At 61.5% G+C, this 230,686-nt stretch carries 209 protein-coding genes, 1 tRNA gene and 3 pseudogenes (1 of these 213 cut by a window edge); 89 read left to right on the forward strand and 124 right to left on the reverse strand.

Features of this window, described 5'->3' with window-relative positions:
• Positions 1–671: the 3' portion of a M56 family metallopeptidase gene (locus LSO07_RS26755; RefSeq protein WP_191909770.1), read on the forward strand. 52 nt of this gene lie to the left of the window's left edge; the window shows 671 of its 723 coding nt (coding positions 53–723); the start codon falls outside the window, past its left edge; its stop codon occupies positions 669–671.
• A 64-nt stretch (positions 672–735) separates the two neighbouring features.
• Complete coding sequence (locus tag LSO07_RS26760; RefSeq protein ID WP_151097201.1) at positions 736–1,236, forward strand: hypothetical protein; 501 nt, start codon at positions 736–738, stop codon at positions 1,234–1,236.
• A gap of 3 nt (positions 1,237–1,239) precedes the next feature.
• On the opposite strand, the gene LSO07_RS26765 is transcribed toward LSO07_RS26760, so the two are convergent.
• A complete protein-coding gene (locus LSO07_RS26765; RefSeq protein ID WP_151097203.1) occupies positions 1,240–2,046 on the reverse strand; it encodes a class I SAM-dependent methyltransferase in 807 nt (268 codons plus the stop codon).
• 290 nt (positions 2,047–2,336) lie between these two features.
• On the opposite strand from LSO07_RS26765, the gene LSO07_RS26770 reads away from it, so the two are divergent.
• From LSO07_RS26770 to LSO07_RS26785, 4 genes are all read left to right on the forward strand, one after another.
• Positions 2,337–5,690: an MHYT domain-containing protein gene (locus tag LSO07_RS26770; RefSeq protein ID WP_151097993.1), complete on the forward strand. Its 3,354-nt coding sequence runs from the start codon at positions 2,337–2,339 to the stop codon at positions 5,688–5,690.
• Entirely contained in the window at positions 5,687–6,700 is a 1,014-nt protein-coding gene (locus LSO07_RS26775) for a response regulator (protein WP_151097205.1), read from the forward strand. The genes LSO07_RS26770 and LSO07_RS26775 overlap by 4 nt, the downstream gene beginning before the upstream one ends.
• A 312-nt stretch (positions 6,701–7,012) precedes the next feature.
• The gene (locus LSO07_RS26780; protein WP_151097207.1) at positions 7,013–7,849 is read left to right on the forward strand and encodes a universal stress protein; all 837 of its coding nucleotides are present in this window, start codon (positions 7,013–7,015) and stop codon (positions 7,847–7,849) included.
• 69 nt (positions 7,850–7,918) lie between these two features.
• Positions 7,919–8,788 carry a hypothetical protein gene (locus LSO07_RS26785; RefSeq protein WP_151097209.1) on the forward strand — a complete coding sequence of 290 codons (870 nt, stop codon included), beginning with the start codon at positions 7,919–7,921 and terminating at the stop codon, positions 8,786–8,788.
• Between the two features lie 53 nt (positions 8,789–8,841).
• Here the strand turns inward: LSO07_RS26785 and LSO07_RS26790 are convergent, their stop codons facing one another.
• From LSO07_RS26790 to LSO07_RS26805, 4 genes are all read right to left on the reverse strand, one after another.
• On the reverse strand, positions 8,842–11,160 hold the full coding sequence (locus LSO07_RS26790; protein WP_034780543.1) for an NADP-dependent malic enzyme: 2,319 nt from the start codon (positions 11,158–11,160) through the stop codon (positions 8,842–8,844).
• A gap of 174 nt (positions 11,161–11,334) precedes the next feature.
• A complete protein-coding gene (locus LSO07_RS26795) occupies positions 11,335–11,712 on the reverse strand; it encodes a hypothetical protein (RefSeq protein ID WP_208672438.1) in 378 nt (125 codons plus the stop codon).
• Positions 11,705–12,298, reverse strand: a complete 594-nt coding sequence (locus tag LSO07_RS26800; RefSeq protein ID WP_151097211.1) for an SMI1/KNR4 family protein — start codon at positions 12,296–12,298, stop codon at positions 11,705–11,707. Before LSO07_RS26800 ends, LSO07_RS26795 begins: the two co-directional genes overlap by 8 nt.
• A gap of 44 nt (positions 12,299–12,342) precedes the next feature.
• Positions 12,343–13,551: an MFS transporter gene (locus LSO07_RS26805; protein WP_151097213.1), complete on the reverse strand. Its 1,209-nt coding sequence runs from the start codon at positions 13,549–13,551 to the stop codon at positions 12,343–12,345.
• Between the two features lie 136 nt (positions 13,552–13,687).
• Here LSO07_RS26805 and LSO07_RS26810 point away from each other — a divergent pair, with 136 nt between their 5' ends.
• A complete protein-coding gene (locus tag LSO07_RS26810) occupies positions 13,688–14,209 on the forward strand; it encodes a MarR family winged helix-turn-helix transcriptional regulator (RefSeq protein ID WP_151097215.1) in 522 nt (173 codons plus the stop codon).
• A 2-nt stretch (positions 14,210–14,211) separates the two neighbouring features.
• On the opposite strand, the gene LSO07_RS26815 is transcribed toward LSO07_RS26810, so the two are convergent.
• A complete protein-coding gene (locus LSO07_RS26815; protein ID WP_151097218.1) occupies positions 14,212–14,805 on the reverse strand; it encodes a hypothetical protein in 594 nt (197 codons plus the stop codon).
• An 89-nt stretch (positions 14,806–14,894) separates the two neighbouring features.
• On the opposite strand from LSO07_RS26815, the gene thiL reads away from it, so the two are divergent.
• Positions 14,895–15,875 carry a thiamine-phosphate kinase gene (gene thiL / locus LSO07_RS26820; protein WP_151097220.1) on the forward strand — a complete coding sequence of 327 codons (981 nt, stop codon included), beginning with the start codon at positions 14,895–14,897 and terminating at the stop codon, positions 15,873–15,875.
• Positions 15,876–15,894: 19 nt separating this feature from the next.
• Here thiL and LSO07_RS26825 read toward each other — a convergent pair whose 3' ends face one another.
• The 3 genes from LSO07_RS26825 to LSO07_RS26835 are packed head-to-tail and all read right to left on the reverse strand — an operon-like array spanning position 15,895 to position 21,020.
• Positions 15,895–18,471: an EAL domain-containing protein gene (locus tag LSO07_RS26825; RefSeq protein ID WP_151097222.1), complete on the reverse strand. Its 2,577-nt coding sequence runs from the start codon at positions 18,469–18,471 to the stop codon at positions 15,895–15,897.
• Complete coding sequence (locus tag LSO07_RS26830) at positions 18,468–20,498, reverse strand: ATP-binding protein (RefSeq protein WP_151097224.1); 2,031 nt, start codon at positions 20,496–20,498, stop codon at positions 18,468–18,470. The genes LSO07_RS26825 and LSO07_RS26830 overlap by 4 nt, the downstream gene beginning before the upstream one ends.
• Complete coding sequence (locus tag LSO07_RS26835; RefSeq protein ID WP_034780562.1) at positions 20,499–21,020, reverse strand: YfiR family protein; 522 nt, start codon at positions 21,018–21,020, stop codon at positions 20,499–20,501.
• A gap of 320 nt (positions 21,021–21,340) precedes the next feature.
• Between LSO07_RS26835 and LSO07_RS26840 the strand changes: the two genes are divergently transcribed.
• Positions 21,341–21,823: a CinA family protein gene (locus LSO07_RS26840; RefSeq protein WP_070281668.1), complete on the forward strand. Its 483-nt coding sequence runs from the start codon at positions 21,341–21,343 to the stop codon at positions 21,821–21,823.
• On the opposite strand, the gene LSO07_RS26845 is transcribed toward LSO07_RS26840, so the two are convergent.
• Complete coding sequence (locus LSO07_RS26845) at positions 21,813–23,585, reverse strand: GGDEF domain-containing protein (RefSeq protein ID WP_034780832.1); 1,773 nt, start codon at positions 23,583–23,585, stop codon at positions 21,813–21,815. The two genes, LSO07_RS26840 and LSO07_RS26845, sit on opposite strands and share 11 nt — an antisense overlap.
• Before the next feature lie 212 nt (positions 23,586–23,797).
• On the opposite strand from LSO07_RS26845, the gene LSO07_RS26850 reads away from it, so the two are divergent.
• The 3 genes from LSO07_RS26850 (at position 23,798) to LSO07_RS26860 (ending at position 27,765) form a co-directional block, all read left to right on the forward strand.
• Entirely contained in the window at positions 23,798–24,526 is a 729-nt protein-coding gene (locus LSO07_RS26850) for a hypothetical protein (RefSeq protein WP_034780566.1), read from the forward strand.
• The gene (locus LSO07_RS26855; RefSeq protein WP_070254636.1) at positions 24,527–24,880 is read left to right on the forward strand and encodes a hypothetical protein; all 354 of its coding nucleotides are present in this window, start codon (positions 24,527–24,529) and stop codon (positions 24,878–24,880) included.
• 65 nt (positions 24,881–24,945) lie between these two features.
• On the forward strand, positions 24,946–27,765 hold the full coding sequence (locus tag LSO07_RS26860) for a M16 family metallopeptidase (RefSeq protein ID WP_151097226.1): 2,820 nt from the start codon (positions 24,946–24,948) through the stop codon (positions 27,763–27,765).
• A 2-nt stretch (positions 27,766–27,767) separates the two neighbouring features.
• Here the strand turns inward: LSO07_RS26860 and LSO07_RS26865 are convergent, their stop codons facing one another.
• Both LSO07_RS26865 and LSO07_RS26870 read right to left on the reverse strand, forming a co-directional pair.
• A complete protein-coding gene (locus LSO07_RS26865) occupies positions 27,768–28,169 on the reverse strand; it encodes a ribosomal maturation YjgA family protein (protein ID WP_052140015.1) in 402 nt (133 codons plus the stop codon).
• A gap of 100 nt (positions 28,170–28,269) precedes the next feature.
• Positions 28,270–29,175 carry a LysR family transcriptional regulator gene (locus LSO07_RS26870; RefSeq protein ID WP_151097228.1) on the reverse strand — a complete coding sequence of 302 codons (906 nt, stop codon included), beginning with the start codon at positions 29,173–29,175 and terminating at the stop codon, positions 28,270–28,272.
• A gap of 99 nt (positions 29,176–29,274) precedes the next feature.
• On the opposite strand from LSO07_RS26870, the gene LSO07_RS26875 reads away from it, so the two are divergent.
• Entirely contained in the window at positions 29,275–30,567 is a 1,293-nt protein-coding gene (locus tag LSO07_RS26875; protein ID WP_225317429.1) for an SGNH/GDSL hydrolase family protein, read from the forward strand.
• Here LSO07_RS26875 and cysK read toward each other — a convergent pair.
• Entirely contained in the window at positions 30,528–31,460 is a 933-nt protein-coding gene (gene cysK / locus LSO07_RS26880; RefSeq protein WP_034780574.1) for a cysteine synthase A, read from the reverse strand. The genes LSO07_RS26875 and cysK overlap by 40 nt on opposite strands.
• A gap of 84 nt (positions 31,461–31,544) precedes the next feature.
• Entirely contained in the window at positions 31,545–32,009 is a 465-nt protein-coding gene (locus LSO07_RS26885; RefSeq protein WP_077408663.1) for an FKBP-type peptidyl-prolyl cis-trans isomerase, read from the reverse strand.
• Positions 32,010–32,104: 95 nt separating this feature from the next.
• On the opposite strand from LSO07_RS26885, the gene thpR reads away from it, so the two are divergent.
• A complete protein-coding gene (thpR, locus tag LSO07_RS26890; protein ID WP_191909771.1) occupies positions 32,105–32,623 on the forward strand; it encodes an RNA 2',3'-cyclic phosphodiesterase in 519 nt (172 codons plus the stop codon).
• On the opposite strand, the gene tcdA is transcribed toward thpR, so the two are convergent.
• Entirely contained in the window at positions 32,620–33,480 is an 861-nt protein-coding gene (gene tcdA / locus LSO07_RS26895) for a tRNA cyclic N6-threonylcarbamoyladenosine(37) synthase TcdA (RefSeq protein ID WP_225317430.1), read from the reverse strand. The two genes, thpR and tcdA, sit on opposite strands and share 4 nt — an antisense overlap.
• 112 nt (positions 33,481–33,592) lie before the next feature.
• Between tcdA and pdxH the strand changes: the two genes are divergently transcribed.
• Both pdxH and LSO07_RS26905 read left to right on the forward strand, forming a co-directional pair.
• Positions 33,593–34,801 carry a pyridoxamine 5'-phosphate oxidase gene (pdxH, locus tag LSO07_RS26900; RefSeq protein WP_151097232.1) on the forward strand — a complete coding sequence of 403 codons (1,209 nt, stop codon included), beginning with the start codon at positions 33,593–33,595 and terminating at the stop codon, positions 34,799–34,801.
• A 127-nt stretch (positions 34,802–34,928) separates the two neighbouring features.
• A complete protein-coding gene (locus tag LSO07_RS26905) occupies positions 34,929–36,164 on the forward strand; it encodes an SAM-dependent methyltransferase (protein ID WP_151097234.1) in 1,236 nt (411 codons plus the stop codon).
• A 15-nt stretch (positions 36,165–36,179) separates the two neighbouring features.
• On the opposite strand, the gene msrA is transcribed toward LSO07_RS26905, so the two are convergent.
• Positions 36,180–36,713: a peptide-methionine (S)-S-oxide reductase MsrA gene (gene msrA / locus LSO07_RS26910; protein ID WP_034780844.1), complete on the reverse strand. Its 534-nt coding sequence runs from the start codon at positions 36,711–36,713 to the stop codon at positions 36,180–36,182.
• 176 nt (positions 36,714–36,889) lie between these two features.
• Here msrA and LSO07_RS26915 point away from each other — a divergent pair, with 176 nt between their 5' ends.
• Positions 36,890–37,396 (forward strand): flavin reductase family protein, encoded by a 507-nt coding sequence (locus tag LSO07_RS26915; RefSeq protein WP_034780584.1) that lies wholly within the window; start codon positions 36,890–36,892, stop codon positions 37,394–37,396.
• Between the two features lie 39 nt (positions 37,397–37,435).
• Here the strand turns inward: LSO07_RS26915 and LSO07_RS26920 are convergent, their stop codons facing one another.
• The 11 genes from LSO07_RS26920 to LSO07_RS26970 form a co-directional block, all read right to left on the reverse strand.
• Positions 37,436–38,122, reverse strand: a complete 687-nt coding sequence (locus LSO07_RS26920) for an OmpW/AlkL family protein (protein ID WP_034780587.1) — start codon at positions 38,120–38,122, stop codon at positions 37,436–37,438.
• A 99-nt stretch (positions 38,123–38,221) separates the two neighbouring features.
• Positions 38,222–39,613: an SGNH/GDSL hydrolase family protein gene (locus LSO07_RS26925; RefSeq protein ID WP_151097236.1), complete on the reverse strand. Its 1,392-nt coding sequence runs from the start codon at positions 39,611–39,613 to the stop codon at positions 38,222–38,224.
• A 239-nt stretch (positions 39,614–39,852) separates the two neighbouring features.
• Positions 39,853–40,875, reverse strand: coding sequence for an L-threonylcarbamoyladenylate synthase (locus LSO07_RS26930; RefSeq protein ID WP_151097238.1), 1,023 nt, complete (start codon positions 40,873–40,875; stop codon positions 39,853–39,855).
• Entirely contained in the window at positions 40,872–42,068 is a 1,197-nt protein-coding gene (locus LSO07_RS26935; RefSeq protein ID WP_151097240.1) for a 5-(carboxyamino)imidazole ribonucleotide synthase, read from the reverse strand. Before LSO07_RS26935 ends, LSO07_RS26930 begins: the two co-directional genes overlap by 4 nt.
• A 15-nt stretch (positions 42,069–42,083) precedes the next feature.
• Positions 42,084–42,581, reverse strand: a complete 498-nt coding sequence (purE, locus tag LSO07_RS26940; RefSeq protein WP_151097242.1) for a 5-(carboxyamino)imidazole ribonucleotide mutase — start codon at positions 42,579–42,581, stop codon at positions 42,084–42,086.
• Between the two features lies 1 nt (position 42,582).
• The gene (locus tag LSO07_RS26945; RefSeq protein ID WP_151097244.1) at positions 42,583–43,476 is read right to left on the reverse strand and encodes a phosphoribosylaminoimidazolesuccinocarboxamide synthase; all 894 of its coding nucleotides are present in this window, start codon (positions 43,474–43,476) and stop codon (positions 42,583–42,585) included.
• Positions 43,477–43,580: 104 nt separating this feature from the next.
• Positions 43,581–44,645 (reverse strand): class II fructose-bisphosphate aldolase, encoded by a 1,065-nt coding sequence (fba, locus tag LSO07_RS26950; protein WP_010401625.1) that lies wholly within the window; start codon positions 44,643–44,645, stop codon positions 43,581–43,583.
• A gap of 82 nt (positions 44,646–44,727) precedes the next feature.
• Positions 44,728–46,176 carry a pyruvate kinase gene (pyk, locus tag LSO07_RS26955; protein WP_046684386.1) on the reverse strand — a complete coding sequence of 483 codons (1,449 nt, stop codon included), beginning with the start codon at positions 46,174–46,176 and terminating at the stop codon, positions 44,728–44,730.
• 112 nt (positions 46,177–46,288) lie between these two features.
• Positions 46,289–47,500, reverse strand: a complete 1,212-nt coding sequence (locus tag LSO07_RS26960; RefSeq protein WP_151097246.1) for a phosphoglycerate kinase — start codon at positions 47,498–47,500, stop codon at positions 46,289–46,291.
• A 77-nt stretch (positions 47,501–47,577) separates the two neighbouring features.
• Positions 47,578–47,928, reverse strand: coding sequence for an AzlD domain-containing protein (locus LSO07_RS26965; protein ID WP_034780613.1), 351 nt, complete (start codon positions 47,926–47,928; stop codon positions 47,578–47,580).
• Entirely contained in the window at positions 47,921–48,655 is a 735-nt protein-coding gene (locus tag LSO07_RS26970; protein WP_034780616.1) for an AzlC family ABC transporter permease, read from the reverse strand. Before LSO07_RS26970 ends, LSO07_RS26965 begins: the two co-directional genes overlap by 8 nt.
• 258 nt (positions 48,656–48,913) lie before the next feature.
• On the opposite strand from LSO07_RS26970, the gene LSO07_RS26975 reads away from it, so the two are divergent.
• From LSO07_RS26975 to LSO07_RS26990, 4 genes are all read left to right on the forward strand, one after another.
• Positions 48,914–49,108 carry a zinc-finger domain-containing protein gene (locus LSO07_RS26975; protein WP_034780619.1) on the forward strand — a complete coding sequence of 65 codons (195 nt, stop codon included), beginning with the start codon at positions 48,914–48,916 and terminating at the stop codon, positions 49,106–49,108.
• Between the two features lie 74 nt (positions 49,109–49,182).
• On the forward strand, positions 49,183–49,608 hold the full coding sequence (locus tag LSO07_RS26980) for a YybH family protein (RefSeq protein ID WP_034746103.1): 426 nt from the start codon (positions 49,183–49,185) through the stop codon (positions 49,606–49,608).
• On the forward strand, positions 49,608–50,645 hold the full coding sequence (locus LSO07_RS26985) for a YheT family hydrolase (protein WP_151097248.1): 1,038 nt from the start codon (positions 49,608–49,610) through the stop codon (positions 50,643–50,645). Before LSO07_RS26980 ends, LSO07_RS26985 begins: the two co-directional genes overlap by 1 nt.
• Positions 50,638–51,228 (forward strand): DUF2946 family protein, encoded by a 591-nt coding sequence (locus tag LSO07_RS26990; RefSeq protein ID WP_151097250.1) that lies wholly within the window; start codon positions 50,638–50,640, stop codon positions 51,226–51,228. The genes LSO07_RS26985 and LSO07_RS26990 overlap by 8 nt, the downstream gene beginning before the upstream one ends.
• Before the next feature lie 3 nt (positions 51,229–51,231).
• Here LSO07_RS26990 and LSO07_RS26995 read toward each other — a convergent pair whose 3' ends face one another.
• The gene (locus tag LSO07_RS26995; protein WP_151098001.1) at positions 51,232–52,821 is read right to left on the reverse strand and encodes a beta-barrel assembly-enhancing protease; all 1,590 of its coding nucleotides are present in this window, start codon (positions 52,819–52,821) and stop codon (positions 51,232–51,234) included.
• 196 nt (positions 52,822–53,017) lie between these two features.
• Here LSO07_RS26995 and moaC point away from each other — a divergent pair, with 196 nt between their 5' ends.
• The gene (gene moaC, locus LSO07_RS27000; RefSeq protein ID WP_034746095.1) at positions 53,018–53,524 is read left to right on the forward strand and encodes a cyclic pyranopterin monophosphate synthase MoaC; all 507 of its coding nucleotides are present in this window, start codon (positions 53,018–53,020) and stop codon (positions 53,522–53,524) included.
• Here moaC and LSO07_RS27005 read toward each other — a convergent pair whose 3' ends face one another.
• Positions 53,525–53,905 (reverse strand): DUF6713 family protein, encoded by a 381-nt coding sequence (locus tag LSO07_RS27005; protein ID WP_151097252.1) that lies wholly within the window; start codon positions 53,903–53,905, stop codon positions 53,525–53,527.
• Between the two features lie 163 nt (positions 53,906–54,068).
• On the opposite strand from LSO07_RS27005, the gene LSO07_RS27010 reads away from it, so the two are divergent.
• The gene (locus LSO07_RS27010; RefSeq protein WP_034788650.1) at positions 54,069–54,791 is read left to right on the forward strand and encodes a flagellar brake protein; all 723 of its coding nucleotides are present in this window, start codon (positions 54,069–54,071) and stop codon (positions 54,789–54,791) included.
• A gap of 21 nt (positions 54,792–54,812) precedes the next feature.
• On the opposite strand, the gene LSO07_RS27015 is transcribed toward LSO07_RS27010, so the two are convergent.
• The 7 genes from LSO07_RS27015 to recA form a co-directional block, all read right to left on the reverse strand.
• Positions 54,813–55,277: a pilin gene (locus LSO07_RS27015; RefSeq protein WP_151097254.1), complete on the reverse strand. Its 465-nt coding sequence runs from the start codon at positions 55,275–55,277 to the stop codon at positions 54,813–54,815.
• 214 nt (positions 55,278–55,491) lie between these two features.
• Positions 55,492–56,373 carry a succinate--CoA ligase subunit alpha gene (gene sucD, locus LSO07_RS27020; protein ID WP_034746085.1) on the reverse strand — a complete coding sequence of 294 codons (882 nt, stop codon included), beginning with the start codon at positions 56,371–56,373 and terminating at the stop codon, positions 55,492–55,494.
• 13 nt (positions 56,374–56,386) lie between these two features.
• Positions 56,387–57,556, reverse strand: a complete 1,170-nt coding sequence (sucC, locus tag LSO07_RS27025) for an ADP-forming succinate--CoA ligase subunit beta (RefSeq protein ID WP_034788653.1) — start codon at positions 57,554–57,556, stop codon at positions 56,387–56,389.
• A 72-nt stretch (positions 57,557–57,628) separates the two neighbouring features.
• Positions 57,629–58,189, reverse strand: a complete 561-nt coding sequence (locus tag LSO07_RS27030; RefSeq protein ID WP_151097256.1) for a DUF2889 domain-containing protein — start codon at positions 58,187–58,189, stop codon at positions 57,629–57,631.
• A 278-nt stretch (positions 58,190–58,467) separates the two neighbouring features.
• A complete protein-coding gene (locus LSO07_RS27035; protein WP_034788657.1) occupies positions 58,468–60,006 on the reverse strand; it encodes a class I SAM-dependent methyltransferase in 1,539 nt (512 codons plus the stop codon).
• A 226-nt stretch (positions 60,007–60,232) separates the two neighbouring features.
• A complete protein-coding gene (gene recX, locus LSO07_RS27040; RefSeq protein WP_151097258.1) occupies positions 60,233–60,688 on the reverse strand; it encodes a recombination regulator RecX in 456 nt (151 codons plus the stop codon).
• A 227-nt stretch (positions 60,689–60,915) separates the two neighbouring features.
• Complete coding sequence (gene recA, locus LSO07_RS27045; protein WP_034788660.1) at positions 60,916–62,019, reverse strand: recombinase RecA; 1,104 nt, start codon at positions 62,017–62,019, stop codon at positions 60,916–60,918.
• A gap of 241 nt (positions 62,020–62,260) precedes the next feature.
• Between recA and LSO07_RS27050 the strand changes: the two genes are divergently transcribed.
• From LSO07_RS27050 to LSO07_RS27070, 5 genes are all read left to right on the forward strand, one after another.
• Positions 62,261–62,995 (forward strand): response regulator, encoded by a 735-nt coding sequence (locus tag LSO07_RS27050; RefSeq protein WP_034746066.1) that lies wholly within the window; start codon positions 62,261–62,263, stop codon positions 62,993–62,995.
• Between the two features lie 2 nt (positions 62,996–62,997).
• The gene (locus tag LSO07_RS27055; protein WP_404811514.1) at positions 62,998–64,530 is read left to right on the forward strand and encodes a sensor histidine kinase; all 1,533 of its coding nucleotides are present in this window, start codon (positions 62,998–63,000) and stop codon (positions 64,528–64,530) included.
• Positions 64,523–64,828 (forward strand): DUF4212 domain-containing protein, encoded by a 306-nt coding sequence (locus LSO07_RS27060; RefSeq protein ID WP_151097260.1) that lies wholly within the window; start codon positions 64,523–64,525, stop codon positions 64,826–64,828. The genes LSO07_RS27055 and LSO07_RS27060 overlap by 8 nt, the downstream gene beginning before the upstream one ends.
• A complete protein-coding gene (locus LSO07_RS27065; RefSeq protein ID WP_151097262.1) occupies positions 64,825–66,873 on the forward strand; it encodes a sodium:solute symporter family protein in 2,049 nt (682 codons plus the stop codon). Before LSO07_RS27060 ends, LSO07_RS27065 begins: the two co-directional genes overlap by 4 nt.
• A gap of 117 nt (positions 66,874–66,990) precedes the next feature.
• On the forward strand, positions 66,991–68,217 hold the full coding sequence (locus LSO07_RS27070) for a 6-phosphofructokinase (protein WP_151097264.1): 1,227 nt from the start codon (positions 66,991–66,993) through the stop codon (positions 68,215–68,217).
• Here LSO07_RS27070 and LSO07_RS27075 read toward each other — a convergent pair.
• Entirely contained in the window at positions 68,214–69,062 is an 849-nt protein-coding gene (locus tag LSO07_RS27075; protein ID WP_083299882.1) for an IclR family transcriptional regulator, read from the reverse strand. The two genes, LSO07_RS27070 and LSO07_RS27075, sit on opposite strands and share 4 nt — an antisense overlap.
• A gap of 163 nt (positions 69,063–69,225) precedes the next feature.
• Here LSO07_RS27075 and LSO07_RS27080 point away from each other — a divergent pair, with 163 nt between their 5' ends.
• A complete protein-coding gene (locus LSO07_RS27080) occupies positions 69,226–70,842 on the forward strand; it encodes a GMC family oxidoreductase (protein ID WP_034788671.1) in 1,617 nt (538 codons plus the stop codon).
• Between the two features lie 130 nt (positions 70,843–70,972).
• Complete coding sequence (locus tag LSO07_RS27085) at positions 70,973–72,304, forward strand: MFS transporter (RefSeq protein ID WP_151097266.1); 1,332 nt, start codon at positions 70,973–70,975, stop codon at positions 72,302–72,304.
• A gap of 64 nt (positions 72,305–72,368) precedes the next feature.
• Here the strand turns inward: LSO07_RS27085 and purM are convergent, their stop codons facing one another.
• The gene (gene purM, locus LSO07_RS27090) at positions 72,369–73,412 is read right to left on the reverse strand and encodes a phosphoribosylformylglycinamidine cyclo-ligase (protein WP_034788683.1); all 1,044 of its coding nucleotides are present in this window, start codon (positions 73,410–73,412) and stop codon (positions 72,369–72,371) included.
• Positions 73,413–73,600: 188 nt separating this feature from the next.
• Here purM and LSO07_RS27095 point away from each other — a divergent pair, with 188 nt between their 5' ends.
• From LSO07_RS27095 to panB, 6 genes are all read left to right on the forward strand, one after another.
• Positions 73,601–74,683: an AI-2E family transporter gene (locus LSO07_RS27095; protein ID WP_034788685.1), complete on the forward strand. Its 1,083-nt coding sequence runs from the start codon at positions 73,601–73,603 to the stop codon at positions 74,681–74,683.
• A 216-nt stretch (positions 74,684–74,899) separates the two neighbouring features.
• Positions 74,900–75,568 carry a DnaA regulatory inactivator Hda gene (gene hda, locus LSO07_RS27100; protein WP_058048421.1) on the forward strand — a complete coding sequence of 223 codons (669 nt, stop codon included), beginning with the start codon at positions 74,900–74,902 and terminating at the stop codon, positions 75,566–75,568.
• The gene (locus tag LSO07_RS27105) at positions 75,568–76,239 is read left to right on the forward strand and encodes an HAD family hydrolase (RefSeq protein WP_151098005.1); all 672 of its coding nucleotides are present in this window, start codon (positions 75,568–75,570) and stop codon (positions 76,237–76,239) included. The genes hda and LSO07_RS27105 overlap by 1 nt, the downstream gene beginning before the upstream one ends.
• Positions 76,232–77,602 (forward strand): polynucleotide adenylyltransferase PcnB, encoded by a 1,371-nt coding sequence (gene pcnB, locus LSO07_RS27110; protein WP_070254664.1) that lies wholly within the window; start codon positions 76,232–76,234, stop codon positions 77,600–77,602. The genes LSO07_RS27105 and pcnB overlap by 8 nt, the downstream gene beginning before the upstream one ends.
• Positions 77,602–78,090: a 2-amino-4-hydroxy-6-hydroxymethyldihydropteridine diphosphokinase gene (gene folK, locus LSO07_RS27115; protein ID WP_092608605.1), complete on the forward strand. Its 489-nt coding sequence runs from the start codon at positions 77,602–77,604 to the stop codon at positions 78,088–78,090. Before pcnB ends, folK begins: the two co-directional genes overlap by 1 nt.
• Before the next feature lie 110 nt (positions 78,091–78,200).
• The gene (panB, locus tag LSO07_RS27120; protein ID WP_170846355.1) at positions 78,201–79,076 is read left to right on the forward strand and encodes a 3-methyl-2-oxobutanoate hydroxymethyltransferase; all 876 of its coding nucleotides are present in this window, start codon (positions 78,201–78,203) and stop codon (positions 79,074–79,076) included.
• Positions 79,077–79,217: 141 nt separating this feature from the next.
• Here the strand turns inward: panB and LSO07_RS27125 are convergent, their stop codons facing one another.
• The 7 genes from LSO07_RS27125 to LSO07_RS27155 form a co-directional block, all read right to left on the reverse strand.
• Complete coding sequence (locus LSO07_RS27125) at positions 79,218–80,705, reverse strand: aldehyde dehydrogenase (protein WP_151097268.1); 1,488 nt, start codon at positions 80,703–80,705, stop codon at positions 79,218–79,220.
• Between the two features lie 36 nt (positions 80,706–80,741).
• Positions 80,742–81,587 (reverse strand): ABC transporter permease, encoded by an 846-nt coding sequence (locus tag LSO07_RS27130; protein WP_070281693.1) that lies wholly within the window; start codon positions 81,585–81,587, stop codon positions 80,742–80,744.
• Entirely contained in the window at positions 81,584–82,525 is a 942-nt protein-coding gene (locus LSO07_RS27135) for an ABC transporter permease subunit (RefSeq protein ID WP_070281694.1), read from the reverse strand. The genes LSO07_RS27130 and LSO07_RS27135 overlap by 4 nt, the downstream gene beginning before the upstream one ends.
• Positions 82,526–82,532: 7 nt before the next feature.
• Entirely contained in the window at positions 82,533–83,681 is a 1,149-nt protein-coding gene (locus tag LSO07_RS27140; protein ID WP_151097270.1) for an ABC transporter ATP-binding protein, read from the reverse strand.
• Between the two features lie 138 nt (positions 83,682–83,819).
• Entirely contained in the window at positions 83,820–85,280 is a 1,461-nt protein-coding gene (locus LSO07_RS27145; protein ID WP_151097272.1) for an aspartate aminotransferase family protein, read from the reverse strand.
• Between the two features lie 12 nt (positions 85,281–85,292).
• Complete coding sequence (locus LSO07_RS27150) at positions 85,293–86,663, reverse strand: glutamine synthetase family protein (RefSeq protein WP_035822563.1); 1,371 nt, start codon at positions 86,661–86,663, stop codon at positions 85,293–85,295.
• A 54-nt stretch (positions 86,664–86,717) separates the two neighbouring features.
• Entirely contained in the window at positions 86,718–87,485 is a 768-nt protein-coding gene (locus LSO07_RS27155; RefSeq protein ID WP_151097274.1) for a gamma-glutamyl-gamma-aminobutyrate hydrolase family protein, read from the reverse strand.
• A gap of 282 nt (positions 87,486–87,767) precedes the next feature.
• Between LSO07_RS27155 and LSO07_RS27160 the strand changes: the two genes are divergently transcribed.
• The gene (locus LSO07_RS27160; protein ID WP_070254670.1) at positions 87,768–88,913 is read left to right on the forward strand and encodes an MFS transporter; all 1,146 of its coding nucleotides are present in this window, start codon (positions 87,768–87,770) and stop codon (positions 88,911–88,913) included.
• A 6-nt stretch (positions 88,914–88,919) separates the two neighbouring features.
• Here the strand turns inward: LSO07_RS27160 and LSO07_RS27165 are convergent, their stop codons facing one another.
• The 5 genes from LSO07_RS27165 to LSO07_RS27185 form a co-directional block, all read right to left on the reverse strand.
• A complete protein-coding gene (locus LSO07_RS27165; RefSeq protein ID WP_151097276.1) occupies positions 88,920–89,726 on the reverse strand; it encodes a hypothetical protein in 807 nt (268 codons plus the stop codon).
• Entirely contained in the window at positions 89,723–90,289 is a 567-nt protein-coding gene (locus tag LSO07_RS27170; protein ID WP_225317432.1) for a sigma-70 family RNA polymerase sigma factor, read from the reverse strand. Before LSO07_RS27170 ends, LSO07_RS27165 begins: the two co-directional genes overlap by 4 nt.
• Before the next feature lie 49 nt (positions 90,290–90,338).
• Complete coding sequence (locus LSO07_RS27175; protein ID WP_151097278.1) at positions 90,339–92,228, reverse strand: beta-propeller domain-containing protein; 1,890 nt, start codon at positions 92,226–92,228, stop codon at positions 90,339–90,341.
• 94 nt (positions 92,229–92,322) lie between these two features.
• The gene (locus tag LSO07_RS27180; RefSeq protein WP_151097280.1) at positions 92,323–92,946 is read right to left on the reverse strand and encodes a trimeric intracellular cation channel family protein; all 624 of its coding nucleotides are present in this window, start codon (positions 92,944–92,946) and stop codon (positions 92,323–92,325) included.
• 4 nt (positions 92,947–92,950) lie between these two features.
• The gene (locus LSO07_RS27185; RefSeq protein WP_151097282.1) at positions 92,951–95,380 is read right to left on the reverse strand and encodes a penicillin-binding protein 1A; all 2,430 of its coding nucleotides are present in this window, start codon (positions 95,378–95,380) and stop codon (positions 92,951–92,953) included.
• Between the two features lie 138 nt (positions 95,381–95,518).
• On the opposite strand from LSO07_RS27185, the gene LSO07_RS27190 reads away from it, so the two are divergent.
• Positions 95,519–96,412, forward strand: coding sequence for an HTH-type transcriptional regulator ArgP (locus tag LSO07_RS27190; protein WP_208672440.1), 894 nt, complete (start codon positions 95,519–95,521; stop codon positions 96,410–96,412).
• Here LSO07_RS27190 and LSO07_RS27195 read toward each other — a convergent pair whose 3' ends face one another.
• The 4 genes from LSO07_RS27195 to LSO07_RS27210 are packed head-to-tail and all read right to left on the reverse strand — an operon-like array spanning position 96,413 to position 100,062.
• On the reverse strand, positions 96,413–97,285 hold the full coding sequence (locus LSO07_RS27195) for an ABC transporter permease (RefSeq protein ID WP_092607391.1): 873 nt from the start codon (positions 97,283–97,285) through the stop codon (positions 96,413–96,415).
• Positions 97,282–98,127: an ABC transporter ATP-binding protein gene (locus tag LSO07_RS27200; protein ID WP_151097284.1), complete on the reverse strand. Its 846-nt coding sequence runs from the start codon at positions 98,125–98,127 to the stop codon at positions 97,282–97,284. Before LSO07_RS27200 ends, LSO07_RS27195 begins: the two co-directional genes overlap by 4 nt.
• 1 nt (position 98,128) lies before the next feature.
• On the reverse strand, positions 98,129–99,142 hold the full coding sequence (locus tag LSO07_RS27205; RefSeq protein ID WP_151097286.1) for an ABC transporter substrate-binding protein: 1,014 nt from the start codon (positions 99,140–99,142) through the stop codon (positions 98,129–98,131).
• Positions 99,143–99,177: 35 nt separating this feature from the next.
• Entirely contained in the window at positions 99,178–100,062 is an 885-nt protein-coding gene (locus tag LSO07_RS27210) for a TauD/TfdA dioxygenase family protein (RefSeq protein WP_151097288.1), read from the reverse strand.
• A gap of 210 nt (positions 100,063–100,272) precedes the next feature.
• On the opposite strand from LSO07_RS27210, the gene LSO07_RS27215 reads away from it, so the two are divergent.
• Positions 100,273–100,758: a tetratricopeptide repeat protein gene (locus LSO07_RS27215; protein WP_151097290.1), complete on the forward strand. Its 486-nt coding sequence runs from the start codon at positions 100,273–100,275 to the stop codon at positions 100,756–100,758.
• Between the two features lie 21 nt (positions 100,759–100,779).
• On the opposite strand, the gene can is transcribed toward LSO07_RS27215, so the two are convergent.
• The 7 genes from can to LSO07_RS27250 form a co-directional block, all read right to left on the reverse strand.
• Complete coding sequence (gene can / locus LSO07_RS27220; RefSeq protein ID WP_034788731.1) at positions 100,780–101,451, reverse strand: carbonate dehydratase; 672 nt, start codon at positions 101,449–101,451, stop codon at positions 100,780–100,782.
• Between the two features lie 136 nt (positions 101,452–101,587).
• Positions 101,588–102,721 carry a molecular chaperone DnaJ gene (gene dnaJ / locus LSO07_RS27225; RefSeq protein ID WP_034745985.1) on the reverse strand — a complete coding sequence of 378 codons (1,134 nt, stop codon included), beginning with the start codon at positions 102,719–102,721 and terminating at the stop codon, positions 101,588–101,590.
• A gap of 161 nt (positions 102,722–102,882) precedes the next feature.
• A complete protein-coding gene (gene dnaK / locus LSO07_RS27230) occupies positions 102,883–104,826 on the reverse strand; it encodes a molecular chaperone DnaK (RefSeq protein WP_034745982.1) in 1,944 nt (647 codons plus the stop codon).
• Between the two features lie 91 nt (positions 104,827–104,917).
• Positions 104,918–105,454, reverse strand: a complete 537-nt coding sequence (gene grpE, locus LSO07_RS27235; protein ID WP_034788734.1) for a nucleotide exchange factor GrpE — start codon at positions 105,452–105,454, stop codon at positions 104,918–104,920.
• 342 nt (positions 105,455–105,796) lie between these two features.
• Positions 105,797–106,906, reverse strand: coding sequence for a ferrochelatase (hemH, locus tag LSO07_RS27240; protein WP_151097292.1), 1,110 nt, complete (start codon positions 106,904–106,906; stop codon positions 105,797–105,799).
• 149 nt (positions 106,907–107,055) lie between these two features.
• On the reverse strand, positions 107,056–108,723 hold the full coding sequence (gene recN / locus LSO07_RS27245; RefSeq protein ID WP_092607376.1) for a DNA repair protein RecN: 1,668 nt from the start codon (positions 108,721–108,723) through the stop codon (positions 107,056–107,058).
• Between the two features lie 49 nt (positions 108,724–108,772).
• Positions 108,773–109,732, reverse strand: coding sequence for an NAD kinase (locus tag LSO07_RS27250; RefSeq protein ID WP_225317433.1), 960 nt, complete (start codon positions 109,730–109,732; stop codon positions 108,773–108,775).
• Positions 109,733–109,988: 256 nt separating this feature from the next.
• On the opposite strand from LSO07_RS27250, the gene LSO07_RS27255 reads away from it, so the two are divergent.
• The 4 genes from LSO07_RS27255 to gloA all read left to right on the forward strand — a co-directional run bounded on the left by LSO07_RS27255 (position 109,989) and on the right by gloA (position 112,678).
• Positions 109,989–110,255, forward strand: a complete 267-nt coding sequence (locus LSO07_RS27255) for a hypothetical protein (RefSeq protein ID WP_151097293.1) — start codon at positions 109,989–109,991, stop codon at positions 110,253–110,255.
• 51 nt (positions 110,256–110,306) lie between these two features.
• Positions 110,307–111,617 carry a PQQ-dependent sugar dehydrogenase gene (locus LSO07_RS27260; protein WP_151097295.1) on the forward strand — a complete coding sequence of 437 codons (1,311 nt, stop codon included), beginning with the start codon at positions 110,307–110,309 and terminating at the stop codon, positions 111,615–111,617.
• 106 nt (positions 111,618–111,723) lie between these two features.
• A complete protein-coding gene (locus LSO07_RS27265; RefSeq protein WP_034788746.1) occupies positions 111,724–112,146 on the forward strand; it encodes an OsmC family protein in 423 nt (140 codons plus the stop codon).
• Positions 112,147–112,270: 124 nt separating this feature from the next.
• Entirely contained in the window at positions 112,271–112,678 is a 408-nt protein-coding gene (gene gloA / locus LSO07_RS27270) for a lactoylglutathione lyase (protein WP_071653386.1), read from the forward strand.
• Positions 112,679–112,682: 4 nt separating this feature from the next.
• Here gloA and LSO07_RS27275 read toward each other — a convergent pair whose 3' ends face one another.
• On the reverse strand, positions 112,683–113,588 hold the full coding sequence (locus LSO07_RS27275; RefSeq protein ID WP_151097297.1) for a LysR substrate-binding domain-containing protein: 906 nt from the start codon (positions 113,586–113,588) through the stop codon (positions 112,683–112,685).
• Positions 113,589–113,679: 91 nt separating this feature from the next.
• Between LSO07_RS27275 and LSO07_RS27280 the strand changes: the two genes are divergently transcribed.
• Positions 113,680–114,147 (forward strand): DMT family transporter, encoded by a 468-nt coding sequence (locus LSO07_RS27280; RefSeq protein WP_151097299.1) that lies wholly within the window; start codon positions 113,680–113,682, stop codon positions 114,145–114,147.
• A gap of 75 nt (positions 114,148–114,222) precedes the next feature.
• On the opposite strand, the gene LSO07_RS27285 is transcribed toward LSO07_RS27280, so the two are convergent.
• From LSO07_RS27285 to LSO07_RS27300, 4 genes are all read right to left on the reverse strand, one after another.
• Positions 114,223–115,563: a TolC family outer membrane protein gene (locus LSO07_RS27285; protein WP_070254684.1), complete on the reverse strand. Its 1,341-nt coding sequence runs from the start codon at positions 115,561–115,563 to the stop codon at positions 114,223–114,225.
• 141 nt (positions 115,564–115,704) lie between these two features.
• Positions 115,705–116,028 carry a rhodanese-like domain-containing protein gene (locus tag LSO07_RS27290; protein WP_034788759.1) on the reverse strand — a complete coding sequence of 108 codons (324 nt, stop codon included), beginning with the start codon at positions 116,026–116,028 and terminating at the stop codon, positions 115,705–115,707.
• A 13-nt stretch (positions 116,029–116,041) separates the two neighbouring features.
• Positions 116,042–116,692 (reverse strand): protein-L-isoaspartate O-methyltransferase family protein, encoded by a 651-nt coding sequence (locus LSO07_RS27295; protein ID WP_034788761.1) that lies wholly within the window; start codon positions 116,690–116,692, stop codon positions 116,042–116,044.
• Between the two features lie 169 nt (positions 116,693–116,861).
• Complete coding sequence (locus LSO07_RS27300; protein WP_034788763.1) at positions 116,862–117,512, reverse strand: TetR/AcrR family transcriptional regulator; 651 nt, start codon at positions 117,510–117,512, stop codon at positions 116,862–116,864.
• A 338-nt stretch (positions 117,513–117,850) separates the two neighbouring features.
• On the opposite strand from LSO07_RS27300, the gene LSO07_RS27305 reads away from it, so the two are divergent.
• The 13 genes from LSO07_RS27305 to rfbD all read left to right on the forward strand — a co-directional run bounded on the left by LSO07_RS27305 (position 117,851) and on the right by rfbD (position 130,978).
• Positions 117,851–118,720, forward strand: a complete 870-nt coding sequence (locus tag LSO07_RS27305; protein ID WP_151097301.1) for a head GIN domain-containing protein — start codon at positions 117,851–117,853, stop codon at positions 118,718–118,720.
• Positions 118,721–118,790: 70 nt separating this feature from the next.
• Positions 118,791–119,063: a YkgJ family cysteine cluster protein gene (locus LSO07_RS27310; RefSeq protein WP_151097303.1), complete on the forward strand. Its 273-nt coding sequence runs from the start codon at positions 118,791–118,793 to the stop codon at positions 119,061–119,063.
• Between the two features lie 90 nt (positions 119,064–119,153).
• A complete protein-coding gene (locus LSO07_RS27315; RefSeq protein ID WP_151097305.1) occupies positions 119,154–119,924 on the forward strand; it encodes a DeoR/GlpR family DNA-binding transcription regulator in 771 nt (256 codons plus the stop codon).
• Positions 119,925–119,957: 33 nt separating this feature from the next.
• On the forward strand, positions 119,958–121,106 hold the full coding sequence (locus LSO07_RS27320) for an MFS transporter (RefSeq protein ID WP_151097307.1): 1,149 nt from the start codon (positions 119,958–119,960) through the stop codon (positions 121,104–121,106).
• A gap of 156 nt (positions 121,107–121,262) precedes the next feature.
• Positions 121,263–122,108 carry an undecaprenyl-diphosphate phosphatase gene (locus LSO07_RS27325; RefSeq protein WP_034785863.1) on the forward strand — a complete coding sequence of 282 codons (846 nt, stop codon included), beginning with the start codon at positions 121,263–121,265 and terminating at the stop codon, positions 122,106–122,108.
• Between the two features lie 6 nt (positions 122,109–122,114).
• On the forward strand, positions 122,115–123,938 hold the full coding sequence (recQ, locus tag LSO07_RS27330; RefSeq protein WP_099389180.1) for a DNA helicase RecQ: 1,824 nt from the start codon (positions 122,115–122,117) through the stop codon (positions 123,936–123,938).
• Positions 123,938–124,432, forward strand: a complete 495-nt coding sequence (locus LSO07_RS27335) for a hypothetical protein (RefSeq protein WP_099389181.1) — start codon at positions 123,938–123,940, stop codon at positions 124,430–124,432. The genes recQ and LSO07_RS27335 overlap by 1 nt, the downstream gene beginning before the upstream one ends.
• 44 nt (positions 124,433–124,476) lie before the next feature.
• A complete protein-coding gene (locus LSO07_RS27340; RefSeq protein WP_070281717.1) occupies positions 124,477–125,454 on the forward strand; it encodes a LysR family transcriptional regulator in 978 nt (325 codons plus the stop codon).
• A gap of 162 nt (positions 125,455–125,616) precedes the next feature.
• On the forward strand, positions 125,617–126,903 hold the full coding sequence (locus LSO07_RS27345; RefSeq protein ID WP_034785857.1) for a Glu/Leu/Phe/Val family dehydrogenase: 1,287 nt from the start codon (positions 125,617–125,619) through the stop codon (positions 126,901–126,903).
• A gap of 582 nt (positions 126,904–127,485) precedes the next feature.
• Positions 127,486–128,568 (forward strand): dTDP-glucose 4,6-dehydratase, encoded by a 1,083-nt coding sequence (rfbB, locus tag LSO07_RS27350; RefSeq protein ID WP_151097309.1) that lies wholly within the window; start codon positions 127,486–127,488, stop codon positions 128,566–128,568.
• Positions 128,565–129,458, forward strand: coding sequence for a glucose-1-phosphate thymidylyltransferase RfbA (gene rfbA, locus LSO07_RS27355; protein ID WP_151097311.1), 894 nt, complete (start codon positions 128,565–128,567; stop codon positions 129,456–129,458). Before rfbB ends, rfbA begins: the two co-directional genes overlap by 4 nt.
• Before the next feature lie 36 nt (positions 129,459–129,494).
• Entirely contained in the window at positions 129,495–130,040 is a 546-nt protein-coding gene (gene rfbC / locus LSO07_RS27360) for a dTDP-4-dehydrorhamnose 3,5-epimerase (protein ID WP_151097313.1), read from the forward strand.
• A gap of 53 nt (positions 130,041–130,093) precedes the next feature.
• On the forward strand, positions 130,094–130,978 hold the full coding sequence (gene rfbD / locus LSO07_RS27365) for a dTDP-4-dehydrorhamnose reductase (RefSeq protein WP_151097315.1): 885 nt from the start codon (positions 130,094–130,096) through the stop codon (positions 130,976–130,978).
• Between the two features lie 12 nt (positions 130,979–130,990).
• Here the strand turns inward: rfbD and galE are convergent, their stop codons facing one another.
• The 3 genes from galE to LSO07_RS27380 all read right to left on the reverse strand — a co-directional run bounded on the left by galE (position 130,991) and on the right by LSO07_RS27380 (position 133,007).
• Complete coding sequence (gene galE / locus LSO07_RS27370; RefSeq protein WP_151097317.1) at positions 130,991–132,010, reverse strand: UDP-glucose 4-epimerase GalE; 1,020 nt, start codon at positions 132,008–132,010, stop codon at positions 130,991–130,993.
• A 150-nt stretch (positions 132,011–132,160) separates the two neighbouring features.
• Positions 132,161–132,841, reverse strand: a complete 681-nt coding sequence (gene trmB, locus LSO07_RS27375; protein ID WP_070281719.1) for a tRNA (guanosine(46)-N7)-methyltransferase TrmB — start codon at positions 132,839–132,841, stop codon at positions 132,161–132,163.
• 92 nt (positions 132,842–132,933) lie between these two features.
• Positions 132,934–133,007, reverse strand: a tRNA-Gly gene (locus LSO07_RS27380).
• Between the two features lie 296 nt (positions 133,008–133,303).
• Between LSO07_RS27380 and LSO07_RS27385 the strand changes: the two genes are divergently transcribed.
• From LSO07_RS27385 to LSO07_RS27415, 7 genes and pseudogenes are all read left to right on the forward strand, one after another.
• Complete coding sequence (locus tag LSO07_RS27385) at positions 133,304–133,564, forward strand: hypothetical protein (protein ID WP_151097319.1); 261 nt, start codon at positions 133,304–133,306, stop codon at positions 133,562–133,564.
• Positions 133,565–133,861: 297 nt separating this feature from the next.
• Positions 133,862–134,218 (forward strand): diacylglycerol kinase, encoded by a 357-nt coding sequence (locus LSO07_RS27390; protein ID WP_151097321.1) that lies wholly within the window; start codon positions 133,862–133,864, stop codon positions 134,216–134,218.
• Positions 134,219–134,466: 248 nt separating this feature from the next.
• Positions 134,467–135,885, forward strand: coding sequence for a mannose-1-phosphate guanylyltransferase/mannose-6-phosphate isomerase (locus tag LSO07_RS27395; protein ID WP_151097323.1), 1,419 nt, complete (start codon positions 134,467–134,469; stop codon positions 135,883–135,885).
• 173 nt (positions 135,886–136,058) lie between these two features.
• Positions 136,059–137,426: an undecaprenyl-phosphate galactose phosphotransferase WbaP gene (gene wbaP / locus LSO07_RS27400; RefSeq protein ID WP_331717122.1), complete on the forward strand. Its 1,368-nt coding sequence runs from the start codon at positions 136,059–136,061 to the stop codon at positions 137,424–137,426.
• A 308-nt stretch (positions 137,427–137,734) separates the two neighbouring features.
• Positions 137,735–137,791 (forward strand): annotated as a pseudogene (locus LSO07_RS28485) (hypothetical protein); the annotation flags it as partial.
• Positions 137,792–137,834: 43 nt separating this feature from the next.
• Positions 137,835–138,069 (forward strand): annotated as a pseudogene (locus tag LSO07_RS27410) (dTDP-4-dehydrorhamnose 3,5-epimerase family protein); the annotation flags it as partial.
• A 497-nt stretch (positions 138,070–138,566) separates the two neighbouring features.
• Entirely contained in the window at positions 138,567–139,745 is a 1,179-nt protein-coding gene (locus tag LSO07_RS27415; RefSeq protein ID WP_151097327.1) for a sulfatase-like hydrolase/transferase, read from the forward strand.
• A 967-nt stretch (positions 139,746–140,712) separates the two neighbouring features.
• Here LSO07_RS27415 and LSO07_RS27420 read toward each other — a convergent pair.
• The 21 genes and pseudogenes from LSO07_RS27420 to leuS form a co-directional block, all read right to left on the reverse strand.
• Positions 140,713–141,816, reverse strand: a pseudogene (locus LSO07_RS27420) (glycosyltransferase family 4 protein); the annotation flags it as partial.
• Positions 141,813–142,937 (reverse strand): O-antigen ligase family protein, encoded by a 1,125-nt coding sequence (locus LSO07_RS27425; RefSeq protein ID WP_151097331.1) that lies wholly within the window; start codon positions 142,935–142,937, stop codon positions 141,813–141,815. The pseudogene LSO07_RS27420 and the gene LSO07_RS27425, both read right to left, overlap by 4 nt.
• Positions 142,938–142,995: 58 nt before the next feature.
• Positions 142,996–144,039, reverse strand: a complete 1,044-nt coding sequence (locus tag LSO07_RS27430; RefSeq protein ID WP_151097333.1) for a glycosyltransferase — start codon at positions 144,037–144,039, stop codon at positions 142,996–142,998.
• Positions 144,017–145,201: a glycosyltransferase gene (locus LSO07_RS27435; protein WP_151097336.1), complete on the reverse strand. Its 1,185-nt coding sequence runs from the start codon at positions 145,199–145,201 to the stop codon at positions 144,017–144,019. The genes LSO07_RS27430 and LSO07_RS27435 overlap by 23 nt, the downstream gene beginning before the upstream one ends.
• A complete protein-coding gene (locus tag LSO07_RS27440) occupies positions 145,194–146,261 on the reverse strand; it encodes a glycosyltransferase family 4 protein (RefSeq protein ID WP_151097338.1) in 1,068 nt (355 codons plus the stop codon). The genes LSO07_RS27435 and LSO07_RS27440 overlap by 8 nt, the downstream gene beginning before the upstream one ends.
• 15 nt (positions 146,262–146,276) lie before the next feature.
• Complete coding sequence (locus LSO07_RS27445; RefSeq protein ID WP_151097340.1) at positions 146,277–147,542, reverse strand: flippase; 1,266 nt, start codon at positions 147,540–147,542, stop codon at positions 146,277–146,279.
• 48 nt (positions 147,543–147,590) lie between these two features.
• Positions 147,591–148,769 carry a GumC family protein gene (locus tag LSO07_RS27450; protein WP_151097342.1) on the reverse strand — a complete coding sequence of 393 codons (1,179 nt, stop codon included), beginning with the start codon at positions 148,767–148,769 and terminating at the stop codon, positions 147,591–147,593.
• 212 nt (positions 148,770–148,981) lie between these two features.
• Positions 148,982–150,892, reverse strand: a complete 1,911-nt coding sequence (locus tag LSO07_RS27455) for an SLBB domain-containing protein (RefSeq protein WP_151097344.1) — start codon at positions 150,890–150,892, stop codon at positions 148,982–148,984.
• Between the two features lie 53 nt (positions 150,893–150,945).
• On the reverse strand, positions 150,946–153,858 hold the full coding sequence (locus LSO07_RS27460) for a YjbH domain-containing protein (RefSeq protein ID WP_151097346.1): 2,913 nt from the start codon (positions 153,856–153,858) through the stop codon (positions 150,946–150,948).
• A gap of 380 nt (positions 153,859–154,238) precedes the next feature.
• The gene (locus LSO07_RS27465) at positions 154,239–154,943 is read right to left on the reverse strand and encodes a DUF4197 domain-containing protein (protein WP_034778751.1); all 705 of its coding nucleotides are present in this window, start codon (positions 154,941–154,943) and stop codon (positions 154,239–154,241) included.
• Between the two features lie 175 nt (positions 154,944–155,118).
• Positions 155,119–156,693, reverse strand: coding sequence for an SEL1-like repeat protein (locus LSO07_RS27470; RefSeq protein ID WP_070281890.1), 1,575 nt, complete (start codon positions 156,691–156,693; stop codon positions 155,119–155,121).
• Positions 156,694–156,695: 2 nt separating this feature from the next.
• Positions 156,696–158,900 (reverse strand): EAL domain-containing response regulator, encoded by a 2,205-nt coding sequence (locus LSO07_RS27475; RefSeq protein WP_151097349.1) that lies wholly within the window; start codon positions 158,898–158,900, stop codon positions 156,696–156,698.
• Between the two features lie 5 nt (positions 158,901–158,905).
• Positions 158,906–161,068, reverse strand: coding sequence for an HDOD domain-containing protein (locus LSO07_RS27480; protein WP_070281766.1), 2,163 nt, complete (start codon positions 161,066–161,068; stop codon positions 158,906–158,908).
• Between the two features lie 203 nt (positions 161,069–161,271).
• Positions 161,272–162,552, reverse strand: coding sequence for a multidrug effflux MFS transporter (locus tag LSO07_RS27485; RefSeq protein ID WP_205412502.1), 1,281 nt, complete (start codon positions 162,550–162,552; stop codon positions 161,272–161,274).
• Between the two features lie 74 nt (positions 162,553–162,626).
• Positions 162,627–163,799 carry a THUMP domain-containing class I SAM-dependent RNA methyltransferase gene (locus LSO07_RS27490; protein ID WP_046684466.1) on the reverse strand — a complete coding sequence of 391 codons (1,173 nt, stop codon included), beginning with the start codon at positions 163,797–163,799 and terminating at the stop codon, positions 162,627–162,629.
• Between the two features lie 113 nt (positions 163,800–163,912).
• Positions 163,913–164,530, reverse strand: coding sequence for a 2-hydroxychromene-2-carboxylate isomerase (locus tag LSO07_RS27495; protein WP_151097351.1), 618 nt, complete (start codon positions 164,528–164,530; stop codon positions 163,913–163,915).
• 10 nt (positions 164,531–164,540) lie between these two features.
• Positions 164,541–164,978 (reverse strand): CopD family protein, encoded by a 438-nt coding sequence (locus LSO07_RS27500; protein ID WP_034745744.1) that lies wholly within the window; start codon positions 164,976–164,978, stop codon positions 164,541–164,543.
• Between the two features lie 70 nt (positions 164,979–165,048).
• Positions 165,049–166,320, reverse strand: coding sequence for a glutamate-5-semialdehyde dehydrogenase (locus tag LSO07_RS27505; RefSeq protein ID WP_151097353.1), 1,272 nt, complete (start codon positions 166,318–166,320; stop codon positions 165,049–165,051).
• Between the two features lie 23 nt (positions 166,321–166,343).
• A complete protein-coding gene (holA, locus tag LSO07_RS27510) occupies positions 166,344–167,360 on the reverse strand; it encodes a DNA polymerase III subunit delta (protein WP_034778765.1) in 1,017 nt (338 codons plus the stop codon).
• Between the two features lie 10 nt (positions 167,361–167,370).
• On the reverse strand, positions 167,371–167,961 hold the full coding sequence (locus LSO07_RS27515) for an LPS-assembly lipoprotein LptE (protein ID WP_151097355.1): 591 nt from the start codon (positions 167,959–167,961) through the stop codon (positions 167,371–167,373).
• Positions 167,962–167,963: 2 nt separating this feature from the next.
• The gene (gene leuS, locus LSO07_RS27520; RefSeq protein WP_092607300.1) at positions 167,964–170,603 is read right to left on the reverse strand and encodes a leucine--tRNA ligase; all 2,640 of its coding nucleotides are present in this window, start codon (positions 170,601–170,603) and stop codon (positions 167,964–167,966) included.
• Between the two features lie 169 nt (positions 170,604–170,772).
• Here leuS and LSO07_RS27525 point away from each other — a divergent pair, with 169 nt between their 5' ends.
• On the forward strand, positions 170,773–171,537 hold the full coding sequence (locus LSO07_RS27525; protein WP_225317434.1) for a helix-turn-helix domain-containing protein: 765 nt from the start codon (positions 170,773–170,775) through the stop codon (positions 171,535–171,537).
• Between the two features lie 40 nt (positions 171,538–171,577).
• Positions 171,578–171,979, forward strand: a complete 402-nt coding sequence (locus LSO07_RS27530; protein WP_225317435.1) for a VOC family protein — start codon at positions 171,578–171,580, stop codon at positions 171,977–171,979.
• Here LSO07_RS27530 and LSO07_RS27535 read toward each other — a convergent pair.
• Complete coding sequence (locus LSO07_RS27535; protein ID WP_070281770.1) at positions 171,976–172,881, reverse strand: LysR substrate-binding domain-containing protein; 906 nt, start codon at positions 172,879–172,881, stop codon at positions 171,976–171,978. The genes LSO07_RS27530 and LSO07_RS27535 overlap by 4 nt on opposite strands.
• 160 nt (positions 172,882–173,041) lie before the next feature.
• On the opposite strand from LSO07_RS27535, the gene LSO07_RS27540 reads away from it, so the two are divergent.
• Positions 173,042–174,220: an acyl-CoA dehydrogenase gene (locus tag LSO07_RS27540; RefSeq protein ID WP_034778773.1), complete on the forward strand. Its 1,179-nt coding sequence runs from the start codon at positions 173,042–173,044 to the stop codon at positions 174,218–174,220.
• A complete protein-coding gene (locus tag LSO07_RS27545; protein WP_151097357.1) occupies positions 174,220–175,467 on the forward strand; it encodes a CaiB/BaiF CoA transferase family protein in 1,248 nt (415 codons plus the stop codon). Before LSO07_RS27540 ends, LSO07_RS27545 begins: the two co-directional genes overlap by 1 nt.
• A gap of 42 nt (positions 175,468–175,509) precedes the next feature.
• Here the strand turns inward: LSO07_RS27545 and LSO07_RS27550 are convergent, their stop codons facing one another.
• The 3 genes from LSO07_RS27550 to LSO07_RS27560 are packed head-to-tail and all read right to left on the reverse strand — an operon-like array spanning position 175,510 to position 177,303.
• Positions 175,510–175,836: a barstar family protein gene (locus LSO07_RS27550; RefSeq protein WP_092607294.1), complete on the reverse strand. Its 327-nt coding sequence runs from the start codon at positions 175,834–175,836 to the stop codon at positions 175,510–175,512.
• Between the two features lie 8 nt (positions 175,837–175,844).
• Entirely contained in the window at positions 175,845–176,654 is an 810-nt protein-coding gene (gene dapB, locus LSO07_RS27555) for a 4-hydroxy-tetrahydrodipicolinate reductase (protein ID WP_151097359.1), read from the reverse strand.
• 19 nt (positions 176,655–176,673) lie between these two features.
• A complete protein-coding gene (locus LSO07_RS27560; protein WP_092607288.1) occupies positions 176,674–177,303 on the reverse strand; it encodes an outer membrane protein assembly factor BamE in 630 nt (209 codons plus the stop codon).
• Positions 177,304–177,498: 195 nt separating this feature from the next.
• On the opposite strand from LSO07_RS27560, the gene fur reads away from it, so the two are divergent.
• Positions 177,499–177,930, forward strand: a complete 432-nt coding sequence (fur, locus tag LSO07_RS27565; protein WP_034778781.1) for a ferric iron uptake transcriptional regulator — start codon at positions 177,499–177,501, stop codon at positions 177,928–177,930.
• Positions 177,931–177,978: 48 nt separating this feature from the next.
• Here the strand turns inward: fur and hrcA are convergent, their stop codons facing one another.
• Together hrcA and LSO07_RS27575 are read right to left on the reverse strand one after the other, a co-directional pair.
• Complete coding sequence (hrcA, locus tag LSO07_RS27570) at positions 177,979–178,995, reverse strand: heat-inducible transcriptional repressor HrcA (protein ID WP_034778783.1); 1,017 nt, start codon at positions 178,993–178,995, stop codon at positions 177,979–177,981.
• 102 nt (positions 178,996–179,097) lie between these two features.
• Positions 179,098–179,823: an HAD family hydrolase gene (locus LSO07_RS27575; RefSeq protein ID WP_191909772.1), complete on the reverse strand. Its 726-nt coding sequence runs from the start codon at positions 179,821–179,823 to the stop codon at positions 179,098–179,100.
• Between the two features lie 244 nt (positions 179,824–180,067).
• Between LSO07_RS27575 and LSO07_RS27580 the strand changes: the two genes are divergently transcribed.
• Entirely contained in the window at positions 180,068–180,667 is a 600-nt protein-coding gene (locus LSO07_RS27580; protein WP_070254715.1) for a hypothetical protein, read from the forward strand.
• 35 nt (positions 180,668–180,702) lie between these two features.
• Positions 180,703–181,287, forward strand: coding sequence for a hypothetical protein (locus tag LSO07_RS27585; RefSeq protein ID WP_151097361.1), 585 nt, complete (start codon positions 180,703–180,705; stop codon positions 181,285–181,287).
• A gap of 186 nt (positions 181,288–181,473) precedes the next feature.
• Here LSO07_RS27585 and mmsB read toward each other — a convergent pair whose 3' ends face one another.
• The 5 genes from mmsB to LSO07_RS27610 are packed head-to-tail and all read right to left on the reverse strand — an operon-like array spanning position 181,474 to position 186,999.
• Positions 181,474–182,376: a 3-hydroxyisobutyrate dehydrogenase gene (mmsB, locus tag LSO07_RS27590; protein WP_034778800.1), complete on the reverse strand. Its 903-nt coding sequence runs from the start codon at positions 182,374–182,376 to the stop codon at positions 181,474–181,476.
• 27 nt (positions 182,377–182,403) lie between these two features.
• Positions 182,404–183,534, reverse strand: a complete 1,131-nt coding sequence (locus LSO07_RS27595) for an enoyl-CoA hydratase/isomerase family protein (RefSeq protein WP_151097363.1) — start codon at positions 183,532–183,534, stop codon at positions 182,404–182,406.
• Positions 183,527–184,312: an enoyl-CoA hydratase gene (locus tag LSO07_RS27600; RefSeq protein ID WP_151097365.1), complete on the reverse strand. Its 786-nt coding sequence runs from the start codon at positions 184,310–184,312 to the stop codon at positions 183,527–183,529. The genes LSO07_RS27595 and LSO07_RS27600 overlap by 8 nt, the downstream gene beginning before the upstream one ends.
• Complete coding sequence (locus LSO07_RS27605; RefSeq protein WP_151097367.1) at positions 184,309–185,481, reverse strand: acyl-CoA dehydrogenase family protein; 1,173 nt, start codon at positions 185,479–185,481, stop codon at positions 184,309–184,311. The genes LSO07_RS27600 and LSO07_RS27605 overlap by 4 nt, the downstream gene beginning before the upstream one ends.
• 9 nt (positions 185,482–185,490) lie before the next feature.
• Positions 185,491–186,999 carry a CoA-acylating methylmalonate-semialdehyde dehydrogenase gene (locus LSO07_RS27610; protein WP_034778805.1) on the reverse strand — a complete coding sequence of 503 codons (1,509 nt, stop codon included), beginning with the start codon at positions 186,997–186,999 and terminating at the stop codon, positions 185,491–185,493.
• Positions 187,000–187,156: 157 nt separating this feature from the next.
• Between LSO07_RS27610 and LSO07_RS27615 the strand changes: the two genes are divergently transcribed.
• Positions 187,157–188,539: a short-chain fatty acyl-CoA regulator family protein gene (locus tag LSO07_RS27615; protein WP_151097369.1), complete on the forward strand. Its 1,383-nt coding sequence runs from the start codon at positions 187,157–187,159 to the stop codon at positions 188,537–188,539.
• Here LSO07_RS27615 and LSO07_RS27620 read toward each other — a convergent pair.
• The 7 genes from LSO07_RS27620 to LSO07_RS27650 are packed head-to-tail and all read right to left on the reverse strand — an operon-like array spanning position 188,536 to position 195,464.
• A complete protein-coding gene (locus LSO07_RS27620; RefSeq protein ID WP_151097371.1) occupies positions 188,536–189,597 on the reverse strand; it encodes an adenosine deaminase family protein in 1,062 nt (353 codons plus the stop codon). The two genes, LSO07_RS27615 and LSO07_RS27620, sit on opposite strands and share 4 nt — an antisense overlap.
• A 25-nt stretch (positions 189,598–189,622) precedes the next feature.
• Entirely contained in the window at positions 189,623–190,567 is a 945-nt protein-coding gene (locus LSO07_RS27625) for a nucleoside hydrolase (RefSeq protein WP_225317436.1), read from the reverse strand.
• A gap of 19 nt (positions 190,568–190,586) precedes the next feature.
• A complete protein-coding gene (locus LSO07_RS27630; protein WP_151097373.1) occupies positions 190,587–191,618 on the reverse strand; it encodes an ABC transporter ATP-binding protein in 1,032 nt (343 codons plus the stop codon).
• 13 nt (positions 191,619–191,631) lie between these two features.
• A complete protein-coding gene (locus LSO07_RS27635) occupies positions 191,632–192,411 on the reverse strand; it encodes an ABC transporter permease (RefSeq protein ID WP_151097375.1) in 780 nt (259 codons plus the stop codon).
• A complete protein-coding gene (locus LSO07_RS27640; RefSeq protein ID WP_099389214.1) occupies positions 192,408–193,247 on the reverse strand; it encodes an ABC transporter permease in 840 nt (279 codons plus the stop codon). Before LSO07_RS27640 ends, LSO07_RS27635 begins: the two co-directional genes overlap by 4 nt.
• Positions 193,248–193,268: 21 nt before the next feature.
• Entirely contained in the window at positions 193,269–194,291 is a 1,023-nt protein-coding gene (locus LSO07_RS27645; protein ID WP_034778817.1) for an ABC transporter substrate-binding protein, read from the reverse strand.
• A gap of 57 nt (positions 194,292–194,348) precedes the next feature.
• On the reverse strand, positions 194,349–195,464 hold the full coding sequence (locus tag LSO07_RS27650; protein WP_225317437.1) for a porin: 1,116 nt from the start codon (positions 195,462–195,464) through the stop codon (positions 194,349–194,351).
• 224 nt (positions 195,465–195,688) lie between these two features.
• Here LSO07_RS27650 and LSO07_RS27655 point away from each other — a divergent pair, with 224 nt between their 5' ends.
• A complete protein-coding gene (locus LSO07_RS27655; protein WP_070220566.1) occupies positions 195,689–196,606 on the forward strand; it encodes a LysR family transcriptional regulator in 918 nt (305 codons plus the stop codon).
• A 14-nt stretch (positions 196,607–196,620) separates the two neighbouring features.
• Here the strand turns inward: LSO07_RS27655 and rsmA are convergent, their stop codons facing one another.
• The 4 genes from rsmA to LSO07_RS27675 form a co-directional block, all read right to left on the reverse strand.
• Positions 196,621–197,400, reverse strand: a complete 780-nt coding sequence (gene rsmA, locus LSO07_RS27660; protein WP_034778823.1) for a 16S rRNA (adenine(1518)-N(6)/adenine(1519)-N(6))-dimethyltransferase RsmA — start codon at positions 197,398–197,400, stop codon at positions 196,621–196,623.
• 52 nt (positions 197,401–197,452) lie between these two features.
• Complete coding sequence (gene pdxA, locus LSO07_RS27665) at positions 197,453–198,502, reverse strand: 4-hydroxythreonine-4-phosphate dehydrogenase PdxA (RefSeq protein ID WP_151097377.1); 1,050 nt, start codon at positions 198,500–198,502, stop codon at positions 197,453–197,455.
• Positions 198,503–198,521: 19 nt separating this feature from the next.
• Positions 198,522–199,910 (reverse strand): peptidylprolyl isomerase, encoded by a 1,389-nt coding sequence (locus tag LSO07_RS27670; protein WP_225317438.1) that lies wholly within the window; start codon positions 199,908–199,910, stop codon positions 198,522–198,524.
• Positions 199,911–200,013: 103 nt separating this feature from the next.
• Complete coding sequence (locus LSO07_RS27675) at positions 200,014–201,975, reverse strand: LPS-assembly protein LptD (RefSeq protein ID WP_225317439.1); 1,962 nt, start codon at positions 201,973–201,975, stop codon at positions 200,014–200,016.
• A 6-nt stretch (positions 201,976–201,981) separates the two neighbouring features.
• On the opposite strand from LSO07_RS27675, the gene LSO07_RS27680 reads away from it, so the two are divergent.
• From LSO07_RS27680 to LSO07_RS27710, 7 genes are all read left to right on the forward strand, one after another.
• A complete protein-coding gene (locus tag LSO07_RS27680; protein WP_225317440.1) occupies positions 201,982–202,314 on the forward strand; it encodes a hypothetical protein in 333 nt (110 codons plus the stop codon).
• Positions 202,315–203,410: 1,096 nt separating this feature from the next.
• Entirely contained in the window at positions 203,411–205,114 is a 1,704-nt protein-coding gene (ltrA, locus tag LSO07_RS27685) for a group II intron reverse transcriptase/maturase (RefSeq protein ID WP_151097383.1), read from the forward strand.
• Between the two features lie 124 nt (positions 205,115–205,238).
• A complete protein-coding gene (locus LSO07_RS27690) occupies positions 205,239–206,306 on the forward strand; it encodes an aminoglycoside phosphotransferase family protein (RefSeq protein WP_151097385.1) in 1,068 nt (355 codons plus the stop codon).
• 62 nt (positions 206,307–206,368) lie between these two features.
• The gene (gene murU, locus LSO07_RS27695; protein ID WP_151097387.1) at positions 206,369–207,088 is read left to right on the forward strand and encodes an N-acetylmuramate alpha-1-phosphate uridylyltransferase MurU; all 720 of its coding nucleotides are present in this window, start codon (positions 206,369–206,371) and stop codon (positions 207,086–207,088) included.
• Positions 207,088–208,410, forward strand: coding sequence for an aminopeptidase P N-terminal domain-containing protein (locus LSO07_RS27700; protein ID WP_191909801.1), 1,323 nt, complete (start codon positions 207,088–207,090; stop codon positions 208,408–208,410). Before murU ends, LSO07_RS27700 begins: the two co-directional genes overlap by 1 nt.
• 9 nt (positions 208,411–208,419) lie before the next feature.
• The gene (locus LSO07_RS27705; RefSeq protein ID WP_151097391.1) at positions 208,420–209,562 is read left to right on the forward strand and encodes a UbiH/UbiF/VisC/COQ6 family ubiquinone biosynthesis hydroxylase; all 1,143 of its coding nucleotides are present in this window, start codon (positions 208,420–208,422) and stop codon (positions 209,560–209,562) included.
• Between the two features lie 115 nt (positions 209,563–209,677).
• Positions 209,678–210,631, forward strand: a complete 954-nt coding sequence (locus LSO07_RS27710; RefSeq protein ID WP_034778836.1) for a GGDEF domain-containing protein — start codon at positions 209,678–209,680, stop codon at positions 210,629–210,631.
• A 45-nt stretch (positions 210,632–210,676) separates the two neighbouring features.
• Here LSO07_RS27710 and LSO07_RS27715 read toward each other — a convergent pair whose 3' ends face one another.
• Genes LSO07_RS27715 through LSO07_RS27725 form a run of 3 tightly spaced genes read right to left on the reverse strand, consistent with a single transcriptional unit; the run spans position 210,677 to position 213,591 of the window.
• Positions 210,677–212,131 carry an NAD(P)(+) transhydrogenase (Re/Si-specific) subunit beta gene (locus LSO07_RS27715; RefSeq protein ID WP_151098017.1) on the reverse strand — a complete coding sequence of 485 codons (1,455 nt, stop codon included), beginning with the start codon at positions 212,129–212,131 and terminating at the stop codon, positions 210,677–210,679.
• Positions 212,132–212,139: 8 nt separating this feature from the next.
• Positions 212,140–212,454, reverse strand: coding sequence for an NAD(P) transhydrogenase subunit alpha (locus LSO07_RS27720; protein ID WP_034778841.1), 315 nt, complete (start codon positions 212,452–212,454; stop codon positions 212,140–212,142).
• A gap of 24 nt (positions 212,455–212,478) precedes the next feature.
• Complete coding sequence (locus LSO07_RS27725) at positions 212,479–213,591, reverse strand: Re/Si-specific NAD(P)(+) transhydrogenase subunit alpha (RefSeq protein WP_151097393.1); 1,113 nt, start codon at positions 213,589–213,591, stop codon at positions 212,479–212,481.
• Positions 213,592–214,003: 412 nt separating this feature from the next.
• Between LSO07_RS27725 and LSO07_RS27730 the strand changes: the two genes are divergently transcribed.
• Both LSO07_RS27730 and mnmA read left to right on the forward strand, forming a co-directional pair.
• The gene (locus LSO07_RS27730) at positions 214,004–214,483 is read left to right on the forward strand and encodes an NUDIX hydrolase (protein ID WP_151097396.1); all 480 of its coding nucleotides are present in this window, start codon (positions 214,004–214,006) and stop codon (positions 214,481–214,483) included.
• A gap of 41 nt (positions 214,484–214,524) precedes the next feature.
• Entirely contained in the window at positions 214,525–215,646 is a 1,122-nt protein-coding gene (gene mnmA / locus LSO07_RS27735) for a tRNA 2-thiouridine(34) synthase MnmA (protein ID WP_034778847.1), read from the forward strand.
• On the opposite strand, the gene LSO07_RS27740 is transcribed toward mnmA, so the two are convergent.
• The 3 genes from LSO07_RS27740 to LSO07_RS27750 all read right to left on the reverse strand — a co-directional run bounded on the left by LSO07_RS27740 (position 215,643) and on the right by LSO07_RS27750 (position 217,617).
• Positions 215,643–216,050, reverse strand: a complete 408-nt coding sequence (locus tag LSO07_RS27740) for a response regulator (RefSeq protein WP_077409312.1) — start codon at positions 216,048–216,050, stop codon at positions 215,643–215,645. The genes mnmA and LSO07_RS27740 overlap by 4 nt on opposite strands.
• Before the next feature lie 50 nt (positions 216,051–216,100).
• Complete coding sequence (locus LSO07_RS27745) at positions 216,101–216,874, reverse strand: 5'-3' exonuclease (protein ID WP_034778849.1); 774 nt, start codon at positions 216,872–216,874, stop codon at positions 216,101–216,103.
• A gap of 71 nt (positions 216,875–216,945) precedes the next feature.
• Positions 216,946–217,617 (reverse strand): glutathione S-transferase, encoded by a 672-nt coding sequence (locus tag LSO07_RS27750; RefSeq protein ID WP_151097398.1) that lies wholly within the window; start codon positions 217,615–217,617, stop codon positions 216,946–216,948.
• A 163-nt stretch (positions 217,618–217,780) separates the two neighbouring features.
• On the opposite strand from LSO07_RS27750, the gene LSO07_RS27755 reads away from it, so the two are divergent.
• From LSO07_RS27755 to nagZ, 4 genes are all read left to right on the forward strand, one after another.
• On the forward strand, positions 217,781–218,833 hold the full coding sequence (locus LSO07_RS27755; RefSeq protein WP_225317441.1) for a YjgN family protein: 1,053 nt from the start codon (positions 217,781–217,783) through the stop codon (positions 218,831–218,833).
• Between the two features lies 1 nt (position 218,834).
• A complete protein-coding gene (locus tag LSO07_RS27760; RefSeq protein WP_092607240.1) occupies positions 218,835–219,848 on the forward strand; it encodes a M48 family metallopeptidase in 1,014 nt (337 codons plus the stop codon).
• A gap of 103 nt (positions 219,849–219,951) precedes the next feature.
• Positions 219,952–221,562, forward strand: a complete 1,611-nt coding sequence (locus LSO07_RS27765) for an FMN-binding glutamate synthase family protein (protein WP_034778856.1) — start codon at positions 219,952–219,954, stop codon at positions 221,560–221,562.
• Between the two features lie 181 nt (positions 221,563–221,743).
• Positions 221,744–223,285 (forward strand): beta-N-acetylhexosaminidase, encoded by a 1,542-nt coding sequence (gene nagZ, locus LSO07_RS27770; protein ID WP_151097401.1) that lies wholly within the window; start codon positions 221,744–221,746, stop codon positions 223,283–223,285.
• A 45-nt stretch (positions 223,286–223,330) separates the two neighbouring features.
• Here the strand turns inward: nagZ and LSO07_RS27775 are convergent, their stop codons facing one another.
• Complete coding sequence (locus tag LSO07_RS27775; protein WP_151097404.1) at positions 223,331–224,320, reverse strand: oxidoreductase; 990 nt, start codon at positions 224,318–224,320, stop codon at positions 223,331–223,333.
• 44 nt (positions 224,321–224,364) lie between these two features.
• On the opposite strand from LSO07_RS27775, the gene LSO07_RS27780 reads away from it, so the two are divergent.
• Positions 224,365–225,369, forward strand: a complete 1,005-nt coding sequence (locus LSO07_RS27780; protein WP_231772997.1) for an AraC family transcriptional regulator — start codon at positions 224,365–224,367, stop codon at positions 225,367–225,369.
• Positions 225,370–225,404: 35 nt separating this feature from the next.
• Here the strand turns inward: LSO07_RS27780 and LSO07_RS27785 are convergent, their stop codons facing one another.
• The 4 genes from LSO07_RS27785 to LSO07_RS27800 all read right to left on the reverse strand — a co-directional run bounded on the left by LSO07_RS27785 (position 225,405) and on the right by LSO07_RS27800 (position 228,104).
• On the reverse strand, positions 225,405–225,566 hold the full coding sequence (locus LSO07_RS27785; protein ID WP_161784184.1) for a hypothetical protein: 162 nt from the start codon (positions 225,564–225,566) through the stop codon (positions 225,405–225,407).
• A 64-nt stretch (positions 225,567–225,630) separates the two neighbouring features.
• Complete coding sequence (locus LSO07_RS27790; protein WP_151097410.1) at positions 225,631–225,906, reverse strand: hypothetical protein; 276 nt, start codon at positions 225,904–225,906, stop codon at positions 225,631–225,633.
• Between the two features lie 9 nt (positions 225,907–225,915).
• Positions 225,916–227,817 carry a ferrous iron transporter B gene (feoB, locus tag LSO07_RS27795; RefSeq protein ID WP_151097413.1) on the reverse strand — a complete coding sequence of 634 codons (1,902 nt, stop codon included), beginning with the start codon at positions 227,815–227,817 and terminating at the stop codon, positions 225,916–225,918.
• A 2-nt stretch (positions 227,818–227,819) separates the two neighbouring features.
• Positions 227,820–228,104, reverse strand: coding sequence for a FeoA family protein (locus LSO07_RS27800; protein WP_034778868.1), 285 nt, complete (start codon positions 228,102–228,104; stop codon positions 227,820–227,822).
• A gap of 412 nt (positions 228,105–228,516) precedes the next feature.
• On the opposite strand from LSO07_RS27800, the gene LSO07_RS27805 reads away from it, so the two are divergent.
• Positions 228,517–228,732, forward strand: coding sequence for a (2Fe-2S)-binding protein (locus LSO07_RS27805; protein WP_034745611.1), 216 nt, complete (start codon positions 228,517–228,519; stop codon positions 228,730–228,732).
• Positions 228,733–228,749: 17 nt separating this feature from the next.
• Entirely contained in the window at positions 228,750–229,451 is a 702-nt protein-coding gene (locus LSO07_RS27810) for an energy transducer TonB (RefSeq protein WP_052139928.1), read from the forward strand.
• 212 nt (positions 229,452–229,663) lie between these two features.
• Here LSO07_RS27810 and LSO07_RS27815 read toward each other — a convergent pair whose 3' ends face one another.
• The gene (locus LSO07_RS27815) at positions 229,664–230,344 is read right to left on the reverse strand and encodes a Fe2+-dependent dioxygenase (RefSeq protein ID WP_035822772.1); all 681 of its coding nucleotides are present in this window, start codon (positions 230,342–230,344) and stop codon (positions 229,664–229,666) included.
• Positions 230,345–230,686 lie beyond the last annotated feature (342 nt).

Below are 230,686 nucleotides of genomic sequence, written 5' to 3' on the forward strand. Positions count from 1 at the left end.
TGCAGCGGCGCGGCCGCACGACGCGCTGGCTGTGGCTGGCGGCCATCGCCGCGTCCGTCCTCCTGCCCCTGGCATGGCTGCCCGGCGTGCTGGCGGCCATGCCGGCGGAACAGGCGCAGCTGAAATTGGGCTGGTTCATGCTATCGAGCGGCATGCTGCTGCTGTTGGCGCTGCGCGGCGTCTGGCTGCTGTCGCATCAGCGGCGCTGGCAAAAAGCCACCTTGCTGGGCACGCCCGTCTTCCTGAGCGGCGGCATCGGTCCCTGCGTGGCGGGGCTGCTGCGGCCCCGCATCGTGATGCCCGTCTGGCTGCAACTGATTCCGCCGCCACAGCAGGCGCTGCTGCTGGCGCATGCACAATGCCGGCTGGCCGCGCGCGACCCGCTGCTGCTGGCCATGACATACGCCTTGATCGTGCTCATGCCGTGGAACCTGCCCCTGTGGTGGCAGCTGCACCGGCTGCGCTTTGCCATCGAAGTCGATTGCGACGCGCGCATGCTGGCGCACGGCCACGCGCTGCGCGACTATGCCTTCGTCCTGCGCCGGCACGGCCAGTATTATTCGGGACTGACGGGCGCCTCGCCCATCGTGCTGAACGACCCGCGCGCACTGCGCCGGCGACGCCATCTGATGGCCAGATTTACCCGGAACCAGGCGGCGAACTTGCTATAGTAGCGGCAACGCCGCGCGGCGCGCCCGCGCTCCCGGCTCCCCCATCAGAAATCAGAGAGATACCATGCTTTACCTGCTTGCCATCGTGATCGTCATCGCCCTGCTGTACTACGTCTTCAGCGGCCGCACGCCCGCCAAACCGCTGCACAAGCCGCTCATGTCGGTGCGCCAGTACGTGCCGGCGATTCCTGCGGGCGCACCCGCGCATCACTGGACCGATGAGGGGCGCTTTGCGTCGGAAGTGGAAAACGAATCGATGTACCAGCCCGCCATCGCCAAACTGGCCGGCGAGCATGGTCCCGGCAATGCGGAAGAAAAATGCCTGGCCCTGCTCGTCTGCGACGATGCCAATCCGTTCCAGGACAAGGCCATCGCCGTCTTCATCGATGGCCAGCTGCTGGGCTACCTGTCGCACAACGACGCGCTGCGCCTGCGCCGCAACCTGGGCCGCATGGACCTGGTGGGCCAGCTGACCTCGTGCGACGCCGTCATCCGCGGCGGCGGCCTGTGGAATGGCAAGCGCTTGTCGTACGCCGTCTGGCTGGACTTGCAGCCCTACAACTAACACCTATACCGTGCGCGCCTGCCTGACGGCGCGCGTGGCGATAAAGCTGGGCAGATACTTTTCAATTTCAAAGCGCGGGTGGGGATGCATTTCCTCGTGGTATCCCGCCAGCACGAAGCCCGCCGCCAGCTGGCCGCCGATCTGGCTATCCAGGCCATGGCCGAAGATCAGTGCCTCGCCCCTCTCCATGCGCGCCGCCAGCGCGTCCGGCGGCAGATCCTCCACATCCGAATACGGCAGCACGAAACGGGGCCGTATCAAGCCCTGTTTTGCCCATTGCGGGTCGCGGTCGCCGATGAACACGGCCGGGTTGAAAAAGCTGCTCAAGAGCACGCCGCCGTCCGCCAGCACGCGCGCGCATTCGCGCCACACGGGGGCAATGTCCGGCACGTACTGGTTCGACACGGGATGGACGATGACATCGAAGCTGGCATCGGCAAAGCAGGCCAGATCGCGCATGTCGCCCTGCACGGTGGCCAGCTGCAAGCCGTCGCGTTCGGCCACCATGCGGTCTTTCGCCAGTTGCTGCTCAGACAGGTCGAAGACGGTCACCTGCGCGCCGGCAGCCGCCAGCACGGGCGCCTGTTGCCCGCCGGCACCGGCCAGGCACAGGATGCGCTTGCCTTGCACGGCATCCAGCCAGCCGGCCGGCAGAGGACCGGGCGTCAGGTGGATTTGCCACTGCCCGGCGCGTGCCGCCGCAATGGTGGCGCTGTCGACGGGCTGCGACCATGGACTGTTCTGTGCCGCCTGGGCATCCCAGGCTTGCTGATTATGCCGCAAGAAGTTGTTACCTAAAGGCATCGTCATCCTTTCAGAAAAAAGCAGGACGCGAATGTAGCATGACACCAGGCACGACGTCGCACTTTGCAAAAAAACCACATAATTCCTGATCGCAACTTCCTAGTCAGCACCACCATTCCACGGGCACGGCAAGGTGGGCGGCCTACTTTCGCGCATGGGCACGGCTTGCACGACAGGGAAAATAATTACAATTAAGATATTTGTTTCCTGAAATCTGGTAAGGTAATCCGCATCGATCACCCGCAGTGGCGGCAGGCGCACACGCCAGCGCCAAACGCGTCACCTGTTTGCCTACGATGATACCTGCCAGCGTCCAGCACCTGTTCCACGTTCCCGCCGATCCGGCCCAGCTGCATCACGGCGTGCATGCGCCGGGACTGGTGCTGCTGTCGCTGGTGATCGCCATTTTCACGTCGTGGATGGCTTTCCAGATGACGGCGTACAGCCGCGCGCAGGCGAGCATCAGCCGCCGCTTGCACCTGCTGTGCCTGCTGGCCGGCAGCCTGGCCCTGGGCTGCGGCGTGTGGGCCATGCATTTCATCGGCATGCTGGCCTTCGAGCTGGGCACCAGCGTCGCCTACGATCCGGGTCTGACCTTGCTGTCCATCGTGCCCAGCGTGGCGGCCTCGTTCGTCGCCCTGGCCACCATCAGCCGGCGCACCGTCACGGCGCCGCTGCTGCTGCGCAGTGGCTTGCTGGTGGGCCTGGGCATCGGCGCCATGCATTACACGGGCATGCACGCCATGCGCATGGGCTTGTCGCTGCGCTACGAACCACTGCTGTTCGCGCTCTCGCTCGCCGTTGCCGTGGCGCTGGCCACCCTGGCCCTGTGGATACGCTTCGGCTTGCGCGGCTGGAGCAGCCGCATAGCCGCAGCGCAGCGCACGCTGATCAGCGCCTGCGTCATGGGTTGCGCGATTACCGGGATGCATTACATGGGCATGCAAGCGGCCCGCTTCGTGGGAACGATTCCCCCAGGCAATGATGCCGATGCCAACCGGCCCATGCTGGTGATCAGCGTGACCCTGCTGACCATCGCCCTGACGATCCTCGTCGCCTCGGCCGTGGGCATCTTGCGCTACCGCGAACTGTTTCGCCACCTGAACCAGAGCGAACACTGGACGCGTTCGCTGCTGACGAGCACGGTCGACGGCGTCATCACCATCGACCGCCACGGCAGCATCGTCGACTTCAACGGCGCCGCCGAGCGCATCCTGGGCTGGCGCTCGGCGGAAATCGTCGGCCGCCACGTCAGCCTGCTGGTCAGCGACGTGCGCCAGTCGGAACAGAACGGCCTGCTGTACTACCTGCGCACGGGCGAAGGCGATGCTTCCCACGCCAGCGAGGAAATCGTCTACCTGCGCAAGGATGGCGCCCCCGTGGCCGTGCAGCGCTCAATGGCCAGCGCGCGCCTGGCCGACCAGGATTTATATGTGCTGTTCATTACGGACATCAGCGAACGGCGCGCCATGCTGGCTGCCCTGCGCGAAAGCGAACAGCAGTTGCGCTCGCTGATCGGCAATATTCCCGGCATCGCCTTTCGCTGCACCACGGCGGAAAACCAGCCCATGCTGTTCATCAGCGATGGCGTGGAAGCCATCACCGGCTATCCGCCCGCCGACTTTCTCGGCGCCGTGCCGCGCCGCACCATCACGGGCCTGATCGCCAGCGAAGAGCGCGCCTACGTCATCGATGTCTTCAACCACAGCGTCGCCAGCGGTGAGCCCTACCTGCTTGAATACAGGCTGCTGCATGCCGACGGCACGGCGCGCTGGCTGTGGGAGCGGGGCACCGTGGTGCACGATGCGGCAGGCGCCGTGCGCTGGGTCGACGGCGTCATCCTCGACATCAGCGAACGGCGGCAAATGGAGGAAGACTTGCGCATGGCCAAGGAAAAAGCGGAGCTGGCGGCCGCCACGCGGGCCAGCTTTGTCGCCAACATGAGCCATGAAATCCGCACGCCGATGAATTCCATCCTCGGTTTTACCGATGTGCTGCTCGACTCGCCGCTGGCGCCCGAGCAGCGGCGCCACCTCGATACCGTACGCCAGTCCGGCCGCTCGCTGTTGCGCCTGCTCAACGAAGTGCTCGATACTGCCAAGCTGGACAAGGGCGCCGTGGCGCTGGAATTGCGCGACTACAGCCTGCTGGCGCTGGTCGACGAACTGGCGTCCACGTATGGCATCCATGCGCGCGCCAAGGGTTTGCGCATGGAGGTGCAGTACGACCCGCAACTGCCGGCCGTGCTGCATGGCGACGAATTACGCATGCGGCAAGTGCTGGGTAACCTGCTCGATAACGCCATCAAGTTCACGCCCGGCGGCGCCGTCAGCCTGGCGGCCCGCTTCGAGGATGGCCAGCTGCACCTGCTGGTGCAGGACAGCGGCATCGGCATCCCCGCGGAACGGCGCGACGCCATCTTTGAACCGTTCGTGCAAGCGGACGCCTCGACCACGCGGCGCTTTGGCGGCACGGGCCTGGGCACCACCATCAGCCGGCAACTGGTGACCCTGATGCAGGGGCGCATCTGGACCGATGCCGCCTTGCCACACGGCAGCGTTTTCCACGTCATGCTGCCCTTGCTGCCGGCACGCCAGGCGGCACTGCCCGCCAGCGAACGCCGCAGCGTGCGCCTGCCGCCTCTGCGCGTGCTGGCCGCCGACGACGTGCCGCAAAACCTGGAACTGCTGAGCTTACTATTGGGCAAGCGCGGCCATACGGTGGTGACGGCCGGCGATGGCGCGCAAGCCTTGCAGCTGGCGCAGCAGGACGACTTCGACATTCTGCTGCTGGACTTGCAGATGCCGCGCATGGATGGCCTGGCCGCCACGCAAGCCATCCGTGCCGCCGCCCTGCGCGATGGCCGCCCGCGCGTGCCCGTGATCGCCATGACGGCCAGCGTGCTCGATGCGCACCGCAAGGCGGCGCGGGCGGCCGGCATGGACGGTTTCGCCACCAAGCCCGTCGAGTGGCAGGCGCTGTCGCAGGAAATCGCCCGCGTACTGGGCCTGGCGGCAGAAGCGGGCGACGATGGCGGCGAACCGGCGGCGTCCGCTGGCGGACGGGTGCTGCACCATGCAGGCGCCCTGCAGCGCTGGGCCGGCAACGACAGTGCCTACCACGCGGCGCTGGCCCGTTTCGCACGCGAGCATCCCCGCTTGCCGCCTGCCCTGCTGGCCGCCATCGAGGCCCGCGACCACGCGGCGCTCTTGCCGCAGAGTCACCAGCTGCGCGGCGTGGCAGCCAATCTGGGCCTGGAACAGCTGGCCGCCAGCCTGGCGGCGCTGGAGCAGTGCTGCGCCAGCCCCGGCTCCGCCACGGCGCGGCAGCTCGACGAGATCCTGGGCGCCCTGCTGACGCAATGGCCGGCGGCCGTGGCCGCCATCGCCCGGCTGGCGCCGCCTGCATTGCCAGCGGCAACGGCGGCTGCCATCGACGCGCCCGCCGCCCGGCAAGCGGCCAGTTCCCTGCTGCACGCCTTGCGGCGCGGCGAACTCGATGACGCGGCGCAAGCACAGTTGCAGCACGCCATGGGCGCGCAAGCGGACGCGCTGGCGCCGCTGCGGCATGCTATCGACGACTTTGATTTCCCTCTGGCACAGTCGCTCCTGCACGACTTGCTGCACACCTTCGCCCCGGAGTCTCCATGAATGCACCCGCCAGGCCCGTGATTCTCGTCGTCGACGATGAGGCGGCCAATTTGCAATTGCTGCGCCAGATATTGCAGAACGACTACGCGCTGCTGTTCGCCAAGGATGGCGCGCGGGCACTGGAACTGGCGCAGCAGGAACGCCCGGCCCTGATCCTGCTCGACGTGATGATGCCGGGCATGAGCGGCCACGACGCCTGCCGCCAGCTGAAAGCCGCGCCACTGACGGCCGCCATTCCCGTCATTTTCGTCACGGCCCTGAACGACATGCGCGACGAACTCAGTGGTTTTGAAGCGGGCGCCGTCGATTACATCACCAAGCCGCTCAGTCCCGCCATCGTGCGCGCCCGCGTGCGCACGCACCTGTCGCTGGTGCGCATCGACGAACTGAAGGAAACGCGGCTGCAGATCGTCCAGCGCCTGGGTCTGGCGGCCGAATACAAGGACAATGAAACGGGCCTGCACGTGATCCGCATGAGCCATTACGCGCGCCTGCTGGGCGTGGCCGCCGGCATGGACGAGGCCGCCGCTGACGACCTGCTGCACGCGGCGCCCATGCACGACGTGGGCAAGATCGGCATCCCCGAGCGCATCCTGCAAAAGCCGGGCAAGCTCGACGCGGACGAATGGGCCATCATGCAGACGCACGCGCGCATCGGCGGCGACATCATCGGCGAACATGCCGAAGGCGGCATGCTGGCGCTGGCGCGCGAGATCGCCCTGTCGCACCATGAAAAATGGGATGGCAGCGGCTACCCGAACGGCTTGGCGGGCGAAGCGATTCCCCTGGCGGGGCGCATCGTCGCCGTGGCCGACGTCTTCGACGCGCTGACCTCGGTGCGCCCGTACAAGCGCGCGTGGTCGGTACTGGACGCCGTGGGCTATCTGCAAGCGCAACAGGGCAGCCATTTCGATGCGCGGCTGGTCGCGCTGTTTGTGCAGGAACTGCCCGCCATCGCCGCCATCCGGCTGCGCTGGGCAGAGAAAGAGGAACACCACGCGCCCGCTTGAAGAATGAACTCCCGCCACGGCCAGCGTTGTTGCGTCACACAGGGAAGTGCCGGACAGATGGCGCCGGCGCCGATGCAGACCACTGGAAAGGCAAGGAGTTCAATGCCATTATGGCTGGCGACGGGCCAAACATTTTGATGCACATCAAATGGATCAACATTTCCTGGCTGTGGACTTGCGGATGACCATGGCCCGTGTTTTTTTGACCCACATCAAGCCCAGCATAAGAAAACCGCCCGCCAGCAAGGCAATGCTGGACTTGCCCGTGTTGCCGTTCTAGCCTTGTTGCCATCCTGACTAGCGAATGACAACATGGCCTATAAATCCATCCTCGTCCACGCCGACCTGTCGCGCCATGCGCCGCAGCGCATCGCCATCGCGGCACGGCTGGCGCACGCGCACCAGGCGCACCTGATCGGCGCCGCCATGACGGGCCTGTCGCGCTTTTACCTGGAAAACAACCGCGGCATGCGCGGCAGCGCCGTGGCGGCGCAGATCAACGCCCTGCATGGGCAGGCGGAACAGGCCCTCGACCAGTTTGAAACGCTGGCGCGCCAGGCCGGCACCGTCTCGCTGGAACGGCGCCTGATCGAAGACGATGAGGATGGCGGCATGGCCGTCAGCGCCCGTTACAGCGACTTGACGGTGCTGAGCCAGCACGACGACAGCGAAGCGCTGCCCGGCGCCATGAGCGACCTGGTGCCCTACGTGATGCTGAACGCGGCCCGTCCCGTGCTGATCGTGCCGCGCAGCGGCAAGTTCACGCAGATCGACAACACCGTCGTGGTGGCCTGGGATGGCAGCATGGAAGCGACGCGCGCCATCGGCCACGCCCTGCCCCTCTTGCGCGCGGCGCGCCTGGTGGTGCTGGCCCTGCTGCACCCGCCGGCCGGCCATACACAGCCGGCCCGCCATCCGGGCGCCGACATCGCCGCCTACCTGAGCCGCCATGGCGTGCCCGTCGAAGTGCGTCCGGCCATCGCCACCGGCGACATCGGCGCGGCGCTGCTGGCCATGGCCGCCGAAGTGCATGCGGACCTGCTGGTGATGGGCGGCTACGGCCACGCGCGCTTCCGCGAAATTTTACTCGGCGGCGTGACGGAAACGATCTTGCGCCAGATGACCTTGCCGGTGCTGATGGCGCACTGAAACCAAGCGCGCTCCATGTCGTTGCACAATGGGTATACTTGCCTGTTTATCCACATCAAAGCAATGTACATGAACCAACAACTCGTCAATTGGGGCAATAGCCTGGCGCCATTCGGCGGCGAACTGCTGTGGACCGCCCTGCCGTGGATGCTGCTGTGCAGCGCGGCCGGCTTCGTGCTGGCGCTCGGCATCTGCTACCAGCTGGCCAGAAAATGCCTGCTGGTGCGCCGTCCCCGCGCCTGGCATGTGGCTGCCAAGCTCAGCTATGTGCTGATCCTGCTCGCGCTGCCGCTCCTCGGTGCCGGCTTTGGCGCCGTGCACAGCGTGCACCGCGTGGTCAACCAGGCCCTCGAGCGCGACTTGCAGCCCGTGGTCGAAGCACAGATGCCGGCGCTGCGCGTCTACCTGGAACAGCAGGTCAAGCTGATCGCCCCGGGCCAGCCCATCAGCGTGCGCAGCCTGCTCGAACCATTCGTGCAAGGCATGTATTACCAGCCCACATCCAGCAGCTACTGGGAACGCAGCAAGGCGCGCTGGATCAATGAATTCATTCTGCGCCGCGGCAGCGTGCTGCTGACGCAGGTGCTGCAGGAACAGCTGATCGCCAGGGTCGGCCTGCTCGGCGAAGCGCTCAAGGGCGCCAACTTCCGTGGCCAGGCGACGGGCGAACTGGCCGCGCTGGGCACCGATCTGGCCGTGCGCCTGACCACCGACGTGGCGCGCCATGCCGACTTCAGCAAACTCGACAAGTCAGTGCCGATGATTTTCATCGACGCCATCAAACGGCAAGCCGGCGCCTATTTCAATTCGCTCAAGATCACGCTGGGCCTGTTCGCGCTGGCGGCGCTGCTGCTGGTATGGGGCGAGATCATGCTGTACCGCCATTACTACCTGCGCCGCCATCCGCCCGCCGCCGCCCGGCCCGTGCCGCCCATGTAAAAAAAGCCGCGCCTCCTTGCGGATGGCGCGGCTTTCAGGCGGCAGCTAAAAGCTTAGGCTTTGCGCTGCGCCACGGCGTCGACGACGCACAGGGCCGTCATGTTGACGATGCGGCGCACGGTGGCCGATGGCGTCAGGATGTGCACGGGCTTGGCGCAACCGAGCAGGATCGGACCCACGGCGATGCCGTTGCCGGCCGCCGTTTTCACCAGGTTGTAGGCGATGTTGGCCGATTCGATGTTCGGCATGACGAGCAGGTTGGCGTCGTTCTTCAGTGCCGAATTGGGCATGATTTTTTGACGCAGCTTGCTGTCCAGGGCCGTATCGCCGTGCATTTCGCCGTCGATTTCCAGGTCCGGCGCGCGCTCCTTGATGATGGCCAGGGCGGCGCGCATCTTTTGCGCCGAAGCGCTGTCGCTGGAACCGAAGTTCGAGTGCGACAGCAGGGCCGCGCGCGGCGACAGGCCGAAACGGGTCATCTCTTCGGCGGCCATGATGGTGATCTCGGCCAATTGCTCGGCGTCCGGGTTTTCATTGACGTGCGTATCGACCATCACCAGCTGGCGTTCCGGCATGATCAGAACGTTCATGGCGGCATACACGTTGCTGCCGGCGCGCTTGCCCAGCACCTGGTCGATGTATTTCAGGTGCAGCTGGGTGGTGCCGAAGGTGCCGCAGATCATGCCGTCGGCGTCGCCCTTGTGGATCATCATCGAACCGATCAGGGTGTGGCGGCGGCGCATTTCCAGCTTCGCGTATTCCTCGGTGACGCCCTTGCGGCTCGTCATCGCGTAATACGTGTTCCAGTAATCGCGATAGCGCTCGTCGAAGTCCGGGTTGATGACGTCGAAGTCGACGCCCTGCTTCAGGCGCAGGCCGAACTTCTGGATGCGCGCTTCGAGCACGGGCGGACGGCCGACCAGGATAGGACGCGCCAGTTTTTCATCGACCACCACTTGCACGGCGCGCAGCACGCGCTCTTCTTCGCCTTCGGCGTAGACGATGCGTTTGAGTTCGGCCGGCGTGGATTTGGCCATCAGGAACAGCGGCTTCATGAAGGTGCCGCTGCGGTAGACGAATTGCTGCAGGCTGTCCGCGTACGCTTGCAAGTCCTTGATCGGACGCGTGGCGACGCCGGAATCCTCGGCCGCCTTGGCCACCGCTGGCGCGATCTTGATCAGCAAACGCGGATCGAACGGCATCGGGATCAGGTATTCAGGACCGAACGACAGGTTGCTGATGCCGTAGGTGGTCGCGACGATGTCCGACTGCTCGGCATGCGCCAGGTCGGCGATCGCGTGCACGACGGCGATTTCCATTTCGCGCGTGATCGTCGTCGCGCCGCAATCGAGGGCGCCGCGGAAGATGTACGGGAAGCACAGCACGTTGTTGACCTGGTTAGGATAGTCCGAACGGCCCGTGGCGATGATGGCGTCGCTGCGCACGGCCTTGACTTCTTCCGGCAGGATTTCCGGGTTCGGGTTGGCCAGCGCCAGGATCAATGGATTGGGCGCCATCTTGCGCACCATGTCCTGTTTCAGCACGCCGCCGGCGGAGACGCCGAGGAAAATGTCGGCATCCGGGATGATCTCGCCCAGGGTGCGCAGCGGCGTATCTTGCGCGAAGCGTTCCTTGTCCGGGTCCATCAGTTCCGTGCGGCCCTTGTAGACGACGCCGGCCAGGTCGGTGACGTAGATATTTTTCAGCGGGAAGCCCAGATCGACGATCAGGTCCAGGCAGGCCAGCGCCGCGGCGCCAGCGCCCGACACGACCAGTTTGCAGTCTTCGATTTTCTTGCCGACGGCTTTCAAGCCGTTCAGGATGGCCGCGCCGACGATGATGGCGGTGCCGTGCTGATCGTCATGGAAGACGGGAATCTTCATGCGGTCGCGCAGCTGGCGCTCGATGTAGAAGCACTCGGGGGCCTTGATGTCTTCCAGGTTCACGCCGCCGAAGGTCGGTTCCAGCGAAGCGATGATGTCGACCAGCTTGTCCGGGTCCATCTCGTTGATTTCGATGTCGAAGACGTCGATGCCGGCGAATTTCTTGAACAGCACGCCCTTGCCTTCCATCACCGGCTTGGCGGCCAGCGGGCCGATATTGCCCAGTCCCAGCACGGCCGTGCCGTTGGTGATGACGGCCACCAGGTTGCCGCGCGCCGTATATTTATAGGCATTCGCCGGATCGATGACGATTTCTTCGCACGGTGCCGCCACGCCTGGCGAGTAGGCCAGTGCCAGGTCGCGCTGATTGGTCAGTTGTTTGGTCGGCGTCACGCTGATTTTGCCGGGGCGCGGGCACTCGTGATACTCGAGTGCGGCCAAGCGCAATTGTTGACGCAATTCTTCTTTTTTATCAGATGACGAATCCATGCTGTGCTGCCTTCCTGTTTGGTCGATCGGGTGTTCCGGATTTTATCAGACCGATTCTTTCAATTAGCTAGGTATTTTCCGCTAGCCACAGTCTGATATCACGAAAACGCATAACCTAGCATTGTAAGGCCGTCCGGCGGCACAAACGTCCTGAACAGGAAAAACTATCAAATTTTAGATTTCAATTAGTTTTTGTGATGAGATATCGGCGGCGCGCCACAGCGGCAGCGCGGCGACGGCGCGCTCGATATCGTCCATGTCATCCGCGCCCAGGCTGCTGTCGAACGGCGCGGACAAAATGCTGCGCATCAGCGCCAGGCGCGTCGTCGCCTGCTGCGCGTCGATGAAACGCGTCGTCTCCGCGCAATACTGCGCGCGGCGCTGGGCATCGGCGCCATCATCGTCGCCGTCGGGATAATAATGGCGGCCGATGTGATGCAACGACTGCAGCAGGAATTCGATCTCGCGCAGGATGCGCAGCGCATCCTCGCCGGACAGCACGATGCGGCGGTTGGCGGGCAGCAGGGAGGGCGGCGTGGCTGGACTATTCAAAATTTTCTTCGATCAGGAAGGCATAGTCGTCATCGATCAGCATTTGCAGATAAGCGTCGAAGCTGTCGGCGATGACCTTGTAGTTGTCGGGGTCGTGCAGGAAGCGCACGATCTGTCCAACCTTGCCGGACGCCGTGGGCGTGAAATCGACATACAGCCGCGAAGAACCGCCATTGTTCATGCAATGCGAAAAACACAGGCGCTGGCCCTGCTTGATGCCGGCGTCGATGCGGACGTCGACGATGCCGGGATCCTGTTCCAGATAATGGCCATAGATATCGGCGATGCTGCGCTGGTTCGCTAGCCCGTCCTGCAGGATCTGTTCGACGGAACTCAGGTAATACGGATACTCGAACACGTCCGAGCCCAGCATGTACACCAGCACCGTGCCGCCGGCATACTCCTGATAATAGGTGCCGTTGTACGTGCCCAGCAAGCGCAGCAGGCTGTCCGGGCACAGCGGATACGTCTGGCGCAAGCTGGCCAGTTGTGCCGCGCTGGCGCCGCTGGCCATCGCCAGGTCCACGAACGGTTCCGGTGGCAAGGCATTGAGCACGCCTTCGAGGTAGCGGTCGACGATATCCATACGTAGCTGGTTCCTGATTTGACGGGTGGGCGCAATATAGCAGCTCAGGATACGCGGCTGGCGCACGGCTGGACCAGCGTCCCGCTCGGCGCGAAGCGCACCGCGATCAGCAGCAGGAGCACGACGCCGCCGGCCATCACCATCCACGCCTGGGCCAGGCTGGACGAGTGCTGGCGGATCAGGCCGGCGATGAACGGCATGCTGCTGGCGATGATGTAGCCGCCGCCCTGCACAAAGCCCAGCAGCGCGCCGGCGCCGGCCGGGTCACGCACGTGGTCCATGCTGACGATCAGCGACAGGGGAAACAGGGAGCCGATGCCGCAGCCCAGTAATATCACGGCGGGCAGCGCCAGTTGCGCGGGCGCCACGATCAGGCAAGCCAGGCCGGCCAGCACGGACAACAATACGGCCAGCAACAGGATGCGGCGGTCGGGGAAGCGGTGGATGATGCTGGAAATCACCAGCCCCGCCAGCACTTCCACCAGGGTCAGGCCGCCGAGCAGCAAGCCGCTGTCGGCCGCGCTCCAGCCCAGTTCCGTGTAGAACGGCGGCAGCCAGGCCAGCACCAGGGTGTACGCACCCGTGCCGATGCCAAAGAACACCATCAGCAGCCAGGCACGGCCACTGCCCACGGGCAGGCTGGCGCCCGCGCCGCCGGACACGTCCGCGCGCGCGGCCGATGCGCGGCGCCACAGCAGCGCGGCGGCCACGGCAGGCAGCGCCCACAGGGCCAGCAGCGCATTCCAGCCCCAGCTTTGCGCCAACGGTGAAGCGGACGCGGCGGCAATGGCCGCCCCGCCCATGATGCCCGTCGTATAAAAGCCCATCAGCTGGCCTGCCCGCTCGGGGAAATGGCGCTTGATGAAGGCCGGCAGCAGCGCCTGCACCAGCGCGATGCCCAGGCCGCCCAGAGCCGCCGTGGCGATCAGGCCGCCGCTGCCATGCAAGGGCCAGCGCAGCGCGCAGGCGGCAGCGATGATGGCGATACCGAGACTGATGCCGCGCGCCACGCCCAGCCGGCGCTGCAACTGCGCGCCCGCCAGCGCGCACACGCCCATGGCGAACACGGGCACGGTGGTCAGCAAGCCCGCGTCGGCATTGCTGATGCCCGTGCTGGCCTGGATACTGTCAAGCAAGGGGCCGATGGCCGCCAGGATGGGCCGCAGATTCAGGCCCAGCAGGATGATGGCGGCCACCAGCAGGGCCGAAGACATTGAAGAAGAAAGGGGAGCGGCAGGTCGTGCGGAGGGCATGGGATAGTCCTTGCCTCGCTGGGAGGCACATGGTTTAATGCGTCATCAGAATATGACTCGATGAAAAGTATCTTAACATAAAGATAGAAATCTATCTTGAGGTCGAGATAGATGGTCCCAAGATACAAGGATACCCATGACAGATGCCCCGCAAGAACACACGCGCGCACAATTTGCCGCAGCACAATGGCAGCGCGAACTGCCGCAGATGGATACCAGTGCCATGCAACTGGTGGGCCAGCTGGGCACGGTGGCGCAGCTGATGGCGCGCGACTGGCTCAATCCGCTGTTCGCCGAACACGGCTTGCAACCGGGCGAATTCGACGTGCTGGCGACCTTGCGCCGCTCGGGCGCGCCCTACAGCCTGATGCCGACGGCCCTGTACGAAGCGGCCATGCTGTCCTCGGGCGGCATGACCAACCGCATCGACCGGCTGGAAGCGGCCGGCCTGATCGAACGCCAGAAGCATCCGACGGACCGGCGCGGCGTGCTGGTGGCCCTGACACAAAGGGGATTGGAACTGATTGAAAAGCTGGTGCTGCTGCACGTGGAGAACGAGCGCGCCATGCTCTCGGCTTTGAACTCGGACGAGCAGCGCCAGCTCGACCAGTTGCTGGCCAAGCTGCTGCACGGCATGGCGCAGGCGAAGAAAGTTTAAGTTTAGGAAAGCAGACGCGCCAGCTCGCGCAGCGCCGCATTGCCGCGCCGGGCTTTGCGCTGCAATTCTTCCGGCGCACAGTGTCCATACAGGGCCTGGACGTGGCCCTCGCTGGCGGCGCGCAGGTCGAGTTCGCCCGCACCGGGATCGGGCAACGGCCCCTCGACAAGGGTCAGGAAATAATGGCGGGGCGCGCCATGCAGGTTGGTCGCGAACTGCAGCACCAGGCCGCTGTCGAACAGCAGCGCACCGCTGCACGCCCCTGTCTCCAGCAGCAGGCGATACGGCGGCAAGGGCCGCCGCACCGCGCGCAGCACGCTGGCCAGGCGTACTTGATAACCGAGTTCCAATCCATTCGCATGCAAGCGGCCGCCTTGCAGATACACCTTGAACGATGTTTGCACGGCCCGGCTGGCGCGGCGGAACCAGCGCTCATCCTCATACAGGCACAGCTGGCCGCCATCGCACAGCTCGTAAAATCCGCGCGCCAGCAGTTCCGGTGCCGTGAACGTGGCCAGGCCGACGGTCTGCGGCTCGCGCAGCCAGCCATCGTCGAGATAGGATTGCATCAGGGCGTGGATATCGTGGAAGGGCATAGGGGCAAGATCGGCGGTGGCAAAGGCCTGTATTGTAGGCCAGCCTATAATAGCCGGGCCACACCATCATTCAACGAACAGACCACGCCATGGCCCCACACGACGCGCTTTCCGAATTCGACCTGATCAAACAATATTTCGTGCGCCAGCGCCCCGGCCGCGCCACCCTGGGCATCGGCGACGATTGCGCGCTGATTACACCCGGCGCCGGCAAGCAGATCGCCATCTCGTCGGACATGCTGGTCGAGGACCGGCACTTCTTTGCCGGCGCCGACGCCCGCATGCTCGGTCACAAAAGCCTGGCCGTGAACCTGTCCGACCTGGCCGCCATGGGCGCGCGCCCCGTCGCCTTTACCCTGGCCCTGGCCCTGCCGCAAGCCGAGCGCGCCTGGCTGGCCGGCTTTGCCGAAGGCTTGTTTGCGCTGGCAGACGCATTCGGCTGCGAATTGATCGGCGGCGACACCACCAAGGGCCCTTTGAATATCTGCATCACCGTGTTTGGCGAACTGGCGCCGGGCCAGGCCCTGCGCCGCAGCGCGGCCGTGGCGGGCGACGATATCTGGGTCAGCGGCACCCTGGGCGATGCGCGCCTGGCGCTGGCCGGCTACCGCATGGAGCAGGAACTGGCGCCATCCGACCTGCTGACAGCAAGCGCGCGCATGCACACGCCGACGCCGCGCGTGGCGCTCGGTTGCGCGCTGGCCGAAGCGGGCCTCGCGCATGCGGCCATCGACATCTCGGACGGCCTGGTGGGCGACCTCGGCCACATATTGAAAGCGTCGCAGGTGGGCGCCACCCTCGACGTCGACGCCCTGCCGGCCGGCCCCATGCTGGCGCAACAGGCAACCATCGTGCGCCGCCGCTACACGGCCGCCGGCGGCGACGACTATGAACTGTGCTTCACGGCGCCGGCTTCCTCGCGCGACGCCATCGCCGCCCTGGCGGCAAGCTGCGGCACGCCCGTCACGCGCGTAGGCAGCATCGAGGCGCAGGCGGGCTTGCGGCTGGCGGATGCGGCCGGGCAGCCGCTCGATTTGGCGCTGAATTCTTTCGACCACTTCAGCGAATAAAAATAAGGAATCCGCCGAATCAGCGCACCGCCATCCGCGCCAGCCCCGGCTGGTTCACCATCCAGTAGTGCTGGAAGGCCAGGCGGATGTTGTCGCGCAGCTGGGTGTCGTCCCACGGTTTCGTATAGAAACGGTAGATGGCGCCCCGGTTGATCGAGTCGAGCACGGCTTCGAGGCCCGTGTAGCCGGACAGGATGATGCGGATGGTTTCCGGGTACAGCTCTTTTACTTTACTGAGGAATTCCGTGCCGCTCATGCTGGGCATGCGCTGGTCGCAGACGATCACGTGCACCCTGTGCAGGGCCAGCATTTCAAACCCTTCGGCCGGCGTGCTGGCCGTGAGAATCTGGTAGCCTTCGGGACGGAACAAACGGTGCAGGGACGACAGCACGTTGACGTCGTCGTCGACGATGAGCAGGGTTTGCGCGGGCTGCGCGGCCGGATCGTGGCCCGGCGGCAGGCCGGCGCCGGCAACGATCATCTGCCCCAGTTCCAGCGCCGGCAGGGCGCGGCTGAAATAAAACCCCTGGATTTCATCGCAGCGGTTGCGCCGCAGGTATTCCAGCTGCGGGCGCGATTCCACGCCCTCGGCCACCACGCTCAGTTTCAGGCTATGCGCCATGCTGACGATGGCCAGCGCGATGGCCGCGTCGTTCGGATTGCTGGTGATGTTGCGCACGAAGGCGATGTCGATTTTCAGCTTGTCGATAGGGAAGCGCTGCAGATACGCGAGGCTCGAATAACCGGTGCCGAAATCGTCGATGGCCACCTTCACGCCGATTTTCTTCAGCTTGCCCAGCACGACGATGGTGCGCTCGGCGTTCGACATCAGCGCCGTTTCCGTCAGTTCCAGTTCCAGCAATTCCGGCGCCACGCCATGCTGCGCCAGCGCGCGCGTCACTTCGCCTTCCAGGTCGCCTTCGGCAAACTGGCGGCTCGACACATTCACGGCCACGTGCACGGGCCCCACTTCGCTGTCGCGCCACTCGGCGATCTGGCGGCAGGCCGCCTGGATCACCCAGGCGCCGACGCGCACGATCAGGCCCGTGTCTTCCAGCACCGGCACGAATTCGGCCGGCGCCACCAGGCCGTAGCCGGGACGGCGCCAGCGCAGCAGCGCTTCCACGCCGCTGATGCGGCCCGTGCGCAAATCCACCTTGGGCTGGTAGTACAGGATGAACTGCTCGTGTTCGAGCGCATGGCGCAGCGCCAGTTCCAGATCCAGGCGCGCCAGCACCTGCACGTTCATGCCGGCCGTGAAAAAGCGGTAGCCGTCGCGGCCCGCCTGCTTGGCGCCGCCCATGGCCGTATTTGCGTATTTGATGAGGGTTTCCGGGTCGGTGGCGTCGTCCGGGTACATGGCGATGCCGATGCTGGCCGTCAGGGTGGCCGCGTGGCCGCGCAAGTCGAACGGCGCGCGCAAGGCTTCGCGCACCTGGTTCGCCACGGCCACGGCTTCCTGCTGGTTGCGGCTCATGGTGAGTATCAGCGCGAATTCGTCGTTGCCCAGGCGTCCCACGGTGTCGCGCAGGCGCACGCATTCGACCAGGCGATTGCTGAACTGGCGCAGCAGTTCGTCGCCCAGCGCCGCGCCCAGGGTGTCGTTGATGCTTTTAAAACGGTCGAGCGCGATGAACAGCACCACGATGCGCCAGCTTTTTTCCTGCGCCAGTTCGACGGCCTGGGCCAGGGTCTGGTAAAACAGGCTGCGGTTCGGCAGCCCCGTCAAGCCATCGTAATGGGCCAGGTGCTTCAGGCGCTCCTGCGCCTGGCGCCGTTCGCTGATGTCGCGCGCCACGGCGATCAGCAGCAGGCCGCCCGCACCCTGCCCGCCCGCCACGGGCGCCTGCGCATACCAGTGCCAGCCCAGCTCCACCGGCACCAGGCTCAGGTCGCGCCGCACCAGTTCGCATTCCGTCACTTCCGTGGCCAGGTGGGCCGGGCCGCCCGGCAGCGCGGCCAGCGGCGGGGCCGGCGGCGACGGCAGCAAGGTGCCGGGCGCCAGCGCCAGCAGTTCGGTGCGCGCATAGCCGAGCAGGCGGCATGCACCGTCGTTGACGTCGACCAGGGTCATGCCCAGCACGTCGACGAGGAAGATGGCGTCGGTGGTGGCGTCCATGGCGCCGCGAAAGCGCTGCAGTTCCGCCGTGCGCTGGCCCACCGTGCGTTCGAGCAGGGTATTGTAGTGGCGCGCGGCGCGGTGCAGCAGCCGCACTTCGAGCATGTTGCGGATGCGCGTGAGCACTTCGAGCGCGTCAAACGGCTTGCTGATGAAGTCGCGCGCCCCCGCTTCCAGCGCGGCCAGCTTGGCGTCAGGGTCGGCGGCGATCACCAGCACGGGCAAATAACCTTCCAGTTCCAGCGGGCGCAAGGCATCCATCACGTCGTAGCCGCTCATGCCGGGCATCACCAGGTCGAGGATGATCAGGTCGAACTGGTGGCGCTGGTGCAGGCCGGCCACGGCGCGCGCGTCGAGGGTGCTGGTGATGGCCGTGTAGCCGCCGCTTTGCAGCAGATGCTCGAGCAGGCGCAGATTGACTTCCTGGTCGTCGACGATGAGAATTTTCGCCGCATAGATATCGGCCTGGCTGATCATGGCGCGCCCGTTCCCTTCTGCCGGCGCTGCTGCGCCACGTAGGCCAGGGTGCTGTTGATCGCCTCGGTAAATTCATCGAGGTTGATCGGCTTGGTCAGATAGCGGTAAAAGCCCAGCGCCATGCTGCGCTCCACGTCGCCCGGCATGGCGTTGGCCGTCAGGGCGATGACGGGGATGTGCGCCGTGCGCGGATCGGCGCGCAGCAGTTTCAGCGCATCCGTGCCGTTCACGTTCGGCAGGTTGATGTCCATCAGGATCAGCTGCGGCAAATGCGTGCGCGCCATATCCACGCCCAGACGGCCATCCGTTGCCGTCAGCAGCTGCAATTGCGGGCAGTAGCGCACGATTTCCTCGACCAGGGTCAGGTTGGCGGGATTGTCTTCCACGTACAGCAAGGTCACGGGGGCGCTGTGTTCGAGCAGCGCCCCGGCCAGGTCCGGCCGCGGCAAGGCCGGAGGTGCGGGCGCGGGCAAGGCATCGACCACGCGCAGTTCGATCCAGAACGTGCTGCCCTCGCCGGGCGCGCTGGTCACGCCGATGCTGCCATCCATCAGCTCCACCAGGCGCTTGGTGACCACCAGGCCGATGCCGCTGCCTTCTTCCGTGCCGCCTTCCTGTCCCAGCCGGTTGAAGGGCTGGAACAGCAGCGCCACCTGTTCGCCGTCGAGGCCCACGCCCGTGTCGCGCACGCTGATGCGCACCCGGCCGCCCGCCTGCGGCGCGCAATCGATGGCCACCTGCCCCTGCTCGCGGTTGTACTTGAGCGCATTCGACAGCAGGTTCAACAGAATCTGCTTGAGGCGCGTGCGGTCGGCCAGCACGTTCAGGGGGCAGGTGTCGGGAAAGGTCATGCCGATGCCGCGCTGGCTGGCCAGCGGTGCGATCATGTCGCGGCATTCCTGCAAGATGGCGTCCAGGCCCACGGGTTCGAGCGACAGGCTGACCGTGCCCGATTCCACCTTGGCCAGGTCGAGGATTTCATTGATCAAGGTCAGCAGGTGGCGCCCCGATTTCAGGATATGCCCGGCAAATTCCTTCTTTTGCTCCAGGGTCGACGGCAGGCGGTCGGAACTGAGGATTTGCGCGAAGCCCAGGATGGCGTTGAGCGGCGTGCGCAATTCATGGCTCATCGACGACAGGAAGGCCGACTTGGCATAGTTGGCGCTGCGCGCCTCTTCCATCGCCATGGCCAGTTCGCCATTCGTCATTTCCAGCTGCATCGTGCGCTCGTGCACGCGCACTTCCAGTTCCTGGTTCAGGCGCATGACTTCCTGCTGCGCCTCGGTGCGCTGTTCGCCTTCGCTGGCCAGCTCGCCGTTCGAGCGCTCCAGCGCCTGCGTGCGCAATTCGATCTCGGCCAGCATCTTGTTGAAGGAATCGACCAGCTGCGCCACTTCGTCGACGCTGAGCTTGCGCGCGCGGCGCGAGTAGTCGCCCGTCTCGATCACTTCACGTGCCACGTCGGCGATATCGAGGATGGGTTGCGTGATGACGAAATCGAGGCGGCGCAGCAGCAGCAAGGCCACCAGCAGCGCCAGCACCGTCACGCTCAGGGCGATGGCCAGGTAATCGGCCGTGCGGCCGGCCAGCTCGTAATCGGCGCGCAAATACACGGTACCCAGCAGTTCGCCATTGTCGACGATAGGCTTGAACAATTCCACCGAACTGCCCTGGATGCTTTCGCCTTCCTTGCCCGCCTTCGCCGGCAGCTCGCCCACACGCTGGTTCGCGCGGTAGCTGGCAAACAGGCTGCCGTCCGCCTTGTACAGGGCGCCGGCAGTCACGCGCGGGCGGATGCGCATCAGGTTGAGGTTTTCCAGCGCCAGGCGTTCGTCGTCGAAGGCCAGCGCGGCCGAACTCATGTGCCCCAGCAGCTCGGCTTGGGTACTGATGTCGGCCACCAGGTTGCGGTGGTAGGCGCGCAAGTCGTAGACGACGATGGTGCCCAGCGAAATGACGAGCGCCACCAGGGTGGTCAGCAAGACCACCGACATCAACTTGTGGCGGATGGAACGCAGTCGTATCATCTAGGCGCCTCCCGTCTGCACGCGGTAGGCGGCCAGCAGCATGCGCGCGCTGATGCGGATATGCGCCTGCGCCACGGGTTTCAGGGCCACGTCGAAGCGCACCTTGTCTTCGGCCATCACAAAATTGATCATGCTGCCCATCGCGTAGACCTCATCCGAATCGGATACCGTCAGCAACGCCAGGCCACGGCTGGCGGCCAGCATTTCCTGCAGCGCCGTTTTATCCAGCGCCCCCAGGTACAGCACGTGCAGCCCGGCCAGCGCTTCGCCGCGCCGCACTTTTTTCACCTGCACGGCGCGGCCGTTGACGCTATGCCCGGCCACGCTCTGTTCGAGCTGCTCGGCCAGCGCATCGGCGCCCGCCACGCCGATCACCAGCGGAGAGTCGGGCCGGGCAAAGCTGCCGTCGGGCCATTCGACATAGCCGGCAAACTTGTACAGATACCCGGCCTTGACCTGGCGTTCCAGCTCCCCCGGCACCTGCGCCCGCGCCTCGATACACAGCACGCCCAGGAGCAGCAATAGCCACTCCCAGCGGAGAGGGCGGCGGCCAGCACCGCGCGCGGAGCAGCGCAGGGGGCCAGGATGACGCCACCAGGTCCAGTTCAGAATTACCATGACAACCGAGTAAAGATAATGCTATACGAAGGCGCGGCACCATGCCGCTTGCCTGTTCGAGCGATGCGCACCAGGGTGGCGCAGCGACAGAGCGCCTGCCAGCCCGAAGTGGTAGCAAATGTATAAAAGAGTGTACGCATTTTCGCTGGTACCGGGGAAAGTTTCTTTTACCGTTGGCCATGCTACAGTCTTGCCACCATTTTCACCGCATGCAGGAGTCATCCATGAGCAACGAACTCGTCCCCCTCTCCACCGCGGTCGGCCTGGCCTTGCAGGCGAAGGGCCTGCTGCTGGCCACGGCCGAATCGTGCACGGGCGGCGGCGTGGCGCAGGCCGTCACCGATATTTCAGGCTCGAGCGCCTGGTTCGAACGGGGCTTCGTCACCTATTCCAACGGGGCCAAGACCGGCATGCTGGGCGTGCCCGCCGAGCTGATCGCCGCGCACGGCGCCGTCAGCGAGGAAGTGGCCGCCGCCATGGCGCGGGGCACCCTGGCCCACAGCGAGGCCCAGGTGGCCGTCTCGACCACGGGCATCGCCGGCCCCACGGGCGGCGTGCCGGGCAAGCCCGTCGGCACCGTCTGCTTCGGCTGGGCCATGGACGGGCGCGTGCAAACACAGCGGCTGGTATTCGCGGGCGACCGCCAGGCCGTGCGCGAGCAGGCCGTGGCGCACGCCTTGCGCGAACTGCTGCGCTTTATCCAGTAGCGGCGGCGATGCAGGCGCGGTCGCGGCCCGCCTGCTTGGCCGCGTACAGGGCGCTGTCGGCGCGCATCAGCAATTCGTGACGGCCGGCGCCATGGCGCGGATATTCGGCGATGCCGGCCGAAAAGGTGCAGCCGGACAGGCTGTGCGGCGCCTGCCGGATCAGCAGCTGGCGGTAGCGCGCGGCGATATCGTCGATCTTGTGCGCGGCGATGAGGCTGTCTGCTTCACGCAACAGCAGGCAGAATTCCTCGCCGCCATAACGGCACACCATGTCGCTGCCGCGCAGCTGGCTTTCCACCAGACGCGCGAACTGGATCAGCACTTCATCGCCAAAGTTATGCCCGTAGGTATCGTTGACGCGCTTGAAAAAATCCAGGTCGATGATGGCGATGGCCACGGGCGCATCCGCATCGGCCTCGTGCAGGATGGCGTTGAGGCAGGTTTCAAAATGGCGGCGGTTGTACAGGCCCGTCAGGTGGTCGCGCATGGCCTGTTCCTTCAGGCTGTCCTGCAGGGAATTGACATGCAGGATCTGGTGCGCCAGTTCCCGGTTCAGGTGCTCGAGCTTGACGTTTTCCGATTCGCGCGCCGCCTGCAGTTCCAGCGCCTTGTCGCGCTCGGCTTTCAGGCTGTGCATTTCCTTTTCCAGGTTGCGCATCAGGCTGCGCGAGGCGCGCGCCGACTTGCTGCTGGCCTCGTAGGCGGCCTGGTATTGCTGCAGGAAACCATACGCCGCCTGCCATTCGCCCAGCTGGGCATTGATGTCGGACAAGCCGCGCAGGATCTGCTGCTGGTGAAACGGATTGCGCGTCCAGCTCAGCAGGCTGTGCGCCTGCGTCAGGGACGCCAGCGCCTGCGCCGTCTGGCCCGCGTGCAAGTCCAGCTTGCCGCGAACCAGCCACGCATGCATCTGCTCTTCCAGGTCCTGGCCCCGGCGCGCATATTCTTCGGCCCGCAACAGCAATTGCAGCGCGCTGTCGGGCTGGCGCAGCAGGATCGCGGCGTGGGCGGCGATACAGAACAAAAAGGCGCGCACGGCCAGGTCTTCTTCCGGCCACTCGTAAAACGGTTCCACCAGCGCCAGCGCCTCGGCCGGCTTGCCAGTGGCCAGCAGGCACATGGCCAAGTTGGCCGAAACGATGGTTTGCTGGTATTTGAGTTTTTGCGTGCCGATGATCTCGAGCGCCTCGACCAGCAGGGGAATCGCGTCTTCATCGTTGCCCAGGTCATGCTGCGACGACGCCAGGTTCGACAGGCTGTTGACCCGGTGCGCGGGGCTGCCGAAACGCTCGGCGATGTCGAGCGCCAGCAGGAAATTTCGCGGGCCGTCCTGCGTATCGCCACGGTTCAGGGCATCAACGCCCAGGCGCGCGTACAGCATGAACTTGTGCAGGGAGTCGGGTATCTGCGCGGCCTGGCTGCGCGCCTGCAGGAAATGCTGCTCGGCATCGGCAAAATCGCCGCGCCGGCTCGCATACGCGCCCTGCAGGGCGGCCACTTCCATGCCCCCTTCCAGGTCGCCGCTTTGCTGGAAATACGCGCCCAGACGCTCGCACGACGGTTCAGCCTCGCCCGCGTAATACGCCAGCCAGCAATGATTGAGTTCCGCATACGCGCCGCCGCGCGCATACTGTTGTCGTTGCGCCGCCGCCAGCGCCATCTGCGCCAGCCGGCGCGCCTGGCGGCGGTTGCCGACCAGGCAAGCCAGGGCTTGCTGATTCAGACGGTCAATGTCGGCTTTATCGAGACTGGAGATCGGCACTGCGTCCTCGTTCACACTCTGGGGTGCATTTTTCACACAAAACTTGCTCTGTATCAATGGTATCCTGATTAACATCATAACCAGATTCGCTGTTCCGCATGGCATATTTGCAAAGGATTGTGGTAAAAATGCCAGTCGTGGCCTGGCCGGGCGCTTGCGCCGCTGTCACGGATCTTTGATTGTCACTGACGCAACAACTTGGAGTAGTCGCAATGCAAAACACGGTACATTTCATCCTGCAGGGCAAGGGCGGCATCGGCAAGACCCTCGTCTCTACCCTGCTGGCCCAGTGGATAGGCGGCAAGGACGACACGCCTTTGCGCTGTTATGACACCGATCAGGAAAACGCCACGTTCTCGCGCTACAAGGCGATGAACGTCAAGCATGTGCCCGTGATGACGGATGCGCGCAACATCGATCCGAAACGCTTCGATGCGCTGATGATCGACATTCTCGAAACGGACGGCAACTGCGTGATCGACAATGGCGCGAACACGTTTTCGCCGCTGATGGGCTACCTGCTGGAAAACGACTGTTTTTCGCTGCTGGAAGAATCGGGCCGCAAGGTCTATATCCACACCATCGTCGGCGGCGGCGACACCCTGCATGACACGGCCACGGGTTTTGTGGCGACAGCCCAATCGACGAAGGTGCCGCTGGTGCTGTGGCAAAACGAACATTTCGGCCTGCTGCAATCGGCGTCCGGCAAGCAGTTTATCGAATCGCAGTCGTACGCCGACAACCGCGTGCGCGTGAAAGGCAGCATTACATTGAGCCAGCGCAATCCCGACACCTTCGGCGCGGACGTCAAGAAGATGAACACGGCGCGCCTGACGATGCAGGAAGTGCTGCAGAACGACAAGTTCAACATCATGGAAAAGCAGCGCATCAAGGTCGTCTACCGCGACATCTTCGAACAGCTCGACAAGGTGCAGTGGTAGATGGACCAGCACAAACTGCGCAGCCACGTATTCGACAAGACGGGCATCAAGATCGACGTCGATGACCCGATATTCGCCCTGGTGGCGCTGAACGAAGCCGTGCTGGCGGAAACCGTCGAGCGCCAGCTGGCCTTGCTGGACGCCGCCACGCAAGCGCTGGCGGCCCAGGCGCGCGCGGCGGGCGGCTTGCCTGCGCTGCCGCCAGCCGCCCTGGCCGGCCCTGCCGATAATGCGACGGCACCAACCGTCGGCTTCACGCCACGCGAATGGCGCCTGCTGGGCGCGGCGGCCATCGTCTCCATCGCCAGCGCATTGCTGGTGCTGGGCGGCGCGGCCCTGCTGTATAGACTGTAGCACCGTCGCGCTGCGCCAGCCACGAGCGAGCCGCAGCGTCTTCTCCACCTACCCTGGAAGCATGCATGAAACCGATCAAACTGCTGGCCCTCCCCGCCCTGCTGCTGTCGCTGTACGGCGCCCCGCTGACCCTCGCCCACGCCGCCGATGCGGCCGTCACGACGGGGGCGACGTCCGTGCCGCATATTGCCTATGAAAAATACACCTTGCCCAACGGCCTCGATGTCATTCTCGTGGAAGACCATAAATTGCCCGTCACGGCCGTCAATATCTGGTACCACGTGGGTCCCGCGAATGAAGCGCCGGGGCTGACGGGCTTTGCCCACCTGTTCGAACACATGATGTTTGCCGCCACCAAGCACGTGCCGCGCGGCATGGCCGACCAGTTGCTCGAAGGCGCGGGCGCCACCGACTCGAACGGCAGCACGGATTTCGACCGCACCAATTATTTCGACACGGTACCGTCGAACCAGCTGGAACTGGCCCTGTGGACGCATTCCGACCGCATGGGCTACCTGCTTGACGTGCTCGACCAGACGGCGCTGACGAACCAGCAGGACGTGGTGCGCAACGAGCGCCGCCAGAGCGTGGAAAATGCGCCCTACGGCATCGTGCAGGAAGCCCTGTACCACCAGCTGTTTCCCAAGACCCACCCGTATTACGCCAGCGTCATCGGTTCGCACGCGGATATCCAGCACGCGAAACTGGCCGACATCAAGGATTTCTTCACCAAATACTATGGCCCCAACAACGCCAGCCTGGTGATCGCCGGCGACATCGACAAGGCGAAGACCAAGGAACTGGTCAACAAGTATTTTGGCAGCTTCAAGAGCGGCCCGGCCGTGCCGAAACCGAATGTCGTGACGCCGCCCATCACGCAGGAACGCCGCATCGTGGTGCAGGACCGGGTGGAATTGCCGCGCGTCTTCATGGCCTGGCTGACGCCGTCCGCCTACACCAGCGATGACGCGGAACTGTCGATGGCGGCGCACATCCTGGCCGGCGGCAAGTCCAGCCGCCTGTACAAATCCCTCGTGTACGACAAGCAGATCGCCCAGGATGTGGGCGCCAGTCAGGGCTCGAACGCCCTCACCTCCATCTTCACCATTGACGCGACGGCGCGCCCGGACCACAAGCCCGAGGAAATCGAACAAGCCTTGCAGGCGGAGCTGGAGCAATTGCGCGCCAAGGGCCCCACCGAGAAGGAACTGGAGCGGGCGCGCAACAGCATCGAGACCACCATGCTGAGCCAGGTGGAAAAAATGGGCGGACGCGGCGTGGCTAACTTGCTCAACGAATACAACCAGTACCTGGGCGACCCCGGCTACCTGGCCAAGGATATCGAGCGCTACCGCCAGGTGACGGCCGCCGGCGTGCAGCGCGCCGTCGACCAGTACCTGAAAAACCAGTCGCGCGTCGTCGTCTACGGCGTACCGGGCACCCCGGACCTGGGCGCGGAAGTGCCGACGCCGGCGCCTGGCAAGGTCAAGCCTGCGCCAGGCACGGCCATCAATGCGGACGAGCCATGGCGCAATGCCGTGCCGAAGGCCGGTCCCGCACCGAAGATTGTTTTACCGCAAGGAAAATCGTTCACCCTGGCGAACGGTTTGACCGTGATCCACCACTACAACGGGGCCGTGCCGCTCGTTTCCAGCCAGCTGGTCATCAAAAGCGGCTCGGGCGCCAATCCGCTGGCGCAGCCGGGCTTGTCGAGCTTTACGGCGCAATTGCTGCAGGAAGGCACGGCCACGCGCAGCGCGCCGCAGATCGCCGACGATGTGGCGCAGCTGGGCGCCCTGCTGAGCACCGGTTCCAACACGGATGCCTCGTTCGCCCAGCTGACGTCGCTCAAAGCCACGTTCCCGCAAGCGCTCGACGTGCTGGCCGACGTGGTGCTGCATCCGCAATTCCCGCAAGAAGAGGTGGAGCGCCAGCGCGCCAGCCGCATCGGACAGCTGGCGCAGCAGCGCGAAAACGCGGGAGCCGTGGCCGCCCGCGTGGAAGCGGCGGCCCTGTATGGCCCGCAACATCCGTACGGCTACATCCAGCTGGGCACGGAAGCGGCGCTGAAGGCGGCCAGCCGCGCCGACCTGCAAGGTTTCTGGCAGCAGCATTACCTGCCGAACAATGCGGCCCTGATCGTCTCGGGCGATATCGGCGAGGCGGAATTGAAGGCACTGGCCGAAGCGAAGTTCGGCAGCTGGAAGGCCGGCACGGTGGCGCAGTCCGTGGCCGCCGCGCCGCAGACGACGCAGGCAAAATTGATTATGGTCGACAAGCCGGGCGCGCCGCAAACGGCCGTGCGCCTGTCCGCCATCGCCGTGCCGCGCGCCACGCCCGATTACGCGCCGCTGCAAGTGATGAACGCGGCCCTGGGCGGCTTGTTTACCAGCCGCCTGAACACCAACTTGCGCGAAGAAAAGGGGTATACCTATGGCGTGCGCTCGCAATTCCAGTACCGCAATCAGCCTGGGCCATTCTCGATTGCCGCCAGCGTGCGCACCGATGTGACGGGCCCGGCCGTATCGGAAACCGTCAAGGAAATCCGCGCCATGATCGCCAAGCCCTTGAGCAGCAAGGAACTGGCGAATGCGCGCAACTCGCAGGTGCTGTCCTTGCCGGGCCAGTTCGACACGAATGCCAGCATCAGCGCCAGCATGGCGAACGCGTATATCTACGGCCTGGGCCTCGACTATTACACGACCCTGCCGCAGCGCTTTGCCAGCGTGACGGACAAGCAGGTGCAGCAGGTGGCGAAAAAATACCTGCAGCCGGAAAAGCTGATCGTCATCGGCGTGGGCGACAAGGCGAAGATCGCTCCGCAATTGAGCAAGCTCAAACTGGCGCCGGTGGAACTGCGCGACGCGGAGGGTAACGTCAAATAAGGCTAGCGGCGCTTGAACAGCGCCAGCTTGTCGATGATCGCCGCCACGGCCACGCCGGCCGTGTAGGCGATCAAATCACCCCAGCCGAAGGCGGAACCCAGTACCAGGTGCCCCAGCGGATGGGCGCGCAGCGCGACGAGCCACGGCGCCTGGACCAGCTGGCCGAATTCCACGGCAAAGCAGATCAGCAAGGACCACGATGCCAGTTGCCAGGTACGCATGCGCGTGGCGATGATGCCCAGCGCAAAGACAATCATCATGGCCCACAGGGCGTCGCCCGGATACTTGCCGAGCGCGGCGGGGACGAATTGGGGATAGGCGCGCGAGGCCAGGCCCAGCGCGATAACAGCCACGGTTGCGCCCACCTGCAGCAGGCGGCGGCGTTCAGGTTTTACCAGGAACATATTTCCATTCAAAGGCACAATACGGGCCGAACCATTGCGGCCCGTCCGATATTGTACTGCGCTGCCGTGTCCGCCTGTAGCCTAATGCGCCTGGACACGCTCAGCCCAGGTCGACATTCTGCGCCAGGAAATCAAGCAAGACGCGCACGCGCAGCGGCACATGCCCGCCTTGCCCCACGAACACGGCATGCACTTCTTCGCTGTCGCCCGGGTTGCAGTCTTCCAGCAGCGCCAGCAGACGGCCGGCCGCGATATCGGCCCGCACCTGGAAGGCAGCCAGGCGCGCCAGTCCCAAGCCCGCCAGCGCCAGTTGTCGCAAGGCTTCGCCATCGCTCGCTTGCGCATTGCCCGTGACCGGCACGACGATGTCGCCTTCGGGCAAGCGCAGCGGCCAGCCCGAGCGGGCGCGCGGGTAATTGGCATCGAGCAGATTGTGCGATGCCAGCTCGGCGGGCGTCAACGGCGTGCCGCGCCGCGCCAGGTAGGCTGGCGACGCCACGATCGCCATGCGCGTCTGGCCCAGCTTGCGCGCCAACAAGCTGGAACTTTTCAGGGGACCGGCCCGCACGGCCACATCCGTGCGCTGCTCGAGGATATCGACCACTGCATCCGTGAGCTCGATGTCGAGCGTCACCTCCGGAAAGCGTTCCAGAAACAGCGGCGCCAGCGGCAACAAAAAATGCTGGCCGAACGGCACGTTCGCATTCACGCGTATTTTGCCGCGCGGCACATCCTGCACACCGGCGCAGCGCTCGGCCTCGTCCAGGGCCGCCAGCACGTGCCGGCCCCGTTCATACAGGCCGCAGCCCTCGGCCGTCAGTTGCAGCTGGCGCGTGGAGCGGTTCAACAGGCGCGCGCCCAGGCGCTCTTCCAGCCGTGAGACGAGCTTGCTGACGGCCGAGGGCGTCATGCCGCAGGCGCGCGCGGCGGCGGAAAAGCCGCCCAGTTCCACCACGCGCACAAACACTTCCAGCTCGCCGGAGCGGTTCACTTCCAGTCTGGCCATTGTGAATTCAACTCATAAATGTTCTTCGATGAGATAGTCTAGTGCATAAATGGCTTTGCTTTCATCATGCGCACATTCCCCTTGATGAAGCGAGCCGCCATGCAACGATTTTCCCTCCTCCCCGCCGCTCTGCTGAGCCTGGCACTCGACACGAGCCCTGTCCAGGCCGCCAACGCCGATACCACCTGGCTGGCCAGCTGGACGGCCAGCCCGCAAGCCGTGTGGAGCAGCGACTTCCTGTTCCCCAGCAATGTGCCCGCCGTGCTGCACGGGCACACCGTGCGCCAGGTGGCGCGCCTCAGCGTGGGCGGCCCGCGCGTGCGCATCGTGCTGTCGAATGCGTATGGCAAGGTGCCGCTACGCATCGGCGCGGCCACCGTGGCCCTGGCCGCATCCGGCTCAGCCATCAAGCCCGGCAGCCTGCGCACGCTCACGTTTTCCGGCCAACCCTCGGCCAGCGTGGCGCCGGGCGCGCCGATCATCAGCGACCCCGTCGACCTGTCGGTGCCGGACCTGGCCCGGCTGACGGTAAGCATCCATTTGCCGCAAGCCAGTCCCGTCTCCACGTTTCACTGGGATGGACGCGAGACGGCGTGGATCGCCCCGCATGACCAGACGCGGGCCGCGCGCATCGATGATGCACAAGCCGGCGTGCAGACCACCACGGCGCGCCTCTTGCTCAGCGCCATCGAGGTGCAAGCGGCGCCGGGGACGCAAGCCGTGGCCATCCTTGGCGATTCGATTACCGATGGCGCCAGCGCCAGCCTGGGGATGGATGCGCGCTGGCCCGATTTCCTGGCCGAACGCCTGGCGCCGCAGGGCGTGGCCGTGATCAATGCCGGCATTTCCGGTGCGCGGCTGTTGTCCGATGGAATGGGAGTCAATGCCCTGGCGCGCTTCGAGCGCGACGTGCTGGCGCAACCGGGCGTGCGCTCGGTGGTCGTCTTGTTGGGGATCAATGACATCAGCTGGCCCGGCACGGCGTTTGCGCCACGGGTGCAAAGGCCGACCTTGGAGGAGTTGACGGCCGGCTACGTCCAGCTGGTGGCCCAGGCCCGCAGCCGCGGCGTGCGCGTGGTCGGCGCCACCCTGACGCCGTTCGCAGGCGCCCTGCCCGGCACGCCCCTGAGCGACTATTACCAGCCAGAAAAAGATGCGCTGCGCCAGCAACTGAATGCGTGGATACGCAACAGCGGCACGCTCGACGCCATACTCGACTTCGATGCCTGGGCGCGCGATCCCGCGCATCCGCTGCGCCTGCTGCCCGCCTACGACTCGGGCGACCACCTGCACCCGGGCGACGCGGGCAACCGGGCGCTGGCGGAAAGGATAGCCCTGCCGCTGCTATTGAATCAGTCGCCGAGGCCCGCGTACAAAGCCGTGCTCAAGTAACGCTCGCCGAACGACGGGATGATGGTGACGATGGTCTTGCCCGCGTTTTCCGGGCGGCGCGCCACTTGCAGGGCGGCCCACAGGGCGGCGCCCGACGAGATGCCGACCAACAAGCCTTCGTCGCTGGCGGCCAGGCGCGCCGTGGCAAACGCGTCGTCATTCTTGACGCAAATGATTTCGTCGTAGATGGCCGTATTCAAAATCTGCGGCACGAAGCCGGCGCCGATGCCCTGGATCGGATGCGGCCCTTTCGTGCCTTTCGACAGCATCGGCGACGCTTCCGGTTCCACGGCGATCATTTGCAGGCCAGGCTTGCGTTCCTTCAACACTTCGCCGATGCCGGTAATCGTGCCGCCCGTGCCCACGCCAGCGATGACGATGTCCACTTGTCCATCCGTATCGCGCCAGATTTCCTCGGCCGTCGTGGCGCGGTGAATGGCGGGGTTAGCGGGATTGTTGAATTGCTGCAGCATCAGGTAGCGCGGGTCGGCCGCCACCAATTCCTCGGCCTTGCGGATGGCGCCCAGCATGCCTTCGCTGCCGGGCGTGAGCACCAGCTCGGCGCCATAGGCGCGCAGCAGGATGCGCCGCTCGCGGCTCATGGTGTCGGGCATGACGAGGGTGCAGCGGTAGCCGCGCGCGGCGCACACCATGGCCAGCGCGATGCCCGTGTTGCCGCTGGTGGGCTCGACGATGACGGTGTCGGGATGGATCTTGCCTGCGGCCTCGGCCGCGACGATCATGGACAGGCCGATGCGGTCCTTGACGCTGTGCGCGGGATTATAGAATTCGAGTTTGGCCAGGATGGTGGCCACACTGCCGGCGGCGATGCGGTTGATGCGCACCAGGGGGGTGTTGCCGATCAGTTCAGTGACGTCGTTGGCGATGTTCATGGAAGGAGGCTCCGCTATTTCAAGAAACCCCAGTCTACCGCTTTTAGCGACGGCGCGAGCATGCGCCGCCGCCAAACTGAACAATTACTTCACGTCCAGCAATTCCACGTCGAAGATCAGTGCCGAGTTCGGCGGGATGTCGCCGTTGCCCGCGCCGCGCGGCCCATAGGCCAGTTCGCCTGGAATGATCAGGGTGCGCTTGCCGCCCACTTTCATGCCGGCCACGCCTTGGTCCCAGCCCTTGATGACCATGCCCTTGCCGAGCGGGAAGTCAAACGGCCCACGGCCCACGGAGCTGTCGAACTTCTTGCCGCGCGAATCTTTCGCCAGCGGACGGTACAGCCAGCCCGTGTAATGCACGGTGACGTTGTTGCCTGCGGACGCTTCCTTGCCCGTGCCGACCTTGTTGTCGATCAGAATCAATTTATCGGCGACAGGGCCGGGGCTCAGCGAGACGGCGGAGGCGGGAACAGGCGCTGGCGCCTGTGCCTGCGCCAGCGACGCGGCGACGGAGCAGATCAGGGCAAACAAAACGGAGCTACGCGTCATGATGTATTCTTTCAGTGAGTTTCGGTGAGATCCCTGCGCCAGCGAACCGGCAGGGAACGCCAATAATAGCAAACCGCCGCAACGATAGGAAAAACTTGTCGCCCGATACCCATTGCCCCCGCCTGTTTTACGCCCTGTGGCCCGATGCGGCCACGCGCGCGGCGCTGGCCGCCTGGCAGGCGCTGCTGGACGGCAAGCCCGTGCGCCCGGACAAGCTGCACCTGACCCTGGCTTTCCTGGGCCAGCGCCCGGCCAGCGAGCTGCCGGTCCTGCTGGATATCCTGGAACAATTACCGGCGCGCGCCATGCCCTTGCTGTTCGATCACGCCAGCCACTTCCCCAAGCTGGCGCTGGCCTGGGCCGCCCTGGCGCAGCCCTCGCCCGCCCTGCTGGACTTGCGCGCGACCTGCATGCACGGCCTGATGGAACAGGGGCTGGCGCCGCGCTTCGAGCACGACCGCTTTACGCCGCACGTGACACTGGCGCGCCAGGCGCCGCCACCGGCCAGCCAGGACTTCGCGCCCATCGCCTGGCAGGCGGACGAGCTGGTGCTGGTGGAATCGTTCAAAAGCAGCGGCGACTACCGCATCCTGGCCAGCAGGAAATTAACCTAGGCGGCGTCCGGCACTGGCATTGGCGCTGGCACTTCAGCAACTTTGTCCTGGCGCAAGCTTTTCAACGCATGGGCGGCCGCCACCATGCCGAAGCTGGCCGTCACCACCACGCTGGAACCGAAGCCGGCGCAGTTCAGGCCCGTGACGCCGGCGGGCGCGCCATCGATGGCGCACGCTTCCGCGCTCTCGGGCGTGCTCAACGGTTCCATGGAAAACACGGCGTCGACATTGAATTTGTTTTTCACGCCACGGGGGAAACCATATTCGGTGCGCAACAGTTTTCGCACACGCTTGAGCAGCGGTTCCTGTTCCGTTTTCGACAGGTCGCGCACGGCAATCAAGGTCGGGTCCGTCTGCCCGCCCGCGCTGCCGATGGTCAGCATGGGAATGTTGCGTGCGCGGCAATACGCGATCACGGCCGCTTTCGCCTTGGCATTGTCGATGGCGTCGACCAGGTAGTCGAAATTGCGCCCGCCCAGCAACTGGTCCAGATTATCAGGGGTAATAAAATCCTCGACCTGCGTGACCTGGCAAAACGGGTTGATCAGTTCGATGCGTTCGGCCAGGGCCGTGATCTTGGCCTTGCCGATGGTGTCGCTCATGGCCTGGATCTGGCGGTTGATATTCGATTCGGCAACATTGTCCAGGTCGATCAGGGTCAGGCGGCCGACGGCGCTGCGCGCCAGCGCTTCGACGATCCAGGAACCGACGCCGCCCACGCCGATCACACACACATGCGCGGCGCGGAAGCGTGCCAACGCGGGGGCGCCGTACAGGCGGGCAATGCCGCCGAAGCGCCGCTCAAAATCGATCTCGGTCAAGTCCATGGAAATTAGTTCATTGGTGGAGGTATGCATGGCGCCATTTTAACGGACACTGCGCTGGCGGATATTCTAAAATAGCCGAATTGACACAGCGACAAGCTGCATTGTCGCCGCGCCCCCACACCGCCCACCACGAGAACACGCCATGACCTCTCCCCTGTTCGACTCCGTTCCTGGCTTTGACCAGCCCATCGCCGTGCTCAAGCATTGCCACGACAAGATCCGCAAGCAGTTGACGACCTTGCAAAACCTGCTGGGCCACCTGGGACAGAATGGCAACACGCCGGAAGCGCAGCAGGCGGCCAAGGCCGTGTTGCAATACTTTAATAAAGCCGCCCATCTGCACCATGACGATGAAGAGCAGGACTTGATGCCCATGCTGCAGGCGACGGCCACGGGCGAGGACGCCGCCTTGCTGGCCACCCTGGTGCCGGAAATCCTGGCCGACCACCAGCGCATGGACCAGGCCTGGCTGACCCTGCGCCCGGAACTGGACGCCATCGCGGCCGGCACGGACTCGCAGTTGTCGCATGATGGCGTGCGCGACTATGTCGCCGCCTACCAGGCCCACATGGCCAAGGAAGAGGGGCAACTGGCACCCATGGCCAAGCGCCTGTTCAGCGCGCAACAGATGGAACAGCTGGGCACGGCCATGCAGCGTCGCCGCGGCATCGCACCCGATGCGCCAGAAGCCGCCGAAGTGCCGGACGCGGCCGCCGTGCTGGCGGCCATGCGCACCGATTACGTCCAGTCCAGCCTGAGCGAGACGGATGTACTGGCCGATCCCATCGCCCAGTTCCAGAAATGGTTTGCCGAGGCTGTCAACGCGCAGGTGATGGAGCCGAACGCCATGGACTTGTCCACCGTCACGCCTGATGGCAAGCCGAGCTCGCGCATCGTACTGATCAAGCAGTTCGATGAACGGGGCTTTACCTGGTATACGAATTACCACAGCGACAAAGGCCAGCAGCTCGAGCACAATCCAAACGCCGCCCTGCTGTTCTTCTGGCGCGAGCTGGAGCGGCAAGTGCGCATCGAGGGCACGGTGGTGAAGACCACGGCGGCCGAGAGCGACGAGTATTTCAATGTACGTCCCGTGCAAAGCCGGCTGTCGGCGATTGCCTCACAGCAAAGTACACCGATCGCCAGCCGCGCCGAGCTGGAAAGCCATTACGCGGCCGTGGCCGCCGCCATCGGCGACGCGCAGCCGCCGCGTCCGGCCCATTGGGGTGGCTACCGCTTGCAGCCGGAACGCATCGAGTTCTGGCAGGGACGCCGTTCGCGCTTCCACGACCGCATCGTGTTTACGCGCGGTGCTGACGGGCAATGGAGCATGCAGCGCTTGCAACCCTGAGCAGGATAAGCAAGGCGGCGCAAAGCAAGCTGGTCAATATAGGTGTAGGCTATGAGGGTAGAAGTTACTAAATGACATTGTTTCTCAATTTGCGGCCCCAGCTGGGGTTGCTGCATTGGAGGCCATTTTGTTTGTACAAAACCAACTCAAGTCCTGGATCGCCAGCATCCGCAGCAAGACCGCCTTGCCGCTACGCATAGAATTGTGGAATGGCCAGCATGTCGACCTGTCCAGCGAAGCGCCCAGAGTCACCATCCGCCTGCCGACCGTCGCCTCGGCCCGCTATCTGCTGAACCCGTCGCTGGCCAATCTGGGCTCGGCCTACGTGGAAGGCAATATCGAAGTCAAGGGCACGGCGATGGACATGATTTCCATCTGCAATGCCCTGGCCCGCAATACCTTGAAGCCGGAAGGCAAGCTGGCGCGCATCGTGCGCAGCTTTACGCACGACAAGAGCAAGGATGCCGAAGCCATCCGCTACCACTACGACGTGTCGAACGCGTTCTACGAACAGTTTCTCGACCCCGCCCTCGTGTATTCCTGCGCCTATTTCGAACACGGTGATGAAACCCTGGCGCAGGCGCAAGTCAAGAAGATCGACCATATCCTGAAAAAAATCCAGTTGCAGCCGGGCCAGACCCTGCTCGACATCGGCTGCGGCTGGGGGGCTCTCGTCATTCGTGCCGCACAACAATATGGCGCCCGCTGCGTGGGCGTGACCCTGTCGGAAAACCAGTACGCGCTGGCGCGCGAGCGCGTGGCGGCGGCCGGCCTGGCCCACCTGATCGACATCCGCCTGCAGGATTACCGCGACGTGACGGGCCAGTTCGACCGCATCACCAGCGTAGGCATGTTCGAGCACGTGGGCCTGAAACACTTGCCCGACTACTTTTCCATCATCAACAAGCTGCTCGCGCCCGATGGCATGGCGATGAACCACGGCATCACCTCGACCGATCCTGACAATGGCGAAACGCCGTATGGCGGCGGGGAATTCATCGAAAAATATGTGTTTCCGCACGGCGAGCTGGCGCACATCGGCAATGTGCTCAAGACCATGCAGCAAGGGGGACTGGAAGTGCTGGACGTGGAAAACCTGCGGCGCCACTATGCGCGCACCTGCGCCCTGTGGACGGAGAATTTTGAAGCCCATGCCGAGCAGATCCGCCCGCTGGCGGGCGAACGGCGCTTCCGCATCTGGCACGTCTACCTGGCCGGCTGTGCCTATGCCTTCGAGCAAGATTTGATCAGCCTGTACCAGATCGTCTGCGTCAAGGCGGGCCGGCGCTCTTCCACCCTGCCCTGGTCGCGCAACTATATGTATGCGCAGGACGCCAAGACGGCGCCCGTGCTCGCCAGCTGACAGGCACGCTGGGCATCACTTCAGGCGCCCCGCGTACATGGCGCGGAATTTCTCCACCTTGGGCACGACGACCAGGGCGCAATAGCCCTGCAAGGGATGCTGCTCGACATAATTCTGGTGGTAATCCTCAGCCGTATAAAAGGTGGCTGCCGGCGCCAGCTGCGTGACGATGGGCGCATCCCACACGCCGGCCATTTCGGCCAGTACCTTGCGCGCCACGCTTTCCTGCCCGGCCGATTGGTAATGGATGACGGAACGGTATTGCGTACCGACATCGTTGCCCTGCCGATTCAGGGTGGTGGGATCGTGCAGCGTAAAAAAGATTTCCAGCAAGTCGTGGTAACTGATGACAGCAGGATCGAATTCCAGCCGCACCACTTCCGCGTGGCCCGTGTCGCCCGTGCATATCTGTTCATACGTGGGGTTGGGCACGCTGCCGCCCGTGTAGCCGGACTCGACGCGCGTCACGCCGCGCACTTCCGCGTACACGGCAGCGAGGCACCAAAAACAGCCACCGCCCAATACCGCCACTTCCGTCTGCTCATTCATGATGCCCTCCTGCAACGCCTCTGCGACGTATCATTTCATCACTGTAACGTAAAGCGCCATGGCCTGCAGCGTCGCTTGAAACGGCGCGTGAAACACCGCACATACGGGCATGCTGGCCACGATTGCGCTGGCGCGGCCGATTTTTGGCATAATGTCAGCAAATAGACAGGTCACCCATGAACACACGCTCTCCCCGCGCGCCAGCGCAAGAATTCGATACGACACATTTCCGTCAGGCACTGTCGCAGTTTGCCACCGGCGTGACGGTCATTACGACGCGCCTGGCCGACGGCAGTTTCCGTGGCTTGACGGCCAGTTCCTTCAATTCCGTCTCGCTGTCGCCGCCCCTGGTGCTATGGAGCCTCGGGTCCGTGGCGAATAGCATGCCCATTTTCAGCGGCAACTCGCACTACGTCATCAATGTGCTGGGCGCCGACCAGGCGGAACTGGCGCAGCGCTTTTCACGCCGCACGCCCAATCCCTTCGACGACGTGGAATACGAACTGTCGCGCACCGGCCAGCCCATCCTGAAAGGCGCATCGGCCTGGTTCGAATGCCACAACCGCAGCCGCTACCCGGAAGGCGACCACGTCATTTTCGTGGGCGAAGTGGAACAATGCGCTTTTGCCGCGCAGCCGCCCTTGATCTTCCACAATGGAAAGTTCAATACACCGCCAGCCTGAGCGGGACAAAAAAAAATCCGCCGAGGCGGATTTTTTGTTTTACAGGGTAAATTTGTACCCGATGCTGACACTCACGGCAACCGGGTCGAGCTTGATATCCTGCGTCTGCCCCGTCGAGAATTTCGCCCTGGTTTTCAGGTAGGTCTTGACCACGGCCACGTCGGCAAACCAGCGCTCATTGATGGCCAAGGTGCTACCGACCACCAGGCTGCCCGTCAGCTTGTTGTCCATGCGGTAGGTCACTGGTTTTCCACCCGGATCCAGCAAGGCCGTCATCTGGCCCGAGCCTTTTTCCTTCTGGAAATATGCATACGTCAAGCCCCCGCCCACGTAAGGGCGGATCATCGCATTCGGCTGGAAGAAACGGTACTGGATGAAGGCCGTCGGCGGCAAGGCTTCCGCCGTCCCCAGCTTGCCCGTGCCTTTGATGGAACCGGCGCCGATCAAGTCATGCTTGTACGGCACGCCCAGGATCATTTCAGCGGAAATATTGTCCGTGATCATGTAGGCAAAGGTCAGGATGGGCTTGGTATCCGACTTGACGTCGGCCTTGGTGCCCGGCAGTGCCGGCGCGGAAATGTCGCCACTGTCCACGTGCGGCGTGATCTTGTTGAGGCCAGCCTTGGCCATCCAGGTGCCTGCGCTTTGCGCCGAAGCGCCCGTCGCCATGGCCATGGCGGCTGCCGCGGCCAGCACGCGTACAGCGGTATTCAAACGATTCTTCATCTTGTCTCCTGATTCAATATGTGCGAAGTGTTCCGCTTTCGAGTCTTGTCGCTGCCGGCACCGGCCGCGCCTCCCAGGCACAGCCGGTGCGGCCATCCCTTACAGCCAGCCCCGCACGACCATGTCCTTGGCCACATAACGGGCCAGCAACAGGTTGTTGAACGGCGTAGGATGCACATCGTCGGCATACGAGTAGTGGCTGACGTCGCCCGCTTTCAGGTTCGAGCCATTGCAGACCAGCGAGCTGCCCAGGATATTGCCTGGTGCGCTCAGGTCGCATGCCGTCTCGCTGACATTGGTCAAGCCATACGGGCCAGGATTGGTGCCCTGGTCATGGCTGACGGCAAACACGTCGACCAGCAAGACTTTCGCATTGCCCGTCAAGCCCGCCTTGAGTTCGCCATTGAAGGCGCTGACCATGGCATTGATCAGCGCCTTGGTGTTGGCATCCTTGCTCAAGCCCGATGGTGTACCGGCCACGTCCGGCAGATTGTTGACCACCACATAGTTGGCGCCCTTGGCGATGATCTGATTAGTGATCAGTGCCACCAGTTCCTTGCCGGCCTGTCCCATTGCCGTAACCAGCGCGGGGCCGTTCGCCGCGGCAAATTCGGCGCCAGCCTTGGCGCCGGCAGCATTGCCCGTCACCGTCGCATCGGCTTGTGCCTTGGCGACCAGCGGACCATATACGGCAGGCGAAGCGACGGCCGTATTGCCGGCAATGACAGCAGCTTGCACGGCGGCACCAACGATGGTCGCCGACGTGGCGCCAGGCGCGGCGCTGGCCGTCTTGACGGCGGCGCCGATGGCAGCCGCTGCCGTGGCAGGATTGGTGGCGCCGGCCGCCAAGGCCATGGTCAGATTGGTGGCGAAAGCCTGCGCGCCAGCGGTCGCGCCAGCAGCCTGGCCGGCGGCGGTCGCCCCCGTTTGCAATGCGCCCAGCTGATACAGCACGTCGTTACCGCCGGCCATCACGAAGACGGCTTCCGTGCCGCTGAACTTGCCGCCGGAAACGGCCAGGTGGTTCGCGATCTGCGTCACCACGGGCACGGTCAGGGCGCCCAGCGGACTGCCCGTCGCCTTGTTATTCGGGCCAACCGGATTGGTCACGCGCGAACCACCCATGGCGTAGCCGAAACAGCCTGCATGCTTGACGCGGGCAACGGCCAAGCCCTGCGCCGCATTGCCTTCCAACCCAGTCTCGGCAGCACATGGCGCGGCCAGGCCGAATTGCGCGGCCAGGTGCTCGGTCCAGTTCTTGCCCGTCAGTTCAGGATTGATCTTGGTATTGTCGCCATTGATGGTGAACTTGCCGCCACCTTTCGCCGCCACCGTACCCACGGCATACGAGCCGACGTCGGACAGGCTGTCGCCGAACGACACCTGCGCCGTGTATTTGACTTTCAAGGTTTGATCACCGCCACTGGCACCGCCGCAACCTGCCAGGACAGCCGCAGCCAGCACGGCCAGCGCGAATTTTGTTTGATGCATTTTGTCTCCTCGGTCTTTTTTCTGGTTTCTAAACGAACGGGCGTGCTATTCGCTACCCAACTAATATGCCATCGTTCCTCAGGCTTGTATAGAAAATATGTTTTAAAAATCAACGGAATAACAACACCGCCGGTGCCCTGTCACAACCGGGCGATCCGCTGAATTATGGAGGATTTACTATGTTTCGTGGCAAGCATCTCTATTGCGCTGCATCAAGAAAAAGCCCCTTGCGGGGCTTTTTATGATGGGGACAGGAATTGCTGCAAGATACCACTTGAGCCGAACGCGGCACGCCGCAAGCGGTCATTCACGCCCAGCCACGCGGGGCCGGTGGGCGGTGCTTCGACGAGTATCAGCTCGGCACCGACCTGGTCCATCGTGCGCAGCGAGGCATACAGCGCATGTGCGTAATTTTCCGGGATCGCCGCCAGGCGCACGCTGGCGCTGGCCGGCGGCAGATCCGAGTAGTGGATCAGGGCCACGCGGCGCCCGTCATTGAGCAGGCGGTTCAAGGTGGCGCCCACGTCGTCGCTGTGTTGCATCGCAACAGGCGTGTGCGGCGCGTAGTGCGATTCCAGGGTGCCCGAGGCGCGCGGCGCAGCTGCGTCCGCCACGGCCGGTGCGCGGCCAATGACGGCAGCGATCTGCTCGCTGCTGATATGGCCGGGACGCAACAGCACGGGACCTTGTGTGGCCAGGCGCGACAGGTCGACGATGGTCGACTCGATGCCCACGTCGCTCTGCCCGCCATCGAGTACCAGGCCCAGCAAGCCGCTATCGAGTTCCGCCGCGAATTCATCGCGCACATGCTGCGCCGTGGTGGGGCTGACATTGCCGAACTTGTTCGCCGACGGCGCCGCCAGGCCGCCCTTGCCGCCCTTGAAGGTGCGTAGCAATGCGATAGCCACCGGATGCGACGGGCAGCGCAAGCCCACCGTGTCCTGGCCGCCGGAAACGGCGTCGGGGATATGCGCGGCGCGCTTGACGATCAGGGTCAGCGGACCAGGCCAGAAGGCAGCCACCAGTTGCTGCGCTTCCACGGGAATGTCGTCGGACCAGTGCGCCAAGTCGGCGCCGGGCGCCACGTGCACGATCACGGGGTGGTCCGATGGACGGCCCTTGGCTTCATAGATGCGCGCCACGGCGGCCGGGTTTTCCGCATCGGCGCCCAGGCCATACACCGTTTCCGTCGGGAAAGCGACGAGGCCGCCCGCCTCCAGCACGGCAGCGGCCGCTGCCAGGTCGTGTGCGGGCACGCTCACGGCGCGATTCCCAGGATCAGGCAAGCGTCGCACAGGCGCTGCTGCGCCTCTTGCAAGGTGGCCGCGATGAAGGTCAGGTGGCCCATCTTGCGGCCACGGCGCGGGTCATCCTTGCCATACAGGTGTAAACAGGCGCCCGGCAGCGCCAGCACCTGGTCCCACGCCGGTTCGCTGGCAACATCGCTGCCGTCGGCAAACCAGGCGTCGCCGAGGATGTTGAGCATCACGGCCGGCGAATGCTGGCGCACGTCGCCCAGCGGCAGACGCGCCATGGCCCGCACCTGCTGCGCGAACTGGCTGGTGACGCAAGCATCCATCGTGTAGTGGCCGCTGTTGTGGGGACGCGGCGCCATTTCATTGACCACCAGGCTGCCATCTTCCAGCACGAAAAATTCGATGCACAGCACGCCGACATAGCCGAGTTCGGCAACCATGGCTTGCGCCGCCCGCTGCGCCTTGGCGGCACAATCGTCCGACACGTTCGGGCCCGGCACGGTGGTGGTAAACAGCACGCCGTCACGGTGCACGTTTTCGGCGATCGGATACACGACCGATTGACCATCCACGCCGCGCGCCGTCAACACGGACACTTCATACGCCAGCGGCAGCATCTTTTCCAGCAGGCAAGTTACTTGTCCCATTTCCGCGAAGGCGGCGCGCACATCGTCGCGCGTGCGCACACGGAACTGGCCCTTGCCGTCATAGCCCATGCGCACGGTTTTCAAGATACCAGGCAGCAAGTCCTCGCCGATGGCATCGATGTCGTCCTGCGTGGCGATGACCATGTGCGGCGCCGGCAGCACGCCCGACTTGCCCGCACAGTCGACAAAGAAACGCTTTTCCGCGATGCGGTCCTGCGCCACCGATACGCCGTGGGCATCCGGCGCCACGAAGACGTGGTTGGCCAGGCGCGACAGGCTGTCTGCCGGCACGTTTTCGAATTCCGTGGTGACGGCCAGGCATTGTGCCGCCAGGGCGTCGAGACCCGCCACATCGTCATAACCGGCATTGACGAGGCGCTGCGCCACCTGCCCCGCAGGGCAGGCATCGGACGGTTCCAGTACAGCTACCTGGTAGCCCATGCTCTGGGCGGCCTGGGCAAACATGCGGCCGAGCTGGCCGCCGCCCATCACGCCCAGCCACGCCGGTGGATGAGCGGCGGGCAGCAATGGGGAAGTCGATTTACTATTCATTATTTTTCAAACACATTATTCAGGCAAGACCATGGCCTTGGCGGCGGCCGTTTGCGTGGTGCGGAAGGCTTCCAGGCGCTCGGCCAGGGCGTCGTCATTGGCCGCAAGCATCGCCACCGCCGTCAGCGCCGCATTTGCCGCGCCCGCTTCGCCGATGGCGAAGGTGGCGACCGGCACGCCCTTGGGCATTTGCAGGATGGACAGCATGGAATCTTCGCCACGCAGGTATTTCGATGGCACGGGCACGCCCAGTACCGGCACGATGGTCATCGCGGCCACCATGCCAGGCAGGTGGGCCGCGCCGCCGGCGCCGGCGATGATGGCGCGCAAGCCGCGCGCGCGCGCGCTTTTCGCGTACGCATACATTTCGTCGGGCATGCGGTGCGCGGAAATGACTTGCGCTTCGTACGGCACGCCGAACTGTTTCAGGATGGCAACCGCGTTCTGCATCACTTCCCAGTCCGAGGACGAACCCATGATGACGCCGACCAGCGGCTTATTTTGCTCGCTCATCTCAGGCCTTCAGCTTCTCGCCTGTCAGGCGTTCGATGGCTTCGAAATACTTGGCCTGGGTTTTTTCGATGACGTCGGCCGGCAGGGCTGGCGCCGGTACGGTCTTGCCCCAGGTCAGGGTTTCCAGGTAGTCGCGCACGAATTGCTTGTCGAACGACGGTGGCGAAATGCCAGGCTGATACGAATCGGCAGGCCAGAAGCGCGACGAATCGGCCGTCAGTACTTCATCCATCAGATGCATGACGCCATTGTCGTCCAGGCCGAATTCAAACTTGGTGTCGGCGATGATGATGCCGCGCGTGGCCGCGTATTCGGCTGCCGTCTTGTACAGGGCAATGGCCACGTCGCGCATCTTGGCGGCCAGGTCGGCACCGATGCGCTCTTCCATTTCAGCAAAGCTGATGTTTTCATCATGCTCGCCCAGTTCGGCCTTGGCTGCCGGGGTGAAGATCGGTTCCGGCAGTTTTTCCGCTTGCTGCAGGCCCGCTGGCAAGGCGATGCCGCAGATGCTGCCCGTGTCCTGGTAATCTTTCCAGCCCGAACCGATGATGTAGCCGCGCACGACTGCCTCGACCATGATCGGTTTCAAGCGCTTGGCCACCACGGCGCGGCCCTTGACTTGCTCCACTTCCTCGGGCGCCACCACGGATTCCGGCGCCACGCCGGTCAGGTGGTTCGGCACGATATGGCCCAGTTTCTCGAACCAGAAGTCGCTCATCTGGTTGAGAACCTTGCCCTTGCCGGGGATAGGCTCGTTCATGACGACATCGAAGGCCGACAGGCGGTCCGTGGTGACGATCAAGATCTTGTCGTCGCCAACGGCGTAGTTGTCGCGGACCTTGCCGTGGCCCAGCAATGGCAGGGAGTGGATGGAAGTCTGATAGAGGCTGTTCATAGCGGGGGAATAGTTGGATGAAACGAAACCGGCAGGCAGGGGGTGCCCGCCGGTCGAGAAAATCGGGCACGGAGCATTGCATCCGGCCCGTTCCAGACAGAATTTTACTTCACAATTTGCGACAGCTCGCCGGCCTTGTAGCGCTCGGCCATTTTTTCCATCGTGATGACCTTGATTTTCGACGCCTGGCCTTCGCAGCCGAAAGCCTGCATGCGCGCGCGCACGATTTGCTCGGCGGCGGTACGGGCTGGCTTAAGGAAGTCGCGCGGGTCGAATTTCGACGGGTTCTCAAACAGGTACTTGCGGATCGCGGCCGTCATCGCCAGGCGGATGTCGGTGTCGATGTTGATCTTGCGCACGCCGTGACGGATGCCTTCCTGGATTTCCTCGACTGGCACGCCGTAGGTTTCCTTCATGTCGCCGCCGAATTCGCGGATGATGGCCAGCAATTCCTGCGGTACCGACGAGGAACCGTGCATCACCAGATGGGTGTTCGGGATGCGCGCGTGGATTTCCTTGATGCGGTCGATGGCCAGGATGTCGCCCGTTGGCTTGCGGGTAAACTTGTACGCGCCGTGCGAGGTGCCGATGGCGATCGCCAGGGCGTCGCACTGGGTGCGCTGCACGAAGTCGGCCGCTTGCGCCACGTCCGTCAGCAGTTGCTCGCGGGTCATGGTGCCGTCGGCGCCGTGGCCGTCTTCCTTGTCGCCCTTCATGGTTTCCAGCGAACCGAGCACGCCCAGTTCCGCTTCCACCGTCACGCCGATGGCGTGCGAGAATTTCACCACTTCACGCGACACTTCCACGTTGTATTCGTACGATGCGACCGACTTGCCGTCCGCTTCCAGCGAACCGTCCATCATGACGGACGTGAAGCCCGAACGGATGGCGGCCATGCAGACGGCCGGCGACTGGCCGTGATCCTGGTGCATGACGACGGGAATGTGCGGATACGCTTCGACGGCGGCGTCGATCAGGTGGCGCAGGAACGCTTCACCGGCGTACTTGCGCGCGCCGGCGGACGCCTGCATGATCACCGGGCTGTTGAGCGCATCGGCGGCAGCCATGATGGCTTGCACTTGCTCCAAGTTGTTGACGTTGAAAGCAGGAATGCCATAACCGTTTTCGGCGGCATGGTCCAGCAGTTGACGCATGGATACGAGAGACATGGTAATACTCCAGATAACAATAGAAACCGTTGCGGCGCTTCGCGGTGGTCAATAACCGCGCCGGCGCCTGAATTCTTGGACCTTAGTCGAATTCGCCTACCTTCACAATCTTCAAGGCATTCGTGCCGCCCACCTGGCCCATCGGCTCGCCCCAGGTGACGACGATCATGTCGCCCTTGCGGACAATGCCCTGCGCCACCAGCAGCTCTTCCGCCTGCTTCAGCACTTGCGCGCTGGGGGCGTTCTGCATCAGATGATACGCCCGAACATTGCGGTACAGCGCGGCTTTGCGCAAAGTCGTCACGCTGGGCGTGAGCGCATAGATCGGCGTATCGATACTGTGGCGGCTCATCCACAAGGCGGTGGAACCCGATTCCGTCAGCGCCACGATGGCTTTGACGCGCAAATGGTGGGCCGTAAACAGCGCGCCATACGCGATCGACTGGTCGATGCGGGTAAATGTGACGTTGAGGAAATCGGCATCGAGCTTGTTGTATTCGGACTGCTCCGCTTCCACGCAGATGGCGGCCATCATTTCCACCGTCTCGATCGGATACTTGCCCGAGGCCGTCTCGGCCGACGTCATGACGGCGTCCGTGCCGTCGAGCACGGCATTCGCCACGTCGGACACTTCCGCGCGGGTCGGCACGGCGTTGACGATCATCGATTCCATCATCTGCGTGGCCGTGATGGCCAGCTTGTTCGACGCGCGCGCCATCTTGATCATGCGTTTCTGCAAGGCCGGCACGGCCGCATTGCCCACTTCCACGGCCAGGTCGCCCCGCGCCACCATGATGCCGTCGGAGGCGTCGAGAATTTCCTGCAGCGCGGGAATGGCTTCCGCGCGCTCGATCTTGGCGATCATCATCGGCTTGTGGTGGTACGGTTCGCCGGCGATATTGGCTAGCTGGCGCGCCATTTCCATGTCGGTCGCGCATTTCGGGAAGGAAATGGCCAGATAGTCGGCCTGGAAACTCATGGCCGTCTTGATATCTTCCATATCCTTGGCCGTCAGCGCGGGCGCGGACAGGCCGCCGCCCTGGCGGTTGATGCCCTTGTTGTTCGACAACTCGCCGCCGATCTTGACGGTGGTGTGGATTTCGCTGCCGTGGATGCGTTCGACGATCAGCACGATGAGGCCGTCGTTCAGCAGCAGCACGTCGCCCTTGTGCAAATCGCGCGGCAGGGCCTTGTAGTCGAGGCCGACGCGCTCCTGGTTGCCCAGTTCGCCGTTTTCGCCCCACTTGGCGTCGAGGATGAAGCGCTCGCCCGCTTCGAGCTGGATGCGCGTGTTTTCAAACTTGCCGACGCGAATCTTCGGCCCTTGCATGTCGGCCATGATGGCCACTTCGCGCCCGCACTCGGCCGCCGCCAGACGCACCAGCGCCGCGCGGTCGATATGGTCTTGCGCCTTGCCATGGGAAAAATTCAAGCGCACCACGTCGACACCCGCACGTATCATCTTCACCAGGATATCGAAGTCGGTGGAAGCAGGGCCGATTGTTGCTACGATTTTTGTACCGCGTGGCATAGGAGTCCTTGTGCGCGAGCGAAGGTGAGCAAGGCCGGCTCGATGCTGCATCCGGCAAGGTAAAAGCGCAGCGGTCAGGCTGCGCTTGGTATTGCACTACAGTCAGGCTTTATCAGCCAGCACGTTGCATGAGAATTTCTACTGCGGGCAAAGTCTTGCCTTCCAAGAACTCCAGGAAAGCGCCGCCGCCCGTCGAGATATAGCTGATTTTATCGGTAATGTCGTATTTGGCAATCGCCGCCAGGGTGTCGCCACCGCCAGCGATGGAGAATGCTTTCGAATCGGCGATGGCCAGGGCCAGGGTCTTGGTGCCGTTGCCGAACTGGTCGAATTCGAACACGCCGACCGGGCCGTTCCAGACGATGGTGCCGGCGGCGGCGATCTGCTGTGCCAGCAGGGCCGCCGTTTTCGGGCCGATATCGAGGATCATGTCGTCGTCCGCCACGTCGGCCACGTCCTTGACGGTGGCAACGGCCGCAGGCGAGAATTCCTTGGCGCACACGACATCGACAGGAATCGGCACTTGCGCGCCACGCTTGGCCATGATCTCGATGATGGCCCTGGCTTCCTCGACGAGTTCCGCTTCCACCAGCGACTTGCCGACGTTCAGGCCGACGGCTTTCATGAAGGTGTTGGCGATGCCGCCGCCGACGATCAGGTTATCGACCTTGTCGGACAGGGCTTTCAAGATGGTCAGCTTGCTCGATACTTTCGAACCAGCAACGATAGCCAGCAATGGGCGGGCGGGTGCGTGCAAAGCTTTCCCCAGTGCATCGAGTTCGGCGGCCAGCAGCGGGCCGGCGCAGGCGACGGGAGCGAACTTGGCGATGCCGTGCGTGGACGCTTCCGCGCGGTGGGCCGTGCCGAACGCGTCGTTGACGTAGATATCGCACAATTTCGCCATTTTTTGCGCCAGCTCATCGCTGTTTTTCTTTTCGCCCTTGTTGACGCGCACGTTTTCCAGCAGGACAACCTGGCCGGCAGCCAGGGATTCCAGGCCCGCACCGTCGACCCAGTTTTGTTTCAATGCAACTTCCTGGCCCAGCAGCTCGGACAAGCGGGCGGCCACGGGCGCCAGGCTGTCGGCCGGCTTGAACTCGCCTTCCGTCGGACGGCCCAGGTGCGACGTCACCATGACGGCGGCGCCAGCGTCCAGCGCGGCGCGGATGGCCGGCACCGAGGCGCGGATGCGCGTATCTTCGGTGATCTTGCCACTGTCATCTTGCGGGACGTTCAGGTCGGCGCGGATAAACACGCGCTTGCCTTGCAGTGCATTTTGGGCGATCAAATCTTGCAGACGAATGAAGTTGAGAACAGCTGACATGGCGATCCAGATGACGAGTGGAAGGAAGTGCGCTATTTTACCGCAATGCCCAGCGCAAATCCCCGATTTGTCCTGCTTTACTGAAAAACGTGCAACAGTCGCAAGCCCGTGAAAACCAGCATGCCAAACACGATGGTTTGCAGCATATTGCGGCGGATCACAAAAAAGAGCGTGGCGGCAATACCGGATAACAGTTTCAAATTGGACAATTCAAGGTGCACTTGCTGCCCCTCCATCAGCATGTCGGGCGCGATGATGGCCGCCAGCGCGCAGGCCGGCGCATAGCGCAGCATCTCGCCCACGCGGCGCGGAATGGTGATGTGATGGCCGATCAGCCAGAAGGTGCTGCGCGTGGCGGCTGTCGCCACTACCAGCACGGCGATGGCGATCCACACGTCGGCCCTGCCCCAGTCTATGCCGTCAAACATGGCGTTTTGTCCATTTTTCTGTCAACTCTTCCACGGCCATGGCGCTGACCATGCCCACCACCACGGCCACCAGCAAGCCCAGCTTATACGGCAGACTGAAGGCCAGCACGGCCACCGTACCCGCCACCAGCACGCCGCACAGGGCGGCGCGGCTGAGGATCAGCGGCACCGTCACGCACAGGATCGCCAGGGTGCCGGCAAAGCCCAGCCCCCATTCGGCCGGCACGACGGCGCCCAGCACGATGCCGATGAAGGAACCGATTTGCCAGGCCAGCCAGTTGGGATAGATCAAGCCTTTCAGGAAAGGCAGCTTGGCCGGGTCCGGCGTTTCATGGGGGTAGCGCTGCAGGAACAGGCCCACCGTGATGTCGCCCGCCACATAGCCGAGCGCAAAGCGCTGGCGCCACGGCAGATGGGAAAAATGGGGAGCCAGCAGCACGGAAAAGATGACAAAACGCAAATTGACGACGAGGGCCGTGGCAAAGATCACCCACACGGGCGCCTGCGCGGCCAGCAGGGGCAAGGACGCGAGCTGGGCCGAACCGGCAAAGACAAACAGGGTCATGGCCCCCGCCTGCGCGACAGTCAGGCCGCTTTTCACCATGGCCACGCCCACCACCATGCCCCAGGCGGCGATGCCCAGCAGGGTGGGCGCACCCAGGTTCAGCCCGGCGCGCCAGGCGTCTTTCAGCAGGGCATCGTCGCTGGCGGCCGGGACGGCGTTCACGCGATGCTCCTGCAGGCGTATTGTGGTAACTGCACAACAATGGTGCGCGGAGAAAGACTCCGCAACGGCGATACCGGCAAGGCAAATCCAGTCAGTGTGGCGCTGCAGCTGCCATATTTCCGCAAAAACCCGCGCCGCAGCCGAAGATGATCGAGCCGCCATTTTAGCCATGATTTTTGCTGTCTGCCTGAATCCGTTAAAATCGTGGTTTTGGCAGCAGCCGACTTCCTTCCATACAGCCTCACGGAGCATGACAAGATGACAAAAACCACCCAGCCAGCGGTCGAACTCGACAGTAAAGACCTGCCAGCCCACTGCCCTAACCCGGCCATGCCGCTGTGGTCGTCGCATCCGCGTGTGTTCCTGGAATTCAACAAGGACGGTATCGCCAAGTGCCCTTACTGCGGCACGGCCTACACCCTGAAGGAAGGCGCCAGCGCCGGCCATCATTAAACTGCCCAGCGGCGCGCCCCCAGCGCGCCGTTTTCATTTACACAGCTAGCTGTACCGATCAAGCCGGAGTCGTCATGAAACGTCTGAAAGAACTCAATGGCAGCGCCGCCGAAGTCGAAGCGGCGTTCTACGATGCCTTGCACCGCGCCGACCTCGAAGCGCTGATGGCGCTATGGGCCGACGATGAAGAGATCGTCTGCATCCACCCGGGCGGCGCGCGCCTGATCGGCCACGCCGCCATCCGCGCCTCGTGGGAGACCATTTTGGCGGGCGGCGGCCTGCACATCGTGCCGGCGCAGCTGCATGAAACGCACAATCTGATGAGCTCAGTGCACACGGTGATCGAAGGCGTCACCCAGGAAGAGGGCGGTCCGGCGCATCTGCTGGCCACGAATGTGTATGTAAAAACGCCGCGCGGCTGGCGCATCGTGCTGCACCACGCCTCCATCGCCCCCGGCGGCGCACCGGCCGACGCCGCGGGGACGCAGATCCTGCACTGATGTCTTTGCCTCTTATCTACGACGCCCCCTACACCGCCCCGCTCTGGCTGCCTGGCGGCCACGCGCAGACGATTTATCCGGCCGTGTGCCTCGCCAAGCCGGCCGTGGCCTTCCGCCGCGAACGCTGGCAAGCGCCCGATGGCGACTTCGTCGACGTCGACCTGGTCGACGGCCAGCCGGGCCAGCCCTTCGTGGTGCTGTTCCACGGCCTGGAAGGCTCGTCGAACAGCCATTACGCGCGCGCCCTGATGGCCGAGGTGGCGGCGCGCGGCTGGTCGGGCGCCGTGCCGCATTTTCGCGGCTGCTCCGGCGAAGCGAACCTGGCGCCACGCTTCTACCATTCGGGCGACGCGCAGGAAGTGGACTGGGTCGTGCGCACGCTGCGCCCGCGCGCCACGGGAAAATTTTACGCGGCCGGCGTGTCGCTGGGCGGCAATGCCCTGCTGTGCTGGCTGGGCCAGTCGCAGCACCAGGCCGATTTCATCGATGCGGCGGCGGCCGTGTCCGCCCCGCTGGACCTGGCGCAAGGGGGCAAGGCCCTGTCCTCCGGCGCCAACCGGCTCTACACGCGCATGTTCCTGAACACGCTCAAGCCGAAATGCCTGGCCAAGCTGGAACAGTTTCCCGGCCTGTTTGCGCGCGACGCCATGCTGGCCGCGCGCGACTTGCACGCCTTCGACAATGTCGTCACGGCGCCCCTGCACGGCTACCGCGACGCCGACGATTACTGGCACCGCGCCAGCGCCAAGCACGTCTTGCACGACATTACCGTGCCGACCCTGGTGCTGAATGCACAGAACGACCCCTTCCTGCCCGGGCGCTTCTTGCCGCGCAGCGCCGCGCCGCAGGTCACGCTCGAATATCCGCGCCACGGCGGCCACGTCGGCTTTGTCGCTGGCAAGTTGCCGGGAAGCACACGCTGGCTGCCGCAACGCCTGATCCATTTTTTTGAAGGCGGCAACACGGCGCCATCGGCGCCGCAAACCTGTCACGCTGACGGCACGCGCACTCACACGGAAAACGCTACACATGGATGAACTCGTCAAGCAGGCCCTGGCCAAATGGCCGAACGTGCCCCACTGCTACGGCTGGCTGGGCCTGGACGCGCGCGGCCACTGGCGCATGCGCGACCAGCATACGCAACAGCAACAACTGCCGGGCGACAAGATCGCCCACGTGGCCCTGTTGGGATTTATCAACCGCAATTACGATCATGACGAACGCGGTTGCTGGTTTTTCCAGAACGGCCCACAGCGCGTGTATCTGAATCTGGAAGCGACGCCGTATATCGCCCGCAGCGACCCGCAGCACGGTTTTGTCTTGCAGACGGGTGCGCCGCTGGAACAGATCGAGCAAGCGTATTGGTGCGATAACGGCGCGCTGATCCTGCGCCACGGCGACATCGTGGCACAGGTCGATGACCGCGACATGGCCCAGGTGCTGCCCGCGCTGCGCCTCGACGGGCAAGCGGTGGGCGACGAAGCGCTGCTGGCCTGGCTGGAAGATGCGCAAGGCAATTTGATGTTATTGCATAACGGCAAGGAGATTGCCGTGCAGCCGCTGACCTATGCCAGCGTACCGCAGACCTTCGGCTTCCAGCAGGCGCCGCAAGCCGAATAAGAGTCAGCCCTTCTGGTCCTTGATCTGTTCGCGGCGTTTTTCCTGCAATTCCCGCTCGCGCGCATCGATCACGGCCTGGTCATAAAAGGTCGCGTCCGTCGACTTGCGCGCGATCGTCAGCTGGTCCAGCGCGGCCATGGTGGCGCCCTGCAGCACGTAGGATTCGGCCAGTGCCATGTGCTGCAAGGTCATCTTGCCCTGGTCCGCATAGGCTTTCGCCAATAAATCGTAGAGTTCCGGCTCTTCCTTGTAGAGCTGCACCTGGTCGCGCAGATACAGGGTGGATTGCTCCAGCTTGCCGGCAGCCATCAGCGCTTCCGCATACTGGCGGGCAATGCCGCGCGAGAGGGGAAACTGCTGGCGCGCAGCGTCCGCCGCCTTCAGGGCCTGTTGCGCCACTTCCTTCTTTTGCGCCGGCATCAACAGCACTTCCAGCGCCATCGCCGCCAGCAGGGAATTGGGGTCCTGCGTGCCGCCCGAGGTAAACACATTCGGCCCGGCCGGCTGGTGCAGGGCCGCATTGGCCGCATCGAGTTCCTTTTGCGCCTCCGCCGGCTTGCCCTGCTTGACGGCAACAAAGGACAAGCCATAGTGGGCGGCCGTCACCTGGAAGCGGCTTTGCTGTTCCAGCTGCGTCTTGAAGACGGCCTTGGCGTTCAACAGGCCTTGCACGCTTTCATCCTGCAGCACGCGGGCGCGGGCCCGGGCCAGGTGAAAACTCAGGCTGTCCGCACGCTGCTTGTAAGGCTGTTCGCGGATGCGCGCCTGGATGTCGGCGATGCGCTCCGTCGTCAGCGGGTGGGTCTGCAGGTAGGCGGGCATCAGGTCGCTGTACGAACGGCTGGCCGCCTGCATGCGGCCGAAGAAGGCCACCATGCCGGTGGTATCGAAACCGGCCTCGCCCATGATCTGGAAGCCGATGCGGTCCGCCTCGCGTTCGGCGTCGCGGCCAAAATTGAGCTGGCGCTGGATGGCCAGGCCCTGGCCGGCGGCAAACACGCCCATCGCCACGTCACCGCCCGCCCGTGAAGCGAGCGCCGCCAGCAGCATGGCCGCCAGCGGCATCAGGGCATCCTGACGCTGCTGGCCCAGCATGCGCGCGATATGGCGCTGCGCCACGTGGCCGATCTCGTGCGACAGCACGGAAGCCAGTTCCGCCTCCGTTTGCGCCGCCAGCACCAGGGCCGAGTGCACGCCGATGAAGCCGCCCGGCAAGGCAAACGCGTTCAACTGGGGGTCGCGCACGGCAAAGAAGAAATAGTCGTAATTCGTTTCGCCGCGCACGCTGGGGCGCGCCGCCACGAGGGCGTTACCGAAGGTATTCAGGTATTCCAGCAAGGGCGCATCGTCGAGGTAGTCGCGATCGCCGCGGATGCCGCGCATGATTTCCTCGCCGATCTTGCGCTCCATCGCCGGCGACAGGTCTTCGCGCGAGGTGTCGCCCAGGTTCGGCAGGTTCGGCGCCGGCGGCACGGCCAGCGGCGTCCAGCTGCCGGCCGGCTTGGCGGACACGCTGGCAGCCGGCGCCGCTGGCGCGGAGGTATAGGTTTGCGCCAGCGCACAGGGCGCAGCGCAGCAGAGGGCGGCCAGCACCGACGCGCGCAGGGAGTTGCTCGGCCATGCCGCAGCAGCGTTTTCAAGGACGATCGGAAGGGAAGTTTTTGAATTCACGGGTGCTATCATACCTTGTTCGCGGCACCCATTCCCACGCACCAAGCATGCGCCATGCCAGTGGCATGACGTCGTGGTCAGGCGTGCCGCGCCCCCACCCCTCACCTATTTTGACGCCATGACAACAGCAGACAAGCAAGCCCCCGCCGGGGAACTGACCCATTTCGACGCCACGGGCCAGGCCCATATGGTGGACGTGGGCAGCAAGGAAGACACGCGCCGCAGCGCCGTGGCCGCCGGCACCATCCGCATGCAGCCCGCCACCCTGGCCTTGATTATTTCCGGCAACGCCAAGAAAGGCGACGTGCTGGGCATCGCCCGCATCGCCGCCATCATGGGCGCCAAGCGCACCAGCGACCTGATTCCCCTGTGCCACCCGCTGGCCCTCACGCGCGTCACCGTCGATTTTGAAGTGGACGAGGCGGCCAACAGCGTGCACTGCCGCGCCCAAGTCGACACGACGGGCAAGACGGGCGTGGAAATGGAAGCGCTCACTTCCGTGCAGATCGGCTTGTTGACGATCTACGACATGTGCAAGGCCGTCGACCGGGGCATGGTCATGACGAATGTGCGCGTGCTGGAAAAGCATGGCGGCAAGTCGGGCGATTGGCACGCCGAGGTGTAATCACGCTGCCTGGCGCGCAAGATGAATCTTGACGCGGCGCAGGTCGCGCAGCAGCCAGGCGCCACACAGCAGGCATAGCGCGATGACGGCCACGGACAGGGGCAAGTGGAATTGTTCCAGCCCCGCCAGCGCAAAGCCGGCATGGATCAGACACGTTCCCACGCCCAGCGCGGCGCATATTGCCGCATAGCGGGACGCGTGTCTGGTGTTCAGCAACACATGCCGGTAACCGGCCAGCACCACGGCAATCGCCGCCAGGTTAAACACGAGAAAACCCTGCACGCCGCCCGGCACATGAAACATCTCCCACTCTTTCCAGTAGGCAGCGTCGATTTGATGCAAGATCAGGAACAACATGGTCCAGAAGTAGCTGCGTTGCATAAGGTTTACGTTCGTCAATATTGACGCAATTGTAAAGCCTGAACCGCGTACCTGCACCTGCGCATGGCATTTTTCGATGCCAATATGAATTTGATTGATATAAATGCTTTTTCATCAAGAAATCATGCATACTGCGAGTCGTCCATATCCAGATGAGCATCGCATGACAAGCAACAAGCCCGCCGCGGAAAGCAAGCTCCAGGACTTCGAATTCGAGGCCATGAATCTGCAGGTGGGAGGACGCATCCAGTTCATCACGCACCGCACCATCAAGCCCATCCAGCATTTCTCGACCGTGATCGGCTATGTGAAAGACGAGTACCTGATCGTCAAGATTCCCATGGAAAACGGCGCCTCCATCGTGCTCAACGAGGGTGACAAGCTGACCATCCGCGTGTTTTCCGGCGTCACCGTCTGTTCGTTTTCCTGCAGCGTGCTGCGCATCTTCGGCCGCCCCCTCAATTACGTCCACCTGAGTTTTCCCGACGCCATCCAGGGCACCAGCCTGCGCACGGCCATGCGCGTGAAAGTGGAAATTCCCGCGCAGCTCAGCTATCGCGATGTGGCGGCCGTGCCCGTGTTCATCGTCAACCTCAGCGTCTCGGGCGCGCTGATCGAGGCGCCCAGCATGCTCACGCCCGATGACGAAGGCGTGGCACTGAGCTTTACCCTGCTGGTGCAACCGAACAAGCACCAGATGCGCGTCAACACGCGCGCCCGCATCCAGAACGTCAGCGTGGGCAAGCCGTCGAATGGCAATGCCGCCGGCGTGGCGGAAATCTATACGTATGGCGTGCAATTCATCGACCTGGAACCGACCCACTACACCCTGCTGCAAAACCTCACCTATGAAGCGCTGATCGCGGACCGGCAAAAGATCGTCTGACGCTGGCGCGGCAGTCCCCACTTACAGCGTCGGCGTCACGTCGGGAATGTTGTTTTTGGTAATCGCTTCCTTCGCTGCCGCATTCGTCACGGTGGTGCTATTGAACCAGGTCAGGCTGCTCGTGCCCGACTTCATGGTCATCGTCACGGTTTGTCCACCGATACCCGTGCCCAGGTCGGCCGCCAGGGTCAGCACGATATCGCCCTTGTCCACTGTGGCGCTGGCCACTTCGCGCGTGGCGCTGAACACGGGGATGGCGCTGGGCACGGCCTGGGTGGGCGTGCTGCAGGCGGTGGCCAGCCCGCCGTTTTCCTGCACGCACAGGGCCACGGCCGTTTTCAAGGGGGCAGCGGCCGCCAGCACATTGCTGACCTTGGCCCGCATCGTGTAGTCGCCATATTGGGGAATGGCCACGGCCGCCAGGATACCGGCGATGGCCACCACGATCATCAGTTCTATCAGGGTAAATCCGCTTTGCGCGCGCATCGTATCCTCCCAGTGTGCATTGCTCACGCCGTGCATGGTGCAAGCGCCATGCCAGCGGCGCGCCCGGGCAGCGGCGGCACACGTGGAAAGAAAAGCGACGCATTTGGGCCGGTTCGGACCAGCGCCGTCGTCCCGGGCCGGGATGCGGCCTGTCTTGCGGACAAAAAAAAAGGAGCCGAAGCTCCTTTTTTGTACTGCGGTGACCGGGCTGGAATTACAGCATGGCTTTCAGCAGACGCGCCATTTCCGACGGGTTTTTGGTCACGGTGATGCCGCAAGCTTCCATGATTTCCAGCTTGGCTTGTGCCGTATCGGCACCGCCCGAGATCAGCGCGCCGGCGTGGCCCATGCGCTTGCCTGGAGGAGCGGTTACGCCAGCGATGAAGCCGACGACCGGTTTTTTCATGTTGTCTTTGATCCAATAAGCCGCGTTGGCTTCGTCCGGACCGCCGATTTCGCCGATCATGATGACCGCGTCGGTATCTGGATCATCATTGAACATCTTCATGATGTCGATGTGCTTCAGACCGTTGATCGGGTCGCCGCCGATGCCGACTGCCGACGATTGGCCCAGGCCCAGTGCGGTCAGCTGACCCACTGCTTCATAGGTCAGGGTGCCCGAACGCGACACCACGCCGATACGGCCCTTCTTGTGGATGTGGCCTGGCATGATGCCGATCTTGATTTCGTCTGGCGTGATCAAGCCTGGGCAGTTAGGGCCCAGCAGCAAGGTTTTGCTGTTGGCTTTAGCCATGCGGTCTTTCAGGGCCATCATGTCACGCACAGGAATGCCTTCGGTGATGCAAATGGCCAGATCCATTTCAGCTTCGACAGCTTCCCAGATCGCCGCTGCCGCGCCTGCTGGCGGTACGTAGATCACGGAAACATTGGCGCCGGTTTCTTTTTTCGCTTCGGTAACGTTAGCGAAAATAGGAATGCCTTCGAAATCTTCGCCGGCTTTCTTCGGGTTCACGCCTGCCACGAAGGCAGCTTTGCCGTTCGCGTAGTCGCGGCAACCGCGGGTGTGGAACTGGCCGGTCTTGCCGGTGATCCCTTGGGTAACGACTTTGGTATCTTTATTGATCAGAATGGACATGTTGATTCCTTAATTAAGCTTGACCGGCAGCAGCGGCAACGACGCTCTTGGCTGCATCTTCCATGGTGTCGGCTGCGATGATAGGCAGACCGGAATCGGCCAGCATCTTTTTGCCCAGGTCTTCGTTGGTGCCCTTCATGCGCACGACCAGCGGTACGTTCAGCGAGACGGCTTTCACCGCGGCGATAACGCCTTCAGCGATCACGTCGCAACGCATGATGCCGCCGAAAATGTTCACCAGGATAGCTTTCAGGCCTGGGTTTTTCAGCATGATCTTGAACGCTTCGGTCACTTTTTCTGCCGTGGCGCCGCCGCCGACGTCCAGGAAGTTGGCTGGCTCGCCGCCGAACAGTTTGATCGTGTCCATGGTGGCCATGGCCAGGCCGGCGCCGTTCACCAGGCAACCGATGTTGCCGTCGAGCGAGATGTAGGCCAAGTCGAATTTCGACGCTTCGATTTCAGCTGGATCTTCTTCGTCCAGGTCGCGCAGGGCGATGATTTCCGGATGACGGAACAGGGCGTTCGGGTCAAAGTTGAACTTGGCGTCCAGGGCGATGACCTTGCCGCTGCCGGTGACGATCAGCGGATTGATTTCGGCCAGCGAGCAATCGGTTTCCCAGTATGCCTTGTACAGGCCTTGCAGGTTGACGCGGGCGTCGACGATGGAACCGGCAGGCACGCCGATTTTGGTCGCGATGTCGTCTGCCTGGGCATCGGTCAGGCCAACGCTCGGCTCGATGGTGACGTGGTGGATCTTCTCTGGGTGGCTCTCGGCCACTTCTTCGATGTCCATGCCGCCTTCGGACGATGCCATCAGGACGATTTTCTGGGTGACGCGGTCGGTGACCAGCGAAACGTACAGTTCCTGTTTGATGTCGGCGCCTTCTTCCACCAGCAGGCGGTTGACTTTCTGGCCTTCGGCGCTGGTCTGATGCGTGATCAGCTGCATGCCCATGATCTGGTCAGCGTATTCCTTGACCTGTTCCATCGATTTTGCCACTTTCACGCCGCCGCCCTTGCCGCGGCCACCTGCGTGGATCTGCGCCTTGACAACCCACACCGGGCCGCCCAGGGTTTCCGCAGCCTTGACGGCTTCTTCGACGGACATGCACGGAATACCGCGTGGTACCGTCACTCCGAATTGCCGGAGGATTTCTTTGGCTTGATACTCATGGATTTTCATGCTGGCTTCCCTTCTGATACTGATGTGTAAAAATACGGTTAGTGGTGCAAAAAAAACAGGAAAGCGCCGGGGTCACGGCTTGGCTACCCAGCGCGGGTAATACTGTGCAACTGCCCCGCCATCCGTGCGCAGGGCGTGGCATTTGTCGAGTTGAAACGGCTTTTCATGCGATAAGTCAGCATTCGCACCGTCGCGGGTCGACCAGACATCGCCGGCAAATGCCTGAACCGTCGCAGTCGGCAAGACTTGCGCCAGTTCGGTCAAATGGGTACAGCCGGCGATTCCCGCCAGGCGCTGTTTCAAGTCGCGGCGGAAATTCTTCAATAAATTCAGACCGATCAGCGCCCTGTAAGCGGGGCCGATGGTATCGCAAAAACCGGGATAGGGTACGGCATCGGAGGCAGCCTCGGCCTCGACAATGTTCAGTTCGCGATCGACGGTAATGCGTAAATGGAGGTCATGCAGAGGGGCGCCGGCGGGACGGGGGCCGGAGGCCAGGGTCGCGTCATAGCTTTTGATATCGGTGATATGGGCGTCAATATCCCACAGGCCGTCGTCGCGCACATACGCTTGGACGTCGATAACACGGGAGTGCCGTAGGGCGCGCCGGGATACGGGAGTTGACAGGGACATAAGACCGATGCCGCTTGCGCGGCCATAATTAGTAAGCAGCCATGTGCATAAAGCACGCCGTTCGCAGCTTCTACGAACAGCAACCGCACCTGCGGCGCCGCAAAAACCCTAAAAGTGTAGCACATAGGGCGCTAGTTGCGCCGCAACATAATTTTTTATTGGTCTGGCCGCCTGCCGCAAATTATCAGTGAAAATCGCAAAATGAATGACAAACATTCGCAATATGAATAACTTGAATGCAGGAGTGCAAGCACCGGCAACCTGGCCGGCGCTGCGCCTCAGTCAGTCACACCCAGTATGCGCAAAATGGGTAAGTTACGCGCAGAGAAATGCTGTGCGTGCGCCAGCAGTTCGGCCAGGTTTTCCTCTTCCGTCAACAAGGGCTGCCCGTCCTTCGTCAGCAACTGTTTCAGGCGCAGCAACACCGGCCATGTCGCGCGCACCCATTCTTGCGGCGTTGAACAACCTTGCAGTTTCGCCCACAGGAATAGCTGTTGTAAATGCGGTACAGCCACGCCGCTGCCCGTCAGGGGACTGGCGAGGATGGTCAAATCGGTTCTTGCCAGCGCCTGTTCCAGCAGGTGCGCATTCAGGCGCGCCGTCTGCGGCCGCGCCACGGCGATGTCGGCCTCGTCCTGGACAGCCAGTACGCTGCCCTTGCTGACCAGCACCAGCATGATCTGCAGCAAGGCGGCCAGGTTGGCTTCGCTGCCAGCCAGTTGCTGCTCCAGTTCGCCTATCGTGTACACGCGATGGTCGGCCATGGCATCGAGCACGGGCGCATACACGCGCTCATCCATATCGGCGTCGCCCAGCACGCCATGCACGCTCAACACCACCTCGTCGCGCGGCACGGCCAGCATCACGCGCACGGCCCGCAAGGCACTGGCCTGGGCGAACGGTGTCAGCCTGCGCGCGCCCTTGACCCAGTAATCCTTGCGGAACTGCTCGTTGACAAGGAAGCCGCGCGTCGTCTCGCGGAAGATGGGATCGGGTATCTCGGCCAGGAATTGCTGGTGCTCGGCCGTCAGGTTCAGCATGTCGACCAGGGCGGTATAGGTGGCTGACGCGGCAAACTCGAGCTTGGCTTCGCCCAGCATGGCCGCGACGCTGGAAAAGGCCATCGGCTGCCAGTCGGCATTGAAATACTCATGGGCAAGATAATGCCCATCCATCGCCTTGAGCTTTTCAATGCGGTCGGCCAGCAGCGGGTTGGCCTCCAGGTAGCGCGGTTGCGTGGCGATCATCCTGTCAACGAAACCGATGGCGCCTTCGACTCTGGCCAGCACGCCCTGGCCCGGCGCACTCATGACGCGGCTATGTTCGGCCATCAGGTCGCGCATCGGCATCATTGCGGCCCAGCCTGGCTGAGTGTTGTAACTGATGAAGACGACACCGCCGACTTTCAGCTTGCGCCGCAGGAAGTCGACGATCAGCGCGCGATTTTCCGCCGAGACCCAGCTCCAGATCCCGTGCAGGCAGATGAAGTCGAAATCGGGCAAGTCGTCGCGGCGACAAAACTGCGCGAACGATTCGTCCGTGAACTGCGCGCCGGCGCCAGCCGCGCTGGCCAACTCCTGGGCAAATGCAGCCTGGGATGGATTGAAATCATTGCCATGCCAGCGCGTGGCGGACGCCGCCGCATGGATGTTGGCGCTGATACCCTGGCCAAAGCCCAGCTCGCAAGCCGTGCCACTGGCAGGCAAGGCAAGGCCGGCGGCCAGCAGGGGCAGCCGCAGACGCAAAGGATTTAATTCTTCGTAATAGCCATAGGTATAGGCGATTTCGGCCATATAGCCGGCATTCCAGTTGCTCATCTTGCATCCTGTCACGATCAGTGGTGCTGCGCGCATCGCACAGCGTTCGAGCGCCAGCATACCCGATCACGCGGCGTCACCATCCTGGAAACAGACGGCGTTTGAAAGCCCAGTTCATGGCGGCACGGCGGGGGAAGCACGGGCATGGCCAGACCGGCAGGCCAGAGACACGGGAAAGCGGCTTTGCCGTCGCGCCCGCAGACCCCGTGGAATGCCCGCGCCTGCCTTATTCCTCGTCGGGATCCAGCCCCTTCAAGGCCACCTGCACGGCGCGCTGGGAAAAACCGCGCTGCATCAGGAAGCGCATCTGCTTGTTGCGCTGCTCGGCATCCTGCGCCACCTCGCCAAATTTGCGGCGCCACACCTCGCAGGCACGCGCAACCTCCCCTTCGGCCAGGCCCGCCTTGAGTTCCTGCAAGGCCTCGCCCCCGATGCCATGGCTTTGCAATTCCGCCATGATGCGGCTATTGCCAAAGCGGGCCGAGCGGCGGTGGATCAGCGACTCGGAAAAGCGCTCCTGCGACAGCCAGTTGGCTTGCTCCAGGCTGTCGAGCAAGGCTTCCACATCATCGCCCTCCTGCGCATGGCGCTGCAGCTTGCGCCGCAATTCCATGCGGCTGTGTTCGCGCATCGACAAAAAGCGTAGCGCCCTACCCTTCAGGCTTAGTTGTACTGCGGCCATACACCCACCTTGTCTTTCATTCCACGATCAAGCCATCCAAACACAATCGCCGCCCGGCGCAACAACGCGGGACGGCGATCGTGGTCATACTATGCGGCGAGCCGCGCGTAGGTCGGATTAGGCCCCTTGGGCCGTAATCCGACAACATTGTTGGCGTCTGCTCCGACAACATTGTTGACGTCTGTGGTGTTGTCGGATTACGCGCGGCTTTGCCGCGCTAATCCGACCTACTCTGCCTTGGCTTCCGCAGCCTTGGCGGCCTTGTCGGCGGCTTTATCCGCTTTTTCCGGCTTTTCAGCGGCCAGCGGCGGCAGTTCGCGCACGCCCAGCGAAGCACGGACCTTGTTTTCGATTTCGCGGGCCAGCGCCGGACGCTCTTGCAGGAAGGCACGGGCGTTGTCCTTGCCCTGGCCGATGCGTTCGCCGTTGTAGCTGTACCACGAACCGGATTTTTCCACGATCTTGGCATCCGAGCCCAGGTCCAGGATTTCGCCTTCGCGCGAGGTGCCGGCGCCGTACAGGATGTCGAAGTGCGCTTCCTTGAACGGTGGCGCGATCTTGTTCTTGACGACCTTGACCTTGGTTTCGTTGCCGATCACTTCATCGCCGGACTTGATCGAGCCGGTGCGGCGGATATCCAGGCGCACGGAGGCGTAGAATTTCAGCGCATTGCCGCCGGTGGTCGTTTCCGGGCTGCCGAACATCACGCCGATCTTCATGCGGATCTGGTTGATGAAGATGACCAGGGTATTCGTGCGGTTGATGGAACCGGTCAGCTTGCGCAGGGCTTGCGACATCAGGCGCGCTTGCAAGCCTGGCAGGGAATCGCCCATGTCGCCTTCGATCTCGGCGCGTGGCGTCAGTGCGGCCACGGAGTCGATGACGACGAGGTCGACGCTGCCCGAACGCACGAGGGCGTCGCAGATTTCCAGCGCCTGCTCGCCCGTATCCGGTTGCGAGATCAGCAATTCATGCAGGTTCACGCCCAGCTTTTGCGCGTAACCGACATCGAGCGCGTGCTCGGCATCGATAAAGGCGCAGGTGCCGCCCAGTTTTTGCATCTCAGCGATGGTTTGCAGGGTCAGGGTGGTTTTACCCGACGATTCCGGACCGTAGATTTCCACCACGCGGCCACGCGGCAAACCGCCCACGCCCAGCGCGATATCGAGGCCGAGCGAACCGGTCGACACGACTTGCACTTCTTCGATCGCTGCGCTGGCATCCATGCGCATGACCGAACCTTTGCCAAACTGCTTCTCGATCTGCGCCAGTGCGGCGGCGAGCGCCTTGGCTTTTTCCGATGCGGGTACTACAGCTTTTTTATCGTCCATATGTTCTTTCAGCCGTTCTACAGTTGCGGATTCACGTGAATCCTGCAGCCTGCGATAGCGCCAGTGGGTTAAATTCTTTACACAGACAGTACTGTATAAAAAAACAGTGATCAATGCAAGCGGAACGTGGATTTGTTTTGAAACAGATCAATACAAGCCTGGTTTCTCACAAAAACTCGCCACCTTGCGGAAAATGAAACACAATACAAACTTCTACCGCCGCAAGCATAGGAAGTGCACCATGCGTATTTTACTTGCCGAAGATGACAGCGTGCTGGCCGATGGCCTGACCCGCTCGCTGCGCCAGTCCGGTTATGCGATCGACTACGTCAAGACGGGCCAGGAGGCCGATACGGCCCTCTCCACCCAGGAATTCGACTTGCTGATCCTCGACCTGGGCCTGCCCAAGATGTCCGGCCTGGAAGTGCTGCGCCGCCTGCGCGCGCGCGCCTCGCTGCTGCCGGTGCTGATCCTGACGGCCGCCGATTCCATCGAGCAGCGCGTGAATGGCCTCGACCTCGGTGCCGATGATTATATGGCCAAGCCGTTCGCCTTGTCGGAACTGGAGGCAAGAGTGCGCGCCCTGACGCGCCGCGGCGCCGGCGGCGGCGCCACCATCATCAAGCACGGCCCCCTCAGCTACGACCAGGTGGGGCGCAGCGCCTACATCAACGACCAGATGCTCGACCTGTCGGCGCGCGAACTGGGCTTGCTGGAAATCCTGCTGGGCCGCACCGGCCGCCTCGTCTCGAAAGAACAGCTGGTCGACCACCTGTGCGAATGGGGCGAAGAAGTGTCGAACAACGCCATCGAAGTGTATGTGCACCGCCTGCGCAAGAAGATCGAGGTGGGCGGCGTGCGCATCGCCACCGTGCGCGGCCTCGGCTATTGCCTGGAAAAATACTCGGAAGCGGCGCGCCTGAACGCCGAAGCGGGCGAATCGGCAAGCCCGGCCAGCGGACCCGCCAGCAAGTGAAGGTGCGCGAGGCGCCAGCGGACGAGGCGGACGACGACGACTGGTTCGAACCGCCCACCACGGAGCAGGACGACACCATCGAGCATTCGCTGTTTGGCGAAATCCTCGACTGGATGCTGGCGCCCTTGCTGCTGCTGTGGCCGATGAGCATCGCCATCACCTATCTGGTGGCCAAGGGCATCGCCAATCAGCCGTTCGACCATGCGCTGGAAGACAGCGTGACCGTGCTGACGCAGCAGGTCAAGCAGGCCGACGGCGCCATGCTGCGCCGCGTGCCGGAAAAGAGCAGTAACACCAAGGGGCGCGACTTCCTGCGCGGCGACGATATCGACACCCTGTATTACCTGGTGGTGGGTCCGCGCGGCGAATACCTCGACGGCGACCGCGATTTGCCGCCGCCGCAGGACCCCGACAAATACCGCAGCGGCATGGTGCTGTTTCGCAACGACACCATCCATGGCACGCCCGTGCGCGTGGCGTTCAGCTATCTCGACATTCCGTCCAGCAACAACGACGAGCCGCACCGCGCGCTGGTGCAGGTGGCGGAAACCCTGGAAAAACGCGCCCAGCTGGCCAATGAAATCATCAAGGGCGTGATCTTGCCGCAGTTCATCATCCTGCCCGTGATCCTGGCCCTGGTCTGGTTTGCCCTAGCGCGCGGCCTGTCGCCGCTGGCGCAATTGCAGGAACGCATACGCGCCCGGCCGCCCGACGATTTATCGCCCATCGAATCGGGCCAGGTGCCCGAGGAAATCACGCCGCTGGTCGGTTCGCTCAACGAGATGCTGGCGCGCCTGTCGTTGTCGATCGACATGCAGAAGCGCTTCATCGCCGATGCCGCGCACCAGATGAAAACGCCGCTGGCCGGCATGCGCATGCAATCCGAGCTGGCGCTGCGCCAGACCGACCACGACGAGATCCACCGCTCGCTGCTGCAACTGGCGAAAAGTTCGGAAGCGGCCACGCGCCTGGTCAACCAGCTGCTGGCCCTGGCGCGCGCGGAAAACCAGCCTCAGGCGGGCACGACGTTCGAACCGATCGAGCTGAGCGAACTGGCGCGCGGCGTGGTGCAGGACTGGGTGCAAGCCTCGTTTGCCCAGCATATCGACCTGGGCTTCGAGCAGCCCGCCTATGCGATCATGATTTCCGGCAATGCCATGATGCTGCGCGAGCTGCTGAGCAACCTGATCGACAATGCCCTGCGCTACACGCCGTCGGGCGGCAGCGTCACGGTGCGCGTGCGCAGCACCCTGGAACTGGCCATCCTGGAAGTGGAAGATACGGGCCCCGGCATTCCTCAAGCCGAGCGGGCCCATGTCTTCGAACGCTTTTACCGCATTCTCGGCAGCAATGTCGACGGTAGCGGCCTGGGCCTGGCCATCGTGCGCGAAATTGCCCAGCAGCATGGCGCCGAAGTCGATATTTTTAACAATCCGCGCGCGCACTCGCCGAAGCTGCCGGGCACCCTGCTGCGCCTGAGCATCGCCCTGTTATTGCCGGACGCGCCAGAAGAGGATGAGGTCACGTATGGATAAGCCCAGCCTTCCCGCAGTACCGTTGCGCACGCCCAACCCCGAACTGCAGTCGCGCCGCGATATCCACTGGCGCAAGACGCGGCGCCTGACGGTCATCCTGCTGCTGGTCTGGCTGCTGACGGGCTTCCTGACCGTGTTTTATGCGCGCGAACTGTTGCATTTAAATCTGTTCGGCTGGCCGCTGCCCTTCTATATGGCGGCGCAGGGCGCCTCGCTGGTGTACCTGGCCATCATCGCCTTCTATGCCTGGCGCATGCAGCGCCTCGACCGGGCTTTTCATGCAGAGGAGCACGCATGAGCGGCCAGCGCAGCTTCTTTGCGCGGCTGTGCCGCTACTACCTGCTGTTTACGGCCGGTTTCGCCGCCTTCCTGCTGGCCCTGTCGGTGCTGGAACAGGAAGGCATGCCGCGCGCATGGATCGGCTACCTGTTCATGCTCGTCACCATCACCCTGTACGCCACCATCGGCGTCATCAGCCGCACCTCGAACGTCACCGAATACTATGTGGCGGGGCGCAGGGTACCGGCCATGTTCAACGGCATGGCCACGGCCGCCGACTGGATTTCGGCGGCCAGCTTCATCAGCCTGGCTGGCGGCCTGTACCTGAACGGCTTTGACGGCCTGGCCTTCATCATGGGCTGGACGGGCGGCTATTGCCTGGTAGCGCTATTGATCGCCCCCTACCTGCGCAAGTTCAGCCAGTACACGATTCCCGATTTCCTCGCCGCCCGCTATGGCAGCGGTACCGACAAACGGGGTGCCAGCGTGCGCGTGGTGGCCGTGGCCGCCACCATCATCGTCTCATTTACGTATGTGGTGGCGCAGATCTACGCCGTCGGCCTGATCGCCTCGCGCTTCACGGGCGTGGATTTTTCCGTCGGCATCTTCCTGGGCCTGGCCAGCATCCTCGTCTGCTCCTTTCTTGGCGGCATGCGCGCCATCACCTGGACGCAGGTGGCGCAATACATCATCATCCTCGTCGCCTTCCTGATTCCCGCCATGTGGCTGTCGGTCAAGCATGCGGACAATCCCGTGCCGCAGATCGCCTACGGCAAGGTGTTGCCGCAACTGAGCGCGCGTGAACACGTGCTGGAAACGGACCCGAAAGAAAACGAGGTGCGTGCCATCTTCCGCCAGCGCGCCATCAGCTACCAGGCGCGCATCGACGGCTTGCCCGCCTCCTGGGAACAAGGCCGTCTGACGGCCCAGCGCCAGCTCGACAGTTTGCGCCAGCGCAATGCCTCGTTGTTCGACATCCGCAATGCGGAGCGCTACCTGATCGCCTATCCGAAAAGTCCCGATGAAGCGCGCGCGCTGTGGCAGGCCGCGCAGGCGCACAACCAGAAGCGCGCCGAGCCGATCATTCCGCACGCGCAGCCATTTCCCGCTGCCGACCGGGAGCAGTCCGACATCAAGCGCAACAATTTCCTGGCCCTCGTGTTTTGCATGATGCTGGGCACGGCCGCCCTGCCGCATATCCTCATGCGATCCTACACCACGCCGTCCGTGCACGAGACGCGCGTCTCCGTCTTCTGGACCCTGTTCTTCATCTTGTTGATCTACCTCACGATTCCTGCGCTGGCCGTGCTGGTCAAATACGATATTTACTCGGCTCTCGTGGGCACGCAATACGCGAACCTGCCCACCTGGGTGTCGTACTGGGCCAACGTGGACAAGCTCAGTCCCCTGATCAGCATCGTCGACGTCAACCGCGACGGCATCGTGCAACTGGCGGAAATATCCATCGATGCCGACGTGCTGGTGCTGGCCACGCCCGAGATCGCCGGTCTGCCTTACGTCATTTCCGGCCTGGTGGCGGCCGGCGGCCTGGCGGCCGCCCTGTCGACGGCCGATGGCTTGCTGCTGGCCATTTCAAATGCCCTGTCGCACGACATCTATTACAAGGTGGTCGATCCCAGCGCCTCGACGCAAAAGCGCGTGACGATTTCAAAATTGCTGCTGCTGGCCGTGGCCTTCATCGCCGCCTATGCGGCCTCGCAAAAGCCGGCGGACATTTTGTCGCTGGTGGGCGTGGCGTTTTCCCTGGCCGCCTCGACCCTGTTCCCGCCGCTGGTACTGGGCGTGTTCTGGAAACGTGCCAACTACCAGGGCGCGCTGGCCGGCATGCTGACGGGCTTTGGCGTATGCCTGTATTACATGCTGCACACCAGCACCATGTTGGGCGGTAATGCCAGCGGTCAATGGTTTCATATCGCCCCCATCTCCGCCGGCATCTTCGGCGTGCCGGCCGGCCTGGCCGCCGCCGTGCTGGTCAGTTGGCTGACACCGGCGCCTGGACGCCGCAGCACGGGACTGGTCGAGCATATCCGGGCGCCGGAGTAAAAGCCGATCAAGGCTTGGGGTGGCGTGGAACAATTCCTCGACAGGAATACGGGAAAAGGCAGCGCCCCGGCAAAAAAGGAGTAGGCTGGAGGGCCGTTCCACTTACGAGGAAATCCCATGCCGTCTGGAAAAATTCTTGTTGCCCAGGGAGGCGGCCCCACCGCCGTCATCAACCAGTCGCTGGTGGGCGTGGTGCTCGAATCGCGGCGATTTCAACATGTCACGCGCGTGTATGGCGCGCTGCACGGCGTGCGCGGCATCGTCAATGAAGAATTCGTCGATCTGACGCAGGAAACCAGCCATAACCTGGAACTGGTGGCCGCCACGCCCTCGTCGGCCCTCGGCTCCACGCGCGACAAGCCGGACATTGCCTACTGCCAGCAAATCTTCGAAGTGCTGCGCGCGCACGAGATCGAACATTTCTTTTACATCGGCGGCAACGACTCGTCCGACACGGTGCGCATCGTCAGCGAGGAAGCGCACAAGGCCGGCTATCCGCTGCGCTGCATCCACATCCCGAAAACCATCGACAACGACCTGGTGGGCAGCGACCACACGCCCGGCTTTCCCTCTGCAGCGCGTTTCGTCGCGCAAGCGTTCGCCGGCGCCAACCTCGATAACGCGGCCCTGCCCGGCGTGTACGTGGGCGTCGTGATGGGCCGCCACGCGGGATTTCTGACGGCCGCCTCGGCATTGGGCAAGAAGTTTCCCGACGATGGCCCGCACCTGATCTATCTGCCCGAGCGCGTCTTCGTGCTGGAACAATTTCTTGCCGACGTGAAGGCGACCTATGAAAAACATGGCCGCTGCGTGATCGCCGTCTCGGAAGGCATCCACGACGCCTCGGGCGAACCGATCGCCAGCCTGCTGGCCAAACAGGTGGGCAATGAAGTGGAGCGCGATGCGCATGGCAACGTGCAATTGTCGGGCACAGGCGCGCTGGCCGACCTGCTGTGCGACGAGATCAAGGCGAAACTGGGCATCAAGCGCGTGCGCGGCGATACCTTCGGCTATCTGCAGCGCTCCTTCATCGGCTGCGTGTCCGACGTCGACCAGCGCGAAGCCCGCGAAGTGGGCGAGAAGGCGGTGCAGTTCGCCATGTGGGGCGACCGCGATGGTTCCGTCGCCATCAAGCGCACGGGCTTTTATTCCGTCGATTACGAGTTGCTGCCGCTCACCGAGGTAGCAGGCAAGACGCGCACTATGGAAGACGAATTCATCAGCGCCAGCGGCACGGACGTGACGGATGCGTTCCGCCTGTATCTGCGCCCGCTGCTGGGCTCGGGCATGCCGGACGCCTTCCGCCTGCGCGCGGCGAAAGTGGCCAAGGTCTTGAAATCCTAGCTGTTTTCCGCCAGCAACAGCGGCCGCAACTTGACGGCCGCCTCCTTGAGCTGGGGCACATGCTGCATCAGCTGCTCCACGGACTTTCTCGCCACGGGCGCGTGGCAGGCGACGGCCGCCACGATGCGCCCGTCGGCCGCGCAGATGGGCACGGCCACGGCCACCATGCCGTGCACGAATTCCTCGTCGTCGATGCCGATGCCCAGGCGGGCGATGCGCACGATCTCGCGTTCCAGCAGCACGGGATCCGTGATGCTTTTTGGCGTGCGCGCCTGCAGGGTCAGCATGGCCAGCAACTCGCGCCTTTCCAGCAAATTCATATGCGCCAGGAATAGTTTCCCACTCGCCGTGCAATGCATGGGCGCCCGGCTGCCCAGCACCAGATGCAGGCGCAGCGGTTCCTGCGTTTCCACGCGGTCCACATAGACGATCGCATTACCCTCGGGAATGGCCAGGTTGCACGTCTCGCCCGTGACCGCCACCAGACTGCCCAGGATGCTGCGGCTCACGCGGATCAGGGCATTGTTGCGCAGGGTGGCCAGCGCCAGGTTGGTGGAAGCGGCACCGGGCACGTAGCCGCGTCCCACGGGCGTGCGCAGCACATAGCCATGTTGTTCCAGGGTATCGAGCAGCCGCATCATGCTGGCCTTGGGCACCTGCATGCGCGCGGCCAGCTGCGACAAGGTCAATGGCTGGCTGGCGCTGGCCAGGTGCTCGATCAGGCGCAGCACGCGCAAGCCCCGCGCCTCGTCGCCATGGCTGGCCGCCGCACTGGCAACTACCGCGCCACCCGCCGAGCTGTCTTCTTCGGCCTCGGCCTGCCGTTTTTGAAACGCATCATGCATGTTCTGTTTCACCTCTCGCGTATGCGGCTGTTTCCGCTTGTCCCGGTGCTGCACGTCTTTTATAAATGGAACCAGACGTTCCAAAAATAATCAATAAAGACCAGTGTATCGCAAAAAACGCCCATCGAGGCGGCTAGATACCGCAACGCAGGAGACAAGAGTAATGTTGCAAACACACTACGATTACATCGTGGTCGGCGCCGGCTCCGCCGGCTGCGTGCTGGCCAACCGCCTGTCGCACGACAGCAACAATCAGGTATTGCTGCTGGAAGCAGGCGGCAAGGACAACAATCCGTGGATACACGTGCCGGTCGGCTATTTCAAGACCATGCACGACCCCAGGCTGGACTGGTGCTACCGCACGGAAGCGGACGCCGGCATCGCCGGGCGCCAGCTGCAATGGCCGCGCGGCAAGGTCTTGGGCGGCTCCAGTTCGCTCAACGGCTTGCTGTACGTGCGGGGGCAGAAGGAAGATTACGACCGCTGGGCCGAACTGGGCAATGCAGGCTGGAGCTATGCCGACATCTTGCCTTATTTCAAGAAATCGGAAGACCAGGAACGCGGCGCCAGCGATTACCACGGCGTGGGTGGCCCCTTGAAAGTGTCGGACTTGCGCCTGCGCCGTCCCATCGCGGAACACTTTATTGCGGGCGCCACGGAAAGCGGCATTCCCTTCAATGCCGACTACAACGGCGCCACGCAGGAAGGCGTCGGCTATTTCCAGCAGACGGCCAGCAAGGGCTTGCGCTGGAGCACCGCCAAGGCCTTTTTGCGGCCTGCCCGCAAGCGCGCCAACCTGCGCGTGGAAGTGCGCGCGCAAATCACGCGCGTGCTGTTCGAGGGCAAGCGCGCCGTCGGCATCGAATTCCGGCAGGATGGCCAGTTGCGCCAGGCGCGCGCCAGCGGCGAAGTGATACTCTGCGCGGGCGCCATCGGCTCGCCGCAAATCCTGCAATGCTCGGGCGTAGGCCCACGCGCCCTGCTCGAGGAAGTGGGCGTGCCGCTGGTGCACGACTTGCCCGGCGTGGGACAGAACCTGCAAGACCATCTGCAAATCCGTCTGGTCTTCAAGACGCGGCTGAAAACCCTGAACGATGAAGTCAACAGCCTGTGGGGCAAGCTGTGGGTGGGCATGCAGTATGTGTTTTCCCGCTCAGGGCCTTTGACCTTGGCGGCCAGCCAGGTGACGGTGTTTACCAGGTCGTCGCCCGAGGTGGAGCGGCCCGACATCCAGTTCCACATGCAGCCACTGAGCGCCGACAAGCCGGGCGAAGGCGCGCATCCGTTTTCCGCCTTTACGTCGTCCGTGTGCCAGCTGCGCCCGCACAGCCGTGGCCACGTGTCGATCAAGTCCGCCGATCCCCTCGCCTATCCGGGCATCTATCCGAATTATCTGTCCGACCCGCGCGACCAGCAGACGGCAATTGCCGCCCTGCGTGTGGCGCGAAAAATCGCCGCCGCACCGTCGCTGGCGCCGCACATCATTTCCGAGTTCGTGCCCGGCCCGCAGTTCGAGACGGATGCGGAATTGCTGGACGCGGCGCGGCGCTTCAGCCAGTCGATCTACCACCCGAGCGGCACCTGCAAGATGGGACATGACGCCATGGCCGTCGTCGATGACCGCCTGCGCGTGCACGGCATGCAGAACCTGCGCGTGGTCGACGCGTCAATCATGCCGGAAATCGTCTCGGGCAATACGAACGCGCCCACCATCATGATCGCCGAAAAAGCGGCCGACATGATCCTGGCGGACGCCGTGCGGCTGCCCAAGGCTGCCTAGTCCGCGCCCCACGCCACCTCACCCGGGAGGATGCCAGCGGCGGGCAGACGGCCCCGCCCCTCAATGACTTGGCAATCAGCCAAGCATCAAAAAAACACACATAATCGATATCGATTGGAGACTAGATATTATGGATAACAATCCGAACAATCCGAAAAAGGCCAAAGAGCTACGGAAAGTCGTGATGGCCAGCGTGATCGGCGCCACCATCGAGTGGTACGACTTCTTTTTATACGGCGTCGTCGCCGGCATCGTGTTCAGCAAGCTGTATTTCCCGGGCGGCGATCCGCTCGTCTCGACCATGCTGGCCTACGGTACCTTTGCCGTGGGCTTTCTGTCGCGCCCCATCGGCGGCGTGATCTTCGGCCACTTCGGCGACAAGATCGGCCGCAAGAGCATGCTGGTGATGACCCTGATGATCATGGGGATCTCCACTTTCCTGATCGGCGTGCTGCCCACATATGACCACATCGGCTACTGGGCGCCCGGCCTGCTGCTGTTCCTGCGCGTGCTGCAGGGTATCGGCCTCGGTGGCGAATGGGGCGGCGCCGTGCTGATGGCGTATGAATATGCGCCGCCCAAGGAGCGCGGCTTCTATGCCAGCCTGCCGCAGATCGGCCTGGCCATCGGCCTGTGCCTCGCTTCCGGCGTGGTGGCGATCCTGTCCTACAGCCTGACGGACGCGCAGTTCCTGTCCTGGGGCTGGCGCGTGGCCTTCATCCTGTCGGCGGCCCTCGTCTTCATCGGCATGTGGATACGCCTGAACGTGATGGAAACGCCGGAATTCCAGGCCGTCAAGGAGAAGAATGCGGAGACGCAGATTCCATTTTTCGACCTGTTGAAACGCTATCCAGGCAACGTCTTGAAAGGCATGGGCGCGCGCTATATCGATGGCGTGTTCTTCAATATCTTCGGCGTGTTTTCCATCACCTATCTGACCAACACCATCAAGATCGACCGCACGGAAGCGCTGATGGGCGTGATGGCGTCGGCCGTCGTGATGTGCTTCTGCATTCCGTTCTTCGGCCGCCTGTCGGACCGCATCGGCCGCACCAAGGTGTTTTTCTGGGGTTCATTGATCACGGGCGTGTCGGCCATCCCCGCCTTCTGGATCATGCTCCATCACGCCGACAATCCGCTGCTGCTGTGGTGTTCCGTGATCATCCCGCTGGGCGTGCTGTATTCGGCCGTGTACGGCCCGGAAGCGGCCCTGTTCTGCGACCTGTTCGACGCCAAGGTGCGCTACACGGGCATCTCCTTCGTGTATCAGTTCTCCGGCATCTTCGCCAGCGGCCTGACGCCCATCATCGCCACCTACCTGCTGAAAACGGGCAATGGCGAACCGTGGCACATCGTCGGCTACATCCTGTTCGCCTCCCTCGTCTCCGCCGTCAGCGTGGCCATGATCGGCAAAGGTGGTTCGCAGCCGGATGGCAGCATGAAGCCGGCGCACGCGCGGTAAGCGCAGGCACGTAAAAAAAGGCAGGCCTCTTGCGAGTGCCTGCCTTTTTTATGTCGATTAAGACTTAGATGACAATCGTTTGATGCTCGTCACCCACGCGGGCGCGGATGGTGCCGATGCGCGAGACGGTTTCGCCGGCCGCTTGCAATTGCGCGATGGCGGCGTCCGCGTTTTCCTGCGAGACGATGACGGTCATGCCGATGCCGCAGTTGAAGACGCGGTGCATTTCGGCGTCAGCCACGCCGCCGTGCTGCTGCAGCCACGTGAACAGCGGCGGCATGGTCCATGCCTTCGAGTCCAGCTCGGCCACCAGGCCAGGCTGCAGCACGCGCGGGATGTTTTCCACCAGGCCGCCGCCGGTGATGTGCACCATGCCCTTGACTTCCATGGCATCCATCAGCGCCAGCAGCGGCTTGACGTAGATGCGCGTCGGCTGCATCAGCACGTCGGCCAGCTTGCGGCCGTGGAAGTCGCCTTCCAGGTCAGGTTTCGCCACTTCGATGATCTTGCGCACCAGCGAGTAACCGTTCGAGTGCACGCCGGACGAGGCCAGGCCCAGCACCACGTCGCCCGGGGCGATCTTGGTACCGTCGATGATTTTCGATTTTTCCACGGCGCCGACGGCAAAGCCTGCCAAGTCGTATTCGCCGGCCGGGTACATGCTCGGCATTTCCGCCGTTTCGCCGCCGATCAGTGCGCAGCCTGCTTGTTCGCAACCCTGGGCGATGCCCTTGATGACGTCGGTGGCGATCGCCACGTCCAGCTTGCCGCAGGCGAAGTAGTCGAGGAAGAACAGCGGTTCGGCGCCTTGCACCAGGATGTCGTTGACGCTCATGGCGACCAGGTCGATGCCGACCGTGTCATGACGGTTCAGTTCGAACGCCAGGCGCAATTTGGTGCCCACGCCGTCGGTGCCCGAGACGAGCACCGGTTCCTTGTACTTCTTGCTGATTTCAAACATGGCGCCAAAACCGCCCAGGCCGCCCATCACGCCTTCGCGCAGGGTGCGCTTGGCAAACGGCTTGATTGCTTCGACTAAAGCGTCGCCTGCGTCGATATCGACGCCAGCGTCACGGTAGGAAAGGGAAACATTAGAAGTCTGGTTCATGGTGTGGTGGCAGCGGAGGCGGTAAAATAGAAGGCGGATACCCGCCGGCACGCGCGCGCAAGCATGTTTTTCAACATCGTGCGGCAGGACGCCAGCGGGTGAATTCGGTCGATCAAGTCGCTATTTTATCAAACTGCCCCGCCATTTCGTAATTAACTGCCTTTTTTTAACGCAACAGCACAAACTACATGCCATTCGCCATCACCGCCGAACAGAAGCAAACAGCATTTTGGATCGCGGTCTGGCTGGCATTTTTGCTGCTGCTCGTCAGCCTCGGTCCCATCCTGACGCCCTTCCTGGCCGCCGCCATCCTCGCCTACGTGCTCAATCCCGGCGTCGACCGGTTGCAGCGCCTGCATTACAAGCATTTTTACGTGCCCCGTCCGCTGGCCGTGCTGGTCGTCGTAGTGTTGTTTTTCCTCGCCATTACGGCGCTGGTGCTGATCGTCGTACCCGTGCTGCAAAAGGAAATCCCGCTGCTGCAGGCGCAAATCCCGCAATTCCTGAACAAGGCCAACGATTTCCTGGCGCCGAAGCTGCGCGACCTGGGCATCCGCGTGCGCCTCGATGGCACCGGCATCAAACGCATGCTGAGCCAGCAGATGGCCACCAGCGGCGATGAAATCTGGAGCACGGTACTCGCCTCGGCCCGTATCGGCGGCACGGCCGTGCTGGGCTGGCTGGCCACCGTGGTGCTGATTCCCGTGGTGCTGTTCTATCTGTTGCTGGATTGGCATCCGATGCTGGCGCGCATCGCCGGCGCCGTGCCGCGCCGCTGGGTCGGCCGCACGGTGGGCATGGCACAGGAAGTCGATACCCTGCTGGCGCAATATCTGCGCGGCCAGCTGCTCGTCATGCTGGTGCTGGCCACGTATTACTCGGTGGCGCTGGCCATCGCCGGTTTTGAAGTCGCATTGCCTGTGGGCATCATCACGGGCTTGCTGGTGTTCATTCCCTATCTGGGCTTCGGCCTGGGCCTGATGCTGGCGCTGATCGCCGCCCTGCTGCAATTTGCCGACTGGAGCGGCGTCATCGCCGTGGCCGTCATCTATGGCTGCGGCCAGGTCATCGAAGGCTTTTTCCTCACGCCGCGCCTGGTGGGCGAGCGCATCGGCCTGAACCCGCTGGCCGTGATCTTTGCCTTATTGGCTTTCGGACAATTGTTCGGTTTCGTCGGCGTTTTGCTCGCTTTACCCGCTTCTGCCGTCCTGATGGTCGCTTTTAAGCATCTAAGACGCCACTACCTGTCCAGCACCTTCTATAATGCGTGACAAGGTGACTGACATAAGCTACTGCGCGTCGCACTTTGCGGCCGGCGATGCTCACCGTACTACAGTACGGTTGCGCTTCTCGGCCACAAATCGCTGCCGCTCGCGACGCTTCTGCCAGGCACTCGAGACGACTACAATGTTAAATTAATAAAAATCCAACAACAAACGCGATGACGACGCACAAGCAGTAATGAAAAACAGGACAAGGCGTACGCCATGAAACAACTGGTGCTCGATTTAGGCACAGACCAGGCGCACAGCCTCGATACCTTCGAGGTGGGACAGAATGCCGAAGTGGCGCAGCTGATGCGCCAGTTCGCCGCGCGCACTTCGCGCGAACATTTTGCCTACCTGTGGGGCGAACTGGCCGCCGGCAAGAGCCACCTGCTCAAGGCCCTGGCCAGCACCGAGCGCGCGCGCTACATTTCGCCATTCTCGATCGAGTCCGAATTCGTGTATTCGCCTGATGTGGATTTGTACCTGCTCGACGACTGCGAAAAACTGTCGCCGCTGGCGCAGATCGATGCCTTTGCCCTGTTCAATGAAATCCGCGCCAACAAGGCCTTCATGGTGTGCAGCGGCGCCGTGCCGCCGGCCGTGCTGCCCGTGCGCGAAGACTTGCGCACGCGCATGGGATGGGGCCTGATCTACCAGATCCACGGCTTGACGGACGATGAAAAAATCGCCGCCCTGACCCAGGCGGCCACCACCCGCGGCTTGACCTTGTCGCCCGGCGTGTTACCCTATCTGCTGTCCCATTTCCGGCGCGACATGCGTTCGCTGTCGACGATGCTGGACTCTCTCGACCTCTACTCCCTTGAAACCCAACGCCCGATCACCTTGCCATTGTTGCGCGAGTTGCTGCAGGCGGAAGCGAAAGAATGATGAATCTGGCCCTGTTTGACCTCGACCACACCCTGCTGCCCATCGACTCGGATCACGAGTGGGGCGAATTCCTGGTACGCATCGGTGCCGTGGACGCCGCCGAATTCACCCGCCGTAACGACGAATTTTTCGCGCAATACCAGGCCGGCACGCTCGATCCGGTGGAATACCTGGAATTTTCCCTCGGCACCCTGGCGCAATTCCCGCGCGAACGCCTGGAAGCGCTGCACAAGCAATTCATGGCTGAAGTGGTCATGCCGGCCATCCGCCCGGAAGTCGTGGCCCTGCTGAAACAGCACCAGGACGCGGGCGACCTGCTGGCCATCGTCACGGCCACCAACCATTTCATCACCAAACCCATCGCCGATGCGCTGGGCGTCGAGCACCTGCTGGCCGCCATGCCAGAATATGACCCGCAAGGCAATGTCACGGGCAAGCTGGTAGGCACGCCGACCCTGGGCGCGGGCAAGCTGACCCACACCTACGCCTGGCTGGAAAAGATGGGCAAGGAACTGGGGCAGTTCGAGCGCAGCTATTTTTACAGCGATTCGCACAACGACATTCCCCTGCTGTCGGTCGTGACCCACCCTGTCGCGACCAACCCCAATACCGCTTTGAGCGCACACGCATCCCTCCACGGCTGGCCATCACTTCACTTATTCAATGATTAAAAAATTCATCCGCAAGATCCTCGGCGTTAAAAAAGAGGCAGCGCGCGACACCACGGCACCCATCGTGCTCGGTCCTGCGCAACACGGAATCGACCCGAAACTGGTGTCGTCGAATGCCATCCGCGTCACCAGCAGCCTGCAGGAAGCGGGCTTCGAGGCCTTTGTCGTCGGCGGCGCCGTGCGCGACCTGCTGCTGGGCGTGAAGCCGAAAGACTTCGACATCGCCACCAACGCCACGCCGGAACAGGTCAAGCGCTTGTTCCGCCGCGCCTTCATCATCGGCAAGCGCTTCCAGATCGTGCACGTGATGTTCGGCCAGGATTTGCTGGAAGTGACGACCTTCCGCGGCGCCGGCGCCGACTCCGCGCCCAAGGATGAACATGGCCGCGTCCTGCGCGACAATACCTTCGGCTTGCAGCACGAAGATGCGCTGCGCCGCGACTTCACCATCAACGCCATGTACTACAACCCGGCCACGCAGGAAGTGCTGGACTACCACGGCGGCGTGGAAGACATCCGCGCCAAGACCTTGCGCATGATCGGCAAGCCGGAAGAGCGCTACCGCGAAGATCCCGTGCGCATGCTGCGCGTGGTACGCTTTGCCGCCAAGCTGAAATTCACCATCGAGCCGCACACGGCCGCGCCGATCCCCATCATGGCGCCGCTGATCAACAACGTGCCCGCGCCGCGCGTGTTCGATGAAATGCTGAAACTGCTGATGAGCGGCCACGCGCTGGCCTGCCTGCAGCAGCTGCGCAAGGAAGGCTTGCATCACGGCCTGCTGCCGCTGCTCGACGTGGTGCTGGAACAGCCGCTGGGCGCAAAATTCGTCACCCTGGCGCTGGACGCCACGGACGCCCGCATCGCCGCCGGCAAGACCGTCTCGCCGGGCTTCCTGTTCGCTTCGCTGCTGTGGCACCAGGTACTGGAAAAATGGACGGCCTACCGCGCCGCCGGCGAATCGACCATTCCCGCACTGCACCTGGCGGCCGACGACGTGCTCGATTCGCAGACTGAAAAGCTGGCCTTGCAGCGCAAGATCGGTTCCGACATGCGCGACATCTGGTCGATGCAGCCGCGCTTCGAGCGCCGGGTCGGCAAGGCGCCGTACAAGTTGCTCGAGCACCTGCGCTTCCGCGCCGGCTACGACTTCCTGCTGCTGCGCTGCGCTTCTGGCGAGATCGACATGGACATCGGCGAATGGTGGACGGCCTTTTATGAAGGTGACGAGGAAACGCGCGAAGCGCTGCTCGTCAGCGCCAATGCCGCACCGGGCGCCGTCAAGAAAAAGCGCCCGCCACGCCGCAGCACGCGCAGCAAGACCGGTGGCGGCTCGGCCACCGGCAGCAGCAGCGACGAATGATGGACGCACCTGCGCTGGTCACCGCTTACATCGGCATCGGTGCCAACCTGGGCGACGCGCGCGCGAATGTGCAGGATGCGATCGCACGCCTGGCGCGCCTGCCAGGCGCCAGCTTGCTGGACGCCTCGGCCAGCTACCGCACGGCGCCCATCGATTCGAGCGGTGACGACTACGTCAACGCCGTGGCGCGCATCACGACCACCCTGCCGGCAGAGGAACTGCTGCTGGCCCTGCACGCCATCGAGGCGGCGCATGGACGCGAGCGGCCTTACCGCAACGCCCCGCGCACCCTGGACCTGGACTTGCTGCTGTACGGCGATGAACGGATCGCCAGCGCCACGCTGACAGTGCCCCATCCGCGCATCACCGAGCGCGCCTTCGTGCTGGTGCCGCTGCTCCAACTGGCGCCCGCCGTCATCGTGCCCGGACTCGGTCCGGCGCAGGACTACCTGGCGGCCGTGGCCGATCAGGCCATCAGTCAGCTCTGACCCCAGCTCCGACCCGTTCCGCTCCCATCCTCTACAATGCCGCTCCTGCAGCAGGCCGCATAAAGTACTACACTAGCGGCGTTGCACCCCTTTCACTCTAGAGAATACCTATGTCCGCTTATTTGCAAGGAACAGATCTGGCCGCAAAAGACAAGGCCGCCACACCGGCGCCGGCGCCATCCAAGCCTGTCGCCAACAAGGCCGTGACCATCCACACCCTGGCCACGCTGCGCGCCGCCGGCGAAAAGATCACCATGCTGACCTGCTATGACGCCAGCTTTGCGTCCCTGATGGACCGCTGCGGCGTGGAGATCCTGCTGATCGGCGATTCGCTCGGCATGGTCTGCAATGGCCACAACTCCACCCTGCCCGTCACCGTGGCCGAACTGGCCTACCACACGGCATCCGTGGCGCGCGGCAGCAAGTCGGCCATGATCATGGCCGACTTGCCGTTCGGCGCCTACGGCACGCCTGAAACAGCCTATGCCAACGCCGTCATCCTGATGCAGGCTGGCGCGCACATGATCAAGATCGAAGGCGGCGCCTGGCTGGCCGAGATCGTCCGTTTCCTCACCGAACGCGGCATCCCCATCTGCGCCCACATCGGCCTGACGCCGCAATCCGTGCACCAGCTGGGCGGCTATAAAGTGCAGGGCAAGAGCACGGAAAGCGCGGCGGAACTGAAGAACGACGCGCTGACGCTGCAAAACGCGGGCGCCGCCATCGTGCTGATGGAAGCGATGCCGTCGCAGCTGGGCAAGGAAGTGACGGACATGCTGACCATCCCCACCATCGGTATCGGCGCCGGTCCCGATTGCTCGGGCCAGGTGCTCGTCATGCACGACATGCTGGGCGTCTTCCCGGGCCGCAAGGCGCGCTTCGTGCGCAACTTCATGGAAGGCGCGGCCAGTATCGACGACGCCGTCACCGGCTATGTGAAAGCCGTCAAGGATGGCAGCTTCCCGGCGCTGGAACACTGCTTCTGACGTAGTTTGTTTTAAGTCGGCTTGCGCGCTGCGCGCCAAGCCGACCTACGAGACCATCAGCGCCGTAGGCCGGGTAGGTCGGATTAGGCGGGGCCGCCGAGGCCGCAGGCCGTAATCCGACAACACCACAGGCGCAAACCCCTACCCCACCTGTATCCACGTCGTCTTCAGCTCCGTGTACTTGTCCAGCGCGTGCAATGACTTGTCACGCCCATTACCCGACTGCTTGTAGCCGCCAAACGGCACGGTGATGTCGTCGCCGTCATATTGGTTGACGTGCACGGTGCCCGCACGCAGGGCCCGCGAGGTCTGGATGGCTTTGCTGATGTCCGACGTCCATACGGCCGCCTGCAAGCCGTACGGCGTGGCATTGGCCTGTTTCACCGCCTCGGCAATATCCGTAAAGCCCAGCACGGACAAGACGGGGCCGAAGATCTCTTCGCGCGCGATCGTCATGTCCGCATCCACGCCAAAGACGGTCGGCTGCACATAGTAGCCCCCCGTATCAAGGCGCACGGCCTCGCCGCCGCCCAGCAGCTGCGCGCCTTCGCTCTTGCCGGCCGCGATATAGCCCATCACGGTTTGCATCTGCGTGGCGTCGACGATGGCGCCCATGACGGTGGCTTCGTCGAGCGGGTCGCCGGGCTGGAAACGGGGCAGCATGGCCAATGCCTTGGCCAGGAATTCTTCCTTGATCGATTCTTCCACGAACAGACGCGAGGGCGCATTGCAGCTTTCGCCCTGGTTGAAGAAGATGGAGCCGACGGCGGCCGCCACGGCCTTGTCCAGGTCAGGGCAATCGGCGCAAACGATGTTGGCGGACTTGCCGCCCAATTCCGTCCACGCCCGTTTCAGGTTTGACTGGCCCGCCATCTGCACGATCAATTTTCCCGTGCGCGTGGAGCCCGTAAAACCGATGCAATCGACATCCATGTGCAGCGCCAGCGCGGCGCCGGCCTCGTTGCCGTAGCCGGGCAGCACGTTGAAAACGCCTGCCGGCACGCCCGCTTCCAGCGCGATGTCGGCCAGGCGCAAGGCCGTCAATGGGGATTTTTCGGAGGGTTTGAGGATCACGCTATTGCCTGCCGCGAGGGCCGGCGCGATCTTCCAGGCAGCCATGATCATCGGGTAGTTCCACGGCACGATGGCGGCGACGACGCCCACCGGTTCGCGCGTGATCAGGGCCAGGCTGTTGGCCGGAGTCGGCGCGATTTCATCGTAGACCTTGTCGATCGCCTCGCCATACCAGCGCAGGCAGTTGGCCGTGGCGCCCACGTCCACGCTCTGGCTGTACTTGATCGGTTTGCCCATGTCCAGGGTTTCCAGCAAGGCCAGCTCGGGGCCGTACTTCTGCACCAGGTCGGCGAACTTGATCAGCACGCGCTTGCGCTGCGCGGGCGATTTCCCTGCCCAGCGGCGGTCCTCGAAGGCGGCGCGCGCGGCCTGCACGGCCGCATCCACGTCCGCCCCATCGCAACGGGCCACTTGCCCCAGGAGACGCCCATCGATGGGCGACAGATTGTCGAAAGTCTGGCCTGACCTGGCCCCGGCGCGCTCGCCATTGATAAAGGCGCGGCCATCGATCGCGAGCGCTGCGGCCCGTGCATGCCAGCTGGTGTTTTCCGTCATGGTCGTCTCCTGCAAGGTGAAAACGCCAGCTTACTCCTAGTCGGCCAAATAAGCCGCAGACATCTGCTTGCGCCGTCTCCGGTCGGCGCGCGCCAGCATCACGGCATACGCGATCACGGCAAGCGTCACCACCAGGATGGTCAGCGCGGCAATGGCATTGACGCGCGGATCGAGCCCCAGGCGCGCGCGCGAGAAGATCACCAGCGGCATGGTGGTCGAACCGGGACCGGACAAAAAGGCCGACAGCACCACGTCATCCAGCGACAGGGTAAATGTCAGCAGCCAGGCCGACGCCAGCGCCTGCGTGATGTTCGGCAGGGTCACGAGGAAGAATACCTGGTGCGCGCGGCAGCCCAGGTCCATGGCCGCTTCGGCCAGGGATTTACTCATCTCCTGCAGGCGCGACTGCACCACCACGGCCGCATACGCCATGCCCAGCAGGGTGTGGCCGAGCCAGATGGTCAGCACGCCACGTTCGGGGAAACCGAAGACCTTTTGCATGGACACCAGCATCAGCAGCAGGGACAGGCCGATGATCACTTCCGGCATCACCAAAGGCGCGCTGACCATGGCGGAAAACACCGTGCGGCCACGGAAGCGCTGGTAGCTGCTCAAGGCGAAGGCGGCAAACGTGCCGAGGATGACGGACGATGTGGCCGACATGAAGGCGATCTTCAGGGACAAACCGAAGCCCGAGATGATTTCCGTATCGCTCATCAATTCGCTGTACCAGCGCAGCGAAAAGCCGCTCCACACCATGTCCTGGCGCGAGCTGTTGAACGAAAAGACGATCAGCACGATGATGGGCAGGTAGAGGAACAGATAGCCGAGCGAGAGCCAGCCGCGGCCGAACCAGCGCTGCAGGAAATTACGTCCGTTCATGTGCGTTCCTCCGCGTTCTGGTCCGTCTTGTATTTGTTAAAAATGGCCATCGGCACGAGGATCAGCAAGACCACCAGCACCGTCACCGACGACGCCATGGCCCAGTCGTTGTTCGTGAAATATTCATCCCACAGCACGCGGCCGATCATCAGGGTTTCCGGGCCGCCCAGCAGCTCGGGAATCACGTATTCGCCCACGGACGGGATGAACACCAGCATGGCGCCGGCGATGATGCCCGATTTCGACAGGGGCACGGTGATGCGCCAGAACGCCTGCAAGGGCGTGGCGCCCAGGTCGGCCGCCGCTTCCAGGAAACGCATATCCATTTTCACCAGGTTCGCGTACAGGGGCAAAATCATGAAGGGCAGATAGGCGTACACCATGCCCACCACCAGCGAAAATGAGGTGTTCATCATGTGCAGCGGTTCGCTCACCACGCCCAGCGCGATCAGCAGGTCGTTGAGCAGGCCGTGGTTGGCGAGGATACCCTTCCATGCATACACGCGCAGCAGGAAGGAAGTCCAGAACGGCAGCATCACCAGCATCATCAGCACGGGCCGGATCGATGGCCTGGCGCGCGCCATGAAGTAGGCGAACGGGTAGCCGATGAAGAGGCAGATGGCGGTGGTGATGGCCGCGTATTTCAATGAACTGAGATAGGTGAGCAGATACAGTTCATCGGCGGCGATGAACAGGTAGTTGGCGATTTTGACCTTCAGCACGACGATGCCGTCGACATACGACAGCAGGCCGCCGAAGGGGCTGCCCGCCGTGTCCATGTCGGACAGGCTGATACGCAGCACGATCAGGAAAGGCACGAGGAAGGCTGCCGCCAGGAACAGCGAGGGCACGGCGATGACGGCGCCGCGGCCCGCATTTCTTCCCGTTATCCAGCGCAAGGTGACCAGACCGCGCAGCATTTGCAAAATGGACGTCATGATGGCCTCAGCTGGTCAGCACGACGATGTCGGCGCCATCCCACCACACCCACACGCGCTGTTCGCGCTCGAGGCGCGCGGCGTCGTGGCGGGCCGCGTTGGTGCGCGAGACTTTCACCACCGTGCCGCTGTCGAGGCGTACGTGGTAGCTGGTTTCATTGCCAAAATATGCCATGGCGACGATCACGCCCTGGGCGCAGTTGTAGCCATGTTCCGCCGGCGACGCGCGCTCTTGCAAGGCAGGTGGCTCGATCTGGATGCCGATTTTTTCGGGGCGCACGGCCACCGAGACATCCATGCCCAGGTTGCCTGTGATGCCGTGCGAAACATAGTGCTCGCCATCGGCGGTGGCGATGACCACGTGGTCGGGTTCATCTTCCGTGATGCGGCCGTCGAACAGGTTGACGCTGCCGATGAAGTCGGCGACAAAACGGCAGTTCGGCGTCTCGTAGATTTCGCCGGGAGCCCCCACCTGCAGGATGCGCCCTTCGCTCATGACGGCGATGCGCGTGGCCATGCTCATGGCCTCGTCCTGGTCGTGCGTGACCATCACGCACGTGACGCCCACCTGCTCGATGATATTGACCAGTTCCATCTGCGTGCGTTCGCGCAGTTTTTTATCCAGCGCGCCCAGCGGCTCGTCGAGCAGCAGCAATTGCGGACGCTTGGCCAGGCTGCGCGCCAGCGCCACGCGCTGCTGCTGCCCGCCCGACAACTGGTGCGGCTTGCGCTTCGCATACTGCCCCAGTTGCACCAGCGCCAGCATCTGCTCGACCCTTGACGCCACTTCCGCCTTTGGCAAGCCATCGCGGCGCAGGCCGAAGGCGATGTTGTCCCACACGGACAAATGGGGGAACAGCGCATACGACTGGAACATCATGTTGATGGGGCGCTGGTGCGGCGGCACGTCGACGATGCTGTTGCCCGCCAGGGCGATGCGCCCCGACGTCGGCGTCTCGAAGCCGGCCAGCATGCGCAGCAGGGTCGACTTGCCGCAGCCTGAACTGCCGAGCAGAGCGAATATCTCGCCCTTGTTGATCGTCACGGAAATATCATTGACGGCGCGCACGCCATCGAATTCCTTGACCAGTTGATCAATCAGCAAGAAAGGCGCTGGGGCGTCGCTGGCCGAAGCAAAGGGTGTTGCTATCGTCATGTGTGGGTGGCTTCTGGGTAAGAGGGTGTCAAAATGAAAAACTGGCCACTACAAAGAGCGGCCAGGATGGAAGTTTAGCGGAACTGCCGCCATTGCGGTCCAAAAAATGCGCAGATGGCGGCAAAATGGGGCAAAAACCTACACCCAGCCCTTCGCTTTCACCTCCGCATGGGTCTTGTCGAGGCACACGCGTATCAAGCCCACCATTTCATCGATCTGCGCGCGCGTCATCACCAGCGGCGGGGCGACGATCATGCGTTCACCCACGGCGCGCATGATGACGCCGTTGTCGAACATGTGGCCGCGGCAGATCATGCCCACGCCCTGGTCCTCGTCGAACAGCTCGTTGTCATGCACGGTGGCGCCCTTCTTGCGCACGAGGTTCAGGCCCGCGACCAGGCCACAGCTGTCCGCATAGCCGACCAGCGGATGTTCGCCCAAGCTGGCGAAGCACTGCTTCAGGTACGGTCCCGTATCGTCGGCCACCTTCGCCACCAGCTGCTCTTCCTCGATGATGCGGATGTTTTCCAGCGCCGCCGCGCAGGCAACGGGGTGGCCGGAATACGTGAAACCGTGCGTGAATTCGCCGCCCTGCTCGATCAGCACCTTGGCTACCCTGTCGCCCACCAGCACGCCGCCCAGCGGCACATAGCCGGACGTGACCCCCTTGGCAAAGGTGATCAGGTCGGGCTTTATGCCGAACAGTTCGGAGCCGAACCAGCGCCCCAGGCGGCCGAAGCCGCAGATGACTTCATCGGCGATGAGCAAAATGCCGTACTTGTCGCAGATGCGCTGGATCTCGGGCCAGTAGGTCGATGGGGGAATGATGACGCCGCCGGCGCCCTGCACCGGCTCGCCGATGAAGGCGGCCACCTTGTCGGCGCCGATTTCCAGGATCTTGTCTTCCAGCCAGCCAGCCGCCTTTACACCGAATTCCTCGGGGCTCAAGCCGTGGCCCGACTCCAGGTAATTGGGCTGGCCGATATGCGCGATGCCGGGGATGGGCATGCCGCCCTGCGCATGCATGCCATCCATGCCGCCCAGCGACGCTCCCGCCACCGTGCTGCCGTGATAGGCATTGTGGCGGCTGATGATGGTATGTCTCTCCTTGTAGCCGAGGATATCCCAGTAGCGGCGCACCATGCGCAAATTCGTGTCGTTGCCTTCGGAGCCGGAACTGGTGAAGAACACGTGCTGGAACTGCGGCGGCGAGATTTGCGCCAGCTTGGCGGCCAGCTGCGCGGCCGGCACGTTGGTCGTGCCAAAGAAGCTGTTATAGAACGGCAGCGTCTCCATCTGCCGGTACACAGCTTGCGAGATCGACGTGCGGCCGTAGCCCACATTCACGCACCACAGGCCCGACATGCCGTCGACGATCTTCTTGCCCTGGCTATCCCACAGATAGACGCCGTCGCCGCGCACCATCACCCTGGCGCCCTTGCTTGCCAGGTCCTGGAAATCGGTGAATGGATGCAGGTAGTGGGCCGAGTCCATCTGCTGGATGGCGGCCGTGTCATACACCTGCGGCGCCGCGTTTTTCTGCGCCACGGAGGCGACCAGGGCAGCGCTCGGCGCCAGCGGATTGTTTGTTGTACTCATTGCGATCCTTTCTTAAACGTGGAGCAGAAGATGCTCGCGCTCCCACGGGCTGATGACGGTCATGAACTCCTGGTGCTCCAGGTCCTTGATGGCCGCATACACGTCGATGAAGCGCTCGCCCAGCACCGTGCGCAGCTTGTCTTCCGCGCGCAGCAGCTGCAGGGCTTCGGGCAAGCCTTGCGGCAGTTCGAACTTCATGTCATAGGCGCTGCCCACCATCATCGGCGTCGCTTCCAGCTGCTCCGTCATGCCGAGATAGCCGCAGGCCAGCGTGACGGCCAGGGCCAGGTAAGGATTCGCGTCGGCGCCGATGATGCGGTTTTCCACGCGCCGGTCCTGCACGCCCGACTCGGGCACGCGGAAGCCCACCGTGCGGTTGTCCAGTCCCCACTGGATGTTGATCGGCGCGGCCGTATGGCGCACGATGCGGCGGTAGGAATTCACGTAGGGCGCGACGATGGCCATGGCCGACGGCATGTAGCGCTGCAGACCCGCGATGTAATGCTTGAAGATGGGCGCGGCCGAACCGTCCTCGTTGCTGAAGATGTTCAGGCCTGTCTTCGCATCGACGACGCTCTGGTGCACGTGCATGGCGGAACCTGGCTCGCCGGCCATCGGCTTGGCCATGAAGGTGGCGTACATATCGTGTTTCAGGGCCGCTTCGCGCAGGGTGCGCTTGAAGAAAAACACCTTGTCGGCCAGGCCCAGCGGATCGCCGTGCAGGAAGTTGATTTCCATTTGTCCCGCGCCGATCTCGTGGATCAGCGTGTCGACGTCAAGGTTCATCAATTCGCAGTAATCGTAGATATCCTCAAACAGGGGATCGAACTCGTTGACGGCGTCGATGCTGTACACCTGGCGGCTCGTCTCGGCCCTGCCGCTGCGGCCGATGGGCGGCTTCAAGGGCAAGTCCGGGTCCGTGTTTTTCGCCGTCAGGTAGAACTCCAGTTCCGGCGCCACCACCGGTTTCCAGCCCTTGTCCGCATACAGTTTCAGCACGCGCCGCAGCACAGATCTTGGAGCGAAATCGACCAGCGCGCCGTCGGCGAAATAGCAGTCGTGGATGACTTGCGCGGTGGGATCGGTTGCCCACGGCACCATGGTGATGGTGGTGGGATCGGCCTTCAAGATCATGTCGCGGTCGGTGCTGGAAATGGCGCGGTCGTAGCCGCCATCGTCGACCGGGTAATTGCCCGTCACCGTCATGCCGAGTACCGCTTCCGGGATGCGCATGCCGCGCTCCTGGGTGAATTTCCCGCGCGGCAGGATCTTACCGCGCGCCACGCCCGTCAGGTCGGGTACCAGGCATTCGATTTCCGTGACACGCTTTTCATTGAGCCACAAATCCATATCCGTATAGGTGAAATTTTCACGTATTGCCATGTTTCCCTCTCGTTGGTCTTGATCGAACACCGCGTACTGCGTGCGGCGCGCCTGTCATCCTGTCTTTCTATGCTGCTGTTCCTGGTAATCGCGGCAAGCCTGGCCGAAGGCGCCGAACAGGCGCATGGAATGCGGATTGTCTTCCACCTGCCATTCCGGATGCCATTGCACGGCCAGCGTAAAACCGGCGGCGCTGGCCACCGTATAGGCTTCCACCAGGCCGTCGTCGGCCAGGGCTTCCACCAGCAAGCCATCGGCCAGCCGGGCGATGCCCTGGCCATGCAGGGAGTTGACCATCATTTCGCTCTCGCCACCCAGCAGGCGTGACAGCAGGCCGTCGGGCATCAACTTGATGCGGTGCGCTGGCGCGTACTGGCGCGCCAGCGGATCGAGCACGTTCTCGCGATGGTCCTGCATGCCCGGCACCGCGTGCACGGCCTGGTGCAGGCCACCGCCCAGGGCCACGTTGACTTCCTGGAAGCCGCGGCAGATGGCGAGCAGGGGCAGCTGGCGCGCCAGCGCGGCGCGGATCAGGGGCAAGGTGGTGGCGTCGCGCGCGGGATCTTGCGGCAGGTCGGGATGGAGGATATCTTCGCCATACAGGCGCGCGTCGACGTTCGAGGCCGAGCCGGTCAGCATCACGCCATCGGCGATCTGCAGCGCCGCTTCCAGGTCCGCATCCGCACCCAGGGCGGGCAGCAGCAGCGGCATGCAGCCGGCGCCGTGCAGCACGGCGTGCAGGTATTTGTCCTGTGCCATGTGCCAGACGTGGCTGCCAAGCTGGCGCTGGCAGGCGGGAACGAGAACGATGGGACGGCGCATAGAGCTTCCTCGCTGGCGTGACGATCCAATGACAGCACCGTGACGGCGCTGCCGCTCGCTTCACTGTACAGCAGAGCCGGCAGGGGCGGCCACACGGATGGACGTGGCCAGCGGCGGCACACATCGCCTACACTACGGCTTTGCAGTATTGTCCTTATTAAAATCATCATATGCCCGTCCGGCGCCAAACACCAGCGCCGCAGGCAAAGTCCCTTACTTTCCCATGCATCCACACCGTTTTCCAGCCATACCGAACACCTTTTCCACCCCGCGGGGGCAGCCATGAAGCACATGCCGTGGCGCGACTTCTTCGCCCTCGTGGTGAGCATCGGCGTGGTCGGCCTGGGCCTGGGCGCCACCATGCCGCTCACCGCCCTGACCCTGCACCAGCGCGGCGTGGGCACGGACATCATCGGCATGATCACGGCCGTCAGCGCCCTCGGCATCCTGGCCGCCTCGCCGTTCGTCTCGCGCTGGGTGGGGCGTTTCGGCGCGCGCGCCACCATGCTGGGCGCCGTGTGGGTGGCGTCGCTGGCGACGATCGCCATGCAGTTTACCGACCACCTGCTGGCGTGGAGCGTGCTGCGCTTCCTCTTCGGCGGCGCCATGGGCGTGCTGTTTACCATCGGCGAAGCGTGGGTGAATCGCCTGGCGCCCGATAATTCGCGCGGCCGCGTGGTCGCCATGTACACCACCAGCTTTACTTTCTTCCAGCTGATCGGCCCCGCCCTCGTGGCGCTCTTCAACGACAAGATCAGCTGGAGCTTTGCCGCCTGCGGCCTGCTGTTCTTGCTGGCAGTGCCGGGCTTGATGCTGATCTCGAACAGCGGCCCGGAACGCGAACCGGAAGAACACGGCGTGAAGTGGACCCTGATCCTGCCGCGCATGCCGATGATCGTGCTGGGCGCCGCCTTCTTCGCCCTGTTCGATACCCTGGCATTGAGCTTGCTGCCGCTATACGCGATGGAGCACGGCATCGGCACGGACCTGGCCCTGCTGTCGGCCACCGTGGTGCTGGTGGGCGACACGGGCCTGCAATTCGCCTTGGGATGGATGGCCGACCGCTTCGGCCGTGCCAAGGTCCATGCGGGCTGCGGCGTGGCCGTCTGCCTGCTGCTGCCGCTGCTGCCGTTTGCCGTCGGCACGCCGTGGCTGTGGTGGACCCTGCTGCTATTGCTGGGCGCGGCGGCGGGCGGCATCTACATGCTGGCGCTGGTGGCCTGCGGCGAGCGTTTCACGGGACTGTCGCTGACCAGCGCCAGCGCCATCGTCAACGCCACCTGGGGTGTCACCAGCGGCGGCGGCCCCCTGTTGACGGGCGTCCTGATGCAATCGGTGGGCGTGAACGCCCTGCCGGCAGTGATGTGGGTATGCGCCGCCATTTTCGTGGGCAGCGCCGTGTGGGAGCGCAGGAAGGGAATCGTCTAGCGTTTTTTACTTATTCTCCAGCCGCTGCCGCAACTCCTCGGCCACAGGGTAGTCGGGATAGGCTTGCCGGAACGCCGCCCATTCCTCCTGCGCCAGCGCACCTTCGCCCGCCTTCAAGAGGGCGTTAATCTTCACCAGCCATACGGAAGCGTCGAGCTTTGCGGGCGGCGGCATCGGCGCGGAGCGGGCCGCAACGGGCGCGGGCTTGGCCAGCGCACGCTGCACCGGTGCCTGGCGCTGCATGCTGGCCTCGGCCTGCATGGCCGCTTGCTGCTCCATCGCCTGAGGCATTGCCGTGGCAGGGGGCGGCGGGGCAGGGGGCGCTGGCGCTGGCACGGGTACTGACACGGGTGCCGGCACTGGCTCGGCCTGCGCTGGCATCCTGGCTGCCGCCTTGGCCATGGTGCGCGGTGCCGGCGGCGGTGGCGCAGATACCGTCGCGGGCGCAGCGGCCGGCTCGGACATCACCTCCTGCGTGACCGGCTCCCCGACCACGGGAAATTGCGCCGGCTTCGAGCCGAACCAGTCCACGCCGATCAGGTTCACCGTCAACAGCACGGCCGCGGCCAGCCCCAGCGGGACGCGCCAGCGCTGCAGATAGTCCGGTGATTTCTTGGCAGGCAAGGTGCGCAGCACGCCATCGGCGCTGTCGTTCGCCGCTGCCGGCTTGTGCAGGGCTTTTTCCGCGTCCGCCAGAATGGCCGCATCGAGCGCGCTGGAAGGCGCGGGCTGCGGCAGGCTGGCCAGCAGCGCGTTCAATTCTTCGTCGTGATGATCTTGAGGATCTTGAGGATCCGTATCGTGCGTATTCATGCCTGTCCTCCCGCGCCAGCGGCGCTGTCCAAGCCCGCGCGCAATTTCTGCATGGCGTAACGCAGCCGGCTCTTGACGGTTTCCGCCTCAGCCCCCGTCACCACGGCGATCTCGAGGATGCTCATGCCGCTGAACTGCTGCAGCACCAGCGCTTCCTTTTGCTCCACCGGCAGCGCGGCGATGGCGGTATGCAGCAGCGCGTGCTGCTGTTTCTGCTCCAGCGATTGCGGCGGCGATGTGCCCTCGTCCGCCAGTTCGCCCACATCGTCGTGTTCCTGTCCTTCCCGCTGGCGCAGGATGTCGATCAGACGGTTGCGCGCGATCTGGTACAGATAGGTGCGGAACGCCGCCTGCGGCTGGTAGCCGGCGCGCGCCGCATGCAGGCTGGCCCACGCGTCCTGCGCGATCTCATCCACCCACGCGCGGCGCGGCGAACGCCAGGCCACGAAGCGGTACAGGCCCTGGCTATGGCGCCGGTACAGTTCGCGAAACGACGGCAGGTCGCCGGCGCTGTAGCGCAGCATCAGGTCTTCATCCGTCGCGGTCAATAAAGTGTCGGGCATAAGAACCAGTGTAGCCGAACTACGCGGCGGCGACAATTTCGCTACGCCGTCAGCGTACAGCGGGCGCAATGGGTGCATAGCTGATGCGGCGCACTTCGCGGATCTGTCCATCCCTGAGCGCCCCTTCCACCAATTCATAGCCGAGCAAAGCGAAGACCCGGCCCTGCAAGAACAAGGGGCGCGCATTGCCGTACCAGTCCACGCAGGACGCGCGGCAGCCATCGTCCGGCGTTTGGCCGGACCGCGCCGCCAGCGCGCCCAGTTCCGTCAATTGCAAGCCGCTGTTGCGCAGATAGAGAACGGATGCGGCTGACTTGTTGAGGCCAGGCCGCTCGTCCGCGCCCAGGATGGGCAAGCCGATCATGCCCTCGCCGGCCGCTTGCGGCTTGTAGAAAAAGCCGTGGCTGCGCGACTCGCCCTGCGCCGCATCGGCGCGGATATAGCGCGCGGCAACCGCCGCCTGCGCTCCCAGGCGAATGCTGCTGAAGTGCAGATCCCGTCCCTGCGCGCCGATCACCACGGCGTCATCGCCCAGCGCCTCGATGCGCTCCACGCCGTGCGGCAGGGACAAGGCTTGCACGCTGCCCGCATCGGCCCAGCGCACGGCATACAGGGGCTGGCGCGGCCAGGCCTGATCCGCCTGCCGGCGCCCGGCATTTCCCGGATTGCCGTACAACAGATAGGATCCCACATAACGGTTCTGCAAACCGTAGCCACCGCCACCGGGCAGCGCCTTGTAGCTACTGGCGGGCACGCTGTCGCGGCCATCGGAAAACGACGCCAATGGCACGCGCAGCAAGGCCATGTCGCCCCGCCCTTTTGCGCCATCCCACATGCCATCGCCCTGGCCTTCGGCACGCAGCAGGACGTTCAGATGGCCGTCAACGCTTTCCAGGAATGAGAACTGGTCGACCGGGGCACCGGCCACTTTCAGGGCGCTGGGCGCGCTGCCATCGAGGGGGATGCGGAACACGCCGGAGTCGCTGCCGCGGCGCGTGGTCCACACGAATACGGATTCACCCGACACATAAAACACGCGGCCCTGCGGTCCCATCACGGCGGTCGCTTCGCAGCGCATGTCGCGCTGCGCCAGGTCGCACACGGTGACCGTATGCAGGGTCAGGCCGGCGCCCATCTCGGGCTCTTCATCGGTGCGGTAGATGCGCGTTGCCGGAGCGATGCGCTTGAAGTCGGACGGCACGGTGTCGGGGCGCCAGCGGCGCAGCGCGGGAAAACCGCTGAACGGGTCGCCACGGCGCAAGTTCAGCGACAGGGGCGAATAGAACACCAGTTTGCTGCCGACCAGGCGGCTCGCGTAATTACGCGAGGAATAATAATCGTTGGAGCGCAAGTGATAGGTGGAGCGGTAGGCCAGCTTGCCGTCCGCGTTGACGTCGAACAGGCCGATCTCCGTGCCGCCACGGCTGTAGCTGTAGCCGATCACCACCACCGTATCGCCGTCGATCAGCATCTCGTCATACCAGCTGCCCGACGGATCGCTGCCCGGCGCGAACGCGTCGAGCGAAGACACCGGCTGCAAGGCCTTGCCGCCCACCTGCACGGTGAACAGCTTGCCGCGCCTGAGCATCACCAGGTGCTTGCCATGCAGCTTGACGATACCGCCTTCGTCCACGCCCGCCGTCTGCACATTGGTGACCGATTCCGTCGCTTCTGCCGATGCTGCCGGCGCGGCTTTCGCCGCCATCGGCGCGGGAGGGGCCGGCGCTGGCACCGCCATGTACTGCGCCGTGGCGCGCTGCAGTTTCTGCTGCTCCCTTTGCAGTGCCGCCTGGTGGGCCTGCAACTGCTGCAGGTAGCTGCTCAAGGCCTGCTCGCTGGCAAACGGCGCCAGGGTCTTGCGCGGCGTCGTGCCGGCGGCGTGGCTGCCGGCCGACAGCAGCAGGGACAGTATCAATGTGATCTTGAGGGCGCTGGACATCGCTTCTTCTCCGGTTGGCTGGGGTGTCCAACATGAAACGCAGCGGCGGAGAAAAAGGGGTTAAATGCGCGTGAAAATATTCACGCCGCTGCCGTTACTCGAAACCGCGTATGCGGTCGCCGTTGAAATTCGGCAAGCGCCATTCGAAGTGCAAGGCCAGGAAGCGGAACAGGAAACCGGCGCCGATGGACGCCAGCTGCGCCACAGAGCTGTCGACCTTGAAGTACAGCAGGCCGACATACAGGCTGCCCGTGAACAGGGCCACGGTGGCATACACTTCGCGCTGCAGCACGAGGGGAATCTGGTTGCACAGGATATCGCGCAGCAGGCCGCCGAAGACGCCCGTGATCATCCCCGCCAGCACGACGATGGCCGGATGCATCTTGGCCGACATGGCGATGTCGCAGCCGATCACGCAAAACGCCACCAGGCCCAGTCCGTCGACCAGCAGGAAGATGGCACGCAGGTGGTGCAGGTAGCGCGCGACAAAGGCCGTGACGACAGCCGCGCCGATGGTAAACAACAGGTATTCGGGATGCGCGATCCAGCCCAGCGGATAGTGCCCCAGCAGCACGTCGCGCACGGTGCCGCCACCGAGCGCCGTGACGGTGCCGATCATGCAGATGCCGAACAAATCCATGCCGCGCCGCATGCCCATGATGGCGCCGGACATCGCTTCGGCAACAATCGCCACCAGGTAAAGCGTATATAACAGCATGGTCTTACTCTTCCGAAAATGATTTGAGAATTTGTTCGCGTTCGCGCGCTTCGCTCAGGGTGCGCGCTTCGTGGCCCGTGCCGCTGGTGCCGCGCTCTTCGCCGTTGGCCAGGCGCGTGTCGGCGCCCAGGCTGCCACTGCCGCAGCCGACGCTGCTGTGGATAAAGGCATGGCTATCCTTCAGGCAGTCGCCGGCCAGGTATTCCGCATACACGTAATCGCCATCGAGCAGGGACAGGCCAGGCGGTTCCGCCAGCACCTGTTCGCGGCGGCCCTGCACGGCCACCTGCATGTAGTCGCGCCAGACAGGCAGCGCCAAAGTCCCCCCGGTGGCGTTGCCCAGGCTTTTCGGCTGGTCGTAGCCGAGCCAGACGACGGAAACCAGGCCCGAGGAATAGCCGGCAAACCAGGCGTCATACGCTTTGTTCGACGTGCCCGTCTTGCCGGCCGCGTCGCCGCGCCCCAGCGCCAGCGCGCCGCGTCCCGTGCCGCTCTTGACGACGTCGCGCAGCATGCTGTCCATGACGTAGGCGTTGCGCGTGGAGATCACTTGCGTGCCCGGCGCCGGCTCGCCCTTGGCGCGTGGCGCCGCATCGCTGAACAGCACTTCTCCGCTGCGGCTGCGCACTTCCTTGATCAATTTCGGCGGCATCTGCACGCCGCCATTGGCGAAGACGGCATACGACTGCGCCAGCTGCAGCGGCGTGACGGCGCCCGCGCCCAGCGCCAGCGGCAGGGAGACGGGATTGCGCGCGCCCTCGAAGCCGAAGCGCGTGGCGTAGTGCTGCACGTAGCCGGGACCGGCCGCCTGCATCAGGCTGACGGCGACGAGGTTTTTCGAGCGCACGAGGCCGCGCCGCACGCTGATGAAGCCTTCATAGTTGTTGCCGTAATTGCGCGGACGCCAGGGCCGTGCGCCCGTTTCCTGCGGCAGCAGCAGGCGCTGCGTATCGTCCACGGCCGTGCCGGGGAAATATCCCTTTTCCAGCGCCGCCGAATACACGAAAGGCTTGAAGCTGGAGCCGGGCTGGCGGTAGGCCTGCATGGCGTGGTTGTAGTGGTTGCGGTAGAAATCGAAGCCGCCCGCCATGGCGACGATTTCGCCGCTGTGCGCCTCGACGGAAATGAGCGCGCCTTCCATCTCGGGCAACTGGCTCACCAGCCAGCGCTTCTTTGCCGCGTCGTGCATCACGCGGATCACGCTGCCCTCGACGATGGCGCGCTTGCCATCCCATTGCAGCTTGCCGCCCAGGCGCGCATCCGATGCCGCCAGCACGATCTCGTCGCCATTGCGCAGCTGCGCCGTCAGCTGGCGCTTGCCGGCGGTTTCCACTTTGCGCACGAGGGCGGCGCGCAATTCTCCGCTATCCGGGTAGGCGGCCAGCTGGCGCGCCACGCTGTCTTCGGAAGCGGCCAGGCGCGCTTCCGGGCCACGGTAGCCGCGCCGCGCCTGCGCATTCAATAGCCCGTCGCGCAGCGACTTGTCGGCCGCCCGCTGCGGCGCCATGCGGATGGTGGTCGTCACGTCCAGGCCCATGCTGTAGGCGCCTTCGGGATAGCTTTGCAGGATCAGCTGGCGCGCTTCCTCGACCGCATACGCGGCCGCGTGCACGGAGCTGTTGCGGTCCTTGTTCAGGGCCAGTTTTTCCGCCACCGCCGCATCGTATTCGGCTGGCGTGATGTAACCGAGTTCGCGCATGCGCTGCAGGATGTAATGCTGGCGCACGGTGGCGCGCTGCGGATTGGCGACGGGGTTGTAGGCCGATGGCGCCTTCGGCAAGCCGGCCAGCATGGCCGCTTCCGCGATGCTGACCTCGGCCAGGGGCTTGTCAAAGTAAATGTTCGAGGCGGCGGAAAAGCCGTAGGAGCGCTCGCCCAGGTAAATCTGGTTCATATACAGCTCCAGCAGCTTGTCCTTGCCATAGTGCTGCTCCAGCTTGTAGGCGAGCAGCATCTCCGTCAGCTTGCGCTGCACGGTTTTTTCACGCGACAGGAAGAAGTCGCGCGCCACCTGCATGGTGATGGTGCTGGCGCCCTGCGCGTGGTGGCCCGTGACGACGTTGGCGAGCGTGGCGCGCGTCAGACCATAGAAATCGACGGCGCCATGCTCGTAGAAACGCGCATCCTCGATGGCCAGCAAGGCCTGGCGCATGCGCAGCGGGATGTCTTTCAACGGCAGGAATTCACGGCGCTCTTCACCGTATTCAGCCAGCAGCTCGCCTTCGCTGGAGAAAATGCGCAGCGGCAGGGCGGGCTTGTACTGCGCCAGGTGCTCGACGGCGGGCAAATCCTGCCACGCCTGGCGCAGCCACCAGCCGCCCGCCAGGGCGGCGGCCATGCCCAGGCCCAGGGTCAATCCCAGGCCGAATTTCAGATTGCGCGCCAGCTTAGACTGGGGCTTGCGGGGGGTGCTGCCGTTCGCTTGTGCTTCCATGGTGGTATTCCCTTGCTGCCAGGAGGCCGCACGCTGGCGCGTGGCACTCCATCAAAGAGGTATTGTGCACTGCAACACACCCATCCTTATTAAAAGTAAGTATTATTTAGTATTGATAAATTTTTCTTATGTAAGGCAGTGACCATGGATCTCAATCCCAAGCACACGGAAGCGTTTCGCGCCGTCGTCGAAACGGGCAGCTTCGAGCAGGCGGCGCTGCGGCTGCATCTGACGTCGCCCGCCATTTCGCAAAGGGTGCGGGCGCTGGAAAGCCAGCTGGGCAATGCCTTGATCGTGCGCAGCCGTCCCGCGCGCGCCACGCGCATGGGCCAACGCCTGATGCAGTATCTGAAGCGCGCCAAGCTGCTGGAAGCGGACTTGCAGGCGGAGCTGGCGGTGCAGCAGGATGCCCCGCTGACCCTGGTGCTGGCGCTGAACGCGGATTCGATGGGCACCTGGTTCTTCCCCGCCCTGTCCGAGGTGCTGATACGCGAGCGCGTGCTGCTGGACCTGACCGTGGAAGACCAGGACCACACGTACACCTTGCTGGAGACGGGCATGGCGATCGGCTGCATCAGCACGGAAGCCAAACCCATGCGCGGCTGCACGGCCGAGCCGCTGGGCGTGATGCGCTACTGGCTGGTCGCCACGCCCGCGTTTCGCCAGCAGTGGTTCGCGCACGGCCTGACGCGCAAGGCGGCGCGCACGGCGCCCGTCGTCGCCTATACGCGCAAGGACACCTTGCAATCGTCGTTCCTGCAAGAAGCGCTGGGGCTGCCCGAAGGGGCTTACCCCTGCCATTACGTGCCGGGCGCCACCTCGCACTTCAATGCCATCCGCTATGGCCTCGGCTACGGCATGGTGCCCGAACTGTTATTGAAGGCGAACACGGATGGCGAGCTGGTGGAAATGCTCACGCCCAAGACCCCGGCCGACGTGGCCCTGTACTGGCACACGTGGAAAGTGCAGTCGCCGCGCATGGAGCAACTGTCGCGGCAAATCATCGCGGCGGCGCGCAGCATGCTGAAATAACTATCGTTGCATGCCCCAGCGTTTCAAGGTGACGCGCTCCAAAGTGCGAAAGCCGATGTTTTCCACCAGCAAGCCGATGACGATGACGGCTGCCAGGCCGGCGAACACCTTGTCCGTGTACAGCTCGTTGCGGTTCTGGAAGATGTACCAGCCCAGGCCACCTTGCCCCGAGGTGGTGCCGAACACCAGCTCGGCCGCGATCAGGGTGCGCCAGGCAAACGCCCAGCCTATCTTCAACCCCGAGACGATGGAGGGCAAGGCGCCCGGCACGAGGATGTGCAGCACCAGGCGCAAGCCGTTCAAGCCATAATTGCGGCCCGCCATGCGCAGGGTCTCGGGCACGCCCTGGAAGCCCGCATACGTGTTCAGGGCCAGCGGCCACATCACGGAATGGACGATGACAAAGATCAGGCTGGCGCGGCCCAGGCCGAACCACAACAAGGCCAGCGGCAGCAGGGCGATGGCCGGCAAGGGATTCAACATGGCCGTCAGGGTTTCCAGCACGTCGCGCCCGATGCGGCTGGACACGGCCAGCAAGGTCAGCACGAAGGCGGCCAGCACGCCCACGGCATAGCCCTGCAGCAAGACGACGAGGGACGCGGCTGTGCGCGTGAGCAACTCACCGCTGGTGATGCCGCCGATAAACGCCTGCGCCGTCTGCAGAAAGCTGGGCAGCAATAGATCGTTCTGCGTCCAGCGCGCCGCGCCTTCCCACAACAGGGCCAGGCTGAGCAAAATGAACGCCTTGCGCCACAGCGCGTGCTGGCTCACACGCTGCCAGCGCGACAGCGGCTGCTCGACCGTGACGCCGGCCGGCGGCGGCGCCGCATACACGAACTCCTGGCGGATGGGCGGCTCCAGCAGCGCGCTCATACGGCCTCCCGCTGCGCAGTAACTGCTTGCGGGACAGGAGCCACTTCCTCATCGAACAGCAAGCCGTGGATGCGGCTGCTGGCGGCCTGGAATTCCGCGCTACCCGCGCTGTGGAGACCGAATTGATGACTGTTGAGTTCGGCGCGCACCCTGCCCGGATGCGGCGACAGCAGCAGGATGCGGTTGCCCACGACCAAGGCTTCCTCGATCGAATGCGTAACGAACACGAGGGTAAAGCGCAGCTCTTCCCAGAGGCGGCTCAGCTCTTCCTGCATCTTGCGCCGCGTCAAGGCATCGAGGGCGGCAAACGGCTCGTCCATCAGCAGCACTTCCGGCTGCATGGCCAGGGCACGGGCGATGGCCACGCGCTGCTTCATGCCGCCCGACAAGGTGTGCGGATGGGCATCCTCGAAGCCGGCCAGGCCCACCTTGGCGATCCAGTGATGGGCGCGCTCGCGGGCCGCCACCTTATCCAGGCGCTTGCTGGCCAGCAAGGGGAACATGACGTTTTCCAGCACCGTTTTCCATGGTGGCAACTGGTCGAATTCCTGGAACACGACGACGCGGTCCGGCCCCGGCTTATGGATGGGCTGGCCTTGCATGGCGATGCTGCCCGCGCGCGGCGCGATGAAGCCGGCCACGGCTTTCAGCAGTGACGACTTGCCGCAGCCGGATGGCCCCAGCAGCACGAAACGGTCGCCGCGGAACACGTCAAAACTGACGTCATGCGTGGCGCGCACGGTGCGCTGCTCGGTGCGGTATTCCAGGCTGACATGCTTGACACTGAGCAAGGGCTGCAAGGTGACCGGAGGACGTACCAGGTGAAAAGCGGGCGCGTTCATGTCAGCCTCCCTGCGTGATGGCAGGGTCGTCAAAAAAGTAATCGCGCCAGCTGTCGGGCAGGTTGCGGATGGCGCTCACGCGGTGCAGGAATTGCGCCAGGCCATAGGTGTTTTGCGGCGCGATCTTGAATTGCACTTGCGGGTTGGCAAAGATTTTCAGCAGCAGATTGCGGTCCACTTTGCTTTTATTCACCTTGATATAGATGTCGGCCGCGCCTTGCGGGTTGCTGCTCGCATACTGCGCCGCTTCCGCCAGGGCGGCGATGAAGGCGCGGTAAGTCTTGGGATTGTCCTTGCGGTACTTTTCCGTCGCATACAGCAGGGTCGACGAGCTGGGTCCGCCCTGCACGTCATACGAGTTCAGGATGATGTGGGCGTTCGGGTTCTGCGCCAGTTCCTGCTCCTGGAACGGTGAATTGCCGAAGTGGCCGGTCAGCTCCGTGCCGCCGGCGATGATGGCGGCCGCAGCGTCCGGGTGCGGCAGGGTTTGCGTGATTTTATCGAGACGGGCGAATTCCTTGTCGCCCCACTGCTTTGCCACCGCCATCTGCAAGATACGCGCCTGCACGGAGACGGACACGGCCGGCAAGGCGATGCGGTCCCTGTCCGTCAAGTCCGCCAGCGTTTTCACCTTGGGATTATTGCTGACCAAGTAGTAGGGGAAATTGCCCAAGGACGCCACACCGCGCACGTTCTGCCGGCCTTTCGTCCGGTCCCAGATGGTCAACAGCGGACCCAGCCCAGCCCCCGCGATATCGATATTGCCCGACAACAAAGCATCATTGATGGCCGGGCCGCCAGACAGGGTGATCCACTCGACTTTCACATCGACGCCCTGCTGCTTGCCATGCTTTTCGATCAGCTTTTGTTCCTGCGCAATATTGAGCAGCAAGAAGGTGATGCCGTGCTGGCCCGCGATGCGGATCTGACCTTCGGCCCGGGCCATGGGCATGGCCATGCACAGCAGGGCAATGGTGGCGAGCAGGCGGCGGGAAAAGGTAAAGATCGGCAACATGGACACTCCTTGAGTCAGATCAACAGTCAAAAAAATCAGTACGGCGCATCGCCTTCGATGGTGGTTCGGTAGAGCTTGCGGCGCTGGTCGGGCGGACAGCCCGTCGCCAGGTGCATCAGCGAACGGTTGTCCCAGAACACCAGGTCGTGCGGCTGCCAGCGGTGTACATACAGGTGCTCCGGGCGCACGCTGTGGGCAAACAGTTCGTCGAGCAGGGCGCGGCTTTCGTCGTCGGGCAAGCCGACGATGCGCGTGGTGAAGTGTTCGCTGACGAACAGGGCGCGCCGTCCCGTTTCCGGATGCACGCGCACGACGGGATGGGTCACGGGTTTGACTTCATCGATCTGCGCCTGCGTCAGGGCGGGGCGCCATGGGTTGCGGCGGCGCAATTCTTCATACTGGCTCAGGTAGCTGTGCTCGGCACGGGCGCCGCGCACGGCGCGGCGCAGCGCGGCCGGCAAGCTTTCCCAGGCCAGGTGCATGTTGGCAAACACGGTATCGCCGCCCTCGTCCGGCAACTCTTGCGCATGCAGCATGGAGCCGAGGCTTGGCACTTCCTTGTACGACAAGTCGGAATGCCAGAAATGGCCCGCGTCGCCCAGGCCGATGGGCTGGCCGTTTTCGACGATGTTCGAGATGATCAGCACTTCCGCTTGCGTGGGCAGCTGGAACTGGCGCAGCACGTGGATTTGCAAGGGGCCGAAGCGGCGGCTGAAATCGACTTGCTGCTGCGGCGTGATGCGCTGGTCGCGGAACACCAGCACGTGATGGTCGAGGTGGGCGTGGTGCAGGCGCTGGAAATCGCCCAGCGACAGCGGCTGCGCCAGGTCCAGCCCCAGCACTTGCGCGCCTAGGGGCGCATCGAAAGTCTCGATACGGAAGTGGCTGGTGGACTGCACGGGTTTCAGGACGGCCGACATGGGAACTCGACTAGAGTCAGGGGAAGTCCACTGTATGCCGGCCAGCCTTGCTTGCAAACGAAGCATTTACTATATGGATATGCGCGGCGCGTTGCGCCAGATTGCAACACAGGCTGTCACGCATGGCACGGCAGCACCGGCTTTGCCCGGAAATGGCGCTAGCACGCAACTTGCTTATCTACCAAGCTTTAACCATCGTCCAGGAAAGCCATGCCCACCTACGCCCTGCTGCTCGCCTTGCTGTTCCCTGCTTCCATCCACGCCCAGGATAGCCTGGGTGAAAGTGATCTCAGCTACAAAGCCTATGTACACAGCGACAAGCGCATCAAGTGTTTGTACGGCTATGCGGCCGACAAGACGGGCGACCATGCGGCAGCCGTCGCCATCTTTGAAGATTGCATCCGGCGCTGGAACGATGTGTATTCGATGATTTGGCTGGCCCAGCTGTATGAAACGGGCATCGGCGTGACCAAGGACCTGGCGCAGGCGACGGCGCTGATGCGGCGCGGTGCGCATACGAACGACGATGCCGCCTATGCGCGGCTGGCGCGCTACCACTATGGCGTGGCACTGGCCGAAGGCCGGGGCACGCCGCAGGACATTCCCCAGGCCAGAACCTGGCTGCGCCAGGCGGCACAGGAGGGAGTGCGGGAGGCGGCCGACTACCTGGGCCGCCTGGAAGGCGCGGCACCTTAGCGCCGCGCCCGCATTGCTTGCTTACGCTATTGCTTCGTAGCGGGCCAGGCGGGTCGCCATGCGCGGCGCCAGCTCGTGGCCAGCCGTGACGGTCACTTCCAGGTCGTTCAGCAAGCCATCCTTCAAGCCATAGACCCAGCCATGGACGCTGAGTTCCTGGCCCCGTTCCCACGCATCTTGCACGACGGTGGTCTGGCACACGTTCAAGACTTGTTCGACCACGTTCAGTTCGCACAGGCGGTCGCCACGCTGGCGGCTCGTCAGCACGTCGCCCAGGTAGCGCTCATGTTTCTGGCCCACGTCCTGGACGTGGCGCAGCCAGTTGTCAACCAGGCCGATGCGCGTGCCCGTCATGGCCGCATGCACGCCCTTGCAGCCGTAATGGCCGACGATGATGATATGTTTGACTTTCAGCACGTCCACGGCAAATTGCAGGACGGACAGGCAATTGAGGTCGGAATGCACGACCACATTGGCGATATTACGGTGCACAAACACGTCGCCAGGCGCCATGCCCAGCAGTTCGTTGGCGGGCACGCGGCTGTCGGAACAGCCGATCCACAGGTATTCAGGCGACGTTTGCGCTTCCAGGTTCTTGAAGAAGTTCGGGTCTTTCGCCACCATCGAGTCGGCCCAGCGGCGGTTACGCTGCAGCAGTTCCGCCAGGGCCGGGCCATTTTTCTGTTCGGTCATATCGCTCCCATTGTGTGCATACGACTGAATTGGCGGCAGATCGCGCCCATAGGCCGGCGATGCGCGCACATTTCTCAGTCGTGGTGAAAAAAACGCCGGGATGTGTGAGCATCCCGGCGCATGGTATTACGTGTGCTTACTCAAAAAAATCCTTGACCTTGTCTTTCCAGGTCTTGCTTTGCGGACTGTGCTTGGCACCGCCCTCGGTCGTCGACTTTTCAAAGTCGCGCAGCAGGTCTTTCTGTTTTTCTGTCAGTTTCACCGGCGTTTCGATGGCCACGTGGCAGAACAGGTCGCCCGCGTAACCGGAGCGCACGCCCTTGATGCCCTTGCCTTTCAGGCGGAAGGTCTTGCCCGACTGGGTGCCTTCCGGGATCGTGAACGACACTTTGCCGTTCAGGGTAGGCACTTCGATTTCGCCGCCCAGTGCCGCCTTGGTGAACGAGATTGGCATTTCGCAATGCAGGTCGTCGCCTTCGCGCTGGAACACGGCGTGCGGCTTGATGTGAATTTCCACATACAGGTCGCCCGACGGACCGCCATTCGTGCCCGGTTCGCCGTTGCCGGACGAACGGATACGCATGCCGTTGTCGATACCGACTGGAATTTTCACTTCCAGGGTCTTGTTGCGCTTGATGCGACCGGCGCCGCCGCATGGCGTGCACGGGTCGGTGATGACCTTGCCGCTGCCATGGCATTTCGGGCAGGTTTGCTGGATGCTGAAGAAACCTTGCTGCATGCGCACCTGGCCGTGGCCACCGCAGGTACCGCAGGTGGTTGGCGAGGTGCCCGGCTTGGCGCCGCTGCCGTGGCAAGTGTCGCACTTGTCCCAGCTCGGCACGCGGATGGTCGTGTCGAAGCCGTGAGCAGCTTGCTCCAGTGTAATTTCCAGGTTATAGCGCAAGTCGGCGCCACGGTACACCTGTGGCCCCGCATTGCGGCTGCGTCCACCGCCACCGCCAAAGATGTCGCCGAAGATATCGCCGAAGCTGTCGGCAAAGCCGCCAGCACCGCCGCCGAAGCCGCCACCGCCGCCCATGTTCGGGTCCACGCCGGCGTGACCATAGCGGTCATACGCATCGCGCTTTTCCGGATTGGTCAGCATCTCGTAGGCTTCTTTGACTTCCTTAAACTTTTCTTCCGATTCCTTGCTATCCGGATTGCGGTCCGGATGGTATTTCATCGCCAGTTTACGGTAAGACTTTTTGATCTCTTCTTCCGAAGCATTTTTTGCGACACCGAGTGTCTCGTAAAAATCACGCTTTGCCATGTTGTCGGCACCTTGCAGTCTATCTACTGATGTAAAAATTACACGAAAAAGCCGAGTCGAGTGCTGCACTGGGCAACGACTCGGCTCGGCCGGTCTTCGCGGCTAATCCCGCGATGTAGCGTTCAGCCCGGCTGCCCCCAGTTCATGGGAGCGCAAGACAATTACTTGCTGTCTTTGACTTCTTTGAAGTCAGCGTCAACAACGTCGTCTTGCTTGGCGCCTGCGTCCGATGCGCCAGCAGCTTGCTGTGCACCTTCCGCGCCGCCGGCAGCTTGCTGCGCTTGCATGTCGGCATACATTTTTTCGCCCAGTTTCTGCGATGCGCTCGACAGTGCTTCCACCTTGGCGTCGATCTCAGCCTTGTCGCCCGCCTTGATGCTTGCTTCCAGGTCGGTGATCGCCGCTTCGATCTTCTCTTTCTCGCCCGCATCCAGCTTGTCGCCGTATTCGGTCAAGGATTTCCGGGTCGAGTGTACCAGAGCATCGGCCTGGTTGCGCGACTCGGCCAATTCTTTGACCTTCTTGTCTTCTTCCGCGTTCAACTCGGCGTCTTTCACCATCTTCTGGATTTCAGCCTCGGTCAAGCCGGAATTGGCCTTGATCGTGATCTTGTTTTCCTTGCCGGTGGCCTTGTCTTTCGCGCCGACATGCAAGATGCCGTTGGCGTCGATGTCGAAGGTCACTTCGATCTGTGGCGTGCCGCGCGATGCTGGCGGGATGCCTTCCAGATTGAATTCGCCCAGACCCTTGTTGCCGGCGGCGATTTCACGCTCACCCTGGAAGACCTTGATGGTCACCGCAGGCTGGTTGTCGTCGGCCGTCGAGAAGACTTGGCTGAACTTGGTCGGAATCGTCGTGTTTTTGTGGATCATCTTGGTCATCACGCCGCCCAGGGTTTCGATACCCAGGGACAGAGGAGTAACGTCCAGCAACAGCAAGTCCTTGCGTTCGCCCGACAGGACCGAACCTTGAATCGCTGCGCCCACGGCGACGGCTTCGTCCGGGTTCACGTCCTTGCGTGGATCCTTGCCGAAGAATTCCTTCACTTTTTCCTGCACCTTCGGCATACGCGTCATACCGCCGACCAGGATGATGTCATCGATGTCCGACACTTTCACGCCAGCATCTTTGATAGCGATGCGGCATGGTTCCATCGTGGCCGTGATCAGCTCTTCCACCAGCGATTCCAGCTTGGCGCGGGTCATCTTCAGGTTCAAGTGGACCGGTGCGCCGTTCGCCATGGCGATGTACGGCTCGTTGATCTCGGTTTGCTGCGACGACGACAATTCGATCTTCGCGCGCTCGGCCGAAGCCTTGATGCGCTGCAGGGCGATCGGATCTTTTTTCAGGTCGATGCCGTTGATCTTCTTGAACTCGTCGATGATGTAATCGATGACGCGTTGGTCGAAGTCTTCGCCGCCCAGGAAGGTGTCGCCGTTGGTCGACAGCACTTCAAATTGTTTCTCGCCATCAACATCTGCGATTTCGATGATCGACACGTCGAACGTACCGCCACCCAAGTCATACACGGCGATTTTACGGTCGCCTTTTTCGGTCTTGTCCAGGCCGAATGCCAGCGCTGCCGCGGTTGGCTCGTTGATGATGCGCTTGACGTCCAGGCCAGCGATACGGCCGGCATCCTTGGTGGCTTGACGCTGCGAGTCGTTGAAGTACGCAGGCACGGTGATGACGGCTTCGGTGACTTCTTCACCGAGGTAGTCTTCTGCCGTTTTCTTCATCTTGCGCAGGACTTCAGCCGAAATTTGCGGCGGCGCCAGTTTTTTGTCGCGTACGCCGATCCATGCATCGCCGTTGTCGGCTTTCATGATTTGGTACGGCATCAGCGCGATGTCTTTTTGAACTTCTTTTTCGTCGAACTTGCGACCGATCAGACGCTTGACTGCGTACAGCGTGTTTTTCGGATTGGTCACGGCCTGGCGTTTCGCTGGCGCGCCGACGAGAATTTCGCCATCTTCTTGATAAGCAATAATCGACGGCGTCGTGCGTGCGCCTTCAGCGTTTTCGATTACCTTTGGTTGACCGTTTTCCATGATGGAAACGCAGGAATTCGTGGTTCCCAGATCGATACCGATAATTCTACCCATGATTTATTTCCTTTTATTTGCTAGATTTCAGATGGTTCTTATATGTGGCAAAGCGGCATGGTTTCAAGGCTTGCTTGATGCCGCCCTCTGATTATTTTGCTTGCGCGGTCGTGACAATGGCTGGACGCAGCAGGCGGTCCGCAATCATATAGCCCTTTTGCAGGACTGACACGATGGTATTGGCTTCCTGCTCTGCTGGCACCACGGCAACAGCCTGGTGTTTCATCGGATCGAGCTTCTCGCCCTGCACTGGCAACACTTCCACCAGGCGGTTGCGCTCGAACGCGGCGTTCAGTTGCTTCAGGGTCATCTCGACGCCTTCTTTCAGCGATTCGATGGTCGGTGCTTCCACCGTCAGCGCCGTTTCCAGGCTGTCTTTCACCGGCACCATGGCTTCGGCAAAGCTTTCCACTGCGAATTTATGCGCTTTAGCAACATCTTCCTGCGCGCGGCGGCGGATATTTTCACCATCGGCCTTGGCGCGCATGAAGGCATCGTGCATCTCTGCAAGACGCGCTTCGGTACTCGCCAGCTGCTCTTCCAAAGTAGGCTCTGCGGGAGTCGATGGGGCAGTCGCCGCGGCGTCCGCTTGCGGATTAGGTACAGCTTGGTTTTCCTGATCTTGCATCTGAAAAGCTCCTACAATCAATGACTTAAATGAGTTAGTCTAACTATCTTTACAACACTAACGGGCAGATGGGGCTATATCCTATTGTTTCAAGGGGTATCCGTGGCAAAACCAGGATTACAGCGATCCATGTTACAGCTTATTACAAAACGCTACCCATTTCGGCCAGCGATGCGTGCGCCCGCCCCTTGATTTTCCAGGCTTCCCATGGCAAAGCGGGCATTCTACCAGCCCCGCCGCGGCCATCGCCACTGGCGGTGTTGCTATTTGGAAAGCCCCTTGGCCGCGCCAGACATGACAAAGCCGCGCAAGCGCGGCTTTTAGATGGCGAAAAAGCAGTTGTCAGTTGGTCGCGCCCAGCGCCAGTGCCGCCGTGCGCGCCTGCTCGCCCGCTTTCTTGTCCGCTTCGCGCTGCGGTACCGTCTTCATCGTCGGCCAGCCAATCATGTGCTGTTCCGCAATTTCCGCCATGCCTGCGATCCAGGCGGGTGTTTCGTTCAAGCAAGCGATGTAATGAAACTGCTGGCCGCCGGCCGTTTCAAAATCATGCTTGGCTTCCATGGCGATCTCTTCCAGCGTTTCCAGGCAATCGCTGGTAAAGCCGGGACACAGCAGGTCGACGCGCTTGACGCCCTGTTGCGCCAGCGCCACGAGAGTGGGCGCCGTGTACGGCTGCAGCCACTCGGCTTTGCCAAAGCGCGACTGGAAAGTCACCACGTATTGCTCTTTACTTAACTTCAACTTTTCCGCCAGCAGGCGTGCCGTTTTCAGGCATTGGCAGTGGTAGGGATCGCCCAGCAGCAGGGTGCGCTTGGGCACGCCATGAAAACTCATCACCAGTTTTTCCGGACGGCCATGCGCTTCCCAGTGGTTCAGCACGGAGTCGCGCAAGGCGTCGATATACGTGTCGTGCTCGTGATACTGCTTGATAAAGCGCAATTCCGGCACATTGCGCACGTGGGCGTAATGGGCAAACACGGCGTCGTAGATGGAACCCGTCGTCGTGCCCGAGTATTGCGGATAGGCAGGCAGGATGGCGATGCGCTCGCAGCCTTCGCTTTTCAGCCTGGCCAGCACCTCGGGCAAGGAAGGCGAACCGTAGCGCATGGCCATGGCCACCGTCACGCCGTCGTGACCCCGCTCGGCCAGGGCGCCGGCCAGCAACTTGGCTTGCTTTTGCGTGTGCACTTTCAGGGGCGAACCTTCGCGCGTCCAGATCGACGCGTATTTCTTGGCCGACTGGCCGGAGCGGAAGGGCAAAATGATCAGGTTCAAAATGAACCACCAGACGATGCGGGGAATCTCCACCACGCGGGGATCCGACAAAAATTGCTTCAGGTAGCGCCGCACGGCCGACGACGTCGGCGCATCGGGCGTGCCCAGGTTGACCAGCACCACGGCGCTGCGGTCGATGCTGCCATGCGTGTACGGAGGTTCTGTTTGAAATGACATGAAGGCTCTTCGAAGGCGTTGGATGGATAGCCAGTTATTATAGTTGCATTGAGTTAATAGCGAGGCACTGGGGTCAGACCCTCAATGCCGCTAACGCCAAGCTCAGCGCTAACGCATCCGGGGGTCTGACCCCGGATTTAAGCCTGCGTCTAAATCGCCAGCAACTCGCGTGCATGCTTGCGCGTGGTGGCCGTGATTTCCAGGCCGCCCAGCATGCGCGCCACTTCCTCCACCCTGGCCTTGGCGTCGAGCATGTCGATGCGCGATGCCGTCTTGCCATTGTCCAGGGTGCTTTTTGCCACCTGGAAATGCTGATTCGCCTGGCTGGCCACTTGCGGCAAGTGGGTCACGCACAGCACTTGGCGTCCCTGCCCCAGGCGTTTCAACAGGCGGCCCACGACTTCGGCGACGGCGCCGCCGATGCCGCTGTCGACCTCGTCGAAGATCAGGGTCGGCGTGGTGGTGGCGTGCGAGGTGATGACGGAGATGGCCAGCGCGATGCGCGCCAGTTCGCCACCGGACGCGACTTTCGCCAGCGAGCGGGGCGCCGTGCCCGCATGACCGGCGACGAGAAACTCGACCTGTTCGAGCCCGTGGGCGGCCGGCTCGCACGGGTGCAGGGCGATTTCAAAGCTGCCGCCCGTCATGCTCAATTCCTGCATGGCACGCGTGACGGCGTGCCCCAGTTCCAGGGCGGCGGCGCGGCGCGTGTCGGACAAGCGCTCGGCCACGCTGCGGTACTCGGCCTCGATCTTCGCTTCCTGCCGCAGCAAGCCTTCGATGTCGGAAGCGTCGGCCAGGTGCTGCAGCTTTTCCGACAGCTTCGCGTGTTCCTCGGGTAATTCTTCCGGTGTGACGCGGAATTTGCGGGCCGTGCTGTGCATGGCTTCCATGCGCGCGTCGAGCTGGTGCAGGCGCTCCGGATCCAGCTCGACCCGGTCCAGGTAATTGTTCAGCGCGTACACGGATTCCTGCAACTGGATGCGCGACGATTCGATCAGGTCGACAATCGGCTGCAATTCCGCGTCGACGGAGACGAGCTTGCCCAGCTTCTGGTTCAGGGCCGACAGTTGCGACACGATCGGGTGGTCTTCCGACTCGGAAATAGTCGACAGGGCTTCCTGCGCCCCTTCCAGCAGGCTGGCCGCATGCGACAGGCGGCTGTGCTCGTTCGTGATGTCCGTCCATTCACCGGGCTTGGCGGCCAGCTTTTCCAGTTCTCCCACTTGCCATTCCAGGCGTTCGCGCTCGTACAGCACGTTGGCGGCGTTGGTTTCGAATTCTTCGCGCTGGCGCACGAGGGCGCGCCAGCGCTTGTGCAGGGCCGCCACTTGCCGCGCATCCTGTTCCGCGCCCGCTTCGCGCGCCGTCGCCTGGCCATCGAGCAAGGCGCGCTGCGCTTCGCTTTTCAGCAGGGACTGGTGCGCGTGCTGGCCGTGGATGTCGACCAGCATGTCGCCCAGTTCGCGCAGCTGCGCGGCCGTAGCGGGGATGCCGTTGATATACGCCTTCGAGCGGCCCGCATTGTCTATCACGCGGCGCAACAGGGCGCCGCCATCGTCGTTGGCGAATTCATGCGCCACCAGCCAGGCCTGCGCCACTTCGCTGACGGAGAAATCGGCCGTGATGTCGGCCTTGGCCGCGCCTTCACGCACCACGCTGGCGTCGCCGCGCCCGCCCAGCGCCAGGGTCAGCGCATCGATGAGGATGGACTTGCCGGCGCCCGTCTCGCCCGTCAGCACGCTGAAGCCGGCGGAAAATTCCAGTTCAATGGTATCGACAATGACAAAATCGCGGATGGACAGTGTATGGAGCATGGCTTCTGTGGTTAGGCGGCGCACCGCGGGTTGACGTAGAGAAAACTAGTTAGCTGAGCTTGCCCTCGCCCGACGGGTACTCATTCCAGTGCAACTTTTCACGCAGGGTGTTGTAGTAACTCCACCCTTCCGGATGCAGGAAGGTAATCGTATGCGGCGAACGGCGGATGAGGATGCGGTCTTGCTGCACCAGGCTGGCAAAGGTCTGCATGTCGAAATTGACGCTGATATCGCGCCCGCGCACGATTTCCACGACGATCTGGCTGGAGTCGGGCAGGACGATGGGGCGGTTCGACAACGCATGCGGGGCGATCGGCACGAGCACGATGCCGCCCAGGGTCGGGTGCAGCAATGGGCCGCCGGCCGACAGCGAATACGCGGTCGAGCCCGTGGGCGTGGAAATGATCAAGCCATCCGAACGCTGGTTGTACATGAAGTGGCCATCGACCTCGACGCGCAATTCGGCCATGCCGGCACCGGCGCCGCGCGAGACGACGACATCGTTGACGGCCATGCCCACGTGAATCGACTCACCGTCGCGCAGCACGCTGCCTTCAAGCAAGGTACGGCGTTCGGCCTTGAAGCGGCCACCGAGAATTTGCGCCAGCACGGGCAGCATGCGCTCGAGCGGGATATCGGTCATGAAACCCAAGCGTCCTTGATTGATGCCGATCAAGGGTACGTCGAATGGCGCCAGCTGGCGCGCAATGCCCAGCATGGTGCCGTCGCCACCCATGACGATGGCGCAATCGGCGGCGGCGCCGATCTCGGCCGGCGACATGGCGCGCACGCCGGGAAACGCCAGGTTCAGATGCGCGGCCGTCTCCGCCTCAAAGACCACCGTGTGGCCCAGCACTTGCAGGAAATCGACGATGCTTTTCACGGGTTCGGCAATGCCATCCGTATTCTGGCGCACGACCAGGGCGATGGTCTTGGCGCCCAGGTTGAAGCGTTCGCCCGGGGCTGGCGAGTGCGCGGCTGGCTGTTCGGCGGGTGTATCGACGGGCATAAGAGTCTCGGTAGTAAATTCGGTGGCAAACCGCCCCAGAATGTCGCGTCGCACGCCGGCATCGCATGATACTGTATATATGCACAGTATAGTGCGGCTGCCGTGTGCCCGCAAGGGGCGTTCTTGGTGTTGCACGCAGTGTAGCGCAGAAAAAGATTCATCCATGCGTGCGCCAGCGCTCCCTGCATGGACAAATCCGCTTGCAGGCGGCCTGGCGCGGCGGGACACTGGTTTCACTTTACTGCCAGGAGGCCATATGCATACCCCACCAAGTGAACGCAAGATCAATACCGATGAAAAGGTCAAGAATGACGGCGTCGACCGCCTGCCGCACGAGCGTGACGAGTCCCCCGATGCGCAAAACGCAGGCCCGCGCAAAATCATGCAACAGGCGGCCAGCGACCTGGAACAGGGCCTGGTCGATACGGATCGGCGCGCCCAGCCCGGCGTGGAAAAGGTCAAGCCGGCCGAACCGAAACAGGCCCGTCCCGACGCGCAGCTGGAACCAAAGAAGGCGCGCTGACTCCAACTGTCACGCGCCGCTGCCCGCATTGCTAGTGTTATGGAGTACGCCATGCACCGTTATGTCTGTTCATTCTTGGTGGCCGCTGCCTGCGGCACCACGGTCGCCCACGCCCAGGCGCCCGCCATGCCCGTGGGCTTTGGCCCGCAACCCGCCCTGCCTGCGCCTGACAAGCAACTGATTCCCACCGTCAACGTAGCGCCCGTGCAGCGCTGGACGGCCGCACAGCGCCCCGTGGTCGCGGCCGGCCTGGCCATCCATGCATATGCGCGCGACCTCGACCATCCGCGATGGCTGTACGTGCTGCCGAATGGCGACGTGCTGGTGGCGGAAACGAATGCGCCGCCGAAACCGGACGACAGCAAGGGCATCAAGGGCGCCATCATGCAGATGCAGATGAAAAAAGCGGGCGCGGCCACGCCCAGCGCCAACCGCATCACCCTGCTGCGCGGCACGGATGGCAACGGCGTGGCGCAGACGCGCAGCGTGTTTCTGCAAGGCTTGCATTCGCCATTTGGCATGGCCCTGGTGGGCAACGATCTGTATGTCGCGAATGCCGATGCCTTGATGCGTTTTCCTTATAAGGAAGGCCAGACGGCCATCACGGCGCCAGGCGTCAAGGTGATGGATTTGCCAGGTGGCCCCATCAATCACCACTGGACCAAGAACATCGTCGCCAGCGCCGACGGCAAATTTCTCTATGTATCCGTCGGTTCGAACAGCAATGTGGGCGAGAACGGCATGGCGGCCGAAGATGGCCGCGCCGCGATCTGGCAAGTCACGCGCGCCACGGGCAAGGCACGCGTGTATGCGACGGGCTTGCGCAATCCGAACGGCATGGCCTGGCAACCCAAAACGGGCGCCCTCTGGACGGCCGTCAATGAACGCGACGAGCTGGGCAACGATCTGGTGCCCGATTACATGACGTCCGTCAAGGACGGAGGTTTCTATGGCTGGCCCTACAGTTATTTCGGCCAGCACGTCGATGCGCGGGTCAAGCCGCCGCGCCCCGAACTGGTGGCCACCGCCATCGCGCCCGACTACGCGCTGGGCGCACACACGGCTTCGCTGGGACTGGCGTTCTATGACGGCGCCTTGCTGCCGGAACGCTACCGGGGCGGTGCCTTCATCGGCCAGCACGGCTCGTGGAACCGCAAGCCCTTCAGCGGCTACAAAGTCATTTATGTGCCATTCGCCAACGGCGTGCCCAGCGGCCCGCCGCAGGACGTCATCGCCGGTTTCCTCGACAGCAATGGCAAGGCGCAGGGGCGCCCCGTCGGCGTGGCGGTCGACAAGGCGGGCGCGCTGCTGGTGGCGGACGACGTGGGCAATGTCATCTGGCGCGTGACGCCGGCGCCGTGAGCGGCCCTGCCCCGTGCCGCGCATGCGCCCCCTGTGTGACGCAACGAACGGAAGCGCCAAGCCCTGGCGCGCATGATGGACGCTCGAACCACGCAAGGAGTACATCATGAAAAAAACAGGATCAGCCGTCTGGAGTGGCGGCCTTAAGGATGGCAAAGGGTTTATTTCCACCCAAAGCGGCGCGCTCGACAATGTGGCATATGGCTTCAACACACGCTTTGAAGACGGTCCCGGCAGCAATCCGGAAGAACTGATCGGCGCGGCCCATGCGGCCTGCTTCACCATGGCCCTGTCCGGTCAACTGGGCGAAGCGGGCTTGCGTGCCACGGCACTGAAAACCACGGCCGATGTCAGCCTGGAAAAAATCGATGGCAGCTATGCCATCACGGCCGTGCACCTGACCCTGGTGGCCAGCATTCCCGGCGCCACGGAAGAAGCGTTCCAGGATGCGGCCCTGCGCGCCAAGCTCGGCTGCCCCGTGTCCAAGTTGCTGGCCACGGAAATCACGCTGGATGCCCATCTGGAGTAAATCCAGCGGCACTAACGTCACCGTCCCCAGCTGTCCTGCACCAGGACAGCTGGGGCGGTCTCGGCAAGAAAGCCGTAAAACGCATAAAATCCTGCCATTCCCCTATCATCATCAAGGATTTACGATGCGTATTTTGCACACCATGTTACGGGTCGGCGACCTGCAGCGCTCCATCGATTTTTACACCAAGGTCCTGGGCATGACATTGCTGCGCACCAGCGACAACCCGGAATATCAGTACACGCTGGCCTTCGTCGGCTATGGCTCGAATCCCGACCACGCGGAACTGGAACTGACGTATAACTATGGCACCACCAGCTATGAGCTGGGCACGGCCTACGGCCACATCGCCATCTCGGCTGACGACATCGTCGCCGCGTGCGACGCGGCACGCGCAAATGGCGGCAACGTCACGCGCGAACCGGGTCCCGTGAAAGGTGGCAACACGGTCATCGCCTTCATCACCGACCCGGACGGCTACAAGATCGAATTGATCGAGCGCAAGTTCGACGGCCAGGGCGGCGGCCTGTAATACCTCAGCCTGGCTCAGCGGCCTGTGCAATGGCTGCGCGCAGCCAGGCGATGCCCGCATCGCCGTCCGTGCGGCGGTGCCGTATCACTTCAAACGCAAACGGCGCGATGGTAAATGGCGCAGCGTACTGCGCCAGCCCTTGCGCCGCGCTGCCCTGCAAGGCGCGCCGCGCCACCGTCAGGATCAAGTCCGTTCCCATCACGACGTCCGGTGCGACCGTCCAGTACGGCACACGCACGGCGATGCGGCGCGTCTGTCCCAGTTGCGCCAGGGCCGCGTCGACTTCGGCCGCCATGCCGCCCTCGCTGGATGCCACCAGCACGTGCGGGCGCGCCAGGTAGGTTTCCAAGCTCAGCATTTCACCGGCCGCCAGGCTGGCCGGATCGAGCGCGCACACGAACGTTTCCTCGAATAAGGTTTCTCTATGGAGCTGCTCGGGCAGTTGCGGGAACACACCGAGCGCCAGGTCGATCTCGCCATCCTGCACGCCAGCGATCACGGCCGGACGGCTGGCGTAACTGATGGCCAGGTCGATGCCGGGCGCGTCCACGCGCAAGCGGCGCAACAGGCGGGGTAGGATCAACGCCGCGCCGTAATCCGACATGGCCAGGCGAAACACGCGCTGCGCCGTGACCGCCTCGAAGACGGCACCGCCCAGCACCGAGCGCACGCTTTGCAAGGCTTCGGCCAGTGGCCGCGCCAATTCCAAAGCCCGCGCCGTCGGCTGGAAGCCGCCCTTGCCGCGCAGCAGCAGCGGATCGCCGAGCAGGTGGCGCAAGCGGGCCAGCGCATGGCTGACGGCAGGCTGGCTCATGTGCAAGCGTTCGGCTGCGCGCGACAAATGGCGCTCGCTGAGCAGCGCATCCAGGATCACCAGCAAGTTCAAATCGACGGCGCGCAAATTATTCATTTGGTGCATAGTTGGATGACAAACTACGAATTGGATTTAATCATCACAGCATAATACGATGCCCCCATCAACTCAACTGTGGGAGTCGCACATGCATGCATGGATTACCGTATTTGCCCCGCTGGCCATGCTGGCCGGCGCCGTCGTCCCCTTCCAGGCGGGCGCGAATGCCGCGCTGGGCCGCAACCTGGGCCACCCGCTGTGGGCCACCCTCGCCTCGCTGGCCGTCAGCGCAGTGCTCGCTTCGCTCGTGATGCTGGTCTGGCGGGTGCCGGCGCCCGATGTCAGTCTCGCCATGCGCGGGCCGGGCTGGTCCTGGCTGGGCGGCGCGGCCGGCGTGTTCTATATTACGGCCGCGCTGATGCTGGCGCCACGCATGGGGTCCGGCCCCTTCATGGCGGCCGTCATCGGCGGGCAAATGCTGGCCGCGCTGGCCATCGACCGCTACGGCTTGCTGGGCTTTGCCGTCAAGCATATTTCGCCGCTGCACTGGGCCGGTGCGGGGCTGGTGGTGGCCGGCGTGATCGTGACGCAAGTCGCCAATACCCGCACCGTGTGAAAGCACGTCAAGACGAAAAAAAACCAGCGCCGCTGCCGGTGCTGGTTTTATTTGAAGTTGACAGCAAGACCGCGCTTACTTGTCGAGCAAGGCATTCACCGGCATCAAATCCGTTTCCTTCAGGGTGCCGGCTGCTGCCTTCAGGCGCAAGCCGTTCATGATGGTGTCGTAGCGGGCTTTCGACAGATCTTTTTGTGTCGAGAACAATTGTTTCTGCGCATTCAAGACGTCGATATTGATGCGCACGCCCACTTGATAGCCGAGCTGGTTCGACTCCAGCGCCGACTTGCTCGACACTTCCGCCGCTTCCAGCGCCTTGACTTGCGCCAGGCCGCTATTAACGCCGAGGAAAGCCTGGCGCGCGCCTTGCGATGCCGTGCGGCGTGCCGTTTCCAGGTCGTTGCGGGCCTTGTTTTCCAGCGCGATCGATTCGCGCACCTTGCTGGTGACAGCAAAGCCGCTGAAGATCGGGATGCTCCACTGCACGCCGATGGCATTGTTGTTATTGCCGCTGCCATTGCCGCCACCGGAAGTGTAGCTATGGCCCGTGTTGGCGATCAGGTCCAGGGTCGGGTAGTGGCCGGCGCGGTTGCGGCCGATGTCGCGCTTGGCCGATTCCACGTTGAACTGGGCCGTGACGACGCCATAGTTCTGCTCTTCGGCGGATGATACCCACGGCTCGACGGCAGCCGGTTCCGGCGCGCTGATGACCACGCCCGTGCGCATCGGCGCCAGATTCGTTGGCGCCTCGCCGATGATGGTTTGCAAGGCGCTGCGCTTGTTGGCCAGGTCATTGATGGCAGCAAACTCCTGCGCCACCACCAGATCGTAGGCCGCCTGCGCTTCGTGCGTGTCGGTAATCGTTTGCGTGCCGACTTCGAAGTTGCGCTTGGCCGATGCCAGCTGCTCCGTCGTGGCGACCTTTTGCGCCTGCGTGGCGCCCAGGTTGTCCTGCGCGCTCAGCACGTCGAAATACGCCTGCGCCACGCGGGTGATCAGGTCTTGCTGGACTTGCGCAAATTGCGCTTCCGCAATCGCTTGCGCCAGCTTGCTTTGCTGATAGGTTTCCCAGCGGTCCCAGCGGAACAGCGGCTGCGCCAGGGTCAGGTTGTAGCTGTTCGTGCGCACGTTCACGGATGGCGAAGTGATCTTGTTGCCGCCATTGTTCTGGACGATCTGTTCCTGATTGCCGCGCGTATTGCTGCCCGAGGCGGAGATTTGCGGCAGCAAGCCTGCCAGCCCCTGCGGAACCCGCTCCATCCCGGCCGACAGGGCCGCCCGCGCGCTCGCATACTGCGCGTCATTGGCCAGCGCCTGCTGGTACACCTGGATGAGATCGGCCGCCTGCGCTTGCAGCGAGTATGTCATCGAGACAAAGGCGCTGGTCATCAGCACGGCGATAAGGGGTTTCCGCATTGCATTTCTCCGTTGGAGTCGTCAAAAGTTGATGGAATCAAAAATCTGCTACCGCTTGCCTTGCGCCCGCCGGGTGAGCGGGGTACAGGCCTCCGCAGGCATGCAGGAAAACATGCCTGGGTGCATCTACTGCAAAATAACTTAGTATTTAGGCATCGCGCTGTCGACTTGCAGCGCCCAGGCATGCACGCCGCCCGTCAAATTACTGATCTTGCCAAAACCATTGCGCTCCAGGAAGGCCGCCACTTGCATGCTGCGCATGCCGTGATGGCAGATGCAGACGATCTCGGCGTCTTCATCGAGGTCATCGATGCGCGCAGGAATGGAGTTCATCTGCATCAGGGTGGCACCGTCGAGGTGGCACAGGTCGAACTCCCACTGTTCCCGCACATCCAGCAAAAACGGACGCGGGCGGGAAGGGTCAGCCAGCCAGGCGGCCAGCTGCGGTGCACTCAAATGCTCCATCGAATCGGTCGCCTTAGAACTGGAAATGCGACGGTGCCACGGCTTGCAGCGGCGTGACATTGGTTTCAAACAGCTTGCGCGTGTCGTAAGCCTTGTCCGAGCTGCGCGTGATCAGGTGGGCCGACATGATCGGCGCTTCCCCGATGATGGCCAGGATGCGGCCGCCGACTTTCACTTGTTGCAACAGTGCTTCCGGCAACACTGCCAGGGCGCCGGACACGACGATCACGTCATACGGTGCGCCCTTGCTCCAGCCTTGCGCGCCATCGCCCAGTTCCACGGTGACGTTCGTCACGCCGTTGGCGGCCAGGGTCTGTTCGGCCAGGGTTTTCAATTGGGGAACGATTTCCACGCTCGTCACATGACGCGCCTTGTGCGCCAGCAAAGCCGCCATGTAGCCGCTGCCGGTGCCGATCTCCAGTACATTTTCATGCTTTTTGACGGCTACGTCTTGCAAAATGCGCGCTTCCAGCTTCGGCGTCAACATGCATTCGCCGCCGCCCAGTGGGATTTCGGTATCGACGAAGGCCAGGTTTTTATAGGCGGCCGGCACGAAATCTTCACGCTTGACCACATTCAACAGCTCCAATACGTCGATATCCAGTACGTCCCATGGACGGATCTGCTGTTCGATCATATTGAAGCGGGCTTGTTCGATATTCATCTTTGGACTCGGTAAGTGAAGTAATAATCCGCCATTTTATCGTTGAACTGGCTGAAAGCACATGTTAACCATAAAGACGGGGAATGGAGGAAATTTGCGACGATCTGCAGATTTGAGGGGGCGAACCTTGGAAAAGGGGCAACTGAACGGTAGAGGCTAGCTCGGCATGTCAACTTTTCCCGGGCGCCTCCACCTGCAGACTGCGCAAGCTCATGTCGATAAAGGCATCCATATAGGCGATCGGATCGATGTTCTTGACCTCGCACGGCAGGAAGGAATGCGTCCACATCATCAGCATGGTGACGGGCGCGCTGAGGATGGTACTGACCAGCACGGGATCGACCTGGCGGAATTCGCCCCGCTGCATGCCCCGTTCCAGCAGGCTGACGATCAGCCCATTGCCGCGCGTAACAACTTCTTCGTTGTAAAACTGCGCCAGTTCCGGGAAATTGTTCGCTTCGGCCAGCATCAGCTTGGTCAAGCCGGCCAACTTGGTGGCGCCGAACTCTTCCCACCACTGCATCATCACCTTGCGCAACAACTCGGCACTGCTGCTGTCCGAGGCGGCCATGCTGTCTTCCGCCTCGCCGATCGACTGCACAATATTGTCGCGCACCACGGCCTTGAACAGCTCTTGCTTGTTCTCAAAGTACAGGTACAGCGTGCCTTTCGACACGCCGGCCCGCTTGGCCACATCCTCCAGGCGCGTCGATGCGAAGCCCCGTTCGACAAACAGGTCGAGGGCGGCGGCGAGCAGTTCCTGCGGGCGGGCATCCTTGCGCCGCTCCCAGCGGGGCTTGGTATCAATCGGGGCTTGCATGTGTCTTTCCAAGTAACTTACTTTTGAGTCATTAATGGTAGACCGGTCTACCGTCAAGGTCAAGCGCTGGCCGTACCACCACGCAAGACACTTGGCCAGGCTGTCAACTCCCCGTATTGTACCCTCCGCGCCAGGGTCGGCGGCACCGCCCTTTGCCGCCCTGACCTTCGGTAACGGGTGAGCCAGAATGCGTTTCAGCCCCCATTTTGCGCAGTTCATCGCATTTCCCTTCAAACCACCGTGCCGCCTTGCTATCTTCTCATCGACAGCACGGCAGCCGCGGCGCGGCAGCCGGCTTTTTTCTTGTCCTGAACTAAAACAATCATAAAGGAAACACCATGCGTACCTTGCTGGCCCTGTGCTGTGCCGTTGTTCTCGGCGGTTGCGCCATCGTCATCAACCCCAACGACGGCGAAGTGCGCTATGCCGAATCGGGCGGCAATGCCATCCAGGGCAACGGGCAAGCAAGCCGCGACGTGCGCCAGGTCGGCAACATCAACGCGCTCGACATCGACAACATGAAGCGCATCGATATCAAGATCGACGTGCGCGTCGGCCCGGCGGCATCGCTGGTGATCGAAGCGGACAACAATCTGCAACCGTTGATCCATAGCGACGTAAACGGCAACACCCTGCGCATCTGGAGCGATACGAACATTCGCAGCAGCAATGGTATCCACGTCATCTATACGACGCCACAATTGAAGAAGATCAACATCTCCGGCTCGGGCCGCCTGGTGGTCAGCGGCCTCAATGGCGACGATTTCAGCCTGGAGCAGCGCGGTTCGATGAAGAGCGAACTGTCGGGTAGCGTGGGACGCTTCGACGTGGCCAACAATGGTTCCGGCAGCATCAACGCGGCGGCCCTCGCCAGCGGCAACACGGACGCGGTGCAGAACGGCTCGGGCAGCATCCAGCTGGGCAGCGTGCGCGGCGAACGCATCAACGTGGCCGTCAATGGCTCGGGCAGCATCAGCGCCAGCGGCATCGTGCAGCGTCTCGATGCCAACGTGAATGGCTCGGGCGATATCAACCTGGCGTCGCTGCGCAGCGACGTTGCCTATCTGGCGAGCAACGGCTCCGGCGACATCGACGTCACCGTCCAGCATGAAGTCAATGCCCGTGCCAGCGGTTCCGGCCGCATCACCGTGCATGGCGACCCGGCCCGCCGCACCCTGTCGGGCAAGCGCGTCAGCATCGTGCGCTAATCGCGCCCTGGCGACGCATGGGAGCCGGCTTGCTATACTGTCGGCTCCTCACCCGCCCGTCTGAAATCCCATGTCACCATCTGCCACCCTGGCATGCCGCCCCTCCTGCGGCGCCTGCTGCACCGCACCGTCCATCACCAGCCCGATTCCCGGCATGCCGGATGGAAAACCGGCGGGCGTGCGCTGCATCCAGCTGGCTGACGACAACCGTTGCAATATTTTTGGCAAGCCGGAGCGGCCCGCCTTTTGCGGCGGCTTGCAGCCATCGGCAGACATGTGCGGCAGCAGCCGCGAACATGCCATCCGCTGGCTGGCCGAGCTGGAAAGGCTGACGGCTCCCTGAGTGGCGCGACGACGGCTGACAGATAACTGTTGACCGCAATTGCACGTTTGCGTATATTCATGCACATTCCTGCACGTTTTAAAATACCCCATGTCCGCCACCCTGCTCCTCAAACAACGCCACGCACTGATCCAGCAACAATTGCACGCCGATGGCCGCGTGCTGGCGCTGGACCTGGCGCGCCAGCTCGACGTTTCCGAAGATACGATACGCCGCGACTTGCGCGAGATGGCGGCGGCCGGCCTATGCCAGCGCGTGTATGGCGGCGCCCTGCCGCTGGCGCCTGATGGCGGCACCTTGAGCCAGCGCAAGCAGGAAGCGCCCGAGCGCAAGGCGCGCCTGGCACAGGCCGCCGTGTCCCTCGTGCGCGCGGGACAGGTGCTGTTTCTCGATGCGGGCTCGACCAACCTGGCCATCGCCAACGCCTTGCCAGAGTTGGCGCTCACTGTCATCACCAATGCGCCAGCCATTGCCATGGCCCTGATGGAACGCCCGGAAATCGAACTCATCATGGCTGGCGGCAGGGTCGACCGCCGCGCCGGCGCCAGCCTGGGACCACAAGCCTTGCGCACCGTCGAGCGCATGCATCCCGACCTGTGTTTCCTCGGCGCTTGCGGGGCCGACGCGGACGCGGGCGTGACGGCGTTCAACTACGACGAGGCCGAGTTCAAGCGCAGCATTGCCGGCGCCAGCAAGGCGGTGGTGGTGGCCGTCACCAGCGACAAGCTGGGCACCGCCGCGCCCTTCGGCGTGCTGGCCACGGGCTTGCTGCAGCACCTGGTGCTGGAAGCCGATGCCGACGCTGCCCACGTGGCCGCCTTTGAACGGCTGGGCGTGCAAGTGCTGCGCGCCCGCGCCTGATTTTATCCACCCCGACCTTTGAAAAGTTCCATCATGCATCTCACCGGCACCCTGCAACAACGCGCCACGCGCCTGGTCTTCTTCGCCGCCGGCCTCGGCATGGCCGCCTGGGCCCCGCTGGTTCCCTACGCCAAGTCGCGCCTGGGCCTCGATGAAGCCACCCTCGGCATTTTGCTGCTGTGCCTAGGCGCCGGCTCGCTGTGCGCGATGCCGTTTACAGGCATGCTCGCCAGCCGCTTTGGCTGCCGCAAGGTCATCGTCGGCGCCGGCCTGCTGCTGACCGCCGTGCTACCCGGCCTGGCGCTGGCGGCCACGCCGCTGCAGCTGGGCCTGGTGCTGCTGGTATTCGGCGCGGCCATGGGCACGTTTGACGTGGCCATCAACATCCAGGCCGTGATCATCGAAAAAGCCAACGGCGGCGCCATGATGTCGGGCTTTCATGCCCTGTTCAGCGTGGGCGGCTTCGCCGGCGCGGCCTGCATGGCCCTGCTGCTGTGGCTGGGCCTGACACCTGCCTGGTCCTGCGTGGTGGTGATGCTGCTGCTGTGCGGCGTGCTGGGCGCGGCGCAAGGCCATCTGCTGCCGACGGCGTCCGCCTCCGGCGAAAAGACGCCGCTGTTCGTCATGCCGCATGGCGCCGTCATTTTCATCGGCTTGCTGTGCTTTATCGTCTTCCTGGCCGAAGGCGCCATCCTCGACTGGAGCGCCCTGTTCCTCACCACCACGCGCGGCGTGGAAGAAGCCAAGGGCGGCCTCGGCTACGCCGCCTTCGCCATCGCCATGACTGTGGGCCGGTTTACGGGCGACAAGGTGGTCAGCCGCTTTGGCGGCAATCAGGTGCTTACTTTCGGTGGCTTGTGCGCAGCCGCAGGCTTCTTCCTGGCCGTGCTGGCGCCGCACGCCGGCCTGGCCATGCTCGGCTTCGTGCTGATCGGCCTGGGCGCGGCGAACATCGTGCCCATCCTGTTCACGGCGGCAGGCCAGCAGCACGCCATGCCGGCCAGCCTGGCGGTGGCGGCCATCACCACCATCGGCTACGCGGGCATCCTGGCCGGCCCGGCCGTCATCGGTTTCGTGGCGCACGCCACCAGCCTGAATATCGCCTTCGCCATGCTGGGCGCCGCCCTGCTGCTGGTGGCGGCCAGCGCGCGCTTGGTGGCGCCGGCAAAACAGGCTGCCTGAACCCTCCCCTTGCCTGGCGGGCAGCGGCAAAAAACCGCTGCCCGCCAGCGCCCAAATCGGCTCGACGGGCCTCCGGCATGGTAAGCTTCGACCCCGCGCACATTGCTGGCGCCACGCGGTCACCCCATCCTGCCACTTATACCCGTTTATACATCTATGGATCTCATTCTTGCGTTAAAAGCCATCATCATGGGGCTGGTCGAAGGTTTTACCGAATTCTTGCCGATTTCGTCCACGGGACATCTGATCCTGGCCGGCAGCCTGCTCGACTTTACCAAGGATGTATCGAAAGAAGTCATGGATGTCTTCGAGATCGCCATCCAGGCCGGCGCCATCCTGGCCGTGTGCTGGGAATACCGCCAGCGCATCGGCAGCGTGCTGACCACCTTCGGCAGCGAAGCGAAGTCGCGCAAGTTCGTGCTGAACGTGGCCATCGCCTTCCTGCCCCTGGCCATCATCGGCCTGGCCATCGGCAAGATGATCAAGCACGCGCTGTTCAAGCCAGTACCGGTCGCCATGGCATTCATCATCGGCGGCATCGTGATTTTGCTGGTGGAGCGCCGCGCGCGCACCAATCCCGTCACCGTGCGCGTCAACTCGGTCGATGAAATGACGCCGTTCGACGCCTTGAAAGTGGGCTGCGCGCAGGCGTTCGCGCTGATCCCCGGCACCAGCCGTTCCGGCTCGACCATCATCGGCGGCATGCTGCTGGGCCTGTCGCGCAAGACGGCCACCGAATTCTCGTTCTTCCTGGCCATCCCGACCCTGCTGGCGGCCACCTTCTACTCGCTGTATAAAGCGCGCGACATCCTGTCGGCCACCGACGTGCCCCTGTTCGGCCTGGGCACCGTGTCCGCCTTCATCTCCGCCTTCCTGTGCGTGCGCTGGCTGCTGCGCTATATCAGCTCGCACGACTTCACGTTTTTTGCCTGGTACCGCATTGTGTTCGGCTTGCTGGTGTTGGCCAGCGCCCACTACGGCTGGGTTGTTTGGGCAGAATAAGGCACTATGAATCAAGATCTTAATCAGCGCGCGCTGCACCTGCTGCAAACCGTTTTCGGCTATCCGGCCTTCCGCGGCCAGCAAGCCGACATCGTCGACCACGTCAGCCACGGCGGCGACGCGCTGGTACTGATGCCCACCGGCGGCGGCAAGTCGCTGTGCTACCAGATTCCCGCCCTGCTGCGCGACGGCGTCGGCGTCGTCGTCTCGCCGCTGATCGCGCTGATGCAGGACCAGGTGGATGCGCTGGAAGAAGTCGGCGTGCGCGCCGCCTTCCTCAATTCCACGCAGACCTACGAAGAAGCGAGCCGCATCGAGCGCCTGGTGCGCACGGGCGGCATCGACGTCGTCTACGTGGCGCCCGAGCGCCTGATGACGCAGCGCTGCCTGGACCTGTTCCAGGCCTCGAAGATCTCCCTGTTCGCCATCGACGAGGCGCATTGCGTGGCCCAGTGGGGCCACGACTTCCGCCCCGAGTACATCAAGCTGTCGGTGCTGCACGAGCAGTTCCCGGACGTGCCGCGCATTGCGCTCACGGCCACCGCCGACCCGCAGACGCGCGCCGAAATCGCCTTGCGTTTGCAGCTGGAGGACGCGCGCCAGTTCGTCTCGTCCTTCGACCGTCCGAACATCCGCTACCAGATCGTGGAAAAGGCGAATGGCCGCAAGCAGCTGCTCGACTTCATCAACACGGAACACGCGGGCGACTGCGGCATCGTCTACTGCCTGTCGCGCAAAAAGGTCGAAGAGACGGCGGAATTCCTGAACCAGAGCGGCATCCGCGCCCTGCCCTATCATGCGGGCATGGAGTACGCCAAGCGCAGCGCCAACCAGGCGCGCTTCCTGCGCGAAGAAAACATCGTCATGGTCGCCACCATCGCCTTCGGCATGGGCATCGACAAGCCCGACGTGCGCTTCGTGGCGCATCTGGATCTGCCGAAAAGCATCGAGGGCTATTACCAGGAAACGGGCCGCGCGGGACGCGACGGCATGGCCGCCAACGCCTGGATGGCGTACGGCTTGCAGGACGTGGTGCTGCAGCGGCGCATGATCGACGAATCGGAAGCGGACGACACCTTCAAGCGCGTGCTGGGCGTCAAGCTCGACGCCATGCTGGGCCTGTGCGAAACGCTAAGCTGCCGCCGCATGCGATTGCTCGAATACTTCGGCGAACCGGCTTCGCCGTGCGGCAATTGCGACACGTGTCTGGTGCCGCCCGTGTCCTTCGACGGCACGGTGCCCGTGCAAAAACTGCTGTCGGCCATCTACCGCGTCGACCAGCGCTTCGCCGGCGGCCACGTGATCGACGTGCTGCGCGGCGTGGAATCGGAACGCATCAAGACCTGGCACCACGATGCGCTGTCCGTCTTCGGCATCGGCTCGGACCTGGGCGAGGCGGAGTGGAAAGCTATCCTGCGCCAGGCCATCGCGCTGGGCCTCGTCTCGGTCGATCATGAACAATACAGCTCGCTGAAACTGACGGATGCCTCGCGCCCCGTGCTCAAGGGCGGCCAGAAGGTGCAGCTGCGCCAGTACCAGAAACCGGTGAAGACCAGCAAGCGCAGCACCAGCGTGGCGAAAGGCTATGTCGAGACGGACCTGTCCACCAGCGAGCAGGCGATCTTCGACAAGCTGCGCTGGTGGCGCGTGGAGACGGCGCGCACGCACAACGTGCCGGCCTACGTGATTTTCGTCGACGCCACCCTGCGCGAAATCGCCAAGGCCAAGCCCACCTCGCTGGAACAGATGCGCGGCGTGAGCGGCGTGGGCGAGAAAAAACTGGCCTCGTATGGCGACGAAATCGTCGCCATGATCCTGGAGATGATTTGATGCAAGATTTGATGGAAGCACTCTCGTCCGACCTGATCTATCAGGCCGTGAAAATTCTCGGCGCCCAGCCCGACGCCGAAGACGCGGTGGAAGCGCAAGTACGGTTACTGGTGCAGGACGATCTCACCGTGCGCCGCCTGGCCGACGTGGTGCCGGAAGCCTTCGGCCTGGTGCTGGTGTCGCACCTGCCCGGCGCCGACAACATGACCCTGCCCGATACCTTCTGCGCGCAGGACGAGGACGGCGAGTGGGTGGAGTTCCCCTTGCGCCGCGAGCCGATCTTTGTCGTCGCCGCGGATATCGCCCAGCATACCTTCCACAACGGCCCGCGCGCGCTGATACAAAACCTGGCCAGCCGCAGCTCCTTGCTGTCGGCCATCAACAAGGCGTTGAATGCGGGCGGCTCGCTCGAAGGCACGACCCTGGGCCCGCCGTCCTTCTTCGGCCTGCCCGCCGCCCTCTATCAGCCGGCGGCATCGCCCGATACGCCCTGACCACCACACTTTGCCCTTGTCCTTGATAAGAGAACGCTGCCGCGATGGAAACCAAATGGCTGGAAGACTTCATCTCGCTCGCTGAAACGCATAATTTCAGCCGTTCCGCGGCCCTGCGCCACGTCACCCAGCCAGCCTTTTCGCGGCGCATCCAGTCGCTGGAAAACTGGCTCGGCATCGACCTGGTCGACCGCACCTCGTATCCCACGCGACTGACGCCGGCCGGCGCCGTGTTCTACGAGCAGGCGCTGGAAATGCTGGGACAAATCAACGGCGTGCGCGCCCTGTTGCGCGGCAAGCGCGCGGCCACGCAGACGAGCGTCGATTTCGCCGTGCCCCACACCCTGTCGCTGACCTTCATGCCGAAATGGCTGACGGCGCTGGAAGAAGGTTTTGCGCCGATCAACAGCCGCCTGATGGCGCTGAACGTGCACGACGCCGTGCTGCAACTGGTCGATGGTGGCTGCGACCTGCTGCTGTGCTATCACCATCCGCGCCAGCCGGTGCAGCTGGATCCGGGCCGCTACGACATGCTGGTGATGGGCCGCGAAACCCTGCGCGCGTATGCGCGCTGCGGCCAGGACAAGGTACCCGACTTCGTCCTGCCCGGCAGCGCCAAGGAGCCGCTGCCCTTCCTCTCCTACACCAGCAACGCCTACCTGGGACGCATGGTGGAATTGCTGGTGGCAGACGCCAAGGCGCCCCTGTTCCTGGAAACCTGCTATGAAACGGACATGGCCGAAGGCTTGAAGATGATGGCGCTGGAAGGCCGCGGCATCGCCTTCCTGCCCGAGTCGGCAGTCATGCGCGACGTCAAATACAAGCACCTGGCGCGCGCCGATGGCGGCGCGCCAGGCTGGGAAATCGAGCTGGAAATCCGCTTGTACCGCGAACGCCCATCGAGCCTGCGTCCCGGCAAGCAGATCGTCGAAAGCCTGTGGCAATACCTGGTGCAGGCGCAGGATGGCAAGGCGCGCATGGGCAAGCGCCGCAAACGCGCCACCGAGGCCGTCCGGTCCTGACTGGCAATCCTGGCAACACAACTATGCAATAAATGCATAACCGGATGCGCACAAAGCATTGGCCGGGGCATGAGGCTATCGCCTACGATGCGGTTCCGCTGCGCGCAGCTGCATATCGGCTGTGCCTCTAACGTATTCGTATTGTCCAGGAGCTTATCAAGCATGACCAGCAAGCACGCACTTCCTTCCTACCTGAATCCTGAAGACCTTGGCCCATGGGGCGTCTACCTCGAGCAGATCGACCGCGTTACGCCGTACCTGGGCAACCTGTCGCGCTGGGTGGAAACGCTGAAGCGTCCAAAGCGCATCCTGACGGTCGACGTGCCTATCGAGCGCGATGACGGCACCATTGCCCACTACGAAGGCTACCGCGTGCAACACAATCTGTCGCGCGGTCCGGGCAAGGGCGGCGTGCGCTTCCACCAGGATGTGACCCTGTCGGAAGTGATGGCCCTGTCGGCCTGGATGACAGTCAAGAATGCAGCGGTCAACGTGCCATACGGCGGCGCCAAGGGCGGTATCCGTGTCGATCCGAAGACCCTGTCGCGCAACGAACTGCAACGCCTGACCCGCCGCTACACGAGCGAGATCAGCATGATCATCGGACCCAACAAGGATATCCCGGCGCCGGACGTCAACACGAATGAACAAGTCATGGCGTGGATGATGGACAGCTACGCCATGATCGGCGGCAATATGTCGACCGGCGTGGTGACGGGCAAGCCAATTTCGCTGGGCGGCAGCCTGGGCCGCCGCGATGCGACGGGCCGCGGCGTCTTCGTCGTCGGTTGCGATGCGGCCGCCAAGGTCGGCATGTCGCTCGAAGGCGCGAAAGTCATCGTGCAAGGTTTCGGCAACGTGGGCGGCGTCGCTGCACGCATGTTCGCTGAAGCCGGCTCGAAAGTGGTCGCGGTACAAGACCACAAGACCACCGTGGTGCATGCCGGCGGCCTGAACATCCCACAATTGCTGGCACACGTGGCCGAAGTGGGCAGCGTCGAAGGCTTCCCGGGCGCCGAGGCATTCGTGCCGCGCGAAGATTTCTGGGGCATCGATTGCGACATCCTGATCCCGGCCGCGCTGGAACAGCAGATCACGGCCGAACGCGCACAAGTCATCCGCGCCAAGATCATCCTGGAAGGCGCCAACGGCCCGACCCTGCCGGCAGCGGACGACATCCTGACCGACCGTGGCGTGCTGATCGTGCCGGACGTACTGGCCAACGCCGGCGGCGTGACCGTCAGCTACTTCGAGTGGGCGCAGAACTTCTCGAGCTTCTTCTGGACGGAAGAAGAAATCAACAGCCGCCTGACCCGCATCATGCGCGAAGCGTTCGACGCGGTATGGCAAGTGTCGCAAGAGAAGAAAGTGTCGATGCGTACCGCCACCTTCATCCTGGCATGCACGCGTGTTCTCCAGGCTCGTGAAGTGCGCGGCCTGTATCCATAATGGCGGCCTGAGAAAAAGCCTGGGGCGTTATTGCTTCGCCTTGCCCCGGGCATTTTTCAGGCGCAATTGCCTGCAAATGCCCAGGGCTTAACTACTTAGCAATGCCCTGTTTTCAAGCATCCCCGGGCTGAACTACCAACTCGCCGCTTTCAGCAGCGCAATCCCTCCCACTCTCCTTGTCACTCCACTTTTGAGCAATTCCCGCCTTAAGCTCAAGTCAGGTGTCCCGTCAGTCCCCCCAGTTTTCTTCCTTCATTGGCGTAATACCATGCTGCGCCCTCACGCAGGAGTAAGGCTGTCCTCACGAGCACGCGCTTCGCGCGCCACCAGTCGTTTATACTCAGCACCTCGCGCTACTTCAAGAGAGGCTCGATATTATTAATCAATCTAATGTTGTTCTTGAATTGTGAGACCATCAGCATAATAACGATACGGATCAAGAAGACCGCATAAGTAGTACTGGCAAAGCGAAGAAAAAGAACAATAATGACATATCTAAAAATCCGCCATGACCCTGCAGAACGCCTCCAGGAGCAATAGCAAACTCATGGCTGCTCAGAAAACAAAAGATAGGATGGCAACATGATTTTAGTGACTGGCGGCGCCGGCTTCATCGGCTCCAATTTTGTACGCGATTGGCTGACACTCAGCGATGAGTCCGTCATCAACCTCGACAAACTCACCTACGCTGGCAATCTCAGCAATCTGGCCAGCCTGGAACAAGACTCGCGGCATATTTTTGTACACGGGGATATCTGCGATACAGCCCATGTCTCCCGCTTGCTGGCAGAACACAAGCCCCGCGCCATAGTGCATTTGGCAGCGGAAAGCCATGTCGACCGCTCAATTCACAGCCCAGGTGAATTCATTTCGACCAACGTCAATGGCACCTTCAGCTTGCTGGAAGCCGCACGCGCCTATTGGTCCGGCCTGACGGGCAAGACCAAGGATGATTTTCGTTTCCTGCATGTCTCAACCGATGAGGTATATGGCACCTTGAGACCACAGGATCCCCCCTTTAGCGAAACGACGCCCTATGCGCCAAATAGCCCGTACTCGGCGTCGAAAGCTGCATCCGACCACCTGGTACGCGCCTATTTTCATACCTATGCCATGCCCGTGCTGACTACGAATTGTTCAAACAACTATGGTCCCTTCCACTTTCCGGAAAAACTGATTCCCCTCATCATCAGCAATGCCCGCGCCGGCAAAGCTTTGCCTGTCTATGGCGATGGCCTGCAGGTACGCGACTGGCTGTATGTGGGCGACCATTGCTCGGCGATCCGCCGCGTGTTGGAAGCGGGCTGTCCAGGCGAGGTATATAACGTGGGGGGCTGGAACGAAATGACCAACCTGGAAGTCGTACACACCTTGTGCGATATCCTGGACACCCTCGATCCCAAAGCCTCCGGCAGCTACCGGGAACAAATCTGCTATGTGCCGGATCGCCCCGGTCATGACCGCCGCTATGCCATCGATGCGCGCAAGATCGAGCGCCAACTGGACTGGAGACCCGCCGAAACATTCGATACAGGCATTCGCAAGACGATTCAATGGTACTTGGATAATCAAGCCTGGGTGCGCGACGTCCAGTCCGGTGACTACCTGGCCTGGGTACAGAAAAACTATGCGGAACGCAATGACACCAAGGAAACCACAGCATGAATTTCCCAATTGAACGCAAAGGCATCATCCTGGCCGGTGGCTCGGGTACCCGCTTGTATCCTGTGACCATGTCAATATCGAAGCAACTGCTGCCGGTATATGATAAACCGATGATCTATTATCCATTGACCACCCTGATGCTGGCCGGCATACGCGACATCCTGATCATTTCGACGCCGCAAGATACACCTCGTTTTGAGGAATTGCTGGGTGATGGCAGCCAATGGGGTATCAAATTGAGCTATGCAGTACAAGCTACTCCGGACGGCTTGGCACAGGCGTTCATCATCGGCCGCGCATTTCTTGGCGATGCCCCATCAGCACTGATTCTCGGAGATAACATCTATTACGGCAATAACTTCGAAGCACAGTTGCGCCTCGCCTCGACCCGCACCAACGGTTCGACCGTTTTTGCCTACCATGTGCAATCGCCGGAACGTTATGGCGTAGTCGAATTCGATGCCAAGAGACGCGCCGTTAGCATCGAGGAAAAGCCGCTCAGTCCTAAATCGAACTATGCCGTGACAGGCCTGTATTTTTACGACAATCAGGTGTGCGATATCGCCGCTGGCATCGTACCATCAGCGCGCGGCGAGCTGGAAATTACCGACGTCAATCGTACCTATCTTGAACGCAAGCAATTGAACGTCGAGATCATGTGTCGCGGCATGGCTTGGCTCGATACCGGCACGCATGAGTCGTTGCTGGAAGCAGGACAATTTATCTCCACCATCGAAAAACGCCAAGGCCTGAAAGTGGCCTGCCCGGAAGAAATCGCTTATCGCAAAGGTTACATTGACGCGGAAAGACTGGAAAGCCTGGCGCAACCCTTGAAAAAGAACGCCTATGGACAATACTTGCTGCGCTTACTCGACGAAACCGTTTTCTAACGTGCCATTTGCTCACCACTTAGCTGAAACAATGCCATGAAAATCCAGGCCACTGCCATACCGGACGTCCTGATCATCGAACCAATGGTGTTCGGTGATGAACGTGGTTTTTTCTATGAAAGCTACAACCAGAAACGCTTTACGGAACTCACCGGCATCAGTCGTACATTCGTGCAGGACAACCATTCCAAATCCACCAAAGGCGTCTTGCGCGGCCTGCATTACCAGATCCAGCAATCACAGGGCAAACTGGTGCATTGCACGGCAGGTGCTGTATTCGATGTCAGTGTCGATTTACGCAAAAGCTCGCCCAGCTTCGGTCAGTGGGTTGGTGTCGAGTTATCCGCTGCCAACAAACGCCATTTATGGATACCAGAAGGCTTCGCCCATGGCTATCTTGTCATCAGCGACGGCGCCGAATTCCTGTATAAAACGGCAGATTATTGGATTCCAGAATTTGAACGCTGCATCTTGTGGAACGATCCGCAAATCGGCATTGACTGGCCACTTGAAGGTGAACCTTTGCTGTCGCACAAAGACAAGCTTGGCAGCTTGCTGGCCAACGCCGATGTATTCGCCTGACGGCAGACACACCACCGCTGCACCTGCGGTCTCAATATGAACGAGAAAATTGGATGAGCCGTATTTTAATATCAGGAAAAAACGGTCAGGTCGGCTATGAACTTGAGCGCAGTTTACAAGGTCTAGGGGAAATCATCGCACTCGACCGTAAGCAGATGGATCTGGCCAACCTGGACCAGGTGCGTGACGTGATTCGCAGCATCAAGCCGACCCTGATCGTCAACCCCGCCGCATACACTGCGGTAGACCAGGCCGAGAGCGAGCCGGCACTTGCACTGCGCATTAATGGCGAAGCGCCTGGCGTGATGGCAGAAGAAGCAAGGAAACTGGGAGCCGCACTGATCCACTACAGCACCGACTATGTATTCGATGGATCAAAAGAGGCCCCCTACAAGGAAACCGACCCGACGTGCCCGCTCAATGTCTACGGCAGCAGCAAATTGGCCGGAGAAAAGGCAATCCAGGCGGCTGGCATCTTTCACCTGATCCTGCGTACCAGCTGGGTCTACAGTACGCATGGCAAGAACTTCCTGTTGACCATGCGCCGCCTGACACAGGAGCGAGAAGAACTGGCCATCGTATCGGACCAGCATGGTGCGCCGACCTGGAGCCGCACGATCGCCGATACCACTGCCCACATCGTGGCCCAATATCTGGTAGCTACCGATCAACAGAAATGGTGGAACGAACGCTCCGGGCTATATCATTTGACCGCACAAGGGCAAACTACATGGTTCGGCTTTGCCGAAGCCATCATGGCGCATCCATCGGTCACGAAAAAGCCCCGTTTACGGGCGATACTGGCGCAAGATTATCCCTTGCCAGCAAAACGTCCCGCCAATTCGCGGCTGTCATCGCAACGCCTGCTCGACACATTCTGTGGTTTGCCGCAATGGCAAGACGCGTTATTGCTGTGCCAAAACTCAATGTCGACTTGAAATGCGTACATTTCAGGTCGCATAACCTTGCGGGTTCTGGTACTGCCAGCGCCAGTGGTCGCGGCACATGTCGTCGATATTTTTCTGCGCTTGCCAGCCCAGGAATTCTTTCGCCTTGTCGGCCGAGGCGTAGCAGCTGGCGATGTCGCCGGGGCGGCGCGGCACTATATCGTAGGGGACTTGGCGGCCGCTGGCGGCCTCGAAGGCGCGCACGGTGTCGAGCACGCTGTAGCCGTGGCCCGTGCCCAGGTTGACGGTAAAGCCGCCCTCGGTGGAGAACAGGCGGTTCAGCGCGGCCACATGGCCCAGCGCCAGGTCGACCACGTGGATGTAGTCGCGCACACCCGTGCCATCCGGCGTATCGTAATCGTTGCCGAACACGGCCAGGCGCTCCCGGCGGCCCACGGCTACCTGGGCGATGAAGGGCATCAGGTTGTTCGGAATACCGGCTGGATCTTCGCCGATCAAGCCGCTGGCATGCGCGCCGACCGGATTGAAATAGCGCAGCACGCCGACTTGCCATTGTGCATCGGCATGCACGAGATCGGCCAGGATCTGCTCGACCATCAGTTTCGAGCGGCCGTAGGGGTTGGTGACGGACAGGCGCGACGCTTCCAGGATCGGCAAGGCTTCCGGGTCGCCATACACGGTGGCCGACGAGCTGAATACAAAACGCTTCACATTCGCCGCCGCCAGCACTTCCAGCAGGGCCACGGTGCCCGTTACATTGTTGTCCATATACATCAGGGGCTGCGCCACGGATTCGCCCACGGCCTTCAAGCCCGCGAAATGGATCACGGCATCGATGGCGTGCTCGCGCAGGACGGCGGCCATGGCCGCGCGGTCGCGCACGTCGGCTTCATAGAAGGGCACGCTTTTACCGGAGATTCGCTCCACGCGCGCCATCGCTTCGCGCGCGCTATTGCACAAATTATCCACTGCAACGACATCAAAGCCGGCAGCCAGCAATTCGACACAGGTATGCGAACCGATGAAACCGGATGCGCCGGTCACGAGTATTTTCTTGGACATAATATCAATCAATGCAAAAAAGATAAGACTACCGTAATTCGCCCACCTTGCCTAGCCAGCGCACGATAGCGCGCGCATTAAAAAAAGCCTGCGGCGTCGCCGCGGCAGGCTTGTTCTCGTGCAAACGGCACAGTTGGGCAAACCCCCAGGTTATTTCTTAATGAACACCAGATCCCACACGCCATGGCCCAGCTTCAAGCCACGGTTTTCAAACTTGGTCAGGGGACGATACGCCGGTTGCGGCGCATAGCCGTCGGCGCTATTGTGCAACTGCGGCTCGGCACCCAGCACTTCCAGCATTTGCACCGCGTAATCTTCCCAATCGGTGGCGCAATGCAGATAGCCGCCCGGCGCCAGGCGATCGGTCAATTGCTTGACGAACGGAGACTGGATCAGCCGGCGTTTGTTGTGGCGCGCCTTGTGCCATGGATCGGGGAAAAAGACGTGGATACCGGCCAGCGAATTGGCCGGAATCATGTGCGTCAGCACTTCCACCGCATCGTGCTGCAGCAGGCGCAGATTCGTCAGCGATTCTTCGCCGATCAGCTTCAACAGGCTGCCGACACCGGGCGTATGCACTTCAACACCAATGAAATCCTTCTCCGGCATGGCTTTGGCGATATGCGCAGTCGTCGCGCCCATGCCAAAACCGATTTCCAGGATCACGGGCGCCTGGCGGCCAAACACCTGCTCGAAATCCATCGGTTCTTTGGCGAAAGGCACGAGGAACTGCGGCCCCAGAGTCTCGAGCGCGCGCGCCTGCGCGACAGACAGCCGTCCCGCGCGGGTCACGAAACTGCGGATGCGGTGTTCGGTCGGATCGTACATCATCGGCCGCGCCGGGCCGTTTGCTGGGGTATCAGAAGACATGGGAATGGAGAAATAAGTGGCCGCGCCGCATCAAGCCAGGCGCCAGCGAAAAATGGAGCGGGTGAAGGGAATCGAACCCTCGTCGTAAGCTTGGGAAGCTTCTGCTCTACCATTGAGCTACACCCGCGAAGCCTGCATTTTACGCGGTATGGCAAGGACTTGGCAAACTTGTGCGGCGCGTCGAATTCATCGGGAATTCTCGCGAAATTAATAAAAAATCAATTCAGCCACATCGGCACGTCGGTGTTTTTTGTCGATAGAGAACAACATCGCGGGTAGCCAGGCACAGTGAATGCGCTGGTATACGGCTAAAAAAAGAAATTATTGCCGCCGCGAACGGTGTGGCGCAGACTAGCAAGAGAAATGTTGCTACAATCGCGTGACAGTTTAGCATTCCCGCTGTTCAACCTAAAAGGATATCCCATGAAGAAAATTCTGATCGCTTCGGCAATCCTGTGCTTCGCTTCCGCACAAGCCATGGCTCAAACGACGGCACCAGTTGGTGGAGCACCTGTTCCACCAGCAGCAGCACCAGCAGCTGGCGCTACCGGCGCTGCCGCCGGCGGCACTATTGCCGGCCTGAGCACGAGCGCCCTGATCGCAATCGGCGCAGCAGTTGCCGTTGTGGCCGGCGCAGCGAGCTCGGATTCGACCACCGCGCACACGACCCCAACTCACCATTAATACCTGGCTGCTCAGGCAGCGACAGGTAGGTCCATCCTGCAGCTTGATGTCGAGCCGAAAGGTGACGGTCTGGTGCCGCAATAATTGACATACTAAAATATGTCAATTATTACAATAAAAGCCCTTTTCATTTGAAAACGGGCTTTTTTACTTTTTATCAAACACCAAAAAGATTGGCAGCAGTCTGCTGTGGACGAATGATGTCATATCGTATGGCCATGCCTGCGATCCTCATCTATTCATTGAGAGATCCGCCTTTATGTCAGTAAAATATCCCGCGCCATCGCTTCAGTTGCCATGAAGAACCAGTCATTCTTCAAGCGCATGGGATTTGCCGTGCAAGGAATAATCGCAGCCTTCCGCATGGAATCGAGCTTTCGCCTGCAGTGTCTGGCCGCCCTGATGGTGATCATCTTACTCTGTTGGTCCCGACCTCCCTTGATATGGTGGGCCTTGCTATTGCTCAATTGCGGCATGGTCATGGCCGCGGAATTGTTTAATACCGCGCTGGAGCACCTGATCGATCACCTCCACCCATCTCTGCATCCGAGCATCAAGATTGCAAAGGACTGTGCCGCTGGAGCGGTGTTGCTCCTCAGTGTAACGGCCGTGTGCGTGTTTGTTGCTTTTTTGCTTGAAAACGTTGCGTGCTAAGTCGGAATACAGGGGTAGCAAACTACAATACAGGACAGGCTAAGTGCGTGCCGCTCAGAGCCTATAGAGTCAAGAGAAAATACAAAGATTCCTGTAATTTATTAAAATATTGCCCCCATTAGCAATATTGATTTTTTGACGGTACGTGCGCCGCCGCATACGAGCGGGGCAAGCGGGGCAAATTTTAATGCCTGCCGAATGACTGATGATTCAGCGCTATCCAATATAACATTTACATTAAAGCATAAATGACTATCCCCCTCCTACCGGTAATTCTTTGTGGTGGTTCCGGCACACGCTTATGGCCACTTTCGCGCGAGGCATTTCCAAAACAGTTTCTGCGCTTGTCGTCCAAGGGCAGCATGCTGCAACAAACGCTGCAGCGCCTGGCAGGCATGGATGCTGTGGCGCCAGCATTACTGGTATGCAACGAATCCTCGCGTTTCATTGTTGCGGAGCAAGTGCGTGAAATCGGCCCGGAAAACAGCCGTATGTTACTTGAACCCATGCGTCGCAATACGGCACCAGCGATCGCCTCAGCCGCCTTGCATGCGATGGAGAATGGCGAAGATCCGCTACTGCTGGTGCTGCCGTCGGACCATGTCATTCTGGATACCCCGGCTTTCCATCGTGCCATCGTACTGGCGCGTACTGCTGCAGAGGCAGGTAATTTGTTAACTTTCGGCATCACGCCAACGGGACCTGAAACAGGATACGGCTATATTCGCGCCGAGGGCACTGCAAGCGGACAAGTTCAGCGCATACTTGAATTCGTGGAAAAGCCGGCCCTGGCGCTTGCGGAACAATATATCGCCAGCGGTGATTACTTCTGGAACAGCGGCATGTTCCTGTTCCGGGCCAGCCGCTACCTGGCAGAACTGGAGCGCTTCCAGCCTGCCGTCCTGGCCGCGTGCCGCGCTGCCATCACTGCCGCAAAGAGCGACCTTGACTTCATTCGCCTGGACAAGGATGCCTACGCTGCCAGCCCCGATATCGCCGTCGACTACGCCGTCATGGAGCGTACCAGCCATGCCTCTACCATCGCCCTCGATGCAGGCTGGAATGATATCGGCTCCTGGAAAGCAGTACTCGAGGTGGCGGAAAAAGATGCCAGTAACAATAGCGCCAACGGCGATGTGCTGATCCAGGATTGCAACGATTGCCTGGTGCACAGCACTAGCCGCCTGGTCACCGCCATCGGCATGCGCAATACCGTCATCGTGGAAACCGCCGATGCCGTGCTGGTCATGGATGCGGATCAGGCACAACAGACGAAAACCATGGTCGCGCAGTTGATCGCCAGGAAGCGTCCCGAGGCCACCATGCACCGTGAAGTCTTCCGTCCGTGGGGTTCCTATGATTCCATCGGTAATGGCGACCGCTTCCAGGTCAAGCGGATCACTGTCAAGCCTGGCGCCAAGCTGTCATTGCAAATGCATCACCACCGCGCCGAGCACTGGATCGTGGTTTCCGGCACTGCCCAGATCACCAATGGCGACAAGGAATATTTGCTGACCGAAAACCAGTCTACCTATATCCCCCTCGGCGTCGTCCATTCCCTGGCCAACCCGGGCAAGCTACCGCTGGAATTGATTGAAATTCAATCGGGTAGCTACCTTGGGGAAGACGATATTGTCCGCTTTGAAGACCGCTACGGCCGCGCTTGACCGAGCAGAGACGTCATCACCACGCATGCAGCACCGCAAGAATTCACACTGAAGTTTATAAGGTTTAGCAAGTCATCATGAAACCAATCGAAGGCATCTTTTTACAAGAAGTAAGATGGTATTGCAGCAGTAGGGCAGAAAAATATTTTCTCACCTTTGCCGATGCACTTGCCATGCTCCTGGCCTTCTGGCTCGCTTGCAAATGGACGCTCGATGCCAGCGACTTGAACGGCTTCGGGCTGGATAGTTCACGCCTGCTCAGTTACAGCCTGCTCTCCGTGGTCACTGTGGCCATCTTCAAGCTGAAGGGCCATCATGCCAAACGCCGTCCGTACTCGAATGAAATCAAGGAACTCCTGAAGATCGCCATGGTCATGGGTCTGATCGACGCGGCTCTGGTGTTCCTCGACAAACGAGACTCCTCGCGCGAGGCATTGTTGGCGACCTGGCTGCTGGTGCCGTGCTGTGTCTTGCTGCTGCGCGGCATGGTCAAATACCTACTGACGAAAGCGGGTGGCTGGATACGCCCCATGGTCATCATCGGATGGGGTGACAATGCCTTGCAAACAGCACGGGCCTTCGATGAAGAAGCGTTGATGGGCTATCGCCTGATTGCGTTTCTGATACCGGAAGGCCAAGGCCGCCTGGAACATCATTATGTGAACCGCAGCAAGCAAGCGGTGCCCTCCATTTCGCTGGGTGAGAACCCTGAACAAACGCTCAAGCTGCTGGGCAACCCGCATACGGTTGTCGCCCTGGAGCAAGGCGGCATCGACGCTTATCAGGGCATGATCCAGCAAGTCAGCCGTTGCGTTGCCAATATGCAAGTTGTACCCGCCGTACGAGGCTTGCCCCTGTACGGTATGGAGGTCAACCATTTCTTTACACATGAAGTCTTGCTGCTGACCATGCGCAACAACCTGGCGCGGCCAGGCTTGCAACTGATTAAGCGCTGCTTTGATCTGGCGGCCTCGATCGGCGTGCTGATCATCGGCGCCCCCATCTTGCTGTGGATCGCAGCCAAGGTCATGACATCGGGCCGTCCCATCTTCTACGGCCACAAACGCGTGGGCCAGAATGGCAAGCATTTTCTCTGCTACAAGTTCCGCACGATGGCCGTGAACGCCGACGTCTTGCTCAAGGAACTACTGGAGCGCGATCCTGAAGCCCGTGCCGAATGGGACCGTGATTTCAAACTGAAAAACGACCCACGCATCACCTCGATCGGCCATTTCCTGCGCCGGACCAGCCTTGATGAATTGCCGCAACTATGGAACGTACTGAAAGGCGAAATGAGCCTGGTTGGTCCGCGTCCCGTCGTCGATGCCGAACTGGAACGCTACGGCAACCAGATCGACTATTATCTTGAGGCGAAACCCGGTGTTACGGGCCTGTGGCAAGTCAGCGGCAGAAACGATGTCAGCTACGATACCCGTGTCTATCTCGATGCCTGGTATGTCAAAAACTGGTCTTTATTCAATGACATTGTCATCCTGCTGAAAACGGTTAAAGTCATTTTCAAGAAAGATGGCGCGTATTAATCACATTGCCAACCTGACATAATTTCATTTTCTGAATGCCCGACCACTCTCGCGCTCAAGACAAGCCGAGATGGGCATTGTGACAATGTTCAAGTAAAAAAGATAACAGCATGATTTTAGTGACTGGCGATGCCGGTTTCATCGGCTCCAACTTTGTACCCGGCTGGTGCTCAACGACGAACCCGTAATCAATTTTGACAAACTGAGCTAGGCTGGCAATCTCAGCAATCTGGCAAGTCTGGAGCAAGACCCCGCAGTATATCTTCGTACGTGGCGATATTTGCGATACCACCCACCTCTCACGCCTGCTGGCAGAACACCAGCCAAGCGCCGTCGTGCATTTTTCCGTAGAGAACCATGTCGATCGCTCGGCCCATAGCCTCCGCGAATTCATTTCGACCAACGTCAACGGCAGGCGAGATGTTCGAAGCCGCCGTCGACCTGCGCAAGAGCTCGCCGACGTTCGTCCACTGGGCAGGCGTGATCTTATCTACGGCCAACAAATGCCAGTTATGGATACAGGAAACTTTTTGCGCACGGCTCTGTCGTCACCAGCGACAGTGCCGAGTTCCTGTACAAGACGACCGACTACTTGACACCGGAGTTCGAACGCAGCCTCCTGCGGAACGATCCGGCAATCGGCCGGCATCGAATGGCCGCTGTAGCGTGAACCGCTATTGTCGGGCAAGCACAAACTCGGCACATTGCCGGCCAACGTGGCCATGGTGGCGCAAAACAGCCCGTGTCAAGAGCAGCCTGCTCACTGCCACTGCACTGTTACAAAATGACGGTTAAATACATCGTTTTTTTTTACACGACTATACGCCGTTTTTGAATGTGGGTATGCTGGAGAGAATTTGTGACAAGCGTGTTACAATAAATACCCAAAAAAAACATTGCTAAATATTCATACCTTTTGGTGCTTTCTGAGAATTCTTCCTCGCACCAATAAAATTCCCTTTTTAGCATTTCCAATTCATGAGTTCACTTTTCACACTACAAGAAGATCGATTTTTTTCTCTTCAATCTAGAAAATTCATATATTTTCGCTGCTTTTTATGGATGTTGCTACCCAGCATTATCTGGAGTATCGCATTCGGCAGGGTATACATATGCATCGAGCCCCTGTTTTTTCCTTACATGGAAAAACGTCTCAAGCCTTGGCTATCCCTCCTGATAAAGATCGTCTGGTTTTTTGTATTTTTAATTTCCATCTTGGCAAATTGGAATATCCGCCCGAACGCTTATAATTTTTACTTCTTTACGGTAATCGGAAATGCTCCTACGCCAGTATTAATTACATGCTTTCTATTTGTGACGGTAATGTCGCTCTTTGTTTTTTCCGAAATATATAGAAAAAGCTCCCTTGGATTCAGGAAATCTACATTAATTATTGGAATTTTTTTACTTATCTTAAAATCCACTATGTCGATGTTTGATGTGGGTCCTGTATCTATACGGAAAACAATCATCACGCCATCACCGTTTGCAATCAAGACATTGTTTTTAGATGATATCTCCAGTGAGAAGAATTTTCTAGGAAAGACTACTGAACCGACATTCTTAAATCATATCAAAGGTGCAGAAAAGATGCCCCAAAAGATGGTTTTGTTGGTTGTGGAGTCGTGGGGGGAAAGCCAGGCTTCGTTGGTATCAGTGAAGAAACGGCTGCAGCGGGATGGTGTCAAAGTGCTTGCCTCCGGTTTTACCGATTACCACGGGTCCACCATGCAAGGCGAGATCCGCGAGTTATGTTCACAATATATAAAACTCGATTCCAGCACGAATTTTTCATCGGTTGCCGATAACTGCGCACCCGCATACATGAAAAACAAGGGATATGAAGTTTTTGGAGTGCATGGTTATCAAAAAATGTTTTATGCCCGCGATACTGTCTGGAAGCACTTGGGTATCAATAATGCATATTTTCAACCTGAAATGCGGCAACTCAATACATGTCCAGGGCCATTTGCAGGAATTTGTGATGAGGATATGATTACTTATGGCATTGACTTGATACGTCACGAAGATAAGGCATTTCTATACATGCTCTCTTTATCCAGCCATGAACCGGTCGCCTCATCCATGCTCGAAGCTCCAACCCAGTATTTCCGGGATATCGATGCTATTGGCGACTCCCAAATTGTCGCGCGCAATGCCATTGGCAGCATGGCAGCCACCTTGAGCATGAGTGCTGATCTGGGGTGTACCGAAGCCTACATTGTAGGTGATCACCAACCGCCATCGGCGGTCAATAGTGAGCAACTCCCGGTAAATCAGGTTCCGTACATGCGGATGTCCTTTCATTGTAGTGAGTAGGTACGGTTAGCGCCGCAACACCTCATCGATAAATGCTGTGGCCTTTCGACCCGAAAAAACCTTGAATTTATATTGTAATTTTTAAAAACACCAGTGGCGCCCAACACGCTGGTAAAGATAGAGGCCATGCCGTACACACATGCACGGTATGGCCTCAGGCTTTCACTCGGCACCATCTTGAACCAGCCGTCGTATTGCTGGAGGATGTCGTCACCCCATTGGAGGCGGACAGCACAGTCTGCGCCTTACCCCCGGCCCGTTGATGCTGGCGAGCTTATCGCTAGCACTGGCGGCTAACCAGATCCTGGTGCCGGCCTGCAAGCAGATCATGGCAGCAGTTGCGTCAGCAACAACGTCAGCGTGACGGCGTCGACCTGACCTTCCAAAGCCATGGCCCACTCAGAGCGCGATGACGCCAGAGAACATACTGGTGACAGCCGTAGCTGCGAATGGTGGGTGTATAGATCACAGTGACTGTCGACAGCTGCCTTGGCGCATTGTCGCCCGGCAAGCGCCTCAGCGCCGAACGCTAGTATCAACGAAACAACTGATTGTTACTGCTCTTCAACTCGCAGACAATTTGCGATACAGATGCGCCATCGACTTGGACGCCAGGGCGGCACGCTTGAATTCATCGCCATGCCAGCGATATCGGCCGCATTTCGCCTCGGGTGCGACTGTGTGCCCATAAATAAACTTATGGACACAAGTACTTTGCATCCCCAATTCAATCATGAAGACGCGCGGTGTTCAGGCGAAGACGGTCTTGATCCGATGCAGAGGAAGTCCACTGGGTGAGATTGAATCCAGACAGGTGATTCCTGGCATGAAAGCGATGTTCTTACATTTGACATTATCCAGAAACGCAAATAAAAATGAGACAGGTTCCATCGTTCTGGAATGCAATCAACGCTCAAGTCAATAACTTCTTAGGAACTGTAAATTTTCTCTCATTGAAGTCTTCATAGGATTTTTTGACAAAGTCAACAAATTCACCTTTAAAACGGTCATTACTAAATCTTACAGCATTTTTTCTGCAGTTTTCGGCAGATATCTGTTCAGCATTATTTTCAAATATATTCACCGCTTCGATGATTGACTCGACCGTTTGTTGTGAAAATAAAACTCCCGTAGGTGTTTCATGCGATAACGGCAATACAGTTTCAAGCGCACCACCTTTACCAAACGCAATAACTGGTGTGCCACAAGCCTGAGCCTCTACCGGAGTGATACCAAAATCCTCCTCTGCAGCAAATACAAAAGCCTTGGCATCCATCATATATTTCTTTAACACATCAAATTCTTGATAACCCAGTAATTCGACATTGTCTCCAGCCTTCAACTTTATTTTTTCGAAGTCTGGGCCATCGCCAATGACAACAAGCCGTTTATTTTTCATCAATGAAAAAGCAGCGACAATTAAATCAATTTTTTTGTAGGGAACCATTCTGGATGCAGTGAGATAGAATTCCTCTTTTTCCCCCTGAAACTTAAATGCCTCCACATCAACAGGTGGATAAACCACGGTAGCCTGCCGGTGATATGATTTCATAATTCTTCTCGCAATGAAGTGAGAATTGGCCAAAAAATAATCAACACCATTGGATGTGCGAGTATCCCATAGTCTGATTTTATGCAAAATCCAGCGGGCCAATATGGATTTCAATCCCTTTGTCAAACCAGATTCCTGCAGATACTGATGCTGGAAATCCCAAGCATATCGGATTGGGGAATGAACGTAGCTAATATGCAACTGATCTGGTCCTGTCAATACACCTTTCGCCACGGCATGTGAACTGGAAATAATTAAATCGTAGGATGAAAGGTCAAATTGTTCTATTGCGATTGGCATAAGCGCAATATAATTCCTGTATGATTTTTTTGCCATTGGCAATTTCTGAATAAATGAGGTACTCACCTTCTTATTCATAATAAATTTTCTGCTATCGTCCGGCAAAAAATCAACCAAAGCGAACAGATCTGCATCAGGATAACATTCGAGAATTTTCTCGACTACCTTCTCTGAGCCCGCATAATTTACGAACCACTCGTGAACAATTGCAATCTTCATTTTTTTTCACACCTACTTTTAACATTTGTTTCTTGTAAAACGATCCCGATCGCAATCCCATGCAAAATCATTATTGGATAAAACAATAAAAAATTTGAATAAAACATTGAAACTGATGACACAAGAAAATACATTGCATACGGCGCACTTTGACTATGTGTGCTCTCATACGCCAAGATCGTGCATGATTTCTTAACTACAAAAATATAGAATATAAAGAAACCAAAGAAACCAAAGAAACCCAATCTAAATAAGATATATAAAAACATATTATCACTAAAGGTAATTCCCTGGGAATATAGCGGTACAGAAAAAGGAATTCCCTTTAACAAATACTCATAATTTCCAAAAAATATATCAAGTGCCATGTGCCACTTTTCGAACCTGATGTCATATGAAAAAAGATCCCCAGATAATAGCAACAAAAATAACAATACCAAAAGAATGAATACATTGATGGCATATAATTTTCTTGATAAATTTACCGGCTTCGCTTTTAGAAAAATTGAAAACAGTAAAATCAGGAACAGGGACAGCATGGCTGACCTGGACTCGGAAAAATAGAAGGCAAAAAATACAATCAAGAATATAAAGCAATTTTTTACACCATACTTTTTTGACACCGAGAAAATACAAAAATAGAATACCAAAAAATATGCAAAACTATTCGGGTTTAGAAATACAGAAGATGCTCGATAATAACCATTCGAATTTAAAAAATATAATTCACGGCCAGCCGTTTTCAAATCAAGCAATGGAAGATTGAGGAAATACAAAACCAATCCGACAATGGATAAAATCCATGCGAGAAAGAATACTATTTTTACAAATTTAGCCCTACCTGAAATATCCATATTCAGGCCAATAAATATAGATACTATCCAGAAAGATACGCCAAGAAAAAACCCGCCATCTGGTTCATTGAGCAGGGAAAAAAATAGAAAATTAAAAGCAAGAGCAGTAACACACAAAATATTTTTATCTATTTCAACCGGAAAATTTCTTCTTACGCTCAACAAAGCAAAAAACAGGAAAGTAACTATCATGCAAAATACAAAAATGTAGGATGCAGAAAATTCACTTCCGGCAATAGTAAATTTATCCAACAATGCCATAGGCATGGAAATAACACTTAATAAAAAAAAGAAAAATGTGAAAAATATCAGATATTTCCTTATTTTATACATCTGAGTATTCCTTCTGCATGGCCGATATCATGGGAGTAAGTGAAAAAATACTCATATCACACGATTCATAGGTAAGTTCTTCAAGAATGACCCTTGCCAAATCTGAGGGATTCTCATTTTCAAAAAGAGAAATATTATTTTTTATTTCTTTATAAACCGTTTTTATGCCATAAGTATTACTAGCGATAACAGGTAAATGCGAGACCAACGATTCAATTAATGTAATGGGTAACCCCTCCCATCTGCTTGGGAGTATAAAAACATCTGCGGCTTTCATCAGTTCATAAACATCTGTCCGACGTCCTAAAAATCGTACATGCGCATCGATTTTTAGTGAAGCGACGAGTTCCTGCATCGAGACAAGTTCAGCACCATCCCCGGCAAAGACGAAGAGTTGATTGGTTAATTTATCTTGCTGCTTCAGAAATCCAATGGCCTTAATTAATACATCATATCCTTTAGGAAAGTCGAAACGAGCAACCGTAAGATAAATTTTCTTATCCTTGGGAAGACTCAATAACATCCTGTAATTATCTTGACTGCCCTGTATACCTTCTATAGCGTCAAATTGAATTCCATTAAATACAGTTTTTGCCTTAACTCCATATTTCTCTCTAATAAAATATTCATCCTCATATGATACTGAAATAATTCTGTCAACTTTTCGGTATAAAAACTTTTCAAGGTTTAATCGGATGAAACACTGAATTCTTGATAGTAAGCCACTTTTAAATTCATACTGATGTAAATGAATTCCATGTACTGTAAAAATGGTTTTCTTTACCTTTCCTCTAAACGCAAGCAATGGCTTCAAATGATGGAAATGAATTACATCGGGAGCATAGGCAATAATGGCGCCTGAGGCGTATCCGTCATCGAATACAGTCACATTATTCAGTAAAAGGAATTTATCTTTGGCATTTCCATTCTTAGCAAATACGCCAAACTCTACATCCGGCATGCCGCGACATAATTGATAGATATGTTCCAATCCTCCGCCAGTGGAGAATTTGTCAGTTACTAAAGCGATTTTCATAAATCAATCCGTATGCTTTTCTTATAGAGTCCCACGAATACTTCTTCTCAGCCAAGTCTCTGGCATTTTCGCGCATTGACGCATAAGCCATCTGATTCTGAAAAATTTCTTCCACAGCTTTTGCCATTTGAGTTTCATCAACCTCTACCAATACACAATCATGACCAGGCGTACATTCAATCCCTTCAAAGCTTACTTTCGTCCCTATGACAACCATGCCCATTGACATGGCTTCCAGAATTTTGTTCTTTATTCCACTCCCAAAGCGCAAGGGGGAAATATAGACTTTAGAACGATTCAGGTATGGCCTCAGATCATCTACAAAACCAGTCACCGTGATATGTTCACTAGCAAAAGATAACGTTGTTTCGTCCGGCTTTTGTCCTACCAGAAGCAAGTGTGGCTGGAATTTTTGACTAATTTTAGGAAATACTTTATTCACTAAAAAATTGACGGCATCCTTATTTGGGGAATATGACATGTCGCCCGTGAAAACCAGAAAATTTTTGTCTCCTCGATTCAAATCATCTGACTTAAAATAATCTATATCTACACCATTTGGGATAGTGTAATAATTATTTTCTTTAGTTATTTTCGTGGCATAATCACGATCAACATCAGAGACAAAGACCGCAGCTTTGAACAAATTGTAATATTTCTTCTCGAATGACGAGCATTTCAGAAACTCAATCGAATACGCCATCCTCCTGAAAATATTTTCTTCATTTTTCTTGCGGCGATACCAGAACAACGCCATGCAATCGATTGGGAAAATAATCATCTTATTGACGATTTCTGATGGCATGTCAATAGCTATCTCTGCCAAATAGGGAGAACTAAGATGAATGGCTGAATATCTAGTGTGATGTTCGAGCAAAAAATCCTTATACTGACGAATATATTCTGAATATTTCGATACATTTACTGGCTTCAGCGAGAAGATGAAGCTGAAAATTTGAGAGAATTTATGTTTCTTCTTCCGCGGAAGAATTTTAAATATCTTGCCAGTCTCGACAGTATTCGTATCACCTACATCACCGATACAAAGCATATCGGCATTAAAATAATCATTCTTCTTGAGCAAATTTGCGTTTATTTTCGCCAGGCCATCTCTATACTCGGGATAAGGATAGCTGGTGGCGACAATCAATACTTTATTCATTACAGGCTTCCTGATAAATCGTCAAATGCTCACGAGCCTGGCGAACAATAGAAAAATCTTCAGCCCTGATCCGGGCTTGCTCCGGGTCAAATATCTCAAAATTCTCGATCATTTCCAATATTGACTGTTTCAATGCGGTGGAATTTTCTGGGGTGAACAGAATTCCGATATTTTTAGCGTTAATAATATCTTTAGGTCCGCCGATATTTGGGCAAATCACTGCCTTGCCATATGCAAGAGCCTCGATTGCCACCATGCTGAAGGATTCATAACGGGAAGGCACGACTATAAAATCACTTGCCGTCAAAAAGGATGAAATATCTGCATGGAATCCATCAAAAACAACTTCCAGATTTTCATATTTTTCTATTTCTGCGACATTTTTTAATTCAGCATGAAAATCGATATCTTCTTTTTTGTCGCTATTCACGCCGCCAACAAAATGTAATTTTATATTGATATCGTGTCTCTCTTTTGCAATATCAATCAGCGCAGAAAGTAAAAGATCCTGACCTTTTATTCTTTGAAAGCGGCCAATGCAGGATATAGTAATATTGCGAGGATCTATTTTTATTTTTGATCCTTGAATTCCCTTCATTTTCGTACCCAGGAAAATCTTGGAAAGTTTCCTTGATCTGAAACTACAAATATCATGTACATCTGTAGAGACAGCTACTACTTTATTAACAATAAGATTGATAATCTTAGCCCGCAGCCCAAATGGTCTCTCCCAGAAGCCATGAGTGGTCCATATAACGGGGCGTCCCAGAAAAGCCAAGCGGGAAAGAACATTCAGCGAGTAAGAGTGAACCACATCAAAACTTTTCAGCTCTTTTCTAAGATCTGCAGGAAAAGACAGGAACGGAATAAAACGCAGCCATCTTTTCCCCGACAAATTGGTTTGTCTACATGCAATACCGAGCTCACTAGCCTTTTGATAAACTGCGCCGTCACAAAAAAGGACGATGTCTATGCTTTTGCTTAGTTCTTCGCACAAATTGAGTAAATTTGACTCACCACCACCAATGTGATGGTATTCCGTCATTAAAGCCACACGCATAATCTGTCCAATTTCTTATAGTGGTTTCTCTTTTAAGCTAAAATCTCGAACCTTGGAGAAATAAAGGTATCCGACAATAATGGAGCTGCTGAATATATGTATACCGAGCGAAGAAATCGCAGCGCCTACCGCCCCAAAATCGGGAATCAGCAGGAGATTCAGAGAGTAGCCGATCAAGAGTTGTCCCCAGTTCACGGCAGTTAACAGAAATGGTTTCTTTATCTGATAATAGATCAAAGAGATAGGATTGACGATAACGCCAAACATATAGGAAACGACAAGTACCAGCAAGACCGGAATACTTTTTAAATATGCTTCGCCAAATAGTATATAAATGATCAGCGGTGAGGCCGCCTGCAAAAGCAAACTGACCAAGATGACATACTTTGTTTTCTTGAGTATCTTCTTAATAAATTCACGAATGGTACTTTCTCTCAAGAAAGCCTCCATTTTTGGCATCAGCGTGGCCGTGATCGACATAGTAATCAAGGGCAGAATCATTGCTACATTTGATGCAACAGAATAAAAGCCAACAGCCTCAGCATCGCCTAATTTTTTCAGCATGACCACATCAATTCTCATCATTACAACGACCGCTACAGATGAGAAAAATATCCAGAATCCCAGTTTGTAAATTTCTTCAACGTACTTCCATTTGAATAGAAATCCAGCCTGCAAGATATAAACAGAAGACAGTGAAACAATTACAACAGCGAAGAAGTAAATATAAATAAAATACTCAAACCTTTTCCCTGCCGCGAAAGCAAGAATAACTACAACTATTGCGAGGAATCGGATTGCATAGTGTGAAATACTGACGAGAGAATACTGCCTGAATTTCTCCAATCCCTGAAAATGGGCGATGACCGTTCCCAGGACGGAGTGAAAAACAAGAGCAATAGCGGCCAACCTGAAATAATATTCATACCTTTCTGTCGAGAAAAAATATCCCGATATGTCGAATGAAAAAAACCAGATAACCGCAGAAAACAGAATACCCGTCAGTGTCTTGAATATCAAAACCGAAGAAAATATTACTTTTTCCTCGGATTTATTTTCGCTCAGAAACTTTACATAGGAAGTAGACGTACCAAAATCAGATATTTGAGTAAGGAACGTGAAAATGGCAATTATTAAAGCAAAATCGCCGTAGCTCTCTGGACCAAGGTCCCGCGATATGATAATTATCGCAAGAAATGACAGCCCCTGAGCTACAACATTTCCAGAAAGAACTTTAAGAATATCTTTCGCGACTTTTGAGCCGGCATATTTCAAGAACATTTAAAAATCCATCCAAAACATGCGGAGCTGGTTTTTCCTCCGGAATAATTATTCATTATTTTTTAGAGATGGATTTCTGGCTTGTGCAAAGGCTTCTTTTGAAAATGCCCAGATCAGACCAACAACACCACCCAGCATCAGAAATATCATCACCAATATACTGCGGGTAGGTTTTGACTTCTTGTCCGGAATGACCGCATCATCCAGTACCTGGACCATTGAACTGTCCCGTGCTTCGTCAATACGCGCAATCTCAAACTGCTTCGCCAAATTTTCGAACAGCAGTTCGTTATATTTCACATCCCTAACTTTTCTGATGTACTCCATGCCCAGACTCGGTAACTTTTCGGTGGAAATGGAAATATCACCATTACCCTGGTTAGTACCGCGTTCCGCTTTCTCCAATTGAGCTTTCAAGCCATTTATTTCCTGCCTATTCTGGATGTACAAGGGATTGTCAGCAGTAGCAAAGGTACGCATTGCCGCCAAGGCGACCTCTTTCGAGGCGATTTGTGATTTAATCATTGCAATGGCAGTGATCGTTGCCTGTGCCTGGCCATCGAGTTTAATGAGCCCCGTTTTTTCCTGAATGTTCTTCAGTGCCAACTCAGACTCATCAAGGGCCTTTTTGGATTCACCCAAGCGCTTCTCAAGGAAAAGCCGACGCTTTGAAGCTTCCGTGATCGCCAGCGACTCTGTCAATTTTTGCAGTTCCTGAACATAGCCATTAGCCAAAAGTGCAGCACGCTCAGGATTTTTGTCATCGACATCAATGACGATAATGCCATCACGCCCATTAGTAATGGTGGTTGCTTTTTTTAGCGCTCTACGAGCGTCACTTTTAAAATCGGTTTTGTATATCTCCAACAAGTTGAAACGCTGGACCAGATTATCGCCAACGGTACGGCTGCCAAGCATGCCAACATATGTCTCACTTGTATTCTTGCCACCTAGGGCCGCCCCAGCGAGACCGCCAAGGCCGCCAAGTTGCCCAAGCAACTGAGATGCCCCCGATTGTGACTGAGGCGGCAAGATTTTCGCTGACGCGGTATATATATTGGGTAACAACATACTTACAGCCGCTGCTGCTACAGCAAATGCCAACGGCGTCAGAAATACTATCTTTTTATTTCTTTTAATTATCTTGAAAAAATCAAAAATATTCAAATACTCCGATTTTCCAGCCATCCCATCACCACTATTATTTGAAGGATTTACAGTTGACATCTTTTTCTCACTACGTCGTTATTTCACACACAATAAAATAGCGTGAATGTTTTTTAGGAGCTGAATATTTGAAAAACCATCGAGACTAATAACATTTCAATCATACTCGAATGGCATCTGAAATTCTCACGCGATAAACGGCAAAGTACTGTAAAGCCGCCTGGCCCATCCATGGTCATTGCCAAAGATACACTTTACGGTTTACAGACTCTCTAGTTTTTCAACACTTTCAAACCAGCCGCACCCAAGCCAAACTGATAAAAGATGGCAGTCCAGTCCTTCAAGCTTTGCATGAACGTGCTACGTTCGATTTTCTCCGGCACCACGACGGTATCACCAGGATTCAACGCCATACCGCCGAGGCCACTAAACCAGCCCGTGCCTTGCCCGCTTTGCGCCGTGCCATCGGCGCGGATCACGTACATTTCGGATTTGTCCGCGTTGGATGTTATGCCACCGGCTTGCTGCACATAGTCGTTGACCGTACGTTGCGAACGGTAGACAAACGCATTTTGCTGGAAGACGGAGCCAAGCACATCCACCGTACCAGGACGGCGCGGGATCAGGATAGAATCACCGTCTTGCAACGGTAAGTCCGGCAAGTTTTTGACTTGTGTGTCAACACCGGGCAAATCGAGCACAATGCGGCCTTCTGCCTTAACGGTGCGCAATTTCTGCACGATGCGGCGTTGCTGCTCGACTTCAGCCGCAGCCTTCGCAGCATTATCCTTGTCGTTGCTCGCTGCCATACGCTGTGTCGCATTCGACTCCAGCTCCCGTTCAAAGCGGTCAGCAACCTGGTTCAGTTTGATCTGCTGGGCGCGACGTACGGATTCGCGGTTCAATTGGGTGGCGTACAGGTAGCCGTTTTCATTGGCGCCACCGACACGGGCGATCAACTCACGCAGCGTTTCGCCTTTTTTCAGCAGGAAAATGCCGCTTTGTTTTGCTTCGCCAGCCACGCGCACGTATTCATTCTGGATTTGCGCCTGGACAGGTACGGCGCCTGGCGCGAACACGCGCAGAATATCGGTTGGCTTGACCGTGATCCCGGCCAACCGACTGCTGGAGCCACCATTGTCGGCCACCAGTTCCAGCACGGTTTTATATTGATTGTCGATGTTCTTTTCGACGATCACTTGCTTGGTTTCCGCCGCCGAATCGAAGCCGCCGGCCCAGCTCAGTACATCGGCCAGTGTCGCATTGCCTTTCAACTCGAAAATGGCCGGTTGCTTCACGCTACCGGTCAAGGCCACCAGCGGGCCCACTTCAGGAATATAGATCACGTCGCCGTCACGCAAGGTGACGTCGCGGCTCTTGTCACCGCTGACCAGCATGTCATACAGGTCAAAGGTACTGACAGTGTCCTTGCCGCGCTTGAGCTGGATATTGCGCATGCTGCCGGTGGCGTCCGGGCCGCCCGACGTAAACAAGGCATTGAGCAGAGTGCTCATGGAATTCAAGGTATATGTGCCAGGACGCACTGCATGGCCAACCACGTACACTTGCACGGCACGCGTTTGCGCGATGCTCGCTGTCAGGTCGAAATTGGTGTAGATCTTGCCAATGGCTTTCTTCAGGTAGCCTTGCAAGTCCTTGTACTGCACGCCGCTGACCTTGATGGAGCCGACGCGTGGAATGAAAATCGCACCGCTGCGGTCAACCGTGGTGCTAACGTCAATGTCAACCATGCCCCAGCCGCGTACCTGCAACTCATCGCCCGTGCCGATCACGTATTCCTGGTTTACTTGCACGCCATCGAGCGGTGCAAAGGTGGATGGCACATCGCTGAACAGGTCCTTGCCAAAGACACTCAGTTTTTGCCCTGTAACGCCATCGACATACGCTTCAAAAGCACCGACTGACGCATCACCAGCACTACGCCGGCTGCCAGGATTGGCAGGTAGCGATTTTGCGTGGCGCTGCTCATTGACGCCGCTACGAATGCTGGGCAAGCTGCTGCTCCCTATTTCATTCGCTTGTGCCCGCGAAAGATCCAGTCGAGGCGTATCCCCCGCGCCAAGTTCCTGTTCTGTCGCATAGGCCGAACTTGCACCCAGCAGGCAAGCCGATAAAATCACATGTTTCACGAAATGCGGGGAAGTACGAAATTGCTTTTTCATGCTGGTCTTTGTCTGGATGAATGTTGTATGAGTAAAGGGAGCGCCATGCGCGCTTAATACTTGCCTTGCCAGGTCACGCTGATTTCTTTCGGTCCCGGATTGATCGACAGGCCCGATTTGCTCTGGTCGCGCTGCGCTTGCCACAGCCAGCTGCCCATGGCGTAGCCGATAATGCCGCCGGCGACCGTGTCGGACACCCAATGTTTGCGGCCAAACACGCGGCCGGCGGAACCCACGGCGGCCACGCTGTACAGCCATGGCGCATCGTATTCCTTGGCAAACGGCGTCACGGCAGCAAAGCCGATCGCGGCATGCGCGGATGGAAACGAGGAATTCGAGCGGGAATTGCCGCTGCCGACGCGGCTCCACGTTCCGAGGTCTTCCTCTGGACGGGCGCGGCCAAACGCATATTTGCCGGCCACCGCCACGCCCGTTGCCGCGGCAACCGATTGCAGGGAGATGAGTCCCGTATTTTGCATGCGCTCATCGCCCAGGGCGAAGGCAGCGGCGGCCGCACCGACTGCCGCGTAGGGCATGGCTTTGCCCAGCTTGTCCCAATTGCGGTAGACCTTGGAATCTTCATGTTTCTTGACGAAACGGTCGACGGGTTTGTCGGCCAGCGCGGAAGCCACCACGACGCCGCCGACCAACGCCGTCGCCTTGAGCCATTCAGGGGCGCTAGGCGTAGCGGATGCGGATTGCTCCAGGCGCGCGCGCATGGCGGGCCACGGGCTGACAAACGGCCGGTCTGGCGGATTGACGGCAGGCAGGTGCTGTTCATCCGGGCGCTCGGCAAAGTTACCCAGGCCATCGTAGCTGTGCATGTCGGCGCGCGGGCGCTCGAACATGTCGTACAGGTCGCCAGGCGAAGCCACCATCTGGCCCACGTCGCGCGTCCATGGCGCAATGGCAAAGCCGGCCGTCGATTGCGTATCCATCGGCAACATGCTGTTCAGCGGCACGGAGAGGAAGATGCCGCGGTCCTGGTACGGCTTCGACGGCGTGCCAGGGCTGGTGATGTCGTTGCCATTCGTATGCGTGTACCAGGCGCCGACTTCGATGCCGGACTGGAAGCGGCGCTTGAATTCCACGCGCACACCCGTATCTTTGGCCAGGAAGCGGCCGGCGCGCGCCGTCACGGTAATGTCGTGCGGCAAGCGGTAATGCAGGGAGCCGATCGCCGTCACCGTCTTGTAGTCGCGCGAATCGAGCAAGCCCTTGTAACCACGCTGCTGCAAGGCATCAACAGCCACGTCGGCCGCCCAGCGGCTATCCTTCGGCAGATATAGCACCTGACCGCCCACACCGCGGAACATGTCTTCATACAGGCCAGCCGACATGCGGGTATACACGCGCTCGGCGGGATTGTTGTATTTGTTCAGCAAGACGCGGCTCAGCGAGAAACGTCCGCCGCGCAAATATTCCGCGATATCGGTACGCACGTGCGGCAAATTGCTGTTCGATGGCTGCTTGACGCCCGATACCGTTTCCAGCAACTGCAGGCTGGCGGCGCTATTCAGATACAAGCCGTCTCCCAGGCGGCGGTCGTAGTTGGCCACGGCCGAAATCGAATAGCGGAAGGCGCCGCTCGGGTCATTGAAGAAGAAGCCCACCTTGGGAGCGATCTTGAAACGGTTCGCCTCCCGGTCCAGCGATTTGATTTGCACCACGTCGCCATCGACACCGACGCCGATGGCCAGCTTGCCATCGTCCTTGAGTACGTTGGCAACCTTGGCGGGAGCCGGTACGGAAACGGCGGGGGCAGTCGCGGGAGCAGCGGCAAGTACCGGTGCAGGAGCAGGTACAGGGGCGGCGGCAACGACGGGCGCCGGCTTATCGAGGAATTCCTGCAGCCAGCCTTGCTGATCGTCCCGGATGACATCGCTTTTCTCCGGATAGCGCAGCAGCACGACGTCGAGGAAAGCCTTGCGGTCGATCTTGCCTGCCAAATAGTCGTTCAGTTTTGGCAAGTCAAAGAATTCGTAGGTGGCGATTGGCTGGTCCAGCTTGGTATACGTGATCCGCAGGGTCGTCACGCCCTTCGGTGTGAAGGCGACAGCCGTGCGCGCGGCGCGGCCAACGGCGCGGCCCATGTTTGAAATACGGCTATTGGTCAGGCTCAGGCTGAGAACGTTGCCCTCCTGCTCGACACGGATGTTCTTGTAGTCCTGTTTTACCAGGGCATTGACCAGGTCGGCGCCATACACTGGGTCGCGGTGCCATTCTTCCTTGCTCGGCAGCGGTGGCGGATTCTTGTCGTCCACGAAATACGGTGGCTCATACACCTTGGGGACGAACTCGCGCTCGCCAAACGGAATGCTGACAAAGGCGTTCACGCTGAACTGGTCGCGGCTGCGTGCCGCCTGCAAGGCTAACCAGCCCCAGCGGTATTCCAGGCCCACGGAAGCGCCCTTGCGGCGCTTGCCCGCCCCGGTTTCGCTGGCGCGGATATCACGTTGATAATTCGTCGCATCATATTCAGCCACCATCGACCAGCGCGGCAATGCCTTCGGCGTCCAGCGCATGCCGGCAAACACGCCGTCCGGGCGCTTATGGGCATAGCCCAGGCTCGCTTCGATATTCTTGCTGGCACCAAAAGTCTTGGTGGCAACGACATATTGCCCCTTGAACAGCTCGGTACCAAACATATCCGTCATGCCGACGGCGACAGAGGGCATCCACTCCGCTTCCGCCCACAGGCGTAATTTCCCGTCGACAACCTTATCTTTATAGCGGCCATATCCTTTGCCATATTCTGGATCACTGTTTCCAAATGCCGGAATGCCCGTTATCGATACATAACGTCCCGTCATCTGCAGGAAAGGCAGGATATTTGCCGTGGCCCATAACTGGCCATACGGGCTGTCGTAGCTGTAGCCGACGCTGAAGGTGCCGTCCGTTTCCACCACGGCGCTGGGCATATTGATATAGCCGGACTGGCCTCCATGATTCGGGGTCGCTGCCATCACCGAAGGCGCGCCAAGCACCAGACAGCCACACCAGGTATATTTGATTGATTTTCTGAGTACGCTTAACAAATCCGGCTACCTAAAATATCCTGCACCTGGAGTTCCTGAGAATGTATTCAGAAAATCAATGAGCTTGGGGAAACGTGAATGAAACGAAAAAAGGCCAACCGACGGGCATGTTGCAATGCCGCGCATCAGTTCGCCACTAAAACTGGGCACTCCCGGGCAGCAGATCGTTGCTTAAGCATGCCTCAGGAATGTATGTCGCAGAATTTTAACATTGTTTTCTTGTAGCAAATGCTTAACTTGTTTCCCTTGCGCCACACCTGTCTATTCAGCGCAAACGCCGCCTGGAGCCGTGCGGCACGCTGGAACCATCACTTCAAACTGCCAAACACTTTACCGATAATCTTGCTGCCATACGCAAGCGGATTGCTGCGGATGGCTTTTTCTTCCTCGCCGATCATCAGGTACAGGCCGTCAAGCGCGCGGTCCGTGACATAACCTTCCACCGTCGATTGCTGCTGCGGCACCAGTCCCGTCTTGCCGATCTGGCTCATGGTGCTGTTGTACTTGCTGGCCAGGCCGGAACGGTCGGTAACGGATTTCACGATGGGCAGGAATTTGACGGCCAGCGGTGCCGAAGTCTTCTGGCGGAAGAAATCCGTCACGGAAGTATCGCCACCGGACAGGATGTTTTTCGCATCGCTCACGCTCATCGATTTGACCGCGTCAAGCAGCAAGGGCTTGGCCATGGGCACGGCCGACTCGGCGGCACGGTTCATCGCCACCACCAGGTCGTCCAGCTGCTGGCCGCGGCCCGTCATTTTCAGCAAAGGCTTGGCTTGTTCCAGGATGCCGGGCAACTTGATCTTGACCTTGTCATTGTTCAGGAAGCCATTTTCGATGCCCAGCTTGGCAACGGCAGCGGCCGAACCGGCTTCCAGTGCCGCTTTCAAGCCATTGCTGGCATCCTGGTTGCTAAGGGCATCCAGGGGACCGGCGGCGCCTGCGCCGGACGACAGCAACGCCAGCGCACACAGGATGGCGGCCGGACGGCCAGGGAAAGGGTTCAGGCGCATGGTTTTCCTTTTCTAAAGAATATACAGACCACCTTCTTCTGGAACCTTAGCACATCAAAACTGCAAATACCGCAGCAATTTTAGCGTCCAGGGGGAAACAAGGGGCGCCACAGATGGCGAAGGGAAAGGACTATACAGCACCGGCTGTTGTATCCGCGCACGCTAACGCCGGCGTTCAGCCTGCTATCGCCGCCAGTTGTTCGCGCACCCGCGCCAGATCCGTCTCGCGCATGCGCGCCGCCGTCTGGCGCAAGGATTTTTCCGCGCCGGACACGCCGGCCGCCGCCGCCATCGACAGCCAGATGTAGGCCTGTTGCAAATCGAGCGGGCCACCCTGGCCGCTGGCCGCCATCAGGCCCAGATTCATTTGTGCCCGCGCATGGCCCTGGCGCGCGGCCAGTGCATACCAGTCCCAGGCGGCGGCATAGTCCTGCGGCACGTCCTGGCCATTGTCATGCCGCAGCCCCAGCGCAAACTGGGCCAGGCTGTGGCCCTGCGCGGCGGCGCGACAATAACAGGCGCAGGCCAGCTGGCTATCGGGCGCAGGACCATCGTCGCGGTCGTGCAACACGCCCTGCATGTATTGCGCCGGCGCGTAATCCTGCTCGGCGGCGCGGCGGTACCACTCCAGCGCCAGCGACAGATCCTGCGGCACGCCCTGGCCATGTTCATAACGCAAACCCAGGTCGAACTGCGCCCGCACATGTCCCTGGTCGGCCGCCTTGCGATACCAGAAGATGGCTTCCTGCGCATCGGCAGGCATGCCCTGCCCATGCTCATGCAACAGTCCCAGCTGGTACTGCGCGGCGGGAAAACCCTGCCCTGCCGCCTGGCGGTAGAACACCTGCGCCCGGGTATAGTCCTGCGCGCCATGTTCATGGTGCAGGCCCAGGTTGTGCTGGGCCGCCGCGTGCCCCTGACCAGCCGCCTTCACGTACCACTCGAGTGCCGCCTGCTTATCGCAGGGCACGCCCTGGCCATTGTCGTAGATCAGTCCCAGATTGAACTGCGAACTGGCGTGGCCCTGCTCGGCCGCGCGTCGGTACCAGGTGATCGCCTGCCTGCTGTCCTGCGGCAGCACGTCGCCATTTTCATAGCGCAGCGCCAGGTTGAACTGGGCCGGCGCATAGCCTTGCTCGGCCGCCTTGCGCATCCAGGCCGTCGCTTGCTGGCGGTCCTGGCGCACGCCCTGACCATTGTCGTAGCGCAAGCCCAGGTTGAACTGCGCGCGCGCATAACCCTGGTCGGCCGCCTTGCGGTACCAGGCGATGGCTTGCACGAAGTCCTGCGGCACGCCCTTGCCATTGTCATACATCATGCCCAGATTATTCTGCGCGCCCGCGTCGCCCTGTTCCGCCGCGCGGCTGAACCACAGCATAGCTAGTGCGCTATCTTGCGCGAGCCCCTGGCCCTTGGCATACAGCCAGCCCAGGTTGTATTGCGCCGCCGCGTAGCCCTGCTCGGCCGCCTGCTGGTACCAGTGCGCCGCCTGCGCAAAATCCTGTGGCACGCCCTGCCCCTTCTGGCACATCACGCCCAGGTTGTATTGCGCGTGTTCGAGCCCCTGCGCGGCGGCCAGGCCATACCAGTGCAAGGCAAGCGCATAGCTTTGTTCGATCCCCTGGCCATTGAAATGCATGAAACCCAGGCTGTGCTGGGCGTTCGCATTGCCCTTCTCGGCCAGTCCTTTCAGGCGCAGGTAGTCAGCCGTGTAATGAGCAGCCGTGTAGCGGGGGTCGGCAAGCGGCACGGTCAAGCCTCGATGGCCAGCGTCTGGGACAACGCGGGGGTGGCATCAGCGATCAGGCGGTTCTGCTCCTGCAGCACGCCGATGAAACTGCCCAGCGAAATGGGCCGGTGGTACAGATAGCCCTGCATCGTGGTGCAACCCTTGTCCTGCAGGTAGCGCGCCTGTCCTTCCGTTTCCACACCCTCGGCGATCAGGTGCAGGCCCAGGCCGCGCGCGATCGAGATGATGGCCAGGATGACGGGGTAGTGTCCGTGCTCGTCGTGGATTTCCTTCACAAACGACTGGTCGATCTTGATGGTGTGGATGGGGAAGCGGTGCAGGTACGACAGCGAGGAATAGCCGGTGCCGAAATCGTCGATGGCCACCGATACGCCCAGCTGGCACAGCTTGTTCAACTGCTCGATCGCATACTGCGGGTTGCGGATGCAGATGTTTTCCGTGATTTCCACTTCGATCTTTTCAGGCGCGATGCCATAGCGCGTCAGCGCGCCGCGCATCTTCTCGAAAAAGTCGCCCCGGTCCAGGTATTGCGGCGACAAATTGAGCGACAGGCGCACGGCCTCGCCGCCGGCCGCATTCCACTGCACCAGGTCGCGGCACAGGGCGCCCAGCATCCAGTCCGAGATCGGCAGCATCAAGCCGTTTTCCTCGGCGAACGGCAAAAATTCGCCGGCCGTCAGCAAGCCCCGCTGCGGGTGGTTCCAGCGCATCAGGCCTTCGGCGCCAACGATGCGGCCCGTCATCACGTCCACCTGCGGCTGGTAATACATCTCCAGCTGGTTCAGCTCCAGCGCCTTGCGCAGGCTCTGCTCGAGGGCGATCTTCTGGTGCGACACGTCGAGCATGGACTCGTGATAAAAACTGTGGCCATTCTTGCCCAGTGCCTTGACCTGGTACATGGCGATGTCGGCGTGGCGCAGCAGCTCGTCGATGGTCTCGCCATCGCCCGGATAGATGGCGATGCCGATCGAAGCCGAGATATGCACCTGGTTGCCATCGAGGTCGAACGGCTGGTGCAGGCATTCGAGGAATTTGTCGGCGATCAGGCGCGCATCCTGGCGGTCGCGCAGTTCCGGCAGCACGATGGTGAATTCATCGCCGCCCTGGCGCGCCAGGGTATCGCCGCGGCGCAAACAATCCTTCAGGCGCAGCGCCACCTGCTGCAACAGTTCGTCGCCCTTCACATGGCCCAGGGTATCGTTGACCAGTTTAAAACGATCAAGGTCGATGAACATCACGGCCAGTTCCGTCAGCTTGCGGCGCGCCTGGATCACGGCCAGGCCCAGGCGGTCCTTGAACAGCATGCGGTTCGGCAGGTCCGTCAGGATGTCGTGGTAGGCCTGGTAGGAGATGACTTCCTCTGCACGCTTGCGGTCGGTGATGTCGCGCGCCACGCCGTAGGTGCCGAAGTACTCCTGCTTTTTCGCTTCCTGATCGTGGCTGTGCATGCCGATCGAATTGAGCGGAATCGTCATCAGCGTGTTGTTGAAGGTACGGTCGCTGCCGCTGCCGCTATGGCACTTCAGGCGCAGTTCCACATTGCGCGAGGCGCGCTCGTCGAGGCGGCGCTCATTGAAGGCATAGCGCGCCCGCTCCTGGTCTTCATCGTGCACGAGGATGGAATAATGGCTGCCGATCAGCTCTTCGCGGCTAAAGCCCAGCAACTGGTGCACCCTGTCGTTGATGAAGGTGATGCGGCCTTCGTGGTTCAGGGTATAGATGATGTCGGGCGAGCTGTCGACCAGGTAGCGGTACATCTTTTCCGAGTTTTCCAGCTGCAGCGCGATGCGCTCGTTCTCCAGCGCCAGCTTGCGCTTTTGCAGCGCATTCTCCACCGTCTTGAGCAGCTCCTCGCGGCTGTACGGCTTGCGCAGATAATCGTAGGCGCCACGCTTCAGGGCGCCGATGGCCGCCTCGATGCCGACGTCGCCGCTCATGACGATCACGTCGCCCTCGATCCCGCGCCGGTTGATATGGTCCATGATTTCATGGCCGCTCATGTCGGGCAGGCGCAGATCGAGCAGGATCAGGTCGAAGCGCAGTTTCGACAACTGCGCCAGCGCTTCGCTGCCGCAGGTGGCCGTGTGCAGCTGGTAGCCGCGGTCCTTCAGCAGTTCGTGGAGGGAAGCGAGCAAACGGGGCTCGTCGTCGACCAGCAGGATGCGCGGGCTGTTTTCCAGGTCAAACGGAATGGCGGAGGAGTTCATGGACGTTACGAAGACAAGGCGGTATTGCCCGGCGCGGGCAGCGCGGCTGCAGCGCTCGTCGGCAAGGGAATGGGCAGTAAGATTTCAAACGAGGTGCCGGACTTGCTGCTGCGGCAGCCGATCATGCCATGCAGGCGCGTGACCAGGTCGTGCACGATGGACAAACCCAGGCCGTGATGCGCCCCTTCCTTGCTGCTGCGCACAGGGGAAAACAGATTGGCCAGCACGTCGGGAGACAGGCCGGCGCCATTGTCGCTGACGCACAGCTCCAGGTACAGGCGGCGGTCGCGGTTGACATGGCCACGGTTAGACACTTCGATGCGCCCGCCATCGGGCAGGGCTTCGACAGCGTTTTTCAGCAGGTTGAGCAGGATTTGCTTGAGCGTGTCGGCATCGGCCTCCACCTCGCATGGCGCGTCCTGCATGCGCGTGACCACTTCGATCTTCGACGGCAGGAAGTCGGTGGCGCGGAACAGGCGCAGCACGTCGTCGACCACGCGCGCGCAATCGGTGACGCCACTGGCCGCCACCGGCTGCAGATCGGCCAGGCCGCTGATCAACTGGCCGACCCGGTCGATTTCCTCGTTCAGGATCGACATCTCGCCCGTAACCGGCTCCTGCTTCTCCAGCTTGTGATCGAGCACGCTCAGATAATTCTTGATGATGGACAGCGGGTTATTCACTTCATGCACGACGCGGCGCGACGCGGCGCGGTATTCCTCGGCCACGTGATCGAGCTGGCGGCGCGCCAGACCGCGCGCGCTGATGGCCGTTTCCAGCGCCGTGGCGGCCTGGTTGGCATACGCGCGCAGGAAACCCTCGCGCTTCTGGCAAGCGGGAATCTGCCACGCCGCCACGCCGCCAATCAGCACGCCCAGGCTGCGCTGGCCCGCCACCAAAGGCACGCAGACCAGGCTGTCGGTACCGAGAATGCGGAACAGCTGCTCCTCGACGATGCCCAGCGCCGGCATGTCGCGTTTCAGGAACGCCAACTGGCACTCCAGCGCCGAGGCAGCCAGCGGGCCGCCCTTGGCCAGCGGGATCGAGAACCCTGCCAGGCGCTGCTGATGCTCGCCCGCCGCCACGCCCACCAGCGCATGGCCGGTGGGGTTTTGCAGCAGGATGATGGCGGTGTCGAAATCGAACAGGATGCGCGCCGAGCGCGTGATGGCTTCCAGCAGGCTGCTCTCTCCCTGTTGGCGGGCGAAAGTCTGCCCCACTTCGGACACCAGCACCATGTTGCGCACTTCATCGGACAGGCGCTGCTGCACCGGATCGACGGACGGCGGCGCATACGCGGGCGGCGTGGCGATATCATCCGCGCCGGCCAGGTCGATGCCCAGGTGCTGCGCGGCCTGCTCCACCTGGCGCGCGACGCTGCCGGCCAGGTCTTCCAGTACCTCGACATCCAGCGCGCACAGGCTTGCCGCCTGCGTGATGGACTCGGCCTCGTCCGCATCGTCGGCATGGCTGCACAGCAGGTGTGCCAGGCGCACGATGCGGATCAGGGGATGGCTCGCTTCCAGGCGCGCCAGCGGTTCATGGTGATACAGCACGCTGTCGGCCAGGAAGGAATCGAGATGCCAGCGCTCGATCAGCCAGGCGCCCGCTTCGGCATGCGTGATCTGCAAGGTGCGCTGCTCCACCGCGCACAGGGCGGCATCGTCGCGCGCCGTGAAATTGAAGGCGTATTCCTTCGGCGCCGTGGCCAGCAAGGCCAGGCGGCCCACGTTGTGCAGCAATCCTGCCAGATACGCTTCCTCGACATGCGGATAGGCCATGGCCTTGGCCAGCGCGCGCGCCATGACGGCGGCCGACAGCGAACTTTTCCAGAAGGCGCGCAAATCCGTGCTGCCGGAATGGGGGAAGCTGTTGAAGGTCTGGAAGACGGATTCGCTGATGACCAGCGTCTTGATCATGTCCGTGCCCAGCGAGACGAGCGATTGTTCCAGGCTGACGACCTTGCTCTGGCGATGATAGGCCGAGCTGTTGGCCACGCCGAGGATCTTGCTGGTCATGCCCGCATCCTTGGCGATCAGGGCGGCCAGCTCCGGCATGCCGGCATCGTCGGCCTGCAGGTGGGCGATCAGCTTGAGGAGGATCTGCGGCATGGCCGGCAGGCGGGCAATCAGCAGGCGATTGCGAATATCTTGATCAGATTGATGCATCGTATCAGGCATTGCCGGTTCGAAAAGGATGAGCGCTCAGCAGCGAAGCGCGGCCACGTTCAGAGGAATCCTCCACTCCTGTAACCAAAAAATCTATTGCCTGAGAGGATGCCGGGAAAGAACTCATCTTATCATAAGCGCCGGATATTACTTGCAATATAGAAAATTAAGTTGAAATAAATCCAGCGTTCTACAGTGGAAACTTATGCCTTGAAGGAACCTAGCAAACGGTGGCGGAAGCGCCGCGATATCAGCCACAGCGCCAGCGCCAGGCCAGTAAACGCCAGTTGGCCCGAGGCCAGCCACAGCACGGAACCGGACAGCAGCGGCGAGATCACGCCGGCCACCACGGCGCCGAGCATGGTGCTGGCAAACGACTGGCACGAGGCCACCGTGCCGCGGATATGCGGGAACAGATCGAGCGCCAGCAGGGTCGCGCCGGGTCCCACCAGCGACATGCCGAAAGTGTAGAAGAACAGGGGCAGCACCGACCAGGGCAAGGATGGCGGCAGGAATAGGTGATACACGACATTGACGCTGGCGGCGCACAGCAAGAAGGCAAAGCCGATGCCGATCTGGCGCGCGAACGTGACCTTGCCCGCGATGCGGTTGGCCGCCGCGGCGCCCATGAAGATGCCGCTCACGCAGGGAATGAACAGCCAGCCGAATTGCGATGGCCCCAGGCCCAGCTGCCTGGGCAGCATTTCCGGCGCGGCCGTGATGAACAGGAACAGGCCCGCGAAATTGAGGGCGACGATGCCGGCCTTGATGTGGAACAGGGGCGAGCGCAGGATCTGGCCATAGCTCGATGCAAGGAAACGGGGATTGAACGGCTGGCGCTTGGCCAAAGGCAGGGTTTCGGGCAGGCGCCAGTAGCAGAACGCCAGCAGCACCACCGTGTAAAAGGCGAGGAACAGGAAGATCGAGCGCCAGTCGAACCAGATGACGATCCAGCCGCCGAGAATCGGCGCCACGGCCGGGGCGATGGAAAAGATCATCGTCACCAGCGACAGCAGCCGCGCCGCCGCCGCATCGGCATACAGGTCGCGGATGATGGCGCGGCTGATCACCACGCCGGCGCCGGCAGAGACGCCCTGCATGATGCGGAAGAACCACAGATAGTGCACCGTGTGCGCCGAAGCGCAGCCGAGCGAGCCGATGGCAAACATCAGCAGGGACACGAGAATGACGTTGCGCCGGCCGAAGGTATCCGAGATCGCGCCATGCCACAGCACCATGCCGGCAAAGGCCAGCATGTAGAACGTCAGCGACTGCTGCACTTCCAGCGGCGACGCCTGCAGCGAACCCTGGATCGCGCCAAACGCGGGCAGATACGTGTCGATCGACAGGGGCCCCAGCATCGACAGCCCGGCCAGCATCATCGCCAGCGCACCGCGGCTCAGCGGCGCCATGTGGCTTGGCGTGGGAGGCGGAACGGGGGTAACCGGGTCGGGCGGCACATCGGCCGGAGGGGTGGGAAACATGGCGGGTCCAAAGTGGCGCGCGGACCAATTTCAGTCCGCGCACGGGGTTACTGCGGGTGTCTTACGGTGAACGCTTACTGCTGTGGTTTGGGCTTGGCTTCTTCACGGCGGTTGTAGCCTGCGACCATGTCAAAGCGGAACAGACGGCATTCCAGCGCGCCATTGAAGAAAGGCGTCTTGCGCGCTTCCTTCAAACGCAGCAGCTTGGGCAGGCCCAGGTCGGCCGTGAACAGGAACACGGTCCAGCCGGCGAAACGCTGCTTCAGGGTCGTGCCCATGGCCGAATAAAAGGAGGTCGACAGTTCGTCTTCCGGGATGGTGCTGTCGCCACGCACGCCGATACGTTCGCCATACGGCGGGTTGGTCAGCATGATGCCCGGCACGTCGCTTGGCGGCTTGACTTCCTGTGCCTCGATCTGTTTCAGCGGCACGTCGAAGCGCACACCGGCGCAACGCAGGTTATGCCGCGTCATGGCGACCATGTCGCCCGAGATGTCGCTGCCGAAGATGGTCGGTTCGGCCGGCAGCGGATTGACCTTGATGGCGTTTTTCATGGCATTCCACGGCGCCGGATCGAAGTCGTGGAAGTTTTCAAACGCGAACTGGCGCGAAGCACCCGGCGGAATGCCCTGCAACATCTGCGCCGCTTCGGCCAGAATGGTGCCGGAACCGCACATCGGGTCAAACAGCACCATGCCGGGCTTCCAGCCCGACACGCGCAGCAGGCCGGCGGCCAGGTTTTCGCGCAGCGGCGCGTCGCCCGTCTCTTCGCGCCAGCCGCGCTTGAACAAGGCTTCGCCCGAGGTGTCGAGGTAGACGGTAAACGTGTGTGCATCGAGGAAGCCGACGATGCGCATGTCCGGCGTCTTGGTGTTGACCGATGGGCGCTCGTTGAACTGGTCGCGGAAGCGGTCGCAGATCGCATCCTTGATTTTCAAGGTCGTGAATTCCAGGCTGCGCAGCGGCGATTTGACAGCCGTGACGTCGACGCGGATCGTGTGGTGCACGCCGAACCAGTCTTCCCAGGATTGCGCCAGGGTCAGGTCATAGATATCGTTTTCCGTCTTGTAGCCGGAATGGGCCATGCGCATCAGCACGCGCGAGGCGATGCGCGAATGCAGGTTGATGCGATAGGAGTCCAGCAGGTCGCCCGAGCAGTGTACGCCGCCCGGTACCTGGTTGTGGACCTTCATGGTCGCACTATCCTGGGCGATCTCGCCCAGTTCCTCGGCCAGCGCCGCTTCCATGCCGCGCGGGCATGGGCAAAAATATGAAGCCATGGTGTACCTTTTATCCGTTGAAAAACAATTAACTAAAAATTTCAGAACCTGTCGGATTACGCGCGCAGCGCTAATCCGACCTACAACTTCTCCAGCGCCCGTTCGACAAAATCGAGGCGGTCCTGGCCCCAGTACCCTTCGCCATCGACGATATACCACGGCGAACCGAAGACGCTGGCGGCGGTGGCCGCTTCCGTATTGGCATCGTATTCGGCCTGCACGCTGGCCGTTTCCGACGTTTTCAGCAGCTGGCGGCCATCGAAACCGGCATCCAGCGCGATCTGCACCAGGGTTTCCTCGTCGCCGATGTTGCGCTCTTCAGCCCACAGGCCGCGCATGATGGCGTGCGCCAGGTTCAGCGATGCTTCCACACCGTGCGCCAGGCGCGTGGCGATGATCAGCTTGGCAGAAGCTTCCGGCGACACGGGGAAGAACTTTGGCTGCAAGGTCAAGGGCACCTGCAAAAAGGCCGACCAGCGCGCCAATTCTGCCAGGCGGTACGCCTGGCGCTGCGGTGCGCGCTTGGCCAGCGGCAGGCCGCCCGAGACACTGAAGACCTTGCCCAGGTCAAAAGGGCGCACGTCGATCTGGGCACCCGTCTTCGCGGCGATGGCCATCAGGCGCGTATGACCCAGATAGGTCCATGGCGAGTGGGGGGCGAAGAAATACTGCACGACTTTGCTCTGACTTGCACTCATCTCGACTCCCTTAGAAAGGCTTGACCACGACCAGCACGACGACGGCCAGCAGCATCACCACCGGCACTTCATTAAACCAGCGGAACCAGGTGTGGCTGCGCTTGTTGAGACCTTTTTCAAACTTGCGCAGGATGGAACCGCAGGCATGGTGATAGCCGAGCAGCAGCACCACGAACGTCAGCTTGGCGTGCATCCAGCCCGGCATCTTCATGCGGCCCTCGCCGCCACCGTACAGCATCCACATCAACGCCAGCCCCAGCACCATGGCCGGCAGCGCCAGCAGCGACATGAAACGGTACAGCTTGCGCGCCATCAGCAGCAGGCGCTCGGTGGCTACCGTTTCCGTCTCCATCGCCAGGTTCACGAAGATGCGCGGCAAGTAAAACAGGCCGGCAAACCAGGACATGACGAAGATGATGTGGAAGGCTTTGGTCCAGAGAAAGAGCATGGGGTTTCCAGTGTCGGAGGTGGAGAGAAACGAGAGCACGGACCGCCTTGTGGGCAGCCCGCGAAAGAGACTATTTACGTACTTCGCCGTGGCCAAAGACCACGTACTTAAGCGAGGTCAAACCTTCCAGTCCCACCGGGCCGCGCGCATGCAGCTTGTCGTTCGAGATGCCGATCTCGGCGCCCAGGCCATATTCGAAGCCGTCGGCGAAACGCGTCGACGCGTTCACCATCACCGAGGCGGAATCGACTTCGCGCAGGAAGCGCAGCGCATCGCTGTAGTCTTCCGTGATGATCGATTCCGTATGCTTGGACGAATACTGGTTGATGTGGTCCATCGCTTCGTCGATGCCGTCGACCACTTTCACCGACAGGATCGCCGCCAGGTATTCGGTGGACCAGTCTTCCTCGGTGGCGGGCACCAGGTGCGGATAAGCGGCGGCGGCCAGGATCGCATGGCTTTCCGGATCGGCGCGCAGTTCCACCTGCTTGGTCAGGTACAGTTCGGCCAGCTGCGGCAGCACGGTAGCGGCGATGGCGCGCGACACCAGCAGGGTTTCCATGGTGTTGCAGGTGCCGTAGCGGTGGCACTTCGCGTTGAAGCCGATATCGATCGCCTTCCTGATATCGGCCTTGGCGTCGATGTAGACGTGGCAGATGCCATCGAGGTGCTTGATCATCGGCACGGTAGCCTCGTTCATCAGGCGCGCGATCAGGCCCTTGCCGCCGCGCGGCACGATGACGTCCACGTACTGCGGCATGGTGATGAGAGCGCCGACGGCGGCGCGGTCGGTGGTGTCGATGACTTGCACGGCATCGGCAGGCAGGCCTGCTCCCTGCAAGCCCTCGGCCACCAGTTTGGCCAGCGCGCGGTTGCAGTGTATCGCTTCCGAGCCGCCGCGCAAGATCGTCGCGTTGCCGCTCTTGATGCACAGGCCGGCCGCGTCCACCGTCACGTTCGGACGGGCTTCATAGATGATGCCGATGACGCCCAGCGGCACGCGCATCTGCCCCACCTGGATGCCCGTCGGGCGGAATTTCATGTTCGAGATTTCGCCGATCGGGTCGGCCAGCGACACGATCTGCGTCAAGCCTTCGACCATGGTAGCAATGGCAGAGTCGGACAGGGTCAGGCGGTCGAGCATGGCCGGCGCCAGGCCGGCGGCGGCGGCCGCATCGAGGTCGCGCTGGTTGGCCGCGCGCAGCAGATCGGTATCGCGCACGATGGCGGCGGCGATCAGGCTCAAGGCACGGTTGCGCGTGGCGCTGTCGGCACGCGCCATGGCGCGCGAGGCGGCGCGCGCGCGCGTGCCCACGTCCTGCATATATTCTGTGATGTCCATGCTCGTATCCATATAGTAAAAAACTAGCCTCGGGCGATCTTCAGGCCCAGCTGCAGCATGGCATCCCAGGCATCGCCCGCATAGCCCTTGGCGCGCAAGCCCTTGATCATCTTGTCCACCTGCGCCGCCTGCTGCAGCGCCGCTTCCAGCACGGGTAGCGAAATGCGCCGCAGGGCCGGCTCCATCATCCGCTCGCGCGGCCCCCAGATGCGGTATTCCTTCAGCAGCGCACCCAATGGACGCCCTTGCGCCATGCCGGCCTTCAATTTTAACAGCGTGCGGATTTCTTCGGAGACGGCCCACAAGACCAGCGGCAGCGCCTCGCCCTCGCCTTTCAAGCCTTCGAGCATGCGCACCAGGCGCGCCGGGTCGCCCGCCAGCATGGCTTCGGACAGCTTGAAGACATCGTAGCGGGCCACGTTCAGCACCGCGTCCTGCACTTGCTCGTACGTCAGCTTGCCCGCGGCATGCAGCAAGCCCAGTTTCTGGATTTCCTGGTGCGCCGCCAGCAAATTGCCTTCCACCCGTTCGGCGATGAAGTCGATGCTGGCCCTTTCGGCGCTTTGCCCCTGTGCCGCCAGGCGCTGGGATATCCAGGCAGGCAACTGCGCCCGTTCCACATTCGGAATGTCGATATACACGGCCGCCTGCTGCAGGCTGGCGACCCAGGCCGCCTTTTGCGTCGCCCAATCCAGCTTGGGCAAGGTGATCAGGGTCAGGTTGTCTGGACTGAGATTTTTCGCATAGCTTTGCAGCGCCGCTCCGCCATCCTTGCCCGGCTTGCCGGTGGGGATGCGCAGCTCGATCATTTTCTTGTCGCCGAACAGCGACAGCTCCTGGTTCGCCGCCAGCAGTTCTCCCCACTTGAAGCTGCGCTCCACCGTCAGCACGTCGCGCTCGGAGTACCCCTGCGCACGCGCCGCGCGGCGGATCTTGTCGGCCGCTTCCAGCGCCAGCAAGTGTTCGTCGCTGGTGATCACATACAGCTGCGCCAGCGGCTTGGCCACATGCCCATCGAGCGCGTCTATCCGCAATTGCATGGCGTCCCCGTTACTGCTGCGGCGCGACCGGCGTCACGGGCGTCACTGGCGCCACCGACATGGCCGGCAGCACCGGCTTGATGGCTGCCAGGCGGCGCATGATCTGCTGCACCAGGTCGTTGCGCATGTCGCGGTACAGCGCCGCCTCTTCCGTTTCCTTGGCCAGTACCTGCGATTCGTCGAAGGTAATCGGGCGCACCAGGCTGATGGTCGTTGGTGCCAGCAACTGGTTGCCGGCCTTGTCCACCACGCGGAAATTGATCGCGTAGCCGAGTTGGTACTCTTGCACGCGGCCGTTATTGTTCAGCGACAAAATGGTCTTGGTACGATTCCTCTCCGGGTCGTTGAGCACTTCAAGAACGGCGTCGGCGCCATCCTTGGTGTTCACCACCTCCGTGCTGCCAATGGCGCGGATATAGCGTTTCAGGCCAATCGCCAGCGGCGACGTGTCGGGCAAGCCGATGTACATCGTCGCGAACGGCAGCATGAAACTGCCGTTCGAACCGCGCAAGTGAAAGCCGCAGGCCGACAGCAGGACAGTCAGGCCCAGCGCCAGCACGGCACGGCGGCCCAACAGCGATACTTGAGAGGAAGTCGTCATGATTACACCACGATGCTGATTAACTTGCCTGGCACGACGATGATCTTCTTCGGCGTGGTCTCGACGTACTTCTGCACACTTTCGCAGGCCAGCGCGGCCGCTTCGATGCTGGCCTTGTCCGCATCCTTGGACACAGTGATCGAGCCGCGCAGCTTGCCGTTCACCTGGATCATCATCTCGATCTCGGACTGTTCCAATGCTTGCGGGTCGACCTGCGGCCAGGCGACGTTCAACAGGTCGCCGTGCACGCCAGCGTAGCCCAGTTCCTGCCACAGCACGTGGGTGATGTGCGGCGCGACGGGATTGAGCAGGCGCAGGAAGATGGAGAAGCCTTCGGCGATCAGCGCTTTCGACTGCGCGCTGTCATCGAGCTTGGCCGATTCCAGGGTGTTGAGCATCTTCATGCAGGCCGACACCACGGTGTTGTACTGGATGCGCTTCAAGTCGTAATCGGCTTGCTGCAGCAGCTTGTGCAATTCGCGGCGCAGGTTTTTCTGCGCGTCGCCCGTGGCAGGTGCGGCGCCGCCAGCCAGTGCGGCCTGGATCGTGGCCGACTGGGCGTAGCCGAAGTTCCACACGCGGCGCAGGAAGCGGTTCGCGCCTTCGACGCCGCTGCCCGACCATTCCAGCGTCTGTTCCGGCGGCGAAGCGAACATGGTGAACAGACGGGCCGTGTCGGCGCCGTACTGCTCGATCTGCGCTTGCGGGTCGATGCCGTTGTTCTTCGACTTCGACATTTTTTCCGTGCCGCCGATTTCCACCGGCTGGCCGTCGGCCACCAGGACGGCGCTTTGCGGACGGCCCTTGTCATCGAGGGACAGGCGCACGTCGTCCGGGTTGAACCAGGTAGTCTTGCCCACCGCGTCCTTGCGGAAGTAGGTTTCGTTGAGCACCATGCCCTGCGTCAGCAGGTTGACGAACGGCTCGTCGAACTTGACCAGGCCGAAGTCGCGCATGATCTTGGTCCAGAAGCGCGCGTACAGCAAGTGCATCACGGCGTGTTCGATGCCGCCGATGTACTGGTCCATCGGCATCCAGTAGTCATTGCGCGCGTCGACCATGGCGTCATTGCTGCCTGGCGAGGTATAGCGCATGTAGTACCACGACGAATCGACGAAGGTATCCATGGTGTCCGTCTCGCGGCGCGCCGGCTTGCCGCACTGCGGGCAGTCGCACTTGAGGAAAGCTTCGTATTTGTTCAGCGGGTTGCCCGTGCCGTCCGGCACGCAGTCTTCCGGCAACACCACCGGCAAGTCTTTTTCCGGCACCGGCACCACGCCGCAATCGGCGCAATGGATCATCGGGATCGGCGTGCCCCAGTAGCGCTGGCGCGAGATGCCCCAGTCGCGCAGGCGGAACGTGGTTTTCTTTTCGCCCAGGCCCAGTTCAGCCAGGTCGGCGGCCACCGCATCGACGGCGGACGCGAAATGCAGGCCGTCGTATTTGCCGGAAGCGACGCAGACGCCATCCTTGCTGCCATACGATTCCTGCCAGGCGTCCGTCGAAAATTCCTGACCCTTGACTTCGATGACTTGCTTGATCGGCAGGTCATACTTCTTGGCAAAGCCGAAATCGCGCTCGTCGTGCGCTGGCACACCCATCACGGCGCCATCGCCGTAGGTGATCAGCACGTAGTTGCCGACCCACACTTCCACCTGCGCGCCCGTCAGCGGATGGGTGACGAACAGGCCGGTCGGCATGCCCTTCTTCTCCATCGTTGCCATGTCCGCTTCGATCACGGAACCGAGCTTGCATTCGGCGTTGAAAGCGGCCAGCGCAGGATTGCTTTGCGCGGCGTGGATGGCCAGCGGGTGCTCGGCGGCCACGGCGCAGAAGGTCACGCCCATGACGGTGTCCGGACGCGTGGTAAATACATACAGCTTGCCGTCGCCGATCAGGGCGCCATTCGCGTCCTTGATGTCATGCGGGAAGGCGAAACGCACGCCCGTCGACTTGCCGATCCAGTTGGTCTGCATGGTGCGCACGCGCTCGGGCCAGCCCGGCAGCTTGTCATCCACATAGGCCAGCAATTCTTCCGCATAATCGGTGATGCGCGCGTAGTACATGGGGATTTCGCGCTTTTCGATCAGCGCGCCCGAACGCCAGCCGCGGCCGTCGACGACTTGCTCGTTGGCCAGCACGGTCTGGTCGATCGGATCCCAGTTCACGGTACCGGTCTTCTTGTAGATGATGCCTTTTTCCAGCATCTTGAGGAACATCCACTGGTTCCATTTGTAGTATTCGGGCTTGCAGGCGGTCATTTCGCGCGACCAGTCGATGGCCAGGCCCATCGATTCCATCTGCTGCTTCATGTGGGCGATATTCGAATACGTCCATTGCGCGGGCGGCACGTTGTTGGCCATGGCCGCGTTTTCCGCCGGCATGCCGAACGCATCCCAGCCCATCGGCATGAGCACGTTGTAGCCATTCATGCGCAGGTAGCGGTACATCACGTCATTGATCGTATAGTTGCGCACGTGACCCATGTGCAGCTTGCCCGAAGGGTAAGGCAGCATCGAGCAGGCAAAATACTTGCCTTTTGGGAAACGCGGGTCGTGTTCGACGGCTTTATAGGCGTCGATCGCCTTCCAGTGCGATTGGGCGGCTTGTTCGACGTCGGCGGGACTATATTTATCTTGCATGATGTGCGGCCAATAGTGGATATGAACCGAGCATTATACTGGTTGTCGCCGCCCGATAGCGCGGCGCGCTGGCGGCCCGGTCTCGCATATTTTGACGGGCGCACAATTATGCTGTGTCGTATGCAACAATACATATGCAACAATATTCTTCTTTACCTCAAGTCCGGCCATGATCGTCTACCAGGAATATCCGCCCATCCCCGCCCTGCGGCCCTGGCTGGACTGCGTCTGGACGTGCCGCGTGCAAACGGGTGCCACGCCCCTGACGCATCAGGTCTTGCCCGACAATTGCATCGACATCCTGTGCCAGGACCAGCAGGATGCCAGCTTTGCCGTCGGCATGATGACGGCGCCGATCGCCGTCGTCAGCCAGGGCCTCGTGCAGACGGTGGCGGCCCGCTTCAAGCCGGGCGCGGCGGCCCGCTTCTTCCAGCTTCCCTTGTGTGAACTCAGCGATGGCCGCACGGGATTGCAGCAGCTGTGGGGCCGCGAACTGGCGGCGCGCCTGGCTGACGCCCTGTGGAGCGAGCCCTTGTCCAATGCGCAAAGAATTTCTATTCTGCAAGACTATCTGCTGCTGCGCCTGCGCAGCGTGCCGCCACGGCGCCAGCCCGGCGCAGCCGAACATGCCATCGCGGCCATCGAGCGCGCATGCGGCCAGGTGCGCGTGGATGGCCTGGCGCGGCAACTGGGCGTGTCGCGCCAGCACCTGGCGCTGCAATTTCGCCAGCAAGTGGGCATCAGCCCGAAGCTGTTTGCCCGCATCTGCCGTTTCCGCGCCGCCAGCCAGGGCTTGAAAAACCTGGCGGGACAGCCGGACTGGGCGCAAGTCGCCCTGCAATTTGGCTATTTCGACCAGTCGCACCTGATCCACGATTTCCAGGATTTCGCCCGCAGCTCGCCCGAGGCGTGGTTTATGCACCGCCACCATTGAAACCTTCCATTTTTACAATCTCCACGCGCTCGCCGGTGGCATGATGGCGTTATTCTTCATTTACCAGGAGCAGAACATGATCAAGGGCTTGCGCACCGTCACCTATCCCGTCCCCGACTTGGACAAGGCCAAGGCCTGGTACAGCCAGGTATTCAATACCACGCCTTACTTCGACCAGCCGTTCTATGTCGGTTTTGCCATCGGCGGCTTCGAGCTGGGCTTGCTGCCAGACGGCCAGCCTGGCACGCAGGGCAGCGTGACGTACTGGGGCGTGGATGGCATCGAGCAGGAAGTCGAGCGCATCGTGGCACTGGGCGGCAGTCTGCACCACCCGATCACGGACGTGGGCGACGGCATCCGCACGGTGGAATTGCTCGATCCGTTCGGCAACCAGATCGGCCTGATCGACAATCCCCATTTCGATATCGGCAAGGTCGTTTAGGCGGCTTCACCCTGCAGCCATGCGCGCAATTGCTGCAAGGCCGTCTTTTCATGCGCCGTTTCAGGCGTGATCAGGTAATACGCCCGCTGGCCGCGCAGTGGGCGCTCGCATGCGATGCGCAATTCGCCACGCGCCAGCTCCGCTTCGACCAGCATGCGTGGCAGCAAGACCACGCCCTGCCCCTGCACGGCCGCCATGGCCAGCATGGAAAACAGTTCATAACGGGCGCCATAGTGCGCTCCATCGCGCCCCTCTCCCTCGACCTGCATGGCGTCAAACCACTGGCGCCAGGCGCCCGGGCGCGTACTTTGTTGCAGCAAGGTCAGTTCCAGCAAATCCTGCGGCTGCCAGGCGCTACGCGCCGCCAACAGGCGCGGACTGGCGACGGGCACGATTTCTTCATGCATGAGCAAGGTGGCGCGCGTCCCGGGCCAGCGCGCCAATTGCTCGGGCGTGCCCGCGTACAGGGCGCCGTCGTATTCCGTATCGGCAAACATGAACGGTTTTGTATACGCGTCGATATGCACGACGATATCCGGGTGCAGTTGCGCCAGCGAAGACAGCCGCGGCATCAGCCAGCGCGTGGCAAACGTGGGTACCGAAGCCAGCTGCAAGGCGCCGCCGCCGCCCTGGCGCGCCATGGTGTCGAGCGTGTCGCGCTCCAGGCCATCGAGGCGGGCCGCGATCTGCCGCGCATACGCGGCGCCCGCGCTGGTCAGCAACACGCCATGGCGCGTGCGCTGAAACAATTGCACGCCAAGAAAAGTTTCCAAGGATGAAATCTGCCGCGACACGGCACTTTGCGTCAGCGACAGTTCGCGCGCCGCATGCGTGTAGCTCTGGTGCCGCGCAGCCGCCTCGAAGCAGTTCAGGGCTTGCAGCATGGGAATTTTGCGTGACATGGGAGTATCCGGCCGGTGAAAGGCCCCTAGTATGCCGCAAGATATGCGCAATACGCATGTCTGGGTGCGAAAAAATCGTTTGCGCAAGGCTAGGCAAAAACCTACCATGAGCCATATTCAATCTTGCGCCGATCACCGGCGCTCACCTGCGAGGCCTGTGATGAGCAAAACCGTATTCGACTGGAATTCCCCCCTGCTGCTGGAAGAACAACTGACGGGCGACGAACGCGCCGTGCTGGAAGCGGCCCGCGATTATTGCCAGGGCAGCCTGGTGCCTCGGGTCCTCGAATCGTTCCGCCATGGCCGCACGGATGCCGCCATCTTCCGCGAAATGGGCGAACTGGGCTTGCTGGGCACGACCATTCCCGAAGAATACGGCGGGGCCGGCCTGAACTATGTTTGCTACGGCCTGGCCGCGCGCGAAGTCGAGCGCGTCGATTCGGGCTACCGCTCGATGATGAGCGTGCAATCGTCGCTGGTGATGGTGCCGATCAATGCCTTCGGCAACGAGGAAACCAAGCAGAAGTACCTGCCGAAACTGGCGACGGGCGAATTCATCGGCTGCTTCGGCCTGACTGAACCAAACCATGGTTCCGATCCCGGCAGCATGGTCACGCGCGCGCGCAAGGTACCGGGCGGCTATAGTCTCTCCGGCGCCAAGATGTGGATCACCAACAGCCCCATCGCCGATGTGTTCGTCGTCTGGGCCAAGGACGATGAAGGCGCGATCCGCGGCTTCGTGCTGGAAAAAGGCTGGAAAGGCCTGTCGGCGCCGGAAATCCACGGCAAGGTCGGCTTGCGCACCAGCATCACCGGTGAAATCGTCATGGATGAGGTGTTTTGCCCGGAAGAAAATGCATTCCCCGACGTGCGCGGCTTGAAAGGCCCGTTCACTTGCCTGAACAGCGCCCGCTACGGCATCGCCTGGGGCGCGCTGGGCGCGGCCGAAGACTGCTACCTGAAGGCGCGCCAGTACACGATGGACCGCCAGCAATTCGGCCGCCCGTTGGCAGCGAACCAGCTGGTGCAAAAGAAACTGGCCGACATGTTGACGGAAATCACCATGGGCTTGCAAGGCTGCCTGCGCCTGGGCCGCATGAAGGATGAAGGCTCGCCCGCCGTGGAAATCACCTCCATCATGAAGCGCAACAGCTGCGGCAAGGCGCTCGATATTGCCCGCATGGCGCGCGACATGATGGGTGGCAACGGCATTTCCGACGAGTTCGGCGTCATCCGCCACCTGGTCAACCTGGAAGTGGTCAACACCTACGAAGGCACGCACGATGTGCACGCGCTGATCATCGGCCGCGCCATCACCGGCATCGCCGCGTTCAACTAATGGACGCCTTGGCTTCCACCCTGCGGCCCGCGCCGCTGACCGGCTTGCGCGTGCTGGACCTGTCGCGCGTGCTGGCCGGCCCGTGGGCCGGGCAAATGCTGGCCGACCTGGGCGCCGACGTCGTCAAGGTTGAACAGCCGGGCCGCGGCGACGACACGCGCTCCTGGGGCCCGCCGTACCTGAAAGATGCAGATGGCCGCGACACCGCCGAGGCCGCCTATTTCCAGTGCGCCAACCGCAACAAGCGCTCCTTGTGCATCGACTTGGCCGCGCCGGAAGGGCAAGCCCTGGTGCGCCAGCTGGCGGCCGAAGCGGACGTGCTGTTGGAAAATTTCAAGCTCAATGGTTTGAAGCAATACGGCCTCGATGCGGCCAGCTTGCTGGCACTCAACCCGCGCCTCGTCTACTGCTCCATCACGGGCTTTGGCCAGGATGGGCCGTACGCGGCGCGCGCCGGCTATGACTTCCTGATCCAGGGCATGGGCGGCTTGATGAGCATCACGGGCGTACCCGACGGCCAGCCGGGCGCGGGTCCGCAAAAAGTGGGCGTGGCACAGACGGACATTCTGACGGGCCTGTACGCTACGATCGCCGTGCAGGCGGCGCTGGCCGAACGCGAACGCTCGGGCCTGGGCCAGCATATCGACCTGGCCTTGCTCGACGTGCAAGTGGCCGCGCTGGGCAACCAGGCGGCCAATTACCTGTGCGGCGGCAAGGTGCCGCAGCGCATGGGCAATGCCCATCCGAACATCGTGCCCTACCAGGACTTCCCCACGGCCGACGGCGACATGATTTTGGCGATCGGCAACGATGGCCAATTTTCGCGCTTTTGCGCCGTCGCCGGCCACCCGGAATGGGCGCAGGACGAACGCTTCGCCACCAATCCACAGCGCGTGGCACACCGGGCGATCTTGATCCCCCTGATGCGCCAGACCACGGTCATGCGCACGACGGCCGAGTGGATCAGCGCCTTCGAGGCGCAAGCCGTGCCGTGCGGTCCCGTCAACCGCATCGACCAGGTCTTTGCCGACCCGCAAGTGGTGGCGCGTGGCTTGAAAGTGGACATGCCGCATCCGACGGCGGGCACGGTGGCGCTGGTGGCCAATCCCGTGCGCCTGTCCCACTCGCCGGTGCAATACCGCTTGCCGCCGCCATTGCTGGGGCAGCATACGCAGGAAGTGCTGCAGCAGTGGCTGGGGTTGGACAGTGCGGAGATTGAACGCTTGCGCGAACGCAAGGTCGTGTAAATGTTGGGTATATCGGATTACGCGCTTGCGCGCTAATCCGAGCTACTTCAATACCAGCTTCAACGCCGGCTTCTCGCCATAATCGTCATAGCGCTCATTGATGCCGGCGATACAGAACGTGATTTCTTCCAGCAAGTCCGGCACTTGCGCCTTCATTGCTTCCGCATCTTGCACAACAATGTCGAGCACTTCGTTCGGCTTCAAACGGAACTGCGTCATGTTTTCGTCATCGCGCAGATAGCTGAGGCAATCAACCCAGGCGTCCATGCTGTTGCCGTAGAACTCGGGGAAACCGAAGGCTTGCACGCATTGCGCGTGAAAGCTCGCTGCGTCGGTGATGTCTTTTCCATTCAGGATGGCAGTGGCCATGGTCTTCCTCAGTTCTTCAGCGACAGCACATCCTGCATGTCGAACAGGCCGGTCGGCTTGTCTGCCAGGAAACGCGCGGCGCGCAAGGCGCCGTGGGCGTAGGTGACGCGGCTGCTCGACTTGTGGCTGATCTCGATGCGCTCGCCGATGCCGGCAAACAGCACCGTATGATCGCCGACGATATCGCCGCCGCGGATGGTGGCAAAGCCGATGGTCGACGGGTCGCGTTCGCCCGTCACGCCTTCGCGGCCGTAAACGGCGCATTCCTTCAGGTCGCGGCCCAGGGCGCCGGCCACCACTTCACCCATTTGCAGGGCGGTGCCCGATGGCGCATCGACCTTGAAGCGGTGATGGGCTTCGATGATCTCGATATCATAGCCTTCGGACAGGCTTTTCGCGGCCAGTTCCAGCAGCTTCATGGTGACATTCACGCCCACGCTCATGTTCGGCGCGAACATGATGGCCGTCTTTTCGGCGGCGGCGGCAATGGCGGCCTTGCCAGCGTCATCGAAACCCGTGGTGCCGATGATCATCTTGATGCCATGCTCGGCGCAATACGCCAGGTGCTGCAAAGTGCCTTCGGGACGCGTGAAGTCGATCAGGTAATCGGCGCCGGCCAGGCCGGTGGCCAGATCGGATGCGATCAGCACGCCGGCAGGCTTGCCGAGAAAGGCGGCAGCATCCTGGCCGACGGAAGGCGATCCATCGCGGTCGAGGGCGCCGGCCAGCACGGCGTCCGGCGCATTGCTGACCGCTTCGATCAGGATATGGCCCATGCGGCCGCTGGCGCCAGCGATGGCAATTTTCAGTTCAGTCATTTTATTCTCTTACAGCAACTTATTTGGTGGGTTCGGCAGCAGGTGCAGGTGCAGGCTCGGCGGCAGGTGCAGGCGTCACTTCCGGCTTACTCACAGGAATGGCGGGCGCGGCATCGGCCGGCACGGGCACGGCGCTTGGCGCCACGGGTGATGGCACGGCGGCGGCAGGCACGTCAGCCTTGGCGACCTTGGCGAACGGCGACGGGCCGGCGATACGGTCGATGTATTCTTTCTCCGTCGGCAAGTTGCCGCCTTCGAAACGTTCAACCTTGCCATCCTTGCCGAAGTACACGACCACGCGGCTGCTGGTGGTTTCGCCACTGCCCCGGGCCAGGCGGAATGGATAATCCCAGCGGTCGGCATGGAAGATATCGGTCAGCAGCGAGGTGCCGAGGACGAAACGCACCTGGTCGCGCGTCATGCCCACTTTCAACTGGGCCAGCATCTCTTCGGAGACAAAGTTGCCTTGTTGAATGTCAGGACGGTAGGGCGAGAAAAACCACATGAATTTTTGCAGCGGCGTAATGGTGGTCGTTTGTGCGCCCTGTTCGGGGACCAGTTCCTTGCCTTCTTTTTGAGCAGCTGCCGGCTTTTCGCCAAGGATGCCACGGCTGGCGCAGCCGGACATGGCCAGCGCGACACAGACCATGCCTGCCACGACTGGTGCTCGAAATGAAATACGGTGCCAGAGAGATGGCAATACAGCCGGTGTTACGCGCATAAATGACCTCAATTTGATGAACAAAACGCCAGGAGTGGCCGGCCTGCCAAAAAATGCATATTTTGGCACTCCCCGCTAAAACGCTATATGATAAAGCACCTGACCCACATACGAGCAACAAACATGAGTAACAATCCTAGTGATCTCAAGGCAAGCGGCCTGAAAGCCACCCTGCCACGGCTGAAGATACTCGATATCTTCCAGAGTAGCCCGGTACGCCACCTGACCGCGGAAGACGTCTACAAGATTCTGCTGGCCGACAATATGGATGTCGGCTTGGCAACTGTCTACCGCGTCCTGACGCAATTCGAACAGGCAGGCTTGCTCAACCGCAACCATTTTGAAACCGGCAAGGCGATTTTCGAGCTCAACGAAGGTTCCCACCACGACCACCTGGTGTGCCTCGACTGTGGCCGGGTCGAAGAATTCTTCGACGAAGACATCGAAGTGCGCCAGCAAAAGGTAGCCGAAGAGCGCGGCTTCAAGATCGCCGAACACGCCTTGGCCATCTACGGCAACTGCATCAAGACGGCTTGCCCGCACAAAACCGCCTGACCACAGCTGGCCGCTCCCACGGGGCGGCTGGCGCGCCAGGCAGTACGATCAATGATGGCTGAGCGCGCTTGACAGCAACTTGGCCGTGATATCGACAATCGGGATGACGCGCTCGTAGGCCATGCGCGTCGGTCCGATCACTCCCAGCGTGCCCACGATCTTGCCGTTGACTTCATACGGCGCCGTCACCACGCTCATCTCATCCATCGGCACCAGGTTCGATTCGCCGCCGATGAATATCTGCACGCCCGTCGCCTTGCTCGATACGTCGAGCAGCTGCATCAAACCCGTTTTTTGCTCGAACATGTCGAACATCTGGCGCAGCGAATGCATATTCGATGACAGATCGCTCACGCTGAGCAAGTTGCGCTCGCCGGAAATCACCATGTCATCGCTATGGTCGGCCATCGCTTCGCTGCCCGCTTCCACGGCCGCCTGCATCAGGCTGCCCATATCGTCGCGCAACTGGCGCAACTCACCCTGCAGGCGCACGCGCACGGCATCGAATGACAGACCGCCATAATTCTGGTTGATGTAATTGGCCGATTGCACCAGTTGCGCCGGCGTATAGTCGGCCTCCGTCAGCAATAAACGGTTCTGCACGTCGCCGCCGGGGGCGACGATGACGAGCAGGATGCGTTTTTCGGACAGGCGCAGGAATTCGATTTGCTGGAATACGGATTCGCGGCGCGGAGTGAGCACGACGCCGGCAAACTGCGACAGCGACGACAGCATCTGCGCCGCGTTGGCGATGGTTTTTTGCGGTTGCGGCGTCTGCAGGCGCATGCGCGACTCCACCAGATGCTCGTCTAGGTGCCGGACGGTCAGCAAGGTATCGACAAAGATGCGGTAGCCGCGCGGCGTGGGGATGCGTCCGGCCGAGGTGTGAGGGCTGGACACATAACCGAGCTCTTCCAGGTCGGCCATGATGTTGCGGATCGTGGCCGGCGACAGGTCCAGGCCGGAAATTTTCGACAAGGCGCGCGAACCGACCGGCAGGCCGTCGGCGATATATCGCTCGACCAGGGCTTTCAGCAGTGTTTGGGCACGTGTATCGAGTTGCATGGTATTTTATTTAAGCAAGTATGTTGTTAAGCAAGCGGCAACGAAAGCGGCCGAACGTGCATCAACAGCGCCTATTATGCACGTTCGCCCGGTCTGCGGCGATCAATCTTCCAGTTGCCCCTGCAGCCACAGCAGCAATTCATCGAAGTTGGCGCAGATGGCGTCGGGCTGCACGCCGGCGGCCAGATGCGCGTCGCTGCCCTTGCGGTTCATCCACACGGCGCGCATGCCCGCCCCCTGCGCTCCCGTGACGTCGAAATACAAGTCGTCGCCCACATACACGGCCTCATGCGGCACCACGCCCAGCGCGGCGCAAGCGGCCAGGAAGATGCTCGCGTCAGGCTTGGCCACGCCGAAATCGCTGGCGGCGATGGAGACTTTAAAATGCTGTGCCAGGCCGATAATTTCAAGGTCCGCATTGCCATTCGAAATCGAGCCGACCAGCATGCGCTGACCCATCCAGGCAAGGCCAGGCAAGACGTCGTCATACGGCTGGACGCGATGGCGCGCAGCCAGGAACTGCGCGATGGCGCCATCGACCAGGACAGGATCCTCGCCGGCCGCCTCGAAGGCGGCCAGCAAGCCCGCGCGGCGCAACTCGATCAGGTTGCCATGGAAATGCGGTTGTTCATGGAGCATGGCCAGGCGGTGCTGGCGCAGCACCTCGATGGAAAACTGCTGCGCCACCTTGGGCGCATGCGTGGCCAGCCAGTCGTGCAGCAGGGTTTCCGCGGCGGCAATCACGGGCGCGATGGGCCACAAGGTATCGTCGAGGTCGAACAGGATGGCCTTGGGCGGCACGGCAGGTTTTACAGGGGCTAGGGACATGGGATTCACGGTGGATGCCACGCCACAGTGCGCAGCCTGCCTCTATTGTCGCATTGATCGCCGCCGCCGGCATGGCTGCGCCTCCATGAAATGGGGCCGGGCCAGCGCTTCCCGGCGAAAAATTGTTACAGGGTGATACAAGGCAAGATCATTCAGCTTGCCAGATAGACTAAAATAGGCGCCATTCCAATGCGGCGCCAGCGTCCGCGTTGCGCTACCCAACCTAATTCGTTTTGGAGAATGTATGAAAAATTTGTACCTGCGCTCGATGCTGGCGGCGGCTTGCGCCGTCACACTGGCAGCCTGCGGTGGCAGCGGCGGCAACCTGTATCTGCAAGGCCAAGTCGTCGGCCTGGCCAAAGATGGCCTGATTCTCCTGAATGACGGGGAAAGCTTGCCAATTCCTGCGGGCCAGGCCAGCTTTGTTTTCACCAAGCTGGTCAAGAACGATGACCGCTACAATATCACTATCGCACAACAGCCCAAGGGTGCCGTTTGCACCATTATCAATGGCGTCGGCAAGGCATCGAGCTACTCCGTGACCACGGCCCAGGTGAACTGCCAGACCAACGCCTACCCGCTGAGCGGCACGGTCACGGGCCTGACCACGGATGGTTTGCGCCTGGTGATGGGACCCAACGGCACGACCCTGCTGGCAGGCGCCACCACCTACGAATTCAAAAGCGTTGATGACGGCGCCTCGTACGGCATTTCCATACTGGCTCAGCCAACGGGCCTGACGTGCCGCTTCCAGGGTTCCAGCAGTGCCGATGGCAGCGATACGGTCGGCAAGATGGGATCTGCCGCCACGACCGCAGCCACACTTGACTGCAAGCCGCAGTAATCCTTGCGATCCGTCACCTATTTTTGGAGAAATACATGAAGTTATCCTGCTTGCGCCCTATCGCCGCACTGCTGCTGACCTTGGGACTGGCCGCTTGTGGCGGCAAGGCCTCGTATGATGTCAGCGGCACGATCTCAGGCTTGAACAATGAAGGACTGATCCTGGTCAATGGCGGCGATCCCCTGCCGATTCCTGCCGGGAAAACAGCGTTTACCTTTGCCAAGCGCATCGACTATGGTACCGACTACAACATCACCATCCAGCAGCAACCGGCGCACATGACTTGCAGCATCAGCGGTGGTTCCGGTTCGGCTGGCCATTACCTCAGTATCAGCGCCGCTGTTGCTTGCGCGCAAAACAGATATACCGTGGGTGGCACGATTTCCGGCCTGACGGTGGACGGCCTGGTGCTGATTAACGGTAGTACCACAACAACAGTGGCCAAGGACGCCACGACCTTTACCATGGCCGGCTCCGTCGCCTATGGCGATACCTTTAACGTCACCGTCTCCCCCACCCAGCCGAAAGGTCTGCTGTGCGCTGTACAGCCGGGCACAGGCGTCGGCACCATGGGCGAAGCGAATGTGACGACGGTGAAGATCGCCTGCAATCCGGCCTAAGTTGCGGCAACGGTAGCCGCCAGGCGGCTACCGGGAAGAGATATCATGAAAATCTATATTTGATATTCAAAATATAAATTGGAGTTATATGTGGCGATGCAGCATAATGCATCTGTCTCCTCCAACTCTTCCAAGAATTGGATTTAGCCCGCTTTTACCAGCGGGCTTTTTTTTGCCCAAAATTCCTCAGGCAGGCTTGTTCAAGCCCGGCTGCAGCATTTGCACGATGCTGGAGAAATCCTGCTGCGCATAACCGGCTTGCGCATGCATCTGGTACAACTGGCGCACCAGACCGCCCAGGGGTGTGGGTGCATTCGCCGACAGGGCCGACTGCTGCGCCAGGCCCAGGTCTTTCAGCATCAGGGCCGTGCCGAAGCCGCCCGTGTAATTGCGCGACGCGGGCGTGCCGTCCATGACTCCCGGCCACGGGTTGTACACTTCCAGGGTCCAGTTGCGGCCCGAACTCTTGGCCATAATGTCGGACAACACTTTCGGGTCCAGGCCATGCGCCACGCCCAGGTTCAGCGCCTCGGCCGTACCGGCCATCAAAATACCCAGCAGCATGTTGTTGCAAATCTTCGCCACCTGGCCCGCACCCGCCTCGCCCGCGTGGAAGATGTTCTTGCCCATCTTCTCCAGCAAAGGCCGCGCCTGCTGCAAGGCCGCTTCGCTGCCACCGACGATGAAGGTCAGCGTGCCGGCCGCCGCGCCCGCCGTGCCGCCCGAGACGGGCGCATCGATCATGGCAAAGCCCCGCTCGCTGGCCGCCTGCGCCACCTGGCGCGCCACGTCGGCGGCGATGGTGCTGCAATCGATGAACAAGGCGCCCGGCTTGGCCGAGTCCAGCACGCCACCGGCCGCCAGGTACAGTTCCTGCACGTGCTTGTTGGCTGGCAGCATGGTAATGACGGCGTCGGCCGTCTGCACGGCCGCGCTGGCGGACGCCGCCGCCGTGGCGCCCGCCTCGACCAGCGAAGCCACGGCCGCTGGCGCCAAGTCGAACACGGACACGTGGAAGCCGGCGGCCACCAGATTGCGGGCCATCGGCGCGCCCATGTTGCCCAGGCCGATAAAAGCGATATGTTGCATGGTGAAAGTCTCCAGTTATTCTTTTATTTAATGTAGATCCGCCAATGGATGCTGTGTCCACGGCGCCGCAAAATACTCGTCCAGATGCGCTGCGCTGATGTCGGCCAGGCTGGCCGGCTGCCACTGCGGCGCGTTGTCCTTGTCGATCAGCAAGGCGCGCACGCCTTCGCGGAAATCGGTATGGGCGCAGCATTGCACGGCAACGATCAATTCCAGCTGGAACACCTGCGCCAGGCTCAGATGCCGCGTGCGTTCGCGCATGGCCCACACCAAAGCGGCCGAAGTGGGCGCGCCCTTGTCCAGCGAGTGGGCCGCCTTTTGCAGCCACGCCGAATCGCCGTCATACGCGGCAATGGCGGCCACCACTTCAGGCAAGGTGGGCGCTTGCGTCAGCGCGGCGATGGCGTCGAAGTTGGCGCGCACTTCCGAGACGGGCAACACCGTCGTTGGCGCCGAAAAGCCGCGCAGCAACCGGTCCAGCTGTTCGCTGTTCTCCTGCGGGCTGGCTTGCCATTGCGCCAGTGCCAGCGCGTCGAGCACCATGGCCCGCTCTTCCTGGCGCAGGAAATAGTCGCCGAGACCCGCAAACAGGGCATCGGCCGCGTTCAATGGCGCGCCCGTCAAGCCCAGGAACAGGCCGCTGCGTCCCGGCATGCGGCCCAGGAACCAGCTGCCGCCCACGTCGGGAAACAGGCCAATCGTGATTTCCGGCATGGCGATGCGCGTGTTTTCCGTCACCACGCGGTGGCTGGCGCCGGCCATCAGGCCCAGGCCGCCCCCCATGACGATGCCGCCGCCCCACACCATCAGCGGCTTTGCATAGGTATGGATGCGGTGGTCGAGCCGGTATTCCTCGGCAAAGAAGGCCAGCGCCTGCGGGTTAGGCACGACGCCCGGCTGCTCGACGATGGCCGTGCGCAGGCTGCGCACGTCGCCGCCCGCGCAGAAAGCCTTGTCGGTCGACGATTGCAGCACCACGCAGGCGATGGCAGCGTCACTGGCCCAGCGCACGAGTGCGCCATCGATGGCGCGGATCATGTCCAGGGTCAAGGCATGCAAGGACTTTGGCGCATCGAGGGTGATGACGCCCAGCTTCATGCCGCCGGGACAGTCGCGTTCCTCGAATTTCACAGTTTCAATCAAGGTACTTTCAGCCATTCTTCCACTCCGCCGGACGTTTTTCAAGGAACGCTTGCACGCCTTCTTTCTGGTCTTGCGTATCGAACAGGCCCAGGAACAGGGTGCGTTCATCGGGCAGGGAGTTGACCAGCGGATGGCTGCGGGCGCCCTGGATCAGGGTCTTGCACGCCGTCACGCTGCTGGGGCTTTGACGGGCCACCTTGGCGGCCAAGGCCAGCGCCGTGGCAGCAGCCTTGCCGGTTGGCACGACTTCCTCGACCAGGCCGATAGCCAGCGCCTTGGCCGCATCGACCCGTTCGCCACATAAAATCATGCGCTTGGCCCAGCCTTCGCCCACCAGCCACGGCAAGTGCTGCGTGCCGCCCGCGCACGGCAGCAAGCCGACGGACGCTTCCGGCAAAGCCATCTGCGCATGTTCTTCAGCGATACGGATGTCGCAGGCCAGCGCACATTCAAGCCCGCCGCCCATGGCATAGCCATTGATGGCGGCGATGCTGACGCCGCGAAACGCGGACAACGCTTCAAAAGCTTCGCCAAACGCGGCGGCCATGGCGAACGCCGTGTCCTTGTTGCCATCAGCAAACACTTTCAGATCGGCACCGGCCGAGAAGAACTTGGCGCCGCCGCCCGTGATCACGAGCGCATACACGTCCGGATCAAGATTCAGGTCGGCCACCAGGTCCCTCAGCGCGTTCAGGCTGGCCAGGGTCCACGTGTGGGCGGGCGGGTTGTCGAGGGTTACCAGGGCCGTATGGCCACGGCGTTCCAGCAGCAGATTGGTATACACTTTGGTCATCGTAAGGTCTCCGTGGCGCCGTCTTTCAAGATCGCTCGCGCGACGATCAGGCGCATGATTTCATTCGTCCCTTCCAGGATCTGATGCACCCGCGTATCGCGCACGTGGCGCTCGAGCGGATACTCGCGGATGTAGCCATAGCCGCCATGCAATTGCAGCGCATCGTTGGCAACATTAAAACCCACATCCGTGGCGAAACGTTTTGCCATGGCACAATATGCCGTGGCGTCGGGACTTTCCTGGTCCAGTTTCCACGCCGCCAGGCGCACCATCTGGCGCGCCGCCACCAGTTCCGTCAGCATGTCGGCCAGCTTGAATTGCAGCGCCTGGAATTGCGCCAGCTCGCGGCCGAACTGCGTGCGCTCCTTCATGTACGCCTGCGCCCGCGTGAGGGCCGCCTGCGCCGTGCCCACTGAGCACACGGCGATATTGATGCGCCCGCCATCGATGCCTTTCATGGCAATGGCAAAGCCTTCGCCTTCCGCTCCCAGCAAGTTCGCTGCCGGCACTTTCACCTGGTCAAAGCTGATGATGCGCGTGGGCTGGCTGTTCCAGCCCATCTTTTCTTCCTTCTTGCCATACACGATGCCGGGCAGATTGGCCGGCACGGCAAAGGCGGAAATACCGGCCGCGCCCTCGCCTCCGGTTCTCGCCATGACGATCAGCATGTCCGTCTGGCCCGCGCCCGAGATAAACGCTTTCGTGCCGTCGAGAACATAAAAATCGCCCTCCTCGTCGTTCACCCTGCGAGCCTTGGTGCGCAAGGAGGCCGCGTCGGAGCCCGACTGCGGTTCCGTCAGGCAATAGCTGGCCAGTTTCTGGCCGGCAGCCAGGGACGGCACCCATTCATCGCACAGGGCTTCCTGCCCCCAGCGCGACAGCATCCAGGTAGCCATGTTGTGGATGGTGATATAGGCCGTGGTCGAAGTGCAGCCACCGGCCAGCTCCTCGAAGACGATCGCCGCATCCTGGCGGCTCAAGCCCAGGCCGCCCCAGCGCTGCGGCGTGTACAGGCCGCAAAAGCCCATCTCGCCCGCCTTGGCGATGGTTTCCACGGGAAAAATCGATTCCGCGTCCCAATGGGCCGCGTGCGGCGCCAGTTCGCCTTCGGCAAACGCGCGCGCCGCCTGCTGGAACTCGCGCTGCTCGTCGCTCAGTTCAAAGTCCATGCCAGCTCCTTATTTGAGGCTGATGGTGGTATTGACCTTGCCCACCGAGGCCGCGTCCGTGAACCAGCGCTGGGTGATCGTTTGCGTCTGCGTGTAGAACAGCACGACTTGCTTGCCAAACGGCCCCAGGTCGCCCAGCTTGGAGCCGCGCGACCCCGTAAAGCTGAACAGGGGAACGGGCACGGGGATGGGCACGTTGATGCCGACCTGGCCCACGTCGATTTCTTCCTGGAAATAACGGGCGGCCGCGCCGCTTTGCGTAAACAGCGCCGTGCCGTTGCCGTTCGGATTTGCGTTTACCAGGGCAATCGCTTCATCGAGCGTGTCGACTTCGACGACGATCAATACGGGGCCAAAGATTTCCTGGTCATACACGACCATGCCCGGTTTCACGCCGGACAGAATCGTCGGGCCGACGAAGTTACCGTTCGGATAGCCATCGACCTTGACGTCGCGGCCATCGAGGGTCAGCACGGCGCCCTGCTCGATACCCTTGGCGACCAGGCTGAAGACGCGCTCTTTCGCCGCGCACGAGATGACGGGGCCCAGGTCCGGATTATCCTTGCCCGCGCCGACCGTCAGGGTTTGCGCCTTGGCCGACAATTCCGGCAGCCATTCACGCGCTTCGCCCACCAGCACGGCCACCGATGCCGCCATGCAGCGCTGGCCGGCGGCGCCGAAACCCGCACCCAGCAGCTGGTTCAGGGTCTGTTCTTTATTTGCATCCGGCAAGACGACGGCGTGGTTCTTGGCGCCCATCATGCATTGCGCGCGCTTGCCGTTCAGGCTGGCGCGCTGGTACACATGCGTGCCCACCTTGCTGGAACCGACGAAGGAAATCGCCTTGATGTCCGGGTGGTCGCACAGGGCGTTGACCACGTCTTCGCCGCCGTGAATGACGTTCAGCACGCCAGCCGGAATACCCGCCTGCAAGGCCAGGCGCACGAGCTTTTCCGTCACGAGCGGATCTTGCTCCGATGGTTTCAACACGAAGGTATTGCCGCAGGCAATTGCCATCGGGAACATCCACAGCGGGATCATGGCGGGGAAATTGAACGGGGTAATGCCGGCGCACACGCCCAGCGGCTGCATCACGCTGTAGGTATCGACGCCGCCGGCCACGTTTTGCGCGTATTCGCCCATTTGCAGGGTGCCGATATTGGCGGCATGTTCCACCACTTCCAGGCCGCGGAAGACGTCGCCTTCCGCATCGAGCAGGGTCTTGCCCTGTTCCATCGTCAAGGTGGCGGCCAGGTCGGCCATGTTTTCGCGGATCAGCTGCTGAAGCTTGAGGAAGATGCGCGCACGCGCGCCGATCGGCGTCTTGCGCCAGGTTTTGAAGGCCCGCTGGGCCGAGGCGATAGCCGCGTTGACTTCCTCCGGCGTGGCGAACGGCACCTTGGCCAGTACTTCCTGCGTGGCCGGGTTGACGACGTCGCGCCAGACGGTGGTTTGGGATTCAACCCACTCGCCGTTGATCAAGAGGGGAACAGTTGGAATAGCGTTTTGCGTGGTCACTCGAAGTCTCCTGGTGTGGGTATAGGTCTGTTTGCATTATTCGCACAATAGCTGCCACAAACAAGGCGTGAAAATGCGAGATAATGCAAAGCTGAATCTGTTAATCTGCAAATGTTGTAAATTTGCAGATTCCACAAACCGGTGAAGAGGAAACGCGATGGCAAAGGTTTTCATGGGCGTGCGCCTGCAGCGGCTGCGCGAGGAACGGCGCATGACGCAGGTGGCGCTGGCCAAGTCCCTGGGCATTTCACCCAGCTACCTGAACCAGATGGAACGCAACCAGCGTCCGCTGACGGTACCGATTTTATTGCGCATCGGCACCGTGCTGGGCGTCGATCCGCAAATCTTTTCCGAACACGACAGCGCCAGCCTGGTGGCCGACGTGCGCGACGTGTTCGGCGAATTGCCCGATGCGCCGCCCACGTCGATGGCGGAACTCAAGATGCTGGTGGAAAACATGCCGGAGCTGGCGCGCTCGATTTTGCTCTTGCAGCGGCGCTACCGGGTCATGGCGGAACGGGCCGATACCCTGGCTGCACGTCTCGACGACGGCAGCCGCGGCGCCAGTTCGGCGGCCCCGTCCACGGACGAGGAAGTGCGCGAATACCTGAACCGGCGGCAGAACTACATCGATGAACTGGACCGGGCGGCGGAGCTGGTGGCTGGGGAATTCGATCCCGCCCTGCGCACGCTCGATGCGCTGCAAGGCCGCTTGCTGGAGCGCCACGGCGTCAAGGTGCAACTGTCCGATGGCGACGCGGGCATGGTGCGCAAGCACCGCTACGACGCCCAGCAACAGATATTGTGGCTACCCGACACCCTGACGGGCGGCCAGCGCGCCTTCCAGATGGCGGCGCAAATCAGCTTGCTCGAGCACAGCGACCTGATCGACGCCCTGGTGCTGGCGGCAGGATTCTCCGGTGCGGCCGCGCAAACGAGCGCGCGCCTGGCGTTCTCGAATTATTTCGCCGGCGCTTTGCTGATGCCCTACCAGCGCTTTTTGCAGGCGGCGGAAACGCGCGCCTACGATATCGAGCGCCTGGCGCACCAGTTCGGCGTGGGCTTCGAAGCCGTGTGCCACCGCCTGAGCACCATGCAGCGCCCCGACGCGGCAGGACTGCCGTTCTTCTTCGTGCGCGTCGACCGCGCCGGCAATGTCTCGAAGCGCCAGTCGGCCACGGACTTCCATTTTTCCAGGGTGGGCGGCACGTGTCCGCTATGGATCGTCTACGACGCCTTCAGCCATCCGGGGCAAGTGCTGACGCAAGTGGCCAGCATGCCGGACGGCTGCACCTATCTGTGGATTGCGCGCCAGGTCAGCACGGCCTCGCCGGGCTTCCGGGCACCGGGCAAGACCTTTGCCGTGGCGCTGGGCTGCGACATCTCGCAGGCGCACCGATTGATCTATTCGAAGGGGCTCGATTTGCACGACCCGACCAGCGCCACGCCGATCGGCACGGGCTGCAAGGTGTGCGAGCGGCAGGCGTGTCCGCAGCGGGCGTTTCCCTCGCTGCTGGCGCCGCCGCCCGCCTCGGCTTAAGAAGCGTCGACCACGCGGGCGCGCAGCGCGTCGAATTCGCGCGTGAATTCCGCGCGCCAGTCGCGCCGCGTGGATTCATCGATCCAGGCCGCGTCGAGGCCATTCAACATGAAGCCACGCATGTCGTCCAGGCCGAAGCCGAACTCGCGCATCATCATCCAGGCGCCCGTCGGCGTCACGTGGTGCAGGGTCGGGTCGTCCGTGTTCGGATGCAGTTTCAAGCCCAGCTTGGCCATGGCGCGGATCGGGTGATCCAGCGCCCAGCGCTCGGGCGCCAGGGTGCGCAGGTAATACGAATTGGTCGGCACCACCGTAAACACGAGGCCCCGCTCCACGCAGCGCCGCGCCAGTTCCGGATTGTCGACAATCGTGTAGCCATGGTCGACCCGGTCCACCTGCAGTTGCTCGATGGCCGTCGCCACATTCATCCACGGCATGCCGAATTCGCCCGCGTGCGCCGTACATTTGAAGCCGGCGGCGCGCGCGGCGCGGTAGGCTTCGATGAAGAGCTCGGGCGGGCGGTCGTTTTCGCGGTAGTCGATGCCGATGCCGATGACTTCCGGCGCGCGGTGCGCCTTCATCCATTCCACCATCTGCACGGCTTCCGCAGGAGCGGCTTCGCGGTCAATGCTGGGAATCAAACGGCCGATCACGCCGAAGTCCCGCTGCGCATCGCGGATGGCGGCCACGATGGCGTCTTGCGCCGCGTCATAGCGAATGCCCGACACGCGCACGGTGCCGGTGGGGTTCCAGAAGAACTCCGCATAGCGCACACCATGGCCATGCACGTCTTCCAGGTATTCATAGGCGAGGCAATACAGGTCGGTCGGCGAGACGATCAGGTGCGCGTCGAGCGCGCGCAGCACGCGCAGCACGCCGACGGGCTTGTCGCCGCGCGTATAGAACGCGTCGATGTCCTCGGGGGTGACGACATTGCCCGTCTTGGTGGCCAGCGCGCGGAAAGTAGCCTGGCGCACCGTGCCGAACAGGTGGCAATGCAGCTCCACTTTCGGCATGGCACGTAAAAACTGTTCAATGCTCAGGGGTGAATTAGACATGAAACTCGTTTCGTAATGAAGTGGATCAGGCGAGAATGCCGGCCAAGCGCTGCATCAGCAGTTCAATGGCGGCCGGGCCATCGGCCAGCATCGCCACCAGCGTGTTGATGGGCGCGCGGCGCGGCACGCGGAACTCGCACACCGTCATGCCGCGCGTCAGCTCGCCCGTCAATTCGATGGCCACGTGGGCGCTCTGGAACTGAAACAGCTGCGGCGCTTCCAGGTACAGGGCCACCACCGGGTCGTACATCGGCATGGGTACGGAACCATCGCTGCTGCGGATGCGCACATACGCTTCCAGGTAGCCAGCCAGCCGCTGCGCGCGCGGCGTGCCGATGGCGCGCAGCTGCGCCACCTCCAGTTTAGTGACCAGCAGCTGGCGGCACAGATTCAAGCCGAACATGCGCAGCGGGATACCGGCCTGGAAGACCTGGGCAGCCGCTTCCGGGTCCGCATAGATATTGAATTCCGCCGCCGCCGTGTGGTTGCCCTGGTCGGTCGAGCCGCCCATCAGGATGATTTCAACGATTTTTTCCGCGATGTCGGGCGCGCGGCTCAAGGCCGTGGCCAGGTTGGTCATCGGCGCGATCGCCATGATGGTGATCTGGCCGGGATGCTTGCGCACGGCGGCGATCAGGGCGTCGACGGCGTGGCCGGCAGCGTCACTGGCCGCGCCGGGCGGCAGGATCTCGCCAGTGGTGGGCATGCCGCTGTCGCCGAGAATGCGCTGCGCCGTTTCGATGACGCCGGCCAGCGGTTCTTCGCAGCCGCGGTAGATGGGCACCGTCAAGCCATCATGGGCCTTGATGCGCAAGGCGTTGTCGTAGGTGATGTCGACGGGCGCATTGCCCGCCACCACGCTTACGCCCAGCCACTCGATACCGGGATTGCTGCCCAGGAGCAGCATCGTCAGCCAGTCGTCGAAACCGGGATCGGTATCGAGCCAGATCTTTTTCAAGGCTTGGGTCATGATGGTTTCCATTCAGAAATCAGGCGCCCAGCCACAGGGCGCTGTCGGACGGCAGCACGAAGGACACGGCCGTGCCTTCGCGCCAGGCGGCGCCACCGGCCGCGCAAATGCCCTTGACCTGGCCCAGCGGCGTTTGCAGCAGGTATTCGACGGTGTCGCCCAGGAAGCCCCGTGCCAGCACGGTACCCGGATACTGGCCCGCCGCGTCGTCGGCCGCGCACACGCGCACCTTGTCCGGACGCCAGCCCAGCACCGTGGTGCCGGCAGCAACGGGAGACGTGTACGGCAGGCTGGCGCCCGCGTGGTGCAGCGCGCCGTCGCGGTAGTCGAACAGGTTTTCAAAGCCCATGAAGTTGGCAACGAAGCGCGTCGACGGCGTATTGAAGACGGCTTCCGGCGCGGCCAGCTGCTCGATGCGCCCGCCGTTCATGACGACGATGCGGTCGGACAGGGCCAGCGCTTCTTCCTGGTCATGCGTCACGTACAGCATGGTGATGCCCAGTTCGCGCTGGATGCGGCGCAACTCGGCGCGCATCTGCACGCGCAGCTTGGCGTCCAGGTTCGACAGCGGTTCGTCCAGCAGCAGCAGGGCCGGTTCGACGACGATGGCGCGCGCCAGCGCCACGCGCTGCTGCTGGCCACCGGACATCTGTGCCGGCAAGCGCGTTTCAAAGCCCGTCAGGCCGACGGCGGCGATCACGGATTCCACCTTCGTTTTCAGCAGGGCCGGCGCCACCTTGCGCAGGCGCAAACCAAAAGCGATATTGTCATACACGTTCAGGTGCGGAAACAGCGCATACGACTGGAAGACCATGCCGATATTGCGCTTGTTCGGCGCCAGCTTGCCGATTTCGCGGCCGTCCAGGACAATGCGGCCCGACTGCAGCGGCATCAGGCCGGCGATGGCGCGCATGGTGGTGGTCTTGCCGCAACCGCTGGGGCCCAGCAGGGAAATCAGTTCGCCCTGCTCGACGTGCAAGTCCAGGTCTTTCACGGATGTCGTGTTCTTGGCGTAGCCGAGGTTCAGCTTGTGCAGTTCCAGATAACTCATGGTGTGTTGCCTCTTACATGTATTTAGAAATGCCCAGCACCTTCTCGGTCACCATCACGAAGGCCATGGTGAACAAGACCAGCAAGGTCGACAGGGCAGCGATCGACGGATCGAAACTGTTTTCCATATGGCCCAGCATCTCGATCGGCAAGGTGCTGATGCCAGGGCCCGTCAGGAACAGCGAGACGGGCACCTGGTTGAACGAGGTGACGAAGGCGAGGAAGAAGGCGGCGATCACGGCGTTGCGGATATTCGGCAGCACGATCATGAAGAACGCGCGCAAACGCGACGCACCCAGTGTGATGGCGGCATCCTCGATATCCACGCGCAAATTCACCAGGCTGGCGTACACCACGCGCACCGAATAGGGAATCAGCAGCGCGATATGGCCGATCAGCAGACCCACATACACGGGCGCGTTGATGGTCAGCACCAGGTGGTGCAGCAAGCCCAGGCCGACGAGGATGGCGGGAATGATCAGCGGCGACGTCAGTATCTGACGGATGGCGCCGATGCCGTGCGGCGGCATGCGCGAAAACGCATACGCGACGGGTATGCCCAGCAGCAGCGCGATCACGGTGGCGATCAGGCCGATTTCCAGGCTGGTCTGGAAGGCGCGGCGGAACTCGGGCGCCGACCACACTTCGATGATCCAGCGCAGCGAGTACGACTCGGGCGGGAACGCCAGTGTCTCGCCGCCGCTAAAGCCGGCCAGTACGACGATGGCGAATGGCCCCAGCAGGAACAGGAATACCAGCCATAAAACGGCACGTGAAAACAGGCTTTCTTTCATACGGAACTCCGGCTCGAGGAAATACGTTTAAGGCCGGCATTCACCAGCAAAGTCATGCAGACTAGGATGACGGCGATGACATTCGCCGCGCCAAAATCGCTCTCCACGCTGACCTTCTGGTACAGCAGGGTTTCCAGCATCAGCACCTTGGTGCCGCCCAGCAGTGCTGGCGTCACATAGGCCGTCACGCAACCCGTAAACACCAGGGTCCCGCCGACGACCAGGCCTTCCTGCGTCAGCGGCAGGGTGACCTTGCAAAACACTTGCCATGGATTGGCGCCCAGGGTGGCGGCAGCCGGTTCCACGTCGCGCGGCAGGTTTTCCAGCGCGCCCGCCAGGGACATCAGCATCAATGGCAGCAGCAGTTGCAGCAGGCCGACAAACACGGCGAATTCGCTGAACAGCAAACGCAGCGGCTCTTCCGTCAAGCCCATGTTGACGAGCGCCGCGTTGACGGCGCCGTTACGGCCCAGCAACACGATCCAGGCATAGGTACGCGCAATCGGCGAGACCATCAGCGGCAGAATCATCATGCCCACCACCAGGCCGCGCCACTTCGGCGACACGCGGGCCACGGCTTGCGCGGCCGGGTAGCCGAGGATGATCGACGCCAGCGTCACCAGGGCGGCAATGCGCAGGGTGCGCCAGAAGATGGTGCGGTTGAATTCCTGCGAGAAGAATTCGATGAAGCGGTCGAAGCCCCACTGCATGCCGTCGCCGACACGGAAGGCGTCGACCAGCAAGGCCAGCACGGGCAGCAGGAAGCAGACGACGATAAAGATCAGCGCCGGCAGGACCAGCAGCAGTCCCAGGCGCTTTTTTGGATCAGCAAACATGGTGTTTTCTCCTCGTCACCACTATTTGCTCATGGCCTTGTTCCACTGCGTCATCCAGTTCGTGCGCTGCTTGAGGATGGTTTCCGGCTTGACGAATTTCAGCGAATTGATCTGGTCGGCGCCATAGGTATTGAATTGCGCGGCCGCTACCGACAGGCGCACGTCCTTGTTGACGGGCGAGTCGACCAGATTGGTGGCCAGCTGCGTCTGCACTTCCTTGGACAGCCAGAAATCCATCAGCTGGTAGGCCAGGTCCGCATTCTTCGAACCGGCCACGATGCCCATCACGTTCATGCCGGCCGCCTGGCCTTCGGCCGGGATGCTCCATTTCAGGGGCAGGCCCGTCTTGAGCATTTGCGACCACGTAAAGCGCGCCACGGGCGCAGCCCAGATTTCATCCTGGGCGAACAGGGCCGCCAGCTGCGCGCTGTTTTTCGAGAACGTGACGACGTTGCCCTTCATGCCGACGATCTTGGCAAAGCCGGTGGCGTAGTCGTCCGTCTTGCCGCCCCAGGCCGCATCGGCCATGCGCAGCATCAGGGGCCCCTGCGTGGTGCTCACGTCGGGGAAGGCCACGCGGCCCTTCAGTTCAGGGCGCCACAGGTCCTTCCAGGACGTCAGCGGGGCGATCTTGTCGCTGCGGTACACCAGGCCGACCGAGTACAGCGTATAGCCGACGGCGAAGTTGCCGCCGATCGGGTTCTTCGCCACGTCGTACAGGGCTTTGTAATTGCTCAGCTTGGAGTAATCCATGGGCTGGATCACGCCCTTTTGCGCCGCTTCCAGCATGCCGGAATCGGACAGCAGCACCAGGTCGATCACCGGGTTCTTGCTGTGCACTACCAGCTTGGCGATACGGTCCGCGTTATTCCCCGTTTCCACCTTGATATCGCAACCGCATTTGGCCTTGAACGGCTCGTACACATACTTCATGAACAAGGGCTGGGCAATCGGATAGGCCGAAATAACCAGCTCGCGTTTTTCCGCGTGGGCGGCGTTAGCCAGCAAGCCTAGGCTCAACGCCAACATGAGGTGCTTTTTCAAGATGCTTCCTTTCAGGGGACGGCGCTGGGGGACAGCGCCTGTAAAGATGAATCAGACTCAGAAATAATGTCGCATGCCAACGATCAGCACGCTTTGCGTCTTGCCGCCCGAGGCGCCGAAGCCGAACACGCGGGCGAACGTCGCGTCGCCTGCCGCTTTCTGGTAGCTCCAGGTGATGGCGACATCGGTGCGCTTGGACAGGAAGTAATCGGCCTGGAAGTTGACCTGATGCCATTTCGGCGTCTTGTTGATCACGTCATATTTACCGGTGGTAAAGAAATACGACGCGCCCAGGTTCAGCGCTTCCGTCAGCTTGTGGTTCACGTTCAAGTCCACGTTTTGCAAGGTCAGATTGCTTTGATCCAGGTAGTGGTAGCGCACGTTGGTGTACAACGCGCCAAACTTGGTCTTGCCCACATTATAAAAGCCTCCCGTGCCGGCGATGGCCTGGCTGTTCACGCCGGCGCCGCTGACGGCGCTCTTGTTGAAGATCAACAAGGAGCTGCCATAGTCATTGCCGATAGCGCCATTCGGCGCATCGGGGCTGTTCGGGTGGTCCATCTTGGTGTAGGCGACGGCCCAGCTGAAGGCATCGACCTTGTAGCCGGCACCCATGCTGTAGACGCGGTTGCGGTTGGAATCTTCCGGGTTTTCGCTGAAGCCGTACAAGCCCGTGAACGACAGGTTGCTGATGTTCGGGCTGACATACTTGACGGCATTTTGCACGCGCAGGTTGTTGTAGCCATTATCGTTGTCGCCGATATGCACGCCATTGCTGGCAATGACGACCGGACCCAGCAGGTCCTTGACGGCTTCGTACTGGCGCCCCAGGGTGAGCGTACCCTTGTCATTGCTGGACAAACCCACATACGACTGGCGGCCGAACAGGCGGCCGCTTTGCGACGCCGTGCCCGTCATGACGTTAAAACCGTTTTCCAGCACGAAGATGGCCTTGGTGCCGTTGCCCAGGTCTTCCTGGCCGCGAAAACCGATGCGGGGATTCTGATTCGTGCCGCTCAGCGCATGCGTGCGGCTGCCCTTGCCCTCATCCGACACATAGCCGATACCGGCCGACAGCAAGCCATACACTTGCACGCTGCTTTGCGCCTGCGCCGCACCCTGCGCCGCCAGCAAGCCACCCACTACCATCGTTCCCGTCATCCATTTGTTCATCGCCGCCACCCTAAAAAGAATAAACCCTGAGTTTTTTGGAATTATTTTATTGATGCGTCCCTTGCATGGCGTGCTAGCGCGAGTACTGGCGCCGCCTGGCAAGCGCTTCTCTGAAGATTGTTGCCTTCAAGACAAGTAAAGACCAGTCCAGAATATGGTAAATTGCGGGATAAGAAAATTTGTTTATTTTTATAAATCCATTACTTTTTCTAATAAGCAAACCCATGCATGAGTTGAGCAAGAAGATTTCCTTACGACATTTACAAGCGTTTTCCACCTTAGCCCGGGTAAACAGCTTCAGCAAGGCTGCACAGGAATTGTGCGTGACGCAGCCAGCCCTCAGCGCCTCGATCAAGCTGCTGGAAAATCAACTGGGGAAAAAGTTGTTTAACCGCACAACCCACCAGCTGGAACTGACGCGCGAAGGCAAGCTGGCGCTGGAATATGCAACACATCTGTTAAATACGGCGAGCAATACCTTTGCCGATATCCAGCGCGCCATCGGCAGCGGCCGGCACCGCATCCGCATCGGCGCCATCCCCTCGGCCATGGCGATGACAGCCGTCGTGGTGGCGCGCTACTGCGAGCAGCATGGCGACGAAGTGGAAATCGTCCTGTCGGACATGCCCAACGACGGCTTGCTGCACGCCCTGCATTCGGGCCAGCTGGACTTTTGCGTGGGTATCGAGGTGCCCGGTTCCGTGTCGCTGGAAAGCGTGGGCCTGTTCGAAGACGAGCTGGTGCTGGTGACGGCGGGGCGCCATGCGCTGGCGCCGCTCAAGGAAGTGCGCTGGGAGCAATTGGCGGGGCAGGAAATCGTCGTGTTTACCAAGGGCAGCATCTGGGAGTTCGCCTCGAGCGCCCTGCGGCAGCATGGCTTGAGCCCGTCGAGCCTGTACCAGATGATCCACAGCGAGTCGCTGTACGGCGTGGTGCGCGCCGGCATCGCCGTCGGCATCATGCCCAGCCTGTACACGACCTTCCTCAACGACGAGGACCTGCACGTGGCACCCCTGCGCCAGCCCACCTGCAAGCGTAAGATCGCCTTGATGCGGCGCAATGAGATCAGCCGTAACCACCATGTCGACGACTGCTTTTCCGCCCTGAGACAGGATCTGCAGCAGGTCGACCAGTGGTTTTAAGTTAAATCAAAGGCTCAGGCCGGCGCCTTCAGCAAATTCGCCAAAGCCACATACTGCTCCAGGCCCACGGTTTCCGGACGCAGGGTCGGATCGATGCCGGCCGCCTTGATCTGTTCTTCCGTAAACATCCCGGCCAGGCAGTTGCGGATCACCTTGCGGCGCTGCGAGAACGCCTTCATGACGACCGCTTCCAGGGTGGCCTGGTCGCACGCCAGGCGCTCGGCCACGGGGATCATGCGCACGATGGCCGATTCCACTTTCGGCGGCGGATCGAAGGCCGTCGGCGGCACGATGAACAGCAGCGACATGTCATAGCGCCATTGCAGCATCACGGACAGGCGGCCATACGCCTTGCTGCCCGGTTCGGCCACCATGCGCTCGACGACTTCCTTTTGCAGCATGAAATGCTGGTCCTGTACCAGCGGTGCGAAGTCCGCCAGGTGGAACAGCAGCGGGCTGGAAATGTTGTACGGCAAGTTACCCACGATGCGCAGCTTCTGGCCGGCCGGTACGGGGATTTGCGCGAAATCGAATTTCAGCGCGTCGCCCGAGTGGATCGTCAGCTTGGCCGGATTGAACGTCTTTTCCAGGCGCACGATCAGGTCGCGGTCCAGTTCCACCACGTGCATCTGCTTCAAATGGCGCAGCAGCTGCTCCGTCATGGCGCCCAGGCCGGGGCCGATTTCGACCATGGCATCGTCCGGCTGCGGCCCGATGGCGGCCGTGATGTCGTCGAGGACGAAGCGGTCATGCAGGAAGTTCTGGCCAAAGCGTTTGCGGGCAACGTGTTTCATATTCTGTTTTTCTATTCTAGGGGCGGTGTAGCGGGGTAAAACCGGTGGGCGATCAGGCGCGGCTGCTGGCGCGCAGCATGTCGAGCGCCGTTTGCAGGGCTTGCTCCATGCTGTGGCAATCGGCCAGCCCCAGCCCTTGCGCGGCCAGGTCCAGCGCCGTGCCGTGGTCGACCGAGGTGCGGATCAACGGCAAGCCCAGGGTGATATTGATGCCGCTCCCGAAGGTCGCGTATTTCAGCACGGGCAAGCCCTGGTCGTGGTACATGGCCAGCACGCAATCGGCATCGGCCAGGTATTTGTGCTGGAACAAGGTGTCGGCCGGATACGGCCCGCGCGCATCGATGCCGCGCGCTTGCGCCGCGGCAATCGCCGGGGCGATGACATCGATCTCCTCGCGTCCCAGATACCCGCCCTCGCCCGCGTGCGGGTTCAGGCCGGTGACCAGGATGCGCGGCGCGGCGATGCTGAATTTCTGTTGCAAGTCGGCCTGGATGATATCCAGGGTGACGGCCAGACTGTCCATGGTGATGGCAGCGGACACGTCCTTCAATGGCAGATGCGTGGTGGCCAGCGCCACGCGCAGGGTCGGTTCGCCATGACCGGGTTCGCCGGCCAGCATCATCACCACTTGCGGCGTGCCGGTTTTTTCCGCCAGGTATTCCGTATGGCCGGAAAAGGCCACGCCGGCATCGTTGATCGTGCTCTTTTGCAAGGGCGCCGTGACCATGGCGCCAAACCAGCCGGCCTGGACACCTTCCACGGCCGCGTCCAGGGTCGCGAGCACGGAACGTCCGTTTTCCTTGTCGAGTACGCCAGGAATGACATTGTTAACAGTGGGAATATCGATCACGGCCAGGCGGCCAGACCCGAACTGGGGCAGGCCGCTGTTGCGCACGGCTTGCAGCGACAGCGCCGCCAGGCGGATGTCCGGATCGATCAGGCTGGCCGTCAGCGCCAGGAAGGCGGCGTCGCCCAGCAGGATGCAGTTGACTTCATTGCGCATGGCCCAGGCCGCGCGTATGGAGATTTCCGGGCCGACACCGGCCGGCTCGCCACAGGTAATGGCGATGGCAGGCCGGCGTGCAAGGGGCAAGTTACTCATGCGCAATGAATCAGCGGCATTACTGGTCGTCCGCGCGGAATTCGACGTAGGCACGGTCGCGCACTTCGCGCGCCCAGTTTTCCGTCGCTTCTTCCAGCTTGCGTTCGCGCAAGGCATTGCGCGCAGCGGCGCGCTGCTTCTCTTTCGAGACGTCATCACTCTTGCGTTCCAGCACTTCGATCAGGTGGAAGCCAAAGCTCGATTCGATCGGCTCGCTCACTTCGCCCGGTTTCAGCGCATTCATCGCCGTTTCGAATTCCGGTACGGTATCGCCTGGATATAGCCAGCCCAGGTCGCCGCCCTTGGCGGCCGAACCGTCGTTCGAGAACAAGCGGGCCAGGTCTTCGAACTTGGCGGCCTTGTTATCGAGACGCTCTTTCAATTCCGACAATTTGCGCTTGGCTTCGGCCGCCGACAAGGTCGGCGTTATTTTCAGCAAGATATGGCGAGCATGCGTCTGCTGCACGGCGGCGACGGCTTGCGCCTCGGCAGCACTGCGGCGGTCCACCAGCTTGAGGATGTGGAAGCCCGTATTGCTCTTGATGATAGGCGTGATCTGGCCCGGCTTCAATTTCAGCAACTGTTCCGTGAACAGGGGCGGCACGCGGTCGCTATGGCGCCAGCCGATATCGCCGCCGCTCAGCGCATCGCTGGCGTCGGAATAGGTAGCGGCCATCTTGGCGAAATCGGCGCCCGTGCGTAGCTGGCGGCTGACTTCTTCGGCGCGCGCGCGGCGTGCGGCGATCTGTTCGGGGCTGGAATTTTCCGGAATGCGCACGAGAATCTGCGCCAGGTTCAGCTCCACCTGTTCGCTGGCGGCCGCTTTTTCCGCTTCCAGGAAGTTATCCACTTCGGAATCGGAAATCTGGATCTTGGCGTCGACTTCATGCTCGCGCAGGCGCTGCATGATGATTTCATCGCGGATTTCTTCGCGGAAGGTCGCAAACGGCGTGCCTTCTTTTTCCATCTGGTTGCGCAGATCTTGCACCGTCATTTTTTGCTGTTCAGCAATACGGCCAATTGCGCGATCCAGGGTCAGGTCATCCACGCGCACGCCCATTTCCTTGGCCAGCTGCATTTGTGCGCGTTCAACAATCATGCGCTCGAGCAATTGACGACGCAGGTCGGCAGGATCGGGCAAGGGCACGTTCTGCGCCTTCATGCGCTGCTCCACGCTCTTGATACGGGCCGCCACTTCATTGCGCGTAATCACCTCGTCATTGACGACGACGGCGATGGAATCGATGGTCTGGCCACTGCTCGAGGCCGGTGGCGTAAACCCCTTGACCGGCGTCGCGGCAGCGGGCTTGGCGGCAGGCGCTGGCGCAGCCTGTTGCGCCCAGACACTACTGGTCGTGGCGCCGGAAATGGCGCACAACAAGACCGTTGCAATTTTGAGTTGGTGCATACTGGCATTACGCATAATGTGTAGAGCGCTCATGAGTTCAGGTGAATAAAAAAACCGGTTTGTGCCGGCGCCGGGAACACCGGCGGCGGCAACGGTGCCTATCTTAACGGAGTGGCTGGCTCAGTGTCTGGTAACCGGGGATGGTTTTTGTAAAAGTTTCCAGGCCATTCGCGCCCAGACCCAGGCCATTCGACAAGCCCGTCAATTCCAGCTGGAAGAAGATCGGCGTCGAGACAGTCTTGTTCGTCGTCACGAAACGCTGCGCGCCCATGCGGAACACCCAGCAGTCGCCCTTGTATTCCAGGCCGACCAGGCTTTCCAGCATGCTGCGATCCTTCACGGAGTAACTGATGCGGCCCACGCCATACAGGCGGTCCGTCAACGGCCATTGGGTCGACACTTCAACATTGCGCCAACCAGCATCTCCACGCTGGAAACGATTGCCAAAATTCAATACCTTCTTGGCACCGGGCTGATATTGCAAGGCGTAGTTGTAGCTGACCAGCTGGCGGTCGCTGGGATTGTACTGCACCAGGCTGTCGGCGGTCCAAGTCTCGGACACGCGGCCCGTTGCTGCCAGCAGGATATCCGAACGCGACTGGTTGACGGGTGTGCTCGAATCGAGTTGCACGCGCTGGTCGGCAAAATAGAAACGCTGGCCGAAGGTCAGGCGCATGCGTTCCGTTCCATCGGACTGCAGGAAACGCGATACCAGGGCGGCCGTGACCTGGTTGGCATCGCCGATGCGGTCGCTGCCGACAAAACGGTTTTCCGTGAAGATCTGCGTCAGGTTGAACGTGCCAGCGGCCGTGTCGAACGTCGGAAACTTCGACTGGTCGCGGTACGGCGTGTAGACGTAGAACAGGCGCGGCTCCAGGGTTTGCGTGCCGCCCTTGGCGCCAAACAGATTCGTGTCGCGTTCAAACACCAGGCCGCTGTCGACCGAGAAGGTTGGCACGGCGCGCGTAAATGACGTATCCGCAAACTTCGCCTTGGTCCTGGCGTCGTTATCGAGCTGATACGCGCTGGCATTGAGCATCAGCTTGGGCGTGACGAAGTAGCCAGGGCGCACGATGGGGAAACTTACCTGCGGCATGGCCACGAGGCGCGACCCCTGCACCAGGGTCGGGTGGGCGAAGCGCGTCGCTTCCGCGTCGAAGGTCCAGTCGAAGCCGCCCCAGACGTCGTATTTGCCAGCGTGGAAGTTCACCGCCGGCAAGCGGTCATACGGGCGCGTAACGGTCAGGCTGGGATTGTTGACCGCATCGGGATCCTGCAGCACCTGGTAATTCTGCACGCGCGCCGTCAGGCTCCAGTCCTCGGTGCGGTAATCGGTGCGCAATTCGCGCAGCAACTGGCGCTCGGTGGCGGTGGCGACGGTTTTCGAAAAATCGTTCGGGTAATTATTGTCGGACGCCTCGCGCAGATCCCAGCTGTAACTCCAGCCCTTGGCCAGCGCCTGCTCATGCTTGGACTTGATCATGTAGCGGTTGGTCTTGGTCTGCTTGTCGTTAGGCAAGAATTCAAACGACGTTTCGCCCTGGTACAGGCCTGCATCCGTCTCGCCCATGTAGCGGCCCGCCGCACCGAGCTGGATGCCGCGCCGCTGTATGTAGCGCGGGAACAGGGTCAGGTCGCGGTTCGGCGCGATGTTCACGTAATACGGCATCAGCAGCTCGAAACCGTTCTTCGAGGCAAAGCCCGGCGTGGGCGCCAGCCAGCCCGAGCGGCGCGCACCCGACAGCGAAAACGAAATGCCAGGCGTGCCCAGGATCGGCACGTCCTTGAAATAGATGATGGTCTTGCTGCCGGTGCCCACGTCGCGGCCCGTATCGAGGTTCAAGGTGCTCGATTTGAGGTACCAGTCCGGATTCGGCCCTTCGCAGGTACTGTAAGTACCGTCGATAACAGTGGCTTCGTCGGGGTTGATGAAGTCGACGCGCTGGGCCTTGCCCTGGCCGCCGCCCACTTCGAAGCGGTACGTCGGGTTGAGCAGGAAACCCTTGCCGGTCTCCATGTTCAGCTTCAGGACGTCGCCCGTGTAGTAATCGCCGAAACGCCACATCTTGATATGGCCCTCGGCGTCGAACTGATCTTCAACTTGTTTGTAACAAGCTGTATCTGCCTTCATTTTTGTGGTTTTTCCGCGTTCAATCACGACATTTTTATCGAGATTGATCTCCCTTTCGGGGCGTCCGTTCATGCTGTTCGCCGTCATGACGGTGGGCGCGTCGGGATCTTCCACATGAACCGGGCGCGGCGCTTTCTGGGCGTGGACAGGCACCGTCGTGGCGGCGACGAGCGCGCTGATGGCGAAAGCCCAGCGCTGCGAAGGGGGGGAGGCCGAAAACCAGCTCATGAATTGGAAGGGGCAAGCACCATGACAGGCGATTTTTTGATTTGAATCCCTTATTATATGGGAATCTGTGCGACACGCCTTAAAGCTCGGGTAGCTGGCCCCGGTCGCAACGTAGCAGTAACGGCTAGCAGCGCAGGAACTGCGCAGGCAAATCCCTGGTTTACCAGTGATAAACAGTGAGGGGCTCCCCGGAGTACCCATTCTTAGCAAGACAAGACACGCTACGAGAAGGTGCCTTGTCAGTCTTATACGCCCGCCGAATCACCGGCGAGTAGCTATCCCTTTGCCTGTTTGTTTACATAAAACATTGAAACTGTAGCTTATTTGCAAAGTTTGTGGATATTTTACATTTGCTTACAATTTTCTATATTTCAACAGTTCTCTGCAAGACTCGGTTTTCTCTCAGCTGAGTCATACCCGAGTGAAACTCTTCGATATCTTGTCATGCTTCAGTTCTGCAACTGGTGCCATGACCGGATGTACGACCATCTGTCACCTACTTGAATGTGCGTCGCCGGTAACGGCGGGGTGCAAAGCTTCAGGGACAACGTACCCCCATTCTTTTCCGGCAGCCTGGCGTGCGAACGTCTGGCTGGAGACTGCAAGCAGCGATGCGGTCTAGGGGCTAGGTGAGTGCTGCAAGGGCAATGTTATGTGAACCATCGTTTGAACCCTCGTAAATATTAATAGGCCAAAGCTGCTGGCAGGCCTAAACCAAACGGTACGTGGCTGGTTATCTCCGTGGATTCTGGGGATACGTCGTCATTCAGCCACCGGGGGAAAGATGGGCCCTAAACAGCCAGTCGCGATGTAGCTGTCGCGTCGATATCGTTGGGAACGTGGTAAGCCCGATTCCCTGCCGCTCGATCAAAGAACCGAGATAGCGGCAAGCAAACCGCAAGGCACGCCCTTGGGGGAGCGGGTAGAGGAGGATGGAGAAAGCGAATGCCGGGCTGTAATGGTCCGGATAGGGATTCAAGATTTGTCCCGGCCTGAAAGGGTGCCCACTTCCATCTGGTGTAATAGTCGTCATACGACTGTACTGGCTCCAGGCAGTCATCATTTTCAACCACCCCGAAGGGATGCAGCTCACCCTTCGGGGTGCGCTGTGTCTCGTCGGAACAACTACACGAGGTTCAGCATGAAAGTAACCGCTAGCAGTCTTGCCGGTTCTGCGTCCTCGCACGTGCCTACTGAATGGGTCGCCATCAACTGGCGCCTCGTACAACGCAACGTGAGAGCCATGCAGCATCGATTAACGAAGGCGATACAGGAAGGCGACTGGCGCAGGGCGAAAGCGCTGCAAAGGTGGCTAACCCACTCGTTCAGCGCGAAAGCGCTGGCAGTCAAACGAGTGACAGAGAATCAAGGCAAACGAACCGCAGGCGTGGACCAGCAGTTGTGGGAGTCAGCAACGCAGAAGTTCGCTGCCATTGCACAGTTGAAGAAACAAGGCTATCGGCCCCTGCCATTACGGAGGGTCTTTATTCCCAAGTCAAATGGAAAGATGCGCCCACTGGGCATCCCTACCATGCGGGACCGGGCGATGCAGGCGCTTCACCTGCTGGCCTTGGATCCGGTCTTGGAAACGCTGAGTGATCCCAACTCATACGGGTTTCGCAAAAATCGCTCAACGGCCGATGCGATGTCGCAAATTTTTCTCCAGACCTGCCGGAAAGTCTCGGCAACCTGGGTGTTAGATGCGGATATCGAAGGTTTTTTCGACAATATCAACCATCAATGGCTGGTCGACAATGTCTTCATGGATAAGTTGATCCTGTCTAAATGGCTGAAATCCGGGGTAGTTGACCGGAAGCAATTGATGGCAACCACAGCTGGAACGCCACAGGGCGGCATCATCAGCCCTGCCCTTGCGAATTGGACGTTGAACGGGCTGGAGACTGAACTGATTGCGCACCTCGGTGCGAAATTCGGCAAGTCAAAGGCCGGCAAGCTCAAAGTCGGTGTCGTGCGATATGCGGACGATTTTGTCGTTACCAGTGGATCGAAGGAACTGCTGGAGACGGAAATCAGGCCTTGGATCGAAGCATTTCTTGCAGTCAGAGGATTGCGACTGTCCAGTGCCAAAACCAAGATCGTGCACATCGATGAGGGCTTCGACTTTCTGGGGTGGAACTTCCGAAAATATTCCGGGACACTGCTCATCGAGCCAAGTAAGAAGAACATGAAAGCGTTCTATGAAAAGCTGAGGAAGACGATCAGCGAAAACATCGGGGCGAAGCAGGAGAATCTCATTCGATTGCTGAACCCCATGCTGCGGGGCTGGGCGCAATATCACAGCCCTGTAGTGGCCAAGGAGGCGTTCTCGACGATGGAGTCGCTGCTGTACTGGCGGCTTCGTCGCTGGGCCATGCGCAGGCATCCGAAGAAAACCGACAGTTGGATACGCGACCGATACTGGCGCCCAACCGAGAGTGGAAATCGGATGTTTGCAGCGGACGTTGTCACAAAGAATGGCAATAAGGCCATGAAGGAACTGTACTCGTTACCAGGTACAGCGATTCTGCGTCACACGAAGATCAAGGGCGGCTATCACCCCTACGATCCGCAATGGGAACTGTACGGCGAAACCCTTCGGCAGGAACGCATGTTGAAAAACATGTCCTACCGGCGTGAGTGGGCCAAGCTCTACCTCGACCAACGTGGCTTGTGCGCTCTGTGTGGGTACGAGATGAACATGGAAACCGGATGGCATGACCACCACATAGAACACCGTGTGGCAGGTGGTTCCGACGCCCTTGGAAATCGCGTATTATTGCACCCAAATTGCCATATAAATGTGCACGCAAACGATTTACAAGTTGCGAAGCCGGTCCCTGCATAGGGACTTTTATTATGCTTGAGCCGTGTGCGGTGAAAGTCGCATGCACGGTTCTTAGGGGGGAGAGCTTCCAGCAATGGGGTTCTCCTACCCTCCGCACCATCAACCCGATTCCACAGGCCGCTTAATGTCATTCTCCCCCAATTCCTCCACCGCGCCGGCCTCCGCGGACGCTCGCCTGACCCTGTTGAAAGCCTGGTTGACCTCGCTTAACCTCGTCGCGCCCGAATCCGCCCGTCCCGCTTCCAGCGATGCCAGCTTCCGCCGCTACTACCGTCTCGATGTGCTGCCAGGCAATGCAACATTGCCAGGAAGCACACTGATTGCCATGGATGCGCCGCCCGAGCGTGAAAACGTGCCCGCCTTTGTCAAGGTGGCCGGCTTGCTGAAAGGCGCCGGCGTGTCCGTGCCCGAGATCATCGCGCAAGACCTGGACAATGGCTTCCTGCTGCTCTCCGACCTGGGCACGACCACCTATCTCGACGCCCTGAACCACGATAACGCCAGCGTGCTGTACGCCGAAGCGCTCGAGTCGCTGATGAAAATCCAGCTGGCCAGCCAGCCCGATGTCTTGCCGGAATTCGACCGCGCCTTCATCCTGCGCGAAATGAATCTGTTCCCGGAATGGTTTATCGGCAAACACCTGGGCGCCACCTTAACGGATGTGCAACAGACCCAGCTGGACAAGGTTTTCGAAGCGATCACGGCGAATATCTTGTCGCAGCAGCAAGTGTTCATGCACCGCGACTACCATTCGCGCAATTTGATGCACATCAACGATGGTTCCATCCCCAATCCCGGCATCCTCGACTTCCAGGATGCCGTCTTCGGCCCTGTCACCTACGACATCGCCTCGCTGCTGCGCGACGCGTATATCCAGTGGGATGAAGAACTGGTGCTCGACTGGGTGATCCGCTACTGGCAGCGCGCCAAGCAGCTGGGCTTGCCAGTCAATCCCGATATCGACGCTTTCTACCGCGATTTCGAATTCACGGCCCTGCAGCGCCACCTGAAAATCCTCGGCCTGTTCGCGCGCCTGAATTACCGCGACGGCAAGGATCTGTACATGGGCGACTTGCCAACCGTGCTCGACTACGTGCGCAAGACGGCCAACCGCTATACGGAACTCAAGCCGCTGGTGCGTTTATTGGACGCCCTCGAAAACAAGGCGCCGCAGGTCGGCTATACATTCTAGGCACTTTCCCGCTGCGCGACATACCCGCGCAGCCGACTTACCGATACTGAAAACGAATCCCCATGAAAGCCATGATCTTTGCCGCAGGCCGCGGTGAACGGATGCGTCCGCTTACCGATACCTGCCCCAAACCGCTGCTGAAAGTACGCGGCCGTCCACTGATCGTCTGGCATGTGCTGAACCTGGTGCGCGCCGGCATCACGGACATTGTCATCAACCATTCCCACCTGGGCCACCAGATCGAGGAAACCCTGGGCGACGGCAGCGCGTATGGCGCGCGCATCGCGTATTCGCCCGAGAGCACGCCGCTGGAAACGGCGGGCGGCATCGCCCAGGCGCGCCACTTGCTGGGCGAGGAGCCATTTCTCGCCATTTCAGGCGACATCTATTGCCCCTACTTTGATTTCAAGCAAGTACTCGACGTGCTGGCCGACAAGGATGTGCTGGGCACGCCGTATCCGGCCGACCAGCGCGACATCGCCTGGACTTACCTGGTGCCCAATCCCGACTTCCACCCAAAGGGCGACTTCGGCTTGACCTTGTTCGCGATCAACAATACGGACGACACCAAGTGGACCTTCGCCAATATCGGCGTGTACCGCCCTGAGATGTTCGACGGCATCGCGCCCGGCAGCCACGCCAAACTGGGCGATTTGCTGCGCCAGTACGCGGACCAGGGCCGCGTGGGCGGCGAAGTCTATCCGGGCGAGTGGACGAATGTGGGCACGCCGGCGCAGCTCGACGTGCTCAATGGCGTGGCAGCGAAGGCGCCGGCGGCATGATGGCCAACTACGCTGCCCGGCGCGCGGCGTTGCTGGCGCAGATGCTGCCGGGCAGCGTGGCCATCCTCGCCACGGCGCCCGAAGTGCCGCGCAACAGCGATTGCGACTACCCGTATCGCCACGACAGCTATTTCTATTACCTGAGCGGCTTTACGGAACCCGATAGCGCCGTGGCCCTGGTGGCCGCCAGCGCCACGGCGCCGGCGCGCGCCATCCTGTTTTGCCGGGCAAAAAACACCGAACGCGAAATCTGGGACGGTTTCCGCCACGGCCCCGAGGCGGCGCGCGCCAGCTTCGGTTTTGACAGCGCCTTCCCCATCGAGGAGCTCGACGTGGAAATGACGCGCCTGCTGGCCGACGTCCCCGCCATTTACTACGCGCTGGGCGGCAGCCTCGATGCGCAAGTCAAGGTCTGGCGGCACAACGTGCGGCAAAAGGCCCGCAGCGGCGTCACGGCGCCCGCCATCGCGCATGACATCAATGGCATGCTCGACGCCATGCGCCTGCTGAAAGACCCGGAAGAACAAGGCCTGATGCGCCGCGCGGCCGCCATTTCCAGCGCGGCCCACGTGCGCGCCATGCGCGCCACACGGCCCGGCATGCACGAATACGCGCTGGAAGCGGAGCTGCTGTACGAATTTCGCCGCAGCGGCGCGCAGTTCCCCGCGTATTCCTCCATCGTGGCGGGCGGCGGCAACGCCTGCATCCTGCATTACAGCGCCAACAACGCCGTGCTGCAGGACGGCCAGCTGGTACTGATCGACGCCGGCTGCGAACTCGATGGCTATGCCTCCGACATCACGCGTACCTGGCCCGTCAACGGCCGTTTCAGCGGCCCGCAGCGGGCGCTGTATGAACTGGTGCTGGCGGCGCAACAGGCGTCGCTGGACATGGTGCGCCCCGGCTTGCCGCACAGCGCCATCCACGAGGCGGCCGTGCAGGTGCTGGCGCAGGGCATGCTGGACCTGGGTTTGCTGGACCGGCAGAAAAACGGCAGCGCGCAGGACGTCATCGCCGACAAGGCGTATATGCCCTTCTACATGCACGGCACCAGCCACTGGCTGGGCATGGACGTGCACGACGTGGGTGCCTACCGCGACACGGGTGCTCCGGGCAAGCCGTGGCGTCCGCTGGAAGCGGGCATGGTGCTGACGGTGGAACCGGGCATCTATGTGCGCCCCGGCGCGGGCGTGCCGGAACAGTTCTGGCACACCGGCATCCGCATCGAAGACGATGTGCTGGTCACGCCGCAAGGCCATGAAGTCTTCAGCACGGCGCCCAAGAGCGTCGCTGAAATCGAACAACTGATGTCACAGGATTAACGCCGCCGCATGCATACACCGTCCACTTTCGATCTCGCCATCTGCGGCGCCGGCCCCGTCGGCATGGCGCTGGCCGCCCTGCTGGTGCAGCGCGGCAGCCGCGCCGCCGGCATCGCCCTGCTCGACGCCAAATCCATCGAGCAAGCCAGGCGCGACCCGCGCACCATCGCCCTGTCGCACGGCAGCCGCCAGATTCTTGAGGAGGCGGGCGCCTGGCCCGTGGAGGCGACACCGATCCACCAGATTCACGTCTCGCGCCGCGGCCAGTTCGGGCGCAGCCTGATGGACCGCAGCGAGCATGGCGTCGAGGCGCTCGGCTATGTGGCCCGTTACGGCACCGTCGTCAGCGCGCTGGCCGACATATGCGAGCGCCTGGGCGTGGCCAGCCTGCGCCCGGCGCTGGTCACGGGCAGTGCCGAGGATGCCGATGGCGTGGCCGTGCAGATTGAACAGGACGGCACGGCGTCGAGCTTGCGCGCCAGCCTGCTGGTGCAAGCCGAGGGTGGCCTGTTCGGACAGCAACAGGAACGCGCCGTCAGCCGCGATTATGGTCAAAGCGCCATCATCGCCCATGTGCGCACAAGTGCCCCCATCGCGCACCGCGCGTATGAGCGCTTCACAGACGAAGGCCCGCTGGCCCTGCTGCCGCAGGACGATGGCTACGCGCTGGTATGGTGCGTGCCGCCCACGCGCGCCGAACAATTGCTGGCCCTGGACGACGCTGCCTTCCTGGCCCGCCTGGGCGCCGCCTTCGGCAGCCGCCTGGGACGCTTTACCCACACGACGTCGCGCCTGGCCTATCCGCTGGGCCTGAACGCGCAGGGAGGCGGCACGCCGCGCACGGTCGCCATCGGCAATGCGGCGCAAACCCTGCACCCGGTGGCGGGACAGGGCCTGAACCTGGGCTTGCGCGACGCCGCCGTGCTGGCCCGCGTGCTGGCGCAGGACAGCAGCCCGGCCGGACTGGAACGCTACGCCAGCCTGCGCCAGGCCGACCGGGGGCTGACCGTGCGCGTCACCGACACCATGGCGCGCATCTTCACGGGCAACGCGCCCACGCAAGGCTTGCTGGGCCTGTCGCTGGGCTTGCTGGACGCCTTCAGCCCGGCGCGCAAGAGCCTGGCCGAGCTGATGATGTACGGCCGCCGCTGAGTCTTGACAATAAGGAAAGAGCACGGGCGAAAAAGAAACAGGCGGGCGATCCGGCATGGAGTAAACGGCCCGCGGATGCGACAATGGCTGTCACCTGGCTTTTGGCGACCGTTCCATGACAGATGCTTTGCCCGCAGCACCGCCTGCCGCTCTTCCCGAAGTACTCTTTTCCCGCCTGCTGGAAGACGCCCTCGACGCCGTCATCATCATCGACGAGCAGTGCCGCATCCGCTATATCAATGGCGCCATGCAGGCACTGTCGGGCTATGCCAGCGGTGAATTGCTGGGCCAGACCCTGAACGGCCTGCTGCCCGACGCCGTCGGCGCGCAGCACGACAACCACGTGATCAACTACATCCGCAGCTCGCGCACTTCCAGCGTGCTGGGCAAGATACGCGAATTCGCCATCCGCCACCGCGACACGCAAATGATCCCCATCGAAATGAAGGCGCTGGACCTGGGCGTGGTCGACGGCATGCGCTATTTCGGCGCCTTTTTGCTCGACGTGCGCGAACGGCGCGAACTGGCGGCGAAAAACGCCAGCCTGCTGGCGCAGCTGGAACAGCAGGCGCTGCACGATGCGCTGACGTCGCTGCCCAACCGGCGCGCCTATGAAGCGCAGGCCGAGCAGGCGATGGCGCGCGCGGCGCGCAGCGGCGCCGCCCTGAGCGTGGGCGTGGCCGACCTCGACCACTTCAAGAAGATCAACGACCGCTATGGCCATGCCGTGGGCGACGCCGTGCTGCGCACGGTGGCGCAGGCGCTGCGCGACACGGGACGCATCACCGACGTGGCGGCGCGCCTCGGTGGCGAGGAGTTCGGCCTGCTCTTCCCCGACGCCAGCCTGCAGCAGGCACACCAGGTGGCCGAGCGCATCCGCGCTGCCGTGGCGGCGGCGGTCACCGTGCTGCCTGACGGCGGCGCGCTGCACGTCACCATCAGCATCGGCGTGGCGCCGCTGGTGCAGGGCGCCAGCCTGGACGCGGCCATATCGGATGCCGACAAGGCCCTGTATGTCGCCAAGCACCAGGGACGCAACCAGGTCGTCGCGGCAGCGGCCAGCCAATAAAAACGGCCCGCGCAAGGCGGGCCGTACGGTCGCTGCAAGCGGCGTTTATTCGATGGCTTTCAACATATCCTCGATCACCTTTTTCGCATCGCCAAACACCATCATCGTGTTCGGCTGATAGAACAGGTCGTTGTCCAGGCCCGCATAGCCGGACGCCATCGAGCGCTTGTTGACGATGATGCTCTTGGCTTTATACGCTTCCAGGATCGGCATGCCGGCGATCGGCGATTTCGGATCTTTCGCCGCCGGGTTGACCACGTCATTCGCACCCAGCACCAGCACCACGTCCGTCTGGCCGAATTCGCCATTGATGTCTTCCATCTCGAAGACCTGGTCGTAGGGCACTTCCGCCTCGGCCAGCAGCACGTTCATGTGACCCGGCATGCGCCCCGCCACCGGGTGGATCGCATACTTGACGGTGATGCCCTTGTGCGTCAGCTTCTCCACCAGTTCTTTCAGCGAGTGCTGCGCGCGCGCCACGGCCAGGCCGTAGCCGGGCACGATGATGACGGTTTCCGCATTGCCCATGATGAAGGCGGCATCGTCGGCCGAACCCGATTTCACGGGACGCTGTTCCTGCGCGCCCGCCACGCCAGCGGCCGGCGCATCGCCGCCGAAGCCGCCCAGGATGACATTGAAGAACGAACGGTTCATGGCCTTGCACATGATGTACGACAGGATCGCGCCCGAAGACCCCACGAGCGAACCGGCGATGATCAGCATCGAGTTATTCAGCGAAAAACCGATGCCGGCCGCGGCCCAGCCCGAGTAGCTGTTGAGCATCGACACCACCACCGGCATGTCGGCGCCGCCGATGGGGATGATGATCAGCACGCCCAGCGCAAAGGCGATGACGGCCATGACGATGAACGGCGTCCAGGCCGGCTCCACCCCGTCGGCGAAGCAGAACACCAGGCCCAGCGCGATCATCACCAGCGCCAGCGCCAGGTTGAGCATGTGCTGGCCCTTGAAGCTGACGGGCGCGCCCTGGAACAGGCGGAACTTGTATTTGCCCGACAGCTTGCCGAAGGCGATCACCGAACCGGAGAACGTGATGGCGCCGACAAAGGTGCCGATGAACAGCTCGAAGCGGTTACCGATGGGCAGCGCCTGTCCATGCTCGGCGATATTGAAGGCCCATGGCTCGGATACGGCCGCCACGGCGATGCACACCGCCGCCAGGCCGATCAGCGAATGCATGGCCGCCACCAGTTCCGGCATCTTCGTCATTTCCACGGTTTTCGCCAGGTAGGCGCCGATGGCTCCGCCCGTGACGATGCCGATGATGACGAGGGTCAGGCCCATGCCGCCCGCTTGCTGTTCCTTCAGTTTCAGGATCAGCGCCACGGTGGTGACGGCGGCAATGGCCATGCCGCTCATGCCGAAGGCATTGCCGCGGCGCGCCGTCGAGGGCGAGGACAGGCCTTTCAAGGCCTGGATGAAGCACACCGAGGCGATCAGGTACATCATCGTCACCAGGTTCATGGTGACGAAGCTCATGGCATGACTCATTCTTTTGCTCCTTGCTTGGCTTTCGGTTCTTTTTTACGGAACATCTCGAGCATGCGCTGCGTGACGAGGAAGCCGCCAAACACGTTGACGGCGGCCAGTGCCACGGCCAGGGTGCCGGCCGCCTGCGCCAGCGGGCCTTGCGTCAGGCCGGCCGCCAGCATGGCGCCGACGATGATGATGGCGGAAATGGCATTGGTGACGGCCATCAGCGGCGTATGCAATGCCGGCGTGACGGTCCAGACGACGTGGTAGCCGACATAAATGGCCAGCACGAAGATGATCAGGTTAATGATGGTGTGACTGATTTCCATGATGTTGTTCTCTCCGGCGCCGCGTTATTTACGTAAGATTTCACTGCCTGCACACACCAGGCTGGCCTTGATGATTTCATCCTCGCGGTCGATCTGCAATTGGTCGTCCTTGTCGATGATGAGCTTTAAGAAGTCCAGCACGTTGCGCGCATACAGGGCCGAGGCATCGGCCGCCACCAGGGTCGCCAGGTTCGGTTCGCCCACGATGTAGACGCCGTGTTTCAGCACGGTCTTGCCCAGTTCGGACAGGGGGCAGTTGCCGCCCTGCTCCACGGCCAGGTCGACGATGACGGAGCCCGGTTTCATGGCCTTTACCGTTTCTTCGGAAATGAGCACGGGCGCGGCGCGGCCGGGGATCAGCGCCGTGGTGATGATGATGTCGGCCAGTTTTGCCCGTTCGTGCACCAGTTCGGCCTGGCGCCGCATCCAGTCGGCCGGCATGGCGCGCGCATAGCCGCCTGAACCCTTGGCGATCTCTTTTTCTTCATCGGTCAGGAAAGGCACGTCGAGGAACTTGGCGCCCAACGACTCCACTTGTTCCTTGACGGGCGGGCGCACGTCGGATGCCTCGATGACGGCGCCCAGGCGCTTGGCAGTGGCGATCGCCTGCAAACCTGCCACGCCCACGCCCATGATCAGCACGCGGGCCGCCTTGACGGTGCCGGCCGCCGTCATCAGCATCGGCATGAAGCGCTGATAGGTATTCGCGGCCACCAGCACGGCCTTGTAGCCGGCGATGTTCGCCTGCGACGACAGCACGTCCATCGACTGCGCGCGCGTGATGCGCGGCACGGCTTCCAGCGCGAAGGCGGACAGGCCGGCCGTGGCCATGGCGGCGATATTGTCCGCGTCAAACGGGTTCAACATGCCGATCAGCACCGTGCCGCTGGCCATCAGGGCCCGTTCCGCGGCATCGGGCGCGCGCACCTTGAGCACGATGGCGCAGCCATAGGCTTCCTGGGCGGTGCCGATCTGCGCGCCGGCGGCGGCATACGCGTCGTCGGGAATCGAGGCTTGCAGGCCCGCTCCGGACTGCACGATGATCTGATGCTTGGCTGCCAGCTTCTTGACTGTCTCGGGCGTTGCTGCCACCCGCGTTTCACCAGGCCGTGTTTCGGCCGGTATGCCTATCCTCATGATGCCTCCGCTAATTGATAAACTGACTAGAATCTAACACGGAAAGCAGCGCGTTAAACGTTTGTGAACCAGCAACTTTTAGTCGTACGACACTAATTTGACCAGCATCCCACGATTCGTTTCACCATGCGGCGCGGCGACCATATTGTGGGAAAGGTGTGTCAATCTCACCACAGTCGAGCACGTGTGCGCGCTTGTTTTGACCACAGGGAAAGCCTATATTAGCGGGCGTTTCCTGCCATCTTGCCGCCAATGCCCCCATGCTAGTGCGCTCCCCGGGAAAGACGTAAGTACCTCCCACCGCTATTTGCTAAAACGTTGTCATTTATCAATATGTCCGCGCAACAGAAGGCCGGCTTCAAACCGCGCGCGCAGAACAAGATAAAATGTCGGCTCTTTCAAGGATGGAATCATGCCGAGAATCTGGAAACCCTCTGTCACCGTTGCCGCCATCGTCGAGCGCGACGGCCTGTTTTTACTGATTGAAGAAGAGACCAGCGAAGGCATCAAGCTCAACCAGCCGGCCGGTCATCTCGATCCGTTCGAGTCGCTGGAGCAGGCGGTGATCCGCGAAACGCTGGAAGAAGCGGCATTCGATTTCATCCCCACGGCACTGGTCGGCATGTATATGTCGCGCTATCAGTCACTGCGCACGGGCGAGGACGTGACCTATCTGCGCTTCACCTTTTGCGGCACAGCCGGCGCCGAGCATGACCGCCCGCTGGACGAAGGCATCATCCGCACCCTGTGGATGACGCGCGACGAGCTGGCGGCGTGCCAGGAACGCCACCGCAGCCCGCTGGTGCTGCAGTGCGTGGACGAATACCTGGCCGGCCGGCGCGCGCCGCTGGCCCTGCTGCACACGCATGCGTCCGTTTTCAATAGCGCATAGCAACACGCATTGCCATATTATTAAAGTAACTGGAAAGCAAGATGAGCAAGAAGAAAGTCGTTATCGGCATGTCGGGCGGGGTCGATTCCTCGGTCGCGGCATGGATGCTGAAGGAACAAGGCTATGAAGTCATCGGCCTGTTCATGAAAAACTGGGAAGATGACGACGATTCGGAATACTGCTCCACGCGCCAGGACTGGATCGACGCGGCCAGCGTGGCCGACGTCATCGGCGTCGATATCGAAGCCGTCAATTTCGCCTCCGAATACAAGGACCGCGTGTTCGCCGATTTCTTGCGCGAGTACCAGGCCGGCCGCACGCCGAACCCGGACGTGCTGTGCAACGCCGAAATCAAGTTCAAGGCATTCCTCGACCATGCCATGACCCTGGGTGCCGACCTGATCGCCACCGGCCACTACGCGCGCGTGCGCCAGGCGCCCACCGATGCGGGCCGCTACGAGCTGCTGAAAGCCGTCGACGCCAGCAAGGACCAAAGCTACTTCCTGCACCGCCTGAACCAGGCGCAGTTGTCGAAGACCTTGTTCCCGCTCGGTGAAATCCCGAAGACGCAAGTGCGCCAGATCGCCGAGAAACTGGCCCTGCCGAACGCGCAGAAGAAGGATTCGACGGGCATCTGTTTTATTGGCGAACGCCCGTTCCGCGAATTTTTGAACCGCTACCTGTCCTACAAGCCGGGTCCGATGAAGACGGCCGATGGCAAGACCGTGGGCGAACACGTGGGACTGAGTTTTTATACCCTGGGCCAGCGCAAGGGCATCGGCATCGGCGGCGTGAAGTCGTACCAGAACGCGGACGGCAGCAGCGACGCCTGGTATGTGGCGCGCAAGGATATCGCCAACAACACCCTGTGGGTGGTGCAGGGCCATGACCACCCGTGGCTGCTGTCGCCATCCCTGACGGCCGACCAGGCCAGCTGGGTTGCCGGTGTGGCGCCGCAAGCGGGCGCCTTGAGCGCCAAGACGCGCTACCGCCAGGCCGACGTGGCTTGCCAGCTGCTGCCGGATGGGAATGAACACTTCAGCCTGGCGTTTGACCAGGCGCAATGGGCCGTCACGCCCGGCCAGTCGGCCGTGCTGTATGACGGCGACGTGTGCCTCGGTGGCGGCATCATCGCCAGCGCCACCGGTTTGGCCGGTAGCTAGGAGTTGCCTTGCGCGGCAGCGGCCAGGGCTTGCTGCTTGCGCACCATGGCAATCACCGTGTTGCGCACGGTTTTCAGGACCGTGTCGGCCATGAAGGGTTTCACGATGAAACCCGACACGCCCATGGCGTGCGCCGCCTGCAGCGAAGCGGCATCAATGCCGCCCGAGACCATGAAAATGAGCGTCTTCGGATACTGGGCGCGGATGGTTTGCACCACGTTGGTCCCATCTTCCACCTGCTCGCGCGCGATGCACACGAAATGCGGGTGGTGCTTGACCAGCAGCGCCAGTCCCAGCGCGCTGGTATGCGTCTGCCCGCAGACATCGTAGCCGCCATCGGTCAGGACCGTGTTCAGCAGGCCGCGCGCCACGGCGCTGCTATCGATCAGGACTGTCTTTAACATCATGATTACTTTCCTTGCTTGATTTATTCCGTGTTCTGGCCAAAAGCGCTCTATTTTTCCCACACGAGCTTGTTCCAGGTCACGCCTAACGTGACATCCGTTTTCAGTGCCACTAACTTTCTTGAAAGATACAGTATTTCCCGCTCTTTTCGCAGGCTTTCGCCCAGCGCGCCGGGCAAAATCCCCGCGCCAGCCATCACGGCGTCGATATTGCCGTAGGCGCGCAACAGTTTCGCGCCCGTCTTCAGGCCGATCTTCGACACGCCGGGGATGCTGTCGGTGACGTCGCCCATCAGCGCCAGCAGGTCGGGCAACAGTTCCGGCGGCACGCCGAACTTTTTCTCGACCCAGGCGTGATCGTGCCAGACACCCTTGAAGTGATCCCATACCAGCGCGCCGTGGGCGATCAGGCCGTGCAAATCCTTGTCGGTGGTGGCGATGACGGCCGCGCCGCGCCCCTCGTGCAGCCAGCGCATGACGGCCGTGCCGATCACGTCATCGGCTTCGACCTCGGGAATGCTGACCACGTGCATGCCGAAGCTGGCCAGCGTGGCGTAAAAGCCGGGCAAGGCGTCGCGCAGCACCTGCGGCATGGGCTGGCGTCCCTCGCGGTAACCGGCATACAGGGCGTGGCGCCAGGTCGGGCCGCCAAAGTCGAAGGCCGGCAGGATGTGCGTCGGCTCGTGGTCGTTGATGAGGGTGCGGAACGACGACAGCGCATGGCGCAGCGCGATCTCCGCCTTCAGGTCGGAATCGGGTTCAGGACTGGCTTCGTAGACGCGGCGTACGATATTCAAGCCGTCGATAGCGAGGAGTCTGGCCATGCGGTAAGTGGATACTGGTTGAATCGGGCATTTTACCGTATGGTTCCCCGCACATCAGGCTTGAATGCCGCTTATTTGGCGAAATCGTAGGGCCCGCCTTTTTCCAGCGCGCGCTGGTAGGCCGGGCGCGCATGGATGCGCTGCAGGAAGGCCGTCAGCTTCGGCAGGCGCTCGTCGAGTCCGCCGCGCATGGCCGCCGCTTCCAGCGGAAAGCTCATCTGGATATCGGCCGCCGTGAATTCATTGCCGGCAAACCATTTGGTTTTCTCCAGCTCCGCTTCCATGTAGGCCAGCTGGCTGTTGATATTGGGCAGGATGAAGCTGCTCTTGACCTTGCCGGCGATGCCGCGCGCGATGGGTTTGACGAAAAACGGCATCGGCGACGATTCGACCTTGTCGAACACCAGCTTCATCAGCAGCGGCGGCATGGCCGAGCCTTCCGCGAAATGCAGCCAGTAGGTCCAGCGCAGCTTGTCAGGTGTGCCCGCCGCCGGTATCAAGCGGCCATTGCCGTAGCGCTCGACCAGGTAGTCGATGATGGCGCCCGATTCGGCGATGGTGTTGGCGCCGTCCGTGATCACGGGCGACTTGCCTAGCGGATGCACGGCCTTCAGCGAGGCGGGCGCCAGCATGGTCTTCGGGTCGCGCTGGTAGCGCTTGACCTCATAGCCGAGGCCCAGTTCCTCGAGCAGCCAGAGCACGCGCTGCGAGCGCGAGTTGTTCAGATGGTGGACGACGATCATGGTTTTCCCGTTAGGCGATGGTTGAGTTCCAGTATAGCCGGGACGGCCGGATCGGGTCGGCACAAGCGGATCGGCGAAAAAATTGCGAAAAACAGTATTTTCAATTGATAACTTTTCAATATTCCCTTATCTTGTTTTGTTTCCAATAAGTAAGGAAACCCCTGTGGATTTCGACGCAAACAACACTCCTCCCCGACAAGAAGCCATCACCTTCAGCGCCACCGGCAGCGAATACTTCCGTATCTGGATCGTCAACCTGCTGCTGAGCATCGTCACCCTGGGCATTTATTCCGCCTGGGCCAAGGTGCGCCGCAACCGCTACTTTTATTCGAGCACCCACCTGGCGGGCGGCAGCTTCGAATACCACGGCAACGCCGTGGCCATCCTGAAAGGCCGCATCGCCGCCGTGGTGCTGATCGCCGGCTACAACATCGCCTTCCAGGTCTCGCCCGTCGTGGGCTTGCTGATGTTCGTGCTGCTGGCAGCCATCCTGCCCTGGCTGGTCTGGAAAAGCCTGCAATTCAAGCTGTACAACACCAGCTACCGCGGCATCCGCTTCGGCTTTGGCGGCAGCGCCAGGGAAGCCTACAAGTACTTCCTGTGGCTGCCCATCCTGAATACCTTCACGGGCGGCCTGATGACGCCTTTCCTGCACCAGCGCCTGAAGCGCTTCCAGCACACGCAAAGCCGTTTCGGCGCCACCCATTTCAGCTTTGACGCCACGGTCGGCAGCTTCTACAAAACCTATTTGCTGTTCTTTGCGCTGCTGCTGGGCGGCTTGCTGGTGCTGATTTTCGTCGTCTTCGGCAGCGTGTTCGCCTCGTTTGCGGCCAATGCGAATGACAAGACCAAGGTTGGCAGCCTGCTGTTTGCCATCGGCGCCTTGTACCTGTGGGCGTTCACCGTGCTGCCGCTGTTCCTGACCATGATCCAGAACCTGATCTGGAACCACACGCGCTTGCAGCGGCACCAGTTCCAGTCGCAGCTGACATGGGGCCGCACCACCTTCGTCATGCTGAGCAACCTGCTGGGCATCGTCGTCACCCTGGGCCTGTTTACGCCATTCGCCCATGTGCGCTGGCTGAAATACCGCCTGGAAGCGACCTCCATGCTGGTGCATGGCAGCCTGGACGAGTTTGTCGCCGCCACAGGCCAGCAAGTGTCGGCCACGGGCGAAGGCATGGTCGACCTGCTGGACTTCGACCTGTCGCTGTAGCATGACGCTCGATCACGACGCGCCGGGCGCGGCCCCCGTGCCCGCGCGCTATTTCGACGGCCAGACCTCGCGCCTGTACCACGTCACGCTCAGCGTGCGCGATGGCATGGCCGTGCTGGCCGGCGACATCGAGCGCAGCTGCCCGCTGGACGAGCTGCACGTGTCCGAACGCAGCAGCCATGCCGTGCGCAAGGTCAGTTTTGCCGATGGCGCCTACCTGGAAATCGCCGACCAGGCGGCCTTCAACAGCCTGCTGCACGACACGGGCCACCGCGACGGCTGGGTGGTGCGGCTGCAGCAAAGCTGGCGCGGCGCCCTGCTGGCCACCGTGGCGACCATCGTGGCCCTGTGGCTCAGCTATCAATACCTGCTGCCGCTGGCGGCCAAGGGCATCGCGTATGCCCTGCCGCAGTCGGTCGAACGGCAGCTGGGCCAGGGCGTGCTCGACATGCTGGACCGCCATGTATTCGCGCCCAGCCAGCTCGATGGCGCGCGCCAGCAAGCGTTGCGCGCCCAGTTCGCGCGCCTGGCCACGCCCGGCGACAGCACGCCCGCGCACCGCATCGTGTTTCGCAAGAGCAAGATCGGCCCGAACGCGTTTGCCCTGCCGTCCGGCGACATCGTGCTGACGGACGAAATGATCGAACTGCTGCCGGACGACCAGGCCATCATGGGCGTGCTGGCGCACGAGCTGGGGCACCTGCAGCAGCGCCACCTGACGCGGCGCATCATCCAGACCTCGGCCGTGGGCGCCGGCGCGGCGCTGCTGTTCGGCGACGTCTCGACGGTGGTGGCCACCCTGCCGCCGCTGCTGCTGGACTTGAAGTATTCGCGCGATGTCGAACGCGACGCGGACGACTACGCGATCGCCATGCTGCGCCAGAACGGCATCCCGCTGGAACACCTGGCGCAAGTATTTGTCGCCCTGGGCAAGCTGGACCACGGCACGCCGTACCTGTCGAGCCATCCGGCCAGCGCCGAACGGGTCGAGCGCATCCGCGCCGCACAACGGTGATCCTCACGCGGCGTCCACCGGGCGCCGCGTTCTTTCCCACCAGCACGTTCCGTGAATCGAAGGTAGACTCATCAGTTATCAGTCTGACTTCCCCGGAGTGCCCATGCACCTAGTACCATTTCGCTACCTGACCTTCATTGCGACGGCAGCCATCTTTGTCCTGTCCCTGTTTTACTATGATCATTACTGGCTGCCCGTGCTGGCCGGTGCGCTGACCCTGGTCGGCATCAGCGACCTGCTGCAAACGAAGCGCGCCCTGCGCCGCAACTACCCCATCCTCGCCCACTTCCGCTTCTTTTTTGAGAGCATCCGCCCCGAAATCCGCCAGTACTTCCTGGAAAGCGACAGCGAAGCGACACCGTTCTCGCGCAGCCAGCGCAGCATCGTCTACCAGCGCGCCAAGGAGCAGACGGACAAGCGCCCGTTCGGCACCCAGCTCGACGTGTATGAAGCAGGCTATGAATGGATCAACCATTCCATCGCCCCCGCCAAGGTGACGGGCCACGACTTCCGCATCGAGATCGGCAACCATCCGGACTGCCCGCGTGCGAAACCGTATTCGGCCAGCGTCTTCAATATCTCGGCGATGAGCTTTGGCGCCCTGTCGGCCAATGCCATCCTGGCCCTGAACGGCGGCGCGCGCAGCGGCGGCTTCATGCACGACACGGGCGAAGGCAGCATCAGCCCCTATCACCGCGAAAACGGCGGCGACCTGGTGTGGGAAATCGGCTCCGGCTACTTCGGCTGCCGCAACCAGGACGGCACGTTTTCGGAAGAGCGCTTCATCGCCAACGCCAGCTCGGAGCAGGTGAAAATGATCGAGCTGAAAATGTCGCAGGGCGCCAAGCCGGGCCACGGCGGCGTGCTGCCCGGGCCGAAAGTGACCATCGAGATCGCCACCACGCGCGGCGTGATGGTGGGCGAGGATTGCGTCTCGCCGGCCGCGCACAGCGCCTTTTCCACGCCGCTGGAAATGCTGCACTTTATCGACCGCCTGCGCACGCTCTCCGGCGGCAAGCCGACGGGCTTCAAGCTGGCCATCGGCCACCCGTGGGAATTTTTCGCCATCGTCAAAGCCATGCTGGAAACAGGCATCACGCCCGACTTCATCGTCGTCGACGGCAGCGAAGGCGGCACGGGCGCGGCGCCCCTGGAATTCACGGACCACGTGGGCACGCCGCTGCAGGAAGCGCTGGTGCTCGTGCATAACACCCTGGTGGGCGCCAACCTGCGCGAGCGGATCAAGATCGGCTGCTCGGGCAAGATCATCACGGCCTTCGACATCGCCCGCCTGCTGGCGCTGGGCGCCGACTGGTGCAATTCGGCGCGCGGCTTCATGTTCGCACTGGGCTGCATCCAGTCGCAAAGCTGCCACACGGACCGCTGCCCCACGGGCGTGGCCACGCAAGACCCGCAGCGCCAGCGCGCGCTGGTGGTATCCGACAAGATCGCCCGCGTGGCGCACTTCCACCAGAACACCATGAAGGCGCTGGCCGAGCTGATCGCCGCCGCCGGCCTCGCGCATCCGCAGGAACTGCGCCCGCACCACCTGGTGCGCCGCATTTCGCCGAACCAGGTGAAACTGGCGTCGGCCCTGCTGCCCTTCCTGGAAGCGGGCCAGCTGCTCGACCCGAGCCAGCTGCCTCAGCTGCCGCCCGTATTCGGCCTGTACTGGCCCATGGCGCAAGCGGCATCGTTCCAGCGCCTGGATTAAAGCCGGCATTGCGCAAGTGGAGTAATACCACTTAATAACCACTTGCGCAAAAACCCAAATCCAATACAATACCAAAACAAGTACAAAACCAAGGCAGCTTGTCCGGTGACCGCCACGATGCGCCACCACGGTGCCAGAATACGTATGCCGTCGTCACAATACATACCGGAGGAGTTGCAGCATGGAGCAGGGTTTGCGCGAGAAAGTAGGACAGTTGTTCATGGTGGGTTTCGACGCCCTGCAGGCGGACGAGCATATCAAGACCTTGATACGCGAAAAGAAGGTGGGCGGCGTGATCCTGTTCCGCCGCAACGTGCACACGCCCGCGCAAGTGTCCGCCCTGTGCCGCGAGCTGCAGGAGATCAATGCGGAAGTGTCCGACATTCCGCTGCTGATCTCCATCGACCAGGAAGGCGGCATGGTCATGCGCATCGAGCAGGGCGTCACGCCGATTCCCGCCGCGATGGCCTTCCAGGCGGCCGGCTCCATCGACGACTGCGAACGCATGAACCAGATCAGCGGCGATGAAATGCGCCAGGTAGGCATCAACATGCTGCTCGCCCCCGTGCTGGACGTAAACAACAACCGCAACAACCCCGTCATCGGCGTGCGCGCGTATGGCGAGGATGCCGCCACCGTCATCGACTACGGCATGGCGGCCATGCGCGGCCAGCGCGCCAGCGGCGTGGCCGTGACCGCCAAGCACTTCCCCGGCCACGGCGACACGGCCATCGACACGCATTACGCCATGGCCCTGGTGCCGCACGACAAGGAACGCCTGCGCGCCGTGGAACTGGCGCCCTTCCGCGCCGCGATTGCCGGCGGCGTCGACGCCATCATGACGGCGCACGTGGTCTTCCCCGCCTTCGAGGCCGACACCAGCGTACCAGCGACCCTGTCGAAAGGCGTGCTGACGGACCTGCTGCGCGGTGAAATGGGCTACAAGGGCGTCGTCATCACCGACTGCCTGGAAATGGCGGCGATTGCCGACGGCATCGGCATCGCCCAGGGCGCCATCGCCACCCTGCAGGCAGGCGCCGACATCGTCCTCATCTCGCACCGTGAAGCGCAGCAGACGGCCGCCATCGACGCCGTCATCGCCGCCGTGGAGCGCGGCGACATCGCGCTCTCCCGCATCGACGCGGCTTGTGCCCGCGTGGCTGAACTCAAGCGCAACCGCGCCGTGCGCGACTGGCGCACCCGCCCCGTCACGCCACCGGCGCTGATGCAGCCAGCCGCCATGGCCCTGTCGCAGCTGCTGCAAAAGGCCGCCTTGCGCGTGCAGGGCGACTACCGCCCGCTCGACGCCAGCCTGCCCGTGACCCTGCTGACGGTGGAAGTGCGCTCGCGCAGCGAAATCGACGAAGTGGCGCTGGGCCGCAACAAGGAAGCGCGCAGCTCGATGCTGCCGGCGCTGCTGGAAGCGGGCCTGGACGTGCGCGAGTACGCCTTGTCGGCCGAGGCGCTGGACGACGAAGTCAACGAGGCCATCGCCTTTGCGCAAGGCGCGCAGCAAATCGTGCTGCAAACGTATAACGCCATGTTCGTCGGCGGCCAGCGCCGCCTCGTCGACGCCCTGCCGCACGATAAACTGTGGCTGGTGGCGGGCCGCCTGCCCTACGACCTGGACCTGGCACCTACGGCGCAAGGCCGCCTGGCCGCCTTCGGCTGCCGCCCGGCCGCGCTGGTGCCCGTGGTGGAAAAACTGGCGGGCAAGGCGTAAAGCCACGCCCCCCTCCTGCACGTGCCGGGCCTTGCCCGGCATTTTTTATGCCGCGTCGCAATCGAAGCGCACGCCCGTCATCTGTTCGCTCAGCGCCCATAGCCGGCGCGCCTGCCCGGGATCGATGGCCCAGCGCCGCACGCCCGGCCCCATGCTGTCGTCCTCCACCAGGGGGGCGATATCGCCATCCTCGCAATACACGCCGCCCATGCCCTCAAGCTGCGCGCTGGTGGCGCACCAGACGGTGGTGGCCGCTCCCTGCGCCACATTCTTGAAACCCGACTGCGGCGGCGGATTCACCTTGCCATCCTCATCGAGCGCACCCACGCGACGCAAGTCGTCGAAGTCCAGGTGGCGCACCAGCGGCGTCAGGATGGCGCCCGGATGCAGCGAGTAGGCGCGCACGCCGTGCGCCGCGCCGCGACGGTCCAGTTCCACGGCAAACAGCGCATTGGCGCTTTTCGACTGCGCATACGCGCGCCATTTGTCGTAAGGCTGGCGCAGGAAATGCGGGTCATCCAGGTCGACGCCCGCCTGCCGGTGTCCCAGCGACGACACGCACACCACGCGCGCGCCCTGCGCCTGCCGCAAGGCGGGCCACAGGCGCGCCGTCAGCTGGAAATGCCCCAGGTGATTCGTCGCGAACTGCGCCTCGTAGCCGCGCGCATCGCGCAGCAAGGGCGTGGCCATGATGCCGGCGCCGTTGACCAGCAGATGCAGGGTGCGGCCGGTGGCAAGGAAGGCGGCCGCGAATGCGTCGATCGATTGCGGATCGAGCAGGTCGAGCGCAGCGACCTCCACGCCGGCGATGCCGGCCAGGGCCGCTTGCGCCTGATGCTGGTCGCGCGCCGGCACCAGCACCCTGGCACCGGCGCCGGCCAGCACGCGCACCGTTTCCAGCCCCAGGCCCGACGCGCCGCCCGTGACGATGGCCTGCACGCCGGACAGGTCGCGGCCGGCCAGCACCTCGCTGGCGGTCGTGGCCGCGCCGAAGCCGGAATGAAGGGGAATTTGCCTGTGATCGCCGTATGTCATGTCTGCCTCTGCATGTGGGTGGCCAGCGCGGGATAGCTGGCGACATGCTTATTTTGCGCGAGCCGTTCTGGACGGTGAATGGCGTAAAATCTTCAATACTATCGCCATCGTCCAGAATTGCCGCCACCATGGATTTGCTCTCCGATGTACTCTCGCTGTTTGATACGCGCAGCTCCTACTTTGCCGGCCTGAAGGCGGGCGGCGACTGGGCCATCGACTTTCCGCCGCCGGACGGCATCAAGTTCAACGCCGTGATCGAAGGCGCTTGCTGGCTGACGGTCGCGGGCATCGACGCTCCCGTGCAGCTGCAGACAGGCGACTGCTTCCTGCTGGCGCCGGGACGCGCATTCACCCTGGCCAGCACGCCCGGCTTGCCGGCCGCGCCAGCGCTGGAAGTGTACCGGCACACGCAACAGGGCGTGGCCCGCCACGGCACGCCGCAGCACGATTTCTTCCTCATCGGCGGACGCTTCCACTTTGGCGACGAAGCGGCCATCCTGCTCGACTGCCTGCCGCCGCTGCTGCACGTGCGCGGCGATACGGACCAGGCCAGCGTACTGCACTGGGCCTTGCAACGGCTGGCACAGGAACTGCAGGCGACGGCGCCCGGCGCGGCGCTGATGACGCGCCACCTTGGTCACATGATGCTGTTGCAAATGCTGCGCCAGTATCTTGAAGCGCAGGCCTCGCACCCGGTGGGCTGGCTGTTCGCGCTGGCCGATCCACGGCTGCGCGCCGCCATCGAGGCCATGCACGCGCAACCGGCGCGGCGCTGGACCTTGTCGCAGCTGGCCGCCGTCGCGGGGCAGTCGCGCTCCGCCTTTGCCTTGCACTTCAGGAAGCGGGTGGGCGTGACGCCGCTCGACTACCTGCTGCGCTGGCGCATGCGCCTGGCCACGCGGCGCCTGAAGGGCGGCAGCGCACCCATCACCTTGATCGCACAGGCACTGGGCTACGATTCCGACAGCGCCTTCAGCCACGCCTTCAAGCGCGTCATGGCCTGCTCGCCGCGCCAGTACCGGCTGCGCCACGCGGGCGGGCAGGCGTAAAAAAACCCGCGCTTGCGGGTTTTAATAGTACAAGGTCAGCGCGCCGGCACCGGCGGCAAGGCTGCCACCGCCAGCAAGGCAAACGGTCCGAGGAACAGGCCGATGCCGAACCAGAGTCCCCCGTGGCGGCCGCGCCGGCTGGCCAGCAGCCAGGTGGCGACCGCAAACAAAAACATGAAGATCAACAGTATCGCCATTGCCACTCCTTGCCATGCGGAAAGCCCAGTGTAGCCCACGGGCGCGCCCGTGGCTACACTGAAATTATCGCTGCACCTGCATCAGAATCACGCGCTTGCTGCTGCCGTCGGCCGGCGGCGTGGCGGACGGCGGCGGCGGGCTGTCGCAGGAGCCGCAGGAACCGCAGCCGCTGCGGCAGCCCGGCGCCACCTTGAAGAAGGTCGACAGCTTCGCCTCATCGAGGCCGCAGCGCACCAGGCCGCGCACGATGGCGCGGCGCACGCCCGCCGGCAGGTACTTGGTCGAAAAATGCAGCAGCGCGGCTGCGACGATCAGGGCGACGATGAGGGTTTGCCACATGGTTTTCTCCTAAGCGCCCAGCATCAGGGCGACGCGGTACGTGATGAACGAGGCGGCATACGCCAGGGCGAACATGTAGCCGGCCATCAGCAGCGGATAGCGCCAGCCGCCCGTCTCGCGTTTCACAACGGAGAGGGTCGACAGGCACTGCGGCGCAAACACATACCAGGCCAGCAAGGAAAGCGCGGTGGCCATCGACCACGAATGGGCGATCAGCGGTTCCAGGGTGGTCGCCAGCGCATCGCCCGTTTGCGACAGCGCGTACACGGTGCCCAGGGCGCCGACGGCCACTTCGCGCGCCGCCATGCCCGGCACCAGCGCGATGCAGATCTGCCAGTTGAAACCGATGGGCGCGAAGATCACTTCCAGGCCGCGGCCCAGGATGCCGGCCAGGCTGTAGTAGATCGGCGGGTGGATCGCATTGTCCGGCGGGCCGGGGAAGGTACTGAGGAACCACAGGATGATCATCAGGCTCAGGATGATGGTACCGACGCGCGTCAGGAAGATCTTCGCGCGCTCCCACAGGCTGACGGCCAGGTTGCGCAAATGCGGCCAGTGATAGGCCGGCAGTTCCAGCATCAGCGGCTGGTTGCCGCGCACGCCCATGCCGCGCTTCATGACCCAGGCCACGGCCATGGCCGAGATGATGCCGGCGAAGTACAGGACAAACAGCACCAGGCCTTGCAGGCTCAGATAGCCCCACACCTGGCGTTCCGGGATGAAGGCGGCGATGATCAGCGCATACACGGGCAGGCGCGCCGAACACGTCATCAGCGGCGCGATCATGATGGTGACCAGACGGTCGCGCGGGTTCTGGATGGTGCGCGCCGCCATCACGCCGGGGATGGCGCAGGCAAAGCTCGACAGCAGCGGGATGAAGGCGCGGCCGGACAGGCCTACGCCGCCCATCAGGCGGTCCAGCAGGAAGGCCGCGCGCGGCAGATAGCCGCAGTCTTCCAGCGCCAGGATGAAGAAGAACAGGATCAGAATCTGCGGCAGGAACACCAGCACGCTGCCGACGCCGCCGATGATGCCTTCCACCAGCAAGCTTTTCAGGTGGCCATCGGGCATGTTCGCCGTCAGCACGGCGCCCAGGTGGCCCACGCCATCGGTGATCATTTCCATCGGCGTGGCGGCCCAGGCAAACACGGCCTGGAAGATCAGGAACATCAGCACGGTCAGGATGATGGGGCCGACGATGGGATGCAGCACCACGTCGTCGATCTTTTCCGTCAGGTTGCCCTTGTCGCTCGTGTCATTGCTGACGGCGGCCAGGATGCGGCGCACTTCGCGCTGGGTTTCTTCGACGCTGACGGCATCGATGGCCGCCAGCGGTTTCGCTTCCACGACCGGCAGCGGCAGCATGGCGTCGATGGCGTTCAGCAAGGCTTTTTCGCCATCGTGCTGCACCGCCACGGTTTCCACCACGGGCATGCCCAGTTCCTGCGACAGTTTCACCGTGTCGATCAGCATGCCGCGCTTGCGCGCCACGTCCGTCATGTTCAGCGCCAGCAGCATGGGCAGGCCCAGGCGCTTGACTTCCAGCACCAGGCGCAGGTTCAGGCGCAGATTGGTGGCGTCGACGACGCAGATGATGGCGTCCGGACGCGGGTCGCCGCGGCGCAGGCCGCCCACCACGTCGCGCGTGATGGCTTCATCGGGCGTGGTGGCGGACAGGCTGTAGGCGCCCGGCAGATCGAGCACGCGCACGGGTTTGCCGGCTGGCGAGGTGAAATGGCCTTCCTTGCGCTCGATGGTCACGCCGGCGTAGTTCGCCACTTTCTGGCGCGCGCCCGTCAAACGGTTGAACAGGGCCGTCTTGCCGCAGTTCGGATTGCCCAGCAAGGCAATTTGTGGCTGATGCGGCGGCTTGTGCACGCCCGCATCCACGATAGTTTCGACAGCACCCATGGTCATTCCGGTTGAAGCAGCGGTTGAATCGTAATCAGCGCCGCTTCGAAGCGGCGCAGCGCGAACGTGGCATTGCCCACCTTGATGGCCAGCGGATCGCCACCGGGAATGCCGCGCTTGAGCATGCGGATACGTTCGCCGGGAACGAATCCCAGCTCCATCAGGCGACGGGGCAGGTCGACGCCGTCCTCCGTCTGTCCTGCCGTGTGGGGCGTGATATGCAACACCGTGCCGCTCTGGCCGACTGCCAGCGCATCGAGCGTCATCATGGGTGGAACTAGAGTCATGAGCAAATTCCGTTCAAATTAAGAACACCTGATACCGGCTGCGGCGCGTGGCGCCTTGCGCTGGTTCCAGGTTTGTGAGGTAAAACGCCACTGTTGCGCATTACCGACAAGCGGCCATTCCATCTGTCCAGACGGCAACCGTCCGAGACAATACCAGCATTATAAACATGAATGCGAATAGTTTTTATTTAGCCCGGAGAGCCGCCCCCATCAAGGGCTGCGACATGCGCGCGAATCTCATATCAAGCTGCGGCGCCAGGCTGCCAAGTGCCGCACACTTGATCAAAATCGCTTGCATTGTCCCCCACTTTGCGCGACAATGAAACGTAATGATAATGATTCTCATTAAAACACTAGCAACAATGCTTACCAGCACTAGTGTCTGTTCATCCTCCAGCCAGAAGGTGTATCAATGATTGTATGTGTCTGCAACAACATATCTGATCGTGAAATCCGTCAAGCCGTCGATCTTGGCCTGTCCAGCATGGCCGAACTGCGTCGCGACCTGGGCGTGGCCACCTGCTGCGGCAAATGCCACACCTGCGCGCGGGAAGTGCTGAACGATCACCTGAACGCCACGGTGGCGCTGCAAGAAACCGTATTGATGCGAGCTGTACTGACAAACTAAAGAAAGCGATAAACGCCATGACGATGATGCCCCCGCCCGTAACGGTGCAGGCCGTGCAGCAATTTGCCGACTTCGACAAGAAGCGCAACAAATTCGCGCCGCTGATGGCCATCGTCGTCCTGCATCTGGCCGGGTTCTACGCGATCCAGAGCGGCTTGCTGAGCAAAGTCGTCACGGCGGCCATGCCGACCATCACCACCATCAGCATCATCGCCCCGCCGGCGCCGCCCAAGCCGCCGGCGCCATCCGTACCGAAAACCGTGGAATTGAGCGCTCCCGTGCCGCGCGCCGTGATCCCGCCGCTGCCGCTGATCGCCGTGGCACCGAGCGAGCCGACGATCACGCCGCCGCAGCCGACGCGCGCCGAAGCGGCACCCGTTGCCACCGCCGCGCCGACAGCGCCATCGACACCGTCGCCGACGCCACCAGCGCCGTCAACGCCGCGCACCGTCAGCAGCGTCGAATACATCAAGGCACCGCAACTGATCTACCCGAATCTGTCGCGCCGCCTGGGTGAAAGCGGCACCGTGGTGCTGCGCATCCTGATCAATGAAAAGGGCTTGCCCGAGCAAATCCTGATCCAGAAATCGACCGGCTACAACAACCTCGATGAAGCGGGCCGCCAGGCCGCCCAGCGCGCGCTGTTCAAGCCGATGATCGAAAACGGCAAGCCCGTACCTGTCTACGTTCTAGTACCGCTGACCTTCCAACTGAGCTAGCCTTCCGGCGGCCCCTGCGCCGCTGCCAGCCCGCAAGCACCGCACCGCGTGCCCTGCTTGCTTTTTTGCGCCCTGTTTTTAGTCAAGCGATTTGCTTGTTTCAGTCTGCCAGCCTACATCCCCGGGCCAGGCAGACTTTTTTTTGGGGGTCAGACCCGAGGGGGAATGGGCCCCAATGGGGCCCATTCCGCTCGCGCAGCGACTGACCCTTTTTACATCTCCGCCCACATCCGCAGCAGGTTGTGATAATGCCCCGTCAAGCCCACCGTCGCCGGTGAATCGCCGTGCTCTGCGCGCACGCTCTGGATGTTCTGATCGAGCTCGAACAGCATGCTGCGCTTCCAGTCCTCGCGCACCATGCTTTGCGTCCACAGGAAGGAGCAGATGCGCTCGCCGCTGGTGACGGGCAGCACCTGATGCACGCTGCTCGACGGATACACGATCACGTCGCCGGCCGGCAGTTTCACTTCGTGCGTGCCATACGCATCGACCACGACCAGCTCGCCGCCTTCGTACTCGTCCGGCTCGCTCAGGAAGACGGTCGACGAGACGTCGGCGCGCATCGACTGCATGCCGTTCTTCGGCGTGCGGATGGCGCCGTCGATATGCAGGCCATAGTGCTCGCCACCCGCATAGCTGTTGAAGAATGGCGGCAGGATGCGCAGCGGCAGCACGGCGGCAAAGAACAGCGGATTGGCCATCAGCGCGCGGCTGACGATCTCGCCCAGCTCCAGCGCCAGCGGCGAACCCTCGGCCAGCTGGCGGTTGCGCTTGACTTGCGCGCCTTGCGCCCCGACGCTGGCGCGCCCGTCGACCCAGTCCGTCTGCGCCAGGCGCTGGCGAAACTGCGTGACCTGTTCCGGCGTCAGCACGCCGGGTATATGCAGCATCATCTTGCTATCCTTTTTCAGTAAACATCGCTGCCTGATTATCGCATCGCCGGCAGCGGCCAAGAAGACACAAAAGCAAGAACGGACCAACATTTCCCGCCTTTTCAGCGCGGCCATGCGCGCGCGCCAGCGGCAGCAAAACAGCACAGGGAACGCGAATGAGAATGGCCTTCATTTTCCTTAACAAATAAAAAACGGAAAAATGTGGCAATCCATTTGAGAATGGGTTTTATTCGCACGATATTTACGTTAAAAAGACGGAAAAATGCCGTTTACCGCCCGAAATCGCGCATATTTTGCGCTATCATGCGGGCATAGCGAAACCGGCAACCTGCGCGCCACCAG

Origin of the sequence: Janthinobacterium sp. PLB04, assembly GCF_021165895.1 — a bacterium.
Lineage (GTDB): Bacteria > Pseudomonadota > Gammaproteobacteria > Burkholderiales > Burkholderiaceae_D > Janthinobacterium > Janthinobacterium lividum.

Bases quoted from the DNA above. Each gene is read 5' to 3' on its own strand.
- LSO07_RS26760 (WP_151097201.1), top strand. From the start codon at position 736: ATGCTTTACCTGCTTGCCATCGTGATCGTCATCGCCCTGCTGTACTAC.
- LSO07_RS26765 (WP_151097203.1), bottom strand. From the start codon at position 2,046: ATGACGATGCCTTTAGGTAACAACTTCTTGCGGCATAATCAGCAAGCC.
- LSO07_RS26770 (WP_151097993.1), top strand. From the start codon at position 2,337: ATGATACCTGCCAGCGTCCAGCACCTGTTCCACGTTCCCGCCGATCCG.
- LSO07_RS26775 (WP_151097205.1), top strand. From the start codon at position 5,687: ATGAATGCACCCGCCAGGCCCGTGATTCTCGTCGTCGACGATGAGGCG.
- LSO07_RS26780 (WP_151097207.1), top strand. From the start codon at position 7,013: ATGGCCTATAAATCCATCCTCGTCCACGCCGACCTGTCGCGCCATGCG.
- LSO07_RS26785 (WP_151097209.1), top strand. From the start codon at position 7,919: ATGAACCAACAACTCGTCAATTGGGGCAATAGCCTGGCGCCATTCGGC.
- LSO07_RS26790 (WP_034780543.1), bottom strand. From the start codon at position 11,160: ATGGATTCGTCATCTGATAAAAAAGAAGAATTGCGTCAACAATTGCGC.
- LSO07_RS26800 (WP_151097211.1), bottom strand. From the start codon at position 12,298: ATGGATATCGTCGACCGCTACCTCGAAGGCGTGCTCAATGCCTTGCCA.
- LSO07_RS26805 (WP_151097213.1), bottom strand. From the start codon at position 13,551: ATGCCCTCCGCACGACCTGCCGCTCCCCTTTCTTCTTCAATGTCTTCG.
- LSO07_RS26810 (WP_151097215.1), top strand. From the start codon at position 13,688: ATGACAGATGCCCCGCAAGAACACACGCGCGCACAATTTGCCGCAGCA.
- LSO07_RS26815 (WP_151097218.1), bottom strand. From the start codon at position 14,805: ATGCCCTTCCACGATATCCACGCCCTGATGCAATCCTATCTCGACGAT.
- thiL (WP_151097220.1), top strand. From the start codon at position 14,895: ATGGCCCCACACGACGCGCTTTCCGAATTCGACCTGATCAAACAATAT.
- LSO07_RS26825 (WP_151097222.1), bottom strand. From the start codon at position 18,471: ATGATCAGCCAGGCCGATATCTATGCGGCGAAAATTCTCATCGTCGAC.
- LSO07_RS26830 (WP_151097224.1), bottom strand. From the start codon at position 20,498: ATGATACGACTGCGTTCCATCCGCCACAAGTTGATGTCGGTGGTCTTG.
- LSO07_RS26840 (WP_070281668.1), top strand. From the start codon at position 21,341: ATGAGCAACGAACTCGTCCCCCTCTCCACCGCGGTCGGCCTGGCCTTG.
- LSO07_RS26850 (WP_034780566.1), top strand. From the start codon at position 23,798: ATGCAAAACACGGTACATTTCATCCTGCAGGGCAAGGGCGGCATCGGC.
- LSO07_RS26855 (WP_070254636.1), top strand. From the start codon at position 24,527: ATGGACCAGCACAAACTGCGCAGCCACGTATTCGACAAGACGGGCATC.
- LSO07_RS26860 (WP_151097226.1), top strand. From the start codon at position 24,946: ATGAAACCGATCAAACTGCTGGCCCTCCCCGCCCTGCTGCTGTCGCTG.
- LSO07_RS26865 (WP_052140015.1), bottom strand. From the start codon at position 28,169: ATGTTCCTGGTAAAACCTGAACGCCGCCGCCTGCTGCAGGTGGGCGCA.
- LSO07_RS26870 (WP_151097228.1), bottom strand. From the start codon at position 29,175: ATGGCCAGACTGGAAGTGAACCGCTCCGGCGAGCTGGAAGTGTTTGTG.
- LSO07_RS26875 (WP_225317429.1), top strand. From the start codon at position 29,275: ATGCAACGATTTTCCCTCCTCCCCGCCGCTCTGCTGAGCCTGGCACTC.
- cysK (WP_034780574.1), bottom strand. From the start codon at position 31,460: ATGAACATCGCCAACGACGTCACTGAACTGATCGGCAACACCCCCCTG.
- LSO07_RS26885 (WP_077408663.1), bottom strand. From the start codon at position 32,009: ATGACGCGTAGCTCCGTTTTGTTTGCCCTGATCTGCTCCGTCGCCGCG.
- tcdA (WP_225317430.1), bottom strand. From the start codon at position 33,480: ATGCATACCTCCACCAATGAACTAATTTCCATGGACTTGACCGAGATC.
- pdxH (WP_151097232.1), top strand. From the start codon at position 33,593: ATGACCTCTCCCCTGTTCGACTCCGTTCCTGGCTTTGACCAGCCCATC.
- msrA (WP_034780844.1), bottom strand. From the start codon at position 36,713: ATGAATGAGCAGACGGAAGTGGCGGTATTGGGCGGTGGCTGTTTTTGG.
- LSO07_RS26915 (WP_034780584.1), top strand. From the start codon at position 36,890: ATGAACACACGCTCTCCCCGCGCGCCAGCGCAAGAATTCGATACGACA.
- LSO07_RS26920 (WP_034780587.1), bottom strand. From the start codon at position 38,122: ATGAAGAATCGTTTGAATACCGCTGTACGCGTGCTGGCCGCGGCAGCC.
- LSO07_RS26925 (WP_151097236.1), bottom strand. From the start codon at position 39,613: ATGCATCAAACAAAATTCGCGCTGGCCGTGCTGGCTGCGGCTGTCCTG.
- LSO07_RS26935 (WP_151097240.1), bottom strand. From the start codon at position 42,068: ATGAATAGTAAATCGACTTCCCCATTGCTGCCCGCCGCTCATCCACCG.
- purE (WP_151097242.1), bottom strand. From the start codon at position 42,581: ATGAGCGAGCAAAATAAGCCGCTGGTCGGCGTCATCATGGGTTCGTCC.
- LSO07_RS26945 (WP_151097244.1), bottom strand. From the start codon at position 43,476: ATGAACAGCCTCTATCAGACTTCCATCCACTCCCTGCCATTGCTGGGC.
- fba (WP_010401625.1), bottom strand. From the start codon at position 44,645: ATGTCTCTCGTATCCATGCGTCAACTGCTGGACCATGCCGCCGAAAAC.
- pyk (WP_046684386.1), bottom strand. From the start codon at position 46,176: ATGCCACGCGGTACAAAAATCGTAGCAACAATCGGCCCTGCTTCCACC.
- LSO07_RS26960 (WP_151097246.1), bottom strand. From the start codon at position 47,500: ATGTCAGCTGTTCTCAACTTCATTCGTCTGCAAGATTTGATCGCCCAA.
- LSO07_RS26965 (WP_034780613.1), bottom strand. From the start codon at position 47,928: ATGTTTGACGGCATAGACTGGGGCAGGGCCGACGTGTGGATCGCCATC.
- LSO07_RS26975 (WP_034780619.1), top strand. From the start codon at position 48,914: ATGACAAAAACCACCCAGCCAGCGGTCGAACTCGACAGTAAAGACCTG.
- LSO07_RS26980 (WP_034746103.1), top strand. From the start codon at position 49,183: ATGAAACGTCTGAAAGAACTCAATGGCAGCGCCGCCGAAGTCGAAGCG.
- LSO07_RS26985 (WP_151097248.1), top strand. From the start codon at position 49,608: ATGTCTTTGCCTCTTATCTACGACGCCCCCTACACCGCCCCGCTCTGG.
- LSO07_RS26990 (WP_151097250.1), top strand. From the start codon at position 50,638: ATGGATGAACTCGTCAAGCAGGCCCTGGCCAAATGGCCGAACGTGCCC.
- moaC (WP_034746095.1), top strand. From the start codon at position 53,018: ATGACAACAGCAGACAAGCAAGCCCCCGCCGGGGAACTGACCCATTTC.
- LSO07_RS27005 (WP_151097252.1), bottom strand. From the start codon at position 53,905: ATGCAACGCAGCTACTTCTGGACCATGTTGTTCCTGATCTTGCATCAA.
- LSO07_RS27010 (WP_034788650.1), top strand. From the start codon at position 54,069: ATGACAAGCAACAAGCCCGCCGCGGAAAGCAAGCTCCAGGACTTCGAA.
- LSO07_RS27015 (WP_151097254.1), bottom strand. From the start codon at position 55,277: ATGCGCGCGCAAAGCGGATTTACCCTGATAGAACTGATGATCGTGGTG.
- sucD (WP_034746085.1), bottom strand. From the start codon at position 56,373: ATGTCCATTCTGATCAATAAAGATACCAAAGTCGTTACCCAAGGGATC.
- sucC (WP_034788653.1), bottom strand. From the start codon at position 57,556: ATGAAAATCCATGAGTATCAAGCCAAAGAAATCCTCCGGCAATTCGGA.
- LSO07_RS27030 (WP_151097256.1), bottom strand. From the start codon at position 58,189: ATGTCCCTGTCAACTCCCGTATCCCGGCGCGCCCTACGGCACTCCCGT.
- LSO07_RS27035 (WP_034788657.1), bottom strand. From the start codon at position 60,006: ATGAGCAACTGGAATGCCGGCTATATGGCCGAAATCGCCTATACCTAT.
- recX (WP_151097258.1), bottom strand. From the start codon at position 60,688: ATGGCCGCAGTACAACTAAGCCTGAAGGGTAGGGCGCTACGCTTTTTG.
- recA (WP_034788660.1), bottom strand. From the start codon at position 62,019: ATGGACGATAAAAAAGCTGTAGTACCCGCATCGGAAAAAGCCAAGGCG.
- LSO07_RS27050 (WP_034746066.1), top strand. From the start codon at position 62,261: ATGCGTATTTTACTTGCCGAAGATGACAGCGTGCTGGCCGATGGCCTG.
- LSO07_RS27060 (WP_151097260.1), top strand. From the start codon at position 64,523: ATGGATAAGCCCAGCCTTCCCGCAGTACCGTTGCGCACGCCCAACCCC.
- LSO07_RS27065 (WP_151097262.1), top strand. From the start codon at position 64,825: ATGAGCGGCCAGCGCAGCTTCTTTGCGCGGCTGTGCCGCTACTACCTG.
- LSO07_RS27070 (WP_151097264.1), top strand. From the start codon at position 66,991: ATGCCGTCTGGAAAAATTCTTGTTGCCCAGGGAGGCGGCCCCACCGCC.
- LSO07_RS27075 (WP_083299882.1), bottom strand. From the start codon at position 69,062: ATGCATGATGCGTTTCAAAAACGGCAGGCCGAGGCCGAAGAAGACAGC.
- LSO07_RS27080 (WP_034788671.1), top strand. From the start codon at position 69,226: ATGTTGCAAACACACTACGATTACATCGTGGTCGGCGCCGGCTCCGCC.
- LSO07_RS27085 (WP_151097266.1), top strand. From the start codon at position 70,973: ATGGATAACAATCCGAACAATCCGAAAAAGGCCAAAGAGCTACGGAAA.
- purM (WP_034788683.1), bottom strand. From the start codon at position 73,412: ATGAACCAGACTTCTAATGTTTCCCTTTCCTACCGTGACGCTGGCGTC.
- LSO07_RS27095 (WP_034788685.1), top strand. From the start codon at position 73,601: ATGCCATTCGCCATCACCGCCGAACAGAAGCAAACAGCATTTTGGATC.
- hda (WP_058048421.1), top strand. From the start codon at position 74,900: ATGAAACAACTGGTGCTCGATTTAGGCACAGACCAGGCGCACAGCCTC.
- LSO07_RS27105 (WP_151098005.1), top strand. From the start codon at position 75,568: ATGAATCTGGCCCTGTTTGACCTCGACCACACCCTGCTGCCCATCGAC.
- pcnB (WP_070254664.1), top strand. From the start codon at position 76,232: ATGATTAAAAAATTCATCCGCAAGATCCTCGGCGTTAAAAAAGAGGCA.
- folK (WP_092608605.1), top strand. From the start codon at position 77,602: ATGGACGCACCTGCGCTGGTCACCGCTTACATCGGCATCGGTGCCAAC.
- panB (WP_170846355.1), top strand. From the start codon at position 78,201: ATGTCCGCTTATTTGCAAGGAACAGATCTGGCCGCAAAAGACAAGGCC.
- LSO07_RS27125 (WP_151097268.1), bottom strand. From the start codon at position 80,705: ATGACGGAAAACACCAGCTGGCATGCACGGGCCGCAGCGCTCGCGATC.
- LSO07_RS27130 (WP_070281693.1), bottom strand. From the start codon at position 81,587: ATGAACGGACGTAATTTCCTGCAGCGCTGGTTCGGCCGCGGCTGGCTC.
- LSO07_RS27135 (WP_070281694.1), bottom strand. From the start codon at position 82,525: ATGACGTCCATTTTGCAAATGCTGCGCGGTCTGGTCACCTTGCGCTGG.
- LSO07_RS27140 (WP_151097270.1), bottom strand. From the start codon at position 83,681: ATGACGATAGCAACACCCTTTGCTTCGGCCAGCGACGCCCCAGCGCCT.
- LSO07_RS27145 (WP_151097272.1), bottom strand. From the start codon at position 85,280: ATGAGTACAACAAACAATCCGCTGGCGCCGAGCGCTGCCCTGGTCGCC.
- LSO07_RS27150 (WP_035822563.1), bottom strand. From the start codon at position 86,663: ATGGCAATACGTGAAAATTTCACCTATACGGATATGGATTTGTGGCTC.
- LSO07_RS27155 (WP_151097274.1), bottom strand. From the start codon at position 87,485: ATGCGCCGTCCCATCGTTCTCGTTCCCGCCTGCCAGCGCCAGCTTGGC.
- LSO07_RS27160 (WP_070254670.1), top strand. From the start codon at position 87,768: ATGAAGCACATGCCGTGGCGCGACTTCTTCGCCCTCGTGGTGAGCATC.
- LSO07_RS27165 (WP_151097276.1), bottom strand. From the start codon at position 89,726: ATGAATACGCACGATACGGATCCTCAAGATCCTCAAGATCATCACGAC.
- LSO07_RS27170 (WP_225317432.1), bottom strand. From the start codon at position 90,289: ATGCCCGACACTTTATTGACCGCGACGGATGAAGACCTGATGCTGCGC.
- LSO07_RS27175 (WP_151097278.1), bottom strand. From the start codon at position 92,228: ATGTCCAGCGCCCTCAAGATCACATTGATACTGTCCCTGCTGCTGTCG.
- LSO07_RS27180 (WP_151097280.1), bottom strand. From the start codon at position 92,946: ATGCTGTTATATACGCTTTACCTGGTGGCGATTGTTGCCGAAGCGATG.
- LSO07_RS27185 (WP_151097282.1), bottom strand. From the start codon at position 95,380: ATGGAAGCACAAGCGAACGGCAGCACCCCCCGCAAGCCCCAGTCTAAG.
- LSO07_RS27195 (WP_092607391.1), bottom strand. From the start codon at position 97,285: ATGAGCGCGCTGCTGGAGCCGCCCATCCGCCAGGAGTTCGTGTATGCG.
- LSO07_RS27200 (WP_151097284.1), bottom strand. From the start codon at position 98,127: ATGAACGCGCCCGCTTTTCACCTGGTACGTCCTCCGGTCACCTTGCAG.
- LSO07_RS27205 (WP_151097286.1), bottom strand. From the start codon at position 99,142: ATGTTGCCGATCTTTACCTTTTCCCGCCGCCTGCTCGCCACCATTGCC.
- LSO07_RS27210 (WP_151097288.1), bottom strand. From the start codon at position 100,062: ATGTCGGCCGTCCTGAAACCCGTGCAGTCCACCAGCCACTTCCGTATC.
- LSO07_RS27215 (WP_151097290.1), top strand. From the start codon at position 100,273: ATGCCCACCTACGCCCTGCTGCTCGCCTTGCTGTTCCCTGCTTCCATC.
- can (WP_034788731.1), bottom strand. From the start codon at position 101,451: ATGACCGAACAGAAAAATGGCCCGGCCCTGGCGGAACTGCTGCAGCGT.
- dnaJ (WP_034745985.1), bottom strand. From the start codon at position 102,721: ATGGCAAAGCGTGATTTTTACGAGACACTCGGTGTCGCAAAAAATGCT.
- dnaK (WP_034745982.1), bottom strand. From the start codon at position 104,826: ATGGGTAGAATTATCGGTATCGATCTGGGAACCACGAATTCCTGCGTT.
- grpE (WP_034788734.1), bottom strand. From the start codon at position 105,454: ATGCAAGATCAGGAAAACCAAGCTGTACCTAATCCGCAAGCGGACGCC.
- hemH (WP_151097292.1), bottom strand. From the start codon at position 106,906: ATGTCATTTCAAACAGAACCTCCGTACACGCATGGCAGCATCGACCGC.
- recN (WP_092607376.1), bottom strand. From the start codon at position 108,723: ATGCTCCATACACTGTCCATCCGCGATTTTGTCATTGTCGATACCATT.
- LSO07_RS27250 (WP_225317433.1), bottom strand. From the start codon at position 109,732: ATGCCCGTCGATACACCCGCCGAACAGCCAGCCGCGCACTCGCCAGCC.
- LSO07_RS27255 (WP_151097293.1), top strand. From the start codon at position 109,989: ATGCATACCCCACCAAGTGAACGCAAGATCAATACCGATGAAAAGGTC.
- LSO07_RS27260 (WP_151097295.1), top strand. From the start codon at position 110,307: ATGCACCGTTATGTCTGTTCATTCTTGGTGGCCGCTGCCTGCGGCACC.
- LSO07_RS27265 (WP_034788746.1), top strand. From the start codon at position 111,724: ATGAAAAAAACAGGATCAGCCGTCTGGAGTGGCGGCCTTAAGGATGGC.
- gloA (WP_071653386.1), top strand. From the start codon at position 112,271: ATGCGTATTTTGCACACCATGTTACGGGTCGGCGACCTGCAGCGCTCC.
- LSO07_RS27275 (WP_151097297.1), bottom strand. From the start codon at position 113,588: ATGAATAATTTGCGCGCCGTCGATTTGAACTTGCTGGTGATCCTGGAT.
- LSO07_RS27280 (WP_151097299.1), top strand. From the start codon at position 113,680: ATGCATGCATGGATTACCGTATTTGCCCCGCTGGCCATGCTGGCCGGC.
- LSO07_RS27285 (WP_070254684.1), bottom strand. From the start codon at position 115,563: ATGCGGAAACCCCTTATCGCCGTGCTGATGACCAGCGCCTTTGTCTCG.
- LSO07_RS27290 (WP_034788759.1), bottom strand. From the start codon at position 116,028: ATGGAGCATTTGAGTGCACCGCAGCTGGCCGCCTGGCTGGCTGACCCT.
- LSO07_RS27295 (WP_034788761.1), bottom strand. From the start codon at position 116,692: ATGAATATCGAACAAGCCCGCTTCAATATGATCGAACAGCAGATCCGT.
- LSO07_RS27300 (WP_034788763.1), bottom strand. From the start codon at position 117,512: ATGCAAGCCCCGATTGATACCAAGCCCCGCTGGGAGCGGCGCAAGGAT.
- LSO07_RS27305 (WP_151097301.1), top strand. From the start codon at position 117,851: ATGCGTACCTTGCTGGCCCTGTGCTGTGCCGTTGTTCTCGGCGGTTGC.
- LSO07_RS27310 (WP_151097303.1), top strand. From the start codon at position 118,791: ATGTCACCATCTGCCACCCTGGCATGCCGCCCCTCCTGCGGCGCCTGC.
- LSO07_RS27315 (WP_151097305.1), top strand. From the start codon at position 119,154: ATGTCCGCCACCCTGCTCCTCAAACAACGCCACGCACTGATCCAGCAA.
- LSO07_RS27320 (WP_151097307.1), top strand. From the start codon at position 119,958: ATGCATCTCACCGGCACCCTGCAACAACGCGCCACGCGCCTGGTCTTC.
- LSO07_RS27325 (WP_034785863.1), top strand. From the start codon at position 121,263: ATGGATCTCATTCTTGCGTTAAAAGCCATCATCATGGGGCTGGTCGAA.
- recQ (WP_099389180.1), top strand. From the start codon at position 122,115: ATGAATCAAGATCTTAATCAGCGCGCGCTGCACCTGCTGCAAACCGTT.
- LSO07_RS27335 (WP_099389181.1), top strand. From the start codon at position 123,938: ATGCAAGATTTGATGGAAGCACTCTCGTCCGACCTGATCTATCAGGCC.
- LSO07_RS27340 (WP_070281717.1), top strand. From the start codon at position 124,477: ATGGAAACCAAATGGCTGGAAGACTTCATCTCGCTCGCTGAAACGCAT.
- LSO07_RS27345 (WP_034785857.1), top strand. From the start codon at position 125,617: ATGACCAGCAAGCACGCACTTCCTTCCTACCTGAATCCTGAAGACCTT.
- rfbB (WP_151097309.1), top strand. From the start codon at position 127,486: ATGATTTTAGTGACTGGCGGCGCCGGCTTCATCGGCTCCAATTTTGTA.
- rfbA (WP_151097311.1), top strand. From the start codon at position 128,565: ATGAATTTCCCAATTGAACGCAAAGGCATCATCCTGGCCGGTGGCTCG.
- rfbC (WP_151097313.1), top strand. From the start codon at position 129,495: ATGAAAATCCAGGCCACTGCCATACCGGACGTCCTGATCATCGAACCA.
- rfbD (WP_151097315.1), top strand. From the start codon at position 130,094: ATGAGCCGTATTTTAATATCAGGAAAAAACGGTCAGGTCGGCTATGAA.
- galE (WP_151097317.1), bottom strand. From the start codon at position 132,010: ATGTCCAAGAAAATACTCGTGACCGGCGCATCCGGTTTCATCGGTTCG.
- trmB (WP_070281719.1), bottom strand. From the start codon at position 132,841: ATGATGTACGATCCGACCGAACACCGCATCCGCAGTTTCGTGACCCGC.
- LSO07_RS27385 (WP_151097319.1), top strand. From the start codon at position 133,304: ATGAAGAAAATTCTGATCGCTTCGGCAATCCTGTGCTTCGCTTCCGCA.
- LSO07_RS27390 (WP_151097321.1), top strand. From the start codon at position 133,862: ATGAAGAACCAGTCATTCTTCAAGCGCATGGGATTTGCCGTGCAAGGA.
- LSO07_RS27395 (WP_151097323.1), top strand. From the start codon at position 134,467: ATGACTATCCCCCTCCTACCGGTAATTCTTTGTGGTGGTTCCGGCACA.
- wbaP (WP_331717122.1), top strand. From the start codon at position 136,059: ATGCTCCTGGCCTTCTGGCTCGCTTGCAAATGGACGCTCGATGCCAGC.
- LSO07_RS27415 (WP_151097327.1), top strand. From the start codon at position 138,567: ATGGAAAAACGTCTCAAGCCTTGGCTATCCCTCCTGATAAAGATCGTC.
- LSO07_RS27425 (WP_151097331.1), bottom strand. From the start codon at position 142,937: ATGCCTATGGCATTGTTGGATAAATTTACTATTGCCGGAAGTGAATTT.
- LSO07_RS27430 (WP_151097333.1), bottom strand. From the start codon at position 144,039: ATGAAAATCGCTTTAGTAACTGACAAATTCTCCACTGGCGGAGGATTG.
- LSO07_RS27435 (WP_151097336.1), bottom strand. From the start codon at position 145,201: ATGAATAAAGTATTGATTGTCGCCACCAGCTATCCTTATCCCGAGTAT.
- LSO07_RS27440 (WP_151097338.1), bottom strand. From the start codon at position 146,261: ATGCGTGTGGCTTTAATGACGGAATACCATCACATTGGTGGTGGTGAG.
- LSO07_RS27445 (WP_151097340.1), bottom strand. From the start codon at position 147,542: ATGTTCTTGAAATATGCCGGCTCAAAAGTCGCGAAAGATATTCTTAAA.
- LSO07_RS27450 (WP_151097342.1), bottom strand. From the start codon at position 148,769: ATGTCAACTGTAAATCCTTCAAATAATAGTGGTGATGGGATGGCTGGA.
- LSO07_RS27455 (WP_151097344.1), bottom strand. From the start codon at position 150,892: ATGAAAAAGCAATTTCGTACTTCCCCGCATTTCGTGAAACATGTGATT.
- LSO07_RS27460 (WP_151097346.1), bottom strand. From the start codon at position 153,858: ATGGCAGCGACCCCGAATCATGGAGGCCAGTCCGGCTATATCAATATG.
- LSO07_RS27465 (WP_034778751.1), bottom strand. From the start codon at position 154,943: ATGCGCCTGAACCCTTTCCCTGGCCGTCCGGCCGCCATCCTGTGTGCG.
- LSO07_RS27475 (WP_151097349.1), bottom strand. From the start codon at position 158,900: ATGAACTCCTCCGCCATTCCGTTTGACCTGGAAAACAGCCCGCGCATC.
- LSO07_RS27480 (WP_070281766.1), bottom strand. From the start codon at position 161,068: ATGCATCAATCTGATCAAGATATTCGCAATCGCCTGCTGATTGCCCGC.
- LSO07_RS27485 (WP_205412502.1), bottom strand. From the start codon at position 162,552: ATGTTTCCCACCCCTCCGGCCGATGTGCCGCCCGACCCGGTTACCCCC.
- LSO07_RS27490 (WP_046684466.1), bottom strand. From the start codon at position 163,799: ATGGAAGCGGCGCTGGCCGAGGAACTGGGCGAGATCGCCCAGGATAGT.
- LSO07_RS27495 (WP_151097351.1), bottom strand. From the start codon at position 164,530: ATGAGTGCAAGTCAGAGCAAAGTCGTGCAGTATTTCTTCGCCCCCCAC.
- LSO07_RS27500 (WP_034745744.1), bottom strand. From the start codon at position 164,978: ATGCTCTTTCTCTGGACCAAAGCCTTCCACATCATCTTCGTCATGTCC.
- LSO07_RS27505 (WP_151097353.1), bottom strand. From the start codon at position 166,320: ATGGACATCACAGAATATATGCAGGACGTGGGCACGCGCGCGCGCGCC.
- holA (WP_034778765.1), bottom strand. From the start codon at position 167,360: ATGCAATTGCGGATAGACGCGCTCGATGGGCATGTGGCCAAGCCGCTG.
- LSO07_RS27515 (WP_151097355.1), bottom strand. From the start codon at position 167,961: ATGACGACTTCCTCTCAAGTATCGCTGTTGGGCCGCCGTGCCGTGCTG.
- leuS (WP_092607300.1), bottom strand. From the start codon at position 170,603: ATGCAAGATAAATATAGTCCCGCCGACGTCGAACAAGCCGCCCAATCG.
- LSO07_RS27525 (WP_225317434.1), top strand. From the start codon at position 170,773: ATGATCGTCTACCAGGAATATCCGCCCATCCCCGCCCTGCGGCCCTGG.
- LSO07_RS27530 (WP_225317435.1), top strand. From the start codon at position 171,578: ATGATGGCGTTATTCTTCATTTACCAGGAGCAGAACATGATCAAGGGC.
- LSO07_RS27535 (WP_070281770.1), bottom strand. From the start codon at position 172,881: ATGTCACGCAAAATTCCCATGCTGCAAGCCCTGAACTGCTTCGAGGCG.
- LSO07_RS27540 (WP_034778773.1), top strand. From the start codon at position 173,042: ATGAGCAAAACCGTATTCGACTGGAATTCCCCCCTGCTGCTGGAAGAA.
- LSO07_RS27545 (WP_151097357.1), top strand. From the start codon at position 174,220: ATGGACGCCTTGGCTTCCACCCTGCGGCCCGCGCCGCTGACCGGCTTG.
- LSO07_RS27550 (WP_092607294.1), bottom strand. From the start codon at position 175,836: ATGGCCACTGCCATCCTGAATGGAAAAGACATCACCGACGCAGCGAGC.
- dapB (WP_151097359.1), bottom strand. From the start codon at position 176,654: ATGACTGAACTGAAAATTGCCATCGCTGGCGCCAGCGGCCGCATGGGC.
- LSO07_RS27560 (WP_092607288.1), bottom strand. From the start codon at position 177,303: ATGGTCTGTGTCGCGCTGGCCATGTCCGGCTGCGCCAGCCGTGGCATC.
- fur (WP_034778781.1), top strand. From the start codon at position 177,499: ATGAGTAACAATCCTAGTGATCTCAAGGCAAGCGGCCTGAAAGCCACC.
- hrcA (WP_034778783.1), bottom strand. From the start codon at position 178,995: ATGCAACTCGATACACGTGCCCAAACACTGCTGAAAGCCCTGGTCGAG.
- LSO07_RS27575 (WP_191909772.1), bottom strand. From the start codon at position 179,823: ATGTCCCTAGCCCCTGTAAAACCTGCCGTGCCGCCCAAGGCCATCCTG.
- LSO07_RS27580 (WP_070254715.1), top strand. From the start codon at position 180,068: ATGAAAAATTTGTACCTGCGCTCGATGCTGGCGGCGGCTTGCGCCGTC.
- LSO07_RS27585 (WP_151097361.1), top strand. From the start codon at position 180,703: ATGAAGTTATCCTGCTTGCGCCCTATCGCCGCACTGCTGCTGACCTTG.
- mmsB (WP_034778800.1), bottom strand. From the start codon at position 182,376: ATGCAACATATCGCTTTTATCGGCCTGGGCAACATGGGCGCGCCGATG.
- LSO07_RS27595 (WP_151097363.1), bottom strand. From the start codon at position 183,534: ATGGCTGAAAGTACCTTGATTGAAACTGTGAAATTCGAGGAACGCGAC.
- LSO07_RS27600 (WP_151097365.1), bottom strand. From the start codon at position 184,312: ATGACCAAAGTGTATACCAATCTGCTGCTGGAACGCCGTGGCCATACG.
- LSO07_RS27605 (WP_151097367.1), bottom strand. From the start codon at position 185,481: ATGGACTTTGAACTGAGCGACGAGCAGCGCGAGTTCCAGCAGGCGGCG.
- LSO07_RS27615 (WP_151097369.1), top strand. From the start codon at position 187,157: ATGGCAAAGGTTTTCATGGGCGTGCGCCTGCAGCGGCTGCGCGAGGAA.
- LSO07_RS27620 (WP_151097371.1), bottom strand. From the start codon at position 189,597: ATGTCTAATTCACCCCTGAGCATTGAACAGTTTTTACGTGCCATGCCG.
- LSO07_RS27625 (WP_225317436.1), bottom strand. From the start codon at position 190,567: ATGACCCAAGCCTTGAAAAAGATCTGGCTCGATACCGATCCCGGTTTC.
- LSO07_RS27630 (WP_151097373.1), bottom strand. From the start codon at position 191,618: ATGAGTTATCTGGAACTGCACAAGCTGAACCTCGGCTACGCCAAGAAC.
- LSO07_RS27635 (WP_151097375.1), bottom strand. From the start codon at position 192,411: ATGAAAGAAAGCCTGTTTTCACGTGCCGTTTTATGGCTGGTATTCCTG.
- LSO07_RS27640 (WP_099389214.1), bottom strand. From the start codon at position 193,247: ATGTTTGCTGATCCAAAAAAGCGCCTGGGACTGCTGCTGGTCCTGCCG.
- LSO07_RS27650 (WP_225317437.1), bottom strand. From the start codon at position 195,464: ATGAACAAATGGATGACGGGAACGATGGTAGTGGGTGGCTTGCTGGCG.
- LSO07_RS27655 (WP_070220566.1), top strand. From the start codon at position 195,689: ATGCATGAGTTGAGCAAGAAGATTTCCTTACGACATTTACAAGCGTTT.
- rsmA (WP_034778823.1), bottom strand. From the start codon at position 197,400: ATGAAACACGTTGCCCGCAAACGCTTTGGCCAGAACTTCCTGCATGAC.
- pdxA (WP_151097377.1), bottom strand. From the start codon at position 198,502: ATGAGTAACTTGCCCCTTGCACGCCGGCCTGCCATCGCCATTACCTGT.
- LSO07_RS27670 (WP_225317438.1), bottom strand. From the start codon at position 199,910: ATGCACCAACTCAAAATTGCAACGGTCTTGTTGTGCGCCATTTCCGGC.
- LSO07_RS27675 (WP_225317439.1), bottom strand. From the start codon at position 201,975: ATGTGGCGTTTCGGCGATTACTACACGGGCGACGTCCTGAAGCTGAAC.
- LSO07_RS27680 (WP_225317440.1), top strand. From the start codon at position 201,982: ATGGCCCTCGGCGTCGAACTGATCTTCAACTTGTTTGTAACAAGCTGT.
- ltrA (WP_151097383.1), top strand. From the start codon at position 203,411: ATGAAAGTAACCGCTAGCAGTCTTGCCGGTTCTGCGTCCTCGCACGTG.
- LSO07_RS27690 (WP_151097385.1), top strand. From the start codon at position 205,239: ATGTCATTCTCCCCCAATTCCTCCACCGCGCCGGCCTCCGCGGACGCT.
- murU (WP_151097387.1), top strand. From the start codon at position 206,369: ATGAAAGCCATGATCTTTGCCGCAGGCCGCGGTGAACGGATGCGTCCG.
- LSO07_RS27700 (WP_191909801.1), top strand. From the start codon at position 207,088: ATGGCCAACTACGCTGCCCGGCGCGCGGCGTTGCTGGCGCAGATGCTG.
- LSO07_RS27705 (WP_151097391.1), top strand. From the start codon at position 208,420: ATGCATACACCGTCCACTTTCGATCTCGCCATCTGCGGCGCCGGCCCC.
- LSO07_RS27710 (WP_034778836.1), top strand. From the start codon at position 209,678: ATGACAGATGCTTTGCCCGCAGCACCGCCTGCCGCTCTTCCCGAAGTA.
- LSO07_RS27715 (WP_151098017.1), bottom strand. From the start codon at position 212,131: ATGAGCTTCGTCACCATGAACCTGGTGACGATGATGTACCTGATCGCC.
- LSO07_RS27720 (WP_034778841.1), bottom strand. From the start codon at position 212,454: ATGGAAATCAGTCACACCATCATTAACCTGATCATCTTCGTGCTGGCC.
- LSO07_RS27725 (WP_151097393.1), bottom strand. From the start codon at position 213,591: ATGAGGATAGGCATACCGGCCGAAACACGGCCTGGTGAAACGCGGGTG.
- LSO07_RS27730 (WP_151097396.1), top strand. From the start codon at position 214,004: ATGCCGAGAATCTGGAAACCCTCTGTCACCGTTGCCGCCATCGTCGAG.
- mnmA (WP_034778847.1), top strand. From the start codon at position 214,525: ATGAGCAAGAAGAAAGTCGTTATCGGCATGTCGGGCGGGGTCGATTCC.
- LSO07_RS27740 (WP_077409312.1), bottom strand. From the start codon at position 216,050: ATGTTAAAGACAGTCCTGATCGATAGCAGCGCCGTGGCGCGCGGCCTG.
- LSO07_RS27745 (WP_034778849.1), bottom strand. From the start codon at position 216,874: ATGGCCAGACTCCTCGCTATCGACGGCTTGAATATCGTACGCCGCGTC.
- LSO07_RS27750 (WP_151097398.1), bottom strand. From the start codon at position 217,617: ATGATCGTCGTCCACCATCTGAACAACTCGCGCTCGCAGCGCGTGCTC.
- LSO07_RS27760 (WP_092607240.1), top strand. From the start codon at position 218,835: ATGACGCTCGATCACGACGCGCCGGGCGCGGCCCCCGTGCCCGCGCGC.
- LSO07_RS27765 (WP_034778856.1), top strand. From the start codon at position 219,952: ATGCACCTAGTACCATTTCGCTACCTGACCTTCATTGCGACGGCAGCC.
- nagZ (WP_151097401.1), top strand. From the start codon at position 221,744: ATGGAGCAGGGTTTGCGCGAGAAAGTAGGACAGTTGTTCATGGTGGGT.
- LSO07_RS27775 (WP_151097404.1), bottom strand. From the start codon at position 224,320: ATGACATACGGCGATCACAGGCAAATTCCCCTTCATTCCGGCTTCGGC.
- LSO07_RS27780 (WP_231772997.1), top strand. From the start codon at position 224,365: ATGCTTATTTTGCGCGAGCCGTTCTGGACGGTGAATGGCGTAAAATCT.
- LSO07_RS27785 (WP_161784184.1), bottom strand. From the start codon at position 225,566: ATGGCGATACTGTTGATCTTCATGTTTTTGTTTGCGGTCGCCACCTGG.
- LSO07_RS27790 (WP_151097410.1), bottom strand. From the start codon at position 225,906: ATGTGGCAAACCCTCATCGTCGCCCTGATCGTCGCAGCCGCGCTGCTG.
- feoB (WP_151097413.1), bottom strand. From the start codon at position 227,817: ATGGGTGCTGTCGAAACTATCGTGGATGCGGGCGTGCACAAGCCGCCG.
- LSO07_RS27800 (WP_034778868.1), bottom strand. From the start codon at position 228,104: ATGACTCTAGTTCCACCCATGATGACGCTCGATGCGCTGGCAGTCGGC.
- LSO07_RS27805 (WP_034745611.1), top strand. From the start codon at position 228,517: ATGATTGTATGTGTCTGCAACAACATATCTGATCGTGAAATCCGTCAA.
- LSO07_RS27810 (WP_052139928.1), top strand. From the start codon at position 228,750: ATGACGATGATGCCCCCGCCCGTAACGGTGCAGGCCGTGCAGCAATTT.
- LSO07_RS27815 (WP_035822772.1), bottom strand. From the start codon at position 230,344: ATGATGCTGCATATACCCGGCGTGCTGACGCCGGAACAGGTCACGCAG.